At 67.9% G+C, this 227377-nt stretch carries 201 protein-coding genes and 1 pseudogene (2 of these 202 running past the window's edge); 129 read left to right on the forward strand and 73 right to left on the reverse strand.

The annotated features are described in order from the left end of the window. The 4 genes in view from FBZ89_RS08155 to FBZ89_RS08170 are tightly spaced (each overlapping or abutting the next) and all read right to left on the reverse strand, a layout consistent with a single transcriptional unit that may run on beyond the window. Positions 1–91, reverse strand: partial view of a carbohydrate ABC transporter permease gene (locus FBZ89_RS08155; protein ID WP_186457253.1) — the beginning only. 797 nt of this gene lie to the left of the window's left edge; 91 of the gene's 888 nt are visible here — the first part of the coding sequence; the start codon lies at positions 89–91; its stop codon lies beyond the left edge, outside the window. Next, entirely contained in the window at positions 88–1365 is a 1278-nt protein-coding gene (locus FBZ89_RS08160; RefSeq protein ID WP_145749520.1) for an ABC transporter substrate-binding protein, read from the reverse strand. The genes FBZ89_RS08155 and FBZ89_RS08160 overlap by 4 nt, the downstream gene beginning before the upstream one ends. Next, on the reverse strand, positions 1365–2540 hold the full coding sequence (locus FBZ89_RS08165) for a PLP-dependent transferase (RefSeq protein WP_145749522.1): 1176 nt from the start codon (positions 2538–2540) through the stop codon (positions 1365–1367). Before FBZ89_RS08165 ends, FBZ89_RS08160 begins: the two co-directional genes overlap by 1 nt. After that, complete coding sequence (locus FBZ89_RS08170; RefSeq protein WP_211115150.1) at positions 2537–3289, reverse strand: FadR/GntR family transcriptional regulator; 753 nt, start codon at positions 3287–3289, stop codon at positions 2537–2539. The genes FBZ89_RS08165 and FBZ89_RS08170 overlap by 4 nt, the downstream gene beginning before the upstream one ends. Positions 3290–3464: 175 nt before the next feature. Here FBZ89_RS08170 and FBZ89_RS08175 point away from each other — a divergent pair, with 175 nt between their 5' ends. Continuing rightward, positions 3465–3842 (forward strand): DUF427 domain-containing protein, encoded by a 378-nt coding sequence (locus tag FBZ89_RS08175; RefSeq protein WP_145749526.1) that lies wholly within the window; start codon positions 3465–3467, stop codon positions 3840–3842. Positions 3843–3859: 17 nt separating this feature from the next. On the opposite strand, the gene FBZ89_RS08180 is transcribed toward FBZ89_RS08175, so the two are convergent. Continuing rightward, entirely contained in the window at positions 3860–4807 is a 948-nt protein-coding gene (locus FBZ89_RS08180; protein WP_145749528.1) for a LysR family transcriptional regulator, read from the reverse strand. A 247-nt stretch (positions 4808–5054) separates the two neighbouring features. On the opposite strand from FBZ89_RS08180, the gene FBZ89_RS08185 reads away from it, so the two are divergent. The 9 genes from FBZ89_RS08185 (at position 5055) to FBZ89_RS08225 (ending at position 17639) form a co-directional block, all read left to right on the forward strand. After that, the gene (locus tag FBZ89_RS08185) at positions 5055–8000 is read left to right on the forward strand and encodes a TonB-dependent receptor domain-containing protein (RefSeq protein ID WP_145749530.1); all 2946 of its coding nucleotides are present in this window, start codon (positions 5055–5057) and stop codon (positions 7998–8000) included. Between the two features lie 17 nt (positions 8001–8017). After that, positions 8018–9124 carry a nucleoside hydrolase gene (locus FBZ89_RS08190; protein WP_246172088.1) on the forward strand — a complete coding sequence of 369 codons (1107 nt, stop codon included), beginning with the start codon at positions 8018–8020 and terminating at the stop codon, positions 9122–9124. 11 nt (positions 9125–9135) lie between these two features. Next, a complete protein-coding gene (locus tag FBZ89_RS08195) occupies positions 9136–10467 on the forward strand; it encodes an NCS2 family permease (protein ID WP_211115151.1) in 1332 nt (443 codons plus the stop codon). Between the two features lie 29 nt (positions 10468–10496). Then, entirely contained in the window at positions 10497–11621 is a 1125-nt protein-coding gene (locus FBZ89_RS08200; RefSeq protein WP_145749536.1) for an adenosine deaminase family protein, read from the forward strand. Beyond that, positions 11618–12940 carry an MmgE/PrpD family protein gene (locus FBZ89_RS08205; RefSeq protein ID WP_145749538.1) on the forward strand — a complete coding sequence of 441 codons (1323 nt, stop codon included), beginning with the start codon at positions 11618–11620 and terminating at the stop codon, positions 12938–12940. Before FBZ89_RS08200 ends, FBZ89_RS08205 begins: the two co-directional genes overlap by 4 nt. Before the next feature lie 204 nt (positions 12941–13144). Beyond that, the gene (locus FBZ89_RS31890; RefSeq protein ID WP_186457254.1) at positions 13145–16300 is read left to right on the forward strand and encodes a VIT domain-containing protein; all 3156 of its coding nucleotides are present in this window, start codon (positions 13145–13147) and stop codon (positions 16298–16300) included. Positions 16301–16460: 160 nt separating this feature from the next. Continuing rightward, the gene (locus FBZ89_RS08215; protein ID WP_145749542.1) at positions 16461–16841 is read left to right on the forward strand and encodes a nuclear transport factor 2 family protein; all 381 of its coding nucleotides are present in this window, start codon (positions 16461–16463) and stop codon (positions 16839–16841) included. 55 nt (positions 16842–16896) lie between these two features. Then, positions 16897–17256, forward strand: a complete 360-nt coding sequence (locus FBZ89_RS08220) for an ArsC family reductase (protein WP_145749544.1) — start codon at positions 16897–16899, stop codon at positions 17254–17256. 188 nt (positions 17257–17444) lie between these two features. Then, positions 17445–17639 carry a hypothetical protein gene (locus FBZ89_RS08225; RefSeq protein WP_145749545.1) on the forward strand — a complete coding sequence of 65 codons (195 nt, stop codon included), beginning with the start codon at positions 17445–17447 and terminating at the stop codon, positions 17637–17639. Between the two features lie 135 nt (positions 17640–17774). Here the strand turns inward: FBZ89_RS08225 and FBZ89_RS30765 are convergent, their stop codons facing one another. After that, positions 17775–18905, reverse strand: coding sequence for a hypothetical protein (locus tag FBZ89_RS30765; RefSeq protein WP_186457255.1), 1131 nt, complete (start codon positions 18903–18905; stop codon positions 17775–17777). Positions 18906–19665: 760 nt separating this feature from the next. On the opposite strand from FBZ89_RS30765, the gene FBZ89_RS08240 reads away from it, so the two are divergent. Next, positions 19666–19857: a hypothetical protein gene (locus tag FBZ89_RS08240; protein ID WP_145749548.1), complete on the forward strand. Its 192-nt coding sequence runs from the start codon at positions 19666–19668 to the stop codon at positions 19855–19857. Positions 19858–19916: 59 nt separating this feature from the next. On the opposite strand, the gene FBZ89_RS08245 is transcribed toward FBZ89_RS08240, so the two are convergent. Next, positions 19917–20864: an ROK family protein gene (locus FBZ89_RS08245; protein WP_145749549.1), complete on the reverse strand. Its 948-nt coding sequence runs from the start codon at positions 20862–20864 to the stop codon at positions 19917–19919. 241 nt (positions 20865–21105) lie between these two features. Between FBZ89_RS08245 and FBZ89_RS08250 the strand changes: the two genes are divergently transcribed. The 3 genes from FBZ89_RS08250 to FBZ89_RS08260 all read left to right on the forward strand — a co-directional run bounded on the left by FBZ89_RS08250 (position 21106) and on the right by FBZ89_RS08260 (position 23761). Then, positions 21106–21816 (forward strand): hypothetical protein, encoded by a 711-nt coding sequence (locus tag FBZ89_RS08250; protein ID WP_145749550.1) that lies wholly within the window; start codon positions 21106–21108, stop codon positions 21814–21816. Between the two features lie 189 nt (positions 21817–22005). Then, the gene (locus FBZ89_RS08255; protein WP_145749551.1) at positions 22006–22350 is read left to right on the forward strand and encodes a hypothetical protein; all 345 of its coding nucleotides are present in this window, start codon (positions 22006–22008) and stop codon (positions 22348–22350) included. 340 nt (positions 22351–22690) lie between these two features. Further along, positions 22691–23761 (forward strand): OmpA family protein, encoded by a 1071-nt coding sequence (locus FBZ89_RS08260; protein ID WP_145749552.1) that lies wholly within the window; start codon positions 22691–22693, stop codon positions 23759–23761. Positions 23762–23991: 230 nt separating this feature from the next. Here FBZ89_RS08260 and FBZ89_RS08265 read toward each other — a convergent pair whose 3' ends face one another. Continuing rightward, positions 23992–24654: a LuxR C-terminal-related transcriptional regulator gene (locus tag FBZ89_RS08265; RefSeq protein ID WP_004272649.1), complete on the reverse strand. Its 663-nt coding sequence runs from the start codon at positions 24652–24654 to the stop codon at positions 23992–23994. A gap of 613 nt (positions 24655–25267) precedes the next feature. On the opposite strand from FBZ89_RS08265, the gene FBZ89_RS08270 reads away from it, so the two are divergent. Then, entirely contained in the window at positions 25268–25990 is a 723-nt protein-coding gene (locus FBZ89_RS08270) for a response regulator transcription factor (RefSeq protein WP_050898197.1), read from the forward strand. Between the two features lie 213 nt (positions 25991–26203). Here the strand turns inward: FBZ89_RS08270 and FBZ89_RS08275 are convergent, their stop codons facing one another. The 3 genes from FBZ89_RS08275 to FBZ89_RS08285 form a co-directional block, all read right to left on the reverse strand. Further along, the gene (locus FBZ89_RS08275) at positions 26204–26956 is read right to left on the reverse strand and encodes a protein phosphatase CheZ (protein WP_246172089.1); all 753 of its coding nucleotides are present in this window, start codon (positions 26954–26956) and stop codon (positions 26204–26206) included. 71 nt (positions 26957–27027) lie between these two features. Continuing rightward, entirely contained in the window at positions 27028–27900 is an 873-nt protein-coding gene (locus tag FBZ89_RS08280) for a 23S rRNA (adenine(2030)-N(6))-methyltransferase RlmJ (protein ID WP_145749553.1), read from the reverse strand. A gap of 135 nt (positions 27901–28035) precedes the next feature. Beyond that, positions 28036–28689 (reverse strand): transglycosylase SLT domain-containing protein, encoded by a 654-nt coding sequence (locus FBZ89_RS08285; protein WP_186457256.1) that lies wholly within the window; start codon positions 28687–28689, stop codon positions 28036–28038. A gap of 519 nt (positions 28690–29208) precedes the next feature. On the opposite strand from FBZ89_RS08285, the gene FBZ89_RS08290 reads away from it, so the two are divergent. Continuing rightward, complete coding sequence (locus tag FBZ89_RS08290; RefSeq protein WP_145749555.1) at positions 29209–30537, forward strand: methyltransferase; 1329 nt, start codon at positions 29209–29211, stop codon at positions 30535–30537. A 3-nt stretch (positions 30538–30540) separates the two neighbouring features. Here FBZ89_RS08290 and FBZ89_RS08295 read toward each other — a convergent pair whose 3' ends face one another. From FBZ89_RS08295 to FBZ89_RS08310, 4 genes are all read right to left on the reverse strand, one after another. Beyond that, positions 30541–31266: an LrgB family protein gene (locus FBZ89_RS08295; protein WP_145749556.1), complete on the reverse strand. Its 726-nt coding sequence runs from the start codon at positions 31264–31266 to the stop codon at positions 30541–30543. Continuing rightward, complete coding sequence (locus tag FBZ89_RS08300) at positions 31263–31703, reverse strand: CidA/LrgA family protein (RefSeq protein WP_211115153.1); 441 nt, start codon at positions 31701–31703, stop codon at positions 31263–31265. Before FBZ89_RS08300 ends, FBZ89_RS08295 begins: the two co-directional genes overlap by 4 nt. A 139-nt stretch (positions 31704–31842) precedes the next feature. Next, positions 31843–32982 carry a hypothetical protein gene (locus tag FBZ89_RS08305; protein ID WP_145749557.1) on the reverse strand — a complete coding sequence of 380 codons (1140 nt, stop codon included), beginning with the start codon at positions 32980–32982 and terminating at the stop codon, positions 31843–31845. A gap of 74 nt (positions 32983–33056) precedes the next feature. Beyond that, positions 33057–33605 (reverse strand): MarR family winged helix-turn-helix transcriptional regulator, encoded by a 549-nt coding sequence (locus tag FBZ89_RS08310; RefSeq protein WP_145749558.1) that lies wholly within the window; start codon positions 33603–33605, stop codon positions 33057–33059. A gap of 88 nt (positions 33606–33693) precedes the next feature. Here FBZ89_RS08310 and FBZ89_RS08315 point away from each other — a divergent pair, with 88 nt between their 5' ends. The 13 genes from FBZ89_RS08315 to FBZ89_RS08375 all read left to right on the forward strand — a co-directional run bounded on the left by FBZ89_RS08315 (position 33694) and on the right by FBZ89_RS08375 (position 50182). After that, on the forward strand, positions 33694–34836 hold the full coding sequence (locus FBZ89_RS08315; RefSeq protein ID WP_145749559.1) for a serine hydrolase domain-containing protein: 1143 nt from the start codon (positions 33694–33696) through the stop codon (positions 34834–34836). Between the two features lie 368 nt (positions 34837–35204). Then, complete coding sequence (locus tag FBZ89_RS08320) at positions 35205–36902, forward strand: DEAD/DEAH box helicase (protein WP_246172090.1); 1698 nt, start codon at positions 35205–35207, stop codon at positions 36900–36902. An 82-nt stretch (positions 36903–36984) separates the two neighbouring features. After that, a complete protein-coding gene (locus FBZ89_RS08325) occupies positions 36985–38598 on the forward strand; it encodes a peptide chain release factor 3 (RefSeq protein WP_145749560.1) in 1614 nt (537 codons plus the stop codon). A 136-nt stretch (positions 38599–38734) separates the two neighbouring features. Further along, positions 38735–40135, forward strand: a complete 1401-nt coding sequence (locus tag FBZ89_RS08330; RefSeq protein ID WP_145749561.1) for a flavin monoamine oxidase family protein — start codon at positions 38735–38737, stop codon at positions 40133–40135. Next, positions 40132–40524: a VOC family protein gene (locus tag FBZ89_RS08335; protein WP_145749562.1), complete on the forward strand. Its 393-nt coding sequence runs from the start codon at positions 40132–40134 to the stop codon at positions 40522–40524. Before FBZ89_RS08330 ends, FBZ89_RS08335 begins: the two co-directional genes overlap by 4 nt. Positions 40525–40680: 156 nt before the next feature. Further along, positions 40681–41217 carry a flagellar basal body-associated FliL family protein gene (locus tag FBZ89_RS08340; RefSeq protein WP_145609623.1) on the forward strand — a complete coding sequence of 179 codons (537 nt, stop codon included), beginning with the start codon at positions 40681–40683 and terminating at the stop codon, positions 41215–41217. A 240-nt stretch (positions 41218–41457) separates the two neighbouring features. Next, positions 41458–42537: a flagellar motor switch protein FliM gene (gene fliM, locus FBZ89_RS08345; protein WP_004271642.1), complete on the forward strand. Its 1080-nt coding sequence runs from the start codon at positions 41458–41460 to the stop codon at positions 42535–42537. After that, a complete protein-coding gene (locus FBZ89_RS08350; RefSeq protein ID WP_145749563.1) occupies positions 42534–43481 on the forward strand; it encodes a DUF6468 domain-containing protein in 948 nt (315 codons plus the stop codon). Before fliM ends, FBZ89_RS08350 begins: the two co-directional genes overlap by 4 nt. Then, entirely contained in the window at positions 43478–44398 is a 921-nt protein-coding gene (locus FBZ89_RS30770) for a MotE family protein (protein ID WP_186457257.1), read from the forward strand. The genes FBZ89_RS08350 and FBZ89_RS30770 overlap by 4 nt, the downstream gene beginning before the upstream one ends. Before the next feature lie 84 nt (positions 44399–44482). Next, complete coding sequence (locus tag FBZ89_RS08360; protein ID WP_145749564.1) at positions 44483–45145, forward strand: protein phosphatase CheZ; 663 nt, start codon at positions 44483–44485, stop codon at positions 45143–45145. A gap of 50 nt (positions 45146–45195) precedes the next feature. Then, complete coding sequence (locus FBZ89_RS08365) at positions 45196–45897, forward strand: flagellar motor protein MotB (RefSeq protein WP_186457258.1); 702 nt, start codon at positions 45196–45198, stop codon at positions 45895–45897. After that, complete coding sequence (locus FBZ89_RS08370) at positions 45894–46652, forward strand: OmpA/MotB family protein (protein WP_145749566.1); 759 nt, start codon at positions 45894–45896, stop codon at positions 46650–46652. Before FBZ89_RS08365 ends, FBZ89_RS08370 begins: the two co-directional genes overlap by 4 nt. After that, positions 46649–50182, forward strand: coding sequence for a tetratricopeptide repeat protein (locus tag FBZ89_RS08375; protein ID WP_145749567.1), 3534 nt, complete (start codon positions 46649–46651; stop codon positions 50180–50182). Before FBZ89_RS08370 ends, FBZ89_RS08375 begins: the two co-directional genes overlap by 4 nt. A gap of 15 nt (positions 50183–50197) precedes the next feature. Here FBZ89_RS08375 and FBZ89_RS08380 read toward each other — a convergent pair whose 3' ends face one another. The 7 genes from FBZ89_RS08380 to FBZ89_RS08410 all read right to left on the reverse strand — a co-directional run bounded on the left by FBZ89_RS08380 (position 50198) and on the right by FBZ89_RS08410 (position 53668). Further along, complete coding sequence (locus tag FBZ89_RS08380; RefSeq protein ID WP_145749568.1) at positions 50198–50629, reverse strand: STY0301 family protein; 432 nt, start codon at positions 50627–50629, stop codon at positions 50198–50200. A gap of 5 nt (positions 50630–50634) precedes the next feature. After that, the gene (locus FBZ89_RS08385; protein ID WP_246172091.1) at positions 50635–51030 is read right to left on the reverse strand and encodes a BPSL0067 family protein; all 396 of its coding nucleotides are present in this window, start codon (positions 51028–51030) and stop codon (positions 50635–50637) included. A 188-nt stretch (positions 51031–51218) separates the two neighbouring features. Further along, entirely contained in the window at positions 51219–51674 is a 456-nt protein-coding gene (locus tag FBZ89_RS08390; protein ID WP_145749569.1) for an STY0301 family protein, read from the reverse strand. A gap of 141 nt (positions 51675–51815) precedes the next feature. Then, positions 51816–52589 (reverse strand): flagellar type III secretion system pore protein FliP, encoded by a 774-nt coding sequence (gene fliP, locus FBZ89_RS08395; protein WP_145749570.1) that lies wholly within the window; start codon positions 52587–52589, stop codon positions 51816–51818. Further along, on the reverse strand, positions 52586–52954 hold the full coding sequence (locus FBZ89_RS08400; RefSeq protein ID WP_246172092.1) for a FliO/MopB family protein: 369 nt from the start codon (positions 52952–52954) through the stop codon (positions 52586–52588). The genes fliP and FBZ89_RS08400 overlap by 4 nt, the downstream gene beginning before the upstream one ends. Beyond that, a complete protein-coding gene (locus FBZ89_RS30775; protein WP_186457259.1) occupies positions 52944–53276 on the reverse strand; it encodes a restriction endonuclease subunit S domain-containing protein in 333 nt (110 codons plus the stop codon). The genes FBZ89_RS08400 and FBZ89_RS30775 overlap by 11 nt, the downstream gene beginning before the upstream one ends. Then, positions 53273–53668: an EscU/YscU/HrcU family type III secretion system export apparatus switch protein gene (locus tag FBZ89_RS08410; RefSeq protein WP_145749572.1), complete on the reverse strand. Its 396-nt coding sequence runs from the start codon at positions 53666–53668 to the stop codon at positions 53273–53275. The genes FBZ89_RS30775 and FBZ89_RS08410 overlap by 4 nt, the downstream gene beginning before the upstream one ends. Before the next feature lie 464 nt (positions 53669–54132). Here FBZ89_RS08410 and flgB point away from each other — a divergent pair, with 464 nt between their 5' ends. The 9 genes from flgB to FBZ89_RS08455 all read left to right on the forward strand — a co-directional run bounded on the left by flgB (position 54133) and on the right by FBZ89_RS08455 (position 62473). Further along, positions 54133–54540, forward strand: a complete 408-nt coding sequence (gene flgB / locus FBZ89_RS08415; protein ID WP_004272112.1) for a flagellar basal body rod protein FlgB — start codon at positions 54133–54135, stop codon at positions 54538–54540. A gap of 70 nt (positions 54541–54610) precedes the next feature. Further along, positions 54611–55021, forward strand: coding sequence for a flagellar basal body rod protein FlgC (gene flgC, locus FBZ89_RS08420; RefSeq protein WP_004272111.1), 411 nt, complete (start codon positions 54611–54613; stop codon positions 55019–55021). 27 nt (positions 55022–55048) lie between these two features. Beyond that, complete coding sequence (gene fliE / locus FBZ89_RS08425) at positions 55049–55354, forward strand: flagellar hook-basal body complex protein FliE (protein ID WP_145749573.1); 306 nt, start codon at positions 55049–55051, stop codon at positions 55352–55354. A 123-nt stretch (positions 55355–55477) separates the two neighbouring features. Then, entirely contained in the window at positions 55478–55756 is a 279-nt protein-coding gene (fliQ, locus tag FBZ89_RS08430) for a flagellar biosynthesis protein FliQ (RefSeq protein WP_145749574.1), read from the forward strand. Then, positions 55756–56517 (forward strand): flagellar biosynthetic protein FliR, encoded by a 762-nt coding sequence (gene fliR / locus FBZ89_RS08435; RefSeq protein WP_145749575.1) that lies wholly within the window; start codon positions 55756–55758, stop codon positions 56515–56517. The genes fliQ and fliR overlap by 1 nt, the downstream gene beginning before the upstream one ends. 13 nt (positions 56518–56530) lie before the next feature. Next, positions 56531–57613 carry a flagellar biosynthesis protein FlhB gene (flhB, locus tag FBZ89_RS08440; protein WP_145749576.1) on the forward strand — a complete coding sequence of 361 codons (1083 nt, stop codon included), beginning with the start codon at positions 56531–56533 and terminating at the stop codon, positions 57611–57613. 116 nt (positions 57614–57729) lie between these two features. After that, complete coding sequence (locus tag FBZ89_RS31175) at positions 57730–60249, forward strand: hybrid sensor histidine kinase/response regulator (RefSeq protein ID WP_145749577.1); 2520 nt, start codon at positions 57730–57732, stop codon at positions 60247–60249. Between the two features lie 393 nt (positions 60250–60642). Next, complete coding sequence (gene recA, locus FBZ89_RS08450; RefSeq protein ID WP_088871290.1) at positions 60643–61719, forward strand: recombinase RecA; 1077 nt, start codon at positions 60643–60645, stop codon at positions 61717–61719. A gap of 232 nt (positions 61720–61951) precedes the next feature. Beyond that, on the forward strand, positions 61952–62473 hold the full coding sequence (locus FBZ89_RS08455) for a DUF2380 domain-containing protein (protein ID WP_145749578.1): 522 nt from the start codon (positions 61952–61954) through the stop codon (positions 62471–62473). 4 nt (positions 62474–62477) lie between these two features. Here FBZ89_RS08455 and FBZ89_RS08460 read toward each other — a convergent pair whose 3' ends face one another. Next, positions 62478–62969: a DUF2867 domain-containing protein gene (locus FBZ89_RS08460; RefSeq protein WP_145749579.1), complete on the reverse strand. Its 492-nt coding sequence runs from the start codon at positions 62967–62969 to the stop codon at positions 62478–62480. 146 nt (positions 62970–63115) lie between these two features. Here FBZ89_RS08460 and FBZ89_RS08465 point away from each other — a divergent pair, with 146 nt between their 5' ends. The 7 genes from FBZ89_RS08465 (at position 63116) to FBZ89_RS08495 (ending at position 73194) form a co-directional block, all read left to right on the forward strand. Continuing rightward, the gene (locus tag FBZ89_RS08465) at positions 63116–64147 is read left to right on the forward strand and encodes a hypothetical protein (protein ID WP_145749580.1); all 1032 of its coding nucleotides are present in this window, start codon (positions 63116–63118) and stop codon (positions 64145–64147) included. Between the two features lie 164 nt (positions 64148–64311). Continuing rightward, a complete protein-coding gene (gene alaS / locus FBZ89_RS08470; RefSeq protein WP_145749581.1) occupies positions 64312–66984 on the forward strand; it encodes an alanine--tRNA ligase in 2673 nt (890 codons plus the stop codon). Positions 66985–67099: 115 nt separating this feature from the next. Next, complete coding sequence (locus FBZ89_RS08475; protein WP_145749582.1) at positions 67100–67945, forward strand: AAA family ATPase; 846 nt, start codon at positions 67100–67102, stop codon at positions 67943–67945. A 38-nt stretch (positions 67946–67983) separates the two neighbouring features. Then, entirely contained in the window at positions 67984–68721 is a 738-nt protein-coding gene (locus FBZ89_RS08480) for a hypothetical protein (RefSeq protein WP_145749583.1), read from the forward strand. Positions 68722–68924: 203 nt separating this feature from the next. Further along, the gene (locus FBZ89_RS08485; protein ID WP_145749584.1) at positions 68925–69512 is read left to right on the forward strand and encodes a hypothetical protein; all 588 of its coding nucleotides are present in this window, start codon (positions 68925–68927) and stop codon (positions 69510–69512) included. 396 nt (positions 69513–69908) lie between these two features. After that, positions 69909–71579 (forward strand): methyl-accepting chemotaxis protein, encoded by a 1671-nt coding sequence (locus FBZ89_RS08490; RefSeq protein WP_246172093.1) that lies wholly within the window; start codon positions 69909–69911, stop codon positions 71577–71579. 136 nt (positions 71580–71715) lie between these two features. Then, positions 71716–73194: a methyl-accepting chemotaxis protein gene (locus tag FBZ89_RS08495; RefSeq protein ID WP_145749586.1), complete on the forward strand. Its 1479-nt coding sequence runs from the start codon at positions 71716–71718 to the stop codon at positions 73192–73194. Positions 73195–73256: 62 nt separating this feature from the next. Here the strand turns inward: FBZ89_RS08495 and FBZ89_RS08500 are convergent, their stop codons facing one another. After that, positions 73257–74564, reverse strand: coding sequence for an ABC transporter substrate-binding protein (locus FBZ89_RS08500; RefSeq protein WP_145749587.1), 1308 nt, complete (start codon positions 74562–74564; stop codon positions 73257–73259). Between the two features lie 261 nt (positions 74565–74825). Here FBZ89_RS08500 and FBZ89_RS08505 point away from each other — a divergent pair, with 261 nt between their 5' ends. From FBZ89_RS08505 to FBZ89_RS08515, 3 genes are all read left to right on the forward strand, one after another. Continuing rightward, the gene (locus FBZ89_RS08505) at positions 74826–76019 is read left to right on the forward strand and encodes a vWA domain-containing protein (RefSeq protein WP_145749588.1); all 1194 of its coding nucleotides are present in this window, start codon (positions 74826–74828) and stop codon (positions 76017–76019) included. A gap of 201 nt (positions 76020–76220) precedes the next feature. Then, the gene (locus FBZ89_RS08510; protein ID WP_145749589.1) at positions 76221–77672 is read left to right on the forward strand and encodes an NADP-dependent isocitrate dehydrogenase; all 1452 of its coding nucleotides are present in this window, start codon (positions 76221–76223) and stop codon (positions 77670–77672) included. A gap of 410 nt (positions 77673–78082) precedes the next feature. After that, entirely contained in the window at positions 78083–78442 is a 360-nt protein-coding gene (locus FBZ89_RS08515; protein ID WP_004272076.1) for a GcrA family cell cycle regulator, read from the forward strand. Between the two features lie 210 nt (positions 78443–78652). Here FBZ89_RS08515 and FBZ89_RS08520 read toward each other — a convergent pair whose 3' ends face one another. Continuing rightward, positions 78653–79876: an NADP-dependent isocitrate dehydrogenase gene (locus FBZ89_RS08520; RefSeq protein ID WP_145749590.1), complete on the reverse strand. Its 1224-nt coding sequence runs from the start codon at positions 79874–79876 to the stop codon at positions 78653–78655. A 242-nt stretch (positions 79877–80118) separates the two neighbouring features. Then, entirely contained in the window at positions 80119–80703 is a 585-nt protein-coding gene (locus FBZ89_RS08525) for an LOG family protein (protein WP_145749591.1), read from the reverse strand. A gap of 260 nt (positions 80704–80963) precedes the next feature. Here FBZ89_RS08525 and FBZ89_RS08530 point away from each other — a divergent pair, with 260 nt between their 5' ends. The 3 genes from FBZ89_RS08530 (at position 80964) to FBZ89_RS08540 (ending at position 83382) form a co-directional block, all read left to right on the forward strand. Beyond that, positions 80964–81467 (forward strand): c-type cytochrome, encoded by a 504-nt coding sequence (locus FBZ89_RS08530; protein ID WP_145749592.1) that lies wholly within the window; start codon positions 80964–80966, stop codon positions 81465–81467. A 7-nt stretch (positions 81468–81474) separates the two neighbouring features. Beyond that, positions 81475–82212 carry a cytochrome b/b6 domain-containing protein gene (locus tag FBZ89_RS08535; protein ID WP_145749593.1) on the forward strand — a complete coding sequence of 246 codons (738 nt, stop codon included), beginning with the start codon at positions 81475–81477 and terminating at the stop codon, positions 82210–82212. A gap of 153 nt (positions 82213–82365) precedes the next feature. After that, positions 82366–83382, forward strand: a complete 1017-nt coding sequence (locus FBZ89_RS08540; RefSeq protein WP_145749594.1) for an Ig-like domain-containing protein — start codon at positions 82366–82368, stop codon at positions 83380–83382. Positions 83383–83464: 82 nt separating this feature from the next. On the opposite strand, the gene FBZ89_RS08545 is transcribed toward FBZ89_RS08540, so the two are convergent. Continuing rightward, entirely contained in the window at positions 83465–83929 is a 465-nt protein-coding gene (locus FBZ89_RS08545) for a hypothetical protein (RefSeq protein WP_145749595.1), read from the reverse strand. A 246-nt stretch (positions 83930–84175) separates the two neighbouring features. Between FBZ89_RS08545 and FBZ89_RS08550 the strand changes: the two genes are divergently transcribed. Next, complete coding sequence (locus FBZ89_RS08550) at positions 84176–85447, forward strand: FAD-dependent monooxygenase (protein WP_145749596.1); 1272 nt, start codon at positions 84176–84178, stop codon at positions 85445–85447. On the opposite strand, the gene FBZ89_RS08555 is transcribed toward FBZ89_RS08550, so the two are convergent. Then, complete coding sequence (locus FBZ89_RS08555; RefSeq protein WP_145749597.1) at positions 85444–86157, reverse strand: helix-turn-helix transcriptional regulator; 714 nt, start codon at positions 86155–86157, stop codon at positions 85444–85446. The two genes, FBZ89_RS08550 and FBZ89_RS08555, sit on opposite strands and share 4 nt — an antisense overlap. A 104-nt stretch (positions 86158–86261) precedes the next feature. Here FBZ89_RS08555 and FBZ89_RS08560 point away from each other — a divergent pair, with 104 nt between their 5' ends. The 3 genes from FBZ89_RS08560 to FBZ89_RS08570 all read left to right on the forward strand — a co-directional run bounded on the left by FBZ89_RS08560 (position 86262) and on the right by FBZ89_RS08570 (position 87948). Continuing rightward, a complete protein-coding gene (locus FBZ89_RS08560) occupies positions 86262–86819 on the forward strand; it encodes a DUF5655 domain-containing protein (RefSeq protein ID WP_145749598.1) in 558 nt (185 codons plus the stop codon). Beyond that, positions 86806–87315, forward strand: coding sequence for a hypothetical protein (locus FBZ89_RS08565; RefSeq protein WP_145749599.1), 510 nt, complete (start codon positions 86806–86808; stop codon positions 87313–87315). The genes FBZ89_RS08560 and FBZ89_RS08565 overlap by 14 nt, the downstream gene beginning before the upstream one ends. Before the next feature lie 129 nt (positions 87316–87444). Beyond that, positions 87445–87948, forward strand: coding sequence for a hypothetical protein (locus FBZ89_RS08570; protein ID WP_040849387.1), 504 nt, complete (start codon positions 87445–87447; stop codon positions 87946–87948). 25 nt (positions 87949–87973) lie between these two features. Here the strand turns inward: FBZ89_RS08570 and FBZ89_RS08575 are convergent, their stop codons facing one another. Further along, on the reverse strand, positions 87974–88795 hold the full coding sequence (locus tag FBZ89_RS08575; RefSeq protein WP_246172094.1) for a DUF2189 domain-containing protein: 822 nt from the start codon (positions 88793–88795) through the stop codon (positions 87974–87976). A 299-nt stretch (positions 88796–89094) separates the two neighbouring features. Here FBZ89_RS08575 and ccoN point away from each other — a divergent pair, with 299 nt between their 5' ends. The 13 genes from ccoN to FBZ89_RS08640 all read left to right on the forward strand — a co-directional run bounded on the left by ccoN (position 89095) and on the right by FBZ89_RS08640 (position 100646). Further along, positions 89095–90576, forward strand: a complete 1482-nt coding sequence (gene ccoN, locus FBZ89_RS08580) for a cytochrome-c oxidase, cbb3-type subunit I (RefSeq protein ID WP_145749600.1) — start codon at positions 89095–89097, stop codon at positions 90574–90576. A 15-nt stretch (positions 90577–90591) separates the two neighbouring features. Further along, entirely contained in the window at positions 90592–91317 is a 726-nt protein-coding gene (gene ccoO / locus FBZ89_RS08585; RefSeq protein WP_145749601.1) for a cytochrome-c oxidase, cbb3-type subunit II, read from the forward strand. A gap of 10 nt (positions 91318–91327) precedes the next feature. Continuing rightward, positions 91328–91522 (forward strand): cbb3-type cytochrome oxidase subunit 3, encoded by a 195-nt coding sequence (locus FBZ89_RS08590; RefSeq protein ID WP_004274101.1) that lies wholly within the window; start codon positions 91328–91330, stop codon positions 91520–91522. 9 nt (positions 91523–91531) lie between these two features. Beyond that, the gene (gene ccoP, locus FBZ89_RS08595) at positions 91532–92425 is read left to right on the forward strand and encodes a cytochrome-c oxidase, cbb3-type subunit III (RefSeq protein ID WP_145749602.1); all 894 of its coding nucleotides are present in this window, start codon (positions 91532–91534) and stop codon (positions 92423–92425) included. Between the two features lie 317 nt (positions 92426–92742). Beyond that, on the forward strand, positions 92743–94329 hold the full coding sequence (gene ccoG / locus FBZ89_RS08600) for a cytochrome c oxidase accessory protein CcoG (protein WP_145749603.1): 1587 nt from the start codon (positions 92743–92745) through the stop codon (positions 94327–94329). Positions 94330–94361: 32 nt separating this feature from the next. Then, positions 94362–94877: a FixH family protein gene (locus FBZ89_RS08605; RefSeq protein WP_246172095.1), complete on the forward strand. Its 516-nt coding sequence runs from the start codon at positions 94362–94364 to the stop codon at positions 94875–94877. Between the two features lie 19 nt (positions 94878–94896). Further along, a complete protein-coding gene (locus FBZ89_RS08610) occupies positions 94897–97302 on the forward strand; it encodes a heavy metal translocating P-type ATPase metal-binding domain-containing protein (RefSeq protein WP_145749604.1) in 2406 nt (801 codons plus the stop codon). Then, complete coding sequence (gene ccoS, locus FBZ89_RS08615) at positions 97302–97466, forward strand: cbb3-type cytochrome oxidase assembly protein CcoS (protein ID WP_004274417.1); 165 nt, start codon at positions 97302–97304, stop codon at positions 97464–97466. The genes FBZ89_RS08610 and ccoS overlap by 1 nt, the downstream gene beginning before the upstream one ends. Positions 97467–97492: 26 nt before the next feature. After that, positions 97493–97708, forward strand: a complete 216-nt coding sequence (locus FBZ89_RS08620; RefSeq protein WP_145749605.1) for a hypothetical protein — start codon at positions 97493–97495, stop codon at positions 97706–97708. A gap of 77 nt (positions 97709–97785) precedes the next feature. Next, positions 97786–98316: a mismatch-specific DNA-glycosylase gene (locus FBZ89_RS08625; protein WP_145749606.1), complete on the forward strand. Its 531-nt coding sequence runs from the start codon at positions 97786–97788 to the stop codon at positions 98314–98316. A gap of 185 nt (positions 98317–98501) precedes the next feature. Beyond that, positions 98502–99725: a GGDEF domain-containing protein gene (locus FBZ89_RS08630; protein WP_186457260.1), complete on the forward strand. Its 1224-nt coding sequence runs from the start codon at positions 98502–98504 to the stop codon at positions 99723–99725. 126 nt (positions 99726–99851) lie between these two features. After that, entirely contained in the window at positions 99852–100154 is a 303-nt protein-coding gene (gene fliN / locus FBZ89_RS08635; RefSeq protein ID WP_145749608.1) for a flagellar motor switch protein FliN, read from the forward strand. Positions 100155–100202: 48 nt separating this feature from the next. Beyond that, positions 100203–100646, forward strand: a complete 444-nt coding sequence (locus FBZ89_RS08640; RefSeq protein ID WP_145749609.1) for a PaaI family thioesterase — start codon at positions 100203–100205, stop codon at positions 100644–100646. A 23-nt stretch (positions 100647–100669) separates the two neighbouring features. Here FBZ89_RS08640 and FBZ89_RS31475 read toward each other — a convergent pair whose 3' ends face one another. From FBZ89_RS31475 to FBZ89_RS08660, 4 genes are all read right to left on the reverse strand, one after another. Beyond that, entirely contained in the window at positions 100670–106783 is a 6114-nt protein-coding gene (locus FBZ89_RS31475; RefSeq protein WP_145749610.1) for a beta strand repeat-containing protein, read from the reverse strand. 526 nt (positions 106784–107309) lie between these two features. Next, positions 107310–108002: a Crp/Fnr family transcriptional regulator gene (locus FBZ89_RS08650; RefSeq protein ID WP_326485930.1), complete on the reverse strand. Its 693-nt coding sequence runs from the start codon at positions 108000–108002 to the stop codon at positions 107310–107312. A 196-nt stretch (positions 108003–108198) separates the two neighbouring features. After that, positions 108199–108723 carry an isoprenylcysteine carboxyl methyltransferase family protein gene (locus FBZ89_RS08655; RefSeq protein WP_145749611.1) on the reverse strand — a complete coding sequence of 175 codons (525 nt, stop codon included), beginning with the start codon at positions 108721–108723 and terminating at the stop codon, positions 108199–108201. Between the two features lie 112 nt (positions 108724–108835). After that, the gene (locus tag FBZ89_RS08660) at positions 108836–109951 is read right to left on the reverse strand and encodes a type III polyketide synthase (RefSeq protein WP_246172096.1); all 1116 of its coding nucleotides are present in this window, start codon (positions 109949–109951) and stop codon (positions 108836–108838) included. A gap of 276 nt (positions 109952–110227) precedes the next feature. On the opposite strand from FBZ89_RS08660, the gene FBZ89_RS08665 reads away from it, so the two are divergent. Further along, a complete protein-coding gene (locus tag FBZ89_RS08665) occupies positions 110228–110629 on the forward strand; it encodes a hypothetical protein (RefSeq protein ID WP_145749612.1) in 402 nt (133 codons plus the stop codon). On the opposite strand, the gene FBZ89_RS08670 is transcribed toward FBZ89_RS08665, so the two are convergent. Then, the gene (locus FBZ89_RS08670; RefSeq protein ID WP_145749613.1) at positions 110589–110924 is read right to left on the reverse strand and encodes a hypothetical protein; all 336 of its coding nucleotides are present in this window, start codon (positions 110922–110924) and stop codon (positions 110589–110591) included. The two genes, FBZ89_RS08665 and FBZ89_RS08670, sit on opposite strands and share 41 nt — an antisense overlap. 94 nt (positions 110925–111018) lie before the next feature. Then, positions 111019–113100 carry an ATP-dependent DNA helicase RecG gene (gene recG / locus FBZ89_RS08675; RefSeq protein ID WP_145749614.1) on the reverse strand — a complete coding sequence of 694 codons (2082 nt, stop codon included), beginning with the start codon at positions 113098–113100 and terminating at the stop codon, positions 111019–111021. 160 nt (positions 113101–113260) lie between these two features. Here recG and FBZ89_RS08680 point away from each other — a divergent pair, with 160 nt between their 5' ends. From FBZ89_RS08680 to mfd, 4 genes are read left to right on the forward strand one after another with little or no spacing between them, the layout of a single operon-like run. Continuing rightward, positions 113261–113530: a CopG family ribbon-helix-helix protein gene (locus FBZ89_RS08680; protein ID WP_145749615.1), complete on the forward strand. Its 270-nt coding sequence runs from the start codon at positions 113261–113263 to the stop codon at positions 113528–113530. A gap of 8 nt (positions 113531–113538) precedes the next feature. Beyond that, positions 113539–113826 carry a type II toxin-antitoxin system RelE/ParE family toxin gene (locus FBZ89_RS32035; RefSeq protein ID WP_145749616.1) on the forward strand — a complete coding sequence of 96 codons (288 nt, stop codon included), beginning with the start codon at positions 113539–113541 and terminating at the stop codon, positions 113824–113826. Positions 113827–113868: 42 nt separating this feature from the next. Further along, entirely contained in the window at positions 113869–114168 is a 300-nt protein-coding gene (locus tag FBZ89_RS08690) for an FAD assembly factor SdhE (protein WP_145749617.1), read from the forward strand. Positions 114169–114205: 37 nt separating this feature from the next. Beyond that, positions 114206–117889, forward strand: a complete 3684-nt coding sequence (mfd, locus tag FBZ89_RS08695; RefSeq protein ID WP_246172097.1) for a transcription-repair coupling factor — start codon at positions 114206–114208, stop codon at positions 117887–117889. Between the two features lie 8 nt (positions 117890–117897). Here the strand turns inward: mfd and FBZ89_RS08700 are convergent, their stop codons facing one another. Together FBZ89_RS08700 and FBZ89_RS08705 are read right to left on the reverse strand one after the other, a co-directional pair. Then, on the reverse strand, positions 117898–118506 hold the full coding sequence (locus FBZ89_RS08700) for a hypothetical protein (protein WP_145749618.1): 609 nt from the start codon (positions 118504–118506) through the stop codon (positions 117898–117900). 459 nt (positions 118507–118965) lie between these two features. Next, positions 118966–119526, reverse strand: a complete 561-nt coding sequence (locus tag FBZ89_RS08705) for a hypothetical protein (protein ID WP_145749619.1) — start codon at positions 119524–119526, stop codon at positions 118966–118968. Between the two features lie 275 nt (positions 119527–119801). Here FBZ89_RS08705 and FBZ89_RS08710 point away from each other — a divergent pair, with 275 nt between their 5' ends. Continuing rightward, positions 119802–121094 (forward strand): O-acetylhomoserine aminocarboxypropyltransferase/cysteine synthase family protein, encoded by a 1293-nt coding sequence (locus FBZ89_RS08710; protein ID WP_145749620.1) that lies wholly within the window; start codon positions 119802–119804, stop codon positions 121092–121094. Between the two features lie 232 nt (positions 121095–121326). Here the strand turns inward: FBZ89_RS08710 and FBZ89_RS08715 are convergent, their stop codons facing one another. Together FBZ89_RS08715 and FBZ89_RS08720 are read right to left on the reverse strand one after the other, a co-directional pair. Further along, on the reverse strand, positions 121327–122196 hold the full coding sequence (locus FBZ89_RS08715; RefSeq protein ID WP_145749621.1) for a DUF2189 domain-containing protein: 870 nt from the start codon (positions 122194–122196) through the stop codon (positions 121327–121329). A 314-nt stretch (positions 122197–122510) separates the two neighbouring features. Further along, positions 122511–123608, reverse strand: a complete 1098-nt coding sequence (locus FBZ89_RS08720; RefSeq protein WP_145749622.1) for a serine hydrolase domain-containing protein — start codon at positions 123606–123608, stop codon at positions 122511–122513. A gap of 212 nt (positions 123609–123820) precedes the next feature. Here FBZ89_RS08720 and FBZ89_RS08725 point away from each other — a divergent pair. Further along, a pseudogene (locus tag FBZ89_RS08725) lies at positions 123821–124765 on the forward strand (3-keto-disaccharide hydrolase). 3 nt (positions 124766–124768) lie between these two features. Here FBZ89_RS08725 and FBZ89_RS08730 read toward each other — a convergent pair. Further along, on the reverse strand, positions 124769–125692 hold the full coding sequence (locus tag FBZ89_RS08730; protein WP_145749623.1) for an alpha/beta fold hydrolase: 924 nt from the start codon (positions 125690–125692) through the stop codon (positions 124769–124771). A 37-nt stretch (positions 125693–125729) separates the two neighbouring features. After that, a complete protein-coding gene (locus FBZ89_RS08735) occupies positions 125730–126392 on the reverse strand; it encodes a DsbA family oxidoreductase (protein ID WP_145749624.1) in 663 nt (220 codons plus the stop codon). Positions 126393–126689: 297 nt separating this feature from the next. Between FBZ89_RS08735 and FBZ89_RS08740 the strand changes: the two genes are divergently transcribed. The 3 genes from FBZ89_RS08740 (at position 126690) to cysS (ending at position 130084) form a co-directional block, all read left to right on the forward strand. Continuing rightward, a complete protein-coding gene (locus tag FBZ89_RS08740; RefSeq protein WP_145749625.1) occupies positions 126690–127121 on the forward strand; it encodes a hypothetical protein in 432 nt (143 codons plus the stop codon). Between the two features lie 170 nt (positions 127122–127291). Next, a complete protein-coding gene (gene gltX, locus FBZ89_RS08745; protein ID WP_145749626.1) occupies positions 127292–128638 on the forward strand; it encodes a glutamate--tRNA ligase in 1347 nt (448 codons plus the stop codon). 72 nt (positions 128639–128710) lie between these two features. After that, a complete protein-coding gene (gene cysS, locus FBZ89_RS08750) occupies positions 128711–130084 on the forward strand; it encodes a cysteine--tRNA ligase (RefSeq protein ID WP_145749627.1) in 1374 nt (457 codons plus the stop codon). Positions 130085–130097: 13 nt separating this feature from the next. On the opposite strand, the gene FBZ89_RS08755 is transcribed toward cysS, so the two are convergent. Next, on the reverse strand, positions 130098–131171 hold the full coding sequence (locus tag FBZ89_RS08755; RefSeq protein WP_145749628.1) for a tetratricopeptide repeat protein: 1074 nt from the start codon (positions 131169–131171) through the stop codon (positions 130098–130100). 809 nt (positions 131172–131980) lie between these two features. Between FBZ89_RS08755 and FBZ89_RS08760 the strand changes: the two genes are divergently transcribed. From FBZ89_RS08760 to FBZ89_RS08770, 3 genes are all read left to right on the forward strand, one after another. Beyond that, complete coding sequence (locus FBZ89_RS08760; protein ID WP_145749629.1) at positions 131981–132370, forward strand: VHL beta domain-containing protein; 390 nt, start codon at positions 131981–131983, stop codon at positions 132368–132370. A gap of 176 nt (positions 132371–132546) precedes the next feature. Next, positions 132547–134169 (forward strand): citramalate synthase, encoded by a 1623-nt coding sequence (cimA, locus tag FBZ89_RS08765; protein ID WP_145749630.1) that lies wholly within the window; start codon positions 132547–132549, stop codon positions 134167–134169. Between the two features lie 31 nt (positions 134170–134200). Further along, positions 134201–135007, forward strand: a complete 807-nt coding sequence (locus FBZ89_RS08770; protein WP_040845937.1) for an RNA methyltransferase — start codon at positions 134201–134203, stop codon at positions 135005–135007. Between the two features lie 15 nt (positions 135008–135022). Here the strand turns inward: FBZ89_RS08770 and FBZ89_RS08775 are convergent, their stop codons facing one another. Continuing rightward, complete coding sequence (locus tag FBZ89_RS08775) at positions 135023–135892, reverse strand: AraC family transcriptional regulator (protein ID WP_145749631.1); 870 nt, start codon at positions 135890–135892, stop codon at positions 135023–135025. A gap of 132 nt (positions 135893–136024) precedes the next feature. Here FBZ89_RS08775 and FBZ89_RS08780 point away from each other — a divergent pair, with 132 nt between their 5' ends. The 9 genes from FBZ89_RS08780 to rpsD all read left to right on the forward strand — a co-directional run bounded on the left by FBZ89_RS08780 (position 136025) and on the right by rpsD (position 144923). Next, the gene (locus FBZ89_RS08780) at positions 136025–136975 is read left to right on the forward strand and encodes an alpha/beta fold hydrolase (RefSeq protein WP_246172098.1); all 951 of its coding nucleotides are present in this window, start codon (positions 136025–136027) and stop codon (positions 136973–136975) included. Positions 136976–137121: 146 nt separating this feature from the next. Further along, positions 137122–138456: a protein kinase domain-containing protein gene (locus tag FBZ89_RS08785; RefSeq protein ID WP_145749633.1), complete on the forward strand. Its 1335-nt coding sequence runs from the start codon at positions 137122–137124 to the stop codon at positions 138454–138456. Next, positions 138453–139163 (forward strand): PP2C family protein-serine/threonine phosphatase, encoded by a 711-nt coding sequence (locus FBZ89_RS08790; protein ID WP_145749634.1) that lies wholly within the window; start codon positions 138453–138455, stop codon positions 139161–139163. Before FBZ89_RS08785 ends, FBZ89_RS08790 begins: the two co-directional genes overlap by 4 nt. A gap of 2 nt (positions 139164–139165) precedes the next feature. Next, entirely contained in the window at positions 139166–139669 is a 504-nt protein-coding gene (locus FBZ89_RS08795) for a hypothetical protein (RefSeq protein WP_145749635.1), read from the forward strand. A 185-nt stretch (positions 139670–139854) separates the two neighbouring features. Beyond that, positions 139855–141519: an amidohydrolase gene (locus tag FBZ89_RS08800; protein ID WP_186457261.1), complete on the forward strand. Its 1665-nt coding sequence runs from the start codon at positions 139855–139857 to the stop codon at positions 141517–141519. Between the two features lie 139 nt (positions 141520–141658). Further along, complete coding sequence (locus FBZ89_RS08805) at positions 141659–142411, forward strand: tetratricopeptide repeat protein (protein ID WP_186457262.1); 753 nt, start codon at positions 141659–141661, stop codon at positions 142409–142411. Between the two features lie 2 nt (positions 142412–142413). Next, positions 142414–143220, forward strand: a complete 807-nt coding sequence (locus tag FBZ89_RS08810) for a tetratricopeptide repeat protein (protein WP_145749638.1) — start codon at positions 142414–142416, stop codon at positions 143218–143220. Positions 143221–143326: 106 nt separating this feature from the next. Further along, entirely contained in the window at positions 143327–144040 is a 714-nt protein-coding gene (locus FBZ89_RS08815) for a peroxiredoxin-like family protein (RefSeq protein WP_145749639.1), read from the forward strand. Between the two features lie 268 nt (positions 144041–144308). Further along, on the forward strand, positions 144309–144923 hold the full coding sequence (rpsD, locus tag FBZ89_RS08820) for a 30S ribosomal protein S4 (protein ID WP_040845943.1): 615 nt from the start codon (positions 144309–144311) through the stop codon (positions 144921–144923). A 79-nt stretch (positions 144924–145002) separates the two neighbouring features. On the opposite strand, the gene FBZ89_RS08825 is transcribed toward rpsD, so the two are convergent. Together FBZ89_RS08825 and FBZ89_RS08830 are read right to left on the reverse strand one after the other, a co-directional pair. Beyond that, the gene (locus FBZ89_RS08825; RefSeq protein WP_145749640.1) at positions 145003–145560 is read right to left on the reverse strand and encodes a cytochrome b; all 558 of its coding nucleotides are present in this window, start codon (positions 145558–145560) and stop codon (positions 145003–145005) included. Between the two features lie 17 nt (positions 145561–145577). Continuing rightward, positions 145578–146096, reverse strand: coding sequence for a cation transporting ATPase C-terminal domain-containing protein (locus FBZ89_RS08830; RefSeq protein WP_186457263.1), 519 nt, complete (start codon positions 146094–146096; stop codon positions 145578–145580). 236 nt (positions 146097–146332) lie between these two features. Here FBZ89_RS08830 and FBZ89_RS08835 point away from each other — a divergent pair, with 236 nt between their 5' ends. Continuing rightward, positions 146333–146722 carry a VOC family protein gene (locus FBZ89_RS08835; RefSeq protein ID WP_145749641.1) on the forward strand — a complete coding sequence of 130 codons (390 nt, stop codon included), beginning with the start codon at positions 146333–146335 and terminating at the stop codon, positions 146720–146722. Positions 146723–147211: 489 nt separating this feature from the next. After that, on the forward strand, positions 147212–148225 hold the full coding sequence (locus FBZ89_RS08840) for a sulfotransferase family protein (protein WP_145749642.1): 1014 nt from the start codon (positions 147212–147214) through the stop codon (positions 148223–148225). A gap of 15 nt (positions 148226–148240) precedes the next feature. Here FBZ89_RS08840 and FBZ89_RS08845 read toward each other — a convergent pair whose 3' ends face one another. The 5 genes from FBZ89_RS08845 to purQ all read right to left on the reverse strand — a co-directional run bounded on the left by FBZ89_RS08845 (position 148241) and on the right by purQ (position 152762). Continuing rightward, positions 148241–148531, reverse strand: a complete 291-nt coding sequence (locus FBZ89_RS08845; RefSeq protein WP_145749643.1) for a hypothetical protein — start codon at positions 148529–148531, stop codon at positions 148241–148243. 390 nt (positions 148532–148921) lie between these two features. Continuing rightward, positions 148922–149260, reverse strand: coding sequence for a Grx4 family monothiol glutaredoxin (gene grxD / locus FBZ89_RS08850; protein ID WP_004272927.1), 339 nt, complete (start codon positions 149258–149260; stop codon positions 148922–148924). A 218-nt stretch (positions 149261–149478) separates the two neighbouring features. Further along, positions 149479–149715, reverse strand: coding sequence for a BolA family protein (locus FBZ89_RS08855; RefSeq protein ID WP_040846404.1), 237 nt, complete (start codon positions 149713–149715; stop codon positions 149479–149481). Between the two features lie 144 nt (positions 149716–149859). Next, a complete protein-coding gene (gene purL / locus FBZ89_RS08860; RefSeq protein WP_145749644.1) occupies positions 149860–152076 on the reverse strand; it encodes a phosphoribosylformylglycinamidine synthase subunit PurL in 2217 nt (738 codons plus the stop codon). Next, complete coding sequence (gene purQ / locus FBZ89_RS08865; protein WP_145749645.1) at positions 152073–152762, reverse strand: phosphoribosylformylglycinamidine synthase subunit PurQ; 690 nt, start codon at positions 152760–152762, stop codon at positions 152073–152075. The genes purL and purQ overlap by 4 nt, the downstream gene beginning before the upstream one ends. Positions 152763–153053: 291 nt before the next feature. On the opposite strand from purQ, the gene FBZ89_RS08870 reads away from it, so the two are divergent. Further along, positions 153054–154445 carry an NAD-dependent succinate-semialdehyde dehydrogenase gene (locus FBZ89_RS08870; protein ID WP_145749646.1) on the forward strand — a complete coding sequence of 464 codons (1392 nt, stop codon included), beginning with the start codon at positions 153054–153056 and terminating at the stop codon, positions 154443–154445. Positions 154446–154500: 55 nt separating this feature from the next. Here the strand turns inward: FBZ89_RS08870 and galA are convergent, their stop codons facing one another. Further along, positions 154501–157047, reverse strand: a complete 2547-nt coding sequence (gene galA / locus FBZ89_RS08875) for a beta-galactosidase GalA (protein WP_145749647.1) — start codon at positions 157045–157047, stop codon at positions 154501–154503. Positions 157048–157345: 298 nt separating this feature from the next. Here galA and FBZ89_RS08885 point away from each other — a divergent pair, with 298 nt between their 5' ends. Together FBZ89_RS08885 and FBZ89_RS08890 are read left to right on the forward strand one after the other, a co-directional pair. Next, positions 157346–157546, forward strand: a complete 201-nt coding sequence (locus tag FBZ89_RS08885) for a DUF5397 family protein (RefSeq protein WP_145749648.1) — start codon at positions 157346–157348, stop codon at positions 157544–157546. A gap of 2 nt (positions 157547–157548) precedes the next feature. Continuing rightward, a complete protein-coding gene (locus FBZ89_RS08890; RefSeq protein ID WP_145749649.1) occupies positions 157549–157836 on the forward strand; it encodes a virulence factor in 288 nt (95 codons plus the stop codon). Here FBZ89_RS08890 and map read toward each other — a convergent pair. Both map and FBZ89_RS08900 read right to left on the reverse strand, forming a co-directional pair. Continuing rightward, positions 157820–158602 carry a type I methionyl aminopeptidase gene (gene map, locus FBZ89_RS08895; protein ID WP_145749650.1) on the reverse strand — a complete coding sequence of 261 codons (783 nt, stop codon included), beginning with the start codon at positions 158600–158602 and terminating at the stop codon, positions 157820–157822. The two genes, FBZ89_RS08890 and map, sit on opposite strands and share 17 nt — an antisense overlap. Next, complete coding sequence (locus FBZ89_RS08900; RefSeq protein ID WP_145749651.1) at positions 158602–158823, reverse strand: ParD-like family protein; 222 nt, start codon at positions 158821–158823, stop codon at positions 158602–158604. Before FBZ89_RS08900 ends, map begins: the two co-directional genes overlap by 1 nt. Positions 158824–159010: 187 nt before the next feature. On the opposite strand from FBZ89_RS08900, the gene FBZ89_RS08905 reads away from it, so the two are divergent. The 5 genes from FBZ89_RS08905 (at position 159011) to FBZ89_RS08925 (ending at position 165753) form a co-directional block, all read left to right on the forward strand. Then, positions 159011–159934 carry an ImuA family protein gene (locus FBZ89_RS08905; RefSeq protein WP_145749652.1) on the forward strand — a complete coding sequence of 308 codons (924 nt, stop codon included), beginning with the start codon at positions 159011–159013 and terminating at the stop codon, positions 159932–159934. Positions 159935–159937: 3 nt separating this feature from the next. Further along, positions 159938–161638: a Y-family DNA polymerase gene (locus tag FBZ89_RS08910; protein ID WP_145749653.1), complete on the forward strand. Its 1701-nt coding sequence runs from the start codon at positions 159938–159940 to the stop codon at positions 161636–161638. 144 nt (positions 161639–161782) lie between these two features. Then, positions 161783–165058 (forward strand): error-prone DNA polymerase, encoded by a 3276-nt coding sequence (locus tag FBZ89_RS08915; protein WP_145749654.1) that lies wholly within the window; start codon positions 161783–161785, stop codon positions 165056–165058. A gap of 66 nt (positions 165059–165124) precedes the next feature. Further along, the gene (locus tag FBZ89_RS08920) at positions 165125–165370 is read left to right on the forward strand and encodes a type II toxin-antitoxin system Phd/YefM family antitoxin (protein WP_145749655.1); all 246 of its coding nucleotides are present in this window, start codon (positions 165125–165127) and stop codon (positions 165368–165370) included. Then, positions 165367–165753, forward strand: coding sequence for a type II toxin-antitoxin system VapC family toxin (locus FBZ89_RS08925; RefSeq protein ID WP_211115157.1), 387 nt, complete (start codon positions 165367–165369; stop codon positions 165751–165753). The genes FBZ89_RS08920 and FBZ89_RS08925 overlap by 4 nt, the downstream gene beginning before the upstream one ends. Positions 165754–165772: 19 nt before the next feature. Here FBZ89_RS08925 and FBZ89_RS08930 read toward each other — a convergent pair whose 3' ends face one another. Further along, positions 165773–166318, reverse strand: a complete 546-nt coding sequence (locus FBZ89_RS08930; RefSeq protein WP_211115158.1) for a MarR family winged helix-turn-helix transcriptional regulator — start codon at positions 166316–166318, stop codon at positions 165773–165775. Between the two features lie 284 nt (positions 166319–166602). Here FBZ89_RS08930 and FBZ89_RS08935 point away from each other — a divergent pair, with 284 nt between their 5' ends. Beyond that, positions 166603–167400, forward strand: coding sequence for an SDR family NAD(P)-dependent oxidoreductase (locus FBZ89_RS08935; RefSeq protein ID WP_145749657.1), 798 nt, complete (start codon positions 166603–166605; stop codon positions 167398–167400). A gap of 94 nt (positions 167401–167494) precedes the next feature. Here FBZ89_RS08935 and FBZ89_RS08940 read toward each other — a convergent pair whose 3' ends face one another. The 4 genes from FBZ89_RS08940 to FBZ89_RS08955 form a co-directional block, all read right to left on the reverse strand. Then, the gene (locus tag FBZ89_RS08940) at positions 167495–168955 is read right to left on the reverse strand and encodes an esterase/lipase family protein (protein WP_145749658.1); all 1461 of its coding nucleotides are present in this window, start codon (positions 168953–168955) and stop codon (positions 167495–167497) included. A gap of 39 nt (positions 168956–168994) precedes the next feature. Beyond that, a complete protein-coding gene (locus FBZ89_RS08945) occupies positions 168995–171298 on the reverse strand; it encodes a TonB-dependent receptor (protein WP_246172099.1) in 2304 nt (767 codons plus the stop codon). 302 nt (positions 171299–171600) lie between these two features. Beyond that, entirely contained in the window at positions 171601–173913 is a 2313-nt protein-coding gene (locus tag FBZ89_RS08950) for a TonB-dependent receptor (protein WP_145749659.1), read from the reverse strand. Between the two features lie 285 nt (positions 173914–174198). Then, positions 174199–175416: a hypothetical protein gene (locus tag FBZ89_RS08955; RefSeq protein ID WP_211115159.1), complete on the reverse strand. Its 1218-nt coding sequence runs from the start codon at positions 175414–175416 to the stop codon at positions 174199–174201. A gap of 515 nt (positions 175417–175931) precedes the next feature. Between FBZ89_RS08955 and FBZ89_RS08960 the strand changes: the two genes are divergently transcribed. Both FBZ89_RS08960 and FBZ89_RS08965 read left to right on the forward strand, forming a co-directional pair. Beyond that, positions 175932–176576 (forward strand): hypothetical protein, encoded by a 645-nt coding sequence (locus FBZ89_RS08960; RefSeq protein ID WP_145749660.1) that lies wholly within the window; start codon positions 175932–175934, stop codon positions 176574–176576. After that, complete coding sequence (locus tag FBZ89_RS08965; RefSeq protein ID WP_145749661.1) at positions 176573–176854, forward strand: hypothetical protein; 282 nt, start codon at positions 176573–176575, stop codon at positions 176852–176854. The genes FBZ89_RS08960 and FBZ89_RS08965 overlap by 4 nt, the downstream gene beginning before the upstream one ends. Before the next feature lie 9 nt (positions 176855–176863). Here the strand turns inward: FBZ89_RS08965 and FBZ89_RS08970 are convergent, their stop codons facing one another. Then, positions 176864–177766 carry a LysR family transcriptional regulator gene (locus tag FBZ89_RS08970; protein ID WP_145749662.1) on the reverse strand — a complete coding sequence of 301 codons (903 nt, stop codon included), beginning with the start codon at positions 177764–177766 and terminating at the stop codon, positions 176864–176866. 233 nt (positions 177767–177999) lie between these two features. Between FBZ89_RS08970 and FBZ89_RS08975 the strand changes: the two genes are divergently transcribed. Beyond that, on the forward strand, positions 178000–179127 hold the full coding sequence (locus tag FBZ89_RS08975) for an FAD-dependent oxidoreductase (protein ID WP_145749663.1): 1128 nt from the start codon (positions 178000–178002) through the stop codon (positions 179125–179127). A gap of 21 nt (positions 179128–179148) precedes the next feature. Here FBZ89_RS08975 and FBZ89_RS08980 read toward each other — a convergent pair whose 3' ends face one another. From FBZ89_RS08980 to FBZ89_RS08995, 4 genes are all read right to left on the reverse strand, one after another. Further along, positions 179149–180813, reverse strand: coding sequence for a S53 family peptidase (locus tag FBZ89_RS08980; RefSeq protein WP_145749664.1), 1665 nt, complete (start codon positions 180811–180813; stop codon positions 179149–179151). Between the two features lie 108 nt (positions 180814–180921). Then, entirely contained in the window at positions 180922–181305 is a 384-nt protein-coding gene (locus FBZ89_RS08985) for a type II toxin-antitoxin system VapC family toxin (protein WP_145749665.1), read from the reverse strand. Beyond that, positions 181302–181535, reverse strand: a complete 234-nt coding sequence (locus tag FBZ89_RS08990) for a type II toxin-antitoxin system Phd/YefM family antitoxin (protein ID WP_145749666.1) — start codon at positions 181533–181535, stop codon at positions 181302–181304. The genes FBZ89_RS08985 and FBZ89_RS08990 overlap by 4 nt, the downstream gene beginning before the upstream one ends. A gap of 42 nt (positions 181536–181577) precedes the next feature. Beyond that, positions 181578–182774, reverse strand: a complete 1197-nt coding sequence (locus FBZ89_RS08995) for a citrate synthase family protein (protein WP_145749667.1) — start codon at positions 182772–182774, stop codon at positions 181578–181580. A gap of 112 nt (positions 182775–182886) precedes the next feature. Here FBZ89_RS08995 and FBZ89_RS09000 point away from each other — a divergent pair, with 112 nt between their 5' ends. From FBZ89_RS09000 to FBZ89_RS09010, 3 genes are all read left to right on the forward strand, one after another. Next, complete coding sequence (locus FBZ89_RS09000) at positions 182887–184269, forward strand: CoA transferase (protein ID WP_145749668.1); 1383 nt, start codon at positions 182887–182889, stop codon at positions 184267–184269. 127 nt (positions 184270–184396) lie between these two features. After that, positions 184397–184969 (forward strand): hypothetical protein, encoded by a 573-nt coding sequence (locus FBZ89_RS09005; protein ID WP_145749669.1) that lies wholly within the window; start codon positions 184397–184399, stop codon positions 184967–184969. Positions 184970–184982: 13 nt separating this feature from the next. Then, positions 184983–186587 carry a PepSY-associated TM helix domain-containing protein gene (locus FBZ89_RS09010; RefSeq protein WP_145749670.1) on the forward strand — a complete coding sequence of 535 codons (1605 nt, stop codon included), beginning with the start codon at positions 184983–184985 and terminating at the stop codon, positions 186585–186587. Here the strand turns inward: FBZ89_RS09010 and FBZ89_RS09015 are convergent. Both FBZ89_RS09015 and FBZ89_RS09020 read right to left on the reverse strand, forming a co-directional pair. Continuing rightward, positions 186584–187060 carry an acyl-CoA thioesterase gene (locus FBZ89_RS09015; protein ID WP_145749671.1) on the reverse strand — a complete coding sequence of 159 codons (477 nt, stop codon included), beginning with the start codon at positions 187058–187060 and terminating at the stop codon, positions 186584–186586. The two genes, FBZ89_RS09010 and FBZ89_RS09015, sit on opposite strands and share 4 nt — an antisense overlap. Positions 187061–187172: 112 nt before the next feature. After that, positions 187173–188831, reverse strand: coding sequence for an AMP-binding protein (locus FBZ89_RS09020; RefSeq protein WP_145749672.1), 1659 nt, complete (start codon positions 188829–188831; stop codon positions 187173–187175). A 311-nt stretch (positions 188832–189142) separates the two neighbouring features. Here FBZ89_RS09020 and FBZ89_RS09025 point away from each other — a divergent pair, with 311 nt between their 5' ends. Both FBZ89_RS09025 and FBZ89_RS09030 read left to right on the forward strand, forming a co-directional pair. Next, positions 189143–190453 carry an outer membrane beta-barrel protein gene (locus FBZ89_RS09025; RefSeq protein WP_145749673.1) on the forward strand — a complete coding sequence of 437 codons (1311 nt, stop codon included), beginning with the start codon at positions 189143–189145 and terminating at the stop codon, positions 190451–190453. Positions 190454–190489: 36 nt separating this feature from the next. Then, the gene (locus tag FBZ89_RS09030) at positions 190490–190945 is read left to right on the forward strand and encodes a septal ring lytic transglycosylase RlpA family protein (protein WP_145749674.1); all 456 of its coding nucleotides are present in this window, start codon (positions 190490–190492) and stop codon (positions 190943–190945) included. Positions 190946–191019: 74 nt separating this feature from the next. Here the strand turns inward: FBZ89_RS09030 and FBZ89_RS09035 are convergent, their stop codons facing one another. Beyond that, on the reverse strand, positions 191020–192669 hold the full coding sequence (locus FBZ89_RS09035; protein WP_145749675.1) for an ankyrin repeat domain-containing protein: 1650 nt from the start codon (positions 192667–192669) through the stop codon (positions 191020–191022). A gap of 217 nt (positions 192670–192886) precedes the next feature. Beyond that, positions 192887–193510, reverse strand: coding sequence for a hypothetical protein (locus FBZ89_RS09040; protein ID WP_145749676.1), 624 nt, complete (start codon positions 193508–193510; stop codon positions 192887–192889). A gap of 444 nt (positions 193511–193954) precedes the next feature. Here FBZ89_RS09040 and kdpF point away from each other — a divergent pair, with 444 nt between their 5' ends. From kdpF to FBZ89_RS09100, 13 genes are all read left to right on the forward strand, one after another. Beyond that, positions 193955–194041 carry a K(+)-transporting ATPase subunit F gene (kdpF, locus tag FBZ89_RS09045; RefSeq protein ID WP_145749801.1) on the forward strand — a complete coding sequence of 29 codons (87 nt, stop codon included), beginning with the start codon at positions 193955–193957 and terminating at the stop codon, positions 194039–194041. Positions 194042–194072: 31 nt separating this feature from the next. Next, a complete protein-coding gene (gene kdpA, locus FBZ89_RS09050; RefSeq protein WP_145749677.1) occupies positions 194073–195800 on the forward strand; it encodes a potassium-transporting ATPase subunit KdpA in 1728 nt (575 codons plus the stop codon). A 52-nt stretch (positions 195801–195852) separates the two neighbouring features. Then, on the forward strand, positions 195853–197994 hold the full coding sequence (gene kdpB / locus FBZ89_RS09055; protein WP_246172100.1) for a potassium-transporting ATPase subunit KdpB: 2142 nt from the start codon (positions 195853–195855) through the stop codon (positions 197992–197994). Between the two features lie 16 nt (positions 197995–198010). Then, complete coding sequence (gene kdpC, locus FBZ89_RS09060) at positions 198011–198613, forward strand: potassium-transporting ATPase subunit KdpC (protein ID WP_145749678.1); 603 nt, start codon at positions 198011–198013, stop codon at positions 198611–198613. A gap of 115 nt (positions 198614–198728) precedes the next feature. Then, a complete protein-coding gene (locus FBZ89_RS09065) occupies positions 198729–201443 on the forward strand; it encodes a sensor histidine kinase (RefSeq protein ID WP_145749679.1) in 2715 nt (904 codons plus the stop codon). Between the two features lie 10 nt (positions 201444–201453). Continuing rightward, a complete protein-coding gene (locus FBZ89_RS09070) occupies positions 201454–202155 on the forward strand; it encodes a response regulator (RefSeq protein WP_145615619.1) in 702 nt (233 codons plus the stop codon). Between the two features lie 143 nt (positions 202156–202298). Beyond that, a complete protein-coding gene (locus FBZ89_RS09075) occupies positions 202299–202862 on the forward strand; it encodes a PTS sugar transporter subunit IIA (protein WP_211115161.1) in 564 nt (187 codons plus the stop codon). 107 nt (positions 202863–202969) lie between these two features. Beyond that, positions 202970–203758, forward strand: a complete 789-nt coding sequence (locus FBZ89_RS09080) for a CBS domain-containing protein (protein ID WP_186457264.1) — start codon at positions 202970–202972, stop codon at positions 203756–203758. A 160-nt stretch (positions 203759–203918) separates the two neighbouring features. Next, complete coding sequence (locus FBZ89_RS09085; protein ID WP_145749681.1) at positions 203919–204476, forward strand: hypothetical protein; 558 nt, start codon at positions 203919–203921, stop codon at positions 204474–204476. A 186-nt stretch (positions 204477–204662) separates the two neighbouring features. Continuing rightward, on the forward strand, positions 204663–207092 hold the full coding sequence (locus FBZ89_RS09090; RefSeq protein ID WP_145749682.1) for a glycoside hydrolase family 2 TIM barrel-domain containing protein: 2430 nt from the start codon (positions 204663–204665) through the stop codon (positions 207090–207092). Between the two features lie 22 nt (positions 207093–207114). Then, on the forward strand, positions 207115–208545 hold the full coding sequence (locus tag FBZ89_RS09095) for an alpha-L-fucosidase (RefSeq protein ID WP_145749683.1): 1431 nt from the start codon (positions 207115–207117) through the stop codon (positions 208543–208545). An 85-nt stretch (positions 208546–208630) separates the two neighbouring features. Next, positions 208631–208831 (forward strand): hypothetical protein, encoded by a 201-nt coding sequence (locus FBZ89_RS31480; protein WP_246172101.1) that lies wholly within the window; start codon positions 208631–208633, stop codon positions 208829–208831. 13 nt (positions 208832–208844) lie between these two features. After that, the gene (locus FBZ89_RS09100; protein ID WP_246172102.1) at positions 208845–210881 is read left to right on the forward strand and encodes a glycoside hydrolase family 31 protein; all 2037 of its coding nucleotides are present in this window, start codon (positions 208845–208847) and stop codon (positions 210879–210881) included. 28 nt (positions 210882–210909) lie between these two features. Here the strand turns inward: FBZ89_RS09100 and gstA are convergent, their stop codons facing one another. Both gstA and FBZ89_RS09110 read right to left on the reverse strand, forming a co-directional pair. Further along, positions 210910–211524, reverse strand: a complete 615-nt coding sequence (gene gstA, locus FBZ89_RS09105) for a glutathione transferase GstA (protein ID WP_145749684.1) — start codon at positions 211522–211524, stop codon at positions 210910–210912. A 126-nt stretch (positions 211525–211650) separates the two neighbouring features. Further along, the gene (locus FBZ89_RS09110; protein ID WP_145749685.1) at positions 211651–212523 is read right to left on the reverse strand and encodes an NAD(P)H-binding protein; all 873 of its coding nucleotides are present in this window, start codon (positions 212521–212523) and stop codon (positions 211651–211653) included. A gap of 142 nt (positions 212524–212665) precedes the next feature. Between FBZ89_RS09110 and FBZ89_RS09115 the strand changes: the two genes are divergently transcribed. Beyond that, complete coding sequence (locus tag FBZ89_RS09115; protein ID WP_145749686.1) at positions 212666–213568, forward strand: LysR family transcriptional regulator; 903 nt, start codon at positions 212666–212668, stop codon at positions 213566–213568. A gap of 21 nt (positions 213569–213589) precedes the next feature. Here FBZ89_RS09115 and FBZ89_RS09120 read toward each other — a convergent pair whose 3' ends face one another. After that, complete coding sequence (locus tag FBZ89_RS09120; protein ID WP_145749687.1) at positions 213590–213982, reverse strand: COG4315 family predicted lipoprotein; 393 nt, start codon at positions 213980–213982, stop codon at positions 213590–213592. A 253-nt stretch (positions 213983–214235) separates the two neighbouring features. On the opposite strand from FBZ89_RS09120, the gene FBZ89_RS09125 reads away from it, so the two are divergent. Next, positions 214236–215651, forward strand: coding sequence for a DHA2 family efflux MFS transporter permease subunit (locus FBZ89_RS09125; RefSeq protein WP_145749804.1), 1416 nt, complete (start codon positions 214236–214238; stop codon positions 215649–215651). Positions 215652–215684: 33 nt separating this feature from the next. Here the strand turns inward: FBZ89_RS09125 and FBZ89_RS09130 are convergent, their stop codons facing one another. Next, positions 215685–216575 (reverse strand): SMP-30/gluconolactonase/LRE family protein, encoded by an 891-nt coding sequence (locus FBZ89_RS09130; RefSeq protein ID WP_145749688.1) that lies wholly within the window; start codon positions 216573–216575, stop codon positions 215685–215687. A gap of 257 nt (positions 216576–216832) precedes the next feature. Between FBZ89_RS09130 and FBZ89_RS09135 the strand changes: the two genes are divergently transcribed. Then, the gene (locus FBZ89_RS09135) at positions 216833–218059 is read left to right on the forward strand and encodes a TCR/Tet family MFS transporter (RefSeq protein WP_186457265.1); all 1227 of its coding nucleotides are present in this window, start codon (positions 216833–216835) and stop codon (positions 218057–218059) included. A 72-nt stretch (positions 218060–218131) separates the two neighbouring features. On the opposite strand, the gene FBZ89_RS09140 is transcribed toward FBZ89_RS09135, so the two are convergent. Continuing rightward, complete coding sequence (locus FBZ89_RS09140; protein WP_246172103.1) at positions 218132–219370, reverse strand: thioredoxin family protein; 1239 nt, start codon at positions 219368–219370, stop codon at positions 218132–218134. A gap of 532 nt (positions 219371–219902) precedes the next feature. On the opposite strand from FBZ89_RS09140, the gene FBZ89_RS09145 reads away from it, so the two are divergent. From FBZ89_RS09145 to FBZ89_RS09155, 3 genes are read left to right on the forward strand one after another with little or no spacing between them, the layout of a single operon-like run. Further along, a complete protein-coding gene (locus FBZ89_RS09145) occupies positions 219903–221084 on the forward strand; it encodes an efflux RND transporter periplasmic adaptor subunit (protein ID WP_145749690.1) in 1182 nt (393 codons plus the stop codon). Positions 221085–221093: 9 nt separating this feature from the next. Continuing rightward, the gene (locus FBZ89_RS09150) at positions 221094–223037 is read left to right on the forward strand and encodes a MacB family efflux pump subunit (protein WP_145749691.1); all 1944 of its coding nucleotides are present in this window, start codon (positions 221094–221096) and stop codon (positions 223035–223037) included. After that, on the forward strand, positions 223037–224491 hold the full coding sequence (locus tag FBZ89_RS09155) for an efflux transporter outer membrane subunit (RefSeq protein WP_145749692.1): 1455 nt from the start codon (positions 223037–223039) through the stop codon (positions 224489–224491). The genes FBZ89_RS09150 and FBZ89_RS09155 overlap by 1 nt, the downstream gene beginning before the upstream one ends. A gap of 28 nt (positions 224492–224519) precedes the next feature. Here the strand turns inward: FBZ89_RS09155 and FBZ89_RS09160 are convergent, their stop codons facing one another. Then, the gene (locus FBZ89_RS09160; protein ID WP_246172104.1) at positions 224520–226115 is read right to left on the reverse strand and encodes a S10 family peptidase; all 1596 of its coding nucleotides are present in this window, start codon (positions 226113–226115) and stop codon (positions 224520–224522) included. 299 nt (positions 226116–226414) lie between these two features. Between FBZ89_RS09160 and FBZ89_RS09165 the strand changes: the two genes are divergently transcribed. Then, positions 226415–227377: the 5' portion of a Tim44 domain-containing protein gene (locus tag FBZ89_RS09165; RefSeq protein ID WP_145749693.1), read on the forward strand. The gene runs 51 nt beyond the window's last position; the window shows 963 of its 1014 coding nt (coding positions 1–963); it begins with the start codon at positions 226415–226417; its stop codon lies off the right edge, out of view.

A 227377-nucleotide genomic window follows, 5' to 3' on the forward strand; every position in this document is an offset into this window, starting at 1 on the left:
CCAGCGGCACCAGCATGATGGCGGCGATCAGCAGCAGCGACGGGGCGGTGTAGAAATAGGGTTCCAGCCTCAGGGCCAGGGCGCGGCTCATGGCTTCACGCTCCCAGATGGGCTTAAAGACATTTGTTTACGCCGGGCCTTGGTCAGGTAGGCGGCCCATTGCTTGTTCATGGTGGCGGGGCTGATCTGGCCCAGCAGGGCCTGCTGGCTGCTGCGCACCACCAGGCTGTCGGCGAAATAGGCGAAGCCCGGCAGGTAGGTGGGCATCAGGGTGGGCACCACGTCCGGGTCCGCCAGCTCCGCGAACCAGCCCTGGTAGATGGCGCCGGCGTACAGCGGGTCATGCGCGGCGGTGGTGTAGACGGGCAGGGCGCCCGTCTGCTGGTTCCAGGCCAGGTTGCCGACCGGGTCGTTCAGGGCCACCACCAGATCCCAGGCCAGATCCTTGTGCGCCGCCCGCTTGAAGATGGACCAGCCGGCGAAGCCCAGGGTGGGATAAGCCTTGCCGTTGGGTCCCTTGGGCCAGGGCGCCACGCCGAAATCGTCCGGCTTCATGCGCGCCTTCAGGGCGATCAGGGCGTCCGGGTCCTGGTCCACCATGGCGCAGGTGCCGGTGTAGAAGCCGGCCACCACCTCGTTGAAGCCCCAGTTGACGCTGTCCTTGGGCGCCAGGCCCTGTTGGTACAGGTCGATCAGCCAGCCGGTGCCGGCCACCCAGCCGGGATCGTTCAGGGCGCTGGTGCCGTCGTCGTGGAAGAAGGCGTTGCCACCGGCGATGCTGGCCCCGAACATGACCCAGCCGTTCAGGCCGCCCGGTCCACCCCGCAGGCAATAGCCGGACTTGCCCGGCAACTGGCTGATGCGGGTGGCGTCGGCGCGCAACTCCTCCAGGGTCTTGGGCGGCTCGGCGATGCCGGCCTGCCGGAACACCGCCTTGTTGTAGTAGAGCGCCCGCAAGTAAAAGCCATAGGGCAGCATATAGGCGGTGTCCGCCACCGACCGCGCCACGGTCAGGGCCCGGTCGTTCAGGCCCTTGGTCTCCGGCCAGCGTGCCAGATAGGGCTCCAGGCTTTCCAACTGGCCGTTGCCGGCATAGAGGGACAGCCAGCGGTCGGGCATCTCCACCACGTCGGGGATGTCGCCCGCCGCGACCATGGTGGCCAGCTTTTCGAACGCCGATCCCCAGGCCAGGGACGTGATTTCCACATGCGTGCCGGGGTGCTTCGCCTCGAACCCCGCCACCAGATGCTTCAGCGTCTCCGTCCGTTCCGGGCTGCTCAAGACCTCCACCAGCCGCAACTCATCGGCGCGGGCGGGAAGCGCGGACAGCGCGAGCGCCAGGGTGAGGAGCAGCCGTTTCAGCATCAGTGTTTCGCCGCCTTCAGCGCCTGGTCCAGGTCGGCCCACAGCGCCTCTGTCCCCTCCAGCCCGACATGTAGGCGCACCATGGTGGCCGGCACGCCGAAATCGAGGGCGGAGTTGGGGCCGGCGGCCTGGACATGGGTGACCAGGGCCGGCACCACCAGGCTTTCATGCCCGCCCCAGCTGACGCCCAGGTGGAAGAATTCCAACGCGTCGCACAGGGTGGGGATGTCGATGGTGTCCCTGACGGTGAAGGAGAACAGGCCCGACGTGCCAGTCAGGCCCGGCGGCAGGGCCCCCATCAGCGCCGGGTGGTGCACCGCCGTGACGTCCGCATGCTCCGCCAGCCGCCGCGCCAGGGTCAGGGCCGACGCCTCATGCGCCTTCATGCGGATGGGCAGGGTGCGCAGGCCGCGCAGCAGCAGCCAGGCCTCGAACGGTCCCAGCTTGGCGCCGATATAAGGGCAGATGGTGCGGCGGATGAGGCCGGTCAGCTCCAGCCGCCCGGCCACGACGCCCGCCACCGTATCGCTGTGCCCGCCGATGTATTTGGAGGCGGAGTGCAGCACCAGATCCACGCCCAGCGTGGCCGGCCGCTGGAAGACCGGGGTGGCCCAGGAATTGTCGATCAGGCTGACGGCGCCGTGCTTCTTGGCCAGGGCCGCCAGGGCGGCGACATCGTGCGCCTCCATCATCCAGCTGTTGGGGCTTTCCAGGTACAGCAGACGGGCGCCGGGCAGGGCGGCATCGACGGCGGCCAGGTCGGCGCCGTCGACATAGGTGGTGGCGACCCCCCACTTCTTCAGCAGCGTTTCGAACAGGCGGTAGGCGTCGGGATAGACATGGCGGACGCAGACGATGCGGTCGCCCGGCTGCACCAGCGCCAGCACGGCGCCGGAGATGGCGGCCATGCCGCTGGGGAAGCCGATGGCGTCCTCCGCCCCCTCCAGCGCCGCCATCTTGCGCTCGAACTCCGTCACCGTGGGGTTGGTGGTGCGGGAATAGACGTTGCGCGCGCGTTTGCCGGCGTAGGTGTCCGCCATCTCCTGGAAAGTGGGGAAGGTGAACAGCGAGGTCTGGATGATGCCGGGCACCACCGCCTCATAGGCGTGGGTCATCTCGTCATGCGCCACCAGGCGCTGGGCGAGGGCCACGGGGTCTTCGGTAAGGTCAGTCATAGCGGGGAGCCGGTTGTGGGGGACATGGCCTGGATGTCTTCTTCGACGATGGCGAGGATGCCGAGGGTCTTCATCCGCGCCGCCTCGGTATCGCCGGCGCGGATGGCGTCGAACAATTCCCGGTGCAGGGCGAAGGATCGGCGGGCGAAGTCCGGGCGGTCGAAGGGCTTTTCGAAGAAATGCTCGAACGTCTCGCGGAACTGCTCCAGCAACTGGCGGAACAGCGGGTTGTGGGTGGCGTCGTAGATCGCCAGGTGGAACTGTAAATCCTCCGGCCCGGCGGTGCCCTGGTCCAGGTGCACGCGCTCCATGGCCACCAGCTTTTCCTCCAGGACGGCCAGATCGGCCGGCGTGGCGCGGCGGGCGGCGGCCTCGCTGGCCGCGACCTCCAAGCCCCGGCGGATCTCCAGCGTCTGCAACAGACGGTCGCGCAGCAGCCCGGCGTCGATGGTCAGCGAGACATGGACGGCGCCGGGCGTGATGGCCCGCAGCAGGTAGGTGCCGCTGCCCTTGCGCGTCTCCACCAGGCCCCGCGCCTGGAACTGGCGGATGACCTCCCGCACCGTGGACCGGCCCACGGCCAGGCGGGCCATCAGCTCCCGCTCCGTCGGCAGGCGGTCGCCCGGCTGCAAGGCCCCCTCGGCGATGAAGGCCGCCAGGGCGGCGCTGACCGCCGCGATGCGGTCGGCGCTGGGCAGCGGCTGCAAGGCAGCACTGGCGGGAAGGGGGGATGCGGGCGGCGGTACCACGGCACCTCGAATGTCCCTGGGGGGGTATGATGGCAGGGCTTCAGCGCTGTCCCGGCGCCACCCCAAATTGGTCTGACATCTGATGATTGGTCGCGCGGTGTCGGCTGTCAAGCGGCTCTCGACGCCTGGGCCCCTCAACCCCATATCCTGACAAGCGATCGCAGGAGGCAGCGCCATGACCGAGAAGACGATCAAGATTCCGGGGCCCGATCATCCCATCACCATCGAGCGCAATCCCAGGCGGGTGGTCGTGACGCTGGGCGGCAAGGCCATCGCCGATACGCGTGAGGCGCTCAGCCTGCGGGAGGCGCGCTATCCCGCCGTCCAGTACATCCCGCGCAAGGACGTGGACATGGGGGCGCTGGAGCGTACCGACCATGCCACCCACTGCCCCTACAAGGGCGACGCTTCCTACTTCAGCATCCCCGCCGGCGGCGCGCGGGCGGTGAACGCGGTCTGGACCTATGAGGCGCCCCACGCCGCCGTCGGGGCGATCAAGGACCATTTGGCCTTCTATCCCGACCGGGTGGACTCCATCGCCGAGAGCGACTGAGGCAAAGGTGGCCCCGCTCAGGGCAGGCGGTTGGCGGACAGCTTGTCGCGCAGCTTGGCGGTCAGCCGTTGCGCGAATTCCACGCCGCGCGGATGCTCCTCCCGCAATTGCGGGCGGTGCAGCAGGCGTAGCTGGCGGCGCACGGTGGGACCGTCCAGGCGGATGCGGCGCAGGCGGTCCTCGGGGAAGCCTAGCGTGTACAGCCAGGGCATCACACCGATTGCCAGGCCGCTCAGCACTAGGCCGTAGAGCGAATTGACCTGGTCCACGCGGTAGCGGGTGGACGGCGCCAGATCGTTCTGTTGCAGGGCGGCTGATGTCAGCTCGCCAATGCTGCCGCCCGCGAAATGCACGATCTCCTGGCCGGCCAGGGCGCGCCACGGCAGGCGGTCGCAGGCGGCCAGGGGATGGTCGGCGCGCGCCACCAGCAGCATTTCATCCTCGAACAGGGGCACGCCTTCCAGGTCGTCATCGGGCAGGGCCTGCACCGTCACCACCAGGTCATAGGTGCCGCCGCGCAGGCCCCGGATCAGCTGGTCGGCGCGCCCGTCATGCAGGTGCGGGACGACCCCCGGCATGTCGCCCGCCAACTCGGCCAGCGAGGCAGCCACCGCCTCCATCGCCGTGGGGATGGCGCCGATGCGCACCGTGGCGATCTCGCGCCCCGCGACCTCATGCATGTCGCTGAAGGCGTTGGCCGCCGTGGTCAGCAGGCGCTGGGCGTGCGGCAGCAGCGAGACGCCGGCGTCGGTCAGCGTCACCTTGTGCGTCGTCCGGTCGAACAGGCGCACGCCCAGATGCGCCTCGATCTGGCGGATGCCGGCGCTGATCGCCGGCTGGGACACCGACATTTCCTCCGCCGCGCGGCAGAAGTTTCCCGTGCGCGCCAGTTCTACGAAGAAGCGGAGCTGGCGCAGCGAGACGGGATTCTTCCAGGCGGGGGGCGCGTCGATGGTCCGGGACATGGCCCTTTTGTAATAAGACAAACTTATAAAAACATAAATGTAAAAACTTTCCCCTCTGAACCGGGCCGCGTCATACTACAGTCATAGTCCAAACGGGGCGGGCCCAAGCAGGGCAAGTAGGGTGGCGGGCAGCCACCGGCCGCCGGGCCGGATTGGACGGGCGACGGGCGGCAAGCCGCGCGCCACCTCGGGGGAGGAGCCGCCGACCGGGCAAGTGTCGGGCGCGAAAAAATCAGACGGGGGCTCCATGTCAATCAGCAGGAAGGCGCGTGCGCGCGCCGGGCGTTTCACCGCGACCATCGTCGCCATCACCGCCGGGCCGCTGGCCGTCGGCCAGGCCGCGGCGCAGACCGCGTCCAGCGACACGGCGCTGACCGAGATCATCGTCACCGGCTCGCGCATCCGCAGCCCCGACGCCACCAGCGTCAGCCCCATCAGCACGGTCAGCGGCGAGGAATTGCAGCAGCGCGGCGTGACGCGGGTCGAGGACCTGATCAACACCTTGCCGCAGGCCTACGCCGACCAGGGCGCCGGCAACCGCGGCGGCACGGTGGGCGCCAGCGGCACCGCCACCATCAACCTGCGCAACCTGGGCAACCAGCGCACCCTGGTGCTGATCGACGGCCGCCGCCTGATGCAGGGCGACCCGGACCGCACCTCCGCACAGGCGCCGGACATCAACAACGTGCCGGCGGCACTGATCGAGCGCATCGACGTGGTCACGGGCGGCGCCTCCGCCGTCTACGGCTCGGACGCCCTGGCCGGTGTCGTCAACTTCGTCCTCAAGAAGGACTTCGACGGCGTCCAGGTCGACACCACCAACGGCTTCTACAGCCACACCAACAACAATCCCATCCGCGCCGTCTCGGCGGCGGCCAAGCAGGCCTATCCCGGCGGCGCCACCTTCGACGGCCCGCAGAACGACGTCTCAATCACCGCCGGCAAGAACTTCGCCGGCGGGCGCGGCAACATCACGGGCTTCTTCAGCTATCGCCACGCCGAAGGGGTGGGCACCTCGGACCGCGATTTCTCCATCTGCGGCCTGTCGGCCGGCGCCGGCGGCTATTCCTGCTCGCTGTCCAGCGCGACCTATCCGGCCCAGTTCCAGCCGCTGAACCTCAAGACGGGCGCCGCGCGCGGCACCTACACGCTGGACGGCGCCACCGGCAACACCCTGCGCACCTACAAGACGTCGGACGGCTTCAACAACGGCCCGACCTACGACCTGCAGTCGCCGGACCAGCGCTATAACCTGGACCTGTTCGGCCACTATGAATACGCGCCGGGCCACCAGGTCTATGGCGAGTTCATGTTCATGCGGGACGAGGCCGACATCCGCCTGTCACCCACCGCCGTGTTCAGCGTGGCGGAGAAGGTCAACTGCGACAATCCCTACCTGTCGGCGCAGGAGGTCAGCGTCTTCTGCACCACGGCGGGGCTGACCCCCGCCCAGACCGCCAACGTGGTGGTGTCGGAACGCGATGTGCAGGCGGGTTCGCGCCACGACTACACCACCCACACCGCCTATCGCGGCGTGCTGGGGGCGAAGGGGGACATCAGCGACGACTGGCAGTACGACGTCTACGCCCAGTACGGCCGGACCAACTATGACTCGCGGCTGACCGGCGACATCTCGCTGTCCAACTTCGCCAACGCGCTGCAGGCCGTGACCAATTCCAGCGGCCAGATCGTGTGCAAGACCGGGGCGGCCGGCTGCGTGCCCATCAACATCTTCGCCATCGGCGGCATCACGCCGGGGGCGCTGGGCTATGTGCAGCAGGACTTCTACCGCACCGGCTTCACCGAGGAAGTGGTGGCCAGCGGCGCCGTCACCGGCCAGCTGTCGGCCCTCACCAGCCCCCTGGCCCATAGCCCCCTGGGCGTGGCCTTCGGCACCGAATACCGCCGGGAGTCGATCGGCCTGACGCCGGACAGCCACTATTCCTCCAAGGACGTGGCGGGCAATTCGGGCGGTGAGTTCCCCATCTCCGGCGCCTTCGACGTGAAGGAGCTGTTCGCCGAGCTGACTGCCCCGCTGGTCCAGGACCGGCCCTTCTTCCACAGCCTGTCGCTGAACGCCGGCGCCCGCTATTCCGACTACAGCACCGCCGGCGACACCACCGCCTATAAGGCCGGTGGCGAGTGGGCGCCAGACACCAATATCCGTTTCCGCGGCAGCTTCCAGCGCGCGGTGCGCGCGCCCAACCTGGTGGAACTGTACGGGCCGCAGCAGATCACCACCGCCAACCTGACCGATCCCTGCGAAGGCGCCCACCCCACCGCCAGCCTGGCGGCCTGCCAGGCCTCCGGCGTGACGGCCGCTCAGTACGGCAACATCGCCCCGGCGGCGGGGCAGAAGTCCGGCGCCATGATCGGCGGCAACCCGGGCCTGCGGCCGGAAGAGTCCAACACGGTGTCGTTCGGGACCCAGATTACCCCCTCCTTCCTGCCGGGCGTGACGCTTACCGCCGATTATTTCGATATCGATGTGAAAAAGCTGATCTCGACCGTGCCGGCCACGATCGAACTCAGCCAGTGCATCGCCACCGGCACCTTCTGCAACCTAGTGGTCCGCAACCCCACCACCGGCTCGCTGGTCACCAGCGGCTATGTGGTCACCACCTACATCAACGCCGGCTATCTCGACACGTCGGGCGTCGATTTCTCGCTGTCCGCCAAATATGACGTGGCCGACCTGATCGGCGTGAACGGCCTGGGCCGGGTGGGGCTGAACTTCTCCGGCACCTTCACCGACAAGTATGAGATCCAGGTGCTGCCCAACACGCCCTCCTACCGGTGCGAGGGCTACTTCGGTGTCACCTGCGGCATGCCCATCCCCAAATGGCGCCACCGCATGGTGGTCGACTGGACCCTGCCGGATGGCGTGGACCTGATGGCGACCTGGCGCTACATCGGCGGCACCCGCAACGACAAGTCCAGCAGCGCTGTCTACCTGGCGGGCGCCTACCAGCCCTACGACGCCACGTTGCCCAGCGTCAGCTACCTGGACCTGGGCGTGTCTTTGGCCCTGACCGACGACATCAGCCTGCGGGTGGGCGTCAACAACGTGTTCGACAAGGACCCGCCCCTGACCGCCAGCACCGGCGGCCAGGTTTCCAATGGCGCTTTCTACAGCGGCATCTACGATGCCCTGGGGCGCTATGTCTTCACGAACGTCAGCGCGCGGTTCTGATGGGCCAAGGGGGAACGATGATGAAGCTCGTTCATGCCGCGCGCGCCGCGGCGCTGGTCCTCTCCCTGGGCGCGGCCTCTGGGGGCGCGGCCTCTGGCGGCGCGGCGGTTCCCGCCGCCGCGTCCGACAAGACCCTGGTCTATTTCGACAATGATTTTCTGGGCCCGGGGCAGAGCAACATCCAGGCCATGATCCCGCTGCTGCGCGACCCCAAGGTCGAACTGCTGGGGGTGGGCGTCGTCACCGGCGATGCCTGGCTGCAGGAGGAAACGCGGCACCTGCTGCGTTTCCTGGAGGTCGCCGGCCAGCCGGACGTTCCGGTGGCAAAGGGGGCGGAGATGCCCCTGCTGCGCACCCAGGGCGAGATGCGGGCCTGGGAACAGCGCTACGGCGCCATTCCCTGGAAGGGGGCCTGGAACGCGCCGCGCCCCGGCCGGGCCTATCACCCTGACGACCCGGCGCTGGTGCCGCCCCTGCCGGAAGGCGAGCCGCGGATCGCGGCGGTGCCGGAGGATGCGGCGCACCTGCTGATCAGCCTCGTGCGGGCCCACCCGGGCGAGGTCACCGTCATCACCGCCGGACCGCTGACCAACATCGCCCTGGCGCTGCGCCTGGCGCCCGACCTGCCGTCCCTGGCCAAGGAGATCGTGGTCGAGGGCGGGGGGCTGGACCTGGCCGTGGCCCGGGTCACCGGCAACACCGACTACGCCACCGACTTCAACTTCCTGTTCGATCCCGAGGCGGCGCACATCGTGCTGACCGCGCCGTGGAGGAAGATCACCGTCATGGGCAACGTCACCGGCAGCGTCAAGGTGACGCCGGAGCTGGTCGGCCAGGTGGCGTCGGCCGGCACGCCGCTGGCCCGCTATTTCCATGACTACGCCAAGGTCGGCCAGCCGCTGTGGGATGAGCTGACCACGGCCGTCGCCATCGACCGCTCCCTGGTCACGGAGGAGCTGGTGGCCCGCATGGATATCGACTTGCTGCCGGGGCCGGCCTATGGCACGGCGCAGATCTGGAAGGATGAGTTCGCCCCGCACCAGGGGGAGCAGACGGTGCACATCGTGCAGAAGGTGGACACCGCCCGCTTCCTGTCCGTGTTCACGGCCCAGGCGCGGAAATGAGGGGCGCGGAAATGAGGGGCCCGGCGATAAAGGCGCTGCTCGACCGCCGCTTCCACCTGGGCCAGCGCGGCACCAGCGTGGGGCGGGAAGGCGTCGCCGGGCTTACCGCCTTCATGGCGGCGGCCTACCTGATCGTGGTGATTCCGTCGCTGCTGGCCAGCGGCGGCATGGATCGCGGGGCGGCCACCACCGCCGCCATCGTCGTCATGGCCGCGGGCAGCCTGTTCATGGGGCTGTACGGCAACCTGCCCTTCATCGTGGGGCCGGGCCTGGGCGGCTCGGCCATCCTGGGCATCACCCTGGCCCAGACCGAGCACATTCCCTGGCCGGCGGGCCTGGGCATCGCCCTGCTGTCGGGTGTCCTGTTCCTGGTGATGACCCTGACCGGGGCGCGCACCCTGGTGATGCGCCTGGTGCCCGCCCCCATCAAGCTGGGCCTGGGGGCGTCGCTGGGCCTGTTCATCGCGCTGCTGGGCTGCCGCGACGCCGGCATGGTGGCGCTGAACACCAAGAGCGTGGCGCTGTCGCTGGGGGATTTCAGCCAGCCCGGACCCATCGTCGCCCTGATCGGCCTGGGTGTCGCCGTGGCCCTGCAGGCGCGCCGGCTGCCCGGCGCCATGCTGGCGGGCATCGTGGCGGCCACGCTGGCGGGCATCCCGCTGGGGCTGACGGTGCTGCCGTCCTCCCTCGTGGCCTTGCCCCGGTCCTTCCAGCCCATCTCGTTCCAGGTGGATATCGGCAGCGCCTTTTCGCTGACGGCCTTGCCCTATCTGTTCGCCTTCTTCGCGGGGGAGTTCTTTTCCACCCTGGGCACCACGCTGGCCGTGGGCGCCAAGGCGTCGCTGACCGATGAGCACGGCAACCTGCCGGGCATCGAGCGGCCCTTCCTGGTGGATTCCGTGATGGCGACGCTGGGCCCGCTGATCGGCATCCCGTCGGGCACGGCCCTGGTGGAATCCGCGGCCGGGGTGGAGGCGGGGGGTCGGACCGGCCTGACCTCGACCTCCGCGGCGCTGTGCTTCCTCGCCACCCTGTTGATCACGCCGCTGGTGATGGCGGTGCCCCGGCAGGCGACGGCGCCGGCGCTGATCCTGACCGGCCTGTCCATGTTCGGCACCATCCGCCACCTGGTGGCCGATGAGATCGGCGACCTGCTGCCGGCCCTGGTCATGGTGCTGGTGACCCTGGTGGCCAACAATTTCGGCACCGGCATCGCCGCCGGCATCCTGGCCTACGTCCTGGTGCAGATCCTTGCCGGGCGGGTGGCCCGCGTGCCGGTCGGGCTGCTGATCCTGTCCGTTCCGCTCGGCTATTACTTCTATGTCGCCGCGACCCGGCATTGAGCCGCCGCAGCGCTTATCATGGGCCTTTCATGACCATTCCCATCGCAGACACGCTTGCCACCGTGCCGCCGGCGCGGACCGGCCGCACGGTCACCGAGGCGCAGCGTGCCTTCTTCCGCGCGATGCCCAAGGTGGAGCTGCATTGCCACCTGCTGGGGGCGGTGCGGCCGCAAACCTTCGCCGACTTGGCGGCCAAGCACGGCGCGCCCGTAACCGGGGTGGAGATCGAGGCGTTCTACCGGCGCGGGGCCAAGCCCGTGGGCGTCCTGCACGTGCTGCGCGCCCTGGAACGCCACCTGCTGCTGGAACCGGACGACTTCCGCCGCATCGCCTACGAATACCTGGCGGATGCGGCGGCGGAGAACGTGCGCCATGCCGAGTTCTTCTGGAACCCCACCGCCACCCTGCGCGACACCGGCCTGGCCTATCGCGAGGTGCAGGCGGCCCTGGTCGCCGGCATCGCCGAGGCGACGGCCGACCATGGCATCAGCGGCCTGCTGATCCCGTCCATCGACCGCGAGGCCGATCCGGCCGCGGCGCTGGAGATGGTGGAACTGATGGCCGCCGTTCGCCATCCGCTGGTGCCCGGCATCGGCATCGATTATCGCGAGACGGATCGGCCGCCTGAGCTGTTCGCCGAGGCCTATGCCTTGGCCCGTCGCCAGGGCCTGCGCCTCACCGCCCACGCGGGGGAGTTCGGCACGCCCTGGCATAATGTGGAAACCGTGGTCGATCGCCTGGGCGTGGACCGGGTCGACCACGGCTACAGCATCGTCGACAACCCCGACCTGATGCGCCATTGCGCCGAGCGCCGCATGGTCTTCACGGTGGTGCCGACCAACTCCTACTACCTGCGCACCCTGGCGCCGGAGCGGTGGGCGGCCGAGCATCCCATCCGCCGCATGGCCGCCGCCGGCCTGGCCATCCACCCCAACACCGACGACCCGACCCTGCACCGGGTGAGCCCGGCAGGGGCGTGGGAGCTGATGTACAGCCACCTGGGCTTCGGCATTCCCGACCTGCGCGGCATGATGGCCGCCGGAATCGCCGGCAGCTGGGCCGATGCCGGGCAGCGGTCCGCCTGGCATGCCCAGTGGCCGTCGCTGTTCGACACCCTGGCGGCGGGGCTGGATTGGGAACCTTCTGCCCTATGACCGGCGCGACCCTGCAGGTCATCCGACTCAGCCGGGACGCCGCCGCGTCGGTGCCGCCCGCCACGGCGGCGATGGTCCGCCGCTGCATCCTGGATTGGTTCGGCTTAGCGATCGCGGGGGCGGACGAACCTGTCTCCCGCGCCTTGCGGACCTTGGCCCTGGCCGAAGGCGGGCGGTCGGCGGCTACCGTCATGGGTGGCCAAGGCGGCCAGGGCGTGACCGTGCGCCAGGCGGCCTTCCTCAACGCCGTGGCGGGCCACGCGCTGGATTATGACGACGTCTCGCTGGCCATGCATGTCCACCCCACCACCGTCATCCTGCCGCCGCTGCTGGCGCTGGCGGAGGAACGGGCGCTGGGGGGCGGGGCGGTGATGGCGGCCTTCGTCGCCGGGTATGAGGCGGCGGGCATGATCGGGCGCTGGCTGGGGGCGGGGCCCTACGACCGCGGCTTCCACATGACCGGCACCCTGGGCGCCCTGGGGGCTGCCGCCGCCTGCGCCCACCTGCTGGGCCTGGATGAGGAGGCGACCGCCCGGGCCTATGGGCTGGCGGCGTCACAGGCGGCGGGGCTGAAGGCGCAATTCGGCACCATGGCCAAGCCCATCCACGCCGGCCGGGCGGCCGAGGCCGGGCTGTGCGCCGCCCTATGGGCCGAGGCGGGAATTTCCAGCCGCGCCGACATCCTGGAGGCGCCCCAGGGCTACGCCGCCACGCAATTCGCCATTCCCGCCGGCCCCATCACCTGGGACGGCCATGAGTTGGACCGTAATTCCTTCAAATACCACGCCTCTTGCTTCGGTACCCATGGCGCCATCGAGGCGATCGCGGCGCTGCGCGCGCAGGGCCTGGAACCCAGGGACGTGCGGCAGGTGCGCCTGACCGTCGACGCCGGTGCCGACCGCATGTGCAACATCGCCACCCCCCGCACCGGCACGGAGGCGAAGTTCAGCCTGCGCTTCGTCGCCGCCTTGGCTCTGTCGGGCGCGGACACCGGCAGGTCCGGGCTGTTCACCGATGCCGTGACGGCCCGGCCGGACCTGGTCGCCCTGCGGGACCGGGTGACGGTGGCGTTCGGCCCCCGGGATTGGCCGCCCGACCTGGCGGCGGTTGAGGTCACCCTGGCCGACGGATCGCGCCGCGAGGCGCGTTGCGACACCAGTTTGATCGGCGCCGATGACGACCGCCTGCGCGCCAAGTTCCTGCATCTGGCGGGCACGCTGCCGGATGGGCACGCGCACCTTCTGGCCGGCCAGGTGGCCGGCATCGAGGCCGTGACGGATCTGCGGGCGCTGTGCCGCCTGGGACTGAGGACGGGGTAGGGTGGAGGCCTGACCCTTTTTCAACGAAGGGGCGAAAGGGGCCTTATGCCCGCCACATTCCGGCGCGCATGATCCTGGCAATCCTGTTCCACGCTTCCGGGTGCAAGCCCCGGGGTGGCGGTCTTGCGCGGTGGGGCGCGGGACCGTTACAGTATTGCATAAATGGGGGATGGAATGCGCGACAGGCTCATCAGGCGCTGGGAAATGGGGCGTGCGGTCTGGGTGCTGCTGACGCTGGCGGTCTTCCTGGGCCTGTTGCTCTGGGCGCGCACCGGCGGGGCCGCACCGGCGCCGGCCCGGACCTACAGCCCCGAATTGGTGGCGCGCAATTACATGGCGCCCGGGGGTGCCCAGCCGACCCATGCGCTGACCATCGGCAGCCTGGACATCACGGTGAAGATCATCGGCGGGGTGGCGCGCACCACGCTGTCGGCCACCTTCGCCAACCCCACCATGGCGGCGGTGGAGGGCGATTTCACCCTGGACCTGCCGGCGGGTTCCGTCGTCACCGGCTATGCGCTGGACGTGAACGGCCAGATGGCCGACAGCGTGCTGGTGGCTAAGCGCGCCGCCACGCTGGCCTATCAAAAGCAGGTGCGGCGCGGCGTTGATCCCGGCCTGGCGGAGGTGACGCGCGACAACGCCTTCCGCACCCATGTCTTTCCCATCTTCCCCAACCGGGGCCGCACCGTGCGGGTCGAGTTCGCCACCCCCATCGGCACGGACCAGCCCTATATCCTGCCGCTGGCGACCTTGGACCCGGTGGCCAAGGTCAACCTGCTGGTCATCGATGTCGATGCCGCCGCCGCGCCGGCCCTGGCGGGGCCGGACGGGCTGGACCTACACTGGGCCCCCGGCACGGGTGGGTTGGAGGCGCGGGCGAACGCCAGCGGTGTCACCCTGGGCGGCGCCCTCACCATCGGCGGCATGCCGCCGGTGGCCCCGGTGGTGCTGACCCGGCATCACAGTGGCGATACCTTTTTCGAGGTCTATGCCGCCGTGCCCGCCGGCGGTAATGGCGGCGCCAAGCCCACCGGCCGCGTGCGCGTCTATTGGGACCGGTCGCTATCGCGGCAGGAGACGGCGCCGGCGGAGCTGGAGCTGTTGCAGCGCTATCTGGCGGCGGTGGGCCCGAAAGTGGTGGATGTGGTGCTGTTCGCCGACGACACGCCGCGCGTGCTGTCCTTCAGCAGCGCCACGGCGGCGGACGAGGCGGTGGGCGCCCTGCGGGCCGTGAGCTACGGCGGCGCCACCTCCCTGCAAGGGGTGCTAAAGGCGGCGCCGGCGCCGGCCGACGCCTGCCTGTTCTTCTCCGACGGGCGGGTGACCGTGGACGCCTACCAGGCGGAACGGGTGAACTGCCCGCTGTTCACCCTGTCCAGCGGCGCCGACGCCGACCACGGCTTCCTGGCGGCGCTGGCCCGCAAGTCGGGCGGGGAGCATCTGGACCTGCGGGCGCGCGGTGTGGACGCGGCGCTGGCGCGCCTGACCAGCCCGGCCAGCCGCGCCATCGACGTGAAGGCGGCGGACGGCACGGCGCTGGACTTCACGGTGCTGCCGGCGGCACCCGATTGGGTGCGCGTCGTCGGTCGCGCCCCGCCGTCGCTGGGCGCCGTCAAGGTGACGCTGGCTGACGGGTACGCCCTATCCTTCGACCTGGACGATTTGCCAACGGTGGCGGACGACGCCCTGGGCGCGTTGTGGGCCGCCGACCGCGTGGCGGAGATGACGGCGTCCGACCGGCCGGATCAGAAGGCGGCCGTGGGCTTCGCCCGGCGCTACAGCGTCGCCGGCGGCGGCGCCGTCTTCCTGGTGCTGGAGCGGCTGCAGGACTATGTCGATGCCGACATCGCCCCGCCCGACAGCCTGGGCAAGGACCTGCAGAACCAGTTCGCCGCTGCGCGGGCCCGCGCCCAGCAGATCAAGGACATCGCCGCCGCCAACCGTCTGGGCCAGGTGGTTTCCGCCTGGCAGGAGCAGAAGGACTGGTGGGCCGGCCGCCGGCCCCCGCCGCCGCCGGCCCTTCCACCCCCACCGACGCAAGTCGTCACGAACAGCGCCACGGTTCGGCCAGTGCCGCCGCCCATGCCCATGCCGGCGCCCGCGCCGCCGCCGGTGGTCATGACGGCCAAGCCGCCGGTGGTGGCGCCGCCGCCGGCGCCCATCGTGGCGCCACCACCGCCGCCGCCGCAGGCGGTGCGCCCACCCGCCTTCGCGCCGCCGGTGGAGGTCAATATCGAGACCCCGCCGCCACCAGCCATGGCGGCGCCGGCGCCCAGGGCACCCATCGCCGGCCGCGCGGTGGACCAGGTGGTCGTCACCGCCAGCCGCGCGAACGGCCAGTCTGGTGGCGACAGTGCCGGCGCCATCGAGGTGGCGCCGTGGGATCCCAACCGCCCCTATATCCGTGAACTCAAGGAGCATCTGGCGGACGCCGAGGAGTTCCGGGCGGCGGTCACCACCCAGGCCGCCCGGTACGGCAGCCTGCCGGCCTTTTACCTGGACGTGGCGGAGTTGTTGTTCCGCAGCGGCAAGGCGGCCGAGGCCGCGTCCATGGCGCTGAGCGCCCTGGAACTGCCCAGCGCCGACACCGGCACGCTGATCATCGTGGCCGACGACCTGATGCGCTTTGGGCAGGAGGCCCGCGCCATTTGGCTGTATGAGAAGGTGCTGTACCTGGATGGCGACCGGCCCCAGCCCCGGCGCAGCCTGGCCCTCGCCTTGATTGACCGGGCGGAGCGGGCGGCCAGGCGCGGCGCCCCGGCGGCGTCGGTGCGGGCGGATTACGAACGGGCCATGCGCCTGCTGAACGAGGTCATCACCCGCACTTGGGATCCCGCCTACACCGGCATCGAGATGGTGGCCCTGATGGAGGCCAACCGCATCCTGCCGCGCCTGGAAAAGCTGGGCGTGCGCGACATCCCGCTGGATGCCCGCCTGCGGGACAAGCTGGACGTGGATCTGCGTGTGGTCCTGGAATGGAACGTGGATGCCACGGACATGGATTTGTGGGTGGATGAACCCTTGGGTGAGCGCGCCATCTACAGCCATCCCCGCACCGCCATCGGCGGCCGGCTGTCGCACGACATGACCCAGGGCTATGGGCCGGAGGAATATCTGCTGCGCCGGGCGCCCGGCGGTGAATACACCATCAGCGCCAACATCTACCGCACCGACCGCCTGAACCCGAACGGGCCCATCACCGTGCGCGCCCACCTCTACCGCAACTACCAGCGGCCGACGGAGGAGGCGCAGGTGATGCAGATCGAGCTGAAGCCGGGTGAGGACGGCACGCGCGTGGTGGGCCGGGTGACCGTGGGCGGCGGAACCGCGGCGGCGGGCGGGTCGCAGGGGCCTTGAGCCCTGGGTCCGCTTTTCCGGGGCTTGCCAGGCTGGTGGCGCCAAGGGGGGGGTGTCGCCGCTTTCGGGGCGGGGAATAGGGGGCATGCCGAATACGGGCGACGGACGGATGGCGTCTTGCCGGATAAGGATGATCCCATCCTTCTTGAGGAATGTCGCCATGATCCCGACCGCGCCGCTTCCGACCCTGACGCCCGAGCAGGTGGTGGACGGCCAGTTGCGCGCTTACAACGCCAAGGATATCGACAGCTTCATGGACTACTGGGCGTTGGATGCCCGCATCTACCAGCATCCCGACACGCTGCTGGCCAGCGGGGCGGATGAGATCCGGGCGCGCCACGTCGTCCGCTTCCGGGAGCCCAACGTGCACGGCCGCCTGTTGCATCGCGTGGCGGTGGGCGCGACCGTCGTGGACCATGAGGTGGTGACCCGCACCTTCGCCGACGGGCCAGGCACGGTGGAGGTCATCGGCATCTATGAGGTGCTGGCCGGCCGTATCAGCCGCGCCTGGTTCGCATCTGGGGCGCCGGTGCTGGCATGAGGCGCGTCGGCCTCGAAGAACGTTCCATTCCGCATTGAACGAAGGATCAGCCGCCGTGGCCATCACCCTCTATGGCATCAAGAACTGCAACACCATGAAGAAGGCCCGCGACTGGCTGGCCCGGCGCGGCATCGACTACGCCTTCCATGACTATAAGGCGGTGGGCATAGACGCGGCGCGGCTGCAGGAATGGTGCGCCGCGCTGGGTTGGGAAACGGTGTTGAACCGGGCCGGCACCACCTTCCGCGCGCTGCCCGACGCCGACCGCCAGGACCTCGACGCCGCCAAGGCGGTGGCCCTGATGGCGGCCCAGCCCTCCATGATCAAGCGCCCGATTCTGGACCTGGACGGCACGCTCATGGCCGGCTTCAAGCCCGAACGGTATGAAGAGGCGTTCGCCCGCGTCGGGCGCTGAACCCATTCCTGGGGGCTTGGTCATGATCCAGCCCCCAGGGATTGAATGTTCTCACGGCGAGTCCAAAAAAGGAACATGATGAGAACATTTCCGCTTGTGGTTCTCGGAACGTTCTGGCAACACTAAGCCCATGAACGGCTGGGCGTGAGAGTACGCCGGCTCCGGATAGACAAACGGTGGAGGGGTGAATGGCGTACATTGCGGTCCACGACACGATGCACGGTGTCGGCTTTGCCCCGAAATCCACGCTGCTGAGCCGCCGCGCCCTTGGCCGCGCAGGCGCGAACGGTGGGCGTCTGGTGCGGGACTTCTTGGCGCTGGCCAGCCTGTTCGCCACCCTCTACGGCGCCGTGCTGATCCTGGGCGCCGCCATGGGCGGCTGAGTCGCCACTTCTTTCGAGCTGCCGTCTCTTAGGCGGCGATCCAAATGAAAACGCCCCGCCCGAGGAAACCCGGGCGGGGCGTTTTCGCATTCAGCGCAAGCGAGTGCTGAAAGCCGGGGCATAAGCCCACCGGGCTCAGCGGCGCTGAGCCCGGTGGTAGGGGATGGGGATGGGCCGGGCCGCATGCTCTTCCTTGCGGCTGGCCGACATCTCGATCTCCATGCGGGCGATCACCTTGCGCAGCTCATGCAGCGCGTCGGTCAGGCCCTGCATGCCGCCTTCGGGATTGGCCTTCCAGGCGGTATAGGCCTCAGCGCTGCGCTGCGCGGCTGCGATCATGCGCTGGTCGGCCGGTTCCGTCGGCGTCTCGGCCGCTTCCAGGCGGGCGGCGTTGCGCTGCTGCTGGCGGTAGGGATATTCCGAACCCACCGGACGATCGCTGTTGTAAGGACGGTCCAGCAACTGGTCCATGCTGTCGGTGTCGACCGGGGCGCGGTTGCCCTGGCGGTCGCCATAGGGGCGCTGGCCCTGGCTGACGGCCGGCGGCTGGCTGCGTTCCTGGGCGGCATTGGCCACGGCGGCGCCGGTCAGGGTGCGGCGCTCGCCCCGCTGCGGACGATCACCGAAGCGGTCGCCCCGGGGCTGTTCCCCCTCGGGGCGCTCGGCCCGCGGTTCACGCTCCGGACGGCCTTCGCGACCCTCATAGGAACGAGTCTCCTGGGAGCGGCCCTCGTGCGAACGGCCCTCGTGCGAACGAATGGGGCGTTCGCCACGGGGGCCGCGCTCACCGGCGGCGCGCGGGGGGCGCGGCGGCTGTTCGGCGACGGGAGCGGCTTCCACGGGGGTGGGGGCCACGGGGGGGGCTTCCACGGCGGCGGCGGGCGCTTGTGGCGCCGCCGGCGCTTCCATTACCACCGGCTGCTCCAGGGGCAGGGCCGGGGCGGGGGCGGCGGGCGCCACCGCCTTGGGGGCGCGTGCCGGCTTGGGCGCGGGGGCCGCTTCCACGGCTGGCGCGGGGGCGGTGTCGCCCTCACCGGGCTGCGCCGTTTCGGCCTTGCGCACGATATACGAAATGGCGCTGGGCGTGCAGTCGAACTCACGGGCGATGGCCGACAGCGTGGCGCCGGCGCGATACCGTTCCAGAATGGACGGCCAAGCCGACTGCGGGATGCGACCGCGCCGCTTGGGGGCGTCGCCATCGGCTTCTTTCTCCACGCCTTCTTGGTTCTGGATATCGCTAGGCTGCCACAGGGGCTCTTGGGTCATGTCTGTCACACATCATTCAAAAGGCCGGCAGCCGAACGATGGGGGGCTGACCCGGCGGTCACGGACGGGTGTGTGCAAGGCGCGCCGTCGACACGGGCCAAAGCCCGCCGTGGCGGCGCCCCTGATGTCGTCGCCGTTTTACAACGACGGACCACACCTTTTAAAAGCGATATTCAAAACCCCTAAGTATTCCGGTGTCTTTTTAAGCAAAGACCAGGATACCGACGCGGCGCCACACGGGTATGCGCCCGACGGGCGACGACGCAAGGTTTATGAAAATCCAGTTGAACTGAAGTGCCGGGTCGCCGTTGCGAATGTCCGTCAGGGCTGGCCGGTGACACCCAAGTCCTGACCTTTATTTAAAAGAAAATCCTTGGACTGCAAGCGCTGATTCCATCGTCATCGCTCTTTTTTAAAAACCTCATTCGCCGACTCGCCCGCAGCCCCCCGGATGGCCGTACCGACGGCCGTGTCGGCAGGCCGTCGGCCTAGGCGGAATGGAGGGCGCCTCACCCGGAAGGCCAGAGTCCCCGGGCGTTTCGGTGCCGGGGGCCTGTACACCGTTGCCACCGTCTTCCTTGAAGCCCATCCTCCCGCGACTCAGGATCCCTATCCCGGCCCACCTTGCCGTCCGGGGGTGGCGCTGCTATGCCCATGGGCCATGGCCAAGCGATCCGCACCCTCCCGTTCCGCCGCATCCGCCCGTCAAAGCGGCAGCCGCCCGAAGAGCGCCCGCCGCACGGCAGGCTCTGCGCGCAAGGTGCCGGCCGCGCCCCCGCCGGTATCCGCCCGCATCACGCCCCGGGCCCGGTGGCATATGGCGGCGGCGGCCCAGGTGATCGTCGGCGCGGTGCTCATCTTGGCTTCACCCGCGCTGTGGGCGGCCATCGTCGCCCTGCTGCTGTTCGCGGCGGCGGCCGGCACCCTGATCCGGGCCCGTCGCCAGGCCTGACCGCCCTTTCCAAGACGGCCCCCCAATGATGCCCCCGGACGGGCCATCCGCCGATAAGGTTAGCGCTGGATAGGCCAAAGCCAGGCGGCGCCGCGCACGCCGCTGGAGTCACCATGCCGCGCCGGGCGGATGGGCGTGCTGACATCGGGGGAGAAACACCAGGCCGCCAGCCGCCGCGGCAGGCGCTCATAAAGATGGGCCATGTTGGACAGGCCGCCGCCCAGGATGATGACATCCGGATCCAACAGATTGACCACGCCGGCCAGCCCGCGCGCCAGCCGGTCGACATGGCGGTCCAGGGCCGCCTGCGCCGGGCCGTCGCCGCCCGCGGCCAGGGCGGCCACCTCCAACGCCGTCAGGGCGCGGCCGGTGGCGCGGGTGTGGTCGTCGGCCAGCCCGGGCCCGGAGACCCAGGTTTCCAGGCAGCCCCGACGGCCGCAGTAGCAGGCGGGGCCAGGCCGTTCGTCCTCTTTCATCCCAGGCTCCTCGCCAGGCGCGTCCGGTGGCCGCGGCCAGGGCAGGGGACTGTGGCCCCATTCGCCCGCGGCGGCGTGCCGGCCGGTGATGATGCGTCCGTCCACCACCACGCCCCCGCCACAGCCGGTGCCCAGGATGGCGGCGAAGACGGTGCGACAGCCGGCGCCGGCCCCATCGGCGGCTTCTGACAGGGCCAGGCAGTTGGCGTCATTTTGCAGCCGGACAGGCCGGCCGATGGCTGCCGTCAGGTCACGGTCCAGCGCATGGCCGTTCAGCCAGGTGGAATTGGCGTTCTTCACCAGGCCGGTGAGGGGGGACAGGACGCCGGGTATGCCGACGCCCACGCTGGCCGGGGCCGGCGCCCCGACCTCGGCATCCAGCCAGGCGATAAGCCCGGCCACCGCGGCCAGGGTGGCGCCGTAATCGTCGCGGGGCGCCGGAATGCGGCGGCGGGCCAACTCCTCCCCCTGGTCGCCCAGGGCCAGCCCTTCGATCTTCGTCCCGCCCAGGTCGATGCCAATCCGGGCCATGGCGCTTCCTCATTTTTTATGGAACGGTCATGCCCAGGACCCCGCCCTTATGGGCTAGGTCGCGCCCGACTCTTGCTCATGGTGGGCATGCGGGGCTAAAAGTACAAGATGTGGTGGATGCGGGGGCCTGATCGCGGGCGTTCCCCCTGGCCTTGACCGGCGTGGGGGATGTCTTCATGGGGATGTGCCGCGCCGCCGCCACGATGCCGATCGTTCCGATACTGATATGGATACCCGCGCCATGACGCGTGCCCGTTTGCTCGCCGCCCCCCTCCTGTCCCTTGCGCTGGCCGCCGCCGTAAGCGCGCCGGCCTTCGCCGCCGACAAGACGACCCCGGCCAAGAAGGCCGCGGCATCCAAGAAGGCCGCACCGGAAAAGGCCGCCAAGACACCCCCCAAGGCGGCCAAGGTGTCCGGGCCCTGCTATTCCCCGACGGAGTTTGATGCCGAACAGGCCATCCGCTACCACACCCGCCTGATGGTGATCGGCCTGACCTGCCAGCAGCTGGGCGGGAACTACGAAGGCCTTTATGTGCGCTACAAGAAGTTCACGCTGGCGCATAGGACGCAGATCATCGCTTGGGAAGACTCGCTGATCGCCCACTACCGCAAGACGACCAAGGGCAACCCCAACCGCGCGCTGGACACCCTGCGCACCCACTTGGCCAATGAGATGTCGCAGCACATCGCTGCTGTCTCTACGGACATCTACTGCGCCCAGCATGCCGATATGCTGGCCCAGGCTGAGCTGATGAGCGACGCCGACGTGGTGAAGACCGTCACCAACGACGCCGTCGTCCGCGTGTCGGAGCTGCCGCGCTGCGACCTGCCGCCACCGGTCATGACTGCCGCCACGGCCAGCGACCGCATCACCGGTCCCACCCCCGCGGTCGCGATTCCCACCGCCGCCGCGAAGGACGCCGGCGGTGCGGCCAGTGGCGCGTCCCACTAACGTCAGCGCCACAGGTCATAAGGCCCATGCCCGAATTTCCGGGTGTGGGCCTAAGAGCCAGCCCGGGTGGGGGATAACAAAGGGCTGGTGACAAAGTAACGCTATGCCCATAAGCGTGGTGGAAATCGTAATGCCGGGGATTGTTTAATCCTCTCCGCAAGTCGGCGCCCTCCCCGTGAGGCGCGCCTGATGAAAGGAGAATGGGTTATGCCCAATAGAATAGCTCTCCGCGAGGCTCTGGATATTACGCCCGCTGGTGATGAGCCTATTGAATTTTCGCCCATCCATGACCCCACCTCTGACCATGGAACGAAAGTCGCGCCCCCGGCCCACCCGATAAGTTCGGCGCTGCCCGATCCGATGGCATATGTCATTGAAATCGACGAGGAAGCGATGGGACTGGTGACGGTGCATCCCGACGGCATGGCCTTCCACGCGGTTCACGTGCGCGCCCAGGCCCTCGATGGGCAAGTCTTCGCCGACGCGGCGGCGGCCCGTGCTGCGGCAGAATCGGCATTTTACGGTCGTGAATAACATTGGGGCTAACTAAAGCCCTAAGACCGTGCAATATGCGAATGGCGGATGGCGCCTCCGCTACTTATGCAAACCGCGGCCCTTGAAAATCCCTGCCTCAGTTTAACCTCATTTCCATCCGATCAACGGCGTGTCCTGACGGGCCGAACGGCGTAGCTCACAAGGCTGGGTTGCTCCCCGTTCGGTGTTGAAGGATTGAATTAACTCAGGACGTTGTCTAACCCTGCCGTTCGGCGGGACAATCAAAGGCGCCATGTCCTGGCGCGAAGGGTAGTCTTAATTCAACCGAGGGTTCCTTTGGGGAGACGTACCCCTCGGTCAGAAGGAGGAGAAACGACGAATGAAACTCCGTCACTCATTACTGTGCGCGGTGTTCGCGCTCGGTCTGCCGGCCACCGCGCTGGCCCAGACCAACGAGGGCTACTACCTCGGTGCCCAGGCCGGTGTGAACTGGGCTGACAAGACCGACCTGAAGGGCCCGGCCTACACCGACAAGGCCGACTTCACGACCTCGCCCACGGGCCTGGTCGAGGGTGGCTACAAGTTCGGCAACGGCGTCCGCGTCGGTGCGGAAATCGGTTACGGTGGCAGCACCGTCGGTGACATCACCGGTGGCGGCCCGGGCCGTGCCGGCGGCGCCGGCGACCTGACCGCCCTGACCTTCATGGCCGTCACCTACTACGAGTTCAACGTCGACAGCCCGCTGCGTCCCTATGTCGGCGCCGGTATCGGTTTCGGCCGTTACAAGTTCGACGGCGTGGGCGACCTGTACACGCCGGGCCTGTCGGTGGAGACCTCCACCACTGCCTTCACCTACCAGCTGGCCGCCGGCGTCGCCTACGCGCTGAGCGACAACCTGGACTTCACCGTCGGCTACCGCTTCATGGGCACGCCGGACACCACTTACGAGCCGTCGAACGCTCCGAAGTTCAAGGCCGGCTACCAGAACCACTCGGTCCTGGTTGGCCTGCGCTACACCTTCGGTGCCCCGCCGGCTCCGGCGCCCAAGCCGACCCCGACCGTGGCTCCGCCGGCTCCCCCGCCGCCCCCGCCGCCCCCGCCCCCGCCGCCGGCTCCGTCCATCTCGCGGAACTTCACGGTGTTCTTCGACTGGGACAAGACGGACCTGTCGGCTGACGCCAAGACCGTGCTGGACAACGCCGCCAAGGACGCTGCCACCGGCCATATCACGAAGATCAACGTGACGGGCTACACCGACCGCTCCGGTTCGGACGCCTACAACCTGAAGCTCTCGATGCGCCGTGCCGAGGCTGTGAAGGCTTACCTGACGTCCAAGGGCGTCGGCGCCTCCATCGCCACCGACGGCAAGGGCGAGTCCGATCCGCTGGTCCCGACTGCGGACGGCGTGCGTGAGCCGTCCAACCGTCGCGCCGTCATCATTTTCCCCTGATCCAGTCAGGGGACCGGTGAGCGGGCCTGGGCAAACCCCAGGCCCGGCTTTCCGGCCGGATGAGAGACGACGCCTTTCGGATCTCCGGCCCCAGGCTCCCGCCATGGGGCCGGAACCGGACGGTGGAAATAAGAAAGGGGCGCCACCCGGCTGGGCGGCGCCCCTTTTCTTTTTGCGCTTGAGGCCGCGTCGGCTGCGATGGTCGCCGACGCCATGCGGGGATGGTTCGGTCAGCTCAACGGACCAATGCCGCGCTGGATGGCCCAGACGGCGGCCTGGGTGCGATTCTGCGCGCCGATTTTGCGCATCACGTTTTTGAAATGCATCTTCACCGTGGACTCGGTGATTTCCAGCCGGCGGGCGATGGATTTGTTGGATTGGCCCGCTAGCAGGCAGCCCAGGATTTGAATCTCGCGTCGCGACAGGTCGGCGGTGGCCGCCACCAGATCGGCCGGCGTGGGCCCCTGGGGCTGCTGCGCCTGGGCCACCAGGGCGGCGGCGCGCGGCGGAAACACGGCATCGCCGGCCAGGATCAGTTCCAGCGCGTCGCGCAGGGTGGCGACGCCGGATGATTTGGACAGGTGGCCGTCCATGCCGGCGAACAGGCTGGCCTTCAGCACCGAATCACTGGTGTCGGAGGTCAGCACCGCGATGCGGGTCTGGGGCGCGGACGCGCGCAGGCGCCGCAGCTCGCTGGCCACGCGCGGCGGGTCTATGCCCCAAGGATCGACCATGATCAAATCGGGCGCCGCGATGTCCCGCAGCACCTTCATTGCTTCCTCAACCGAAGGGACGGGCGGTAACAGCTGAAAGCTATCTTCCCCCAGCAATGTACCCAGTGCCGCCCCGAACAACTGATCCTGGTCGATCAGAAGAACGCTGCGGCCTGTCATTGCCTATTCCCCCATTGTGATTGCGGTCTCCCCCACCGGAGACTGTTTATTAAAAATTTTACTAACATTGTCATGGATGCTCGTGAAATGTCGACGCTAACCTGTTAACGGCCCATTTGCCCCACGGCCAGGTAATAGATCGCCAGTTCTATTGCGACAATCCTATGGGAAAGTGACCCCGAACGCCATGTTTCTGTTGCGGCATGTCTGAAAACGGGTCACAGTCTGTCACATCGTGAGGTGGATCGTTTGGCCACCCGGGAAATCGGAAGCCGCCTAGGGGGTACCACGGCGGAAATGGGGTTCTCGGGAAAAAGGTTAGGCTGCCCCATTTTGGCCGTGATCGAATGGTCATAATGGTGAAGATGTCGCTAGCCAGTCAGGGTCACGCATTCATCGAAAGTGTCGGTTCGGGGCCAAAGGTGCCGGAACCGACGGGCGATCATCAGGGACCTGCCACGCGGGGCCCGATGTCGGATGAAGCGTTTTGGATGGCCTGGGCCGGAAGTGGCCGGACTCGAACGTGGGGTTTCAGATGATGAGCATGACCGCGCGTTTTCCCGGGACTGTCAGCAGTCTAGCCGAGGATGGTTTGGAAAACGGAATTGCCGGCGTGGGCGCTTCGCCCCGCCACCGCACTTTTCTCGTCGTGGATGGCCAGGCCCTGGTGCGCCGCGGCGCCGCCCTGATGCTGACCACCCAGTTCCCGGGTGCGTCGGCGCTTGAGGCCGGCACCGTGGAGGAAGCGCTGACGCAGGCCATGTCCGCGCCGGGGATCGATCTCGTCCTGCTTGACCTGGACAGCTTGTCCGGCAGCCGGGTCGAGGCCATCGCGCAGCTGACTTCCGCCCTGGGCTCCGTGCCGGTGGTGGCGGTGTCCGCCGTGCAGGAAGGGGATGAGGTCATCGCCTCCATCCGCGCCGGCGCCCGCGCCTATGTGTTGAAGACGGGGCCGACCGAGGTGCTGGAGCGTACGCTGACCCTGATCCTGTCGGGTGAGAATTATGTGGCCATGCCGCGCCAGGCGCTCACCGCCGCCTTGGCGGGTGTGCGCGGTGCTTCGGGCCCGGCCATGGGCCAGGCCCCGGCCAACCGCGAGGCCGCCTTGGCGGACCGCCTGACGGAACGCCAGCAGGACATTTTCCGCCTGATCCTGGCCGGCTGCTCCAACAAGGAAATTGCCCGCGAACTGGGCGTGCTGGAAGGCACGGTCAAGGTTCACGTGCGCGCGGTGATGCAGAAGCTGGGTGCCAAGAATCGCACGCAGGTGGCCGTTGCCGCCGCGCGCAGTGGCTTCGGCAGCATGGCCTTCATGGCCGGCACGCTGACCAACTAAATCGACGGCATGTTCCGGCCCTCCGGGGACCGGCGCACGGTGCAGGGGCCCTCGGGCCCCTGTTGCCGTTTCTGGGGCCGCCGCCCCGCCGTTTGCCTATGCCGTGAATGCGGGAAAAGGGCACCGACCGGCATGAGCGTCGGCTCAAGCCGGTACCGGTATCCAGCATCTCCGGTATTCAGGGTCCCCGGTATTCAGGGTCCAAGGGACGGCTCAATCAAACAGCGCGTCGATGTCCGCCTGCGAGATGGTATGGCCGCCGTCCTTGACGGGCCCGTGCAGTTCCAGGCCCTCGTCATGCTTGTGGATGGAGGGGGGCAGGGGCATGGTCTCGAACTCCTTGGTGTTCCAGACCGACATCATGGCCTCGATCCGCTCTTCAATGAAGCTCAGGGCCTGGACGACCTTGGTGATTCGCTGGCCCGTCAGGTCTTGGAAGTTGCAGGCCTCGAAAATGCGCAGCGTGACCTCGTTCAGGTCCTTGAGGCGGGAGTTCTGGTAGCCTTCCGGCAACTGCGAACGGACCTCATTGGCGATGTCATCGATCTCTTCGGCCGCCTGGATGATGCTGTTGGTGGCGGCTTCGGTGGAGGCGACGACGGCGGTCAGCTGTTGGCTGGCCTCCATGAACGTGTCGTCCTTGGCCAGCGGATGGCGCAGGGCCGCCATTTCCAACTTCGTCGCCTTGATGCGGCCGGCGATGTCGGCGATCTCGACATGGATCGCCTCGATCTGGGTATGGTCGGTGTTGAGGAAACGGTCCAGCTTCTGGCCCAGGTGCTGGATGGCCTCCATCACCTCCGTCGTGTCCAGGCGAATTTCCTGCGCCGGAGTCAGCGGGGCCAGGGCGGCCGGGTTCAGCGTGGTGGCCGGCAGCGATAGGGCGTCAACGGTGCCGGGTTGGTCCTGCGCCCGCCGCTGCCGTTGAATTTCCGCCATGAAAGGCCGCTGACCGTTCTGCGCCATCCGCTGGATCCTCTTTCCCCGTCGCATCCACTGATGTCGCGCAAGGCGAACCTAACCGAAAGGCTATGTCCTTAGGCAATATGTTCGCCGGCGACCCATTCAACATGGGCGATACCTTGGGTGAAGCCAAGGGCCTCGTGCAGGGCCGGCAGCATTTGCCGCAAAGTTTCATCCAATTGCCAAGGCGGATTAACCAAAATCATGCCGGAGCCGTTCAGGCGGTCCATACGGGCGTCGTCGTTCCAGGTCAATTCGGCGGCCAGGATTTTCGGAATGCCGTTGTCCTCCAACCGCTGATGCAGGCGCCAGCTTACGGCGCGGTCCTTGATGGGATACCACAGGGCGTAGATGCCGGTGGGCCAGCGGCTGTGCGCCAGGGCCAGGCCGGCCACCAGGCGGTCAAAGTCGTCCGTGGCTTCGAAGGGCGGGTCGATCAGCACCAGGCCGCGTTTTTCCTTGGGCGGCAGGTGGGCTTTCAACGCCGTCCAGCCGTCCATGTGGTGCACCGCCACTTGGCGGTCGCCCCGGAACACGCCCTTCAAGGTCTGCGCGTCTTCCGGATGCAGTTCAGCCAGAATCAGGCGGTCGTTCTCCCGCAGGAAGGTGCGCGCCAGGCAGGGGGAGCCGGGATAGCTGCTGACGGGCCCGGCGGGCTGGCCGGCGGCGGCGCGCACGGCATCCAGATAGGGGGCCAGCGCTTCGGCCGCGGCGGCACCCAAGGTTCCCGCCTCGGCGGCCTGTAGCAGGCGCTGGATGCCCAGAGCGGCCTCACCGGTGCGCGTGGCCTCCTCCCCCGTCAGGTCATAGCGTCCGATACCGGCATGGGTGTCCAGGACGGCGAAGGGGGCGGGCTTGGCGGTCAGGCGGGTCATCAGCAGCGCCAGGATGGCGTGCTTCATGACGTCGGCCGGGTTGCCGGCGTGGAAAGCATGGCGGTAGTTCATGGGGCTGGAGCATGCCAGCAAGGGCCGGCACCGGCAATCGCCGTGGCCGCGACCCAGGAAAGCGAAAGGCCGCCCGATCGGGGGCGGCCTGTTCAGCGGCGGGTCAAATGGGGGTGGATCAAACGGGAAGGGAGATCAGCCCACCGGCTCGGTCGTGGCGCTCTGATAAACGCGGCGGGTACGCGGGGTCACGGCCGTGCTTTCCTCATCGCTGCAGCCGTTGCCATCAATCAGCGAGGCGTTGACGGAGTTCAGGCTGACCAGGTTGCTGCGAACCTTGCACGCGTAGGCGTGGGCGGTCTTGCCGCTGCTGCCGTTGTAGCGGGCGACCGCAGCGGCCCAGCTGCCGGCGGTGGCGCGCAGACGGGCCAGCATACGGGCCGCGTACTGCACGTTCTCCTTGGGGTCGACGATCTTTTCCACCGGGTGGAAGGCCGCCTTGTGGTCGGACAGCGACAACTGCATGCAGCCGGCGGTCACGTCCTGGCGCAGGTTACCCTTGGGATCGCGCAGATATTTGGCGGCGGCGGTCGGCGTCGACACGAAATGGGCGGTGCCCTTCACGTTGACGGCGTAGGCCTCCGAGGAAATGGACTGGCCGCTTTCCACCAGGGCCACGGCCAGGAGCAGGCCGGACGGCACCCCAGCTTCCTTTTCAGCCTGCAGGATGTGATCCAGGCAAGCGGCGTGAGCGGCGGGCGCGGCGGCAAGCAAACCCAAGCCGACGAACAGCCCGGCGATGGCGGTCTTGAAGAGGCGGGTGGTGGAGCGAGGGGCGCCTGCGGACACGGATTCGGACTCCCGGCCTAGAAGGGCGTCGCTCCGGCGGCGCGCGATCTGCATGAGAGTCCTCCATCTATCGTCACTGGCGTCGACGACCTCGTGTCGCGACATCCATCTGGCGTCTGTGCCGGTTCCCCAAAGCACATCCCCGCTCGCGGGCGGGGTATTCCATCAGATCACCGATACTCAGTGCGGTGACCGCTCCCTAACCGAATGGGTCGAACTACCGTTGCCGTCTGTCCGTAAGGCCTATATCCATGCAACGGCCGCATAGCAATTGCAGACAAAACGCAGCAGGTCAATAAAAAATATGACCGGAGTGTGGCAGCCGCGCCACGCTGCGCCCCTGTCAGCGGCGGCACCATGCCCCATGCGGCTCAGGATTCCAAGCCCTTAGCATGCGTCATGTTGCCCCCGTGTGAACTGCGGGACCCTCTACAAATAGCGCGACGGCGCAGGTTGCCCCCCAGGAATGGAGGGGCCATAAGGGGCTCTCGGTCCACGCCCTGAACCTCGAGTCCGACTATGACCTTCGACAGCTTTCCCGATTATGAACAGCGGATGGCGCAGGCCTATGACGCCTTGGATGCCGGGGACGAGGCTGCGGCGGAGGCGGCGCTGACGGCGGCCGTGACCCTGGCGCCGGAGGCCGCCGAGGCCCGGGGAGCCTTGGGGGCCGTGCTGCGCCGCCAGGGCCGCTTCCTGGAGGCTGCCGCCCAGTTCGCCGCCGCCACCACCGCGGAACCTGGGCGCGCGTCCTGGGCGCTGGAGCAGGCGGCGTGCCTGGCCGACGCCGGCCATACGGAGGACGCCTGGGCCCTGGCATGGGCCGCGCTGGCCCGCCGGGCGGATGACGCGGCCGGCCACCGCCTGGCCGCGCGGCTGCAACTGGCGCGCGGCGAGACGGCGGCCGCCTTGGCCCATGCGCGCGAGGCCCGCTTCCTGGCGCCCCACGACTTGGACGGGGCCGCCGAGGTGGGGCAGGTGCTGGTGGATGCCGGCGACCCGCTGGCGGCGGCGGAAATGCTGGAGCCGCTGCTGGCCCACGCCCATCCGGCCGATCCCGCCCGCGCCGGCGCTCTGGTGCTGCAAGGCCGGGCGTGGGCCGCCCTGGCGGAGGGGGAGAAGGCGGCGCGCTGCTGGCGCCAGGCGCTGGAAGCCGATCCCGAGGATGCCGGTGGCGCCGGCCGTCTGCTGGCGGCGCTGGAGGCCGCCACGGCCGCCGGTGGCGCCGATCTGACGCCCACCTATGTGAAGGCACTGTTTGATCGCTACGCCGACCGTTTCGACACCGACCTGACGCAGAAGCTGCGCTATCAGGCACCGCAGTTGCTGCGCCAGGCGCTGGACACGGTGGGGGTTGGGGCGGGGCTGGACGTCCTGGACATCGGGTGCGGCACGGGCCTGGGGGGTGTGGAGGTCAAGCCGCTGGCCCGGTTCCTGGCTGGCGTCGATCTGTCGCCGCGCATGGTGGAGCACGCCCGCGCCCGCGGCCTGTACGACCGGCTGTGGGACGCCGACCTGATGGGCGCCCTGGCGGAGGCGCCGGGCGCCTGGGACCTGGTGCTGGCGGCCGACGTGCTGGTCTACCTGGGCGACCTGGCGCCGGTGTTCCAGGCGGCGGCCGGGGCGCTCAAGCCCGGCGGCCGTTTCGCCGCCACGGTGGAACGCTGGTCGGGTGAGGGGCCCTACGCCCTGCGGGAAAGCCGCCGCTACGCCCATGCGCGGGAACATCTGCTGGCGGCGGCCGGGGAAGTGGGCCTGGATATGGAACATTTGGCGCCGGTGGCGCCGCGCTGGGAGAAGGGGCGGCCGGTGGATGGCCTGCTGTTCATCCTGCGCAAGGGAACGTGAGGGTCAGAGCAGCAAGGCCAGCAGCAGCGGTACCGCGAGGGCGGTGATCAGGCCGTTCAGGGCCATGGCGATGCCGGCGAAACTGCCGGCCAGCGGGCTCATGGTGTAGGAGATGGCGGTGCCCACGCCGTGGGCCGCCATGCCCATGGACAGGCCCTTGGCCCTGTCGTCGCGTATCTTCAGCCAGCGCAGCAGCAGGGGGCCGAACACCGCGCCAATGATGCCGGTCACCATGACCATGGCGGCCGTCAGCGAGGGGATGCCGCCGATGCTCTCAGAAATGCCCATGGCGATGGGCGTGGTGACCGACTTGGGCGCCAGCGACAGCACCGTTTCCCTGTCCGCCCCCAGCACGTGGGCGACAAAGACGGCCGAGGCGGCGGCGGTTATGGAGCCGGCCACCATGGCGATGGTCAGGGGTAGGGCACCCCGGCGCACGTCGGCGCGGTGGCGCCACAGCGGTACGGCCAGGGCCACCGTCGCGGGGCCCAGCAGGAAATGGATGAACTGCGCGCCATTGAAATAGGTGGTGTAGGGCGTGTCCGTGACCACCAGCAGGATGACCAGGAACAGGGCCGCCAGCGCCACCGGGTTGGCGAAGGGGCTGCGGTTGGTGCGGGTGTAGATCCGCACGCCGATCAGATACGCCACCAGCGTCGCCGCCAGCCACAGCAGCGGGCTGGCCGACAGGTAGACCCAGATGTCGCCCAGGCCCCTCTTGCTCATCATGGGGCACCCCCGGTGCCGCTATTCGTGTCGGTGTCGAAAGGGTCATGGCGGGCGGCGGGTTCCGCCGGCGCCGCCCCCGTGCCGCCAAAGCGCCTGTCCGCCCACAGGAAGGCGTAGGCCGTGACGGCGATGGTCAGGATGGAACTGGCGAACAGGGCGATCACGATGGCCGGCCCCTGGGTCAGGAAGCGCTGGCCATGCTGCACGATGCCCACGGCCGCCGGCACGAACAGCAGCGACAGGTTGCTGAGGATGACATCGGCGGTGGTGCCCATGGTCTGGGTCGGGCCGCCGCGCCAGGCGAACCAGGCGACCAGCAGCAGCAGGCCAAGCACGGGTCCCGGGACGGGCAGGTGCAGGCCATGCACCACGATTTCCCCGATGAGCTGGCAGACCACCAGCGTGGCAAGGGCGCCGACCATGGCGAACTCCGTCATGTAAGGCGGTCCCCGGCGGCGGAAAGCCATGGGACACCTGACGCGGTGGGGTTGGTGGATGTGGATTATCGTGGCGTCAAGCTGGACCCTGCGCGCCACCGGGGTCAACCGGCATGGGCGCAGGCGTGGTCCGCGATTTCTACCGGCCGCCGCCGGTATTGGAGCCGTTATCCGGAAGGCCTGTCGGCAGGACGGCCGGCCGCGCCTCTTGCGCCGTCAGTTCCAGGCCCCGGGCGCCCAGCCGCGCCTCCAGCCAGCGGGCGTCCGTAGCCAGGGTGGGCAGCAGGCGGCAGGATTCCCCCGCCGTTGGCGGCGCGCCGGGACGCAGATGCACGATGTCCATGGCGGCGGCATCGCGGAAGTGGTCCAGCGCTGATCCCAGGCTGTCGCCGCCGCCGGGACGCAAGCGGGCCAGGTGTGCGCGCCAGCCGGTGATGGGCGCGCGGGGGCCGCGAGTCAGCACCAAGGCCGCGCGACAGCCGCGCAACCGGTCCAGCCGCTCCGCCAGCATGTCCGGGGCGGCGGCGGCATCCAGCGCCAGCACGCCCAGGCGGTTCAGCGTCAGGCCCTGCACCAGATCGTTCGCGCCGGCCCAGGCGTTCTCCGCCTTGTCCTCCACCCCCAGCCCTTGGGCCAGCAGGCGGTGCAGGGCGCGGGGCCCGGCCGCCTTGCCATGGTGTGTTCCCGGGCCGGTCCAGGCCGCCAGGTGGGGGACGCTGGCCATCAGGGCGCGGCGTTCCGCCTGGGCGGGGCCGGCCAGCGTGCCGTCCGGGGCCAGGCCGCGCGGCACCAGGCCACTGAGCACCAACAGGTGGAAGGGCTGTATGCGATGGCGGGACAGCAGGGCCGACCAGGCGGAAGGGCCAGAGGCCGAAGCGCCAGGGGATGAACCAGGGGATGAAGAGGCAAGCAGGGCGTCGCCGCCAACATCGGCCAGCGCCACGCGCGGCGGCACCGCCATACCGGGCACGGCGAACGACCAGGGCGTGCCGAGGTCCAGGAAGCCATAGTCGGCCCGCCCGTCCTGCGCGCCCCGGGGTACGGCGAAGTCGTAACGCCAGGCGACGCCCTTGCCCTCGGGCAGTTTGCCCAGCCAGCGGGGCGGCACGGGCAGGCCCACGCCCCCGACCGCCAGGTCCGGCGGCTCATCCTCGCCGTCCGTGACGATCACGGCGCTGACGCGCCAGCGGTCGCCCTGGCCGCCCCGGGCCAGCAGCAAGGGCCCCAGCAGCAACGCGGGCTGTACGGGCCGTCGGGGGAGGGAGGGGCGGCGTTTCATGGCGGCGGACCATGGACGACGGGGGCCGGCCGGCGCAAGGGCGAAGGGGCCCGTCTATGCCTTATGCCATTCCGTCACCCGGGGCCCATCACCCAGCCAGGCCCGTCACCCGGGTGATCATCCCCCAGGTGGTCCAAGACCCTTTGGTAGAGACTGCGGCGGGCCAGCGCGTCCTCCAGCCGGTCTAGGGCCGCGGTCACGGCCTGCGCCTCGGCATCCAGTTCCAGCGCGGCCGCCTCCAGCGCCCGCCACAGGGGGCGCAGCGTGTCCACCAGCGCCACCCCCGCCGGGGTCAGGGCCAGGCGCCGGCGGCGCGCGTCGTCCGGATCGGCGGTGGTCTGGGCCAGGCCGGCCTTCTCCAGCGAGGCGCGCGTCTGGCTGACGGAGACGTGGGTGATGCGCAGGCGGCTGGCCAACTCCCCCACCGTCAGCGGGCCGTTCAGCACCAGCTGGTTCAGCACGCCGAACCAGCGCTGCTCGAACGTGACGCCCAGGGTGTCGTAGGTGCGGGTGGCGTCGCCGTCTATCGTTTCCGACAGGCGCCGCAGGCGCGCACCCAGCGCCGCCCCCCCCAGGCGGCGGGAATAATCCTCCGGCGGTGTGATCTCATTGGATGGGGGCATGGCGACAGGTCCCTTGACAGATATGTAGGCACCTACTGATTATAGAGGGGCCGGACCGGAATGTCCAGGATCAGGGGTAGGAGACGATATGGAACTGACGCGCCGTCATGTGATCGCCGCTGGGGCGGGGGCCCTGCTGGCCCGCCCGGCATGGGCCCAAGTCCCCGCCCACCTGGACCACGACATCCGCACCACCTTGGCCCAGGCCGGCATTCCGGGGGCGGCGGTGGGCTATGCCCGCGACGGGCGGGTTCGGTTCGTGCGCGGCTATGGCTACGCCGACCTGGCCATCCGGCGGACGGTCACGCCGGACACGGTGTTCGCCATCGCCTCCATCACCAAGACCATCACGGCGGCGGCCATCCTGCGCCTGGCGGGGCAGGGGCGCCTGACCCTCGATGACTCGGTGGCCACCCATCTCGACTTTCCCGTCGTGAACCCGCACCACCCGGACGCGGCCATCACACTGCGCCACCTGTTGACCCATACCTCCGGCATTTCGGATGAGAAGTACTACGCGGTGGATTTCCGGCACCGGGGCGGCGACACGCCGCTGGCGCTGCGCGACATGCTGGTGGGCTATCTGGTGCCGGGCGGCACTTATTATGATGCGAACGGCTGCTACGCCGCGGCGGCACCGGGGGAGGCCTGGGACTATTCCAATGTCGGCTTCGCCCTGCTGGGTTATGTCGCCGGCCGCGTCGGCGGTTTCGATGCCCGCATGGCCATACGCCAGTTTCTGATGGCACCCTTGGGCCTGCGCCACAGCTATTGGACCTTGGGCGAGGTGCCGCCCGCCCTGGCCGCCACGCCGTATGAGGACGGTAAGCCCGTTGCCACCATGGGCTTCCCCGACTGGTCGGCCGGCATGCTGCAATCCTCCGTCGCCGACTTCACCCGCTACATCGCCGCCTGCGCTGACGATGGCGCGGCGGAGGGCGTGCGCGTCCTGCCCGCCGGTATGATGGGCCAGATGCTGACGCGCCAACCGGCGCCCAACCTGCCCACCTGGCTGAGCGGCCAGGGCCTGGGCTGGATGGTGGGTCCGCTGGATGGCGTGGACCGGTGGGAGCATTGGGGCGGGGCGGAGGGCATCTTCACCGTGGCCTACCTCGACCCCGAGCGGCGACAGGGCGTGACCATCCTGACCAACGCCACCGCCACGGACGCCGCCAAGGCGGCGGTAAAGCAGGTCGCGGCTCGGCTGCTGCGGGATGGTCCCGATTTGTAAGGGGGCGACCCTGTGCGTCTGGCGCCACGCTGCGTTGCGTTGCGGCATGTCACGGAATCCTTGGCTTTTGCCAGCCGCCCCCGTATGGTCCGCCTCGCCTGAGTGGCCGAGGGGCCCCCTGGCGCATGGTTATGGTCGTCCCCGCTTTCCAGGGGGCGACGCCAGCGCTGCTTCCATAGCCCCGCTTCTTTCGGGGTTGTGTCTGCCGGAATGGTCCGGCTTTCCACACGTTCCGACGTTGCGCCGCTCTTTCGTTGGCTGGTGCCGCCCGCCGTTTGTTCGGCTGGCGCGGCGCCGGCTTGTTTGTTCGCGTGCCTTTCCCGGGCGGGAGGGGCGCGGCGCCGTTTTATACCGTGAAGGAAAGTCCCTTGGATTTGCCCGCTTCCGTCGAGAACGAAATCATCGAAACCGAAATTCTGGATATCGCCGACGACGCCCAGGGCGTTGACGACGGCCGCACCACCTTTGCCGACCTTGGTCTGGCCTCCGCCCTGACCAAGGCGCTGGAAGAGGTCGGCTACAAGTTCCCCACCCCCATCCAGGAGCGGGCCATCCCCGTCGCCCTGGAAGGTCGCGACCTGATCGCCTCCGCCAACACCGGTACCGGCAAGACCGCGGCCTTCGTGCTGCCGGCGCTGCACCGCATGGCGACCACCCCGCGCCCGCTGAGCGCCGAGGGCCTGCAGACCTTCGGGCCCCGCCTGCTGGTGCTGACCCCCACGCGTGAACTGGCGACCCAGGTGATGGACGCCGTTCGTGGCTATTCCAAGTACAGCCGCATCCACACCCTGGCCATCCTGGGCGGCATGCCCTACCGCCAGCAGCTGGAGATGCTGCGCCGCCGGGTCGACCTGGTGGTCGCCACCCCCGGCCGCCTGATCGACCATCTGGAGCGCGGCCGCCTGGACCTCTCCACCGTCGAGATGCTGGTGCTGGACGAGGCCGACCGCATGCTGGACATGGGCTTCCTGGAGCCCGTGGAGATGATCGCCAACGCCTGCCCGGCGAACCGCCAGACCCTGCTGTTCACCGCCACGGTGGACAAGGCCATGGTGCGCCTGGCCGGCAACCTGCTGAAGAACCCGGAGCGTGTTGACGTCGCCGGCGGCAGCGTCAACGTCAGCGCCATCGAGCAGCGCTTCCTGCGGGCCGATGGCCTGGAGCACAAGGAAAAGCTGCTGGCCCACCTGGTGGCCGACCCGTCCATGAACAAGGGCATCGTCTTCGCCGCCACCAAGCGCGACGCCGACCGCCTGGCCGACAGCCTGTCGGAGATGGGTTACGCCGCCGCGCCGCTGCATGGCGACATGCGCCAGCAGGAGCGTAACCGCACCGTCCAGGCCCTGCGCAACGGCCGCGTCCGCCTGCTGGTGGCCACCGATGTGGCCGCCCGTGGCATCGACGTGCCGGACGTGACCCACGTCATCAACTTCGACCTGCCGCGTCAGGCCGAGGATTACGTGCACCGCATCGGCCGCACCGGCCGCGCCGGCAACACCGGCAATGCCTTCAGCCTGTACACCCGTCATGAGTGGGGCCTGGTGCGCGGCATCGAGGGCTACACCCAGACCCGCGCCGTGGAACATGTCATCCCGGGCCTGGAGCCGCGTGAGATGCCCAAGCGTCCGGCCGGCGGTCCCGGTGGCGCCCCCGGCGGCCGTCCGCGCAAGTCGTTCGGCGGTCCCGGCGGCGGCTTCAAGCAGGGTGGCTTCAAGCAGGGCAACGGCTTCGGTGGTGCCAAGCCGGAAGGTGGCTTCCGTGCCGACGGTCCGCGCGGCGAAGGCCCGCGCGGTGAGCGCGGCGATCGCCCGGAAGGCGGCTTCAAGAAGTTCGGCGGCCCCCGTGACGGTCATCCCCGTCCCGATGGCCAGCACCGCCAGGATCGTCCGGCCCGCGCCCATGGCGCCGGTCACGGTGGCGGCAATGGCGGCGGCTTCCACCCGCTGGACGGTGCCAAGCCGGCCCGCGACGGGGCCCGCAAGCACGGCAACGGCCCGCGCCCGGCCCGGGTGCAGAGTGACGGCGGGACGGGGGGCTTGCGCCGCCCGCGTTCTTCCGCCAATTAAGTCCCGCGTTTGATGACGGGGCCGTCCAGCACCGGACGGCCCCGTTTTCGCCTTTTAAGACTTCAGCCTTACGTTTGGTCCCATGAGCGCGCTCCCCCAGGAAGTCCATAACCGTCGGACGTTCGCCATCATCGCGCACCCCGACGCCGGCAAGACCACGCTGACGGAAAAGCTGCTGCTGTTCGGCGGCGCCATCCAGATGGCGGGTGCGGTGAAGGCGCGTGGCGAGCAGCGGCGCGCCCGGTCGGATTGGATGAAGGTGGAGCGGGAGCGCGGCATCTCCGTCACCGCGTCGGTGATGAACTTCGACTATGCCGACCGCACCTTCAACCTGGTGGACACGCCGGGCCACGAAGACTTCTCCGAAGACACCTACCGCACGCTGACGGCTGTCGACAGCGCGGTCATGGTCATCGACGCCGCCAAGGGCATCGAGGCCCAGACCCGCAAGCTGTTCGAAGTCTGCCGCCTGCGCAACGTGCCCATCATCACCTTCGTCAACAAGATGGACCGCGAGGCCCGCGACCCCTTCGACCTGATGGACGAGGTGGAACGCGACCTGCAGCTGGAGGTGACGCCCGGTTCCTGGCCCATCGGCTCAGGCCCGGACTTCCGGGGCTGCTATGACCTGATCCGCGACCGGCTGGTCCTGCTGGACCGCCGCCAGGGCGACATCGCCAGCGAGGGCATCCAGTGCGACGGCCTGGACGATCCCAAGCTGGATGAATTGCTGCCGGCCGACCAGGTGGCCAAGCTGCGCGAGGACGTGGCCATGGTGCGGGAGCTGTGCCCGCCCTTCGACCTGGAAACCTATCGCGAAGGCCACCAGACCCCGGTGTTCTTCGGCAGCGCCATCAATAACTTCGGCGTGCGCGAACTGCTGCTGGGCCTGGCGGCCTATGCGCCGTCGCCCCGGCCGCAGCAGGCCGACAGCCGCACGGTGCAGCCGGAGGAGCCCAAGGTCACCGGCTTCGTGTTCAAGGTCCAGGCCAACATGGACCCCAACCACCGCGACCGCATCGCCTTCTTCCGTCTGTGCTCCGGCCATTTCCGCCGGGGCGTGAAGCTGAAGCACATGCGCTCGGGCAAGCTGCTGGCGGTGAACAACGCCGTGCTGTTCCTGGCGCGGGACCGGGAACTGGCCGAGGACGCCTACCCCGGCGACATCATCGGCATTCCCAACCACGGCACCCTGCGCATCGGCGACACGCTGACCGAGGGGGAGGATCTGCGCTACACCGGTGTGCCCAGCTTCGCGCCCGAACTGCTGCAGCGCGTGAAGCTGGACGACCCCATGAAGATGAAGCACCTGCGCAAGGCGCTGGAGCACTTCGCGGAGGAGGGCGCCAGCCAGGTGTTCAAGCCGCTGATCGGCGCCGACTGGGTGGTGGGCGTGGTCGGCCCGCTGCAGTTCGAGGTGCTGGCCGCCCGCATCGATGCCGAATACGACATCAAGGCCAAGTTCGAATCGTGCGGCTATGATTCGGCCCGCTGGATCGAGTGCGATGACCCGGTGGTGCTGAAGTCCTTCCTGGACAGCAACCGCTCCGCCCTGGCGGAGGATCACGACGGGGCCCTGGTCTTCCTGGCGCGTAACGGCTGGCAGTTGAACCGCGCCCAGGAGGATTATCCCAAGATCCGCTTCCAGAAGACGCGTGAGCAGAGCCGCGCCGTCACCACCTCCGCCCTGGGCTAATGGCGGCGCCCTGCGCTTGAGGACGAAGCCCTTATCCTGAAAGGACGAAATGGCGCATCCGCCGGATGGCGCGGTGACAGGGTCGCGTCCCGGGCGGTATCATACCTGCCGAAGATGGTAAGTCGGAAGGCGTGACATGTCGGGTTCTTCCCGATCACCGGGTTTCTTGGCGGGTGCTGGGCTGTCGCGGCGCGGCCTGGTTGGCGGCTTGGCGCTGGCGCCCTTGCTGACGGGGGGCTTGCCCGGCTTGGCGGGGGCGGTGGCCAGCCGTCCCGCACCCATCCGTCCCGGCCGCACGGTCGTGGTGATCGGGGCGGGGCTGGCCGGGCTGGCCGCCGCCGGCGTCCTGCGCCAGGCCGGGGCTGAGGTCACCGTGCTGGAGGCCCGCGCCCGCGCGGGCGGCAGGGCCTGGACGGAGTCCAAGCCCTTTGGCTTCCCCTACGATATCGGCTGCGGCTCGCTGGAGGCCACGGCCGACAACCCCCTGCGTCGCCTGCTGGATGAGCGCGGCATGGAAACCGTGCCGGACGACGGCGCCGACGACCTGCTGTTCTTCGACACCAAGGAGGCCGACGCCGACACCGATGCGGCGGCCGCCGACGCCATCGACCGGCTGGAGCGGGCGGTGAAGGACGCAGGCCGCGCCCAGATGGATCGCTCGGCCGCCGACCTGGTGCCCGACCTGGGGAACCTGGGCCAGCTGGCGACCGCCCTGGTGGGGCCGCTGGACTTCGGTGTCGAGCTGAAGGACCTGTCCAGCCTGGACGCCGCGCGCCGCCCGGACGCGGAGGCGGCGCTGTGGTTCCCGCGCGGCATCGGCACCGCCGTCGCCAGCCTGGCCAAGGACATGGCGCGTGACGTCAAGATCATCCTGTCCAGCCCCGTCAGCCGCATCGACTGGTCGGGCAGCGGCGTGCGGGTCACCACGCCCAAAGGCGTGGTCAGCGCCGATGCCGCCATCATCACCGTGCCCATATCGGTGCTGGCCTCGGGCGGCGTCACCTTCGACCCGCCCTTGCCGGAGGGGGTGCGCACCGCCTTCGACGGCCTGACCACCGGCTTCGTCAACCGCATCGCCCTGGGCTACAAGCCCGACAGCCTGGATTGCGACCCCTTCACCGCCCTGGACCAGGTGCGCGGCGACGGCCGTGTGCTGGATCTGTGCCTGCGGCCCTTCGGCCGGGAATTGGCCATCGCCACGGTGGGCGGCGACCTGGCCCGCCAGCTGGAAGCGGCCAAGGACCAGGAGGCGGTGGACCTGGTGCGCGACGCCGTGGCCGACGTCTTCGGATCGCTCACCCGCCGGCAGGCCACCGCCTGGCACGTCAGCCGCTGGGGCGCCGACCCCTATTCCCTGGGCGCCATGACCGCGGCCAAGCCGGGCCATGCCGAGGCGCGCCGCATCCTGTCGGAACCCGTGGGCGACCGGCTGTGCTTCGCCGGTGAGGCCTGTTCTCTCACCTGGCCCGGCTGGTTGCCGGGCGCCTATGAGACGGGGGTGGCCGCCGCCCAGCGCGTGCTGGCCCTGCCGTCATGACCGGGCGGGCCGTCCTGAACGGGCTGGCGCCGTTCTTCATCGTGCGCGACGTGGAGGTGTCGGCCGCCTTCTACCGCGATGCGCTGGGCTTCACCGTCACGCATCTCGCGCCGGAGGAGGCGCCCTTCTTCGCCATCGTCGCGCGCGACGGCGCGATGCTGTTCCTGAAGTCGGTGGGGGTGGCGCCGCTGCCCAATCCCGCCCGCGCCGCGGACGCGCGATGGGACTCGTACGTCAACACCGACGAACCGGATGCCCTGGCCGTTGAATTCCAGGCGCGCGGCGTCGTCTTTTCCGTGCCTTTGCAAGACACGGGCGATGGCCTGCGTGGCTTTGAACTCAGGGATCCCGACGGCTACACCCTGTTTTTCGGCCGTCCCCGCGGCTGACGGGTGGGCGGGACGGGGACCCTTCCCCCGATTTTGTTGAAAGGAAGGGTTAACGCCTTCATGATTATATGAACCTGCCCCGGACCGGGGCGGGACGGTGGGCCCTACCCGGACGGTGTTCGAACGGGGCCCGGTGCACGAGCGTTGCGGGGTAGCATGACGGCCATCGAAACGGATGGTGGGGGCGAACAGGAACTGCCGCGAAAGAAGTTCAGCGGCAAGAAGATCGTCATGTTCGTGGTGGTGCCGCTGCTGCTCATAGCACTCATCGCCGGCGGCTTGATCTTCAGCGGCCTGCTGGACGGACTGCTGGGCAAGAAGAAGGCGGAGGAGGTGGAGGAAAAGCCCGCCGCCGCGGAGGAGGCGTTCGATCCCAAGGCGCCTCCGGTGTTCTTCCCGCTGGGCGAATTGCTGATCAACCTGCAGACCAATGAGCGCCGCCCGGCCTTCCTGAAGCTGAAGATCCAGCTGGAGATCTATAAGGAAGAGGACAGGCCCAAGCTGACCCTGGCCACGCCGCGCATCGTCGATACCTTCCAGACCTATTTGCGCGAGCTGCGGCTGGACGATCTGAAGGGATCGGCCGGCATTTACCGCCTGCGCGAGGAGTTGCTGCAGCGGGTGAACGCGGCCGCCGCCCCGGTGCGGGTGAGGGACGTGCTGTTTGAGGAAATTCTGGTACAATCACAGTGAGATGAGGCGGGGCCTTAAACGGCCCTGTCATCGTTTGGGTGGTTGGGGTTGGGGTTTGGATGGTTGGGGCGCCTGCTTGTTGGCATGGATATTGCCGCCCCGCTGAACGTAGAATGGCCTGGTACGTGCATGTTTCTGAACATTTGGCGCCCCGCCCGGTTTCCTGATGGGTGGTTCCTCTGGGGCCGTTATGGGGGCCGGGGCCCCGCATGCGCGTTTTGGACGCTGGAGCGCTGACCGATGCCGGATCCGCAGGAGCTGAGTGAAGAGGAACGCATGGCCGCCGAATGGGCGGCCTTGGCGGACGAGGGCGCCGGCGACAGTGGCTTCGGCGACATGGGCGGCGGGGCGACGCGCGTCCTGAACCAGGACGAAATCGACAGCCTGCTGGGCTTCGACAAGGATGGCGCCGGCGACGGCGACAATTCCGGCATCATGGCGCTGGTCAACTCGGCGCTGGTCAACTACGAACGCCTGCCCATGCTGGAGGTGGTCTTCGACCGCCTGGTCCGCATGATGTCGACCTCGCTCCGCAACTTCACCTCCGACAACGTGGAAGTCAGCCTGGACCAGATCTCCTCGGTCCGTTTCGGCGATTATCTCAATTCCATTCCGCTGCCCGCCATGCTGGCCGTCTGCAAGGCGGAGGAGTGGGACAACTACGGCCTGATGGTCATCGATTCGGCGCTGATCTACTCCATCGTCGATGTGCTGCTGGGCGGCCGGCGCGGCACGGCGGCCATGCGCATCGAGGGGCGGCCCTACACCACCATCGAGCGCAACCTGGTGGAGCGCATGGTGCATGTGGTGCTGTCCGACCTGTCGGCGGCCTTCGACCCCCTGTCGCCCGTCACCTTCCGCTTCGACCGGCTGGAAACCAACCCGCGCTTCGCCACCATCGCCCGCCAGGCCAACGCCGCCGTGCTGGTAAAGCTGCGTATCGACATGGAGGATCGCGGCGGCCGTCTGGAACTGCTGATCCCCTATGCCACCCTGGAACCCGTGCGCGAACTGCTGCTGCAGATGTTCATGGGTGAAAAGTTCGGCCGCGACAGTATCTGGGAAACCCACTTGGCCAGCGAGCTGTGGATGACCGACGTGCACCTGTCGGCGGTGCTGGATGAAATCACGCTGTCGCTCTACGACGTGCTGAACTGGAAGGTGGGGTCGCGTGTGCTGCTGAACGTTGCGCCGGACGACACCATCGAGCTGCGGTGCGGCGACGTGCCCATGTTCCTGGGCCGCATGGGGCGCAAGGGCGGCAACATCGCGGTCCGCATCGACCGCGAGGCGCCCAAGCCGGAGACCGCGCCGACATGAGCCTGACCATCCTGCTTTCCCTGGCCTTGGATGTGGTGGTCGGCGGCCTGTTGGTCGCCACCATCGTTTACGCCTTGCGCCTGAACCGCCAGATCGCCCAGCTGCGCGACAGCCGGGGCGAGATGGAGGCCCTGGTGCGGGAATTCAGCGAGGCCACCGCCCAGGCCGACGCCGGCGTGAAGGGCATGCGCAAGGCCGCCGCCGAGTCCGGCGAGGCGCTGCAATACCTGATCGGCCGCGCCGACAAGATGCGCGAAGAGCTGGAACAGATGACCCAGGCGGCCGACGCCCTGGCCGCGCGCCTTGAGGGCGCCGCCGGACGCGCCCGCGCCAACGCCGCGCCACCGGAGCCGGCGCGCGACAGCCGGCCCGAGCCCCGCGACCTCCCTCGGGCGGAAGCCTTGCGCGGCAGTGTCGCCAGCGGCGGCATGGCCGGCCTGGCAGGTGGTGGCGTCAATGGCCACCGGTCCGAGGCGCCGCGTGGTGGCGCCGGCATTCGTCCCGACCCACGCTCCCTGCCGGCCCGGCTGGAGGGGGAGCGCGGCGGGAGCGCGGCGGGTGGCGGCCAGGAACGCTCCGCCGCCGAACGGCAGTTGGCGGAGCGCATGGCGGCGGAACGCTTGATCGCCGAACGCCAGATGGCGGAGCGGCTGGCGGGCGAGCGCCCGGCGACCGACCCTTTGAATGGGGCGCGGACGCCAGAACGCGCGCCCCGACCTGAGCGGTCCGGGGATCGATATGGCAACGATGCCAGCCTGGACGAAGGCCGGCCCACGCCCCGCGCCGCGCCCGCGCGCCTGCCGGCGCCCGGTGCCGCCGTCTCCGGTGGTGATGTCGGTGCCGGTGGTCCGGGTGGTGGCTCCCAGAGTGGCGCCGGCCAGCCCGAGGCCCGCTCACGGGCGGAGCGTGAATTGCTCCAGGCCTTGGAGAACATGCGTCAATGACGGCTGAACCTTCGGCTCCCCGGCAAGGCCGACTCACGGCAGCCCCTGGGGCCGCCCCCACCGGGGCCGTCCCCAAGGCCGTTGCCCCCCAGGCGCCCCGGACCCAGCGCCCGGCTCCTGCGGGCACGCGCGCAGCGGCCGGCAAGGGCCGCGCGACCAAAAAGAACGAGACACCCAAGGTTCCGCTGCGCCGCCGCCTGCGTGTGCGCCTGCTGCCGGCTACCATCTTCGCCGCCGTGCTGCTGCTGGGCGCGCGGGCGGGGGATATGTGGTGGACGCTGACCGTGGGCGCCGCCCCGCCCGACGTGCCGGCCGCCAAGGCGCAGAGCCCAGCCCCGGAGAAGCCCGCCAGCCAAGCGCCCTCAGGCCAGACTACCCCCGCCCCGGCGAAGCCGGCGGAGGCCCCGGCCGCTAAGCCTGCCGAGGGCGCCGCCAAAGGGGATGCCAAGGCGGAGGGTGGCAAGCCCGAGCCGTCGGGCAGCCCCACCGACGGCCAGACCTTCACGCCCAAGGACGTGGAGCTGCTGCAGCGCCTGGCGGAACGGCGCGAGGCCCTGGACAGCCGCGAGCGCGACCTGGACCAGCGTGAGGCCATGCTGCAGGTGGCGACCCAGCGGCTGGACCAGAAGCTGGCGGAGATGCAGGCGCTGAAGAAACAGCTGGACGGCCTGGTCAATCAGGTCAACGCCGACCAGGCGCAGCAGCTGGACAGCCTGGTGAAGATTTACGAGACAATGAAGCCGGCTGAGGCCGCCCGCATCTTCGAGGCCATGGACGACAAGGTGCTGCTGAACGTGATCAGCCGCATGAAGGAGGCCAAGGCGGCCCCGGTGCTGGCCGCCATGACACCCAAGCGGGCGGAGCAGGTGACCACCATGCTGGCCGACCGCAAGCGACTGCCCAGCGTGCCGCAATGAGCGCGTGCCCGAAACCGCACCAAACCCCAACCCAGCCGCCACCAGGCCCGATAACCGGCGCCATTTGACGAGACGAGAGCCGCCATGATCCGCCCCGCCGCCGACCCGATCCTTCAGGACCGGCTGGATGCCGCCCGCTCCCAGGCCCGCCAGCCGCTGTCGCGGGAAGAGGTTGCCCAGATCGTCTCCACCGTCGTCGCCTCCATGGGCGGCGACGTGACCCAGCACGACATCAAGCTTTATGGCGAGCTGGAGGGCCTGGCCCGTTTCATCCACAACGCCAAGAAGGAAATCGCGGCGCTGCAGCCCAGCGACATCCACGCGGAGCACATTCCCCGCGCCACGGATGAGCTGGACGCCGTGGTGGGCGCCACGGAGGATGCCACCAACCGCATCATGGACGCCTGCGACCAGCTGATGGGCATGGCCGGCGATGTGACGCCGGAGGTGTCGTCCAAGATGATGGACATCACCACCGGCATCTATGAGGCCTGCAACTTCCAGGACATCACCGGCCAGCGCATCACCAAGGTGGTGAAGGCGCTGAAGCATATCGAGGCCAAGGTGGAGGCCATGCTGGTCGCCTTCGGCGAGGACGTGCAGCGCCGCCACCCCGACGGCCCGCCCGCCGCCGACACGCCGGCCGGCGGCACGTCCGATGACGACTTCCTGCTGCATGGGCCCCAGCTGCCCGGCCGGGCCATCGACCAGGATGAGATCGACCGCCTGCTGGCGAGTTTCGACTGATATCCCCAAGGACGACGGGCATGACGGTTGGGGCGTCCAGGAACCGGCCCATGGCGGGGCTGGTGTCGGGGGGGCGGAAGATCGCCCAGGAAGAGGGCGGGGTCTTCGTCCTCTACCTGTCGGTATTTTTCCTGCTGCTGGCGTTCTTCATCCTGCTGACCTCGCTGTCCACCTTCGAGAACCGCAAGTTCGACGCCGTCGTGCAGGCCGTGCAGGACGCGTTCGGCGTCACCCTGACCCAGGGGCCGGCGGCGCAGGCCGCCCTGGCCCGCGCGGATGAGCGTCTGGGCGCCGTGGGCCGCCGCCTGGTGGCCGTGATGCCCGACGCTGTCATCGACCAGGGCGGCAAGGGCGGCACCCTGGCCGCGACCATGCCCACATCCAGCCTGTTCGCCACGTCGGCGGCGGAGGGGGGCGGCACCATCGTCACCGTCCTGCCCGGCCGCGAGGGCGTCTGGCACCAGATGGCGGAGGCCGTGCGCCCGGACGAGGAGACCGGGCTGGAGATCGATCTGGAGTTCCTGGTGGGCGACGGCGGCAACCCCGGCGCCAGCCTGCCCGTGTTCCAGGCCGGCGCCATGGCCCGCACCCTGGCCGCCGCCGGCGTGGCCCCGCGCGCCATGACCGTGGGGGTGGAGAAGGGCAGGGCGGACACGGTGCGCTTCCTGTTCCGCGCCCGGCTGCCGCATGCCGGCCTGCCGGCGGTTCCGGTGACGCCTGCGGCGCCCCCCGGGGCGGAGGTGCGGCCGTGAGCGAACCCGACGCCCTGCCGCCGCCCATCCCGGGCTTCCTGCCGTCGCTGGCGCCCAAGGTCCAGGCGCCCAAACGCATCTGGCTGATCTCCTTCACCGATTTCGTCTGCCTGATGCTGTCCTTCTTCGTCATGCTATACGGCATGACGGCCCCCGACGCGCGGCGGGACCAGGTGTTGCAGGCCATCTTCGGTGGTTCCCCCACCGAGCAGCACGGCAACGGCAACCTGGACCGGGGCAAGGCCACCGACCTGGGCTATCTGGGCCGGGTGATGGAACGCCAGCTCTCCAGCGACCCGGCCTTGGCGGCCGTCCGCGTCATCCACCAGGGCGACCGCCTGGTGGCCGCCCTGCCGGAGGAGGTGCTGTTCGCCCCCGGGGCCACCACCCTGTCCTCCGCCGGGTCCGCCATCCTGTTCGCGCTGGGCGGGGTGGTCAGCAACGTCGCCAACGCGGTGGAGGTGGTGGGCCATACCGATCCTGGCCCCATCGCCTCCGGCGCCGTCGCCCCCAGCGCCGTCGCCAACGCCGCCTATCCCTCCATGTGGGAACTGTCGCTGGCGCGCGGCCGCACCATCGCCCTGGCTTTGGCGCGCGCGGGCTATGCCGAGCCCATCACCGTGCGCGGCCAGGCCGACGGCGCCGGTCCGGCCGCCCCGGGCGCCGCGACCGACGCCGACCGGGCCACGGCCGACCGCCGCATCGACATCGTCATCCGTGAATACGCCGCCCGGGACGGCAAGCCCCCGTCATGACTGCTTACGCCCCGCTTTTCCGCTCACTGCTGATGAGCGCTGCCCTGGCGCTGGCGGCGACGCCCGCCCTGGCCGCCCGCCAGGAGACGAAGGAGACGCCGCCCGCCGCCAGCGCATCACAGGCGCCCCCCCAACCCGCGACTGCACAGCCGGCGGAGGTGCCCGCCGCCCTGCCCACCGTGGCGGTGCGCGCCGGTGAGCATCCCGGCCGCAGCCGCCTGGTGTTCGACTGGGCGGGACCGGTCAAGTCGACGCTGGAGCGCGACGGCGCCAAGCTGCTGATCCATTTCGACAAGCTGGCCAAGGCCGACCTTGGCGCCGCCCGCAAGGCCCGCTCCCCCCGCATTTCGGGGGTGGAGGCGGTGGCGGGTGGCCCCGGCCTGACCATTGCCCTGACCATTCCCGCCAACGCGACGGTGGAACAGTCCCGTTCCGGCGACAAGGTCGTCATCGACGTGGGCGACGGTAAGCCCGGCGCGCCGCCGGCCCCGGCCAGCACCACCACCTTGACGCCGGCGGGGGCGCCCCCGGCGTCCGCATCCGAGAAGACAACGCCGGCACCTGCCGCCAAGGCGCCTCCGCCGGCGTCCGCTGCCGCGCCCACCCAGGCCAACGCCCAGCCATCCGCGGCCCCCCCGGCGGCCCCTGCGACCGCCTCCGCGGCTAATGGCGCCCCGCCCTCGGTGACGGCGCCGCCGGCCGACCCGCGCGCGGTCAAGGAAGGCCAGCCGCTGTACCTGATCCAGCAACAGCAGCAGGCCACCAAGGACGCCGCCGCGAAAGAATCCGCCACCAAGGCGGCGGCGCAGGCGGGGGCCCCCGCCAAAGCTTCCGAGGCGAAGCCGCCTGAAACAAAGGCTGTCGAGGCCAAGGCGCCTGAAGCCAAGCCCGTTCCGGCCAATGGGCATGCCGCGCCCGCGCCGACGGCCCATCCGCCTGGATCGCCGGCGACCGAGGTGGCACCGGCGACTCCCGAGGCGGCGGCCCAGCCCGGGGCGGACGCCCCGCCGGCGCCACCGCCCACCCTGGTGTTCGATCCCGGCCAGCCCTCGGCGGTGGCGGTGTTCGCGCGGGCCGGCTGGCTGTACGTGCTGTTCGACCGCGCGGTGCCGCCCACCACCGCGCCCACGCAACCGGCCAACCAGCCCGCCGTGCTGGGGCAGGTGGAGCCGGTGGCCTTCACCGGCGGCACCGGCTTCCGCCTGCCGGCGCCCGCCGTGTTGGAGCCCAAGGTGACGAGCGAGGGCGCCACCGGCTATCGCATCACCTTCGACCACGCCCCAGCCACCCCGGCGGAGGGCGCGCCGGCGGGCGTGCCGGTGGCGACCGACCCCGATTTCGCCCTGGGCCCACGCCTGGTGGTGAAGACGCCCAAGCCGGTGAAGGTTTTCACCTTTTCCGACCCGGTGGTGGGCGACACGCTGAAGGTCGTTCCCATGAGCCCGGCACCGCAGCTGATGCCGGCGCCGCTGCGCTATGCCGAGGCGCAGTTCCTGCCCACGGCCCAGGGCGTGGTCATCCGCCCCATCGATGAGCGCTTGCTGGTGCAGCCGGCCAAGGAGGGCGTTGAGCTGACCGTGCCGGGCGGCCTGCGCCTCTCCCCCTCCACCGATGTCGCCACCGCCGCCCCGCCGCCGCCGGTGGTGGAGCCGGACCGCTTCTTCGACTTCCAGCGCTGGGCCAAGGTGGACCCCAACGGCTTCGTGGCCGGCCGCGAGCACGTGATGAATGAGATCGTCAAGGCCCCGCCGGACGATAGGCCCAAGCTGCGCCTGGATCTGGCTCGCTTCTACGCCGGCAACGGCTTCGGTCAGGAAGCGCTGGGCCTGCTGGAGATGGCGCGCAAGGACCAGCCGGATTTGGAGAAGCGGGCGGAGTTCGCCGCCGTGCGTGGCACCGCCCGCATCCTGACGGGCGATGCCAAGGGCGGCCTGGATGACCTGACGGCCCCGGCCCTGCAGAATGAGCCTGACGTGGCCCTGTGGCGCGCCTACGCCGCCCATACCACCGGTGATGACGACACCGCCTATCGCCTGTTCCAGAGCCGCCGGGAACTGCTGCGGACATATCCTGAGCCGTTCAACACGCGCTTCAGCCTGGCCGCCACGGAGGCGGCGCTGGCCAAGGGCGACGTGGATACGGCCAACACCCTGCTGGACCGGCTGGTGAAGCGCGGCGCCAACAAGGGCCCCGCCGAGACCGCCATCAACTATCTGCGCGGCGAGGCGGCACGCCTGGCGGGCGACCATGAGAAGGCCATCGACTCCTACCGCGCCGCGACGGAGGGGACGGACCGCCTGTACCGCACCAAGGCCCGCATGGCCCTGGTGGACGAGGAACTGGCCGCCGGCAAGCTGACCCCCGCCAAGGCGGCGGAGCAGATGGAGAAGATGCGCTTCGCCTGGACGGGCGACGACCTGGAACTGCACATCCTGCGCCGCCTGGCCGACCTGCACATCAAGGCCGGCAACTTCCCCCAGGCCTTCGACACCATGAAGCGCGCCATCACCCTGTTCCCCAACAGCCCCGAGGCGCCGCTGATCACCAAGCAGATGACGGACACCTTCACCGGCCTGTTCGTGCGCAACGGCGCCGACAAGATGCCGCCGCTAGAGGCCCTGTCGCTGTATGAGCAGTACAAGGAACTGACGCCCCCGGGCCCGGACGGGGACACGGTCATCCGCGTGCTGGCGGAACGGCTGGTCGACGTGGACCTGCTGGACCGCGCGGCGGAGCTGCTGGACCGCCAGGTGCAGTATCGCCTGCAAGGGGAGCAGAAGGCCCAGGTCGGCACGCGCGAGGCCGCCATCCGCCTGCTGAACAACCAGCCGGACAAGGCCCTGGCCGCGCTGGATCAGTCGGAGGTGGCGGGCATTCCCGATACCATGGCGGCGGAGCGCCGGCTGCTGCGCGCCCGCGCCCTGTCACGCACCGACAAGGGGCCGGAGGCGGTGGCCCTGTTGAAGCAGGACAACTCCCGCCCCGCCAACCTGATGCGCATCGACATCGCCTGGCATGCCAAGCAGTGGCCGCTGGCGGCCCAGGCCCTGGCCGATGTCATCGGCCCGCCGCCAGCCGCAGGCCAGCCGATCGACCCCACTATTTCGCGCCTGGTGGTGAACCGGGCCGTGGCCCTGTCGCTGGCCCAGGATCTGCCAGGCCTGCAAAAGCTGCGCACCGACTTCGGCCCGTCCATGGACAAGGGGCCTGACGCCAACATGTTCCAGGTGATGACCCGCCCGACCGAGGCCAACGGCCTGCTGGACGCCGCCACCATCCAGAACCAGGTCAAGGAAATCGACCTGTTCAAGAGCTTCCTGGACAGCTACCGCACCCGCCAGACCCAGGGGGCCGTCGTGCCGGGCGAAACACCGGCCGCCGCCGCGCCCGCCGGCGAAGGCGCGCCCAGCGCCGCAACACCGCCGGCCACCCCATCCGCGCCGCCGGCTGGAGCCGTGCCGCCGACGGCATCGACCGCGCCCTCCACCCCCGCCGCGGCCCCGCCCGCACCGACTAGCCAGCGGCGCTGAGCGGACGCCTTCGGATTACCTGCAACTGACGCTTTCCACCAGATTGCCACCCTTATCCAAGGTAACGCGGCAGCTTTTAATGGCAGCTGGCAATTTGGTTACGACGATGACGTCGGTGGCGAGGTAGGCGCACGACATCCAAATGTTCTTGTCTGGCGTTGTTTCGAATTTCCAGCTGGCGCTTGTTTTGGTTGTGGCATCGGGGGCAAGAGTCGCTTGCTCGGTTGGTGGTCCTTCGGAGAACCGTACGGCGGCTAAAGGGCGTGCCAGAGGCTGGGTGCTTAAGGCCACCGGCGGGTTGCCATCCGCATAGGCGGCGAAGCCTGCCGGTACAGACGCTGGCGTCTCCGTCACCGCGAATGTCTTAGGACATTGAGGCGCGACTTCGGCTGCCGATGCGATTCCGACCGGAAGCATAAGGGGCCCGAGAATAATGAGGGTTTTCATTTTTCTCATTCGATCACCGAAAAGGCGTCGCCATTGTTGCTCGGGTTCTTATAGGTGCCGTCTTCATTCTTTCCTTTGAAGGAAAGGTGGCGTTTGAAGATGCCGTGACTGGTGGAGTATTGGTCCACGACCCAGATGCCTGTGGAATCCTGACTGATGTAAAAGGCGGCATGGTTGCCGTGGCTGTGGCTGGGGTATTTCCCATTCACGAATGTGGCGATGGCAGTTCCCATTTTCAGGGACGTATTTCCCCGCACAGCCGATCCTTCCTTCCAAAAGACGGACGCTGGCTTTGGTACCGACGTGTAGGCCTCAATCAAAGCCACACACTGCCCCGTCCCGACGTTTGGCTTCGGTGGCTGCGTCAAGAGTGACAGCACGTCATCGTAAACGTATGGCATGAAACATGTTCCTAAACCAGAGCATGCAATCTCGCCTTGAATTAGCACTGTCTTCGACCAGGGCCATTTCACTTAAGTACGGTTTCGGGCGCCTGGGCTTAAACCTTTGGCGTGGTCTGGTAAGGGAACGAGGCGGGCATCCGGCATGGAATATTTCCGATGCCGAACGCCTTGGCTCGTGCCGTCTCTTACTGGCAGTTCAGGCCGGCGGCCATGTTGCCGTCGGGCGATAGGGTCACGGTGCAGGTCTTGACCGTGGCGGGCATCTTGCTGGCGATCATGATGGCGGTGGCGTCATAGGCGCAGGCCATCCACAGGTTTTGCGCCTGGGCCGGCGTGAACTGCCAGGTCAGCGCCGTGCGCGACTGGGCGGCCGGGGGCAGGGGCGGCTGGCCGCCGGGTTCGCCGTTCCAGAACAGGATGGCGGCCAGCGGCAGGGGCAGGGCGCTGCCATCCGGCGCCTTGGGCGGGTTGCCGTCCTGATACGCCTTGAAGCCGGCCGGCACGTCCTTGACCGTCTCGGTGACCGGCAGGGTCTTGGGGCATTGCGGGCCGGCCTGGGCGGCGGCCTGGCCGGCCCCCAACCCGGCGGTGGCGGTGACGGCGAACAGGGACAGCAGACCGCGGGTCAGAACCTTCTTCATTTTCCTCACTCAGGTCGTGTGAACTTGGGGTCGTGTGGCAAGGCGTTGGTGCCCGTGCCTTATACGGATCTAGGCGGGATCAGCCTGCCGAACAGCGGTGGCCCGCCTGCGACTTTGTTGCGTCGGCATCAAGGAAAGGCGCTACCCGAAGCTTTTGACCAGGCTGCCGACGATCAGGTACCAGCCGTCCACCAGCACGAAGAAGATGATCTTGAATGGCAGGGAGATCATGGCCGGGGGCAGCATCATCATGCCCATGGATTGCAGCACCGACGACACCACCATGTCGATCACCAGGAAGGGCACGAACACCAGGAAGCCGATCTCGAACGAGCGCTTCAGCTCCGACAGCATGAAGGCCGGGATGACCACCTGGATGGGCAGGTCCTTGGCGGTCGTCACCTTGTCGATCTTGGCGATGTCGGTGAACAGCTGCAGGTCGCGTTCCCGCGTGTGTTTCAGCATGAAGTCCTGGAAGGGCACGATGGCGTTTTTCAGGCCCGTCAGCTCATCCACCTGTTCATCGATCATGGGCTTGATGCCCGCGTCGTAGGCCGCCTGGAAGGTGGGCGCCATGATGAAGAAGGTGAGGAACAGGGCCAGGCTCAGCATCACCTGGTTGGGCGGTACCTGCTGCGTGCCCAGGGCGGAGCGCAGGAAGCCCAGCACGATGATGATGCGCACGAAGCTGGTCATCATCACCAGGATGCTGGGCGCCACCGACAACACGCTGATCAGCACCACCAGCTGGATGATGCGGCTGGTGGAACTGCCCCCTTGCGAGCCCAGGTCCAGGTTCAGGCTTTGCGCATAGGCGGTGCCGGCCAGCAGCGAGGCCGCCACGGTCAGCAGAATGGCCAGGACGGGCACGCCCCAGCGGAACAGGCGGGCGGGGCGGCTGGAGGTCGTGCTCATGATAGGGGCCCCGGGGCGGGCGCCGTCGGCGCGGCGGCCTCGTTCAGAACGGTCTGGAAGGTGGGGGCGGTCGTCGCTGGCGGCGGGATGGGCCCCTCCAGGTGCAGATCCTGGGTGCCGCCCAGCAGCAGCAGATGTTCCACCCCATCGCGCCGGATCAGCACCAGGCGGCGGCGCGGGTCCAGGGCCACGGCCTCCACCACGCCCAGGCGGCGCTGGGTCCGGCCGGGCAGGCGCGAGAGGGCGCCGCCGCCGAAGCGGCGCACCAGCCAGCCCGCGACCAGGATGAAGCCCAGCACCAGGCCCAGCATCAGGGCGGCGTAGACGTAATAGGCGGCGGAGGTGACCATGGGGTCAGCCGACATCCGGATCTTCGGCCCGGCGGTAGGCCGCCGCCGCCCGGCCCACCGTGGCCTTGCCCTGCGTCAACTCGTTGGCTTTCCTCACCACCGCCTCCAGCCGTTCCAGGGCGGCCAGCACGGCCTCCAGCCGGGACAGGAAGGATCGTGCTTCCTGCGGCGGTAGCTGGACAACTGCATTGCATAATGCAGTGGCTTCATCCTCCAGGCCGGCAAATTCCACCGCGTCGCCCGCCGCGACAAGGTCGGCGGTACGGTTCAGGATGGCCAGCAGGTCGTCCATGGCCATGGCCAAGGCATGCGCTTGGGGGGAAGGGGGTGTGGTCATCTCAGCGGCGGTGTTCCGGACGTGGTGCCGGGCCCCGGCGACGTGGGGGGCCGGTCATGGGGATTGGAGCCATATGGGCTGGGGCCGTGTGGACTAGCGGCGGCATCCAGCGGGACGCCGCTGCTGAGGCGCCCGTTGGCACGGTAGACGTGGGCCAGGATTTCCGCCACCGCCGCCAGCGCCTCGATGGGAATTTCGCTATCGATGTCGATGACCGACAGGATTTCCGCCAGGTCCGCGTCCTGCCGCACCTTGACGCCGTTGGCGAAGGCCAGTTCCAGGATCTGCTCGGCCACGGCGCCCTGGCCGGTGGCGACGATGCGGGGCAGGCCCTCGGCCATGTGCTGCAAGGCCACGGCCACTTGGCGGCGGGGCTTGTCGCTGTCGCCCATGGGATCTTGGGGCGTCGGGCCAGGGGGCGTCGGGCCGGAGGTCGGGGGGGCCAAAGGCGGATGAGTCCTTCGTTGAATTGAAAACCGGCGCCGGCCGGCCATATGGGGGCTCTGGGCGGCGCATGCAGGGACGGGGCCAGGGTATAACTCCCGGCCCTTCAACGCAAATGGCCCGGCAAATGGCCCGGACGCAAGCAAATGGCCCGGTTGCCGCCGCCGTTGGAAAATGCAGGGATGGCGGACCGGCGTCCGGGGGCGATGCAGGGGGGCGATGTAGGGGGGCGATGTAGGGGGCCGGCAAAAAATGCTGGAATCCCATTTGGTTTAGAGCGATTCTCCAGGCAATGGCTTGCAGATTGCATATGACCCATCTATGGCGGTAGAGGTGCCTGGGCCTGGCGGTTTGACGCATTGGGGGACGGTGCCCCCCTGATTGACCCTTATGGGGTAGGTGAGTACGGATCATGGACCTGAACAGGCTGGGTATCTTCAAGCTGATGTCGGACAAGATGGCCTGGGACAACCAGCGCCAGGAGGTCCTGGCGCAGAACGTCTCCAACTCCGACACGCCGAACTACCAGGCGCAGGACCTGGTGCCTTTCGATTTCAAGCATCAGCTGCGCGAAGCCGGGCACCTGGACCTGGTATCGACCGACCCGGCCCACCTGTCGGCCAGCAGCACGGGGGCGGGCGGCTTCCGCTCCGCCAAGGAACGCACGGCCTATGAGACCTCGCCCACCGGCAACGCCGTGGTGCTGGAGGACCAGATGACCAAGATCGGCCAGAACGCCATCGACTTCCAGGCGCTGACCAACCTTTACCGCAAGCAGATCGGCATGCTGAAGATGGCCCTGGGCAAGGGCTCCGGCTGAGCGGTTCTGGTTAACGTCTTCTTGATGGTTGGGTTTGTATCTTCTTAAAGGGTTGCGGACGAGGGTTTCGATGGATTTGATGAACGCGCTGAACTTGTCCACCGCCGGCATGAAGGCGCAGGGCACCCGCCTGCGCGTCATCGCGGAGAACCTGGCCAACACCGACAGCACGGCCGCCAGCCCGGGCGATCTGCCCTATCGCCGCAAGGTGGTGCTGTTCGCCAACAGCCTGGACAAGGCGCTGGGCATCAACACCGTCAACGTGAAGAAGGTCGACGTCGACCGCAGCGACTTCCAGCGCAAGTTCGACCCCGGCCATCCCAGCGCCGACAGTGAGGGCTATGTGCTGATGCCCAACGTCAACGGCCTGGTGGAATCGATGGACATGCGCGAGGCCCAGCGGTCGTATGAGGCCAACCTGGGCGTCATCGACGCCACGCGGACCATGCTGACCAAGACCATAGACCTGCTGCGCAACTGATCCGCGAACCGGAGCTGAGTTACCAAGATGGCCATTCCCATTCCGAACGCGATCGCGGCGTACGCCAACACCGCCCGCCAGGGCTCCGGTCCCGGCATGGCGGCCCCCGTCAGCGGCCCCAGCTTTGGCGAGTTGATGAAGCAGGCGGCGGTGGACGCCATCGACACCATGCACCAGGGCGAGCGCATGACCGCCGCCGGCGTGGTGGGCAAGGCCGACCTGACCGACGTGGTGAACGCCGTCAGCAACGCCGAGGTGACGCTGCAGGCCGTGACCGCCGTGCGCGACAAGGTCATCTCCGCCTACCAGGAAATCATGCGCATGCCGATGTGATGCCGGTACCGGAGGGGCATCCTCCGGGCTGGCCCTGTTTCACATTTGTGGGGCGGATGGTTCTGGGGCAAGCTGCCCCCCGACGGGGCCTCCGCCGCCCCTTTCGCGTCTGTGGACTCGCGCATGAACGAACAGGAAATCATCGAGATCGTGCGCCAGTCGCTGCTGACGGTCATCATCGTCAGCGGGCCCATCATGGCCGTGTCCATGGTGGTGGGCTTGGCCGTCTCGCTGTTCCAGGCGCTGACCCAGATCCAGGAACAGACGCTGACCTTCGTGCCCAAGATCATCGCCATGTTCGTGGCCCTGGTGTTCCTGGCGCCCTTCATGATGCACCACATGGTGACCTTCACCGAAAGCATCATGGATAAGATCGTCGGGGTCGGAACGGGCAACGAGTGATGTTGCAGACCTTCCTCGTCAGCCAGTTCTACACCTACCTCATGGTGTTCGTGCGGCTGGGCGCGGCCTTCCTGATCATGCCCACCGTGGGCGAAACCTTCGTCTCCACCCGCATCCGCCTCTTGTTCGGCGTCATGGTCGCGCTGGCGGTGACGCCGGCTGTGGGCGCCACCCTGCCGCCGGAGCCGGCGCAGCCCGCCGACATGGCTGTGCTGATCATCGGCGAGGCGCTGATCGGCATCTTCATCGGCACCATCGCCCGCACCATGATGGGCGCCCTGGAAACGGCGGGCAGCCTGATCGCCAACCATGTGGGCCTCAGCTCCGCCCAGGCCTTCAACCCCGCCATGTCGCAGCAGACGACGGTGGTGAACTCCATTCTGGGCATCCTGGGCATCCTGCTGCTGTTCGCCACCGACATGCACCACATGCTGATCCTGGCGGCGGTGCGCAGCTATGGCCTGTTCCCGCCCGGCGGGGCCATGCCGCTGGGCGACTTCACCGAGCATCTGACGCGCATCTTCTCGGAAAGCTTCATGATCGGCCTGCAGATGTCGGCGCCCTTCGTCGTCATCGGCCTGCTGTTCTTCCTGGGCATGGGCCTGGTGGCGCGGCTGGTGCCGTCCATCCAGGTGTTCTTCGTGACCCAGCCGCTGCAGATCGCCCTGGGCCTGGTGCTACTGGGAGGCAGCCTGTCGGGGCTGATGGTCTATTGGCTGCGCGCCTTCCAGGGGCAGATGATGCCCTTCCTGTCGTCGTAAGGGGAAGGGAGCCATGTCGGAAGACCAGGATCCAGATTCCAAAACGGAAGATCCCACGGGCAAACGGTTGTCCGAGGCCCGGGACAAGGGCAACATCCCCAAGTCGCAGGAGGTGCCACACCTCTTCATGCTGGGCGCCATCCTGGTGATGGTGGTGGCCGTGCTGCCCTGGACGTTCGGGCGCATCCACACCGTGCTGGTCCCCTTCATAGAACGGCCGGAGACCATGCCGGTGGACAGGGGGGGCCTGGGCCACCTGCTGACCGAGTTGCTGGGCCAGGTGGCCGTCGCCATGTCGGTGCCCTTCGCCCTGCTGGTGGTCGCGGCCTTCCTCGGCTCCGTCCTGCAGGTGGGTTTCGTCTTCAGCGCCGAACGGGTGTTGAGCTTCGACCTCAACCGTTTCAACCCCGTCACCAACCTGCTGAACAAGTTCAAGGTCAGCAACCTGCTCGAATTCGCCAAGTCCGTCATCAAGCTGACGGTGGTGTCGGTCATCGTGCTGCCGGGCCTCATCCCCCTGGGCCATGCGGTGGACCATTTCATCGGCCTGCCGCTGATGGGCCTGGTGGCGGAGACCAAGAGCCAGGCGGTGGGCCTGATCTTCCGTGTGCTGATCGCCCTGGGCCTGCTGGCCGGCGCCGACTGGTGGTATCAGCGCTGGAAGTTCATGCGCGACATGCGCATGACCAAGCAGGAAGTGAAGGACGAGCATAAGCAGACGGAAGGCGACCCGCTGATCAAGGGCAAGATCCGCGCCCTGCGCATCCAACGCGCCCGCAGCCGCATGATGGAAAACGTGCCCAAGGCCGACGTGGTGGTGACCAACCCCACCCACTACGCCATCGCGCTGAAGTACGACCCGCTGACCATGACCGCGCCCATGGTGGTGGCCAAGGGCGTGGACTTCATCGCCGCCCGCATCCGTGAGATGGCGGAGGAGCACGGCATCCCCCTGGTGCCCAACCCGCCGCTGGCCCGCGCCCTGTACGCCACCGCCGAGGTGGACGACGAAATCCCGGCGGAGCATTACAAGGCCGTGGCCCAGGTCATTTCCTATGTCTTCAAGTTGAAGAAGAAGACATTTCCCAAGCGCTGACCTAAAGCGCTCTGTCGGAAGGGTCCCGGCGCCCCCGTTTTATTTCGTTCTTGGCATCTCGTCCCGCGCGGCCGGTGCTGGTAGGATCGGGGCCCCCGATCCCGAGGTGCCTGCCGGTGGCCGCTTCCCCCTCCCGCCCGTCCTCCGCCCCGTCCGCGACGCCGCCGGAAAGCCTGGCCGGCGGGGCGGGCGTGGCGCTGGTGGTTGGAGCACCGTTGGCAGTGGCCGCATTATTCCTGGCCGCAGCCGTGTCGTGGGGCGTAATGGACCATCCGCTCTCTTCAGTGGTCGCACTGGCCGCCGCGGCGGTCTTCGTGCCAATGGCGCTGATGGGCGGGCGTTGGTATCGCCAGCTGGCCGTGCTGCGCGCGGTGGTGGAGGCGGTGCCCGACGCCCTGGCCGTGGCGGGGGCGGATGGGCGCCTGCTGGCGGCCAACGGCGCGTTCACGGCCCTGGCCAATGCCGCCGACGCGACGCGGGTGGTCGATATCCTGGCCCACCACTGCCGGGAGGGGGCCGACACCCAGCGCCTGCGCGACCTGGAGGAGGCCGTGCGCCGGGGCGAGGGGGGCGAGGCCTTCGTCGTGGTCGTCGATGACGCGTCCGGCCAAGCGGGCGGCGTGGCACGGCCGGCGCCGCGCCTGGTGGTGGCGCGGCCCCTGGCCGCCGCGGGCCAGGCCGGCTTGTCGGAGTGGCGGGTGCGCAGCGGCGGCGCCATCCCGGTGGCGGGCAGCCATCCCTGGCGCGAGCTGTGGGACCTGGCGCCCCTGGGCGTCATGCTGGTCGATGGCGCCGGCACCCTGTTGCGTGTGAACCTGACGCTGGCCGACTGGCTGGGCCATACCCGCGACCTGCTGGAGGATGGCAGCCGCCACCTGCGCGACCTGCTGGCCACGCCGCCATTGGGGGAGCTGTTTCCCGGGCGCCTGGCCGGCATGGCGGAGGTGGAACTGGCGGCAGCCCGCGCGGCCCCCTTGCGCGCCAGCGTGCTGCACGTGGCGTCGTCGTCCGGCGGCAGCCTGATCTTCCTGGGCGACCTCACCCGCGAGACGGCGCGGGAGGAGGAGCTGCGCCGGGCGGAGCAGCGCTTCCAGCGCTTCTTCCAGTTCGCGCCCACCGGCTTCGCCTTCGTGGACGGGGAATTCCGCCTGGCGGAGTGCAACCCCACCTTCCTCACCATGGCCGACCTGCGGCTGGGCGATGTGCAGGGCGAGCCCATCGCCAGCCTGTTCCAGCCGGAACACCGCGCCAACCTGCTGGCCCGCCTGGGTGAGGTGCTGGAGGGCCGGCCGCCGACGGGCGCCGGCGGGGGCATGGGCACGCCGGTGGAGGCGCGGCTGCGCGGGGCCTCCGGTGCCGTGGTGCACGTCTATTCCCGGCGTTTCGACGGCGAGGGTGACGGCGATCGTGGCCTGATCCTGCACCTGGTGGACATGACCGCCCAGAAGAACCTGGAGGCGCAGTTCGTCCAGTCGCAGAAGATGCAGGCCATCGGACAGCTTGCCGGCGGCGTGGCGCACGACTTCAACAACCTGCTGACGGCCATGATCGGCTTCTGCGACCTGCTGCTGCTGCGGCACAAGCCGGGCGACCAGTCGTTCAGCGACATCATGCAGATCAAGCAGAACGCCAACCGCGCCGCCAACCTGGTGCGCCAGTTGCTGGCCTTCTCCCGCCAGCAGACGCTGCAGCCCCGGGTGCTGAGCATCACCGACGTGCTGGCCGAACTGTCCAACCTGCTGCGGCGCCTGATCGGCGAGAACATCGAGCTGCGCATGCTGCACGGCCGCGACACCGGCCTGGTGCGGGTGGACCAGGGGCAGCTGGAACAGGTCATCATCAACCTGGTGGTGAACGCCCGCGACGCCATGCCCAAGGGCGGGCGGCTGACCATCGTCACCGGCAACCTGCACACCACCGAGCCCATCCGCCATGAGACGGAGGAGATGCCGCCCGGCGACTGGGTGGTGGTGGAGGTGATCGACACCGGCATCGGCATCCCGCCGGAAAACCTGCAGCGCATCTTCGAGCCCTTCTTCTCCACCAAGGAGGTGGGGTCGGGCACGGGGCTGGGCCTGTCCACCGTCTATGGCATCGTGCGCCAGACCGGCGGCTTCGTGTTCGTGGAGAGCAAGCCGGGGGAGGGGGCCAAATTCTCCATCCACCTGCCGCGCCTGGACGAGAAGGCGCTGGCCCAGGCGGCCCCGGCGGAGGAGTCCAAGGACAAGGCCGCCGCCGACCTTACCGGCATGGGCACCGTGCTGCTGGTGGAGGATGAGGACGCCGTGCGCGTCTTCGGCGCCCGCGCCCTGCGCAACAAGGGCTACACCGTGCTGGAGGCCCGCAGCGGCGAGGAGGCGCTGGACCTGCTGCAGGGGGAACGGGGCGGCGACGTGGACCTCATCGTCACCGATGTGGTCATGCCCCAGATGGACGGCCCCACCATGATCGAGCAGGTGCGCCGATTCCGCCCCGACGTGAAGGTCATCTTCATCTCCGGCTATGCCGAGGATCGTTTCCGGCATTCGCTGAAGGACGGCGCCGTGGTCGACTTCCTGCCCAAGCCCTTCAGCCTGAAGCAGTTGGCGGCCAAGGTGAAGGAAGTGATGGAAGGCGCCCCGCGCCCGGGCGGCTGAAGGCCTTGGCTGGCCGCGCGCGAATCCGGAGCGCGCCACTAGGCCCCGACCGGGGCCGCCGCAGCGAGCACCGAAGGGCGGAGCGAGGAAGCCAAGCGGCCGGATGGCCGCGCCCGGCGCTTGAGGGCATTCAAAGACAAACCGAATCCGGAACGCGGTGATTAGGCCCCGACCGGGGCCGCCGCAGCTTTCCGGGGAACGAAGTGGACTGGAAACCGAGGAAGCCATGCCGGCGGACGCCGGTGCCCGGCGTCTGAGGGCATCATAACAAGAACAAAAAAGAACAAAAGATCAACAAACCCTCTTTCCAGACCAGAACAGACCATGTACGTTCTCCCTCACCACAGCCGTTGAACGCCCGTTGGCCGTATGCGACAAGAGGGGGACAGCAAGATGTCGGCACCACTTCGTCTGGTAGAAACACCCATGGATAAGCAAAAGGCCCTCGACGCCGCTCTCGGCCAGATCGAACGCGCGTTCGGCAAGGGCTCCATCATGAAGCTCGGCGCCAAGGAGGCGTCGATGGAGGTGGATGCCATCTCCACCGGCTCCCTGGGCCTGGATATCGCGCTGGGCATCGGCGGCCTGCCGCGCGGCCGCATCATCGAGATCTACGGGCCGGAAAGCTCGGGCAAGACCACGCTGGCGCTGCATGCCATCGCGGAGGCGCAGAAGAGCGGCGGCACCTGCGCCTTCGTCGACGCGGAGCATGCCCTGGACCCGTCTTATGCCCGTAAGCTGGGCGTGAACGTGGACGACCTGCTGGTCTCCCAGCCCGACGCCGGTGAACAGGCGCTGGAGATCACGGACACGCTGGTGCGCTCCGGCGCCATCGACGTGCTGGTGGTGGACTCGGTGGCGGCCCTGGTGCCGCGGGCCGAACTGGAAGGCGAGATGGGCGACAGCCACGTCGGCCTGCAAGCCCGCCTGATGAGCCAGGCGCTGCGCAAGCTGACCTCGTCCATCTCCAAGTCCAACTGCCTGGTCATCTTCATCAACCAGATCCGCCTGAAGATCGGCGTGATGTTCGGCAATCCGGAGACGACGACCGGCGGTAACGCGCTGAAGTTCTACGCCTCCGTGCGCCTGGACATCCGCCGCATCGGCGCCATCAAGGACCGCGACAACGTCGTCGGCAACCAGACCCGTGTAAAGGTGGTGAAGAACAAGCTGGCCCCGCCGTTCCGCGTGGTCGAGTTCGACATCATGTACGGCGAGGGCGTGTCCAAGGTGGGTGAGCTGATCGACCTGGGCATCCAGGCCGGTGTGGTCGAGAAGTCGGGCGCCTGGTTTTCCTACGACGGGCAGCGCGTCGGCCAGGGCCGCGAGAACGCCAAGCAGTTCCTGCGCACCAACCCGGCCATCGCCAAGGCCATCGAGGAAAAGGTCCGCGCCAACGCCGGCTTGGTGGCCGGCGCCATGATGGTGGGTTCCCCCGAGGCCGACGGCGACGCCGACAGCCCCGAGTGATGCCTTCGTCGTGGCCAAACAAAGGGCGAATGCCCTGACCGCGCCTGAGGAATGTGAATGAAAAAGGCGGGCCGGTGACGGTCCGCCTTTTTCACGCCTGTTCTCATTCTTTAGGTCTGGGTGAGGTAGGGGCCGTCGATTTGCCGGGATCGCGGCCTTATCCTGACCCCACCCAGAGGACGGGGCCAGAGGACGGGGCCAGAGGGCGGGCCGGAGGAAAGGGAGGGCGGCGATGGCGGGGCGTCTCGGAAGCGTCGGACTCATTGTTCTGCTGGCCACATTGGCGTTGGTCCCCATCGGCCGGGCGGCGGCGCCCACGGCTATCGCCATCCCCGACTTCGGCTTTGTCGACACCTCGGGTGAGGCGGGGGATCAGCAGGCGGCGCACACGGCCCGGCTGGCGGAACTGACCCAGGGCCTGAAGGCCGAGCTGGGGAGCGGCGGCCGCTATCGGGTGCTGTCCCTGGCCTGCGGCGGGGCGGGCGGCGGGATGGATTGCCGTGCCGCCGATCCCGCCGCCTTGGCGGAGGCCGCCCGCCGGGCCGGCGCCCGGGTGCTGGTGCTGGGGGATGTGCACAAGACCAGCACCCTGCTGCTCAGCACCAAGGTCCAGGTTCTGGACGTCCAGACCAACAGGCTGCTGCTGGACCGCTTCCTGTCCTTTCGTGGTGACAATGACGAGGCCTGGCGGCGCATGACGCACTTCATCGCCCGCGAACTGGACGGCTTGGCGCTGGACGGCACCGCCCCCTGACCTCTTACGGGGATACCACCTGACTCAGCATGGTGCGCACCACCTGGCGGTGAAAGGGCATGATCAGGGTGAGGTAGGCTCGGCCCAGCCAGTTGTGGGTGCGCACCACCGTGGTGGCGGTGACCTGGCAGTTGCCCGTTTCCTGGCGCACGTCGATCACGGCGCGGAAATCCAGGTGCTTGTCCGCCATGCCCAGCACCACCCGGTCCGGCCCGCTGCTGAGGATGGGGAAGATGCCGATGTGGCCGGCGCGCGGGGACTCAGAGCCTGCCGGCGGCCGGGGCGCCTTCAGGCCGAGGGGCGCCACGATGGCGTTGCGCAGGGCCATCAGCCGGCGCACCCAGGCGGGGGAGGTGCCCATCATGCGCTGGGCCGCGGCCGGGGCATCGACGACGGTCCCGTCAGGCGCCAGCATCAGGCGAAAGGCGTCGGCGAACTGGGCGCCGGGCAGCAGGGCCCAGGTGTCGGCCGCAGGGGTGATTTCCTGGACGGTCATGGCGGTGCCTCCTCACGGTCCGCCCCCATCCTACCCCCGCCACCCCCAAAGGCGTAATGCCGCTTAATTGCAGAACTGAGATCAAAAGCGTATCATCCGCACCGATCGCATGAATGCGAAGACCACGGACCCAAAATGGGGGGCGGATGATGGTTTCGACCACAGGCGCGTACGGCTATTCCCAGGCGCAAAGCCTGGCTTCCTCGGTGACGCAGCAGACGTCGCTGTTCGGTGGCGCGTCCACCGCCAACGCTCCCAAAACCACCGCCGAAAAAGTCGCCGCCGCCTTGCAGAAGGGCGATACGGCCGGGGCCATCGGCGCCTTCGTCGATGAAAAGACCCTGAAAAAACTGACCAAGCTGCAGGCCGACGCCACCCAGCTGGACAAGCAGATCAAGCAGAAATCCGCCGACAACGACAAGAAGGCGGCCCAGGACAAGGTCGACAACGCCAAGCGCCAACTGAAGGCCCTGCGCATGCGCGCCCAGCTGGCCGCCGCCATGGGCGACAAGCAGGCCGCCGCCCGCATCGCGCGCGAGGCGGCGGACGTGGCCAAGTCCCTGGGCTCCGCCGCGCAAGAGTATGCCGGCGCCGTGAAGAACGGCGCCACGGTCGGCGGCACCGGCGGCGACTCCTCCGGCGCCTCGGGCGCCAGCGGGACGGCCACCGGTGGCGCCACCACCGACATCGCCGGCGCCGGCAGCGACGCCGCCCAGATCCAGGCCACCGCCGCCGGTACCCAGAACCCGTCCAACCCACAGGCGGGCGGCCAGGCCGCCACGGCTCAAGCCGTCAAGGGGGCCGGCGCCGACGCCACCCTGCAGACGGGCGACGCCCAGGCCGCGGCCAACGACGGCAAGACCGACAAGCCTGGCATCATCCAGGTCCCCAGCACGGAGGAGGAGACGGCGGCGCGGAAAGAGCGCATGGAGTTCATGGGCAACGTCCGCACCCTGATGGACCAGGCGCGCAGCGTCTATGCCCAGGCCAAGAACATCCTGGAGCGCAAGCGCAAGCCCGGCGATCCCCAGGACGCCGACCACAGCGCCCGGGACATCGCCGACGCCGCCAAGCAGGTGGATGCCGCCGACCAGGACCTGGCGGCCGGCACCACCCCCGCCGTGCCCACGGCACCCACGGTCATCGCCACGCCCAACAACACCCTGCTGCTGGTCTGACGGGGCCGTCGCGCTCCATCTGGAATGGAAAGCGGTGAAAAGCCGCGCGCCCGGGGCTTCATCGCCCCCATCCCATGGACAGCCCCCGTATCCGCACGCTACAAACCCTGTCCCGGTGTTTCGCGCCCGGGGATGTTCCTTCGCATGCTTAAGGCTGTTGCCCGATGAAGACCGCCAACGAGATCCGCTCCGCTTTCCTGGACTACTTCGTGAAGAACGGCCACACGGAGGTCGAGTCCAGCCCGCTGGTGCCGCGCAACGACCCGACGTTGATGTTCACCAACGCCGGCATGGTGCAGTTCAAGAACGTCTTCACCGGCAACGAGGTCCGGCCCTACACCCGCGCCACCACCTCGCAGAAGTGCGTGCGCGCCGGCGGCAAGCACAACGACCTGGAGAATGTGGGCTACACCGCCCGGCACCACACCTTCTTCGAGATGCTGGGCAACTTTTCCTTCGGCGATTACTTCAAGGCCGACGCTATCGAGCTGGCCTGGAACCTGATCACCAAGACCTTCGCCCTGCCCAAGGACAAGCTGCTGGTCACGGTCTACCACACCGATGACGAGGCCCACGGTCTGTGGAAGAAGGTGGCCGGCCTGTCGGACGACCGCATCATCCGCATTCCCACGGCCGACAATTTCTGGGCCATGGGCGACACCGGCCCCTGCGGCCCGTGCTCCGAGATTTTTTACGACCATGGCGAGGGTATCCCCGGCGGTCCCCCCGGCAGCCCGGAGCAGGACGGCGACCGCTTCATCGAAATCTGGAACCTGGTGTTCATGCAGTATGAGCAGGTGACGAAGGAGGAGCGGGTGTCCTTGCCCCGGCCTTCCATCGACACCGGCATGGGGCTGGAGCGTCTGGCGGCCGTGCTGCAGGGCGTGCACGACAACTACGACACCGACCTGATGCGCGCCCTGATCGTCGCGTCGGCCGATGCCACCAATTCCGACCCCAACGGCGCGCACGCCGTGTCGCACCGCGTGATCGCCGACCATTTGCGCGCCTCCTCCTTCCTGATCGCCGACGGCGTGCTGCCGGCGAACGAGGGGCGCGGCTATGTCCTGCGCCGCATCATGCGCCGCGCCATGCGCCACGCCCATATGATCGGCGCCCGCGATCCGGTGATGCACACCCTGGTGCCGGCGCTGGTGCGCGAGATGGGCGGCCACTACACCGAGCTGCAGCGCGCCCAGGCCCTGATCACCGAGACCCTGCGGCTGGAGGAAACCCGGTTCAAGCAGACGCTGGACCGCGGCCTGAAGCTGCTGGACGAGGAAGAGGACAAGCTGGGCGCCGGCCAGCCCCTGCCGGGCGAGGTGGCGTTCAAGCTGTATGACACCTACGGCTTCCCCCTGGACCTGACGCAGGACGTGCTGCGCGGCCGCAACCGCACCGTCGAGGTCGATGGATTCACCACCGCCATGGAGCGCCAGCGGGCCGAGGCGCGCAAGGCCTGGGCCGGGAGCGGCGAGGCCGCGACCGAGCGCGTGTGGTTCGAGCTGAAGGATGAGCTGGGCGCCACCGAATTCCTGGGCTACGACACCGAGAACGCCGAGGGCAAGGTCACGGCCGTGCTGGACCGTCAGGGCAACAAGTTGGACCAGGCGACCGCCGGCCAGGATGTCATCGTCCTGGTCAACCAGACGCCGTTCTATGGCGAGTCCGGCGGCCAGGTGGGCGACAGCGGCGTGATTTTTGCCCCTGGAACCGGAAATGGCGGTGGCGTCGAGGTGGCTGTCAGCGACACGCAGAAGAAGCTGGGCGCCGTCTTCGCCCACATCGGCACCGTCACCCACGGCGCCTTGGCGCCCGGCCGGTTGGTGGAACTGCGCGTCAACGGCCGCCGTCGCGGCGACATCCGCGCCAACCACTCCGCCACCCACCTGCTGCACGAGGCCCTGCGCCAGCGCCTGGGCGAGCATGTCACGCAGAAGGGCTCACTGGTGTCGGCGGAGCGCCTGCGCTTCGACATCAGCCAGCCGACGCCGCTGTCCGACGACGACGTGCGCGTGGTCGAGGCGGCGGTGAACGCCCGTATCCTGGGCAACAGCGAGGTCGTCACCCGCCTGATGACGCCGGCCGAGGCCATTGAGCAGGGTGCCATGGCCCTGTTCGGCGAGAAGTACGGCGATGAGGTCCGCGTCGTCAGCATGGGCGGCCAGGACGAAGGCCTGAACCGTCAGTACTCCGTGGAGCTGTGCGGCGGTACCCATGTGCGCCGCACCGGTGACATCGGCCTGTTCAAGATCGTGTCGGAGGGCGCGGTCTCCGCCGGCGTGCGCCGTATCGAGGCGCTGACCGGCCGGGGCGCGTTCGAGTACCTGGAAGGGCAGGAGGGCCGCCTGCTGGCCGCCGCCGGCGCGCTGAAGGTTTCCGCCGCCGAGGTGCCGGCCCGCGTCGCCACCCTGGTGGAGGAGCGCCGCCGCCTGGAAAAGGAAGTGGCCGACCTGAAGCGCCAACTGGCCCTGGGCGGGGGCGGCGGTGCCACCGCCACGCCGGAGAAGGTGATCAACGGCGTGAAGCTGTCGGCCCGCGTGCTGGACGGCATCGAGGCCAAGGACCTGAAGCCCCTGGCCGATGAGATCAAGGGCCAGATCGGCAGCGGCGTCGTCCTGCTGGTGGCCAAGGGTGAGGGCAAGGTCACCCTGGTGGCCGGCGTGACCGCCGACCTGACCGGCCGCTTCAACGCCGTGGACCTGGTGAAGGTCGCGGCGGCGGCCGTGGGCGGCAAGGGCGGCGGCGGCCGCCCCGACATGGCCCAGGCCGGCGGCAGCGAGCCCGACAAGGCCGACGCCGCCGTGGCGGCGGTCGAAGCGGCCATCGCCGGCTAAAATGCGAAACAACACATCGGCGTGGGGGCGACTTCATGCCGATGTTGTTCCTGGCTCTATCCTCTCGCGCCCTTTACCTTAGGACGCGACCGCCTGGCGCTTGAGGGACACGCACATGAAATTCCAAGGGACGGACACGTACGTTGCGACTGATGACCTGCGGGTCGCCGTCAACGCCGCCGTCACCTTGCAGCGTCCCTTGCTGGTGAAGGGGGAACCGGGGACGGGCAAGACCGTGCTGGCGCAGGAGGTGGCGAACGCCCTGGGGCGGCCGCTGCTGCAATGGCATGTGAAGTCCACCACCAAGGCGCAGCAGGGCCTGTACGAGTACGACGCCGTCAGCCGCCTGCGCGACGGCCAGCTGGGCGACTCCCGCGTCAACGACATCGCCAACTACATCCGCAAGGGCAAGCTGTGGGAGGCGTTCGAGGCCGACGTGGCCCCGGTGCTGCTGATCGATGAGATCGACAAGGCGGACATCGAGTTCCCCAACGACCTGTTGCAGGAACTCGACCGCATGGAATTCTTCGTCTACGAGACGGGGCAGACCATCAAGGCGCGGCAGCGGCCGGTGGTCATCATTACCTCCAACAACGAGAAGGAGTTGCCGGACGCCTTCCTGCGCCGCTGCTTCTTCCATTACATCCGCTTCCCCGATGCGGAGACCATGGCCCGCATCGTCGATGTGCACTTCCCCAATCTGAAGCAGGACCTGCTGCGCGACGCCCTGACCCTGTTCTATGAGGTGCGCGAGGTGCCGGGCCTGAAGAAGAAGCCCTCCACCTCCGAACTGCTGGACTGGATCAAGCTGCTGATGATCGAGGATATCGATCCGGCGGTGCTGCGCCAGCGCGACCCGAAGAAATCCATCCCGCCGCTGCACGGCGCCCTGCTGAAGAACGAGCAGGACGTGCATCTGTTCGAGCGCCTGGCCTTCCTGGCGCGGCGGGAGCGGGACTAAGCTGCCCAGGGTAATGATGTTCTAAATTGGGAGAGCGCATGAGCACAGAGAATGGTGGAGTTCACGCGGATATAAAGGAAATGATTGGCTTGACGGCCAGTTATGATCCATTCCGTGAGATTTGTTTTATGGAGCGTCTTTCCGGCAAGGTGCTTCTTCAGGTTGGAATATTTCTTTTGTGTTCTGTCGTCGCGGTTTGTGCGATTTTTCCTAAATATGTATTTGAAATCATGATCAATTTAATTGGAAATGGCGCGAGTTCGCCAAGTATTATTTTGACGGATATTGCGCCGGCCATCATACTCATATCTGCATTTACCTGTCTTGTTGTTTTATGTGGCCGGCTAATTCCCTATTTTGTTGCCGGTGGGTTAATCATTTGGCTGGGGGAGCACGAAAACGCATTGTCTGTGTTTATTAAGAAAGGCCCTATTGCGGATACTTATATAGACATTAAAATTATTCTCGAAGATCTTTCATTTGATGGAAATTTCTTGAACTTGTGTGAAATTGGGAAATTGGAGTTCGCTTACTATTCTTCTTCTAAGAAAATTCCAATCATGCGAGTTTCTCTAGGGGAGAAATTAAAGAGTCACAATTTTGATGAAGGTCGTTTGCTCAGAATTACCTTGCTGCATGTCCATGAAATGACGGGCGTGAGAAAGGCGCAAGTTCTTTATCTGGATAAGGAGCTGCTTGCCAAAGCGGCGGAGCGGAAAGTTAAGAAGGCGGCGGCAGCGTCCATGTCGCCGCAGTTGGCATCTGAACCTTCCTAAACGCGACGCTTGCATTTAAACCAAACCTCCCCAGCGTCGGTCTCAGGTTGAAGGGGTGAGGTCAAGGAAATCAAGCATCTCCGTCCGAAGTCCCGGACCCATCGCGTCATCGCTTGTGTGCACTGCAACATTCATCACAGCACATCCGACGGCGTTTGCGCTAACACTGTTGACATCTCAACAGTGTGCGAAGGGTTGCGGTCATGGGTGCCGGTATCATGCGGCGGTGGATGGTGGCGGTGGTGGTGGGCGGGCTGGCGGCGGTGCCGCAGGTGGCCCACGCCGGAGCCGGCCTGGGGCTGGAGATGGTGTGCGCCGACGCGGTGAACGCCGCCCCGATGGTGGGCCGGCTTCCCCCCTTCGCCCGCATGCTGGGCCTGATGCCGGCGCACCCCACGCCGGTGCCCACGGCCGCCTGCGCGGCGGGATACCAGGCGCTGTGGACGCGCAAGTCGGCGCCTGCCCCTGAAATGCCCGTCGCGGCCGGGCCCGTGCGCGACACCGCCTGGGGGCCGCTGGCCTTCGATGGCTTGGCCGAGGCGCGCGATCTGGGGCTTTATACCCACTATGCCGGTGCCTTGCTGGCGGGCCTGCCCGCTGACTTGGCGGTGCGGGGGGATCGGATGCGGACCGCCGCCGTAGCCCGGCTGATCGTCATTGGCCAGAGCTTGGCCGCAAGCGCTTACCGCCCGGTCGCGGCCCTGCACCGCGCCTATCGCGACCCCACGGAACCGTCACCCGCGCGCATGGCCCGTCTGCTGCGTCCCGGGGCGGACACGCAGAGCCCCTGAAAGCTAGGGCTGTGCGCCGGGTGACGATGCTGTCCCCAGCGCGGTGCGGAAGCTTGAGCGCGCCGTGCCCCGCTTCGATGCGGTGAGACTTTCAGGCGGCCAATTTATCCAATATGCAATTTTTTATTATGCGCATCTGCGCCCGTTTACTCACGATATGCAATCGGTTGCATAATTTACTATTGTATGTTGCGAAGTATAAGATGGTAATATTGTGTTCGTCATTTCAGATATCTTCTCAATTTGCTGGCGCGGATTCCTCATGCTATGCTTTGGGATATGTTTGATGTACTTTGCCTGATGTGGGCTGTTAGCACTTTGTTAATGCCGCTTAGGTGATCATCCGGCCTAAGATATTAACTCCTCAGGCTCGAAATGATGAACTTCCTATCCAGCATGAAAGTCGGGCGGAAGCTGGCGGCCGCTTTCACGATCATAGTCGCCATCACCTTGATCGCTTCGGGTATCAATTACCGGGCGCTGTCCACCATTCGCGACACGACGCAATGGTCCGACCATACCTACAAGGTGCTGGAACGGCTTGGCCATACCATGGCGGCCATGGTCGATCGGGAATCGGGCCTGCGCGGCTATCTGATCGGCGCCGACGCCAAGTTCCTGGAGCCGTACCAGAAAGGCCAGGCGGCGTTCGAGGCAGCCTTTGCGGAGGTCAAGTCCCTGACCGCGGACAACCCCGCGCAGCAGGCGCGCCTGGATGAGCTGCGCCGGTTGGAGCAGTCCTGGCTACAGGAGGTGGCCAACCAGGAAATCGGGCTGATGGCGAAGCCGGAAACCATCGAGCAGGCGCGCAAGCTGGCGGCCAGCGGCATCGGCAAGGTGCACATGGACCCCATTCGCGCCAAGGTGGCGGAGATCGACAAGGTGGAGCGCGACCTGCTGGCGCAGCGGGCGACGATCCAGGCCGACGCGCTCACGACGGCCACGACGGTGGCGCTGGGCAGCAGTGGCCTGTCCATTCTGCTGGCGGTCATCCTGGCTTGGGGCCTGACCCGGTTGGTGGCCTCGCCCATCGTAACCATGACCGGCGTGATGAAGCGCCTGGCGGACGGCGACACCCGGGTCGAGATTCCGGCCCGCGAGCGCCAGGATGAGATTGGCGGCATGGCCCAGGCCGTGGGCGTGTTCAAAGACAACATGATCGAGGCGGACCGGCTGCGGTCGGAGCAGGAGGCGCTGAAACAGCGTGCGGAGAAGGAGCGCCGGCAGGCGATGCTGGACCTGGCTGGCGCCTTCGAAAGCCGGGTGGGTGGCATCGTCAACGGCGTGACGGCCCAGGCCACGGAATTGCTGGCCACGGCGCAGACCTTGAATTCCTCATCCGGCCATGTGGCGCGTGAGGCGGGCACCGTTGCCGCCGCCTCCCTGCAGGCGACGCAGAATGTGCAGACGGTGGCGGCGGCGACGGAGGAACTGTCCGCCTCCATCCAGGAAATCACCCTGCAGGTCACGCGGTCCAGCCAGATGATCTCCAGCGCCGTCGGCCAGGCGGGGCGGACCAACGAGGAGGTGCAGGGCCTGATGCAGTCGGCCCAGCGCATCGGCGAGGTGGTGACCCTGATCAACGACATCGCCAGCCGCACCAATCTCTTGGCCCTGAACGCCACCATCGAGGCGGCCCGCGCCGGCGACGCCGGCAAGGGCTTCGCCATCGTCGCGTCCGAGGTCAAGTCCCTGGCCACCCAGACGGCCCAGGCCACGGAGGAAATCCGGGCGCAGATCGCCGGCATGCAGGCGGCGACCGAAACCTCGGCCAAATCCATCCAGGGCATCGTGGAGATCATCAGCCAGGTGGACCAGGCCGCCACCACCATCGCCTCGGCGGTGGAGGAGCAGGCCGCCACCACCAACGAGATCACGCGCAACGTCCAGCAGGCGGCCCAGGGGACCAGCGACGTCAGCCAGACCATCTCGCGCGTCAGCGACGCGGCGCAGGAGACCGGGGGGGCCGCCGGGGAGGTGCACACGGCGGCCAACGATCTCAGCAAGAACGGCGAACTGCTGAAGCAGCAGGTCGATACCTTCCTGCGGGAGATCCGCGCCGCGTGAGGCGGGGAATGACTTGGACCAGGGCCAGGGTGGGAGGCGTTCTTGAATGAACGCGGCCCGCCCGGGCGCATGAACTATCACGATGCCGGACTTCTCGAGCGGGAACACGACGGCATAGCAGGAAAGCAGAGAAAAAATGTTCGGATTTTCTAAAAACAATGATGCCATCAACCGTCAGATTTCGGCGCTCGGCGCGCTGCGCGCCAAGGTGATGGTGGCGGACGAGGATCTCAATATCGTCTACGTGAATCCTTCCGTGGTCGCCCTGCTGCGCGACGTAGAGCACGATCTGCGCAAGGAATTGCCGCGTCTGAACGTGGACCGCCTGGTCGGCAGCAACATCGACATCTTCCATAAGAACCCGGCGCACCAGCGGGGCATGCTGGCCAAGCTGGCCAAGCCCCACGCCGCCACCATCAAGGTGGCCAGCCATCAGTTCGACCTGCTGGTCACGCCCCTGAGCGAGGGCGGCCGCCGCATCGGCTTCGTGGTCGAATGGGCCGACGCCAAGGAGCGGCTGGAGAACCTGGATTACGCCGGGCAGATCGCCGCCATCCGGCGGTCGCAGGCCGTCATCGAATTCACCACCGACGGCATCATCACCAAGGCCAACGACAATTTCCTGACCGTCATGGGCTATCGCCTGGAGGAGGTGGTGGGCAAGCACCACCAGATGTTCGTCGACCGCGACTACGGCGCCACGGCGGAATACCGCCAGTTCTGGGAATCGCTGAAACGTGGCGAGTTCAAGGCCGCGCAGTTCAAGCGCGTCTCCAAGTCCGGCAAGACCGTTTGGATCGAGGGCGCCTACAACCCGATCTTCGATGAAAAGGGCCAGGTGACGAAGGTTGTGAAATTCGCCGTGGACGTGACGGCCCAGGTCAACCTCCTGGACAACCTGAAGGTCCTGATCGACCAGAACTTCGGTGAGATTGAAAGCGCGATCGGCCAGTCGACGCGCGAGGCCTCGTCGGCCGGCGCGGCGGCGGGGAGCACCGCCAACAGCGTGCAGATGGTGGCGGCCAGCGCCGAGGAGCTCGCGGCCTCCATCGCCGAGATCTCGCAGAGCATGTCGCGTGCCCGGACCGCGACCGACAGCGCGTTCGACCGCACCGTGCAGGTGGGTGAAAGCACCGACCGGCTGGCGACGGCGGCCCAGGCCATGAACGGCATCGTCGGGCTGATTAACAACATCGCCGGCCAGATCAACCTGCTGGCCCTGAACGCCACCATTGAGGCGGCCCGTGCCGGCGAGGCGGGCAAGGGCTTTGCCGTCGTGGCCAGCGAGGTCAAGAACCTGGCTAACCAGTCGGCCAAGGCCACCGAGCAGATTTCGGGTGAAATCGAAGGGATACAGTCCACGTCCGCCGAGGTCGCCAGCGCCCTGAACGCCATCCGCGACGCCGTTTCCACCGTGCGCGAGCATGTGTCCGGAACGGCCGCCGCCGTGGAGGAGCAGAGCGCCGTCACGCGCAGCATGTCCACCAACATGCACAGCGCCTCCAGCGCCGTCTCCACGGTGACGACCAACGTCACGGCCATCTCCGCCGCCATCGGTCAGGTCGCCGCCGCCGTGGACAAAACCAAGGAGGCGGCCCAGGTGCTTGTGCGCTGAGGACAGGCTCGGAGTCTGGATGCCGGCGGCGCGGCCTTGAGGTGGCCGCGTCCTTGGCGACCTCAGTGCCCGCCCGGCTGCACCACTCCCGTCGCCGCCGTTCTCGCGCGTTCCAGCTCCGCCAGGGCCGCGTCGATATCGTGTGGCGGGGCCATGAAGCGGCGGAAGACGCCGCCAGCGGCCGCGGTTAGCGGCGTGGTGGCGTCGCGGTCGAAGTAGGCGGCGAATCCGGCCGCATCCTCCAGCACCTGCCGCCCGGCATCCTCGAAGAAGGTGCCGGCGCCCGCCGGCGCGGGCGCCGTGTCCCCCTGCCTGTCGCGCAGCGGCGACACCATGGCGAGATCGCTGTTGAAACGGTCCAGTTCCACCGTCTCCGCCAGGAAATGCACGAAGCGCTGAACCTCCGGCCGCGCGGCCGCCCGGGGTGCCACCACCAGCACATCCTGCGGCGCGTCCTCATAGCGGGGCATGCCGGGGGTCAGCGTGGGGAAGGGGATGAAGCCCACATCATCGCGCACCAGGGGGGAGAAGTGCATGGCGGCGAACCCGCCCAGCAACAGCATGCCCACCTGCTGGCGATAGAAGTAGGGCAGGGTATCGCGCCAGCTGTCCGCCGGCTGGGGCGCGTGGAAGTAACCCCGGTCCAGCAGCAGCTTCCACCGCGCCATCACCGCGCGCGCGGCCGGGTCGGTGAAGGGGATGTGTCCCGCCAGCAGGCGGCGATGGAAGTCCAACCCGTTCAGGCGCAGGTCCAGGTAGTCGAACCAGGCGAACAGCGGCCAGTTTTCCTGCGCGCCATAGGCGAAGGGCGTGACCCCCGCGGCCTTCAGGCGCGCCGCCACGGCCAGCAGATCCTCCCAGGTCCGGGGCGGCGTCAGGCTCAGGCGCCGGAACAGGGATTTGCGGTAAAAGAAGCCCCAGGGGTAGGTCGACAGGGGCACGGCCACGACCTTCGCGCCCACGGTGACGGCGTCGACGGCCGGCGGGCTGAACCGGTCGCGCACCAGCCGGGTCAGATCCGGGGGCAGGGGCGCCACCACCCGCTGGGCACAGCCGTCACGCAGCGCCTTGCCCGAATCCCAGAACGCGACATCCGGGGCGTCGGGCCCGCCGGCCTTGGCGCCGACCCGCTGCCAGTAGAGGTCCATGGGCACTTCGCGGTGGGTGATCTGGATGTCCGGGTTGGCGGCGGCGAAGTGGTCCAGCAGGGCGGCCCAGGCGGTGTGCTTGTCCCGGCTGCCAACCATCATGTCGATGGTCAGGTGGCCGGCCTGTGCCGGGCATGCCAGGCAAAGGACCAGGACCAGACAGAGAAGAAGGCCCGCGGCGCCATCCGGCCCCCGGCCTTGCCGGCGCGTGACCGCTACCATCCAACGGCCCCCGCCCCGCCTGTCCTATGCCATGTCGATATCATGCTGGATAACCTTGGGCAGGCCTTTGGGCGGGGAACTTTTAGACGGCGATCTGGTAGACGGCGACCTGGGGCCGGAGCGCGAGGCCGGGGAAGGGATGCTACCTATACGGTACGGGCGCCGCCAATCCTACATGGAAATCCAGGTGGAATTAGGCCGCCCGGCGCCCCAGGCCCGGCGCCCCTGGCCCTCAAGCCCGGCGTCGCGTAGACTGCACCCATGTTCAGCACCTTCTTCTTCCAACTGCGCCAGGCCCGCATTCCCGTGACCCTGCGGGAGTATCTGGCCCTGATGGAGGCCATGTCGGCGCATGTCGCCGGCTACAGCGTGGAGGACTTCTACCACCTGTCCCGCACCATCCTGGTGAAGGATGAGCGCAACCTGGACCGTTTCGACGTCGTCTTCGGCCAGGTCTTCAAGGGGCTGGAGGCGGCCGCGGGCGGTGACGGTGGCGATGTCGCCGCGCGCGCGCTGCCCGAGGAATGGCTGCGCAAGCTGGCCGAGCGGCACCTGACGGAGGAGGAGAAGGCGCAAATCCAGGCCCTGGGCGGCTGGGAAAAGCTGATGGAGACATTGGCCCAGCGCCTGAAGGAGCAGCACAGCCGCCACCAGGGCGGGTCCAAGTGGATCGGCACGGCCGGCACCTCGCCCTTCGGCGCCCATGGCTACAATCCCGAGGGCGTGCGCATCGGGCAGGAGGGCAGCCGCCACCGCCGCGCCGTGAAGGTCTGGGACCGGCGCGAGTTCCGCAACCTGGATGACACGGTGGAGCTGGGCACCCGCAACATCAAGGTGGCGCTGCGCCGCCTGCGCAAGTTCGCCCGAACCGGCGCCGCCGAGGTGTTGGACCTGCCCGACACCATCCGCGCCACGGCGGCCAACGCCGGCCACCTGGACCTGAAGCTGCGCCCCGAACGGCACAACGCGGTCAAGGTGCTGCTGTTCCTGGACGTGGGCGGTTCCATGGACGACCACATCCGCCTGTGCGAGGAGCTGTTCTCCGCCGCCAAGGGGGAGTTCAAGCACCTGGAGTATTTCTACTTCCACAACTGTGTCTATGAGGGCGTGTGGAAAGACAACCGCCGCCGGCGGACGGAACAGATGTCGACCTTCGACGTGCTGCACACCTATCCGGCGGACTACAAGCTGATCTTCGTGGGCGACGCCAGCATGAGCCCCTATGAGATCACCCACGCCGGCGGGGCGGTGGAGCACTGGAACCAGGAGGCGGGGCAGGTGTGGCTGCGGCGTCTGCTGGACGTCTACCGCCGCGCCATCTGGCTGAACCCGGTCAGCGAAGGCTATTGGCCCTACACCGCCAGCGTCGGCCTGATTAAAAATTTGATGGAGGGCCGCATGTATCCCCTGACCCTGCAGGGGCTGGAGGCGGGCATGCGGGAACTTAGCCATTGATTTATTAACGTTTCTTGGCGCCCGCCCCCGCAAGTGCAGGGGGGCAGGGGCGCCCAAAGCACAGTTGCCGCGCGGTGCATCCCGGCATAGTGTCCGCGCGGGCTCAAAACTTTTGAACCCAGGACGCGGGAGCTCCTCCCGAACCGCGCCATGTCCCCCGATGGTTGGGGAAAGGCGCCAGTGCCAAGGATGAAAGAGAAGATGAATTCTCCGACCAAGATCACCATCGCGCGCGGCGACGGTATCGGCCCCGAGATCATGGACGCTACCCTCGAGGTGTTGGCCGCCAGCGGCGCCAACCTCGAGTATGAGGAAATCCAGATCGGCGAGAGCGTCTATCGCCGCGGCATCATGAACGGCATGGAGCCCAGCGCCTGGGAAAGCCTGCGCCGCACCAAGGTGTTCCTGAAGGCCCCCATCACCACCCCGCAGGGCGGCGGCTACAAGTCGCTGAACGTGACCATCCGCGGCGCCTTGGGCCTGTACGCCAACATCCGCCCCTGCGTCTCCTACTCCCCCTTCGTCGCCACCAAGCACCCGTCCATGGACGTGGTCATCGTGCGTGAGAATGAGGAAGACCTGTACGCCGGCATCGAATACCGCCAGACGCAGGACGTGACCCAGGCGGTGAAGCTGATCTCCCGCCCCGGGTCGGAAAAGATCATCCGCTACGCCTTCGAATACGCGCGGGCCAACCATCGCCGCAAGGTGACGGCCTTCGTGAAGGACAACATCATGAAGATCTCCGATGGCCTGTTCCATCGGGTCTTCGATGAGATCGCCGCCGAGTACCCGGACATCGAGGCGGAGAGCATGATCGTCGACATCGGCGCCGCCCGTCTGGCAGACACGCCGGAGCACTTCGACGTCATCGTCACCCTGAACCTGTACGGCGACATCATTTCCGATATCGCCGCCCAGATCACCGGCTCGGTCGGCCTGGCCGGCTCCTCCAACATCGGTGACCAGTGCGCCATGTTCGAGGCCATCCACGGTTCCGCCCCCACCATCGCCGGCAAGGGCATCGCCAACCCGTCGGGCTTGCTGCTGGCCTCGGTCATGATGCTGGTCCACATCGGCCAGTCGGAAGCGGCCGAGCGCATCCATAACGCCTGGCTGAAGATGATCGAGGACGGCATCCACACCGTCGATATCTTCAAGCGCGGCGTCAGCAAGGCCCGCATCGGCACCCGCGATTTCGCCGCCAATCTGGTCGATCGCCTGGGCGACCGCCCGGCCACCCTGGTGCCCGCCAGCTACCCGGCCGGCGTCGCCAGCAGCTTCAGCGGCATCGCCCTGAAGGGCGCCCCGGCCCAGGCCAAGAAGCTGGTGGGCGTGGACGTGTTCCTGGAGCGCAAGGGCGGCAACGGCGACGACATGGCCGCGCTGTTCCAGCCGCTGCTCCCCGCCGGCCTGAAGCTGGTGATGGTGTCCAACCGTGGCCAGAAGGTGTGGCCGGACGGCGCGCCGGAAACCTTCTGCACCGACCACTGGCGCTGCCGCGTCATGGCCGATGGCGCCGATGAGCTGAAGCACGGCCAGGTGGCCGAACTGCTGGCCCGTGTCGCCAAGGAAGGGCTGGATTTCGTCCAGAGTTCCAACCTCTACACCTTCGACGGCGCCAACGGCTTCTCGGCCGCCGCCGGTCAGTAAGTGCGTTAGGTGGCGGGCATGGGAGCGTTCCCATGCCCGTCGCCATTTTGGGGCGCCCGTTCCCTCTTAACTCCCCTTTAATAGGGGATGAACGAGAGTGGGCCCGCTAGGAATAGTGGCCATGCCTGGGATATACCCACAAAGGAGAGGGGTGGCGGCTTTCCCTAGGCTGCCTGCGGATCTTCGGCGTGGATTCTGTATCCGCGGTCAAAAAACGAGTCGGAATCACCTGTTCAGGCTTTGGCAAGTTTGGTAGTGTCACAGGCATCTCGATACCAAATCTTGTTGGTGGGAATTTCCCGGTATCGACTGCTGGAGCGGGACGCTCGGCGGTGACGGCATGTTTTTGCGCGCCCGCCGATCTCGGGGGCTAAGGAGCGAGGGCTTCGATGGAAGAAGAAAAAGCGTCGATGAGTTGGACTGACGAGCGTATCGAGCGCCTGCGCCAGCTGTGGGGCCAGGGCATGAGCGCCAGCGAGATCGCCGATCTGTTGGGCAACGTGACCCGGAACGCGGTGATCGGCAAGGCGCACCGGCTGGGCCTGTCGGGCCGGCCGTCGCCCATCAAGAAGAAGCCCACGCGGGGTGCCACCATCCTGTCGCTGAACGAGCGCATGTGCAAATGGCCGGTGGGCGACCCCAAGCACGCCGATTTCCATTTCTGCGGCTGCCCCTCGCTGCCCGGCATGCCCTACTGCCGTGAGCACGCGCAGATGGCCTACCAGCCCGCCAAGAAGCGGGATGACGAGCGCAAGCTGGTCATGGCCTGAGGCTGTTTCGCATACGGAATTAAGCGACCCCCGCCGGCGACGGCGGGGGTTTCGTATTTGGGGCTAAGGTTCGGGAAATTCGCCGCGACGATAGACCGGCACCACCACGGCCGTCGATGACAACAGCCTTCCGGACAAACAAAACGCCGGGCGGTGGTGCCGCCCGGCGTCTCTGTCACATTGGAACCGTCAGGGGAACCGTCAGGTGCCTCAGGCGGCGAAGCCCATGGCCTTGCGCAGGTTCTCGTCCAGCTTGGCCAGGAAGTCCTGGGTGGTCAGCCAGGGCTGGTCCGGGCCGATCAGGATGGCCAGGTCCTTGGTCATGAAGCCGGACTCGACCGTCTCCACGCACACCTTCTCCAGCGTCTTGGCGAAGTTGGTGACCTCCGGCGTGCCGTCGAACTGGCCGCGGTAGGACAGGCCCTGCGTCCAGGCGAAGATGGAGGCGATGGGGTTGGTGGAGGTGGGGCGGCCCTTCTGGTGCTCACGATAGTGGCGGGTCACCGTGCCGTGGGCGGCCTCGGCCTCCACGGTCTTGCCGTCGGGGGTCAGCAGCACCGAGGTCATCAGGCCCAGCGAGCCGAAGCCCTGGGCCACGGTGTCGGACTGCACGTCACCATCGTAGTTCTTGCAGGCCCAGACGAAGGCGCCGTCCCACTTCAGGGCGGAGGCGACCATGTCGTCGATCAGGCGGTGCTCGTAGACGATGCCCTTGGCCTTGAAGCGCTCGGCGAACTCGGCGTCGAAGATTTCCTGGAAGATGTCCTTGAAGCGGCCGTCATAGGCCTTGAGGATCGTGTTCTTCGTGGACAGGTACACCGGGTAGCCGCGCTGCAGGCCGTAGTTGAAGCACGCGCGGGCGAAGCCGGCGATCGATTCGTCCAGGTTGTACATGCCCATGGCCACGCCGGCCTCGGGGAACTTGAACACGTCGTAGGTGATGGCCTCGCCACCGTCGTCGGGCGTGAAGGTCATGGTCAGCTTGCCGGCGCCGGGCACCTTGAAATCGGTGGCGCGGTACTGGTCGCCGAAGGCGTGGCGGCCGATGACGATGGGCTTGGTCCAGCCCGGCACCAGGCGCGGCACGTTCTTGCAGATGATGGGCTCACGGAAGACGGTGCCGCCCAGGATGTTGCGGATGGTGCCGTTGGGCGACTTCCACATCTTCTTCAGGCTGAACTCGGCCACGCGGGCCTCGTCCGGGGTGATGGTCGCGCACTTCACGCCCACGCCGTACTTCTTGATGGCCTCGGCCGCGTCCACGGTCACCTGGTCGTTGGTGGCGTCGCGATGCTCGATGCCCAGGTCGAAGTACTTCAGGTCGATGTCGAGGTAGGGCAGGATCAGCTTGTCTTTGATGAACTGCCAAATGATGCGGGTCATCTCATCGCCATCAAGCTCGACGACGGGATTGGCAACCTTGATCTTCTGCATTCTCAATGCCTTCTGCGTATAGGTAATTTTATGACAGCCGGCGCCGCGTTTGAGCGCGCCTCGATATGCCAGAACCGTTTCCCGGGTAAGAAACGGCCGCGATTGGGCGACCAGTATATCGGACGGCCGGTATAAGAGCCCATTCGGGCCCCGCGATCAAGCAAGCGGGGCGGGGAACCGGCGTGCGGTCCCCGCAACGGTGTCCCCCCGCATGAACCAGGCCCGGCCGCCCTTGAAACCGGCTACAGCCGTTCCACCGCGATCTTCTGCAGGGCGTCCGGGGCCCGGCGCAGCGCCGGCAGGATGGCGTGGACGCTGTCAACGAAGGTGAAATAACTCTCGATTTCGCCACGACCGAAACCGGTGGCGCGGATGTGGGTCAGCAGGTCGCGCAGCGGATCCCAGTAGCCGCCGATATTGGCGATGACCACCGGCTTGTCGTGCAGGCCCAACTGGCGCCAGGTGATGATCTCGAACGCCTCGTCCAGGGTGCCCAGGCCGCCCGGCATGACGACGAAGGCGTCGGACTTCTCCACCATCATGCGCTTGCGCGTGTGCATGCTGTCCACGACGTGCAACTCGGTCAGGCCGCCGTGGTCCACCTCGCGCACCTGGATATGGTCGGGGATGATGCCCACCACCTCGCTGCCCGCCGCCAGGGCGGCATCGGCGGTGATGCCCATCAGGCCCACGCGGCCGCCGCCATAGACCAGCCGCAGGCCGGCGTTGCCGATCAGGGTGCCCAGGTCGTGGGCGGCCTTCTTGTATTCCTCCGACACCTGGCCCGAGGACCCGCAATAGACACAGACGCTACGCACCTTGGACATTCCTCTCATCCTTATGGAACGGACGGGCTTATGGAACGGGCGGGATGGGCTTCAGCCACCTCATCCCCGCCCCGGATGCCGCCGTCCGATGACCGCCAGCGGGGCTTGCCGGACGGGTGACGGCCCGTTACACCATCCTTGCGAGCCGACTGCAAGCCATCCGGCAGGCCGTGCAAGGCAGCGGATGGCATTAGGCGACCCGGACGGGTGGCGGGCAAGGCCATAGAGATAAGTGGTTACAATCAGGGCAGGAGAGAAGAATGCCGCGTGCTTTTCGTGATGTCCCGCAAGCCTTTCGCGCCGGTTCCGCCGTGCGTGTCGCCGCCGGCCTGGCCCTGGCCGCCGCCCTTCTGGGGGGCAGCGTCGCCCACGCCGCGCTGGACCCGGCGGAAATCGTCAAGGCCCGCCAGCAGGACATGAAAAAGCTGGGCGGCGGCATGAAGGTGTTCATGGGCTATCTGAAGGATGACAAGGGCACCGCCCAGGACGTGGCCGCCGCCGCCGCCGCCATGGAGGCCGTGACCAAGGGCCTGCCCGACCAGTTCACCGAGGGCACGGCCGTGGGGGTGGGCGAAAGCGAGGCCCTGCCCGCGATCTGGCAGGAGAACGCCAAGTTCCGCCAGGGCTTCACCGACCTGGCCCAGGCGCTGGACAAGATCCTGGCCCTGCCGGCCACCGCCGACAAGGCCGCCATCGGCCCGGCGGTGCAGGCCGTGGGTGGCACCTGCAAGCAGTGCCACGAGACCTACCGGCAGAAGAAGTAAGCCGGGCATGATGCCCGCGGATCAGGGCGGGCTCCCGGGGGCGCGCATCCCCATCTGGGACCTGCCCATCCGGCTGTTCCACTGGCTGCTGGTCGCCGACCTGGCCGGGCTGTGGTGGACGGCCACCCATGACGATCTGGCCCTGCATTTCAAGCTGGGCTATGGCGCCCTGGCCCTGCTGCTGTTCCGCCTGTTCTGGGGTGTGGTGGGCAGCGACCAGGCGCGCTTCGCCCGCTTCCTGAAGGGGCCGGCGGCGGTCCTGCGCCATGTGCGCCACATGGCGGCGCCCGGTCCCCTGCCGGTGGAGCGGGGGCACAACGCCCTGGGCGGCTGGGCCGTGGTCGTCCTGCTGCTGGTGCTGCTGGCCCAGGTGGGGACCGGCCTGTTCGCCGTGGACGACGACGGGATGGAGGAGGGACCGCTGGCCCACCGTGTCAGCGGATCGGTCGCCAAGCTGGCGCGCCGCCTGCACCATATGAACTTCAGCCTGATCCAGGGGGTGGTGGCCATCCACGTGGTGGCGGTGCTGTTCTATCTGGTGGTCAAGCGCGAGAACCTGGTGCTCCCCATGGTCACGGGGTGGAAACGCCTTACCTTGCTGCCCGATGGCGAACAGGGCCCCAAAGACGCCCGGGGGGAGACGCCCGGGGGACGGGAGGGCCATGGCTGGGTCCCGCTATGGCGGGCCGGTCTGTTGGCCGCCATCGCCGCCGGATTGGTGGCGGGTCTGGTCGTTTTCGCCTGACGCGGCGATCTTCCAGGCTTGATCGCGTGGGCGCCGCCGGGCTATTCCGGGGTGCACCCGGCATCGTATCCAAGATCGTTGGCAAGATCGTTGGGGGGCTCATGAACCGGCGGCCGGGGGTCAGCCGCCGGGTGAATGACAAAGGAACCGACTGTGACGCAGAACAAGGTCATTGCCGCCGTTGTCGGCGTGGGCGCGCTGGCGCTGCTGGTCTGGGGCTTGTCCCACATGCAGGCCGACCGCACCGCCGGCACGACGCAAACCCCCGCCCCGGCCGTGGCCGAGGCCCCGTCCGGCCCCAGCGCGGTTCCCACCTTCGATGTGGTGCGGGTCAGCCCGGACGGTACGGCGGTCATCGCCGGCCGCGCCATGCCGGGCGCCGCCGTCACCATCTCCGACGGTGACAAGGAACTGGGCACCGTCACCGCCGACAAGCGCGGCGAGTGGGTGCTGACCCCCACCCAGGCGCTGACCCCCGGCTCCCGCACCCTGTCCTTGAAGATGAAGACGGCGGAAGGCGCCGAGGTCGCGGCCGATGAGACGGTGACCCTGGTGGTGCCGGACGCCAAGCGCGACATCGCCGGCCGCAAGCAGAACGAGACCGGCGGGGCGCTGGCCGTCGTCACCCCGCGCCAGGGCGGCAGCCGCGTGCTGCAGAGCCCGGTCAAGACCGACAAGTCGCTGGCCGTCGCCATCGACACCATCGACTACAACCGCGCCGGCGCCGTCACCGTGGGCGGCGACGCCCCGCCCAAGGCGGAGGTGCAGCTGTACCTGGACAACACTCTGGTGGGCCACGCCACGGCGGACCTGCAGGGCCGCTGGTCCATCACCCCGGAGCGCCTGGTCGATCCCGGCCGCTACACCCTGCGCGCGGACCAGGTGGGGGCCGACGGCAAGGTGGCCGCCCGCGCCGAGGTGACGTTCGAGCGCCAGCCCATCGCCGACAGCGACAGCCGCGCCGTGGTGGTGGTGGCCGGCAACAACCTGTGGACCCTGGCCCGCCACCTCTATGGCGAGGGCATCCAGTACACCACCATCTTCGACGCCAACCAGGACCAGATCCGCGATCCCAACCTGATCTACCCCGGCCAGATCTTCATCCTGCCCACCACCAACGGGCAGGCGAACGGCGCGCAGGGTGCCGGCGGCGCCGGCGGGCATCACTGAGCGTGCTCGCAAAGAAAACGCCCCGGGGAGCGATCTCCGGGGCGTTTTAACTTTGGGGGGCCTTTGGGGGGCACGGCTGGCCTTACAAATAGCTGCCGAAAATCCGCAGGTACGGCCGCGCCTCCTGGATGAACTGCACCGTCTCGTACATCAGGTTGGTCAGGCTGACATGGCCCGGCACGTCCTGCTGGCTCAGCACCAGCACCTTCTGCTGTTCGTCGACGATGAAGCGGGCGGTGCGCAGGCTGGCCGTGGCGCGCAGGATGGACTGAAGCTTGGCGCGCTTCTCCGGCGCCTCGATGGTATAGGGCAGGAAGCCGACCTCGGCCCAGATCTGGAACAGGGTGCTCTCGTCCTGCGGCGTGATCGAGACGTGGAACAGCAGGCCGTCCAGATAGAAATGGTGGCGGGAGGGGGAGCGGTGGCGGTTCAGCTGGACCGTACCGTCCTCGCCGAACAGCAGGGCGTCCTTGCCCAGGGGCAGGCCCGCCTGGGCGCTCTGCGCCAAGCCGGCTAGGTTTTGGACGGTGACGATCGCCTGTTCCATTGACTGAACGCCCTCTCAATGCTTTTAGCGCCGGTTCGGCAGCAGAACAAACCGGCGTCATGCTTACCCTCAGGCGCCGTTGGCCGTCCACCTTAATCCCGGGGGCCGGCTTGTCGTGAAGGCGCCCTATTGCCAAGGTGCGCATTGCGGCGCGCGTGAAGCGGGAGCATATCGGCAGAGAACTAACAAGAAGTAAGCGGCCAGTTCCTGGAACGTGGTGGGGAAACGGGGTGGGAGGACGCGGACTTGAGCAGCGATATGGATGTGGCGGTCCTGGTGGTGGGGGCCGGCCCCACGGGCCTCGCGCTGGCGGCCATGCTGGGCCGCACCGGCGTGCCCGTGCGGGTGATCGACAAGGCGGTGGGGCGCTCACAGCAATCAAAGGCGCTGGGCGTGCACGCCGGCACGCTGGAGGCGTTGTCGGACGTGTTCGGCGTGGGGCTGCCGGCCCGCATGGTGGCCACGGGCCAGCCGGTGCGCGCGGTGCATTTCCATTTGGGCGACCGCCAGCCCATCGCGGTGGACCTGGGCGGCCTGCCCAGCCCCTACAACTTCGTCCTGGTGCTGCCGCAGGGGGAGACGGAACGCCTGCTGGCGGAGCAGGCGGCGGCCTTCAACGTGGCCGTCGACTGGAACCATGAGCTGGCCGCCCTGCGGCAGGACGGGGACGGCGTGCAGTGCGAGGTGCGCCGCCCCGACGGCGGCATCGAGCTGGTGCGCGCCGCCTATGTCGTCGGCTGCGACGGCGCCCACAGCGAGGTGCGCCACCAGGTGGGTGCCGGTTTCGCCGGCGGATCCTATCCCGGCACCTTCCTGCTGGCCGACGTGAGCCTGGACTGGGGCCCGGGGTATGGGGATTTGGGCCACGACTCCGTGCGCTTCTTCAGCACGGAGGCGGGTGCCATGGCCTTCTTCCCGCTGAAGGATCCGGATCAGGCCACCCTCGGGCCCACGCTGTGCCGCCTGGTGCTTATCCCCAAGGGCGATGCGCCGGCGGCGGAGGCGGAGGTCGACCTGGCCGTCTTCACCACCCTGGCCCGCGCCGTGTCCGGCCTGCCCCTGGTGCTGGAGGAGGCGGCGTGGCTGACCCGCTTCACCATCCACCACCGCATGGTGAAGCGGCTGCGCCACGGCCGGGTGTTCCTGGCCGGCGACGCCGCCCATATCCACAGCGCCGCCGGCGGCCAGGGCATGAACACCGGCATCCAGGACGCGCTGAACCTGGGCGCCCGCCTGACGGAAGCGCTGCGCCGGGGCCCGCGGGGCAGGAAGGACGAGGGCGTGCTGGACCGCTACGCCCAGGACCGTCTGCCCGTGGCGCGCGGCGTGCTGCGGGGCACAGACCTGATTTCCCGCGTGGGCCTGCTGGCCGACGGCTGGTGGGGCCGGCTGCTGCGCCGCCACATCCTGCCCCTGGTCATCGGCACCCCGTTCCTGCGGCGGCGCATCGCGCTGACCCTGTCGCAACTGCCGGTGTCGCGCCAGGAACGGCCGGTGCGGCTGGCGGCGCTGGACTAAACCCCGCTGCCGGCCATTTCCCGCGCCACCGCCTCGCCCTTGGCGCGGCGGAAGTCGACCAGGCGCTTGCCCGGCTCATCCCGGAAGGTCTGGTCCAGCACCTCCGAAGCCCGCAGGCGGTCCAAGCGGAAGCAGCGGAAGTCCGCCTTCAATTCGCACCAGGCAATCAGCAGCCACACAGGCCCGAAGAAGCTGAGCGACAGGGGACGCACCGATCGCTCGCTCAGGGTGCCATTCAGGGTTTCGTAGGTGATGCGCAGGTACTGCCGCCGCTGGGCAGCGCGCTTCAACTGCAGCAGGTCCACCGCAGGCGGGTGGCGGCTCACCCAAGGGGGTGCCCACAGGATCTCCCGCGCCGCGCTGTCGCGGGCAGCCTTGGGCAGCACGGCCCGGATCTTGGTCAGCGCCATCTCCGCCTGCGCCGCCAGGGCGCCGTCGCTCCAGATGCTCAGCACCCGGGCGCCGAAGGCCAGGATCTCCGCCTCGTCCTCCGTCAGGGTCAGGGGTGGCAGGAAATAGCCCTGGCCAAGGCTGAAGCCCACGCCGGCCTCGCCCCGGATGGGGACACCGGCGGCCAGCAGCGCCTCGATGTCGCGATAAACCGTGCGGGCCGAAACCTCCAAAACCTCCGCCAGGGTGGCCGCCGTTACCACCGGGCGGCCTCGCAGCAGGTCCAGCAGGATCAACAACCTTTCCGCGCGACGCGCCATCTTGCCACCATGCTGTCAACAGGCTGACCATAGAATGCATGACGGCGCCGCCCCCGGGGAAGATGGGGCGGATGCTGGAACCAGGGACAAAGGGAGGGGCGGCCATGGCGTCGGTGGAAGACGCGATCGCGACAATGGAACGGAACATCGAGGCGGCGTCGGGGCAGCCGGTGGCCGTGTGGGTGGGACGCATTCGGGCGCAGGGCCTGACCAAGCACGGGGACATGGTGACTTGGCTGAAAGCGGAACATGGCTTCGGCCACGGCTATGCCAACCATGTCGCCAAGCGCGCCTTGGCTGACGCCGCACCGCGCTCGACCGACGATCCTGTGGCGCACTTGTTTGAGGTCAAGGCGGGGCTGCGCCCCCTCTACGACGCGCTGGTCGCGGCGGTGATGGCGTTCGGCCCCGATGTCGAGGTGGCGCCCAAGAAGGCCAATGTCAGCATCCGCCGGCGCAAGCAGTTCGCCTTGATCCAGCCGTCGACACGCAACCGCCTGGACCTGGGGCTGGTGTTGAAGGCCCGTCCGCCGGAAGGCCGGCTGGAGGCGTCGGGCAGCTTCAACGCCATGTTCACTCATCGGGTGAAGTTGGAGGCCGTGGCTGACCTGGATGCCGAAGTGCTGGGGTGGCTGAAGGAGGCTTACGATGAGGCGGTTTGAGCGGGGATTGGCCGCGGCCGCGCTGGCGGCGATGACATTGATGCCCCAGGCGAAAGCGGCGGAGTCGCTGGCGGCCCTCTCCTTCCTGGTGGGCGAGCGCGTTGCCGACTCCGTTCCTGGTGGGCGGCCCAACCAAGGGGGCACGTCTGAGATCAGGCCCGACCTGAACGGCAGCCTGCTGGTGCGTCGTGACCGCACCCACATGGCTGAGGGCGGCGACCTGGACATGCTCATGACCATGTATGCGGAGGGCGGACGCTTGCGCGCCGATTTCTTCGACACGGCTGGGCACGTCATCCACTATCACGTGACGGAACTGGCGCCGGGCCGGCGCGTCCAGTTCACCAGCGATCCGGCGCCAACGGCCCCCACCTTCCGCCTGACATATGAGGGGCTGGCGGGCGGCCGCCTGGCCGTCCGGTTCGAGATCGCGCCGCCGGGGCCGCAACCGTCCTTCACGCTGTTCACCGAGGGGACCTTGTCGCCGGCGCCGTGATAAGCGCTGTCGAGGCGGTTCCATCCCCCTTCCGCGCATGCCCGCCCGCCCGTCGGCGGCGCTTTGATCCGGCGGGGGGCCTGAGTATACAGGAAGGGTGCGGTGCCCTAGCGACAGGATGGCATACCGGTGGTCAGACGTGTCTATTCCCGCAAGGAAGTGGTGGGCCTGCTGGACGCGTTGGAGCGCCAGGCGCGCGAATCCACCCAGCTGGCCAAGCAGGCTGAAGCCGCCGCCGCCCGCGACAGCTTCGAGGCCTACAACGCCTTCCGCAACAAGGTGGGGGAGTTCCGCGCCCTGTGCATCCTGGTGGAAGGCCGCCTGCGCAGCATGGACGGTCCGGTGGATGACGTGCGCGAGCGCTACGCCCAGCTGGACACCCTGATGCTGAGCCTGCTGGTGCGGGCCAGCATGCGCTTTTTCTTCGTGCTGTCGGCCAAGACCGTGCTGCCCCTGGGCGCCCGCGAAATCTTCGTGACGGAGTTGCGCAGCCTCTATGAGGCCAGCGAGAAGCTGCGTAAGCCCGAATATGCCAGCCGCCTGAACGAATCGATCCGCAGCGAGCTTGAGACGGCCGAGATGATCCTGGAAGAGATCATCGACAAGGCCCCGTCCATGCTGCAGTTCAGCTGAGTTTTTTGACCTTCCAAGCCTCGCTTCATGCCTTCGGCGTGACCGGGGTGATCGCGGCGGGCAGCCGCACCACGTCGCGGTAGGCGTGCCAGCTGGCGTGGCCGATGAGGGGAAGCAGCGGCACCAGGCCGATGAACAGCGTGACCATGCCCAGCGCGACGGCCCCCGCGATCAGGGCGGCCCACAGCAGCATGGCGCGGGGGCTGGCGCGCACCGCCGTGATGCTGGTGGCGACGGCGGTGAGGACGCCGACGTCGCGGTCCAGCAGCAGGGGCAGGGTCACCACGCTGATGGTGAAGGTGGCCAGCGCCAGGGCGGCGCCCAGCAGGGTGCCGACGATCAGGAAGGGCAGGGCCGCCGGGGTCAGCAGCACGGCGGCCAAGCCGTCCGGCGGCACATGCACATCGCCCAGCATCAGGGCGTAGAGCAGGGTGGCCAGGCGCACCCAGAACAGGTGCATCAGCAGCAGCACCACGCCGAAGGCGCCGATGGCGGACAGATTGCCGCGCCAGGCGTTCAGGCAGGCGGCGGCGTCGGGCGGCAGCCCCCGTTCCCGCCGGCGCGACGCCTCGTAGAAGGTGACCGACAGCAGGGGCGCCAGCAGCATGAAGCCGCCGGTGAGCGGCAACAGCAGGGCCAGCCAGCCGTCCAGGATGGCCACGGCCGTGGCGAAGAAGCCCACCGCCGCCAGTATCAGGCCGTAGCCCAGGCTGATGGGGGGCGTCGCGGCCATGTCGTCCCACCCCAGCCGCAGCCAGTGCCAGGGCCGGTCCATCGGCACCCGCCGCACCGCGGGCGAGGGGTGGGTGAAAACCGGAATCAGGGTTCCGTCCGTCATCGCCGTCATGGCCTTGTGCCGCTCCGCCCAGGGGTTGCAACGCCAACCGCGTTCCGGAGGCCTTCTTGCCGGGCCTTCCGTCACTCACCCAACCATACGCCAAGTTGATGGATGGCGGCTTGACGCAGGTCAATGCGGCAGGGTGTGCCCACCATCACAGTGCCGACGCTGAGGAGCATCGGCCCCGTCGCCCGACGGACACCGCCTGGGAAACCAGGCCCGCCGATGCCCGCAATCGTTGTCTTAAGAGACGAGGTCCGGGGTTCAACCCGGGCCCCTGCCGCTTGAGCCCATATTCGGGGGGTGTCATGAGTGTAGCGGTTTCCGGGGGGGTGCCCATCACGGCGGCCCGTCCCGCCAGCCGGGAAGCCTATGTGGAGGATGTGGTCCGCGCGTTCACCATCGCGACCATGTTCTGGGGCATCGCCGCCTTCACGGTCGGCGTCCTCATTGCCTTTCAGTTGGCGTTTCCCGCGCTGAATTTCGGTTTGGAATGGACCAGCTTCGGCCGCGTGCGGCCGCTGCACACGTCCGCGGCCATCTTCGCCTTCGGCGGCAACGCGCTGCTGGGCACCTCCTTCTTCGTGGTCCAGCGCACGTGCCGCGCCCCCCTGTTCGGCGGCGCGCTGCCGGCCTGGTTCATCTTCTGGGGCTACCAGCTGTTCATCGTGCTGGCCGGCACGGGCTATCTGATGGGTATCACCCAGGGCAAGGAATATGCTGAGCCCGAGTGGTACACCGACCTGTGGCTGACCATCGTCTGGGTCGCGTACCTGATCGTGTTCGCCGGCACGCTGATCAAGCGGCGTGAGCCGCACATCTACGTGGCCAACTGGTTCTACCTGGCGTTCATCATCACCATCGCCATGCTGCACATCGTCAACAACCTGGCGGTGCCCGTCAGCTTCACCGGCACGAAGAGCTACGGCGCCTTCGCCGGCGTGCAGGACGCGATGATCCAGTGGTGGTACGGCCACAACGCGGTGGGCTTCTTCCTGACCGCCGGTTTCCTGGGCATGATGTACTACTTCATCCCCAAGGCGGCGGAGCGGCCGGTTTACTCCTACCGCCTGTCCATCATCCACTTCTGGGCCCTGATCTTCCTCTACATCTGGGCCGGTCCGCACCACCTGCACTACACGGCCCTGCCGGACTGGACGCAGACCCTGGGCATGGTGTTCTCCATCATGCTGTGGATGCCCAGTTGGGGCGGCATGATCAACGGCATCATGACCCTGTCGGGCGCCTGGGACAAACTGCGCACCAACCCGTCCCTGCGCTTCACGGTCACCGCCGTCGCCTTCTACGGCATGAGCACCTTCGAAGGCCCGGTCATGTCGATCAAGCCGGTGAACGCGCTCAGCCACTACACCGACTGGACCATCGGCCACGTGCACTCCGGCGCCCTGGGCTGGGTCGCCTTCGTCACCTTCGGCGCCCTGTACTACCTGGTGCCGGTGCTGTGGCGGCGTAAGGGGCTGTGGAGCCAGACGCTGGTGGAATGGCACTTCTGGACCGCCACCCTGGGCATCGTGCTCTACATTACCTCCATGTGGGTGTCGGGCATCATGCAGGGCCTGATGTGGCGCGCCTACGACGACATGGGCTTCCTGCAGTACTCGTTCGTCGAGACGGTGGCCGCCATGCACCCCTACTACATCATCCGCGGCATGGGCGGCGTCCTGTTCCTGACCGGCGCCATCATCATGGCCTTCAACATGTTCCGCACCATCAAGCATGGCCAGCCGCTGGCGGAAGACCGGCCCGCGGGCCTGGTCGCGGCCGAGTGAGCGGAGGGACCGAAAATGAAATTCTCTCACGCCATCGTCGAAAAGAACGTCGTCATCCTGGCGCTGCTGACCCTGATCACCGTGTCCATCGGTGGCCTGGTGCAGATCGTGCCCCTGTTCTCCATCGAAACCACGATCGAGCGGGTGGGCGGGGTGCGCCCCTACACCCCGCTGGAGCAGATGGGCCGCAACATCTACATCCGCGAGGGCTGCTACGTCTGCCACAGCCAGCAGATCCGCACCTTCCGTGATGAGGTGGAGCGCTATGGCCCCTACAGCCTGGCGGCGGAAAGCATGTACGACCATCCCTTCCAGTGGGGGTCCAAGCGTATCGGTCCGGATCTAGCCCGCGTCGGCGGCAAGTATTCCAACGACTGGCACGTCGCCCACCTGAAGGACCCGCGCGCCGTGGTGCCGGAATCGATCATGCCGACCTACGCCTTCCTGGCCAGCCGTCCGCTGTCGGTGCCCAACATCCAGGATCACCTGAAGACCCTGCGCACCGTGGGCGTTCCCTACACGGACGACATGATCGCCAATGCCGCCGCCGACCTGAAGGCCCAGGCCGATCCGGACGCCGACGCCAGCGGCTTGCTGAAGCGGTACCCGAAGGCGGTAGTGGGCAAGTTCAACACCGAAAGCCCCGAGCTGACGGAGATGGACGCCCTGGTCGCCTACCTGCAGATGCTGGGCACGCTGGTCGAGTTCAGCAAGCTGCAGCCCGAAGACCTGCACCAGTGAGGGGGATGCCATGGAAGAGTTCCACGCCCTGATCTCGCAGGTTTGGCTGCTGTGGTTCGTGGCCTTGTTCAGCGGCATCGGCATCTGGGCCTACTGGCCCTCGCGCCGCCGCCGCCTGGACGAGTGCGCCCGTATCCCGCTGCTGGATGACGCCGACCACCCCCTGCCTGCACGGCGGCGGTCGGTGCCGACTATGAAAGGCTGAGGTCCCCCCATGTCGACCAACACTGACAACCATGCCCATGCGGGCAGGGAAAAAGACGCCCATACGGGCCGGGAGACCACCGGCCATGAATGGGACGGCATCAAGGAGCTGAACACGCCGCTGCCCAAATGGTGGCTGTACACCTTCTACGCCTGTATCGCCTTCGCCCTGGTCTACACCGTGCTGTATCCCGCCTGGCCGTCCTTGCACTCCCACACCAAGGGCGTGCTGGGCTGGACCCGGCGTGACACGGTGAAGTCCGAGCTGGACACCCGCCAGCAGGCGCTGGCGCCCTTGAAGGCCAAGCTGCTGGCCACGCCCATCGGCGAGGTGGAGAAGGATCCGGAACTGCGCGGCTACGTGCAGGCCGCCGGCCACATCGCCTTCGCCGAGAACTGCGCCGCCTGCCACGGCGCCGGCGGCGCCGGGGGCAAGGGCTTCCCCAACCTGGCCGACGATGATTGGCTGTGGGGTGGCACGCCGGAGCAGATCCTGCAGACCGTCACCTACGGCGTGCGCAATTCCAACCCGGACTCCCGGGTGTCGGACATGCCGCGCTTCGGCGCCGATGGCCTGCTGACCAAAGAGCAGATCAACGACGTGGCGGAATATGTGCTGAGCCTGTCGAACACCGGTACGGACAAGGCGGCCGCCGGCCGTGGCGCCCAGGTGTTCGCGGACAACTGCGCCGCCTGCCACGGTGAAAAGGGCGACGGCAACCCCGACGTGGGCGCCCCCCGCCTGAACGACGCCATCTGGCTCTATGGCGGGGACAAGGCCACGGTCGTCCAGACCATCACCTACGCCCGGCGTGGCAGCATGCCGGCATGGAGCGAGCGCCTGGATCCCGCCACTGTCAAGCTGTTGGCCGCTTACGTGCACACCCTGGGCGGTGGGAAGTAAGGCCGACGGGGGCGGGACCATCCTTCCCCCCGCCCCCTGACGCCCCTTCCAAGGGACCCCGCCCAGGGTCCGCACGAGAGAACCCCCGCCGCACCCCATCCGGCGGGGGTTTTTCTTTGCCCGGATCACAGTTGCGGCGCTTTGCAAGCGGTTGTTTTTACGGCTGTGACCTGCCGTCGCGGCGCGGCAATGGCCGGCGGGCGGTTGATCTATCGCAAGGCGAGGGAAGCGGTGCGGGCATAGGGTCCGTCCATATCCGCGTTGGTGGCCCAACAATTGGGGCTCCGCCACGCGGTCGACACGGAATGGACCGACCCATGGACACGACCCCCACGGATGGCCGCCCCGCCAAAGAGGGACAGGACGGCGAGGTGCTGGACCGCCCCGCCGCGAAGGCACCCCGGGCCTCCGCGGCCCGCGATGGCCGCCCGCGTTCCGTCAAGGTGGATCTGGAGAACGGCGACACCAGCAGCCTGTATGCCGAGCGCATCAAGATTTATCCCAAGGCCGTGTCCGGCCGCTATCGCACCATCAAATGGGCCGTGCTGGCGCTCTGCCTGGCCGTCTACTACACCGTGCCCTGGTTGCGCTGGGACCGGGGGCCGGGGGCGCCCGGCCAGGCCGTGCTGATCGACCTGTCGGCCCCGCGCGCCTATTTCTTCGGCATCGAGATCTGGCCGCAGGAGGTCTACTACATCACCGGCCTGCTGGTGCTGGCCGCCGTGGGCCTGTTCCTGGTGACGGCGCTGGCGGGGCGCGTGTGGTGCGGCTACGCCTGTCCGCAGACGGTGTGGACCGACCTGTTCATGGCGGTGGAGCGGTGGACCGAGGGCGATCGCGGTGCGCGAATCCGCCTGGACGGCCAGCCCTGGACCCGTGAGAAGCTGCTGCGCAAGACGGCCAAGCACGCCGCCTGGCTGGCCATCTCGCTGGCCACCGGTGGCGCCTGGATCCTGTATTTCGACGACGCGCCCACGGCGCTGAAGGGCCTGTTCACCGGGCATGCCACGGTCAGCGAGTATTTCTTCGTCGGCCTGTTCACGGCGACCACCTACATCCTGGCCGGCTGGGCCCGCGAGCAGGTCTGCACCTATATGTGCCCGTGGCCGCGCATCCAGGGCTCCATGCTGGACGTGCATTCCCTGGTGGTGACCTATGAGGCCTGGCGCGGTGAGCGGCGCGGGCCGCACAAGGCCGGCACCAGCTGGGAAGGCCGGGGCGACTGCATCGACTGCGGCCAGTGCATCGCCGTCTGCCCCACCGGTATCGACATCCGCGATGGCCAGCAGCTGGAATGCATCGGCTGCGGCCTGTGCATCGACAGCTGCAACGACATTATGGCCAAGGTCGGCCGCCCGCCCGACCTGATCCGCTTCGACACCCTGGCCAACCAGGAAGCCAAGGCCCAGGGCCAGTCGAACCGCTATCGCCTGATGCGGCCGCGCGTTGTGATCTACGCCCTGGTGCTGGCGGTGGTGGGGGGCGTGATGCTGACGGCCCTGGAGACGCGCACCACCATGGGCATCAGCGTGCTGCGCGACCGGGCGCCGCTGTATGTCACCCTGTCCAACGGGGCCTTGCGCAACGGCTACACCATCAAGGTCATCAACAAGCGGCGGGGCGAGAGCGAGTTCCGGCTGGGCGTGGTCGGCCAGCCGGGCGCCACCGTGGCGGTGCAGGACGTGGGCGAGGCCCACGGCACGGAGGGCGTGGCCTTGACCGTGCCGGGCGACGCCGTCGCCACCTTCCGCGTCTTCGTCAGCCTGCCGCGCCAGTCGATGACGCGTGACGGTGGCGCCCAGGGCTCCATCCCCCTGGTGTTCAGCCTGACGGAGCAGGGGCCCGCCCCCGCCCGCCCCACCTTCTACGAGGGCGTCTTCATGGGCCCCGGCGCCAAGCCCTGATCCCGAGGCCCTGATCCCGAGGAGTGATCGTCATGACCGTCATCGACATGCCCCGCCGCCAGCCGCTCAAGCCCAAGCGCTCCCTCATCCCCTGGATCTTCGTGGGCGGCATGGGCGTGGTGATCGTGGTGAACAGCATCCTGATCTACTACGCCATGCACAGCTGGACCGGCATCGTTACCGCCAAGCCCTATGAGCGGGGCATCGAATACAACAAGGTGCTGGAGGCGCAGGCCCAGCAGGACGCCCTGGGCTGGGTGTTCGACGCGGATATCGAGCCGGCCGCCGACAGCGCGAAGGGGACGGGTGTGCTGACGGTGCGCATCACCGACCGCGACGGCGCCGTCCTGGACGGCATGACCCTGACCGGCCGCCTGGTGCGGCCCATCGACATCATGCCCGACATGCCGCTGACCTTCACCGCCAGCGGCAACGGCCGCTACACGGCCATCGTCACCCTGCCTAAGCATGGGCAGTGGGACCTGAAGCTGAAGGCGGAGAAGGGCCCCCACTGGTACCACCTGACCCGCCGGCTGTTCGTGAAGTAAGGCGGAGAGGACGCAACCCATGCCCTTGGACAGCCTGACGACGCACTGCCGGCATTGCGGCCAGCCCCTGCTGGGGGCGGCGACGGAGCGGGGCGCCTTCTGCTGCCAGGGCTGCGCCGGCGCCTACACCCTGATCCATGACCTGGGGCTGGATGCCTATTACGACCGCCGGCCGGCGGAGGCCGCCGCCCCCGCCGTGGCGGATGACGGGGATGGCGCCGATCCCCTGCTGGGCCTGCCCGATGCGGTGGCGGTGGCGCCGGACGGCAGCTGCCTGCTGCGCCTCAGCGTCGACGGCTTGCACTGCGGCGCCTGCCTGTGGCTGATCGAGGCGGCGGTGACCAAGCACCATCCCGAGGTGCGCTCCGCCCGGGCCAACCTGACCACGCGCTGCCTGACCTTGCGGTGGACGGGCACGCCCACCCAGGCCGTGGAGTACGCCCGGCTGGTGACGGGCCTGGGTTATCGCGTGGCGCCCTTCGGCGGTGCCGGCGCGGGGGCCGACCCGGCGGCGGCGCAGGAACGGGCGCTGCTGCGCCGCCTGGCGCTGGCGGGTTTCGCCGCCGCCAACGTCATGCTGCTGTCCGTGTCGGTCTGGTCCGGCGCCGATGCCATGGGCGACGCCACCCGCACGCTGTTGCACTGGGTGTCGGCCCTGATCGCCCTGCCCACGGTGGCCATCGCCGGCCAGCCCTTCTTTCAGTCGGCCCTGGCGGCGTTGCGCGCCGGCCGCACCAACATGGACGTGCCCATTTCCGTGGGCGTGCTGCTGACCACGGGCATGAGCGTGGTGATGACGGTCCAGCATGGGGAGCACGCCTATTTCGATGGCGCCGTCATGCTGCTGTTCTTCCTGCTGGTGGGGCGCTACCTGGACAGCCGGGCGCGCGGCCGGGCCCGGTCCGCCGCCGCCCACCTGCTGGCGCTGAACCAGGCGCCCGTGACGGTGCTGGGCGCCGATGGCCTGCCGCAGGTGCTGCCGCCCGCCCGCGTGCCCCTGGGCGCCACCGTGCTGGTGGCGGCGGGGGAGCGCATCGGCGTGGACGGCACGGTGGCCGAGGGCGTTTCCGATCTGGACGCCAGCCTGGTGACGGGCGAGACGCTGCCCTTGGCGGTGACGCCGGGCGCCCAGGTCTTCGCCGGCATGATCAACCGCACCGCCCCCTTGCGCCTGACCGCCACGGCCAGTGGCGAGGGCACGCTGCTGGCGGAGATGGTGCGCCTGCTGGAGGCGGCGGAGCAGGGGCGGGCGCGCCATGTCCTGCTGGCCGACCGCATCGCCCGGGCCTACACGCCCGTGGTGCACCTGACGGCGCTGGCTACCTTCCTGGCCTGGGTGTTCTTGGGATCCGCCGCCTGGTACCAGGCGCTGCTGATCGCCGTGTCCGTCCTGATCATCACCTGCCCTTGCGCCCTGGCGCTGGCCGTGCCGGCGGTGCAGGTGGCGGCCAGCGGCCGGCTGATGCGCCAGGGCATCCTGCTGAAGTCCGCCACCGCCCTGGAGCGCCTGGCCCCCATCGACACCGTGGTGTTCGACAAGACCGGCACCCTGACCCTGGGCCGGCCCGACCTGGTGGCCGATCCCACCCTGGCGGCGGAGGAATTGGAACCGGCGGCCCGCCTGGCCCGCGCGTCGCGCCACCCCCTGTCGCGGGCACTGGCCCGCGCCGCCGGGCCCGGCCCGGTGGCCGATGGCGTGGTGGAGGTGCCGGGCGGCGGCTTGCGCTGGATGGGGCCGCAGGGCTTCGTCCGCCTGGGGTCGCGCGCCTTCTGCGGCGTGGCGGACTCTGCCAACGGCGGCGTGGACGAGGGGCGGGCGGGGCCGGAGCTGTGGTTCACCCGCTGCGGTCAGGCGCCCCGGCGCTTCCTGTTCGCCGACCGGCCCCGCCGCGACGCCGCCGCCGTGGTGGCGGAACTGAAGGCCGCCGGCTACCGGGTGGAGCTGCTGTCCGGCGACCGCGCCGTCACCGCCCAGGCCCTGGCGGCGGAGGTCGGCATCGATATCGTGCGCGCCGACGCCCGGCCGGCCGACAAGTGCGCGCACCTGGCGGCGCTGCGGGCGGAAGGGCGGAACGTCCTGATGGTGGGCGACGGGCTGAACGACGCCGCGGCGCTGGCCGCCGCCGACGTCTCGCTGAGCCCCGCCAGCGCCGTGGACGTGACCCAGACCGCGGCTGACGTGGTGTTCCAGGGCGATGGCCTGGCGGCGGTGGCGGAGACGCTGGCCGTGGCCCGGCGGGCGCGCGCCCTGGTGCGCCAGAACCTGGCCTTCACCCTGCTGTACAACCTGTGCGCCGTGCCGGTGGCCATCGCCGGCTTCGCCACGCCGTTCGTGGCCGCCGCCGCCATGTCGGGATCATCCCTGGCGGTGATGGCCAATGCCCTGCGCCTGGGAAGCAAAAAGCCCCGCGATGGAGGTTACTGATGAACAGCCTGCTTTTCCTCATCCCCGCCGCCCTGCTGCTGGGCGGGCTGGGGCTCTGCGCCTTCCTCTGGGCGGTGCGCGACGGCCAGTTCGAGGACCTCGACGGCTCCGCCACCCGCATCCTGTACGAGGATGAAACGCCGCTGCCCAAGCGGCACACCTGATCCCGTTTAGTCTGATGGAGTGAGTCATGAAAGCGTCCAACACCCTGCCGGCCGTCATCGTTCATGGCATGGGCATCATCGTGGCCGTGCTGGGCCTGTTCTTCGCCGCCGGATCCACCGACCTGGCGGGCTACATCGACGGCCTGCTGTTCGTCGCCTTCGGCGTGCTGGTCAATTTCTTCACCATCGCCCGCACCATCGGCGGGCATGCGGACGAGCTGGCGCAGCAGCCGGCGGAGTGACGCCGGCGCCTGGCGTCTGAGGGTTGCATGAGGGGTAGGCACTGGCGCGGGGTGGGGGCCATCCCTATCTTTGCGCCATGCTGATCCCCGATGTCCTTGTTCCCGGCCTTCACCTGGTGTTCTGCGGCACGGCGCCCAGCCGCGCCTCCATGGCGGCCAAGGCCTATTACGCCAAGCCCGGCAACGCCTTCTGGCCCAGCCTGCATGCCGCCGGTTTCACGCCCACGCGCCTGACGCCCCAGGAATACCCCACCCTGCCGGGCCTGGGGTTGGGCCTGACTGACCTGAACAAGACCCAGTTCGGCAACGATGTGGACCTGGATCCTGCCGCCTATAACGTGGCGGCCTTCGTGGAGAAGATGCGGCGCCATCGCCCCGGCGCCGTGGCCTTCACCAGCAAGACGGCGGCGTCCGTCTTCCTGGCCGGGCACTTCGGCCTGGTCGGCAGCCCGGTGTATGGCCGCCAGGCCCAGGATTTGGAGGGCACCGCCCTGTTCGTTCTGCCGTCCCCCTCCGGCCAGGCGCGGCGTTTCTTCACGCTGGAGCCGTGGCGGGAGGCGGCCGCCTTCGTGGCCGCGCGCCGGGCCGCCTCCGTCCCGCTCCCCTGATTTTGCAGATCTGCATTTCCAGGTGGTGCGCCGGCACTGTCCACTCCGGTAACGGTTGTGTGTTATTACCATCGCCAGGCCTGATGGTTATTTGATAGGCGCGCGATGTCCCGTCGCCGATGTCCCCGATTAATGGAACGGGCGGTATCCATCGATTTTCAGTGTCGCGGGACGGCGGACGCGAGATGCAAATCCTGACACTTCTCATCGTCAATATTCTGCTTCATGTCGTCGCCGCCTTCTGTTTGTTTCCGGTGGGGCGCACTCTGAAGGCGGGCAGGGCGGTTTGGTTCTGGGTCCTGTCAAATCTATTGCATGCCGCCGGCCTGTTGATGGTGCTGGCGCCCTATCCGACCCGGCCGACGCCGCTTTTCAGCCTGATCGGCAACCTGCAGATCGACTGGGGAACCATGCTGGCGTTCGTCGGCATCCAGTCATTCCTGAGCCGTTCGCGGCGGACCTTGTGGCTGCTGGTGCCCGCGGCGGCCCTGTCGTGCGCCAAGATCGGCGTCTTTCTCACGTTCGGTCTGCACATGCCCATCAACGTCATCCTGGGATGCGGTTGCCGCTTCCTGTTGGCCGCCGGCAGCGCCTGGCTGTTGCTGCGCCATGCAGAACGGGACTTGCGGATCGCCGCCTGGACGATGGCCGGCTTCAATTTGGCATGGGCGTTGGTGCTGCTGACCAGGATGGCTTGGGAAGCGCTGCAGGTGCTGCCGCATGACGCCGTCGTGATCGGTGACTTGAGGGAGCCTACGTCGACGATGGCCTTGCTGCTGCGGGTCGGCGTCACGTTCACGCTGACCCTGGGTTACCTGTGGATGGTGGGCCGGCGGCTGCAGACGCGCCTGACCCATCTGGCGGAACAGGACCCCCTGACCGGCATCGCCAACCGCCGCGTCCTCTGGGAAAAGGGGGAGCGCATGGTGGCACGGGCGCGGCAGCGGGACGGCATGCTGGCGGTGCTAATGGTCGATATCGACCATTTCAAGGCCATCAACGACCGGTGGGGCCATGGCGTGGGTGACACGGTGATCACCCGTGTCGCGCAAACCATTGCCGGCGTCATCCGCGCCACGGACATCCTGGGCCGCGTCGGTGGCGAGGAATTCGCGGTGGCCCTGCCTGACGCCGATGCGGCCACGGTGGCCGCCGTGGCGGAGCGGATCCGCAAGGCGGTGGCCGACCTGGTCGTGGACCCGCGAACGCCGCTGCGCTGCACGGTCAGCGTCGGCCGCGCCACTCTGGCGCCCGGCATGGATTGGGCCGCGCTGGTGCATGCCGCCGACCAGGCGCTTTATCGCGCCAAGACCGGCGGCCGCAACCGGGTGGAGGCGCATCTGTGGGACGAGGCGGTGCCGGATGCCGGCGTGGAAGCCCCCGGACTGGCCGCAGCCTGCTGGATATAGACATACATCATCCCGCGCGGCTCTCGCCGGGGCATCCATCCAAATCGCTGCTCCCTTGGCTATCGGGTCATGGTAATGTCATCCGGTATCCCACGGGCGGGACTTGCGAATACGGGATCCGGCGACATGAGCAACCAGGACGATATCGACGCCATGTTCGGCGGTGGCGGCGCTACCATGTCGTCGCCCCCCGAACTGTCGGCCATCTATGACACGGTGGTCGAGGTGTCGGTGGTGCTGGGCACCTCCACCATCCGCGTGCGCGACCTGCTGAAGCTGGGCCGCGGCGCCATCGTGGAGCTGGACCGCAAGATCGACGACCTGTCCGACATTATCGTTTCCGGCCGCACCGTCGGCCGGGGCGAGGTCACCATCGTCGAGGACAAGATCGCCGTGACCTTCCGCGAGTTCACGCGGGTGAACGGCTGATGTCGTTCACCTGAGAACCAGCACCTGAGAACCAGGGGGGCGGGGCACATGATGGCGGACGGCGGCGCGGTGGAGACGAGTGCGGAGGGCTGGGCCCTGTGCCCCGTGACGCCCGGCTTCATCGCCCATATCGGCCCCTTCTGGGAGGGGCGGCCCGCCCGTGGCGGCGGGGATGGCGGCTGGGTCCGCGCCTTCGTGGCGGATGAACGCCACCTGGCCGGCACGGGCCAGATCCACACCTCCGTCCTCTCATCCTTTGCCGAGTTGGTCTGCCTGCGCGCCATCAGCGACGAAGGCGTGCCGGAGGGGGAGGCGGTGCTGCTGAACCTGACGCTGAACCACCTGGGCAGCGGTCCGCGCGGCACCCTGGTGCAGGGGGAGGCGCGGCTGATCCGCCGCAACTGGTCACAGCTGGTGACCGAGGTCCGCATCCACGATGGCGACCGTCCCCTGGTGGCCGGCACCGCCCTGTGGAGCCTGGCCGGCGCCTGAGAACCGCCTTTCGGTCCTCAGGCTCAGGACGTGCGGGCCGTCTGCCACGCGTTGGTCTGGTCCGAGGTGAACACGCCCAGCTGGTCGCCGCTGAAGGCGTTGGCCTGGTCCGAAGACATCGCCAGGATTTGGTCGGTGCTGAGGCCCGGGATTTGGTCGGTGGTGAACATCGGCACCTGGCTGACCGTGAACTCGCGGATGTCGTCCGTGGTCAGGGCGCTGATCTGCGCCGTGGTCAGGGCGTCGATCTGGGTGCTGTTCAGCAGGGCGACCTGGGTGCCGCTCAGCGCCGACAGGTTGGTGGTGCTGAGGGCCGCCAACTGCGCCGTGGTCAAGGCCGTTACCTGCGCCGGCGTCAGGGTCACGATGCGGTCGGTGGCCAGGGCGTCCAGCTGCGCCGTGCCCAGCGCCTTCACCTGGGCCAGCGACAGGCCGGAGACCTGGGTGGCGGTCAGCGCCGCAGCCTGTGTGGTGGTCAAAGCCCCGATCTGCGCCGTGCCCAAGGCGGCCACCTGCGCCGCCGTCAGGGTCGACACGTCGTCTGTGGTCAGGCCGGATATTTGGCTGGTGGTCAACGCGCCCAGCTGGGTGGCTGACAGTTCGCGGATGTCGGCGGTGGACAGCGCGGTCAGCTGGCTGGTGGTCAGCGCCTGGATCTGCGCCGTGGTCAACACGGTGGCCTGCGGGCCGCTCAATGCCGAGAGATTGTCGGTATCCAACCCCGATATCTGCGCCGTGGTCAGCGCGGCGATGAGGGTGGGCGACAGGCCCCTGATCTGCGACGTGCTCAACGCGTTCAACTGGTTGGTGCTGAGCGTCTGGAACTGGGCGGCCGACAGGCTGCTCAGCTGGGTGTTGCTCAGCGCCGTCAGCACCGTGGTGCTGAGGCCGGAGAGCTGTGCTGTGGTCAGGGCGGCCAGCTGCGTGGCGGACAGTGCGCGGGCGTCGCCGGTCGACAGGGCGTTCAACTGGTCGGTGCTGAGCGTCTTGACCTGGGTGGCCGACAGGCCGGCCACCTGGGCCGTCGTCAGGCCACCGACCTGGGCGGTGGTCAGGGCGCCGACCTGCGCCGTGGTCAGCGCCGCGGTCTGGGTGGTGGTCAGGGCCGCGACGTGGGCGGTATCCAGGGCGGACAGCTGGCTGGTGGTCAACAGGGCGACCTGGGCCGCCGTGAACTCGGTGATGTCCGATGTGGTCAGGGCGTTCAGCTGACCGGTGCCCAGCGACTGCAGCTGGGCGCTGGTCAGGCTGTTGACCTGCGTGGCGCTCAAGGCCGACAGATTGTCGGTGCTGAAGCCGGCGATCTGGTCGGTGGACAGGGCGGCCAGCTGGGTGGCGGTCAGGGCGCGGGCGTCGGCGGTGGACAGCGCGTCCAGCTGGTCGGTGGACAGCACCTTGACCTGGGCGGCGGTCAGGCTGGACACCTGGGTGCTGCTCAAGGCCTGTAGGAAGTCGGTGCCCAGGCCGCTCACCTGATCGGTGCCCAGGCTGCCCAGCTGCGTCGCCGTCAGGGCCCGTATGTCCGCCGTGGGCAGGGCGTTCAGCTGGTCGGTGCCCAGCGCGTGCAGCTGCAGCGTGGTCAGGCTGGCCACCTGGCTGGTGGTCAGGGTGGACAGGAAGGAGATGCCGAGGCCGCTGATCTGGTCCGTGGTCAGGGCGGCGACCTGGGTGCCCGTCAGCGTCCGCACCGTGTCGGTGCTGAGCGCGTTGATCTGGTCAGTGGACAGCACCTTGACCTGGGCGGCCGACAGGCTGGTGACCTGCGCCGTCGTCAACACGCTCACTTGGCCGGTGGTCAGGGCGCCGACCTGGGCCGTGGTCAGGCTGGGCACCTGGCTGGTGGACAGGGCGGTCAACTGGTCGGTGCCCAGGACGGACAGCTGCGCCGTGGTCAGCTGGCCCACCTGGGCCGCCGTGAACTCACGCACGTCGGCGGTGGTCAGGCTGTTCAGCTGGCCGGTGGTCAGGGCCTGCACCTGGGCGCTGTTCAGGGTGCCAACCTGTGTGGCGCTCAGCGCCGACAGGGCGTCGCTGCCCAGACTGGCGACCTGGGCCGTGGTCAGGGCCTGGACCTGGGTGGCGGTCAGGGCGCGGGCGTCGGCGGTGGACAGGGTGTTCAGCTGGTCGGACGTCAGCACCTTGATCTGCGCGGCCGACAGGTTGCTGATCTGCGTGGTGCTGAGTGTCGCCAGGAAGTTGGTGCTGAGCTGGGACACCTGGGTGGTGGTCAGGGCCTGGATCTGCGTGGCGGTCAGGGCACGGGCGTCGGCCGAGGAGAGGGTGTTCAACTGGTCCGTGGTCAGCGAGGCCACCTGCGTCGCCGTCAGGCTGCTCACCTGGGCGGTGGTCAGGGCCGACAGGTTGGTGGTGCTGAGGCCCGCCAGCTGGGCCGTGGACAGGGCGGCCACCTGCGTGCCCGTCAGCGTCCGCACCGTGTCGGTGCTGAGCGCGTCCAGCTGGTCGGTGGTCAGGGCCTTGACCTGGGCGGCGGTCAGGCTGGAGACCTGGGCGGTCGTCAGGGTGGCCACCTGGTCGGTGGTCAGGGTATTCAGCTGGGCGGTGGTCAGGCCGCCGATCTGGGTGGCGGACAGGGCGGTCAGCTGGGCCGTGCCCAGGGCCGACAGCTGGGCCGTGGTCAGCTGCCCCACCTGGGTGGCACTGAACTCGCCAATGTCGGCGGTACCCAGGCTGTTCAGCTGGGTGCTCGTCAAGGCCTGGATCTGGGCGCTGCCCAGGCTGGGCACCTGGGCGCTGCTGAGGGCCGCCAGATTGACGGTGCCCAGGGCGGCGATCTGCGCCGTTGACAGGAAGCCAACCTGGGCCCCTGACAGCTCGCGGATATCCGCCGTGGACAGGCTGTTCAGCTGGTCGGTGGTCAGCGACCGGATCTGGGCGGAGGTCAGGCCGGCCACCTGGGTGGCATTCAGCGCCGACAGGGCGTCGCTGCCCAGCGCCGCCACCTGGTTGGTGGTCAGGGCCGTGACCTGGGTGGCGGTCAGGGCGCGGGCGTCGGACGTGGGCAGGGTGCCCAGCTGATCGGTGGTCAGGGCCTTGATCTGCGGGACCGACAGGCTGGCCACCTGGGTGCTGCTCAGGGCCGTCAGGAAGCCGGTGCCCAGCGCCGCCACCTGGGCGGTGCTGAGGCTGGTCAGTTGCAGGGATGTCAGGGCCCGCGCTTCCGCCGTTGACAGGCTGTTGAGCTGGTCGGTGGTCAGGGCGCCCACCTGGGCCGCCGTCAGGCTGACCACCTGGGCCGTGGTCAGGGCCGTCAGCGTGCCGGTGGCCAGGCCCGCCACCTGCGTGGTGGTCAGGGCCGCGATCTGGGGGCCCGTCAGTTTCTGCAGGTTGGCGGTGGGCAGGGCCGACAGCTGGTCGGTCGTCAGCGCCTTGACCTGGTTGGCCGACAGGGTCACCAGCTGCGCCGTGGTCAGGGCCGTCACCTGGTCGGTGGTCAAGGCCCCCACCTGGGCCGTGGTGAGGCCGGCCAGCTGCAGGGAGGTCAGCGCCGTCAGCTGGTTGGTCCCCAGCGCGGACAGCTGCGCGGTGGTGAGCGCCCCCACCTGGGTCGCGCTGAACTCCCGCACATCGGCGGTGGTCAGCGCGTTCAGCTGGGTGGTGGTCAGCGCCTGGACCTGAGCGCTGGTCAGGCTGGGCACCTGGGTGCTGCTGAGCGCCGACAGGTTGGCGGTGCCCAGGCCGGACACCTGGTCCGTCGTCAGGCTCGCCACCTGGGCGGCTGAGAATTCACGGATATCGGCGGAGGTCAGGCTGTTGAGCTGGTCGGAGGTCAGGGCCTTGACCTGGGCGCTGGTCAGACCCGTCACCTGGGTGGCGCTGAGCGCTGACAGGGCGTCGCTGCCCAGGGCGGACACTTGCGCGGTGGACACGGCCGCCAGCTGGGTGGCGGTCAGGGCACGGGCGTCGGCGGTGGACAGCGTGCCCAGCTGGTCGGTGGTCAGCGCCCGTACCTGGGCGGTGGTGAGGGCGGCGACCTGGGCGGTGGTCAGGGCCGCCAGGGTGCCGGTCCGCAGGCCGGCGACCTGGGCGGTGGTCAAGGCCGCGATCTGGCCCGGCGCGAATTCCCTGAGGTCGGCGGCCCCCAGCGCGTTCAGCTGGTCGGTTGTCAGCGCCTGGACCTGCGCGTTGGTCAGCTTCTGCACCTGCGCGCTGTTGAGCGCGGACAGGGCGTCGGTGCCCAGCGTGGCGATCTGTGCCGTGGTCAGGCCCGGAATCTGGAGAGAGGTGAGGGCGCGCAAGTCCGCCGTGGACAGGGCGGAAAGCTGGTCCGACGTGAGGGCGCGCAGCTGGGCCGTGGTCAGGTTGGCGACTTGGGCGGTGCTGAGCGCCGCCAGCGCGTCGCTGCCCAGGCCCGCCACCTGGTCGGTGGTCAGCTGGCCCACCTGGGTGGCGGTGAATTCGCGGATGTCCGCGGAATTCAACGCGTTCAGCTGATCGGTGGTCAGGGCGCGGATTTGCAGGCTGCCCAGGACGGCCACCTGCGCGCTGTTCAGCGCCGACAGGTTGTCGGTGGACAAACCGGCGATCTGCGCCGTGGTCAGCGCCGCCACCTGCGCCGGCGTCAGCTTCTGCACCGACGCCGTGCCCAGGGCGCTGAACTGGTCGGAACCCAGGCCCTTCAGCTGCACGGCCGTCAGGCTGGCCAGCTGGGCGGTGTTCAGGGCGGCGACCTGGCCGGTGGTCAGCGCCGACACCTGGGTCGAGGTCAGGCCCGTCAGCTGCGCCGTGGTCAGCGCCGCCACATTATCGGTGTCCAGCGTGGCGATCTGCGCCGTGCTGAGCGCCGTCACCTGGGTGGCGGCGAATTCCCGCACGTCGGCGGTGGTCAGGCCGTTCAGCTGGTCCGTGGTCAGGGCGCGGACCTGGGCGGTTGACAGCTTCTGCACCTGGGCGCTGGTCAGGGCCGACAGGTTGTCGGTGCTGATGCCGGCGATCTGCGCCGTGGTCAGGGCGGCCAGCTGGATGCTGGTCAGTGTCCGCACCGCGGCCGTGCCCAGCGCGTCCAGCTGGTCGGTGGACAGGGCCTTGATCTGGTTGGCCGACAGGTTCGCCACCTGCGCCGTCGTCAGCCCCGCGACCTGGTCGGTGCCCAGGGCCGCCACCTGGGCGGTGCTCAACGCCGCCGTCTGGATGGTGGTCAGGGCGGCCAGGTTGCCGGTGCTCAGGGCCGAGATCTGCGCGGTGGTGAGGGCCGCCACCTGCAGGCTGGTGAATTCGCGGATATCGGCCGTGGTCAGGCTGTTCAGCTGATCGGTGGTCAGCGCCCGCACCTGGGCGGTGGAGAAGGCCGCCACCTGGATGGAACTGAGCGTCGACAGCACGTTGCTGGTCAGGAAGGGGACCTGGCCGGTGCCCAGCGCCGACAGCTGCGTCACCGACAGAGCCTTGGCATCGGCCGTGGACAGGGCCGACAGCTGGTCCGAGGTCAGCGAGCGGATCTGCGCCGTGGTCAGGCCGGCCACCTGCGCGGTGGTGAGGGCGGCAACGGCGTCGCTCGTCAGGCCGGAGGTCTGGCCGGTGGTCAGGGACGCGATCTGGGTGGCGGTGAATTCCCGGATGTCGGCGGTGGTCAGCGACGCCAGCTGGTCGGTTGTCAGGGCCTTGACCTGGGCGGCGGTCAAGCTGGCCGTCTGCGTGCTGTTCAGGGCCGACAGGTTGTCAGAGCCCAGGCCCGCCAGCTGGGCCGTTGTCAGGCCGCTCAGCTGCGTGACGCTCAGGGCGCGGATGTCGGCGGTGGACAGGGCCGCCAACTGGTCGGTGGTCAGGGCGCCGATCTGCGCCTTGCTGAATTCCTGGATGTCGGCGGTGGTCAGGGCGGCCAGCTGGTCGGTGCTCAGCGCCTGTATCTGGTTGGATGTCAGGCCGGCGACCTGGGTGGATTTCAGGGCCTTGAAATCGTCCGTGCCCAACGCCGTGATGTCGGCTTCGCTGAACGCCTGCAGCTGAGTCGCGCTGAACACCATTTGGCTGACCTGGAAGGCCGCCGCCTGCTGCGTCGTCATCGCCTTGATTTGGGCGGTCGTCAGCGCCTGGACGTCCTGCGTCGTCAGCCGCTGGATATTCGTGGTCGTGATGGCGGCGAACTGCGCCGGCGTCAGAAGACCGATCTGCGAAACCATACCCACCTCCGACCGCATCTCTTTGAGACGCTTCGTATTCGGCGAAACCCACACCCCTTCTGGGTGTCGCCACGGACCGGTGGCGATGACGTCCGCCTTTTCCCCCGCCCCCTACTGGATGCGTGGGAAAAGGTACTGAGACACGATCACCCCGGCGCCCCTTTGGGGTCGCCATGACCGGGCGACGCGATGCCAATCACAGGATTGCATTCAAGGGATCAATGTATCCGTTTTTGTAGTGCTTCGCATCCACGAATGCACGGGGCGGCTTAGTGCCGCGCGAAAGGTGCAAAGGGACGGATGGGTGACGGCCGGCGGCCTGCGCGGACCAAAAAAACGCCGGCTGTCTCAGGACAGCCGGCGAAGATGAAGGGAGCCTCATAAGGAGGTTGAAGGCTTGAGAGTGTCAAATCCGTCACGGTCAAGCCCCTCTTATATAACTCCGACGCCGATTGATGAAAAGTTAAAAAACCGTGGCAAGCGTGTCACACTTCAAAAAACTGACCTCATGGTTAACCCCAAAGGCTCAGTCGCCGCGCACTTCCTCCACCATCTCCTCCAATCGGGCGAAATCGCGGACCAAAAGGGAGTTGTCCTGGCGGATGACCAGCTTGTCGCGCGACAGGTCGCCCAGCACGCGGGCGACCGTTTCGCGGGTGGTGCTGACCCGGGCGGCGATGTCGCTGTGAATCGGGATGGGGGAGATGGCGGCGGTGTTGTCGTCCTTCAGGGTGGGCTTGGCCAGGCGCAGCAGCTCCGCATGCACCCGGTTGTTGGCGCCCAGGGTCGACAAATCCATGATCCGTCCGGTGGCGGAACGAACGATGCTGGCCAGGCGGGTCATGACGCCCCAGGCGATGGTGGGGTTCTGGGTCACCACCTGCTGGAACAGGCGCGGCGACATGAAGGCGACCATGACCTCGCTCAGCGCCACGATGCTGGCCGACCGCGCCTCGCCGTCGATGGCTGACAGTTCGCCCAGATAGCCGCCGGCCTCGACATCGTCGAAGGTGACTTCGCGGCCGGAGAGGGAATAGTTCACCACCCGCACCCGGCCCTCGACGATGAAGCAGACGTCGCGGCTGTCCGACGCGCGGTCGATCACCTGTTCCTGCGGGTGGAAATGGCGCCAGCTGCATTGCTTGGCCAGGCTGGCGCGCTGGTCCGCCGTCAGGGGGGCCAGCAGTTCGATGCTGTCGAGGGACGCGGCTTCGATCACGGGGTGGGCTCCGGATAGGGCGTTTGCGGCGTGGCTGCCGGTCCGGCATCCGCGCCCGGCCCCCGCACAGATCCGGGGGCCTTACACAAGGGCTGGCCGGACAATAACGATCCGCGCGCCCGCCGTAAACGGCCCCACGCCCTTTGGTGGTGACTGTTAACCAAAGAGGGGGAGGGGTCCGAGGCCGGGCCGGCGCTCAGGGTTGCGCCATCGCGCCGCGGCGGGGGGCCAGCGCCGCCTCCTCCACCCGGATGCGGTGGGCCAGCAGCAGGGCATTGGCAACGGAGAAGATCAGGGCCAGGTGCCAGGCGCCGAACGCCAGCGGCACGGTCGCGATCTCCGCCACCACCACGCAGTAATTGGGATGCCGCACCCAGCGGAAGGGGCCGCCCTGGATCAGTGGGGCTTGGGGCAGGGTGATGATGCGGGTCGTCCAATAAGGGCCCAGGGTGCGGATGACCCAATAGCGCGCCAGTTGCAGCGGGATCAGCAGGGCCACCAGGGGCCAGACGATGGGCGCGTCGGCCGGGACGAACAGGAACAGTGCGGCCAGCCAGGCGCTGTGCAGCACGATGAACAGCGGGTAGTGCGCGCCCCCCACCTCCCGGCCGCCCTGGGCCAGCAGGCGGCGGGTGTTGCGGTTGGCCACCCGCAGTTCCGCCAGGCGCTGCACGGCCAGCAGCAGGACCACGATTTGCGGGGGGCCGAAAGGGATGGTCATTTTCGTGTTCCCTCAATCGCCGGGCGCCGCCATCCGGCGGCTGGGCTATCCTCGCTGCGCCCTGCGGTGCTCGCTTGCGGGGCCGGCGGTCGCCGGCCTTGGTTTTGCATTTTTAGAGTCGCATCAGGCCCAGGGCGGCGACGAAGCCGGGCCCCAGGGCGGACAGCAGGTGCAGGCCCCGCGCGCCTTGGCGCACACGGCGTTCCAGCACGAACAACACGGTCGCGGCCGACATGTTGCCATGCTGGCGCAGCACGTCGCGGGCGTACGCCAGCCCGTCGGTGGCCGGGGCCAGGACCTCCTCCAGCGCGTCCAGCACCTTGGTGCCGCCGGGATGGCAGATGGTTCCGGCCAGGTCGGACAGGGTCATGCGCTGGCGATCCAGGAAGCCGGCCACCACCTCGGGCAGTTTCTCCCGCACCAGGGTGGGGATGCTCTGGGCGAAGATGACGCCCATGCCGTCGTCCTCCACCTGCCAGCCCATGATGCCCAGGCTGTCGGGCCAGCGATGCTCGGCCGACGCCAGGAAGGCGGGGCGCCCTTCATGGTCCGCATCGCGGCCTGCCGGGTCCGCGCGCAGGATGGCCGCCGCACCGCCGTCGCCGAACAGGGCGGTCGCGATGACGTTGGCCTTGGACAGGTCGCCCCGGCGGAAGCTGAGGGCGCACAGCTCCACCACCAGCAGCAGGACATTGGCGCCGGGCCGGGCGGTGGCCCAGGTGGCGGCCCGCGCCAGGCCCAGCACGCCGCCGGCGCAACCCAGGCCGAACAGGGGCATGCGCTCCACATCCGGCCGCATGCCCAGGCGCTGCATGATCAGCGCGTCCAGGCTGGGCGTGGCGATGCCGGTGGAGGAGACGGCGACGATGGCGTCCACGTCGGTGGGCTTGAGGCCCGCCTGCTCCAGCGCCTGGGTGGCGGCGCGGGCCAGCACATCGACCGCATGCTCCAGGTACAGGGCGTTGCGCTCCGCCCAGCCGTGCGGCTCCAGATACCAGTCCAGCGGCACGCAGGAGGCGCGGCCCTCGATGCCGGCATGGGTGAAGACGGGGGCCAGCCGGTCGAAATCGCGCAGGCGGTGGGCGAAGACCTGGCGGGCGCCGGCCAGCGCCTGTTCCTGCGTCAGGCGATAGGGGGGCAGGGCCGTGGCGATGGACACCAGCCGGGCGGGGGCCGGTGGGGTGGCCGCGGGGGTGTTGGGTCCGGATGTGCCGCTGGCCATGGTCATGTTCGTCCTTCCCCTTGTGTCAGCCTGTAATACGGCCACCGACCGGCGATGGTTCATGTGGCGTTGCCGGGGCGTGGCGTGGCCCGGGCATCATCATGCTAAGGGGAAGGGGTGTCCCCAACATCCGCCACTTTGGCGGGGTGGGCCGTCCGGCAACGGTTGGAATAAACCCGGGTGCCGCTTCGTCAAGACGTGCCGGAAGGGCCGTCCCCGCCTGTCAGGATGGCGGCCCGTTCCTATGTCATTGCGGATCCACCATGAGAAAGAGGTCGCCCCGTGAACGTGGAAGCCTCACACCATGTCGACTGTTCCGACATCGGGCCGGACGGCTATTACGATTATTATTACGCCTACACGATCTGGCGTTTTTCCGACGGGGGGACCCGTGTCCTGATCGCCCGGGGCTATGATGATGAAACGGACGCGACGTTAAACGCCTGGGAAAATCCGGACGGCACCCGCGCCCCTGTGAGGGCGGTCGACCTGTTCCATCCCCTGGTCCGCCAGGCCATGGCCCACCTGCGGGGCGAAGGGCGTTCGGTCCAACGGCTCAGCCTTTACGGCATCGTGCCGGCCACCCCCATCTGGGGGTGGGCCAAGGCGTTCACCCTCGGGCTGGGCTATTGGCTGGCGATGATCATTTCATCACCATCAGGACCACCAAGCCGACAAAGATGAGGGCCAGCGGCGCCAGGCCCAGGGTCAGGCGTAGCCGGCCGATGCGGCTGGGCTGGTCGGGCGGAATGGAGCGAGCGCGATACACGCCGAGCAAGATCATGATCGCCATGCCGCCCAACGCCCCGCCAATGATGGAGCCGACCAGGGCACCGCGGCTGGTTGGCAGCTCATGTCTCAGGATGGGAATTATCATCGGTATCAAGCCGAGCCCAAGACCCAACAGGGCGTGCCTGATGACCGTCAGCGTCCGCAGGCTGACCTTGTCGGACGGCGCGGTGGTTGAAATGTCGGACATGGGGGCGACCTTTCACGGGAAAGTGACGGGACGCGAGATATGTTGCTCCCTTCTTCCCGCAACTGGCCGAAGGATGTAGCCCGGCGGACGGGTCTCACCCCGAGCGCAGCGTGCGCACCGCCTCGTCCCGCTGGAACAGGTAGAGCAGCACGCGCAGGGCCTGGCCGCGTGGGGTTTCCAGGTCGGGGTCGCGGGCCACCATCAGGCTGGCGTCGTCGCGGGCGGTGGCCAGCAGGTCGGCGTGCACGGTGATGTCGGCCATGCGGAACTCCGGCAATCCCGACTGGCGGGTGCCCAGCACCTCGCCGGCGCCGCGCAGCTCCAGATCCTTCTCGGCGATGACGAAGCCATCCTCGGTGGAGGTCATGACGTCCAGGCGGGCGCGGGCGGTCTCGCCCAGGGGGGCGGTGTACAGCAGCAGGCAGGCGGACGCGCGCTCGCCGCGTCCCACCCGGCCGCGCAGCTGGTGCAGTTGGGCCAGGCCGAAGCGCTCGGCATGCTCCACCACCATGATGGTGGCCTCCGGCACGTTCACCCCCACCTCGATGACGGTGGTGGCCACCAGTACCGACAGCTCGCCGGCGGCGAAGCGGGCCATGACGGCATCCTTCTCCGTGCCCTTCATCTTGCCGTGCACCAGGCCGACACAGTCACCCAGCCGTTCCATCAGGGTGGCATGCCGCAGGGTGGCGTTGGCCAGGTCCACCGTTTCCGACTCGTCCACCAGGGGGCAGACCCAATAGACCCGCTGGCCTGTCTTTATGGCGGCGGCCACGCGCTCTACCACCTCCTCAAGGCGGTCGGCGGCGGCGGCGCGGGTTACCACCGGCTTGCGCCCCGGCGGCTTCTCCATCAGGCGGCTGACGTCCATGTCGCCATAGGCGGTCAGGGTCAGGGTGCGGGGGATGGGGGTGGCGGTCATGACCAGAGTATCGACGCCGCGCCCCTTGGCCGCCAAGGCCAGGCGCTGGTGCACGCCGAACTTGTGCTGTTCATCGATGATGGCCAGCGCCAGGTCCTTGAAGGCGACATCCTCCTGGAACAGGGCGTGGGTGCCGATCAGGATGTCGATCTCCCCCGACGCCAGGCGGTCCAGCACCTGCTGGCGCGCCTTGCCCTTGTCGCGGCCGGTCAGCAGGGCCAGGCGGATGCCGGCGGCGTCGGCCAGGTCGGCCAGGCTTTCGGCGTGCTGGCGCGCCAGGATTTCCGTGGGCGCCATCAGGGCCGCCTGGGCGCCGGCCTCCACCGCCGTCGCCATGGCCATCAGCGCCACGATGGTCTTGCCGCTGCCCACGTCACCCTGCAGCAGGCGCAGCATGCGCTCCGGTTGCGCCATATCGGCGTCGATCTCCACCAGGGCCTGGGTTTGCGCGCCCGTCAACTGATAGGGCAAGGCGGCCTGGATGCGGGCCCGTAGGCGCCCGTCGCCCACCGTGGCGCGGCCGGCCAGCCGACGCTGGTGCCAGCGCACCAGGGCCAGGGCCAACTGGTTGGCCAACAGCTCGTCATAGGCCAGGCGCTGGCGCAGGGGGCTCAGCGGGTTGACGTCCTTCTCGCCCTTGGGGTCGTGCGCCGCCGTCAGCGCCGCCTTCCACGCGGGCCAGCCCTGGCGCTCCAGCCATGCCGGGTCCTGCCATTCCTCCAGCTCCGGCGTGCGGGCCAGGGCCGCCTGGATGGCGGTGCGCAGCGGCTTGGGGTTAAGGCCGCCGGTCAGGGGATAGACCGCCTCCACCTCCTGCGGCGGGGCGCCTTCCTCCACGGGGGCGAAATGGTCGGGGTGGGGCATTTGCAGCAGGCCGTTGAACCGCTCCACCTTGCCGCTGACCACCACCATGGTCCCCTGGGGCAGCTTCTTCTCCAGCCAGTCGCCCTTCACATGGAAGAACACCAGCTCCATCTCCCCGGTATGGTCGGTGCAGCGCACGCGATAGGGGCGGTGGCGTTGCACCGGCGGCATGTGGCCATCCACCCGCACCGTCAGGGTGACGATGCGGCCCTCCGGCGCCTCGGCTATGCTGGGGGCGTTGGCGCGGTCAAGGACGCCGGTGGGCAGGTGCCACAGGATGTCCGCCACATGCGGGCCGGTCAGCCGCTCCGCCAGCTTGCCCAGGCGGGGGCCCAGGCCCGGCAGGCTGGTGATGGGCGCGAACAGGGGATAGAGGACGGGCGGACGCAACGGGGCAGGCTCCAGGACGCAAAACCGTGGGCATATGCCTATATGTTAGCGGGCCCGCTTGTCGACCGGCTACCCTCGTGGTTTCTCTGGGGCGGCGAGTCATGTTTACGATGTGTTCTTGTTGGGGTATGGTGGGACCATTCCAAGCGGCGGAGCCGACATGACCAAGATGATGTCTGACAGCATAAGGCTGGAGCCTGGGCTCAACGACCAAGTGACCGCGCTGGCGGAAGCTTTGGACCGGTCTCCGTCCTGGGTGGTTGAGCAAGCGGTTCGGGATTATCTCGCGGTCCAGGAAGGGCACTTGGCGGCTATTGACCAGGGTCTGCGGGAGGCTGACGCGGGCTTGCTGATTCCGCATGAAGAGGTTGCCGCGTGGATTGAATCGCTCGGCACCCCCGGCGAATTACCCATGCCCAAGCCGAAATAAGGTCTGGCATGCGCCTCCGTTGGTCCCCGTCGTCCTTGAGGGACGTGGTGTCCTTGCAAGCCCATATCGCTCGGCATGATCCGCAGGCTGCGGAAAGTCAGCTTCGGCAAGTTGTTATGGCGGCCAAGGGGTTGCTCCGGTTTCCGGAGATGGGGAGGCCGGGGCGGCACGCCGGCACGCGTGAGCTTGTCGTTACCTGCACTCCTTATCTGATCGCCTACAGGATACGGGGTGACAGGATCGACATTCTGCGCGTACTTCATGGCCGGCAGCTTTGGCCGGATGCCTTGAAATAAGTTCGGCCGCTCGCGCGTTCCCATCATCAAGGCTTTCCAGTCATGTCCACCGACCCCCTGTCCGATGCCCAAGAAAACGCCCCTGGGGACGCCCTCGCCGTGCGGCGCAAGCGCCTGATCTTCCGCAGCTGGCATCGCGGGATGAAGGAGATGGACCTGCTGATGGGCACCTTCGCCGAAAAGCATGTGCCGGCCTTCACGGTGGAACAGCTGGACCGGTATGAGCATTTGCTGGATCTGAACGACCCGGATGTCTTCGACTGGCTGCTGGGCCGCGCCCCCTTCCCGGATGACCTGGATGCGGACCTGATGGCCCTGCTGCAGGCCCACCGCGTCGCCTGATTTTTTTCGTCACCGCCTAACGCCTGGCTGTTGCCCCATGCCCGACACTGTCCTGCCGTCCGCCCTGCTTTCCAGCCTGAACCCCGACACGCCACGCCGCCTGCTGGTCGCCGGCGCGCCGGAGGGGCATGACGCGCGCGTGCTGGCCGACCTGGCGCGGCGGGCCGGGGCCTCCGGCCTGCTGCACGTCGCGCTGGACGACACGCGCATGGCCCGCGTGCAGGAGGCCCTGGCCTTCTTCGCGCCCGATGTGGCGGTGCTGCCCTTCCCGGCGTGGGACTGCCTGCCTTATGACCGCGTTTCGCCCAACGGCGACATCGTGGCCCGGCGCATCGAGACGCTGACCACCCTGCTGGGCGCCCGTCCGAAAGGACCCTTCGTCGTCCTGACCACCCTGAACGCCGCCCTGCAGAGGGTGCCGCCGCGCCTGGCCTTCCGCAACGCCACCTTCAGCGCCAAGGTGGGCGGGCGCCTCAATGTGGATGAGCTGCAGCGCTTCCTGGCCAACAACGGCTACACCCGCGCCCAGACGGTGCGGGAGCCGGGTGAGTACGCCGTGCGCGGCGGCATCATCGACCTGTTCCCCCCGGCGACGCCGGAGCCCTTGCGCCTGGACCTGTTCGGGGATGAGTTGGAAGGCGTGCGCGCCTTCGACCCCATGACCCAGATGACCACGGAAAAGCGGTCGGGCGTGGACCTGAAGCCGATGTCGGAGGTGTTCCTGGACGACCCCTCCGTCCAGCGTTTCCGCACCGGCTATCGTGAGCTGTTCGGCGCCGTCACCGACAGCGACCCGCTGTACGAGGGCATCAGCGCCGGCCGCAAGATGCCGGGCATGGAACACTGGCTGCCCCTGTTCCACGCCGGCCTGGACACGCTGTTCGACTACGTCCCCGCCGCCATGGTCAGCCTGGACGCCCAGGCGGAGGAGGCGCGCGACGCCCGCCTGTCCCAGGTGGCGGACTTCTACGAGGCCCGCCGCACCTTCCAGGAGGTGGAGAAGAAGTCCGGCACGCCGGTGTACAAGCCGGTGCCGGCCTCGGCCATGTTCCTGGACGGCGACGCCTGGGACCGGCACCTGGCCCTGCGCTGTGTCGCCCAGCTATCGACCTTCGCGGCGGTGGCCCGTGAGGACGAGAAGGGCGGCAGGAACCCCAACCTGGCCGACGCCGGCGGCCGCCGGGGGCGCGACTTCGCCGACGCCCGCGCCAACCCGGACGTGAACGTCTTCCGCGCGTTGGGCCAGCACATCGACCAGATGCACGCCGACGGCCGCCGCGTGGTGGTGGCGGGCTACAGCCAGGGCGCCCGCGACCGCCTGGCCAAGATGCTGAAGGAACACGGCATCGATCCGGCGCTGACCGCCGACACCTGGGCAGAGGTGGGGGCGCAGGAGACGCGGGCCACCGCCGTCATCGTGCTGGGCATCGACAGCGGCTTCACCACCGGCGACCTGGCGGTCATCACCGAGCAGGACATCCTGGGCGACCGCCTGGCCCGCCCCTCGCAGAAGAAGCGCCGCGCCGCCAACTTCATCGCCGAGGCCGCCAGCCTGTCGCCCGGCGACCTGGTGGTGCACGTCGACCATGGCATCGGCCGCTATGACGGGCTGGAGACGCTGACCGTCACCGGCGCCCCGCATGACTGCCTGCGCATCCTCTACGACGGTGGCGACAAGCTGTACGTGCCGGTCGAGAACATCGAGGTGCTGTCCCGTTTCGGGTCGGAGGAATCGGGCGCGCAACTGGACAAGCTGGGCGGCGTGGGCTGGCAATCGCGCAAGGCCCGGGTCAAGAAGCGGCTGAAGGACATGGCCGACGCGCTGCTGCGCATCGCCGCCGAACGCGCCCTGCGCAAGGCCCCGCCCATCGAGGTGCCGGACGGCGTCTATGACGAGTTCGCCGCCCGTTTCCCCTATGCCGAGACGGATGACCAGCTGAAGGCCATCGAGGATGTGCTGGAGGATTTGAACTCCGGCCAACCCATGGACCGCCTGGTGTGCGGCGACGTCGGGTTTGGGAAGACCGAGGTGGCCTTGCGCGCCGCCTTCGTCGCGGCCATGAGCGGCCTGCAGGTGGCGGTGGTGGTACCCACCACCCTGCTGGCGCGTCAGCACACGCGCACCTTTGAGAAGCGCTTCGCCGGGTTGCCCGTGCGCCTGGGGCACCTTTCGCGCCTGGTGACGGCCAAGGAATCCGCCCAGACCAAGGCAGGCCTGGCCGACGGCACCGTCGACATCGTCGTCGGCACCCACGCCCTGCTGGCCAAGAGCATCCAGTTCAAGCGCCTGGGCCTGGTCATCGTGGACGAGGAACAGCATTTCGGCGTGAAGCAGAAGGAACGGCTGAAGGAACTGCGCACCGATGTGCACGTCCTGACCCTGACCGCCACCCCCATCCCCCGCACCCTGCAACTGGCCTTGAGCGGCGTGCGCGAGCTGTCGCTGATCGCCACGCCGCCGGTGGACCGCCTGGCGGTGCGCACCTTCGTGCTGCCTTATGATCCGGTGGTGATCCGCGAGGCCATCCTGCGTGAGCATTACCGGGGCGGGCAGAGCTTCTATGTCTGCCCGCGCATCGAGGATCTGCCCAAGTTGCAGGAACGGCTGGCCGAGCTGGTGCCGGAGGTGAAGATGATCACCGCCCACGGCCAGATGCCGGCTGCGCAGTTGGAGGAGGTGATGACCGCCTTCGACGAGGGCAAGTACGACCTGCTGCTGGCCACCAACATCATCGAGAGCGGCCTGGACATTCCCAGCGCCAACACCCTGATCGTCCACCGCGCCGACATGTTCGGCCTGGCGCAGCTGTACCAGGTGCGCGGCCGCGTTGGCCGGTCCAAGGTGCGCGGCTACGCCTACCTGACCTACCAGCCCAAGACGGTGCTGTCGCAGACGGCGCAGCAGCGCCTGCACGTCATCGAGACGCTGGACAGCCTGGGGGCGGGCTTCCAACTCGCCAGCCACGACATGGACATCCGTGGTGCCGGCAACCTGCTGGGTGAGGAGCAGTCCGGCCAGATCCGCGAGGTGGGCGTGGAACTCTACCAGCAGATGCTGGAGGAGGCGGTGGCGGCCGCGCGTGGCGGCCTGACAGAGGCGCAGGCGGCGGAGGAGCAGTGGACGCCGCAGATCCAGCTGGGCATGCCCGTGCTGATCCCCGAGGATTACGTCGCCGATCTGGGCATCCGCCTGTCGCTCTACCGACGCGTGGCCGACCTGGTGGACCGGGCGGAGATCGACGCCTTCGCCGCCGAGATGGTGGACCGCTTCGGCACCCTGCCGGGGGAGGTGGAGAACCTGCTGCGCCTGGTGGAGATCAAGCGCCTGTGCCGCGACGCCGGGGTGCAGTCCCTGGACGCGGGGCCCAAGGGTGCCGTCATCGGCTTCCGCAACAATGAGTTCAAGAACCCCGCCGCCCTGGTGGGATTCATCCAGCAACAGGCGGGCACGGCCAAAATCCGGCCGGACCACAAGCTGGTGCTGCTGCGCCCCTGGGACAGCGCCGAGACCCGCATGGACGGTGTGCGCAAGCTGATGAGCGACCTGGCGAAGATGGCGGCCGGCGAAACGGTGAAGACCGATCCGCCCCCGCCACCGCCGCCACCCCCGCCGCCCAAGCCCCAGGGCAAGCCCGTCTCCGCCTGGGGCCACAAGCCGCCCCTGCCTGCCAGCAAGCTGAACCGCCCGGGCTTCTCCGCCCCGCCGCGCAGCCGGCGGTAGCGCGCGCTTTATTTGGCGAGGGCGCGGCGCAGCTCTTCAGCATTGCTGAGATCGATGTGTTGCGCCTTCAGCGCGGTTTCTAAGGCGGAAGCGCCGCCAAAGGCTGTGCGATAACGTTGCACGACGTCATCAATCAGGCGAGGCGCCAAATTGGCCGGAAGGTCAATGGGCACGTCCAGTTCTTCGCGCGCGGGGCCGACCAGCGTGCACTTTTCAGGTGTCAGGGCGACGATCGAACCAACCGGATTGGGTTCGGATCGGCCGGTTGCCCGTTCCACCAGCAGCCCCCCCACGAGCAGATATTGCGTACCCTCATTATCTTGTTTGCCATAGATCCAGAGACGGCTGTCCCACATCTGGCTGGTCAGTGCAGGGCAGCGCGTCGTTAACGATGGAGGGGCTTCCTCGAACTTGATGCGGGTTGCGTCGTATTTCAATCCGAAGACGGGGTCGATGAGTTTGATGCCAGCTTTGGCGAGCGCGGCCGCTGGTGTCAGAAGCAGGAGTAAACTAATAATTCCAGCGATAAATTGTGTAACTGGGCTTCTCCACTCTGTACGATGGTCCTGGCCAGAAATCCTGTTGGATAAAGTCGGAGATCCAATATTTTCCATCATAGCCCTCGATGTGTCCCGCGCTGCTCTTTGATGTCGCTTGGATGACCACGATATCGCCTAGGGTCGGAATATAATTGTCTTGGGAGACCACGGAAAACCCAAGACGCAATAAGGTCGGTCCCCAATCTTTCGCCTGACCAGGGTGCCCTGCCGTATTCAGCCCTGCCGCCTCTATCGCCTCACGAACAAATGTGGCGCATGCGTGCTTGCCGAAGCCACCGACTTGATGAGTGTTCAAATAGTTCGCAAATTTTTGTTTATCAAATTGAGGCAATCGTTCCCTCCGTTAATGAATTAACGTGAGTACGGTGATGTTATGCGAAATTGAAGTGAAGAAGGCGGTGTGCTTTTCAATGAGCACGGAAGGAATATGCCGCCGTGACAGACGGTGGAAGCCGTTCTGGTGACCGCGCCGGCCCGCCTGTCGCGCAGCCGGCGGTAGACTTCCAGCAGATAGGCTTACAGGGCCCCATGCCGCTCCAGCGCCGCACGCAGCAAGCCCTTCATGGGCGCCTGCGGCACGGCGCCTTGCGCCTTCAGCACGGCGGTGAAAGCCGGCGCGCCGCCATAGGCGGACTGGTAGCGTTCAACCACCTCATCCGCCAGGCGGGAAACGGCGTCGGCCGGGATGCCGTTGGGAAACTGGAAGAAGACGCGGATGGGCCCCAGCAGGGTGCAGCCGTCGGCCGTCAGCGCCACGACGGCGCCCTTGGGCACCACGATGGGCTGGTCCTTGCGCCGCACCACCACTTCGCCGCCCAGCGCCCAGTACTGGGTGCCATCCACCTCGGTGCGGCCGAAGACGCGGATGCGATCCCCCAGGTCGGCCTGGGCCAGGCCGGGGCAGCGGCCGGGTAGGGTGTCCGGCGCCTGCTCGAACACCACGGTCTGCGGGTCGTAGATCAGGCCGAACACCGGCTCGATCATCTCCTCGGCGTGGGCGCCGCCCGCCAGGACCAGCAGCGTCGCGAACAGGCCGATCTTAGCCAGGGGATTCTTGAGCAGGGAAACCTTGGGCATTTTCACGCTCCGGCAGCTGAACTGTCTTACGGCTGCAAGGAAGGGTAGGGACTGTGTGTGGCCGGAAAAGGGCGAGACCGATATCGCGAAACGGCTAGATCGCGGCGCGGGCGGGCGACCGGATCAGCCTAAGGAAAGCGGCTGCACGGTGCGGCCGGCCCCCCGTTTTCCGCCATAAATGAAATAATTTAATAAGCGCGGATCGGTGGATGCAATTTCCGAACGGCTGAGGCAACAATCGCCGCAACGTCGAATAATGAGCGGAGGATGTCACCATGGCCGTAGACAGCAAGCACCCCGAGACCCTGGCCCTGCACGCCGGGTACCGCGCCGACCCCGCCACGGGCGCCGTGGCCGTGCCCCTCTACCAGACGACATCCTACCAGTTCCAAAGCACGGAGCACGCCGCCAACCTGTTCGCGCTCAAGGAACTGGGCAACATCTACACCCGCATCATGAACCCCACCACCGACGTGCTGGAACAGCGGCTGGCGGCGCTGGAGGGCGGGGTGGCGGCCCTGGCGGTGGCGTCGGGCCAGGCGGCCAGCACCTTCGCCATCCTGAACGTGGCCAGCGCCGGCGACAACTTCGTCACCTCCACCGACCTGTATGGCGGCACCTGGAACCTGTTCGCCAACACCTGCAAGCAGTTGGGCATCGAGGCGCGCTTCGTCGATCCGTCGGATCCGGAGAACTTCCGCCGCGCCACCGACGACCGTACCCGCGCCTATTACGCCGAGACGCTACCCAACCCCAAGCTGCGCGTCTTCCCCATCGCCGAGGTGGCCGCCATTGGGCGGGAGCTGGGCGTGCCGCTGATCATGGACAACACGGCGACGCCCATCATCGCCCGCCCGCTGGACCATGGGGCGGCCGTCGTCGTCTATTCCACCACCAAGTATATCGGCGGCCATGGCACCAGCATCGGCGGCGCCCTGATCGACGGCGGCAATTTCGACTGGGAGGCGCATGCCGACCGCTTCCCCCTGCTGAACCAGCCGGACCCCAGCTATCACGGCGCGGTGTGGACGCAGGCGGTGAAGCCGCTGGGCCCTATCGCCTACATCCTGCGCGCCCGCGTCACCCTGCTGCGCGACATCGGCGCGGCGCTTAGCCCCTTCAACGCCTTCCAGGCCATCCAGGGGCTGGAAACCCTGCCGCTGCGCATGCGGGAGCATAACCGCAACGCCAGCGCCGTCGCCGCCTTCCTGGCGGAGCACCCCAAGGTGTCCGGCGTCATCCACCCCAGCCGGCAGACGGGAGAGCTGCGCCGCCGGGCGGACGCGGTGCTGAGGGGCGGCCATGGCGCCCTGGTGGGCTTCGAGCTTAAGGATGGCGCCGACGCTGGCCGCCGCTTCATCGACGCGCTGAAGCTGTTCTACCACGTCGCCAACATCGGCGACGCCCGCAGCCTGGCCATCCACCCGGCCAGCACTACCCATTCCCAGCTGTCGGCGGAGGACCAGGCGGCCACCGGCGTCACCCCCGGCTATGTCCGCCTGTCCATCGGTATCGAGCACATCGACGACATCCTGGCCGATCTCAGCCAGGCCCTGGCGCAGGCGTAGTAAGCCCAGGGGGCGGGGCGCCGGTTGGGGCGGCGTGCCGTCTGCAAGGGAAGGTCGGGACGGCCGAGCCCGAGGGTATAGCGGCACGAGATTTTGACTCGTGCCGCTATAGGACGCGACCGCGTCCGCCGGAGCGAGCACCGCAGGGCGCAGCGAGGAAGCCAAGCCAGCGGATGTTGGCGCCCGGCGACTGAGGGGGCATTTGAGCGGTCACGATCAAATGCCACGCGTATTACGCCACCAGCCGGCGGTAGAGGTGCCAGGTGCTGTGGCCCAGCACCGGCATCACCACGATCAGGCCGACGAAGGCGGGCAGGGTGCCCGCCAGCAGGCTTCCCGCCACGATCAGGCCCCACAGGGCCATGACCCCCGGGTTACGTGCCACCGCCCGCATGGAGGTGCCGACGGCGGTGTGCAGCGGCACGTCGCGGTCCAGCAGCAGGGGGAAGCTGATGGCGGCGATGGCCAGCACCAATGCCGCGAAGCCGGCGCCCACGGCGCAGCCCACCGCGATCATGGTCCAGCCGGCGCCGCTGCCCGCCACGTCGGCCGCGAACTGCGCCACCGAGGCCGGAGGCTGCGGGCCCAGGGTGGCGTCATAGATGCCCTGGGCGGCGTACAGCCAGGCGAAGTAAATAACCGTCAGCAGGAAGCCCAGGGCCGCGATGGCGGCGATGGCCGGCGACCGCAGGGGCCCGAACGCCTCGCGCCAGCTGGGCTGGGCGCCGCGTTCCCGCTGCCGGCTCATCTCCAAGAGGCCAATGGCCGCCACCGGCCCCACCAGCACGAAGCCGGACGCCAGCGGGAACAGCATCGGCAGCATGTTCAGGTTCACCGCCGCCCGGGCCAGCACGCAGCCCAGGATGGGATAGATGATGCACAGCGCGAAGACGTCGGTACGGAAGGCGCCGAAGTCGCGGAAGCCGGCGGCGATGGCCTCGCCCAGGTCGGCCACGCCGATGCGCCGCACCGTGGGCGCCTCCCGCGCCCGCATGTCCTCCATATGCCCGATGGCCCTGCCAACGGACGCCACGCCCGCCGCCGCCTCACCCAGCCGTTCCCATGTCCATTCCACGGGATTGCGTATGGTTTCTTGTGTCATGCCCTGATCCTCCTGAACGCGTTGCGGTATCAGGCAGGGGCCCAGAGATCGCTGGGGCCCAAGGCGGAGGGTGTCATGGCGGCGGAGGCGCGATGGTCGGCGACCCAGCCGCGCAGGGCGGTTAAGCGCCGCTCCCGGTTTTGGGCCAGTGTACGCCGCTTGGTGGGCGTTGTTAATGGGGCCGGGAAATGGGCGACGGGGACCGGATGCGCAACGCGGTCGCCCTGGTCCGAACCCGGCCGGTTCGGCGCTCTCATCCCGCGGCGAACACCGGTGGCATATTGGGCGGCCGCTGTTCGTCAGGCCCCGGGGCGTCAGGACAGGGCCGCCAGAATACCCAGCAGGATATCCTGCGATCGCCGCTGGCCATAGCCCTTGCCGTAGGCGCTGGAGGTGATGGCCACCACCAGGTCCAGCGACGGGACCACGTAGATCTTGTTACCGCCGTTGCCCGAGGCGAAGTGGACGGGCACGGTGCGGCCGTCGCCCGCCTGCTTATCCCCGACGGGCTCATCCTTGGCGTACCACATGTAGCCATAGAAGTCGGCGTAGGGGTCGCTGGCAGCGATGGGATGGATGCGGGCCAGACTGTCGCTCAGCCACCGCTGGCTGACGACGCGCCGGCCCTGGTGGAGCCCGTCGTCCAGGATCAACTGGCCGATGGTGGCGGCGTCGCGGGCGGTGATCGACAGGTTGCCCTGGCCGGTGCCGTGGCCGCCGGGAAGCTGGCGCCAGCTGTGGACCGCGATGCCCAGCGGGGCGAACAGCGCCTCTTGCGCGAACGCGTCCAGGCCCTGGCCCGTGGCGCGCTCCACGATCAGGCCGGTCAGGAAGGCGTTGAGGGAGCAGTACTGGTAGGTGCGGCCCGGCGGCTCGCGCACCGGCACGGCCAGGGCGGCGGTGGCCCAGTCGCCGGTCTTCTCCCCGGCCTCGTCCAGCGTGTCCTCATTGCCGGGGGAGGCGGGGTTGGTGTCGTCGGCCGCCAGGCCGGAGCGCATGGTCAGCAGGTCGCGGATGGTGATGGACTCCCATCCCGCCGGCCATCCCCCTGGCAGGGGGCCGGGCAGGTAGCGGGTGATGGGGGCGTCCACGCCCGCCACCCGGCCGTGATCGATGGCGATGCCCATTAGCAGGCTGGTCAGGCTTTTGGTGGCGGAGCGGATGTCGTGCAGTGTGGTGGCGTCATCGCCGTTGTAATAGGCCTCGGCGATGCGCTGACCGTGCCGCAGCACCACCACGCCCTTGAGGTCGGGATGGGGATCATCGCGCCAGCGCTCCAGCAACGCGGCCAGCCTGGCTGGGGCGGACGCGGCCGATTCCGTGGCCCGCGCCATCGCCGGCACCGTGCCGGTGAGCGCCAGGCCGGCCAGGCCCCCCAGCACCCTGCGCCGGTCGCACCGCCATCCGTTCATGCCGCTGTTCCCTTCTCGTTGAGGGCCACAGCCTCGTCAGGTCTCGACGCCGGGGCAACGGCCATCTCGGTGGGCGGTCATGGGGCCACTTCGCGACGGTCCGCAGCGAGGAATGACGCGTGCGCCTACAAACCCCTGCCGTTTTGCCGCTTTCGCTGCTATGAAATCGATAACATCGAGATAATCAGGAAAGTTGGGGAGGCGGTATGGCGATGAGGGTGGCATGGGCACTGGTTTTGGCGGTGGGGCTGGGCGGCACGGCTTCGGCCCAGGCGGAAAAGGTTTCGGCCAACCCGGCGCTGGAGGCGGTGCTGGCGGGTGACCCGCCGTTCCAGGCGCAGCATCTGCGCCTGGTGGACGTGCCGGCGCCGGCCGGGCCGGCGGTCAGCCTGTTCAACGGCCGCGACCTGGACGGCTGGGACGCCTGGCTGGGCTATCCCGATCCGGCGCGCACCTACCTGGCCCAGCCCGGGCAGACGCCCATCGGCGCCGACAAGGCCACCGTCGCCAAGATTTTCCACGTGGTGACGGAGGAGGGGGAGCCGGCGATCTTCATCACCGGGCAGACCTGGGGCGGCATCGTCAATCGGGGCGACCACGCCAACTATCACCTGCGCCTGGAATACAAGTGGGGCAGGACCCGTTATGCCCCGCGCCGGGATCTGCCGTGGAACAATGGCCTGCTGTACCACAGCCATGGCGCGCCGGGCGCCGTCTACGGCACCTGGATGGCGGCGGCGGAGTTCGAGATCATGCTGGGCTCCGTCGGCATGGTGGTGCCCGTGGGCCCCAACGTGACGGCGGTGACCGAGGTGGGGCGCGACCGCGCCCGGATCGATCCCCAGCGCCGCTACATGATGGGCGGCCGCGCGGTCACCGTGGGGCCGCCGGCCTGGAATGTGGAGGCGGGCAGCGACGCTGAAAAGCCGGTGGGGGAATGGAACGTGCTGGACCTCTATGTCCTGGGCGACTAGGCGGTGCACGTGGTGAACGGCGTGCCGGTGATGGTGGTGCGCGACCTGCGGATGCGGGAGGGCGAGGGCTGGGCGCCCCTGACCCACGGCCATATCCAATTGCAGTCCGAAGGGGCGGAAACCTATTTCCGCCGCATCACGCTGGAGCCGATCACCAGCCTGCCCAGGGTGATCAAGAACTGAACGTCAGGCCTCCGCCGTTCCCGTCGCCAGGAAGTCCAGCAACAGGCGGCTAACCGCCTCCGGCGCCTCGCGCGTGGGAAAGTGGCCCACGCCAGGCAGCACCGCGCGGCGGTAGGGGCCGGTGAAATGGCCCTCGTTGACCGCCGTCGTGGCAGGCAGGGTGCAGCGATCGTCGCCGCCCTGGATCATCAGGGTGGGCACGGCCAGGGTGCGGGCGGCGCGCTGGCGCTTTTCCATCTCGGTATAGCGCGGGTCGGGTTTCGCCTCATCCCAGCGCACGCGGTAGGAATGCAGGGTGATGGCGGCCCAGTCGGGGTTCTCGAAGGCGGCCGCCGTCCGTTCGAACGCCGCCTCCTCATACCACCCGGCGGGGCTCCAACTGTCCCATTGATAGCGGGCGAACGCCTTGCCGTCGTGGCAGATGGTTTCCGCCCCGCGCTCCGTCGTCAGGAACCACTGGTACCAATAGCGCTGGGCCTGGGGCAGAGAGGGCGTGGGCAGGCTGCCCGGCCCCCAGCCCACCGACAGGGCGGCGATGCGGTGCAGGCGGTCCGGCGCCACCGCGGCCAGGAAATAGGCGATGCGGGCGCCCCAGTCGTGGCCGATGACGCTGAAGCGTTGCCAGTCCAGGGCGTTGGCGAGGTCCAGCGCGTCTTGCGCCAGGGCGGCGATCTGGCCGGAGCGGGTGGTCTGGCTGGACAGGAAGCGCGTGGGGCCGAAACCGCGCAGCCAAGGCGCCACCGTCTTGTAGCCCGCTTCCCACAGGGCCGGCGCCACCCGATCCCAGGTGTGGGCGTCGTCCGGCCAGCCGTGCAGCAGCATCACCGGCGGCCCGTCGGCCGGCCCGCCGGTGATGTAGGCCACGTCCAGCAGCGGCGTGGCGATATGGGCGATCTCGGGCGCGGTGTCGGGTTCGGTTGGAGGCATGCCGTTTCAACCTCGTTGAGGTGCCGACGGTTCCGGTTCAGCCCGCCGCGCTGGCCACCACGCCCTCCGACCCCGCCAGGTCCAGCAGGGGCAGGAAGGCGCCCGGTTCCTGGGCGCCGGACAGGGAATAGAGGCGGTTGAAGATGAAGCAGGGCACCGCCTGGATGCCCAGCTGGCGCACGGTGGCCAGCGCCTGGCGCAGGGCGTCGCGGTCGGCGTCGCTGTGCAGGAAGGCCGCGGCGGCATCGGCGTCCAGTCCCGCTTCCCCGGCGATGGCGGCCAGCACCGCGCGGTCGCCGATGTCGCGGCCGTCGCGGAAGAAGGCGGCCTGCAGGGCGGCGGCCAGCTCCTGGGTGTGGGCGCCGCCCTGGCCGTTGGCGTCGGCATGGCGCAGCAGGCGATGGGCGTCCAGCGTGTTGGGCGTACGGCGGATCCGGTCCAGGTTCAGGGTCAGGCCCTCGGCCGCCGCCGTCTGTTCCAGCAGGGTGTTGACCTGGCGGATGCGCTCGACGCTGCCGAACTTGGCCAGTTGGTCGATGGTGCGGTCGATGCCGCTGGGCGGCGTGTCGGGGTCCAGCTGGAAGGGCAGCCAGCGCACCTCCGGCTGTTGCGTCGGGCGCTGGGCCAGCGCGCGCTCCAGCCGGCGCTTGCCGATGTAGCACCACGGACAGACGAAGTCGGCGACGATCTCGATCAGCATGGGGGTGTCGTGGTGGGGGCCAGGTCGCGAGCGTGGAGGGACTATACGGCGGTGGTGCCGGCCTGCCGAGCCTCATCCGATGGTTTATACACCAAGGATGGTTACAAGGCAGGGTCGGCCGGCGAATGCGGTCGGTGTCTTTTCCGTTCCGGTTCGGGGGCTCCTGCGCTAAACTTTTCTTATCTCTGCCTTATATGGGCATGCCGCCGGCCGTGGTCGATGGCGCCAGGCGGTGAGTGCGCGGCGATTTAGAATGGCTGGTCCGGCGTGGACCGCCGCCCGGTGGGGGCCCGTTCCATGAGCGAAACCTACGTCACCATGAAAATCCGCGAGGCGATGGCCCAGGCGCAGGGCAGCCGCGCCCAGGCGCAGCGCATCCTGATGGCCTGGGCCCTGGCGGACGAGCAACTGATGCGCGGCTTGTGCAAGCCCTTCCTGAAGGGCATCACCGGCGCCGCCATCGAGCGGGCGTACCGGGGCGGCCCCGCCGTGCCCGCCATGGCCCCCGCCGCCGCGGCCCCCGGCGGCGCCACCAGCCGCCGGGCCCCGGCGCCGCAACGCCTGACCCAGGCCCAGCTGGACGCCATCGTCGCCCGCATGGGCGGCACCCGCCTGGCCAACCAGCCGCCCATCCTGAATGGTGCCCCGCCGCCCAAGAGCGAGGGCACGGTGAAGCAGGCGGCCTCCGTCAAGGCGCTGGCCGCCGCCTTCCACCGCAAAAAATTCTGAACGGTTCCTTGCATAGACCCAGCGGGCGTCGAAGATGGCGGCGCCCGGCGTTTGAGGGGCTGGCAGAAGACAGGGCGGGGCCGGTGGCTCCGCCTTTTGCTTTTCGGCCGCTTCATGGTATCGCTGCGACCCTTGGTTTTCGTCCGGTTTTCTGAAGGCTTTTTCGTCCCATGAGCCCTGTCGCCGTCCGTTTCGCTCCCAGCCCCACCGGCCGCCTGCACATCGGCAACGCCCGCGCGGCGGTGATGAACTGGCTGTTCGCCCGCCGCCAAGGCGGCAGCTTCATGCTGCGTATGGACGACACGGACCGGGAGCGATCGACGGCCGAGTACGCCGCCGGCATCGAGGAAGACCTGCGCTGGCTGGGCCTGACGTGGGACCGCTACGCCCGCCAGTCCGACCGGCTGGACCGCTATACCGCCGCCGCCGAGCGACTGAAGGCCGCCGGCCGCCTCTACCCCTGCTATGAGACGCCGGACGAGTTGGGCCTGAAGCGCAAGGCCCAGCTGGCCCAGCACCGCCCGCCGCTGTACGACCGCGCCGCCCTGCGCCTGACCGACGCCGACCGCGCGCGGCTGGAGGCGGAGGGGCGCCGCCCGCATTGGCGCCTGAAACTGGAGCACATCCCCGTCGTCTGGGACGATCTGGTGCGTGGACCTCAGCGATTCCAGGGCCAGGACCTCAGCGACCCGGTGCTGATCCGCGAGGATGGCCAGCCGCTGTACACCTTCGCCTCGGTGGTGGACGACATCGAGCTGGGCATCACCCATGTTATCCGGGGTGAAGACCACGTCGCGAACACCGCCGTGCAGATTCAGCTCTGTGAAGCGCTGGGGGGCCCCGTCCCCGCCTTCGGCCATTTCCCCCTGATCACCGACGCCAGCGGGGCCGGCCTGTCCAAGCGCCTGGGCAGCCTGAGCCTGAAAAGCCTGCGCGAGGAATCGGGGCTGGAGCCCCTGTCCATCCTGTCGCTGCTGGCCAAGATCGGCACGTCGGACGCGGTGGAGGCCAAGGGAACGCTGGATGAACTGGTGGCCGATTTCGACCTGGCCAAGGTCGGCCGGGGCACGCCCAAGTTCGATGCGGAGGACCTGCACCGCCTGAACGCCCAGATCCTGCACCACCTGCCCTACGCGGCGGTGGCGGACCGCCTGCCGGCCCTGGGCATGCCGGGCGCGGATGAGGCCTTCTGGCTGGCCGTGCGCCCCAACATCACCCACGTGGCGGAGGCCAAGGGATGGTGGGACATCACCCACGCGCCGCTGGCGCCGGTGGTGACCGATGCCGTCTTCCTGACCGCCGCAGCCCAGGTGCTGCCCCCGGCACCCTGGGGCGCCGACACCTGGGGCCAGTGGGTGGACGCGGTGAAGGCCGCCACCGGCGCCAAGGGCAAGGCCCTGTTCATGCCCCTGCGCCTGGCGCTGACGGGCCTGGAGCATGGGCCGGAACTGAAGACCCTGCTGCCGCTCATCGGGCGGGAACGGGCGCTGGCCCGGCTGTCCGGCCAGATGGCTTAAGTCATCACCGCTTAAATCGTTCGTGTTATCAAACCAGTATCGTCGTTATCTTCCAACCCAGGTTAACCCCACATGGCGCTCCAGCTCTACAATACGCTCACCCGCGCGAAAGAAGTCTTCGTGCCCGTCGACGCCAGCCATGTGCGGATCTATTGCTGCGGTCCCACCGTCTACAGCTACGCCCATATCGGCAACGGCCGCACCTTTACCGCCCTCGACCTGCTGGCGCGGGTGATGAAGCACCTGTACCCGGTCGTGACCTACGCCCGGAACATCACCGACGTTGACGACAAGATCATGGACCGGGCCAAGGCCCTGGGGCAGTCCATCGAGACGGTGACGGAGACGACGACGGCGCAGTTCCATGCCGACATGGACGCCCTGAACCTGCTGCGCCCGGACGTGGAGCCGCGCGCCACCGGGCACATTGACGCCATGATCGGCATGATCGGGCGGCTGATCGCGGGCGGCCACGCCTATGCCGCCGAGGGCCACGTGCTGTTCAACGTGCCGTCCATGCCCGATTACGGCCGCCTGTCGCGCCGCAGCCAGGATGAGATGATCGCCGGCGCGCGGGTGGAGGTGGCGCCCTACAAGAAAAGCCCGGCCGACTTCATCCTGTGGAAGCCGTCGGCGGCGGACCAGCCGGGCTGGGACAGCCCCTGGGGCCGCGGCCGCCCCGGCTGGCATATCGAGTGCAGCGCCATGACCGCCGCCCACCTGGGCCCGGTGTTCGACGTGCACGGCGGCGGGCTGGACCTGATCTTCCCCCACCATGAGAACGAGATCGCGCAGAGCCGCTGCGCCCACGGCACCCCGGTCATGGCCAACTACTGGGTCCACGCCGGCTTCCTCACCATGTCCGGCGACAAGATGTCGAAGTCGCTGGGCAACATCTTCACGGTGGCGGAACTGCTGGACGAGGTGCCGGGCGAGGCCCTGCGCCTGGCGCTGCTGCAGGCCCACTACCGCCAGCCGCTGGACTTCTCCAAGGAAGGCCTGCGTCAGGCCAAGGCCACGCTGGACCGCTGGTACGGCGTGCTGCGCGCCGCCGGTACTGTGCCGGCAGGTGAGGTCCCGGCCGACGTGCTGGCGGCGCTGGAGGATGACCTGAACACGCCGCTGGCCTTCAGTCTGCTGCACGAGCTGGCCAACCGCTTCCATAAGGAGGCGGACGGCGCCGCCCGCCAGGCCGTGGCCGCCAGCTTCAAGGCCGCCGCCAATCTGATGGGTCTGCTGTCCCAGGACCCCGAGGCCTGGTTCCGTTGGACGCCGAAGGGCGCGGAAGGCCTGGACGAGGCCGCCATCCAGGCCGCCATCCAGGCGCGCAAGGACGCCCGCGCCGCCAAGAACTTCGCCGAGGCCGACCGCATCCGCAAGGCGCTGCTGGACCAAGGCGTGGTGCTGGAGGACGGGCCGCAAGGCACGACGTGGAAGCGGGCGTAGGGCTGGTTTTGAATTAGCCCACCGGCGCCCTGGCCCTCAGCTCCCAGGCGCCGGCTTCCTCCGTCCGGCCCAGCTTGCGCAGGCAGGCGGCGCCGGCGGTGAGGGTGGCGGCCAGGCCGGCGGGGTCGCCGTGTTCGGCGGTCTCGGCGGCGTGGCGGTACCAGTCCATGGCCTCGTCGAAGCGGCCCATGCTAGCCAGCGTGTCGCCCACCGCCTGCAAGGCGTGGCACAGGCCTTCCAGGTTCACGCGGCCGGCGGCGTCGCCGTCCTCCACCGCCGTGACGGCGGCCAATGCCCAGGGCAGGGCGTCGGCAGGGCGTTTCAGGTCCGTCAGGCAGTGGCTGACGCGCAGGCGGGCGCGGCCGACATCGTCGTGGTTGATGGGGGTATCGGGCGCGCCCCGCTCCAGTGCCTGGACGCTGCGTTGGAACCAGACCAGCGCATCCTCGACCAAGCCCAGGGCGTAGAGGCAGTCCGCCATCAGGTGCAGGCTGGCGCCCAGGCTGGCGTGGTCCACGCGCGCGGTGCCGTCGCCTTGCTCCTTGGCGGCCACGGCCTGCTGCAGCCAGGGCAGGGCCTGGTCGGGCTGACCCTGGCGCGCCAGGCAGGCGGCGGCCTGGTGCAGGCTGTGGCCCACGGCCTCGCGGTCCACCCGGCCCTGGGCATCGCCCCGGCCGGCGGCCTCCGCCGCCTGCTGGAACCAGGCCAGCGCCTCCGTATCCCGGCCCAGACGGGCCAGGCAGGTACCCACCAGGTGCAGGCAGGCGGCCAGGTTGTCGCCGTGCACCAGCCCATGGGCGTCGCCCTGTTCCGCCGCCGCCACGGCGTCCTGGAACTCCGCCAGCGCCTCGTCGATGCGGCCCAGATCGTAGAGGCAATAGCCCACGTCATAGAGGATGCGGCCCAGGCGGTCCGCGTCCACGACCCCTTGGCCGCCGCCTTGCCGGGCCAACAGGGCCGCATGCTGGAAGACGGGCAGCGCGTCCTCGGGACGGCCCTGGTCGATCAGGCCGCGCCCCTGCCGATGGAACCCGTCGGGATTCATGAAGGCGGGATCGGCGAAGGGAATTGCGGTGTGCGCCGGCATGCGAGGGGTGGCTTCCTGCGAAGGGGGCCGGCCAAAGGTGGGGACTGCCTGCAGGGCTGTCAACGCGCGGCCGGGGCGGGGGGCCTTCTGGGCAGGGGCGCCGGATCGAGGCTATGGAGGAAGGAATATGGCGCGCGTCATACCCCACCCCACCAAAGACCAAGAGGCCCCTACAGCCCCTGCGCAGTCCTTTCCCTTTCGATCAGGCTCGGGCGCTACCCGGGCCTGCTTTCTCTTCCGGCTGACACCGGCGCGGGCGGGGGCGCCACTCCATCCCGTTACGACAAGCAGCCATCCAGCATAGGACATGGGCCGGCATCAGCCGTCGCCAGTCGTGCCGACATTCGGCCAGGAGAAGTGTCCAGGTGAAAGTCGATTGTCCGGCCCAACGGAGCCGTTGGCGCGCCGTTTATTCTGAATGAAAGGAGTCGTTATCAAAAATGGTGGATTCGACGCTGTTGTTCCCTGTGAATTGAAGGAACGTGAATCGGAAATTAGAATTATAAAGCATATTCCTGGAAGGAAAATTTCCTATAGCTGGATCGGTGTGGCTGAATCCTACATTTCATCTGGCCATCGGGGGCGTTTCGCGCTCTGATTTTGCGTAGTTGCCCGAACTGATGTACAAATCAGCAAAATATGAGCAGCTCCCCGTTATATGCGCCGTATGATGCTTGGCTCGACTTGGCGTTGGGACCTAATGCTTCAGTGTATTGAATAATTAAAAAATTAAAGCTTGGCAGGAAAGGTTTCTGTGGCCGCTATATGCTGAAACCTAATGAACATGTCAAGTATTTAGGAGATCGATCATGCGTAAATTCTCTTTCTTCTGCGCCCTCGCTTTCCCCCTGCTGTCCGCCTCGTATGCCAGTGCGCAGCAATGCGACAATCAACAGGAGGCGTCGCCGCAGTCGCGCGTGAAGTCCGGCCTGAGCTTGCAGAACACCACCAACAGCCAGATCAATGTGCTGTGGGCGGGATTTGACGGGGTCCTGACGCACTACACGACGCTACAGCCGAAGCAGTCGGTGGATTTCATCTCGTATGTCGGCCACATCTGGTATCTGGAGGCGTTCACGCCCAATGGCGCCGTTTGCCTGGGCCCTATCCGCCCGGTGCAGGCCTCGGCCTGCAAAATGAAGATCTCTCTGCAGAGCGGCGATTTCGCTTACGAGCAGCAGGGCTGCCAAGTCGAATAAGCGCCGGCGGGCGGCATCGGGCCTGCGGGGCCATGCCGCCCCTCCCCGGAACGGGCAAATAAAGGCGCGCGCCGCGTCCGGCAGGGCCGCCATGTCCGCCCTTGAGGGCTTCCAAGGTTGCTTCGTTGCGTGCGATGGGCCATTGTCGCAACTCCATTACGTTATCTGGCCTGGTTATGACCGATCGCCCCCGCATCTACCTATACGACACCACGCTGCGCGACGGCGCGCAGACCCAGGGCGTGGACTTCACCGCGGCTGACAAGGCGGCCATCGCGCGGGAACTGGATGCGCTGGGCATCGACTATATCGAGGGCGGCTGGCCGGGCGCCAACCCCACGGACGACGCCTTTTTCGCCGAGCCGCCCCGCTTCAAGCGGGCGCGGCTGACGGCCTTCGGCATGACCCGCCGCCCAGGGCGCAGCGCCGGCAACGACCCGGGGCTGAACGCCCTGTTCAACGCCACGGACGGGGTGCCGGGCGCCGGCGTCTGCCTGGTGGGCAAAACCTGGGATTTCCATGTCGACGTGGCCCTGAACATCCCGCGCGGGGAAAACCTGGACCTCATTCGCGACAGCGTGGCGGAGACGGCCGCCCGGGGGCGCGAGCCGCTGTTCGACGCGGAGCATTTCTTCGACGGCTATAAAGCCAATCCGGACTATGCCCTGGCCTGCGTGCGCGCGGCCTATGAGGGCGGGGCCCGCTGGGTGGTGCTGTGCGACACCAACGGCGGCAGTCTGCCGCACGAGGTGGAGGCCATCGTGGCGGCCGTGGCGCGGGAGATTCCGGGCGATCGGCTGGGCATCCATTGCCATAACGACACCGAGAACGCCGTGGCCAACAGTCTGGCGGCGGTGCGCGCCGGCGCCCGTATGATCCAGGGCACCCTGAACGGCCTGGGGGAGCGCTGCGGCAACGCCAACCTCATCTCCCTCATCCCCACGCTGTCCCTGAAGATGGGGTATGAGACCGGCGTGGACGGGGAGGGGATGCGCCGCCTGGTCCATGTCAGCCGCCTGCTGGACGACCGGCTGAACCGCGCCCCCAACCGCCACGCCGCCTATGTCGGGGAGAGCGCCTTCGCCCATAAGGGCGGCCTGCACGTCTCGGCGGTGGAAAAGGACCCCACCAGCTATGAGCATGTGCCGCCAGAGGCGGTGGGCAACCGGCGCCATGTCGTGGTGTCGGACCAGGCCGGCCGCTCCAACGTCCTGGCCCGCCTGCGTGAGGTGGGCATCAGCATCGAACCCGGCGACCCGCGCGTGGGTGCCTTGGTGGAGGCGGTGAAGCGGCGGGAGTTCGAGGGCTATGCCTACGATGGCGCCGAGGCCAGTTTCGAACTGCTGGCCCGGCGCACGCTGGGCACCCTGCCGGACTATTTCCGCCTCATCTCTTTCCGCGTGCTGGATGAGCGGCGGTGGAACGCCCAGGGGCAGCTGGTAACCCTGTCGGAGGCGACCGCCAAGCTGGAGGTGCCGGGCGTGGCCGACGCCCTGATGATGGTGGCGGAGGGCAACGGCCCGGTGAACGCGCTGGATACGGCGCTGCGCAAGGCCCTGATCCCCGCCTACCCGCATCTGGACGGGATGCGGCTGGTCGACTACAAGGTCCGCATCCTGACCCCCCAGGACGGCACCAAGGCGGTGACCCGCGTCATGATTGAAACGCGGATGCCGGACGGCGCCCCTTGGGTTACCGTCGGGGTATCGGCCAACGTCATCGACGCCTCGTTCAACGCGCTGTTCGACAGCATCACCTATTGTCTCTACCGCGCGGGGGCCACCGTCCCCACCGCGTGAGGGACGAAAGCCAGTTCAGGACCCCCTTGCCATGAGTGGAACCGACCGCCGTATGCTCGCCAAATCCCAGGCTGAAGGGACGGAGGAGGGCGCGGGCCCGGCCGTCATCCTGGTGGAGCCCCAGTTGGGGGAGAACATCGGCACCGTGGCGCGGGCCATGCTGAACCACGGCCTGACCGACCTGCGCCTGGTGAACCCGCGCGACGGCTGGCCCAACGAGAAGGCGGTGTCGGCGTCGGCCGGCGCCACCCTGGTGCTGGACCAGGCCCGCGTGTACGAGAGCACCAAGGACGCCATCGCCGACCTGCAGAAGGTCTACGCCACCACGGCGCGCCCCCGTTACATGGTCAAGACCGTGCTGACGGCGCGCGAGGCGGCGACGGAGATGCGGGCGCATGCCCAGGTGGGCCGCGGCGTCGGCATCCTATTCGGGCCGGAGCGCACGGGCCTGGTCAATGACGACATCGCGCTGGCCGACACCATCATCACCATCCCGCTGAACCCAGGCTTTTCCTCCCTGAACCTGGCGCAGTGCGTGCTGTTGGTGGCGCACGAATGGTTCCAGGCGGGCTATGAAGGGCCGGAGCGCCAGCTCTACACCGGCAACTCCCGCCCCGCGACCAAGGAGGAACTGGTCAACCTGTTCGAGCACCTGGAGCTGGAGCTGGACGCCACCGGCTTCTACACCAGCGAGGAGAAGCGCCCCAGCATGGTGCGCAACATCCGCAACATGCTGCAGCGGGCGCACATGACGGAGCAGGAGGTGCGCACCCTGCACGGCGTCATCGCCGCCCTGACCGGCCGGCGCAAGGACGGCGGCCCGGTGAAGGGGCACTGATCGCCAAAGGCCGCCTCACGTCACCACCGGCACGTGGAAGTCGATGATGGCGCCGGGGCGGGTGGGCGCGAATTCGCTGTCGTAAAGCTCGAAGTCCGGGCTGTCCGCCACCTTGAGGCCTGACGCCGGGATCAACTCGCCCCAGATGCGGGCCATGGCCGTCTTGACCTGGGGGTGCAGGGGGCCGCCGTTCAGCGTGATGCGGAACACAGCGTAGGTCGCGGCCGGGATGCGCAGGGTGGTGAACCCCGTCGGCGGCGTGGCGTCGGGGGCGACGCGGACGCCGGCCATGTAATCGAAGCTACCTTCCGCCCGGTCCGCCGCCCACACCACGCCGTAGGTGGCCCAGCTGGGTTCCTGTCCCGCGAAGGGCAGGGCGCCGATCAGCGCCGGCCACAGTTGCGGAATGGTGGCCTTGGTGGCGCCGTCGAAGCGTCGTGACGGGCCGGCGACGGTGAAGGCGTCCAGGGGGACCAAGTCAGGCAGATGGATGACATCGACGTCGATGCTGTCGGGCAGGCTCATGGGATATTGTCCTTCAAAGGGGGTGGCGGCGTAGCCCTTCCGGAACCGGCCGGGGGCCACTCCGAAAAGACGCCCGAAGGCGCGGGTGAACGCTTCCTGGGAATCGAAACCGCAATCGAACGCCAAGTCGATCAGGCGCACTGCGGGATCGCTGGCTAGGCGCTGCGCCGCCTTGACCAGCCGCCGCCCCCGGACATGGGCCATGACGCCACGGCCCATGCGGGCGGTGAACAGGCGGGAGAAATGATAGGGCGACAGCGCCATGCGTGCGGCGATGTCGTCCAGTGTCAGCGGCTGGTCCAAATTGTCCTCGATCCAGGACAAGAGGTCGGCGAGGCGGTCGGGGCGTGGCTGGTTCATGCCGCCACTATGACCAATGCCGACATCCCCGTCCTGACCGCTCTTGCTGTTTTAGGGGAGAGGGAGGCACCCTGTTGCCCTGCCGGCCCCAGCGGGTCGGCCAACGATGCGGGGAACCCAATGCGGTCAGGGATGATGATACGGGCGGCGCTGCTGGCGGCCGCCTTGGCGGTGACGCCCATTATGGCGCTGCGGAATGGGCATGCGGCTGAAGGCATGACGCCCGCCGCCGCCGGACGGGCGGCGAAGACCGAGGCCCAGACCATCCAGCTGTTCGGCGCCTCGATCAAATATTACGAGGTGGGGCGGGGCCCCACCCTGGTGCTGGTCCACGGCCTGGGCAGCAGCGCGCAGGGCGACTGGGGCAAGGTCATGGCCGATCTCGCCAAGACCCACCACGTGCTGGCGCTGGATCAGCTGGGCTTCGGCGCCTCGGACAAGCCCATGATCGACTACGCCATCCAGACCTGGGTGGATTTCCTGGGGGAATTCCTACGCCAGAAGAAGGTGACGGACTTCACCCTGATGGGCGAATCCCTGGGCGGCTGGATTTCGGCGCAGTACACCATCCAGGCCCTGGACGGCGTCGCCGCCGATCCCGCCTTCGCCCTGCCCAAGCCGTCGCGGCTGGTGCTGTGCGACGCCGCCGGCCGGCATGACACCATGGCCAAGACCTTTGGCCCCAAACCTACTGGTACCGACGCCCCGCCGCCCGCCGCCTCGCTGGCCGGGCAGAAGGCGCTGCTGGGCGCCATCTTCCATGATCCGCGCTGGTCCAACGGGCCGGCCGCCCTGAAGCGCGGCTTCGCCTGGAGCCTGTCCAAGGGCGACGCCTGGACCATCCATTCCGTCTACAGCAACCCGGCGCTGCTCAACGAGGCGGTGGACGGCAAGCTGAAGGACATCACCATCCCCACCCTGGTGGTCTGGGGGGCGGAGGACAAGCTGCTGCCCCCGGCGGATGGCCAGTTCTACGCCGACGGCATCCCTGGTGCTAAGCTGGTGACCATCCCCGACAGCGGCCACGCCCCCATGATCGAGACGCCCAAGGCCTTCCTGGCGGCGATCGCGCTGTTCCTGTAAGGGAATTTATAAGGAGCTTATCTGATTACATTTGTGTTTGCGCGTATGTTTTTTCATGTTGAGATTACGCATGACTTTTTCCATTTTTAATGGTAATAAGTCCGGAAAATTGAAAATTTCATACTGCCTTAATATAGGGTGCTTAAATGAGCCTACGTTCAGTTCGGCCTCTAGGATATGGAGGATTTGGCAACGTTGATCTTGTTGTGGATAAATTCGGTATGTATTTCGCTCGAAAAACATTTAATGTCAATCAGCCGCTAGATGTCGGGCTAGCTGATAATGTGCGTCAAAGATTTAAAAGAGAAGTTAAGATACAAAAGCAGTTTAATCATAGAAATATTGTACCAATTCTCGGTGATGGGTTGGATGTAGATCCTCCATATTATTTAATGCCAGTTGCTGAAAGCAAATTATCAAATGATTTAGAATTTGATAGAAAGCTTGGTGGGAATTTTATAGTGGCCGTAATGGAAATTATTGCTGGCCTGGAAGAAATGCATCGGCTTAGTATTTATCACAGAGACCTAAAGCCTGACAATGTATTGAGGTTTTTAAATCAGAATGGGGTTGATGGTTGGGAAAGCTATTACGCCATTAGTGATTTTGGATTGATATCGGTGAAAGATTCGACTGTTTCTCGTCTGTCGACCACTGGCATGGCGCGAGGTTCCGATTTTTATACGGCGCCGGAGGTGTGTGTTGATTTGAGAAATTCCACAGCTCAATCTGACATCTTCTCTCTGGGGTGTATACTGCATGATATGGTGGGCCTCAGAGACCGTCGGCCGCTTTTTCCGATTGATGAGCATGGTCATTTTGGCGGTCTGTTGCTTGGGTGTACTCGGGAGGAGCCTGAACGGCGCTTTAAGACGGTAGCTGCGGTTAGAGAAGCCTTATTGGCGCTAGATCTTTCTTCTGCTCAGCTAACAGATCCGGTTGCGGAAACAATTGCAGGATATCTCGAATGTGCAGGCGGAATGCGAGATGAGCAGGTGCGCGCACTAATTGATATTCTTGATAGGAAGAAGGGGAGTTCTGATGCTGAAGCAATAATGATGAGAATGAAGCAAGATAATATAGTAGAGATATGCTCAAATTTCCCTGAAAGGGGACGTCGACTTGGTTTGCTTTATGCTGAGTGGGTCAAGAGTACTTCATTTGGCTTCGAGAGATGTGACGAGATTGCGGTTCGTTTGCAAACTTTTATGGAGTGCTGCCCGTTAGATGTACAGGCAGACTGTTTATTGGCGATGCTGGAATTAGGAACGAGTCATAATCGTTGGTATGTTGAGCGAAAATTTATGTCTCTATGTGGCCCCTCCATGAAGGGAGAGCTTGCTGGACGTTTAGCTATGGAGTTTCGTATTTTAGGTGCAGAAATATGTGGAGCTATCAGGCACATTGAATGGTCCATTAATGCAAATAGAGCGGTGCTGCATCCATTATTGGTTGCAGCTTTAAAGGACGTGTGCTCATGAAGTACATTTTTGCAAAGTACACAGATAAGGGGCCGAGAGATCGCAATGAAGATTATTTGGATGTTGGGTTTCTAAAAGATAGTAGTTTGGTTGTTGCTATTGCTGATGGATTGGGGGGGCATTTTGGTGGCGAGATTGCGTCTTCTTTGGCGGTTAAAGTTTTCTTCGATAAAGTTGCGGAAAACTCGGAAGAAAATTTTTCTAAGATTGGGGAAGAAATTCATGAATGCATAATATCTTCTCAGAATGATGAGAAAAGAAGAGGGATGGCGACTACCCTTATTGCATCAGTATTTTGTGAGAGAAAATTGCGAGGGATCCATTGCGGAGATTCTCGATTGGTCGTTGTCCGCGAAAATGGGATTAAGCGCCTGACGGAAGATCATACAGAAGCGCAGAGATTGTTTAAATATAAAGTAATTACAAAGCATGAATACAATAATTACCGCAGAAAAAATATATTAGAGAGTGCGCTTGGTATGCGTGGTAATCCAAGAATAGATGAAATTAATTTTACAGTAAATCCGGATGATGTTTTTATATATACCACAGATGGTGTTCATGAGAAGATTTTCCTTAAAGAAATGTTTCATATGGTCCGGTCTTGTGTAAATCCACGTCAATTTGTTGATATGATTGTTCGTGAAATAAAATTAAGAGGAGCGTCTGATAATTTTAGCATAATTTGCATATTTGCAAAGGAGTGATTATGGAGGCGCAGAAGTTCCTTTCTGGAAACGACGGGCGGAAAGCTGAGTCAGAGTTCCGCTCTTGGCTTGATCGCAATAGTTTTCCATGGATATTTTTAGATCAAGAGCCTGGAAATGGATATTCTAATTATTTAAGAATGGATGGGGTTGGGCGACCCGATTATATCGTCATAGTTCCATTTGTTGGTTCTATTGCGGTGGATGTAAAAGAAAGATCGTTCTTGAGGCCATATAATTTTTACATTAGTCAGGCGGAATTGAATAAGCTCTGTGGATTTAGTTCATTATCGAGAATGTCAATATGGGTGGTGTTTTATGCGTCGGGAGACTATGCTCACTTTTATATAGCAAATTTGGAGAGGGTCAGGTCGATGGGGCTGAAACGTTATGCGATGCGTGATGGAAACGTTTGTTTTGATATTCCGGTATCATGGTGTGAACGTATATCGAGTTCTGAAAGTAGGGGATTTTCTATTATATTAAATGGGATTAATAATATTTAAACAACCGCTGCCAATTTAATTAATTTATTATCGATTTAAAGTGAGCGCCTTGCTGACTGTGCTGCTCGATTCATCTTCCTTGCAGCTATTATCCCTTTTGCGAAAATGCTTCCCGGAATGTGCCGGATTGAAATTGGGACTTGAGAATAATGGTGGGCAGGCGGTGGGCGTTGGCAATAAGTCTGATGTCCGCGCTGGCGCTGCTGGCGGGGCAAATAGTCGGCCAAGCCTGGGCCGCGCCCACGCTGCTGGTCAACGCCCTGATCCACACCGAGGATACGGCCCACCCGACCGCCAGCGCCCTGGCCTGGGATGAGAACGGCATCCTGCTGGCGGTGGGGGAAACGGCGGACCTGACGCAGCGCTATCCCGGCGCCGCCATGGTGGATGCCGGCGGCGCGCCCGTGGTGCCCGGCCTGATCGACGCCCACGGCCATGTGCAGGAGGAGGGGGCGGCGCTGCTGACCGCCGACCTGTCGGGCAGCGCCAGCAAGGCCGAGATCCTCACCCGCCTGAAGGCGCAGGCGGCCAAGCTGCCGCCCGGCGACTGGCTGCAGGGCTGGGGCTGGGACCAGAACCGCTGGGCGGATAAGGCCTTTCCCGCCGCCGCCGACCTGGACGCCGCCTTCCCCGACCGGCCGGTGCGGCTGGAGCGTATCGACGGCCACGCCGTCTGGGTCAACAGCGCCGCCCTGCGTGTCATGGCGGCCCAGCCCAAGGCCAAGAGCCTGGACGGCACCTGGCAGCCGCAAGGCGGCCGCATCGTGCGCAAGGGCAAGAAGGCCACCGGCGTGCTGATCGACAACGCCATGGACCTAGTGGCCGGGGCCTTGCCGCCGCGCACCGATGACCAGATACGCCAGAACTATAAGCTGGCCTTTGCCGAGATGGTGTCGCTGGGCCTGACCGGCGCGCATGAGCCCGGCATCGACCTGCAATCCTTCCGCGTGCTGCAGGACATGGCCGCCAAGGGGGAGGTGCCGGTGCGCCTCTACACCATGGCCGACGGCGACCATGAGGCGCTGGCGTGGCTGTGCACCCAGAACGGCGGCTACACCGACCCCACGGGCCGCGTGCGCATGCGGGCGGTGAAGCTGTACATCGACGGCGCGCTGGGCAGCCGGGGGGCCAAGCTGCTGCGTCCCTACAGCGACGATCCCGGCAACAGCGGCATCTACGTCACCAACCCCGCCGACTATCCCCGCATCGTGGCCAAGGCCAAGGGCTGCCACCTACAGGTGGCGACCCATGCCATCGGCGACGGCGGCAACCGCCTGGTGCTGGACACCTACGCCAAGGTGCTGGGCGCCGACGCCAAAAGCGACCATCGCTGGCGGGTGGAGCATGCGCAGATCCTGACCCTGGACGACATTCCGCGCTTCGCCCAGCTGGGCGTCATCGCCTCCATGCAGCCCACCCACGCCACCTCCGACATGCCCTGGGCGGAAAAGCGCCTGGGCCATGACCGCCTGGCTGGCGCCTATGCCTGGCAGAGCCTGCGCCACGCCGGCGCGCGGCTGGCCCTGGGTTCAGACTTCCCGGTGGAGAAGGTGAACCCCATGCTGGGCCTCTATGCCGCCGTCACCCGCCAGGACCTGGCCGGCCAGCCCCCGGGCGGCTGGCTGCCCGACCAGAAGCTGACGCGGGAGGAGGCGCTGGCCGGCTTCACCCGCGACGCCGCCTATGCCGGGTTCATGGAGGGGGAGGTGGGCAGCCTGAAACCGGGCCTGCGCGCCGACTTCGTCATCCTCAGCGCCGACCCCCTGACCGTGCCCCCGCGCCAGATCGCCGACATCAAGCCGCTGTCCACCTGGGTGGACGGCAAGAGGGTGTATGGGGCGGGAAAGTAAGGTTCGGGGCCTTCCCCGCAGGTTGCGCCTCTGGCGCGCCACAATCGCCCTGATAGTATGATTGCCAGGCCGCGATGATCGTGGTGATGGGAATGCTTTGGGGGGAAACATGCGCGCTGGGGTGTTGGCGGTTCTGTTGATGCCTGGTCTGATCTTTTCGGCCGGTTCCGCGTGGGCTCAGAGCCAAGGGGACGCTCAGTCCCAGGCCCAAGGCCAGGCGGCCCCGGCGCCCGCCGATCCCAAGAAGGCGGCGGAAGACGCTGAGGATCAGACCATGGTGCGGCTGCTGAGGGAGGGGGTGCAGGCGATGCGCTCAGGCCAGCCCCGCCAAGCCATCGCATCCTACGATCAGGTTATCGCGACCTACGAGGCACGATACAAGGAACGCAAGGAAAGGGTTTATTGCGCCAGTACGACCGCGGAGACGCTGGCCTACATGGTGTTGGCGGCCAGTCAGAAGCAGTCGGCCATCGCCGTGACGCCCAACTGGGCCATCGCCTATTTCCTGAAAGGATATGCGCAGGTGGAATTGCAGGATCTGCCGGGGGCGAAGGCCAGCCTGGAGCACGCCCGCGACCTCTCACCTTATAATCCCCAGTTCCTGATCGAACTGGCGAACCTGTACAAATCCGAGAAGAACTGGCCCCTGGCGTTGGAGACTTATCAAGCGGCCAAGGAGCATTCCGCCGCTTTCTCCCTTCCGCAGGCCAAGGACACGGACGAAATGAAGGCCCTGCACGGCATCGCCTTCGTCTATTCCGAGACTGGCAAGCTGGATGAGGCCGAGGCCATTTATAAGCAGTGCCTGGCCAAGAACCCACAGGACGCCTACGCCCAGCACGAGTTGGATTATGTGGTGAAGGAGAAGGCCAAGCAGGCGCAGATTCACTGAAAATGAGGAGCGGCCGCAGCCATCCCCTGGCGGTGCTGGCGCTGCTGACCTGTGCCGCCTGCGCCAGTTCGCCGGGGAGCGACGCGCGGCGGACGGGCACGTCCACCGCGCAGCCGGCCAATGCCCCATCTGCGGCCCCATCTGCCGCCCCATCTGCCAACGCCTCCTTGCCGACCGCCGACCTGACCCCTGATCCGGTGTTGGGCAAGGCCTTGGTGGAGGGGCTGCTGGCGGTGCGGGCGGGGAATCCCCGGCGGGCGGTCGACGGCTCTTTCAATCCGGTCGTCAATGCCTATGAAATGCGATACAGGGCCACACCGGGCCGGATCTACTGCGCGCGCACCATGGCGGAGGCGACCCGCTACATGCAGGATGCCGTGCGCAACCATCAGCCGGCGCGGGTGGTCGAGGCGGGGCTGGTCCTGGCCTATGTCTACCGGGGCCGCGAACTGATGACCCTGGACGACCTGGCGGGGGCGCAGGCCGGGCTGGAGCGGGCGCGGGCCCTGTCGCCCGCCAATGCCGCCGTCCTGCTGCAGTTGGGGGCCGCGTACAAGGCCCAGCGCAAGCTGCCTCAGGCGCAGGAGGCCTTCCAGGCGGCGGTGGATGCGGCCGACCTGTCGCCGCCGGAAACCAAACCGCAGGAAACGGCCGACGCCTTTTATGGCCTGGGCAGCACCTACGTCGCCATGGGCCGGCTGGATGAGGCCGAGGCGACCTATCGGCGCTGCCTCAAGGTATTGCCGGGCAACGCGTTGGCGCAGATGGAACTGAGCGAGATCCAGCGCCAGCGGGCCCAAAGCCGCTGACCGGGCCACTTCATCCCGGCCAATAAGACGCTCAAGGATTCCTCGGGTTTTTCAAAGGGCCGCCGCTGGCACAGTGGCGGCAACCTTCAAACCTGGGAGCCCATCCATGACCCAATCCGCCGAACCCACCTTGAGCCAGCTGTTCGCCGACCTGCACGCCCACCGGGTGGCGACCATGGATCCGGCCCAGCTGCGGATCAACATCGACCAGCGGCGGGAACTGGTGGAGACGGCGGACCGCGCCGCCTTTGTCCGGCCGGGCGACCGGCTGGTGGGCGAGGTGCTGCAGGATGTGGAGGGCGGCACGCTGCACCTGGGCGCGCTGCTGGCCCGGGGGCCGGTGGTGCTGGTCTTCTTCCGCTTCGCCACCTGTCCCGCCTGCAACATCGCGCTGCCCTATTACCAGCGCCATCTGGAGCCGGGCTTGCGGGCGCTGGGCGCGCAGCTGGTGGCGGTCAGCCCACAGGTGCCGGAACGCCTGGTGGAGATCAGGCGCCGCCATGGCCTGACCTTCACCGTGGCCAGCGACCGCGACAACGCCTTGGGGCGCCGTCTGGGCATCGTCTTCACCGCCAACGCCGCCTCCCAGGCCAGCCAGCAGGCCAAGGGCACCTCGCTGGGCGAGGTCACGGGCACCGGCACTTGGGACCTGCCCATGCCGGCGGTGGTGGTGCTGGGGCGCGACGGCGTGGTGCGCTATGCCGATGTCAGCCCCGACTGGCTGGCGCGGACCGAGCCGGGCCCTGTGCTGGACGCCGTGCGCGCCCTCATTGTCGAAGATGGGGTGGCGAAGGACAGGGCCAGTCGCGCGGCGGAATGAGGCCGGAAGCCTTGCGGCTCGGGGCCGGGCAGGCTAAACCCGTCCCCGCATGGCCCGCCTGCGGCGCGCGCGTCTCGAAGGCTGCGGTTTCCGTTGACTTCGGTTCCGCGCTGCTTATAGTGCCGGCCTTCCCTTCCCGGGAAGGTGGGTCCGGGGGATCTCTCCCCTTGTCCCCGTCCATGGTTTCCAATCCGGATTTACGCCGGAAAGGGGCGCCCTGGAACTACCGGGACAACAAGCCGCGACAGCGGCACTCTGGAGCTTAGAGATGAGCAAGCGTTTAGAGTCCAAGTACAAGATTGACCGCCGCCTTGGCGTCAACCTGTGGGGCCGTGCCAAGAGCCCGGTCAACCGCCGCGAATACGGCCCCGGCCAGCACGGCCAGCGCCGCAAGAAGCCGTCCGACTTCGGCCTGCAGCTGATGGCCAAGCAGAAGCTGAAGGGCTACTACGCCAACATCGGCGAGCGCCAGTTCCGCCGCATCTACCAGGAAGCCGTCCGTCGCCGTGGCGACACCGGCGAGAACCTGATCCAGCTGCTGGAGCGTCGTCTGGACGCCGTGGTCTACCGCATGAAGTTCGCGCCGACGCCGTTCGCGTCGCGCCAGATCATCAACCACGGCCACATCCTGGTGAACGGCAAGCGCCTGAACATCGCCTCCTACCGCGTTAAGGACGGCGACGTCATCGAGGTTCGCCAGAAGGCCAAGCAGTTCGCCATCATCCTGGAGGCCGTGGCCTCGGGTGAGCGCGACATCCCCGAGTACGTGCAGGTCGATACCGGCGCGCTGAAGGGCACCTTCGTCCGCGCCCCGAACCTGGCCGACGTCCCGTACCCGGTGACCATGGAACCGAACCTGGTGGTCGAGTACTACTCGCGCTAATCCAGGGTCCTTCGGGAACCGACAAGATCAGGCCGCGCCCCTCGGGACGCGGCCTTTTCTTTTGGTGCGGTCCAGGCCTTCAGCTCCGGTGGCGGAGACGGGGCGTCATGCGATCCATGATCCGGTCGCGCCACAGGAGGACGTGGACGGCCACGGCGGCCAGGTGCGCACCCACCACGATCAGCAGCACGGTCACCAGGGTTTCATGCACTTCGCCCAAGGCCCGGCCGACGGCTGAGCCCATGGCCACCAGCGCCGGCAGGTCCAGCACGCCGAACAGGGTCACGGCCCAGCCGCGCCGGGACGCGTCGGCCCATCCGGTCAGCACCAGGATGAAGACCAGCAGGTACAGCAGGCCGTGAACGGCCGCCGCCGCCTTGTGCTGCCAGCGGGGCAGGCTGGGATCTGCCGGCGGCTGGGTCGTCAGTATCCGCCAGGCCAGGCGCAGGGCCATGAGGGCGCCGATGGCCACGCCGAACGACAGGTGCAGGTTGACCAGGCCCTCCGGCGGCATGCCGCGGCGCAGCTCCGGCATGGTCCAGCCCAAGGCGTATTGCACCACCAGCAGGGCCACCACCAGCCAGTGGAACCCCTTCATGGCGCCGCCGTATTCCGGCTGGGATGCTGTGTGGGTCATGGTTTCCTCCTTCCAGGTCAACGGCGCAGGTGATCAGCCCAAAGGGGCTTCACCATTTCCAGGGCCAGCACCATGACAATGGCGGCGACGAAGGCTACGGCCAGGTCGTCGGCATGCAGGGGCCCGAAAGCGAACAGGTCGGCGGCGGGCGGCCAGGCGAGGGTGGCCGCCATGACCGCAGCCATGACCCCCAGCACCGTCCATAGCGCGGTGTTGGGCCGCAGCAGCGCCGTCAGGGGCGAGGCCGCGAAGGAGCGGTTGACCAGCACCAAGCCGAAATTAATCAGCATGAGGGCGACGAAGGCCAGCGCGCGGGCCTGGTCGGCCGGCATGCCGCCGTTCAACGCCGCCATGAACAGCACCAGCAGGCCGAACATGGGTTCAGCCAGGATACCCAGCAGGATGCGAAGGAAGGGGCGCCTGTCCGGCCGGGGCAGTTCGCTGTAGCCGTCGGCCCCCAGCCGGCGTGCCGCTTCCGTGGCGGACAATCCGGCGGTCGGAACGGGGTCGCGCGGCATCATGGCACCGGGGCTCATGCGGTATTCAGGCAACCGCAGTGTGCGCTGGGACCGGGGTGGCGGCGTTGATTCAGGTCAGATGGCATCTCCGTCCCTCGGGCCCGGCGCCGGCCATCCGCACCCCTTTGCCGCGCCCCTTTGTCGCGCCCCTTTGTCGCGCGGTCATCCGGGGCGTGGTCTTTTCTTTTGGTTGTGGCAATGCGATGCTGCGCCGTCATACCAGCAGAGGCCGGCAGGGCCAGCGGGGAAGCGGCATGGAACGGGTCACGGGCATTGGCGGCGTCTTCATGAAGGCGCGGGATGTGAAGGCGTTGAGCGCTTGGTACCGCGACGCCCTGGGCGTTCCACTCAGCCCGTATTTCGCCGGCGCCAAATTCAGCTGGCCTGAGGGGCAGCGCCCCGACCGGCCGGGCACCACCGCATGGAGCCTGTTCCCCGAGGACAGCACTTACTTCGCCCCGTCCACGGCGCCCTTCATGATCAATTTCCGGGTGGACAACCTGGATGCCATGCTGGCGCAGCTGCGGGCCTTCGGCGCCGCCGTGGATGAGCGGGTGGAGCAGAGTGACTTCGGCCGCTTCGGCTGGGTCATGGATCCGGAAGGCAACCGGGTCGAGCTGTGGGAACCGCCTCCCGGCAAGTAATCCCGCGTTCCGTTAACCTCGCGCCCCGCCTGCCTGCTGGCGGGCCTCGTGCGTCTGTCGGCAGGCCGGCCTGCGCCTGCGGAATGCCTCGGCGAAGGCTGCGGCGAAGGCTGCGCGCCTCCACCATCCTGTCTGAAAAATGAAACTTTCTGGCCTGGCGCCGGGGATGTGTGCACGCCCGGGTGGATGGATGTGGCGGAGTTCAGGCCAGGGCCTACGCCGAAGTAAATAATATTTGCAAATATGAATTGCTTTATTGGGTGCGGCCTATAACGATGGTCGTGCCTCATGTATATCCAATGGATATTCCGATTACGGGAATCCTAGACGGAAGAATCCGTTTCTTGAGCATAAATGAAAGCAGGATTCTTAATCTTCTTACGTAACAGGAAAGTCACATAGAGAACCTGTGACTTGTGGACGCATCCCAGCCTGGATTGATCCGGAGAAGGTTGCCGTTCGCCCAATCACTGTAACGGGGATTTGGTCTTGTCGAACGCCTATGCCAAGAATTGGGACAGTCAAAGTCGCGCCGGTACCCCGGTGTCCCCCCGCGCGCGGCCCGTTCGTAGCCAGGGCGGCACGATAGAACGGCTGCGGCGGCGCTTCGCCGATTTGCCGGCACCGGTGATCGTCTATAACAAGTCGCATTCCGGCAGCCGGTTGTTGGCCCAGATGCTGGACGACCAGGGTGTGTTCATCGGCGGAAAGCTGAACGAGTCCAACGACGCCATGGCCATCCTGCCCCTGGTCGAGCGGCTGGTGGAGGACTATTACCCCGATTACCACGCGCTTTGGAACCAGGAGTGGCCCACCGACCTGGAGGCCCTGTTCGTCACCGCGATGATGGAGCATCTGACGGGCTATGACGGGCATTCGCCCTGGGGCTGGAAGCTATGCGAGACCACCTACATCGTCCCCATCATCGCCGCCGTTTTCCCCAAGGCGCGCTTCATCCACCTGCTGCGCGACGGGCTGGACGTGGCCTTCAGCGACCATGTGCCGCCCCAGGCCCGCTTCTGGCGCAAGGTCTATTTCAATAATGGCGATATCCTGGGCTGGCGTGGCCTGTCCATGACCAACCGCGCCTACGTCCGCCGGCCGCACGTCTACAATGCCCTGCACTGGATGAATTCGGTGGAGGTGGGGCGGACCTACGGCGCCATGCTGCAGGAACGCTACCTGGAGGTCCGGTACGAGGATTTGTGCCAGGACTTCATCCCCACCTCCCGCCGCATCCTGGCCTTCCTGGGGCAGGGGCCGGACGAGGCCGCGCTGATGAGGCGGTCCGCCTCCGTGCGCAAGGGCGCCATCGGCAAGCACCATCGCCACCGCCGGCAACGGCGCCAGGTGGTGCGCCTGATCGAGCCCACGCTGTTGTCCCTGGGATATCTGGAGGCGCCCAGCCAGCCCACGCTGTTGTGGCGCCTGCGGGAGCGCTGGTACAGCGTGCTGCGCGAGGCCGGCAAGGGCTGGGGGCGGCTGCGGGGGCGCCGCCCATAGGTCAGCCGGCGTGGGTCAGCCGGCGGCCTTGCTCAGGCGCCGGCGGTTGGCGCGCACCTTGCGGCGGTAATGGGCCAGCACCTTGGCGGCGGCGCCGTCGGCGGTGGTGCCCAGGTCGCCGGCCAGCGCCCGCATCTGCAGGTCCAGGCCGGCGGCGATCTTCTCGCTCACCATGCGCTGCGCCTCCGTCTGCGCGGCGGCCCCACCGGCCGCCAGCTTCATGGTGCGCAGGGTGATGACCTGCAGGGCCTCCACGCCCAGCAGCCAACTGTCGAAGCCATTGCGCATCCAGGCGTTCTTCGCCATCGGTGTCTCCGCGATCCGGGTGGGCAAGCCCGACTTAAACGGGGCGCCGCGCCTCTTTGTTCCGGCACACCCGACGTCGTCGCCTGGAACAAAATCCGTCTCCGCGGCGTTTCTGTCGGCGTTGGCCCAGTCTCGTGGGGCCGCTCTCAAGAACAGAGAGATCGAGAACCGAGAAACAAGGAGATCGCGGCGATGCGATATGGGCTGTTATGGCTGCTGGGGGTGCCGTTACCCGTCCTGATCATCATCTATTTGATGTTTCATTAAGGCAGGGTACGCCGCAACCGCGTCAGGCGGCATTCCAGCGTGCTGAAAGCGAAAGGGCCGCGCCCGGAATTCCCGGGGCGGCCCTTCGTCCATGGGGTGCCTTAAGCCTTAGACCGCGGCCTCTTAAGCGGCGGCTTGGGCGGCGACGCCCTTCTCGGCCAGCAGCTGCACCAGCTCACCCGACTCATACATGTCGCGGATGATGTCGCAGCCGCCTACGAACTCACCCTTCACATACAGCTGCGGGATGGTGGGCCAGTTGGTGAATTCCTTGATGCCTTGGCGCAGGGCCGGATCGACCAGGATGTCGATGCCCTTGAACTTCACGCCCAGGTGGCTCAGCACCTGCACGACGGCGGCGGAGAAGCCGCACTGCGGGAAAACGGGGGTGCCCTTCATGTAGAGCACGACGTCGTTTTCGGTGATGTCGCGGCGGATGCGCTCTTCGACGGTCTTGTCCATGTACGATCGATCCTCTGGTGCCGGGGCCGCCTTCCTCACGCGGGGAAGACGGTCGGCGGTCTAACCAAGCCGGCCAAACGGGGCCGGTGTCGCTGGCGCCCATGATACCGCTGGCGGCGGCCTGGTTCACCCAACAACGTGTACCCGTCATAAATGAGCGCGCGCCGGTCGTCTGTCCAGAGGGAATAGCCGGCACATCGCCCCGCGATGGTCGCGGATCAGTCTTGCGTGGCCGCCGTGGTCAGGGCCAGGGCGTGCAGTTCATTGCCCATGCGGCCGCCCAGGGCCGCGTAGACCATCTGGTGTTGCGCCACCCGGCTCTTGCCCTTGAAGGCAGCCGCGGTGACGTAGGCGGCATAATGGTCGCCGTCGCCCCGCAGATCCTCGATACGCACCTCGGCGCCCGGAATGCCTTCCCGGATCAGCCGCTCGATTTCAGAGGCGTCCATGGCCATGTGGTTTGTCCTTTTTCTCAATCGCCGGCGGGGCATCCGCCCCTTGGCTATCCTCGTTCCGCTCCTGGCGGTGCTCACTCCGGCGCCCGCAGTCGCGGGCTACGGCCGGCATGGGCAAGCCCACGCCGGCAGCTCATGCCTTGATCAGGCGGCGTCGCCGGCCATGTAGCCGGGCAGCCAGCCTTCGTGCACCTGGCGCAGGTCGGCCAGCGCCAGGGCGCCGCCGCCCAGGCCGGTGATGGCGGTGCCGCCCACCGTGCCCAGGGTGGTGACCGGTACACCGGCGGCCTTGGCGGCGTCGGTGACGGCGGCCACGTCGCCGGCGGCGGCGGTGACCAGGTAGCGGCCCTGGTCCTCACCGAACAGCAGGCCGGCGTCGGCGTTCGCCAGGCCGGTCAGGGTGATACCCTTCTTGCCGCGTAGCGCCATCTCCGCCAGGCCCACGGCCAGGCCACCATCGGCCAGGTCGTGGCAGGCGGTGAGATTGCGGGCCTCGATCAGGCCGCGCACCAGATCGCCGGCGCGGCGCTCGGCCGCCAGGTCGACCGACGGCGGGGCGCCTTCCTCACGGCCGTGGACCTCGCGCAGGTACAGCGACTGGCCGACATGGCCTTCCGTCTTGCCCAGCAGCAGGACCACGTCCCCCTCGGCCTTGAAGCCGCTGCCGATGGCGAGCGTGCTGTCCTTCAGCAGGCCCACGCCGCCGATGGCGGGGGTGGGCAGGATACCTTCGCCATTGGTCTCGTTGTACAGGCTGACGTTGCCCGACACGACGGGGAAGTCCAGGACGCGGCAGGCCTCCGCCATGCCCTCGATGCAGCCGGCGAACTGCCCCATGATGCGGGGCTTCTCCGGGTTGCCGAAGTTCATGTTGTCGGTGATGGCCAGCGGCAGGGCGCCCACGGTGATGATGTTGCGGTAGGCCTCGGCCACCGCCTGGGCGCCGCCGCGCACCGGGTCGGCGTAGCAGTAGCGCGGGGTGCAGTCGGTGGTCATGGCCAGCGCCTTGGGCGTGCCGTGCACCCGCACCAGGGCGGCGTCGCCGCCCGGGCCGATCATGGTGTCGGCGCCCACCTGGCTGTCGTACTGCTCCCAGATCCAGCGGCGGGAGGCCAGGTCCGGCGTGCCCATCAGGGCCAGCAGGGTGTCGCGGGCCGACGCCTTCAGCGGGGCGTCCGCCGCGGCGATCTCGGGCTGCGGCGGGGTGGGCTCGGTCGGGCGGTTGTACAGCGGCGCCTTGTCGAACAGGGGCGCCAGCTCCACGTCGCACCAGGTCGCCCCGTGCATGCGGATGACCATGCGGCCATTGTCCGTTAGCTTGCCGATGACGGCGAAGTCCAGTTCCCACTTGTCGAAGATGCGCTTGGCCTCTTCCTCGCGGCCGGGCTCCAGGATCATGAGCATGCGCTCCTGGCTTTCCGACAGCATGATCTCATAGGGGGTCATGCCGGCTTCGCGCTGGGGAACGGCGTCGAGGTCCAGGTCGATGCCCAGGCCGCCCTTGCCCGCCATCTCGACGGAGGAGGAGGTGAGGCCGGCTGCGCCCATGTCCTGGATGGCGACGATGGCGTCGGTGGCCATCAGCTCCAGGCAGGCCTCGATCAGCAGCTTCTCGGTGAAGGGGTCGCCCACCTGCACCGTCGGGCGCTTGGCCTCGCTGTCCTCGGTGAACTCGGCGGAGGACATGGTGGCGCCGTGGATGCCGTCGCGGCCGGTCTTCGATCCCACGTACACCACGGGCTTACCCACGCCGGCGGCCTTAGAATAGAAGATCTTGTCCGTCTGGGCCACGCCCACGGTCATGGCGTTGACCAGGCAGTTGCCGTTGTACGCCTTGTGGAAGTTGGTCTCGCCGCCCACGGTGGGCACGCCGACGCAGTTGCCATAGCCGCCGATGCCGGCCACCACGCCCGCCACCAGGTGGCGGGTCTTGGGGTTGGCGGGCTCGCCAAAGCGCAGGGCGTTCAGGTTGGCCACGGGGCGGGCGCCCATGGTGAAGACGTCGCGCAGGATGCCGCCCACGCCCGTCGCGGCACCCTGGTAGGGCTCGATGAAGCTGGGGTGGTTGTGGCTTTCCATCTTGAAGATGGCGGCCTGGCCGTCGCCGATATCGATGACGCCGGCGTTCTCACCGGGGCCGCAGATGACCCAGGGCGCCGTCGTCGGCAGCTTCTTCAGCCACACGCGCGAGGATTTATAGGAGCAATGCTCCGACCACATGACGGAGTAGATGCCCAGTTCCGTCAGGGTGGGCGTGCGGCCCACGCTTTCCAGCATGGAGGCGTATTCGTCGGGCTTCAGGCCGTGCTCGGCGGCCAGTTCGGCGGTGACGACGGGTTCTTTGGCCGGCGTATGGCTCACGACAGGCTCTCCAGCAGGCTGGTAAACAGGGCGCGGCCATCGGTGTTGCCGTGCTGCGGGTCAAAGGCGCGTTCGGGGTGGGGCATCATGCCCAGGACGGTGCGCGTCTCATTGAAGATGCCGGCGATGTTGTTGGTGGCGCCGTTGGGGTTGCCGGCCGCGTTCACCACGCCGTCGGCGTCGGTGTAGCGGAAGGCCACGCGGCCCTCGCCTTCCAGGCGCTTCAGCGTTTCCTCGTCCGCGACGTAGTTGCCTTCGCCATGGCCCACCGGAATGCCGATGTGCTGGCCCGGGGTGTAGTGGCGGGTGAAGGCGCTGTCGGTGTTCTCCACCTTCAGGTCCACCGTCTTGCAGATGTACTTCAGCGACTGGTTGCGGATCAGCGCGCCGGGCAGCAGCCCCGCCTCCGTCAGGATCTGGAATCCGTTGCAGACGCCGATGACCTTCACGCCCTTGGCGGCCCGTTCCTTCACCACCCGCATGACGGGGGAGTTGGCGGCCATGGCGCCGCAGCGCAGGTAGTCGCCGTAGGAGAAGCCGCCGGGAACGGCGATGACGTCGACCTCGGGCAGGTCGGTGTCGCGGTGCCAGGCGTGGAAGGTCTTATGGCCGGAAACCTGTTCCAGGGCCACGGCGATGTCCCGTTCACAGTTGGAACCGGGAAAGACGATGACGGCGGACTTCATGGGGGCCGCATATCCAATCGTTGGAGGCCGGGGAAGGCGGGATTCCCGCCGATCTTAAGCCGGCGCTGCACCCGTCGTCTTGTGGGGCGGAAGCTAGCCGCGCCGCCCAGTGAATGCAAGGTGCCGGGGTGGGGGGCTACCCCGCGCGGATGTGGGGCGTGGTGGTCGCTAGGGATGGGTCGGTCCGCACCCCCGTGGAGGCCTTTGATGCACCTCATGGCCCCCGGCGGGCGCGGGTGGTCGGATGGCGCAGGCCGGCCCCGGGGCCGGCCCCCAACGGAGGACGACGCCATGCCGTACGCGACCACCAATCCCTATACCGGCGAATTGCTGAAGACCTTTCCCGACGCCACCGACGCGGAAGTGGACCGCGCCCTGACGGACGCCCATGCCGCCTTTCTGGCCTGGCGGGAAACACCCTTCGCCCACCGCGCCGGCATCATGCGGAAGACGGCCGACATCCTGCGGGCCGAGGCCGACGCCTATGCCCGGCTGCTGACGCTGGAGATGGGCAAGCTGTTCACCGAGGCGAAGGCGGAGGTGGAGCTGTCCGCCCGCATCTTCGAATATTATGCCGAGAAGGCGGAGACGCTGCTGGCGCCGGAGAAGCTGCCGGTGGCCGACCCGGCGGAGGGCGAGGCCGTGCTGGTGTGCGAGCCGTTGGGCGTGCTGCTGGCCATCGAGCCGTGGAACTTCCCCTATTACCAGATCGCCCGCATCATCGCCCCGCAGCTGTCCGCCGGCAACACGATGCTGCTGAAGCACGCCTCCAACGTACCGCAGTGCGCCGCCGCGTTCGAGGTGCTGATGCGTCAGGCGGGCTTGCCCGACGGCGCTTTCCAGAACCTGTACGCCACCCGCCACCAGATCGAGCGCATCCTGAACGACCCGCGCGTCCACGGCGTGGCCCTGACGGGGTCGGAGGCGGCGGGTGCGGTGATCGCGGCCCAGGCGGGCAAGGCGCTGAAGAAATCCACCATGGAACTGGGTGGGGCCGACGCCTTCGTCGTGCTGGCGGACGCGGAGCTGGACAAGACCGTCAACTGGGCGGTGTTCGGCCGGCATTGGAACGGCGGCCAGGTCTGCGTCTCCTCCAAGCGCATGATCATCGTGGATGAGGTCTATGACCAGTTCCTGGACCGTTACATCAACGGCGTCGCCGGCCTGAAGGCGGGCGATCCCTTCGACGCCACCACCACCCTGGCGCCGCTGTCGTCGCAAGGGGCCGCCGACGAGGTGAAGCAGAAAATCCGCGAGGCGGTGGCCCATGGGGCCAAGGCGACGGAAGTGGGCCCCAGGGTTCCCAACCAGGGCGCTTTCGTCCAGCCCACCATCCTGACGGATGTGGGGGAGGACAACCCCGCCCGCTATTGGGAATTCTTCGGTCCCGTCTCCATGCTGTTCCGCGCCAAGGACGAGGACGACGCGGTGCGCATCGCCAACGACTCCCCCTTCGGCCTGGGCGGCTCCGTCTTCACCCGCGACACCCGGCGCGGGGCGGCGGTGGCGGCCCGCATCTCCACCGGCATGGTCTTCGTCAACCACCCGACCATGGTGAAGGCCGACCTGCCCTTCGGCGGCATCCGCCGTTCCGGCTATGGCCGCGAATTGCTGGGCCTGGGCATCAAGGAGTTCGTGAACCACAAGCTGATCGACGTGGTCGACATCGACGCGCCGTTCTGAGCGAAGACGGCCCCCTGGCGCGGACGCCATGCCGCGCCAGGGGGCTTATAGGTCGTCAGGCGAGGCCGACGCTGGCCACCAGCGCCGCCTTTTCCAGCGACAGCTCCACCGTCGCCGCCTTCAGCCCCTCGGCCTTGGCGGTCACGCGCACCGTGCCGGCTTGCTTGCCCGTCTGCACGATGGCGCCGCACAGGCCCTTGAAGGCCTTGCGATAGGGGGCGTGGTCGGGTTCCAGGCTGGTGGGGTCGCCGTTGCCGACGCCCAGCAGGCGGGCGCCGCCTTCGATGGTGAAGGTCACCAAATGGTCGGCGTCGGGCACCAGGCGGCCCTTGGCGTCGACCACGCTGGCCGACAGCACGGCCACGTCGTCGCCATCGGCCCGCAGCGTCACGCGGTCGGCCGTCAGGGTCAGGGCATGGGCCGGGCCGGCGGTTTCCTGCCGCTGGGTCAGCACGCGGCGGCCGTCTTTGTAGCCGTGGGCCTCGATGGCGCCCGGCTGGTAGGGCACGGTCCATTCCAGGTGGCGGTTGCGGGTGACATCCTTGCGACCCAGGCTGCGGCCGTTCACGAACAGCTCCACCGCGTCCAGATTGCTGTGGCACCAGACGGCGATGTCCTGGCCCTCCCGCCCCGGCCAGGTCCAGTGCGGGAACAGGTGCAGGTGCGGCTGGTCCGGCCGCCACCAGGCGCGGTAGTAGTGGTAGTTGTCCTTAGGGAAACCGCACAGGTCCAGGATGCCGAAGTTGGACACGGTGTTGGGCCAGTCGATGAACGGCGTCGGCTCCCCACGATAGTCGAAGCCCGTCCAGGCGAAGCCGCCGGACAGGAAGGGGCGGCTGTCGTAGAAGGTCCACCACTGTTCCGCCGTGCTGGCCCACTTGGGGTATTCGGTGTCATAGGCGGGGACGTAATGGCGGGCGTCGTCGTGGGCATAGACGCCGCGGGTGCAGACGGTGCTGGCCGTTTCCGTGCCGATCATGGGCTGGTTGGGGAAGCGGGCGTGGAAGGCGTCGATCTCATCCAGGTAGTAGTTGAAGCCCATGACGTCCAGCACCGGGCTGGCGCCCTGGCCGAACTTGCCGTTGAACGCCTCCGTGACCGGGCGGGTGCCGTCCAGGCGGTACACCGCGCGCTTCATGCTGGCGGCGATGCGGGCGCCCTGTTCCGTGCCGCGGTGGATTTCCTCGTTGCCGATGCTCCACAGGAAGACGGAGGGGCGGTTGCGGTCGCGCCGCACCATGCGCTCCAGCTGGCTCATGCCCTCCGGGTTGCTGGACATCTGGCGGGTTTCCTCCATCACCAGGATGCCCAGCCGGTCGCAGGCGTCCAGCAAGGCCGGCGCCGGCGGGTGGTGGGTGGTGCGCCAGGCGTTGGCGCCCATCTCCTTCAGCCGTTCCACGCGATAGGCGTGCAGCCGGTCGGGCACGGCGAAGCCCACGCCGGCATGGTCCTGGTGGTTGCAGGTGCCCTTCACCTTCACCGGCCGCCCATTCAGGAAAAAGCCCTCGTTGGCGTCGAAGCGCAGGGTGCGGATGCCGAAGGATGTGTGATAGCGATCGATCACCGCCCCGCCCACGCTGACCTCCGTCACCAGGGTGTAGAGCTTGGGCGCCTCCAGCGACCACAGGGCGGGTGAGGCCAGGGTGGCGGTTTGCACCACGGCACCCGTGTCCCATTCGCCCAGCGCCAGGGGTGTCGCGTCCAGCCGCAGGGCGGCCGTGCCGTCGGGGGCCAGCACCGTGCTGCGCACCTTGATCTCCGCCGCCGGGCCCTCGTTGGCCAGCTCGGTGGTGATGGTGAGGTCGGCACTGCCGGGCGTCACCGTGCTGCGCACGAAGGTGCCCCATTGCGGCACATGGGCGGGCGCGGTCTTCACCAGCCAAACATGGCGATAAAGGCCGGCGCCTTCATAGGACCAGGCCTCGCCCAGGGTGGCGTCCACGCGGATGACCAGGGTGTTGGCGCCGCCCAGGAGGACGAAGTCGGTGATGTCCACGCGGAAGGGGGCGTAGCCGCTTTCGTTGGTGGCGACGATGAAGCCGTTCAGCACCACCAGGCAGTTGCGGGCGACACCGTCGAACTCCAGCGACAGGCGCCGGCCGGCGTCCGTGGCGGGCAGGGTGAAGCTGCGGCGGTACCAACCCACGCTGGTCTCGGGAAACTGTCGCCCCAGGGGCTTGAAGCCCTGGTAGGCCATGGCCTCCGCCGCTTCCTTGCCCGGCAGCCGCGCCTGGGTGAAGGGCAGGTCCACCGCCCAGTCGTGCGGCAGGGTGACGGCGGCCCAGTCCTTGTCGTCGAAATCGGCCTTGGCTACCGGTGCGCTGAGGTCGCCGGATTTGGCGTAGGTGCTGCGGTCGGTGCCGAAGCCGAAATCCTGCAGCGGGTCGGCGGCATGGCCCAGATGGAAGCGCCAGCCCTCGTTCATGCGCAGCCGTTCCCGCGGGGCCAGGTCGGCGGGAACGGGGGCGGGTGTGGCGGCGGCGACCTGGGGGATCGCCGCTGGTGCCGGGGCGGCCCCCGCCGGCGCCACACCCAGTGCCGCCCCGAGGGTGGGCAGCGTGGCGGCGGTGGCGAGCAGGCGGCGGCGGGTCAAGTCGGGCATGGCAAGCGTCCCCAGGAGCGGCGGTTTAGATAATATATAATATCCAATCTGTGTCGCGTAAAAGCCTTAAGACCTTCAAGGTGCTTGATCGGCGGAAGCGGTCGGATACACGCTGGCGATCTATAGCCGGGAGGGGGCCATGCGGGTCGCGAAGTGGGGGAATAGCCTTGCGTCCGGCTGCCCGTGGCGGCGGTCGACGCTCTGGAATTGAAAGAAGGCGATGAGATCGAAATCCGTGAAGCGGGTTTGGAGATGGCAGGACGATGGACTATCATGAGGATCAATGGAGGATAGTGCGATGCAGCTTCAGGGCTTCGTGCCGCAAGGCATTATTGGGACTTGGCGGCGCTTCGGCGTTGTCGGCCCAGTCTATGAAATCGTCAGCAAGGAAAAAGATCTTCCCGACGGTGACACGTTGATGCGTGTCCGTGTTGTTGAGACGGGTGAAGAGGTTGCATACAAGTTGACGGATATCTTGGATGACCCGAAGGAGCGCTAACGTTGTTCGCCATAGCCTTTGATCTGATAGTGGCCGACACGGTTCAGCATCACCCTAGCCATAATGCCTCCCAGGCTTACGCTGATATCCGCGCGACCTTGACTGGTCTTGGCTTCGAGTGGCGACAGGGTAGTCTCTATACGACCGACAACGACAGCATGGCATCGATCTTTGCCGCTATTTCGGCGCTGAAGGCATTGCCCTGGTTTCCGCTGTCTGTTCGCGACATTCGAGCGTTCCGCGTCGAAAACTGGTCCGACTTCACAACCATTGTTAAAGGGGGGGGATAGCCCGCCGCTTGCGTTCCTCCGCGCGCAAGGTCAGGACGCGCACGCCGGTGGCGGTCACGGCCACGGTGTGTTCGAACTGCGCTGACAGCTTGCCGTCCACCGTCACCACCGACCAGCCGTCGTCCTTCGTCTCCACCCGGGCGCCGCCCTGGTTCAGCATGGGCTCGATGGTGAAGACCATGCCCGCCTTCAGGCGCAGGCCCGTGCCTGGCTTGCCGAAGTGCAGGATCTGCGGTTCCTCGTGCATCTCCCGGCCGATGCCGTGGCCGCAATATTCCCGCACCACGGTATAGCCGTTGCGCTTGGCGTGGCGCTCGATGACATGGCCGATGTCGCCCAGGTGGGCGCCGGGGCGTACCTGGCGGATGCCGTGCCACAGCGCCTCGTACGTCGTCTGCACCAGGCGCCGCGCGGCCGGCGCCACCGCGCCGATCAGGTAGGTCTTGCTGGAATCGGCGATGTAGCCGTTCTTTTCCAGCGTGATGTCGAAGTTGACGATGTCGCCGTCCGCCAGGATGTCGGTGGCGGAGGGCACGCCGTGGCAGACGACGTCGTTGCGGGAACAGTTCAGGACGTAGCCATAGCCGTACTGCCCCTTGCTGGCGGGGCGGGCGTTCAACTCGTTGACGATGTAGTCCTCGACCCGGTCGTTGACCGCCAGCGTGCTGAGGCCGGCCAGGGGCATGTCGTCCAGCATGTGGAAGACGCTGGCCAGCAGGCGCCCGGCCTCACCCAGCTTTTCGATCTCGTCGGGGCGCTTGACCATTATGGGGTGGGTTCCAACGGGCGGGGTTCCGGTTCCAGATGGACGGAGGCCATCTTCAGCTGGATGCGCAGGATGTCGTTCAGCGACAGGGTGGGGTTGGCTTCCGCCAGCATGCCGATCTTCATCCAGTATTCGGCCTGGGCATTGATGGACCGGCACAGCACGGTGCTGGCCTTGCGCACCTCCTCATGCAGGTCGTCGTCGATCTTCACGATGCCCATGGGGCTCTCCGATATATGAAACGTATACGTTTCATATAGGGAGTGGTTCGGGGGCGTCAACCGGCGCTGTCGATTCCGGATAGTCCGATTTTAGGGTGTCGACTCATCTTGACCGGGCCGGCGACTCCGGATTAGAACATAACAAGAACATTATCCCGCGCCCCTGAGAGACCAAGGCAGCATCCCCATGCCCGCCATTCCTCCCCCCATTTCCGCAACCAGGCCAACACCTTGCCCTGAAGAAGGACAGTCTGAGGGTGCCCTGGACCGTCAGCGCCTGCTGGCGGTGTTGCGGGAACAGGTGCGCGCGGTGGAGGCGCCGGGGACCGGCCGGGGCGTCGTGCCGCTGGGGGTGCCGGCGGTGGATGCGCATCTGCCGGCGGCGGGGGGCGTCAACGGCCTGCCGCGCGCCGCCTTGCATGAGGTGGCGGCGGCGGGCGATCTCGACGCGGGTGCCGCGACCGCCTTCACCGCCCTGCTGGCCGCCCGGCTGGCGGAACAGGTGCGCGGCCCCATCCTGTGGATGACCCGGGCACCGGACCTCTACGCCCCCGGGCTGGACGCCCAGGGGGTGGGGCCCGGCCGGCTGGTGGTGGTGCACGCCACAAGCGAGGTCGATCTGCTGTGGGCCATGGAGGAGGCGTTGCGCTGCCCGCGCGTGGGCGCCGTGGTGGGGGAGGCCGGCGGGCTGGACCTGACGGCCAGCCGCCGCCTGCACCTGGCGGCGGAAACGGGTGGCGTGCCGGGACTGCTGTTGCGCCTGAATGCGGACAAGGGGGGCGCCATGAAGGGCTTGAAGGGTGCTGGGCGGGGCAGCGGGCGGGGCAGCACCCAGGCCACCGCCGCCGTCACCCGTTGGCAGGTCGGCACGGCGCCCATCCACGATGATGGCAGCGCCGCTTCGGCCTTCACCGGTCCCGCTTGGCGGGTGGAGCTGTTGCGCTGCCGCGGCGGCCGGCCGGGGGCATGGACCCTGTATGAACGCGAGGGTTTGCGGCTGGAGGCGGCGGGCGAGGTGGCCGTGCCGGCGCCGGAGACGCCGCCACCAGCTTCGGCGGTGGTTCCGTTCGCCCCGACCCCGCTTCCCCCGACTTGGCGCGCGGTGGGCTGAGCCATGCGCCGCATCCTTTCCCTCTGGCTGCCCACCTTCGCCACCGACCGCGTGCGCCGGGGGCTGACGCCGCCGTTGGCGACTGACGCCCCCCTGGTGATCCGCCTGTCGGACCGGGGGCGCCTGACCGTGGCGGCGGTGAACGCGGCGGCGCGGGCCAAGCGCCTGGTGCCGGGCATGGGCCTGGCCGACGCCCGCGCGCTGGAGCCCCAGGTGCGGGTGGTGGACGCCGATCCCGAGGGCGATGTCGCGGCGTTGGAGCGGCTGGCCGACTGGGCCCGGCGCTACACGCCCTGGACGGCGGTGGACCCCAGCGATCCGCCCGGCTTCGGCCCAAAGGGTCTTGGTGGGGGCCCCGGTCTTCTCATGGACATCACCGGCTGCGCCCATCTGCTGGGTGGGGAGCATGAGCTGTTGCTGGACCTGGAGCGCCGCCTGGTCAAGGCGGGGTTCGAAGCGCGGGCCGCCATCGCCGACAGCATCGGCGCCGCCTGGGCGCAGGCCCGCTTCGGCGTCCAACTGGTGGTGCCGCCGGGCGGGGCGGCGGAGGCCCTGGCCGACCTGCCGTTGCCGGCTTTGCGCCTGGGCGGCGATCTGGTGGCCAGCCTGCGCCGCGTGGGCCTGCGCCGGGTGGGCGAACTGATGCGCATGGCCCAAGGAACCAGGGGGGGTGAGGGATCCAAGAATCGGGCGGCGCTGGCCGCGCGCTACGGCGCCCAGGTCGCCCTGCGCCTGGACCAGGCCCTGGGTTGGGTGGATGAGCCGCTGTCGCCCCGCCGTGCGCCCACCCGCCACACCGCCCGCCTGACGGTGGTCGATCCCCTCTCCACGCCCGAAGGCCTGGCCCAGGCGGTGCGCCACCTGTTGGGCCGGGTGGCGGCCAGCCTGACGGCGGCGGGGGAGGGCGCGCGGTCGCTGGAGCTGGAGGCCTGGCGCATCGACGCCGGCCATGACGCCCCGCCCCAGGTGCTGAGCGTGGGCGCCAGCCGCCCCAACCGCGACCCCGCCCATCTCTGGCGCCTGCTGGAACCGCGCATGGACCAACTGGAGCCGGGGGCGGGCTTTGAAACCATGGCCATTTCCGTCACCCACGCCGCCCCCTTCGATGGCGGCCAGGCGGTGCTGAGCGGCGACGGGCTGGCCGACCTGGCGGGGCCGCCGGCGGCGCAGGCGGGGGCGGCGGCCGGTGCCGGCAACCCCCTGGTGGCCGACCCGCCCATCGCGGAACTGGTGGACCGGCTGGGCGCCCGCCTGGGTCATGGCCGGGTGCTGCGCCTGCTGCCCCGGCAAAGCTGGATACCGGAACAGGCGGTGCGGGCGGTGCCGGCCGAGGCGCAGGACAACAGCCCGCCAGCGGCCCCGCCGGCGGCCGCACCGCTCGCCTGGCCGGCCGACCGGCCGCGCCCCATCCGCCTGCTGCCCCGGCCGGAGGCGGTGGAGGTGGTGGCCCCCATCCCCGACGACCCGCCCCTGCTGTTCCGCTGGCGCGACCAGACCTATCGCGTGGGCCGGGCCGAGGGGCCGGAGCGCCTGCTGCCGGAATGGTGGGAGGGGGGGGAGCGCCGCCCCAACCCGAACCCCGAGCCCCGCGACTATTACCGGGTGGAGGATGCCGAGGGCCGGCGCTTCTGGCTCTATCGCCTGGGCCTCTACCACGCCGGCGGCCCGCCGCCCCGCTGGTTCCTGCACGGCTTTTTCGGGTGATGCTCACCACCCCCCAAGAATTTATCCCGGAGCACAGCGACTAGGCCGCGACCGCGGCCGCCGGAAGTTTCTGGGGAGCGCAGCGGACCGGAAACTGAGGACAAGCCAAGCCAGCGGATGCTGGCGCCCGGCGTCTGAGGGAACATGCAAAGCTACTCAGAACTTCAAGTCGCCAGCAATTTCAGCTTCCTGCGCGGCGCCTCCAAGGCCGCTGACCTGGTGGAGGCGGCCAAGGTCTTGGGGCATCGCGCCATGGCCTTGACGGATCGCAACAGCCTGGCGGGGGTGGTGCAGGCGCATGCGGCGGCGCGCGACCTGGACTTCCGCCTGGTGGTGGGCGCGCGGCTGGATTTGACGGACGGCCCCTCGCTGCTGTGCTGGCCCATCGACCGCGCGGCCTATGGCCGCCTGTCCACCCTGCTGACGGTGGGCATGCGCCGGGCGCCCAAGGGGCAATGCTTCCTGACCCGCGCGGATGTCGAGGCCCATGCCGCCGGCCAGATGATGGCGGTGGTGCCACCCGACAGTCTCGACGCGGGTTTCATCGAGGATCTGGCCGATTACCGCCGCCGCTTCGGCCGCACCCTCAGCCTGTGCCTGACCCATCGCTACCAGGGCGACGACGCCCGGCGGCTGGACCGGCTGGCGGCTTTGGCCGAGGCGCACGGCCTGTCGCCGCTGGCCACCAACGACGTGCATTACCACCATCCCGACCGGCGGGCGTTGCAGGACGTGATGACCTGCATCCGCGAGCATTGCACCATCCAGACGGCGGGCTGGCGGCTGGCCGCCAATGCCGAGCGCCACCTGAAACCGCCGGAGGAGATGGCGCGCCTGTTCCGCCGCCACCCCCGCGCCCTGGCCCGCATCCGCGACATCGTGGAGGCCTGCACCTTTTCCATCAGCGAATTGCGGGCCGATTACCTGTACCCGGCGGAGGTGGACGCGGGCGACACGCCGCAGGCGCGCCTGGCGCGGTTGACGGCGGAGGGGGCGGACAAGCGCTACCTCAAGGAGCGCTGTCTGGACAGCGTGCCGGAGGATGTCCAGAAGCAGATCGACAAGGAATTGGCCCTGATCGGGGAACTGGGCTACGCCTCCTACTTCCTGACGGTCTTTGAGATCGTGAGGTTCGCCAATGAGCAGGGCATCCTCTGCCAGGGGCGGGGATCGGCCGCCAATTCCGCCGTCTGCTACTGCCTGGGCATCACCTCCATCGATCCGGTGGAAAGCGGTTTGCTGTTCGAGCGCTTCATCTCCAGCGCGCGCAACGAGCCGCCGGACATCGACGTGGATTTCGAGCATGAGCGGCGGGAGGAGGTGATCCAGCACATCTACGGCAAGTACGGCCGCGACCACGCCGCCATCGCCGCCACCGTTATCTGCTACCGCTCGCGCGGCGCGGTGCGCGACGTGGGCAAGGCCATGGGCATGAGCCAGGACACGGTGGGCCAGCTGTCGGCCATGATCTCCGGCTGGGGCACCGGCACGCCGGAGGAGGAGCGGGCACGGGAGGCCGGGCTGGACCCCGACGACCCGCTGCTGCGCCAAGTGCTGGATCTGACGGGGAAGATCTCGAAATTCCCCCGCCATCTGTCGCAGCATGTCGGCGGCTTCGTCATCACGCCCAAGCCGTTGGCCACCTTCTGCCCCATCATGAACGCGGCCATGGAGGACCGGCAGAACATCGAATGGGACAAGGACGATCTGGACGCCGCCGGCCTGATGAAGGTCGATGTCCTGGGCCTCGGCATGCTCAGCTGCCTGCGCCGGGCCTTCACCCTGTTGCGGGATCATTATGGCCGCGACTTGACGCTGGCCACCATCCCGCCAGACGATGTGGCGACCTATGACATGCTGTGCGCCGCCGACACCCTGGGCGTGTTCCAGGTGGAAAGCCGGGCGCAGATGTCCATGCTGCCCCGCCTGCGCCCCCGCGAGTTCTATGATCTGGTGGTGCAGGTGGCCATTGTCCGCCCCGGGCCCATCCAGGGCGGCATGGTCCATCCCTACCTGCGCCGCCGCCAGGGGCTGGAGCCGGTGGACTATCCGTCCGAAGCGTTGAAGAAGGTGCTGAAGAAGACGCTGGGCGTGCCCCTGTTCCAGGAACAGGCCATGCAGATCGCCATCGTCGGCGCCGGCTTCACCGGGGCCGAGGCCGACGCCCTGCGCCGGGCCATGGCCAGCTTCCGCAAGCTGGGCGACATCGACACGTTCGAGGAGAAGTTCCGCGCCGGCATGCTGAAGAACGGCTACACGGCGGACTTCGCCGAGCGCTGCTTCAACCAGATCAAGGGCTTCTCCACCTACGGCTTCCCGGAAAGCCATGCCGCCAGCTTCGCCAAGCTGGTTTACGTCTCCGCCTGGATCAAGTGCCACTACCCCGATGTCTTCGCCTGCGCCCTGCTGAACAGCCTGCCCATGGGCTTCTACGCCCCGGCGCAGATCGTGCGCGACGCCCGGGAGCATGATGTGGTGGTGCTGCCGCCGGACGTGAACCATTCCGATTGGGATAGCCGGCTGGAGCCGCCGGCGCGGGGGCAGCGGTTCCAGACCCTGCGCCTGGGCCTGCGCCTGGCCAAGGGCCTGAGCGAGGCGGCGGTGCAGCCCTTGCTGGAGGCGCGGGGGCATGAGCCCTATGCCAGCCCGCACGACCTGTGGCGCCGCGCCCGCCTGGCGCCGCGCACCCTGGAACTGCTGGCGGAGGCCGACGCCTTCCAGTCCATGGGCCTGGACCGGCGCCAGGCGCTGTGGGCGGTCAGCGCCTTGGGCGAACGGCTGCCGCCCCTGTTGGACCTGGCGCTGAACGCGGAGGAGGAGGGGACTGGCGACCCCTGGGCGGAGGACCCGTCCATCGCCACCCTGCCGGCCATGACCCTGGGCGAGCACCTGGTGGAGGACTACACCCGCCTGTCCCTGTCCTTGAAGCGCCACCCCATGAGCCTGGTGCGCGACGACGTGGTGGCCCGGCTGGAACGGTTCGCGGCCAAGCCGCAGGAGAAGATGGTCCGCCGCTATCCCCTGATGCGCATGGAGACGCTGGAGACCCTGGCCGACGGCAGCCGCGTGGCCCTGGCCGGCCTGGTGCTGGTGCGCCAGCGGCCGGGCAGCAGCAAGGGCGTCATCTTCATCACGCTGGAGGATGAGAGCGGCATCGCCAACCTGGTGCTGATGCCCGAGACCTTCACCGCCTTCCGCCGCCACATCCTGGGCAGCCGCCTGCTGCTGTGCCTGGGGCGGGTGGAAAAGGTCATCGCCCCCACCCAGGACCAGGGCCCCAGCGCCACCCCCGTCACCCATGTGCGCGCCGAACGCCTGATCGATTATTCCGACCTGCTGTCCCGCCTGGACGAACCCACCGGCGCCGCCCCCGCCCGCCGCGCGGACGCGACCTTCCCCGATGGACGGAACTTCCGGTGATGTTGACCAACTCGACCAATTGGCGCCCCTGTGATATATTTGGTCAAGTTGGTCAGGAGAGGTGCCATGGCTGATCCCGTTAATCTTTACGACGCTAAGACGCATCTGTCGCAGTTGGTTGAGCGGGCCGCCGCGGGTGAGGAAATCATCATAGCGAAGGCTGGACGCCCCATGGCCCGTCTCGTGCCGCTGGAGGCGTTGGAGGGGCCACGCGTGCCTGGCTTATGGAAGGGCGAAATTGAAATCGGTCCCGACTTCGACGCGCCATTGCCGGACGAAATCGCCCGCGCTTTCGGAAGTGGCGTGTCGTGAGACTATTGATCGACACGCACATCCTGCTTTGGTGGATGACGAACGATCCGGCGCTACCGGCCATCGCCAAAGCGACTCTCCAAGACCGACGTTCACAAATCTTCGTAAGCGCGGCATCGATTTGGGAAATCTCAATCAAGCAGGCCCTGGGTCGACTGAAGTTTCCATTGGACGGCATTGAAGAACAGCTGGCGAAAGCGGGTTTCACGCCACTCGGTATCAATGTCGCCCACGCGGCGAGGGCAGGCACCCTGCCGCCGCATCACCAGGATCCATTCGACCGCATGCTTGTCGCTCAAGCGCAACTCGAAGGACTGACGCTGGTATCCGTCGATGCAATCATGCGCCGGTATGCCGTTGCCATCCTTGGGCACGACGGTTGAGCATTGGAAAAGGTTTTAGCTACTTCCCCCGCTTGAACGCCTCGGCGAATTCCTCCGACGCCACGATGGCCAGGGCGCGGCGCAGGGCGGCGGACTCCTCCACGCCGAACAGGGCGTCGAAGCGGCTTTGGGCCACGTGCCACAGCGCCTGGCCCTCCGCCTGCTTGGCCTCGCCCTTTTCGGTCAGGCGGGCGCGCTTGACGCGGCGGTCGCGGGCGTCGGGCACCAGCTTGACATAGCCGTCGCGGATCAGCGGCTTCAGGGTGTGGCCCAGGGCCGACAGGTCCATGACCATGGCGGCGGCCAGGTTCTGCAGCGTGCCGGCGGCGGGGTCGGACGCGGCGGCGGCCAGCTTCAGGTGGGTCAGCAGGGTGTGCTGGGTGGGCATCAGGCCGGCCGGCGCCGATATGTCGCCGTAGAGCTGGCCCAGGCGGCGGGCGGCGCGGCGCACGGCGGTGTTGGTGCAATAGTCCCAGCCCCAGCGGTCCGACTGGCCTTCATTCGACGCCGCCGCCGCCGGGGCAGGTGCTGTGGGAGCGGCGGCTGTGGGGGCGGGCTCATCCAATTCCGTGATCCTTTCAAAACCGGCGTTTCCAAGACCAGCGGGCCAGAATAGGCGCCCCCGGCGGCAAGGGCCATTCCCACCGTCACAGGGGGGCACCCATCCCCGTGCGTCGTCATATGGGCCAGCCAGCCCGGCGACGGCGCCCGCCCTGCAATGCCCCCGGCGCGGGGCTTGAGGTTCACAAGCCCGATTGACTTGCATGATAATAGTAGCATATACCAGTTTCGTGATCAACGACGCCGACGGCGCCCTGCTTCCACCGCTTCTTCCAAAAGGAAACTCCCATGAGCACCAAAGGTACCGCCCTCGTCACCGGCGCCTCTTCCGGCATCGGCGCCACCTATGCCGACCGCCTGGCCCGCCGCGGCTATGACCTGATCCTGGTGGCGCGCAACCAGGACCGGCTGGAGGAGGCCGCCGCCCGCCTGCGGGCCGAGACCGGCGTCAAGGTCGATGTCCTGCCGGCCGATCTGTCCGTCCAGGCCGATGTGGAGACGGTGGAACGGCGCCTGCGCGCCGACGCCGCCATCACCCTGCTGGTGAACAACGCGGGCCTGGGCCCCAAGGGGGGCTCGCTGGACAGCGACATCGCCTACCAGGACACCATGATCGCGGTGAACGTCACGGCGGTGAACCGGCTGGCCATCGCCGCCACCGACGCCTTCGCCGCCAAGGGGGCCGGCACGGTGGTCAACGTCGCCTCCGTCGTCGCCCTGATCCCGGAGATGTTCAGCGCCACCTACGTCGGCACCAAGGCCTTCGTCCTGGCGCTGACCCAGTCGCTGCAGGCCGAGACCGCCAAGGCCGGCAAGGCCGTGAAGTTCCAGGCCGTGCTGCCCGGCCTGACGCGGACGGAGATTTTCGAGCGCGTGGGCAGGTCCTTCGACGACATGGACCCGAACATGGTCATGGAGGTGGGCGAGATGGTGGAGGCGGCGCTGGCCGGCCTGGACCAGGGTGAGCTGGTTACCATCCCCTCGCTGCCCAACCCGGCGGAGTTCGACGCGCTGAATCAGGCCCGCTACGCCCTGGGCCCCAACCTGTCGCGCAACCACGCCGCCGACCGCTACAAGGCCGGCTGATCTCATACCAGCGGCATGAGGTTGGCCTCATGCCGCTATAGGCCGCGACTGCGGCCGCCGGACCTTTGGGGGGAGCATCAGCGGACCATGAGTATCAGGGCGTATCGACGTCCGTCCCGCTGGGCTTGCGGTCCTTGAAGTCCAGCGGGGCGGGCGTCACGGCGCCCAGGCGGAAAACCGCCCGGTCGATGTGGCGCCTCAGCACCACGTCGATGTAGGTCGTCTCATTGGGCCGCAGGGCCACGGCCAGGCCGGCACCGTCGGTGCGGAACTCCACCGGGGCATAGCCGACGAAGCCGTCGCCGGCGGCGGGCCGCGCCTGGACGCGCAGGCCGAAATGGGCGCCGGGCAGCCGCGCCATGACGTCGTAATCCAGGTAGTAGACCAGGCAGTTGGGCGAGACGCTGTTGCGTTGCCGGTCGACGAAGAAGCCCTTGGGCAGGTCGTCCGGGGTGTAGTCCGGGCCGCCCAGCAGGTAGAGGTCGAAATCGTTCACTGCGTCGCCCTGGTCGTCGCGAATGCGGAAGACCAGCTGGCTGTGGCGCTGCCCCTCATCCGGCCGGGCCAGGGCCACGGCCTGCTGGGTGGCGTCGGTCAGGGCCGAGAGAGCCGCCACGCGGGCGCCATAGGCCGCCGGGCTGTCGACCTGCAGGCAGCGCAGGATTTCCGCCACCACCGGCTTGGCGGCGGCGTTGCCCGGGGTGACGCTGCCCATGATGCCCAGGCTGTCGCCGGAATGGCTGGCGTCGGGAATGACGCCGAAGGCCAGGGGCGGCTGGGGCGTCCGGGGCCCGCCGTCGGGGCTGAGCGCGGCGGCCGGCTGCGCGTCGAAGTGCGGGTGCGGGTTGACCACCGCCGCCGCCGTCTCATTCAGCCTCAGGAACAGGCAGTTCAGGTTGGCCCCCGCCACGCGCACCACGCCGTCCGACCCTTCCTCCGCCAGGTAGGAATTAAGGAAGTCGTAGAAGTGGGTGTCGATGGTCTGCCCGGTCAGCACGAAGGGGTAGAGGTCCACGGCCATGGGGTCGTAGTCCAGCCAACGGCCGTTCAGGCGCCACTGGTCGGCGCTGCCCAGGGCCAGCCAATCCAGGATGCGCTCCCCCGGTTCCACGCCGTTGAAGAAGGCCTTGATGCGGCCCACCCGCTCCTTGCCCAGGGTGGCGAGGGGGGAGCCGTGATTGGCCGGCGCCAGCATGACCAGGTGGCGCAGCGGCGAGGGGCCCAGTCCGGCGCCGGTATCCAACATGCGCGTCACCCATTCCCGCACCACCGGGCCGCCGGTGGAATGGGCGACGCAGGAGAAGTCGGGCAGGGGCGTCCCCGCCGGGGCGCCCGGCGGCAGCAGCGCGTCGCGCAGCGCCTGGTCGAAGGCCCGCACCACGTCGGCCATGGTAACGGCATCCTGGAAGCTGACGTAGCTGCCCAGGTGGATTTGCACCACCGTCAGGTTCAGGCCGGGCGCCGTCAGCGCCGCCTGCGCCGGCAGGGCGTCAGGCAGGCCGCCGTAGGTCGCGGTGCTGGTGACGCTCCAGCCGTGCACGAAAACCAGGATCATGGGCTTCCCCAGCGTTACCCCGCCGCGCAGCATAACCCCTTAATACGCGACCCGCACCCGCACGCCATACAGGCGGGGAGGGCGGATGCTGGCGGTGTTGTAGCCCGCGCCCAGGCCCTGCGGCGGCTGGAAACCGCTGGTCACCACCGCCTGGTTCTCCACGTTGTTGACGTAGCCGGTCAGGCTCCACCACGCATGGTCCGGGGTGTAGGTCAGGCGCAGGTTGGTCATATGGTACCCGCCCTGCAGTTGCTGCGGCGCGTAATCGTACGCGGTCTGGTAGGAGGAGGAGAGGTGCACATCCGCCGCCGCCGTGACGGTGCCGCCGCCGTCCAGGCGGAAGTCGTGCTGGTAGCCGACAATGGCGGTCCAGCGCGGGGCGTTGATGGCCGGCTTGCCGGCGCAATCCACCGCCCAGATCTTGGCGGCGCCGATGGGCTTGGGCACGGCGGCGGCCGAGGCGTTGGCGTAGGCGCAGCCCACGGCCGGCGGGGCCCCCAGGCCACTGTAGTAGCGGTAGTGGAAGTCGTCGTAGGCGGTGTCCAGATACTGGCCGCTGGCGGTCAGCAGGTCGTCCGCCGTCACCTGCCACTTGCCGTCCACGGCCAGGCCGCGCATGTGCGCCCGCCCGGCGTTCTGCGTCACCAGCAGGGCGGCGTAGGGCGCCAGCGGCACGCCGGTCTGCACCGGGGCGGTGTAGGTGATCTGCTGGTCGCGGTATTCGTAATCGAACGCCTCCAGGTTCACCTGGGCCTTGCCGCCCAGAAGGCTGTTCTTCAGGCCCACGGTGTAGGCCGTGAGATGCTCCGGCCCATAGTAGTCGCGCTGGTTGACGGGGGAGGAGAAGAAGCCGCCCGCCTTGAAGCCGGTGGCGACGCTGGCATACAGCAGGGAACCGGGGGCCACGTCGTAATCCGCCCCCACCTTCCAGTTGGCACTGTTCCAGTCGTGCCTGTCCTGGCGTGGCAGCAGGGTGGGGAAGGCGGCGGTGAAGGTGTTGCTGCCGAACAGGATGGTTTGCGCCTTCTCCTCATGCGACAGGCGGCCGCCGGCCGTCAGGCGCAGATCCGGCGCCACGGCGTAGGTCACCTGGCCGTAGGCGGCCTCGGACTCGGTGTTCAGGTCGCCCTTGCCCACGGCGTGCTGGATATAGTTGTCGTAATATTGGTTGGCGTAGAGCTTCTCGTTGAAATAGCTGACGCCACCCACCCAGCTCAGCGGTCCCTGGCCGTTAGAGGTGAGGCGCGCATCGACGGAGGTGGCGCGGGAGCGGCCCGTGAGGCTGTAGGCGCTGGGCACATAGGCCAGGTAATCCTCATCCATGCCGCGATAGGCCGGGGTGAGGGTCAGGGTGGCGAAGCTGAACTCCTTCACGATGTCGGCCTTCAGGCCCCAGGACTTGTCGTCGATGAAGCCGTCGTTCCGGGCGTTGCGGATCAGCGGGTTCAGGCGGGCCAGCCGCGGCAGGGCGGCGTAATAGGCCTTCACCGCCGCCGGGTCGGACGGGCCGATCCAGGGGTTGTCGCCGTTCACGAAGGGATACTGCACCTGGGCGTCGCCCTTGCCGCCCCGGTGGGCGTAGTCGGCGGCCAGGCGCACATGCAGATCGTCCGCCGGTTCCAGCTGCACCTGCACGCGGCCGGCCTGGCTCTGGTCGTCGTCATAGCCGTCGGAGAGATAGCCCTTGCGGTCCACCACCTGGGCCGCCACGCGCAGCGCCGCCTTGTCGGCCAGCGGCACGTTCAGGGCGCCCTCGCCCTTGCGCAAATTGTAGTTGCCGAACTCCAGCGAGGCGTGGCCCGAGGTCTGGCCCAGCACCGGCACCTCCGGCACGACGTTCAGCACGCCGGCCGAGGCGTTGCGGCCGTACAGCGTGCCCTGCGGCCCGGGCAGCAGCTCCAGCCGCTGCAGGTCATAAAACGCCAGGCTGGCGCCGGCTGGGCGGGGGACGTAGACGCCGTCCAGGTTGAAGGCCACCGACGGCTCGGCATAGCTGCTGATGATGTAGCTGCCGATGCCGCGCACGTAGAGCTGCGGCGTGCCGCCGGCGGCCGGTGCCACCACCAGGGCGGGCAGGGCGCGGGCCAGGTCGGCGGTGTTGGTCAGGCTGCCGGCCGCCAGGCTGTCGCCGGTCACGGCCTGCACGGCCACGGGGGCCGACTGCAGCGTTTCCGCCCGCTGTTCCGCCGTGACCACGATGTCTTTCAGCACGGCGTCGGATGCGGCGTCCGCCGGGTCGGCGCCGCCGGTGGCGCCCGCGGCGGCGGCATAGGGGGCGGCAAAGGGGGAGGCGGCCAGAAAAAGGGTGGCCATGGCCGTCGCCGGCCGGAACAGTCGGTTCATCTGTGTCCCCAACGCATGGCGCCATTGGCCGGACCCGGGCGGGGGCCGGGGCGCCGCTTGGGCGGACGCCATTCGTGCCTATGCAGACGGGGGGCAGGAGACAGAAAAGAAGCGTTCCGCGCAACGAAATAATAATACGACTTTATAAGAATTTGTCACTGGTGCCGCGGGAACACACGGGTTCGCGGCGCCGCCCCGCCCCCTGACCTTGCCTGGTGGGCGGAAACGGCGCCGCTGCTTCAATCAGTATTTGTGAAACACGGTTTTATTAATGCGTTCGGCCCTTCAATACCGCCGGCCGCTCAATACCGAACGGTGGCGCGCACGCCGTAGGTGCGCGGCGGGCGGATGTTGGCGTAGTTCAGGCCGTTACCGAAGGCCTGGTTGGGCTGGAAGCTGGTGCTGACCACCGCCTGGTTTTCCACATTGTTGACATAGCCGGTGACAGACCACAGGTCGTCCGCCGCGTTGTAGGTCAGGCGCAGGTTGGTCATGTGATAGCCGCCCTGCACCTGCTCCGCCAAATAATCATAGGCGGTGTAGTAGGAGGCGGAGAGGTAGACGTCCGCCGCCGCCGTCAGGCCGGACCCATCGGCGAAGCTGAACTCATGCTCATAGCCCAGGTTGGCGGTCCAGCGCGGGGCGTTGGTGCCGGGCTTGCCGCTGCAGTTCACCGCATAGATGGCGGAGGGCGGGACGGGCGCCGGGTTGGCGCCCGCGGCCGGCATGGCCGGACAGCCGACGGAGGGCGGTGCGCCGAAGTTGGAGAAATAGCTGTAGGTGAAGCTGGTGTAGCGGCTGTCGATGTACTGCACCGTGGCGGTCAGCAGATCCTGCGCCGTGGCCTTCCACCGCCCCTCCACCTCGAACCCCCGGATGCGCGACCGGCCCACGTTCTGGGTCACGAACACGGGCGCGTAGGGGAAGCTGGACACCCCGGTCAGCGAGGGCGCCAGGTAGCTGATCTGCTGGTCGCGGTATTCATAGTCGAAGGCCTCGACGTTCAGCTGCACCCGGTTGTCCCAGAAGCGGTTCTTCACACCGACGCTGTAGGCCGTCAGGTGCTCGGGGTTGAAGGTGTCGGGCCCGGCGCTGGCGAAGAAGCCGCCCGCCTTGAAGCCGGTGCCGATGTTGGCGTACAGCAGCGACTGCGGCGCCAGGTCATAGTCGACGCCCACCTTCCAGGTGGCGGCGTTCCAGATGCGGTCGTCGGCGCGGGTGGCCAGCGTGGGCTTGGCCGGGCTGAAGGTGGCGGTGCCGAACTGGCTGTCCTGCGTCTTCTCCTCATGGGTGAAGCGGCCGCCGGCCGTCAGGCGCAGGGTGTCGGTCAGCGCATAGGTCAGCTGGCCGAAGGCGGCCACCGTCTCATCGGTCAGCGCGCTGTCAATCACCGTCTCCTGGACCCAGTGGTCATAGTCCTGGTTGGCCGCCACATCCTCGGTGAAGTAATAGACGCCGGCCAGCCAGGTCAGCGGTCCGCCGTCCCTGGACGCCAGCCGCGCCTCCACCGATTTCTGCTTGGCGTCGCTCTCCACCCGGAAGGCGGAGGGGATGTAGGACAGGTAATCCTCATGCACCTCGCGATAGGCGGGGATGACGGTCAGGGTGGCGAAACTGAAATCATGGCTGATCTCGGCATGCGTGCCCCAGAACTGGTCATCGATGAAGCCGTCGCCCTTGGCGTTGCTGATCAGCGGGTTGTGGGCGGAGGCCGGCGGCAGCCCGGCGTAATAGGCGGCGACCTCGCGCGGGTCGGACGGGCCGATCCAGGGATTGTCGGCGTCGGCGTAGGGGTACTGTACTTGGCCGGAGCCCTTGCCGCCCCGGTGGTAATAGTCGCCGGACAGGCGCACCCGCCAATCCTCCGTCGGCTCCAGCAGCAGTTGCAGGCGCCCGGCCTGGCCCTGGTCGTCGTTGTAGCCGTCGGTCAGGTAGCCCTTGCGGTCGATAACCATGCCGGAGGCGCGCAGTGCCGCTTTGTCGCTCAGTGGCACGTTGACGTAGGCGTCGCCCTTGCGCAGGTCATAATTGCCGATGTCCAGCGTGGCGGCGGCCGACAGCGCGTTCAGCTTCGGCGTCTCCGGCAGCACGTTCAGCGCTCCGCCCGAGGCGTTGCGGCCGTACAGCGTGCCCTGCGGGCCCTTCAGCACCTCCACCCGCTGGATGTCGTAGAAGAAGCCGTTGGCCCCGGCGGGGCGGGAGATGTAGATGCCGTCCAGGTTCACCGCCACCGACTGCTCGGCATATTGGTTGCTGGCGAAGGTGCCGATGCCGCGCACATAGACCTGCGGCACGCCGCCCGCCGCCGGCGCGATCACCACCGAGGGCACGCTGCGCGTCAGGTCCGACACGTCGGCCACGCCCGCGTCCTTCAGCGCCGCCCCGCCCAGGGCCGACACGGCGATGGGCGCGTTCTGCAGGCTCTGCTCCCGCCGCTCGGCGGTGACGACGATGTCCTCAAGCTGCGCCGGCTCGGCCGCCGGTGCGGCGGCGTCTGCCTTCGCCGCTGGCGCGGCACTCTGCGCCAGCGCGGTTGAGGAGAGGAGGGCGGCGCCCAAGGCAGGCGTCAGCAAGAGGGCGACGGCAGCCGTCGTCGGACGCACGATCCGGTGCATATGTGTTCACTCCCTGCGCGGCCTCTGTTGGCCGGCCCCAGCCCCCACGGGGGAAAACCCCGTGCTCTTCCAAGGGACTAAAGGCCGGGGCGCCGGTTCCCGGGCGCCTGTTGTGCCGCTACAGGCAAAGGTAGATCGCAACTATGCATTCATCAAATCGATAGACCGGATAGGGGTGTATCGGGGGAGGTGATGATGCTCATTCATGCGAAGCCTATCTAACTTATTAGATCGCGTGCCAATTCATTCGAATCTTGATATGCCAACCATACAAGAAACGCCCGATCAACGACATTCAGAACGCGATTTGTTTGGGTCGTAATCTAAGATAATAGGTCTAATGTTCTTTGTTACCTGAAGTGATGCGATGCTGGTTAGTGCCTGAGTAATGTTTCCTTCGTTAAGGGTTTCTCCGAGTGGGTGATGTTCTTTTACGATTGTAGATATAGCAGACATTCTAAGTCCTTGATGTAATTCATCTATGTTGCACTTAAGTAGAGCATAAAGAAGCCAACGATACATTTCTAGTTCTGATTTCTGAAATCCTTCAGATACGTTGTTAAGAAAAGCAATATATCTGCCAGCTTGTTCGTCAACGACTGATTTAATAAGGGCGGCAGTATCTACGTTTTTGCCAACTTGAACAGTTTGATCACCTGTTTGATAGACTTTAGCTTTGTGGCAAGCTAATGCGCATCCCTCTTGTACCAGATACACTGCATTATGCGAATTCTCGACAACTCCTTCAACAAACTCATCGTCAAAACGAACGTTTAGTAACGGCTCTCCTGCCCGAACAACCGATTTCAATTCCTCTTTAGTCCAAGCATCGGCATCAATTGCAACAACTCGACTCGTGAGATCTCCATTAAAATAGATTAATCTATTCTTTTCGCGCCAAACGCCTATAACAACAAAAGTGTAATCTGAGTTCTCATGAAACGCCTTCAAGGCGATGCTGAATTGTGACTGTGTATCGAATGGTAAGTAATGAAAATCTTCTAAAACTATATGTTTTGGTGCATTGGCTTCCTTTAGAGACTGGATAATGTCATTAACATCACCCAAATCAAGTTCGATCCGAGTGGTGGTTTGCTGTTCTGTGCCCTTAGTTTGGCGTTCGACGCCGCCACCTCCAGACGCTTCGGTCAGGAGGGGAATTCCTGCTTTTGCCTTTAGCTCCGCAGAAAATTTCCATGATCCATCTGTCGACTTGGATATAGTTTGTTCAAGTCGATACCATGCCGTTTTCAGAATAGCAGCGTTCAGTTGAGAAAGATTCATGGAGCTGAGGCAGCTGACAGTAAGGTGATCTCTGTCTGTTAGCCAAGTTTTGCGCAGGGACGTCTTGCCCTGTTTTGAGGATCCGTAAATTACAATATGCTTTCCCCTGCTTAGGCTTTCAAAAAATGGTTCATCTACGTCTTTCCTTTGAACGTAATTCAGCGGGAGTTCGCGACCGATTCCGAATACTTCTTCAGATTTATGAATAACTTCTGGCATGTTCAGTATCCTTCTAAGTGCATGTAGCATGGCTGTTGCGAAGGCGTTTGCCAAGCCTTTAGCGGACAACAATAATAAAACATTATGAGCAAATATTTTTCAATAAATATTCAGTAAATGTCACGATTATTGTAATAATTTTCCTCGACTTTAAAAATAATAATCTGATTTTCTGTGGGTGGTATGGTGTAATAGGTAATACAAAGTGAAATTCACATGCTCCTCCTTCTGCATCGTGAAACGGCGTCGGAGCGATGCTGCTAAAGGCTTCGTTGCATTCTGCTTGGACACGGGTGACCAAAGCAGACCCTGACGCTTCGGCCTAGCTACCGCTATTTGCTGCGGGGTTCATGGACCATTATCCCAGCCGTTCAATGATACCTGATCATCTATAACATCCGGCTTAGCCCAGGCACCTCTTCCGGACAGCCAGCTTGACGGCCTGTGGCTGAGCCATATTTGACGGGTAGTTCATATTTCCTATCGCATGACGGGCAAACGGAGGGGGATGCAAGATGGCTGACACCGTCACCGTGAACCATCGTTGGCTCAGGGACGACGCCCTGGCGTTGTTGCTGAACGAAGCCAATTGCGACATGGCGCTGTTGAACCAGACCTCCGACCCACAGCGTGCACGCATTCTGGTGGCGGGGCTGTGTCTGATCCGCAGAAGCGATACGTTCCGGCAGGCCTTCGAGAAGGAACTGGATGGTCTTCGCCACAAACCGGGATGGGGGCCGTTCTATTCCTGGATGATCATGACCAAGTTCCAGGTGACCCAGGATCCGGACGAATGGCCCTTCGCCCTGACGGACCGGGAGTTCGATTACTACGCCACTAAGAATTTCGGCGGGAAGATGCCGGACATCCAAGGCATCTACAATCCGCCCAGCTTCTACTCCGCCCTGGCGCAGGATATCTTCGCCGTGGGGGCCGGTGTCGTCGTAGGGGCCGTGGCCACCACCATATTGCCGGAGGTGGCGGGGGCGGCCGCGCTCAGCGGGGCGGCGCTCAGCACCGCGACGGCGAGGGCCACCGTCTCCACGGCCCTGGGCGCGATCACAAGCCACCTCATGCCCGGCGGCGCTTGGGAAGCCGCCCGCCTCGGGCGGCTGTGGCCCCGGTATATGAACGAGTATAATCGGCGGATGATGCGATGACCCTCTTGGACCTTCGTGGTTGGATCGGCCGCTATGGCCAGTGGTTCATGTTGCTGGGTGCCCTGCTGGCGTTCTTCGCCCAGGCGGACAAGCGGTATGAGGTCGCCACCCTGGGCATGGCCGCCGCGACGCTCGGTGCCTGGGGGCTGTTGCTGGCGGCCGATCTGCCCGGCAATCGCTGGAGCCAGCGGCGGCCGTTCCTCAAGGTCATGCTGGTGCTGTGCTTCGGCCTGACTGTATTGGGCGCCGGGCTGATGGTGACCGTGCGCCCGGCGTGACGCAGATCCTCACGCCCCCGCGCATTCCCGCAAATATCCCCGCAGCCAGATCAGGCCGGGGTCGCGGTCGAACTGGTAGTGCCACTGCATCATCTCGGTCAGCACGGGGAACTCGATGGGGGCGGGGAGGACGCGCAGGGGCAGGTGCTGGGCGTAGAGGCGGGCCAGGCGGGTGTGCATGGTGCTGATCATGTCCGTTTCCACCAGGATGGGGGCGACGGAGGAGAAGTCGGGGGCGACGGCGCCGACCTTGCGGGCGTAGCCGTAGCGGTCCAGGAACCATTGCTCAAAGGCCGGGGTGCGCTTGTCGCCGATGATCACCACCACGTGGGCCATGTCCAGGTACTGCTCGAACGACAGGGTCTCGCCCACGGCCGCGTTGCCGCGCCAGACGACGCAGCTGTGCGTCTCCTCGAACAGGACTTCCTTGGGCTGGTCGCTGGTCAGGTAGGCGTCGGGGGAGATCACCAGGTCCACGTCGGCCCGGTTCAGGCGATCATGGATGCCGTCGGCCACGGCGCTGATCTCCAGCCGCAGGCCCGGCGCCTCGCGACGCAGGCGGCGGATGGCGCGGGCCAGCACCACCTCGGTCACATAGTCCGACGCCACCACGCGGAACACGCGTTGGGCCGTGGCGGGGTCGAAGGTGGGGCGCGCCTCGATGGTGGTCTGCACCCGGATCAGGATGTCGCGCACCGGTTCCACCAAGGCCAGCGCCAGGGGCGTGGGCACCATGGTGCGGCCCACCATCACCATGATTTCGTCACCGAAATAATCGCGCAGGCGGGCCAGCGCACCGCTCATGGCCGATTGGCTGAGGTGCAGGCGATGGGCGGCGCGCGAGACGTTGCGCTCCTCCAGCAGCACGTCCAGGGCCACCAGCAGGTTCAGGTCGAAACGGCGAAAGCGCATGGGCGCCCATCCTCCCTATTTTATTGTTTGAGGCGATACCTCGTCGCACTTTGGTACGACCGAACCGATAGATGGGCGAGCCTTTCATTGGGCGCAAGGCCCCGTCGATGGCGCTTGCTGATATCGGCCACGCCGATGGCCGCGCATCGGAAAATACGCCTCAACCGATGCCGCCGCCCGCCGTACCGTTGCCGCCATAACAAACGCTCAACAAGCGAACGGGAGGGAGGACGATGGCGCAACGTGTGAGCCGGGTGCTGATCGTGGGGGGCGGCATCGGCGGCCTGTCCCTGGCGTCGGCCCTGTGCGACCGGGGCCTGGCCGTGGACCTGGTGGAACTGCAGGCGGAATGGACGGTCTACGGCGTCGGCATCATCCAGCAATGCAACGTCGTGCGCGCCATGGCCGACTTGGGCCTGGTGGACCGCTACCTCGACGCCGGGTTCCCGTTCGAGGCGGTGGGCATGTACGCCCCCGACGGCCGGCTGCTGGCCAAGATCCCGGGCCAGCGCCTGGCCGGGCCGCAATATCCCGCCAACCTGGGCATCTCACGCCTGGCCTTGCACACGGTGCTGAGCGGTGCCGCCATCGAGAAGGGCACGGCCGTGCGCCTGGGCACGACGGTGGAGCGGCTGGACCAGGACGAGACGGGCGTGGACGTGACCTTCAGCGACGGCACCGCCGGCCGCTATGACGTGGTGGTGGGGGCGGATGGGCTTTACTCCAAGGTGCGCGGCCTGCTGTTCGGCGATAAAAATCGGCCGCGCTTTACCGGCCAGTCGGTCTGGCGCCACAACTTCCCCCGGCCGGTGGAGATCGACCATCTGGCGGCCTTCACCGGGCCGGACGGCAACGCCGGCCTCTGCCCCCTGTCCCACGAGCTGATGTACCTGTTCGTGACGTCGGAGGAGCCGGGCAACCCCCGCATGCCGGCGGACCAGCTGCACACCCTGATGCGCGACCGGATGAGGGGCTTCGGTGGCCTGATCGGGGCCTTGCGCGACCAGATCACCGACCCCGCCCAGGTGGTGTACAAGCCCATGGAGGTGCTGATGATGCCGGCCCCCTGGTACCGGGGCCGGGTGGTCCTGCTGGGTGACGCCGTGCACGCCACCACGCCGCACCTGGGCCAGGGGGCCGGCATGGCCATCGAGGACGCCGTGGTGCTGGCCGAGCTGCTGCCCCAGGATGCGCCGCTGGGCGACCTGCTGGCCCGCTACATGGAACGGCGGTATGAGCGCTGCCGCTTCATCGTCGACAGCTCCATCATGGTGGGGGAATGGGAGATGGCGCGCCGCCACGACGTGGACCGCATCGGCCTGGTGAAGAGGATGCTGGAGGTGACGGCCCAGCCGGTTTGATCGCCCTCAGGCCTCCCGCCTTCATGCATCGCGGAGCCGGCTGACCAGCTGGGTCACGTTGGGCACGCCCAGGCCCGTCACCAGGTCATAGCCCGGGCCGGCGCTGTAGGCGCCGTTGCCGCCCTGGGTGATGTCGCGGAAGCAGGGCGTGCCCAGCAGGGGATAGAGCAGCGGGTTCAGGAAGGGCAGGGCGCCCTTGCCCGCCTTGGTCCGCGCCTCGTTGATCAGGGCGCAGAATCCGGCCCACAGCGGCGCGCTCCAACTCGTCCCGCCGATCTGTTCCTTCTGGCCGTTCAGGTACAAGAGCGCGCCCTCGTTGGGGTCGGCGGGGCCGGCCACGTCGGGCACCAGGCGCTGCCCGCCCGCCGGCACGCCGTTGCCCACCTGCCAGGCCGGGCGGGGGAAGTCCACGCTCTTGCCCCCGCCGCTGCCCGGCCAGGCCACCTCCGCCGCCACATGGCCGTCGGTGCCCAGGCGCAGGGAGGTGCCGCCCACGCCGATGACGCAGGGGTCGCTGGCCTCGTACTCCACCTGCAGGGGGCCCTTGGAGGAATGGCCGGTGTCGTCGGGGTTGGAGCCGGCGTCGCCGCTGGAGACGAAGACGTTCACGCCCGCCGCCGCCAGCTTCAGGAACTTCTGGTGCTGGGTCGCCATCTCGCCCGAGGGGCCCTGCAGATAGGTCTCGCCGATGCCCAGGCTGATGGACAGCTGGCGCAGGGCGGGCCGCTGGGCGGCGTCGGCGATGATGCGGTCCAGCGCCTGGTCCAGTGCCGTGAAGGAGAGGGAGCCGCAGGCGTAGACGCGGATGCCGGCGCCGGGCGCGATGCCGCTGGTCCATTCCACGTCCAGGCTTTCCTCCCCCTCGGGCGAGGGCAGGGTGCCGCCGGCGACGTTGATCTTGGTGACCCGGCCGAGGTCGGTGCTGACCCCGTTGGCCCGCCAGAACAGGGCGAGGTCGCTGTCCAGCGGCACGGTGTCGATCAGGATGGCGATCTCCTGCCCCGCGCCCGTCAGGCCCAGCCCGTCGGCGCCGTAGGCCTTCAGGATGGCGGGCACGGTGTAGGGCGGCTGGGTGGGATTGGCCGCCGCCGGCTTCTTCTTTTTCTTCTGCTTCTTCGCGGCCGTGCCCAGGTCGCCGGCGATGTCGCTGCCGGGGGCCTCATCCGGCGCCGGCTTGTGATGGCTGATGCGATAGTGCTTGTTGGGCCGCAGGAAGGGTTGCAGGCCGCCGATGTGGAACACCGGGCCGCCCACGTCGTCGGGCAGGCTGGGGGTGTCGCAGGCCGCCGTATAGGCGTGGCCGTCGCGCGTCACCCGCACCATGCGCACGCCCAGGCTGGCCTCGATGGTGCCGGCGGGGGCGGTGGCGTAGACCGTGGTGTGGTCGGGCGTCACCTGGTCGATGGTGTAGCCCTGGGCCGTCAGCCACCGCGCCAGGCGGTCGGCGGCGGCCGGGTCGGCGGCATAGTCCCGCGCCTGTTCCTCGAAGGGGATGAGCTCACCGGCCGCCACCCTGTCCTCCAGCTCCCGCTGCTTGCCCTCGGGCAGGCCCAGGGAGAAGTGCAGGGACATGGCCGCCGCCCGGTGGCGGGGTTCCGCCGGACTGATCAGCAGGCCCTGGGTCGCCAGGCCCTGGCCGGCGGGCAAGGGGATCACGCTGTTGGGGAAAAGCTTTCTGCCGGGCATCGTCGCCGCCTTCTCGCGAATGGTGCCAAGGGCGGCCCCGATGCGGGTCCACCCAGGACGGGAAGCGCGCGGCGGCGCCGCCGGTTCCTGCGACAGGATGTAGCGGGGCTACCAGAGGCGGGTAATGATGCCGTCGAACATGGTATTGGCGGATACCAAGGGCAGGTTGTGATGCAGGGCCGTTGCCGCTAGCAGGCGGTCGAAGGGATCGCGGTGGGACCAGTCCATGGTGCCGGCGGTGATGCTGATCGCAGGCTCAAGGGTTGCGACCAGGCCGCCTTGCTGCTCCAGCAACGCGGGGAGCTGGGTCACGAACGGTTCCATTTCCGGCCATGTCCCAAGCCGGACCTTCTGGGCGATTTCAAAGAAGGTGATGGGGCTGACAAGGACGGCGCCGGCGGTTTGCATGGCCGTCCTGGCAGCCATGGACAGGCGGCTGTCCCCATTCAAGCTCCAGGCCCATGTGTGGGTGTCGAGCAGGACCGCCGTCACCGCCCGCCTTCCCAAAGGTCCAGCTCATCCTCCGCCATGGGCTGGAGGAAGTCGGGGCCGGCGCCCAGCTTGCCTTCCAGGATGCCGATCTTGAAGCCGCCCCGGCTGATGGGGGTGAGGCGAACCACGGGCTTGCTGCCCTTGGCGATGATCACCTCCTCGCCGTTCAAGGCCGCTTCGATCAGCTTGGACAGATGGGTTTTGGCCGCGTGGATGGTGACCTGGCGCATGGCTGCCTCCAATGTTGGACCAACTTAGCTAACCCCGGTCATTTAAGCAAGCCGGCCTGTGGGCCGCGGCCCGGTGTACAGCGCGCGGGGGCGGATCAGCTGGGCGTCGGCGTGCTGTTCCAGGGCGTGGGCGATCCAGCCCAGCGAGCGGCCTAGGGCGAACAGGCCGAAGGCGGCGCCCATGGGCAGGCCCAGATGGCGGCGCAGCGCCACCAGGGCGGTGTCGATCACCGGCGGCTGGCCCACCAGGCGCTGGGTCTGCGCCTGCACCACGGCCCAGGTGGGGTGCAGGGGCAGGATGCGGGCCAGCAGGGCGGCGGCGCGCGGGTCGCCGGCGGGGTACAGCGGGTGGCCGTAGCCGGGGATGTCCTCCCCCCGCGCCAGGCGCTGGCGCAGGCGGGCGGCGGTCTCGCCATCCGCGCCCACCTCGTCCCACAGGGCCTCCACCCGCGCGGTCAGGCCGCCGTGGCGCGGGCCGCCCAGGGCCGCCAGCCCGCCGATGACGGCCGCCCGCAAGCTGGCGCCGGTGGAGGCGACGCAGCGGGCGGTGAAGTTGGAGGCGTTCAGCTCATGGTCGGCGCACAGCACCAGGGCCATGCGCACCAGGTCGGCGCCGTCCTTGTCCAGCTTCCACGCCTTGGCGCACTGCTTGTGGATGGGGGTGGCGGCGGGGGCCGTGCCCAGCAGGCAGGATGTGAGCAGCCGCACCAGCGCCGCCGCCCCTTGGGCCAGCCGGCCGGGCGCCCGCTGCCAGGCGGCGGTGTCGGCGTCCTCGCTGGCCAGGGCCAGCAGGGGCAGCAGCGCCTCCTCCGCCCGGCGGCCGTGGAAGGCGGCCTGGGCCACGGCGAAGGCCGGTGCCGGCGCGGGCGGGGGGCCGCCGAACGCCTCCTCCGGCGCCACCCGCCACAGCAGGCCCGCCACCTCCTCCACGCTGGCGCGGGCGGAGAGGTCCACCGCGTCGCGGCCCCGGTAATAGAGGTGGCCGTCCTGGATCAGGGTGATGGCCGACTCCAGCACGGGCAGGCCCCAGTCCAGCGTGGCCTTGGCGATGTCCTTGGGCCGGCGGCCCCGGATGCGGGTCAGGGCCAGGCGGTCGACCTCCGCCGCCAGGTAGCGGCTCTCGCGCGTGTCCCCCTCCGGCTGGGCGCGCAGCAGCCCCCGGCTGACATAGGCGTACAGCGTCTGGCGGGAGACGCCCAGCCGGGTGGCGGCCTGGGCGGCGGTCAGCAGGTCGGCCATGGGCATCCCCTCGTTGATCGTCTCAATCAATATTGAATTAGTTAATCAACATTGACGATTATTGTCACCGGTTCATCGTCGGGCCGTCCCTGAAGCCAGAGGTGAACCGACCATGACCACCCCCGCCCCCACACCCGCCCCCACACCCGAGCACCGCTTCCTGGCCGGCATCTGGCGGGCCCTGGGCGGCGCGCCCGACGCGCTGGACCGGGTGCGCTTCACCGGCACGGGCAGCCTGCCGTCCGTCTTCGCCGTCAGCGACCTGGCCGTGGCCTCGGTGGCCGCCGCCGGCCTGGCCCTGGCCGAGCTGGCGGGCGCGGACGGGGCGGTGGCCGACCGCCGCCTGTCCTCCGCCTGGTTCGGCTACGCCCTGCGGCCCCAGGGCTGGGACCTGCCGCCCGCCTGGGATGCGGTGGCGGGTGACTATCCCGCCGCCGACGGCTGGATCCGCCTGCACACCAACGCCCCGCATCACCGCTCCGCCGCCTTGTCCGTACTCGGCGTGCCGGTGGAGCGGGCCGCGGTGGCCCGGGCCGTGGCGGGCTGGGCGGCCGGCGACCTTGAGGCGGCGGTGGTGGCGGCCGGCGGCTGCGCCGCGGCGATGCGCAGCGCCGAGGCCTGGGCCGACCATCCCCAGGGCCGGGCCGTGGCGGCCTCCCCCCTGTTGACCCAGGAAACGGCGGGGCAGGGCGCGCGGGACTGGCGCCCCGATCCCACCCGGCCCCTGGCCGGCATCCGCGTGCTGGACCTGACCCGTATCCTGGCCGGGCCCACGGCCACGCGCTTCCTGGCCGGCTGCGGCGCCCAGGTGCTGCGCATCGATCCGCCCGGCTGGGAGGAGCCCAACCTGGAACCGGACATGACCCTGGGCAAGCGCTGCGCCCGCCTGGACCTGCGGCGGGCCGACGACCTGGCCGTCCTTAAGCGCCTGCTGGCCCAGGCCGACGTGCTGGTCCATGGCTATCGCCCGGAAGCCTTGGCCCGCCTGGGCCTGGATGCGGACAGCCGCCGCGCGCTCAACCCCGGCCTGATCGACGTCTGCCTGGACGCCTATGGCTGGGACGGGCCCTGGGCCGGGCGGCGCGGCTTCGACAGCCTGGTGCAGATGAGCGCCGGCGTCGCCGAGGCCGGCATGCGCCTGCTGGGCCGCGACAAGCCCACGCCCCTGCCGGTGCAGGCGCTGGACCACGCCACCGGCTACATCCTGGCGGCCATGGCGCTGCGCGGCCTGGCGCACCGGGCGCGCACCGGCCAGGGCACAGTGGGCCGCACCGCCCTGGCCAGCACCGCCCGCCTGTTGCTGGACGGCGGGGCGGGGGGGGCGGACGCGCCCCCTCTGGCGCCCGAGACCGATGCCGACTTCAATCCTGTCCTCGAACAGACCGCCTGGGGCCCCGCCCGCCGCCTGGCACCGCCGGTGACGGTGGCCGGGGCGCCGCTGGCTTGGAACCGGCCGGCGGGGCCGCTGGGCGGCGCCAGCGCCGTCTGGGAATGATGTTCGAAGTTGCAATTGCGAATTACTCTTATTTATAGTGCCGGACGCTGAGGGGCGCCGGCCAAAGGGACCATTGAATGGGAAATCGGCCGGATGCCCTTGACATCCTTGGGAACTGGGCGACGGCATGACGGCGACGATGGGCTTTTTGGGGGGCTTGGCCCTGACGGTGCTGGGCATCGTTCTGCTGCGGCGGGTATGGGCGTCGGCCACGGCCCCCCGCTGGCATGCCCTGCCGGGCTGGGCATTGATCGCCGCGGGCTTCGCCGGCTGGTTGGCCGTGGCCGACGCCGACAAGGCCGTCGTCATCGGCTTCCTGGCCTTCTCCCTGGTGGGCTACGGCGTGGTGATCCTGGGCCGGGACCGGCGCCGCCGGCCGCACCGCGTGCCCAAGGCCCCCGTGGCCATGCCGGTGGAATCGGGCCGGCGGGCCTGGGTGACCTTCCTGCGCGGGGCGGCCCGCACTCTGCTGGCGGGCCCGCTGGCCGCCGCCATCGGTATGTCGGTGGCCGCCCTGGTGGCGGTGCGCGCCGGCGGGATGGAGGCCGACCGCCTGGTGGCCGCCGGCTTCATCGGCCCCATCGGCTGGGGCATCGTCATGACCTGGGCGCTGGTGGACGCGCGCCTGGCGCGGGTGGGCCTGCTGCTGCCGCTGACGGCCGGCGCCGCCGTGGCGGCCGCCTGGCTGTCCCGCGTCTGAAGGAGGGGAAGACATGCTGAAGCGCATCGCCGCCCGCGCCCTGGCCCGCCGCAAGGCCGACCCCACCGCCGCCACGGCCAAGCCTGGCGCCACTTCCCACGCCCGGGGCCGCGCCCAGGGCGGCATCGTCCAGTCCTCCCTGGCCGGGCATTCTGCTCTGGGGCTGGGGCTGGGCGCGCTGATCTACATCGTTTGCCTCAGCGGGGCCGTCGCCGTCTTCGCCGACGACCTCAGCCGCTGGGAATGGGCCGGCACGCCGGAGACCGCCGCCCTGGCGCCGGAGGTCGTGGACCAGGCCCTGGCCACCGGCCTGGCGCGCGCGGCCGATCAGGCCGGCGGGGTGGAGAAGGTGACCGGCCTGTACGGCCTGCTGCCCCGGCCGGACTGGCCCCACCTGGCGGTGCGCGCCTATACGCTGGCTGGTGCTGTCACCTGGCGGGCCGGCGCCGACGGCGTGCTGGCCGACACGCCATCCGACGCCTGGACCGACTTCATCGGCGAGGTCCACATGGAACTGAGCCTGCCGGGGGTGTGGGCGGGCCTGGCCGTGGGCACCGTCGGCATCGCGCTGCTGTCGCTGCTGTTCTCCGGCATCCTGGCCCATCCGCGCATCTTCCGCGACGCCTTCGCCCTGCGGCTGACCGGCGCGCGGCGCCTGGGCCTGGCCGACCTGCACAACCGGCTCAGCGTCTGGGGGCTGCCCTTCCATATCGCCATCACCGTCACCGGCGCGCTGTTCGCGCTGGCCAGCCTGATGGTCCTGACCGTGGCCCAGGTGGGCTACAAGGGCAACCTGGCCCGCGCCTATGCCCCCTTGAGCGGGGTGCAGGTCGCGGCCGACGCCACCCCGCGGCCCTTGCCGCCCCTCGCGTGGCTGCAGGCCCAGGTGGCCGACCCCACTCCCGGGGCGGCGCGCGTCTCCCGCTTCTATTATGTCGAGCGGCCGGGCACCAAGGGGCAGCGCATCCTGTTGGACATGACCCGCCACGACGGGTTGACCCAGGGCGACCGCAACTATTTCGATGGCGGGGGCAAGCTGCTGGCGCCGCTGGGCTTCCTGGACGGGCCCGTGGGCATGCGCGTGTACGGCGCCTCGCTGGCCCTGCATTGCGCCACCTACGGCGGCCTGGCGGTGCGGCTGGTCTATGGCGTGCTGGGCCTGGCGCTCAGCATTGTCACCGCCACGGGCTTTTCCATTTTCCTGGCCCGGCGGCGCGACCGGGGCCGGCCGTTGCCCCGGCTGGAGCGGGCCTGGGCCGGCGTGACCTGGGGCGTGCCGCTGGCGGCGACCGTCTCCGCCGCCTTCACCCTGGTGCCGGGCCTGGCGCGGGAGGCGGTCTATCTCTGGAGCTTCTGGGGGCTGGTCGCGGCCCTGCCGCTGTTCAGCTTGGCGGCGCCCACGGGTGAGCGGGCGTCGCGGACCTTGCGCCTGCTCCTGGGGGCCGCCCTGGTACTACTGGCCGGTGCCCACGCCGCTGGCCATGGCACGGGCTTGCCGGTGGCGGCCCTGATGATCGACCTGGTGCTGGCCGTGACCGGCCTGGGCTTCGCCCTCAGCACCGGCCTGGCCGGCCGCCGCGCCCGGACACTGGCGGCCCGGGCCAACCCCGCGCCTTAAGCCTTTTCCGCCGGCGCCACCACCATGGTGCGCAGCACGGCGGCCACGTCCTCGGGTATTGGGGTGGGGCGGCGGGTGGTGTTATCGACATAGACATGGACGTAGTGCCCGGCGGCGGCCGGCGCGTCCTCGTCATTGCGGAACAGCGCCAGTTCATAGCGCACGCTGCTGCGCCCCATGTGCGCCACCCGCACCCCCACCGTCACCCGGTCGGGGAAGGTGATGGGCGCGAAATAGCGGCACTGTGTCTCCACCACCAGGGCGATGGCGCTACCCTTGTCCGGCGCCAGCACGCCCTTCTCGATCATGTGCTGGTTCACCGCCGTATCGAAATAGCTGTAGTAGACCACATTGTTGACGTGGCCATAGGCGTCGTTGTCGGCCCAGCGGGTGGTGATGGGCTGGAAGTGGCGATAGTCGGCGCGGCTTTCCAGGGTGTTCGTGGCCGGGGTGTTCGTGGCCGGAGTGCTCATCAAGGTTCCTTGGGAATACGGGGCGGACGCGCTTCAGGAGATACCCGCGAAGACGGCGACGGCGCCACCGGTTTCACCGGGGCGCCGTCGCATCTCAGGTCATTAGGCGGACTCATTCCGCCGCCGGCGCCGTCCTTTCCGTGGCCTGGGCGGCCTTGGCGCGCTCCTCCGCCACCAGGGGCTGCTTCCACAGCTTGCCCACGGCGGTCTTGGGCAGCACATCGCGGAATTCCAGCGCCGCCGGCAGTTCATGCCGGCCCAGCTTGTCCGCCAGGAAGGTGCGCAACTCCTCAAGGCTGAAGGCGGCGGCGCCCGGGCGCAGGGTGACGAAGGCCTTGGCGCTTTCGCCGCGATAGCTGTCGGGGATGCCGATGACGATCACCTCCGCCACGGCGGGGTGCTCGTAGATTGCTTCCTCCACCATGCGGGGATAGACGTTGTAGCCGCCGGACAGGATCATGTCCTTGCGCCGATCGACGATGAACATGAAGCCGTCATCGTCCAGGTAGCCGATGTCGCCGGTGCGGAACAGGCCGTCGATGAAGGCGTCGCGCGTCTCCTCCGGCTGCTTGTAATAGCCCCGGGTGACGTTACGGCCCTTGATGCAGATCTCCCCCTTTTCGTTCGCGCCCAGGGCCTTGTGCGGGTCGGTCAGGTCGCGGATTTCGATGGTGATGCCGGGCATGGGGATGCCTGCGGAGCCCACCTTCCTCATGTGCGGCGGGGTGATGGTGCCGGCGGGGCTGGTCTCGCTCATGCCCCAGCCTTCCAGCACGGGCTTGCCGGTCGCGGCCTCGAACTCATGGGCCAGTTCCACGGGCAGGGGTGCGCCGCCGCTGCCCACGAACTTCAGGCTGCTGAAGTCGATGTCCTTCACCCGGGGGCTGGAAGCGATGGCCCGGTGCATGGTGGGCACGCCGGCGAACAGGGTCGGCCGGTGGTCGCGAATGCTGTCCAGCACGGCGTCGGTGTCCCAGCGGGGGTGCAGGATCATGCAATAACCGTTGCGCATGGCCCGCACCATCAGCGTGTCCAGTGCGTAGATGTGGAACAGGGGCAGCACCACCATCATGCGTTCCTGGCCCGGCGTCAGGCCCATGAAACGGCTGAACACGTCATAGGCCCCGGCCGAGGCGCTGAGGTTCTGGTGGGTCAGCATGGCGGGCTTGGGCAGGCCGGTGGTGCCGCCGGAGAACTGCAGCGAAGCCAGGTCGTCCAGCGCGCGTTTGGGCCAGCCGTCAGCCGGCGGTTCCGTGGGGGCCAGCAGGGCGGTGTAGGGCAAGGCGCCGGCGGGCAGGGCCCCCGCCGGCAGTCCCTGGCCGGCGAAGTCGGTGGGGCCGGCCACCACCAGGCGCACGCCCTCGGCCAGGGGCAGCTTGTCCGCCAGTCCGGCGAAGCTGATGACCAGGCGGATGTCGGCCTTGGCCTGCTTGTGCGTCAGTTCCCGCTCCGCATCCAGGGGGCTCAGCGGCACGACCACCCCGCCGGCCTTCAGCACGGCATAGAAAGCCAGCACGAAATGGGGGGTGTTGGGCAGATGCAGGCCGACATGCACGCCCGGGCCCACGCCCAGCCTGGCCAGGTTGGCCGCCACGCGGGCGCACAGCGCGCCGAAGGTGGCGAAATCCACGGTCTGGCCCATGCAGATCAGGAAGGGGTTGGTGGGCCAGGTGGCGACGGCGTGGTCCAAATCCTCCACCAGGGTGGGCAGGGGCGGTTCGCTGTTCCACTCGATGCCCGGCGGATAGGACTTTTCCCACAGCATGGTCATGCGCTGGTCTCCTCCCATTATGCGCCCGCCTTCATGCCGAGGCGGGGTTAGTCGGCGCTATGCTTTCACAAGCGGTAGGCGTTTGCCAAGGGTGACAGATGACGCGGGTTACATTGTTCAACAATGGGGGTAGGCGTCACTAACCGTTAGCCCGAGGGGACCGTCGCCGGGGCGCGCCCCGGTGACGACTTGAATAAAGGCTTTTTGATTTTCGGCCGCCGGCTTTCGCATCGAACTTTAAGGCGGTGTTGACGTCTCTTGGCGTCCAAGCCGGCACCCCGCCGGCCAAGAAGATCAAGAGATGCCTTCCCATGTCGCATTCCATCCAGTCCACCATTCCCCGCCGCCGCACCACGCTGCGCATCGCCTCGGCCACGGCCGCCTGCGCCCTGATGCTGGGGGCCGGCGCCGCCCGCGCGGATGAGGATGCCGCCGCGCCCCCTGCGGCGCCTGCCGGCATCACCGTCAGCGGTTTGGTGGAGGCCGGCATTACGGCAGCGGACCATGGCCTGGACCGCGGGCCCAACTACGGCCACCTGTTCACCGACCGCACGGACCAGCTGGTGCTGAACCAGGCCGTGGCCACCATCGCCAAGGACGCGGCCCCTCAAAACGCACAGGACGGTGACGATTTCGGCTGGGGCTTCAAGCTGCAGGGCATGTACGGCACCGACGCCCGCTACACCCACTTCCTGGGTGAACTGGACCGCACCATCGGCGAGCGCACGCAGCTGGACATCGTGGAGGCCAACGTGGCCTTTCACGTGCCCGACATCGCCGGCGGCAGCCTGGACCTGAAGGTGGGGCAATACGCCTCGCCCCTGGGCGCCGAGACCATCGTGGCGTCCAGCAACCCGCTGTACAGCCATAGCTACATCTTCAACTTCGGCCTGCCGTTCAAGCACACCGGCGCGCTGGCCACCCTGCACCTGTCCGGCGGCATCGACCTCTATGGCGGCGTCGACAGCGGCGTGAACACCAGCCTGGGGCGCGACGGCGACAACAACGACGCCTGGTCCGGCATCTTCGGCTTCGGCTATGCCAATGCTGACAGCACCGTCACCCTGGTGGCCCTGACCCATGTCGGGCCGGAGAACGCCAGCACCAAAGCCCCGCTGGGTTTGGCCCGTGCCAATGACGAGGCGCGCTGGATCAACGACGCCGTGCTGACGGTGAAGGCCAGCGACGCGCTGACCTTGATCACCGAGCTGAACTACGTCCGCGACGACCTGGTGAAGGCTGAGGCGTTCGGCGCCGCCCAATATGCCACCTGGAAGTACAGCGACGCCGTGTCGCTGACCCTGCGGACCGAGCTGTTCCGCGATGTCCAGGGCTTCTACGTCTCGGCCTATCAGGGCAACCAGGACTATGTCCTGGCGGAGGCGGGGCAGCCCACGCGCGCGCCGGTGCTGTCGGCCGGCCAGGGGGCGACCTATATGGCACTGACCGCGGGCGTGACATGGAAGCCGGCGTCGGCCCTGGGCTGGGATGCGCTGCCGGACGGCTTCGCCCTGCGGCCAGAGGTGCGCTACGACCGGTCGTTGGGCAATGCCCGGCCCTTTGCCGGCGATCAGGGGCAGACCACCTTCGGCCTGGACATGCTGATCCCCTTCGGCGGCTAAGTCCCGACACATTCCAACAACGACGGCGAGGGTCCCATGAGGACGCTGCGATGGGGTTGCCTGGCCTTGGGCGCCGGGCTGGCGCTTGCGCCGGCCCTGGCCCTTGGAAACACCGTGGCGGCGGATGACCATGCCCCGGTCGGCGGCCAGGTTGGCAAGGCCAGCTGGTATGGGCGGGAGCATGCGGGCCACCGCACCGCCAGCGGCGAGGCCTACGACCCCGAGGGCCTGACCGCCGCCCACCGCACCTTGCCCTTGGGCACGGTGATCGAGGTGTCGGCCCATGGCCAGGTGGTGCAGGTGCGGGTGAACGACCGGGGGCCCTTCGTGAAGGGCCGGGTGCTGGACCTGTCGGCCGCGGCCGCCCGGGTGCTGGGCTTGGACCGCACCGGCACGGCCGTGGTCAACATCCGCCCCACCGGCGCCGTCTGCCCCGCCAACCGCGCGTGCGATGCGGCGCCGCAACAGGTGGCGGAGGCGGGATCGCCCTGATGCCTGTTGGGCGTCCGGGCGATCCCCACCTTGACGAGGGCCGGCACGATGCGCGCCGGCCCTTTCTTTCCTTTTCAGGTGATGGCGGCCAGCAGGACTTCCGTCACCTCCTCCGAAAACCACTTCCTGTGGCCGTCGATCACGACGCCGCCCTGGCCGTCCGCCGGGGCCTGGGCCACGGGCATGCCGTGGGCCAGCAGGGCCTGGGCGCAGGCCACCCAATCCCCGCTGTCCTCCGGCTGGTTGAGTGTCGCCCAGGACAGGGTGCCGCTGACGTCGTCGCCGTAGCCGTGCTGCTCCGTCCAGCGGGCGCCGTGGTCCAGCAGGAAGCGGGTGAGGGCGGCGTCGCCCCGGAATACGGCGTGGTTCAGGGCGGTGGCGTTCCAGTCCCCCGCCTGGACGGCCAGGGGCCACCCCAGGCGGACCATGACGGCGATGGCGCCGTCGCAGCCCCCCTGCGCCGCCAGTTCCGGCAGCAGGCGCCGCTGCCGGTCCGACAGGCTGGCGGGCAGGTCGGGCCGCTGGGCCTGGATTGCGCGCGCCGCCGCTTCATCCCCGGCGGCACAGGCGGCGACGAACCGGTCCTCCAGCGACAGCGCAGCACCTCCGCCGGCCTGGCGCAGCACGTCCGCCACCTCCGTGAGGCCGAAGCGCAAGGCGACGGTGTAGGCGCTGGTGCCGTCCGGCAGGCGGGCAGCCGGGTCGGCGCCCGCCGCCAGCAAGGCCGCGATGTGTGCGGCGGAGCGGCGCCGGTAGATGGCCCACAGCAGCGGCGATCCCCAATCAGAGATGGGACGGTTGCGCGCCGGTTCATTGGCGTCGCCGCCATGGGCCAGCAGCAGCCGAAGCACCGCCAGGTTATCCAGGTCCAACGCCCGGTACAGGACGTTGGTGCCCGCGACCACGGCGCCGGCCTTCAGCAGCAATTCGACGCAGGCCGGGCTTTCCAGGGCGTGATAGAGGGACTCCCCGTCATTGGGGTTGGCCCCGGCGTTCAGCAGCAGGGCGGTGAGGATCGGGTCATGATTCTGGCCGGCGGCGCCGTAAAGGGCCGACAGCCGTTCCGTCGCCGACGGCTGGGCCACGCTGGCGGGCGGCCAGCGGTTGCCCACCGCCTGGTTGGGATCGGCGCCCGCCTCCAGCAAGGCCCGGGCGCAGGCGTGGAGGCGCCCGGCGACCTCCGGCACCCGCGCCAGGCTGGAGTGGGTGACCGCCACCAGGGGCGGCAGTTGCAGCGGGCCGTCGGCATGGTTGACCCACGTGGGGTCCTGGACGATGGCTTGGCGCACGCGGCCCACGTCGCCGATGGCGCAGGCCAGGATGGGGGCGCCTGCCGCCAGGTCCGGGTTCTCCGCCAGCAGGCGCAGGGCGGCGGCCGGGCGCGGGCGGCGCATGCTGCCGCTGATGTCGCCGGGATACACCAGGCGCAGCCATTCCAGCCGGGCCTCCGCCCTGTCGGACGAATTGGCTCGCCGGCTGGCGACGAAGGCGTCCAGCTCGGCCCAGGAGGGGAAGCCATATTCGCGCGCCACGCAGGACTGGGCGTCGTGCAGGCGCAGGGCCAGCGCCGCCAGGGCCGCGTCGTCCTTGCCATGGGCCGCCGGCAGGCCGGCCCGGAAGCGGCCGAGGGCGTCGGCGTCGCCGCGCCGGTACGACGCCAGCAGTTCCTTGGCCTGGCGTTTCAGCTGATCGATATGGGGATGGTCGGGAAGCGGTTTTGCCATGAGCGAACCTCCGTGCATGAGGCGCCGACGACCCGCAAATCCGGCTGCACAAAGGTCGGGTGCGACCGCGTGGGATATGGCCAGTGGGCTCAGCCCTTCCCGCGGGTCCGGTGGCGGCTTGGCGACCGCACGCCTGGACGATAGGGCAGGGGCCCCAGCGCGTCAACGGGCCCTTCAGCCGCGTGCCCTTCAGCCGCGCGCCCGCCAGCCGCCGACTTTACCCACCGCCCACCGGCAGCGGATCGCCCAGGCAATGCTCGATGGCGCGCGTGTCGTCGCAGCGGGGGGCGCCGGCGCGCAGGCGCTGGGTCAGGTCGCGCAGGCAGGTGGCGATGCCGCCGGCGCGGATGGCCAGGGGCGAGTCCAGGAAGGCGCGGTCCTTGTCGTGGTCGGCCAGGGCCAGGCCGAAGTCCAACTCCTGCTCCAGGCTTTGCGCCAGGTCGCCGGCCAGGCGGTCGCTGCCCACCGGGTCGCAGCGCTTGCCGCCCTTCTTGCGCGCCGCCGCGTGGGCCTGCACCACGGCGCGCCAATGGGCATCGCTGGCCATGACATAGGCGTAGGCCAAGGGGCTGTTGGGATAGGCGCTGCTGTAGGCGGCGTAGGCTTTGCCATACTCGCCCCGGCGATAGGCCCGGTCGCCCTGCGCCGCCAGGGCCCGCGCCGCCTTCATATCGGCGGGCGTCTGCCGCTGGCGGGCGGCATCGGCCTGGGCCAGGCGGTCGGCCCTGGCCGCGGGGGTGCCGGCGGGTGCGCTGGCGGCGGGCGGGGCATCGGCGGCCTGGGCGCCGCCAGCCATCGTCAAGGCGATCAAAGCGGCCAGCCAGCGAAGGCGTGTCGTCATATGTTCTTTTCCGCAGCGCTGGGGCGTCGCTCCCGTTTCCAGGGAGATCTTATCCGCCGTTTGCCTGAAATTGCCAAAGGGATTGCGGGGCTCCGTTCCCCCGCCCTTTATTCGCCTCCATGCCGGATGTTCCGCATACCCAACCGAAATAGGCGGCCAACCTATTGAAGAAATGGCAGTTTTTTCTATTGGTCCACGCCGCCCGCCCCGCCCGCCGTTAAAATCCTTTTATTTCCAGCCCCCGGCTTTGCCATCGAATTTTGATGGCCATCGGCTGTCTCCTCAGCATCGACCCATCCTGCCCGGAAGCGCCCCGTCGAGGGCCTTCCGGGTTTCGTTCGTGAGGAACATCCGCATGCTCGACGTCATCCTGCTCGCCCTGATGGTGGGGCTTTTCGGCCTGGGCGTGGCCTACGCCTACGCCTGCGAAAGGCTGTGACCACCATGTTCGACCTGATCCTGGGCGCGGCCGTTTCGGTCGGCCTGACCATCTACCTCGTCTACGTCCTGATCCGGCCCGAGCGCTTCTGAGCGCGGCCTCGCGTATGCGGAGACCTTACCCGTGACGTTCAACGGCATTCTACAGATCGCGCTGTTCGCGGCGATCATCCTGGTCCTGACGCGGCCCCTGGGCGGCTTCATGACCCGTGTCTTCAGTGGTGAGAACACCCTGCTCGGCCGCGTCTTCGGCCCCATCGAGCGCGCCATCTACCGCGTCTGCGGTGTCGATGCGACGGCGGAGCAGCACTGGCTGACCTATGCCGTCGCCATGATGCTGTTCAACCTGGTGGGCGCCCTGCTGCTGTACGCGCTGATGCGCTTCCAGGCCCTGCTGCCCTTCAACCCGCAGGGCCAGGCGGCGGTGGCGCCGGACCTGTCCTTCAACACCGCCATCAGCTTCGTCACCAACACCAACTGGCAGTCCTATGGCGGTGAGACCACCATGGGCTACCTGGTGCAGATGGCGGGCCTGACGGTGCAGAACTTCATGTCCGCCGCCACGGGCATCGTGCTGGCGCTGGCGCTGGTGCGCGGCTTCAGCCGGCGCGGCGCCCGCACCATCGGCAACTTCTGGGTAGACCTGACCCGGGCGACCCTCTACGTGCTGCTGCCCGCCTGCGTCGTCCTGACCCTGTTCTACGTCTGGCAGGGCGTGCCCCAGAACCTGGCCGCCTATACCGAGGCGACCACGCTGGAAGGGGCCAAGCAGATCATCGCGCAGGGCCCCGTGGCCTCGCAGCTGGCCGTGAAGATGCTGGGCACTAACGGCGGCGGCTTCTTCAACGCCAACTCCTCCCACCCGTTCGAGAACCCCAACGCGCTGGTCAACCTGGTGCAGATGCTGAGCATCTTCGCCATCGGCGCCGGCCTCACCAACGTCTTCGGCCGCATGGTGGGCAACGAGCGCCAGGGATGGGCCATCCTGGCCGCCATGGGCGCCATGTTCATCGTCGGCGTCGGCGTCTGCTACTGGGCCGAGTCCCAGGCCAACCCGCTGTTCGCCGGCCTGCCGGTGGACCAGACGGTCAGCGCCTTGTCGCCGGGCGGCAACATGGAGGGCAAGGAGGTGCGCTTCGGCATCGCCAACACCGCCCTGTTCGCCACCATCACCACCGACGCCTCCTGCGGCGCCATCAACGGCTGGCACGACAGCTTCATGCCCCTGGGCGGCATGGTGCCCATGGTCAACATGCTGCTGGGCGAGGTCATCGTCGGCGGCGTGGGCGCCGGCCTCTACGGCATCCTGCTGATGGCCATCATCGCCATGTTCGTGGCCGGCCTGATGGTGGGCCGCACGCCCGAGTACATCGGCAAGAAGCTGGAGGCCAAGGAGGTGAAGATGACGGTGCTGGCCATCCTGGCCATGCCGCTGGTCATCCTGGTGTTCAGCGCCATTTCCTCCGCCATTCCGGTGGGTGTCGCCGGTATCGCCAACAACGGCCCGCACGGCTTCTCGGAAATCTTCTACGCCTACTCCTCCGGTGCGGCGAACAACGGCAGCGCCTTCGGCGGCCTGTCGGCCAACACCCTTTGGTACAACGTGACCCTGGGCGTGACCATGTTCGTGGGCCGCTTCTTCATCATCATCCCGGCCCTGGCCATCGCCGGCGCCCTGGCGGCGAAGAAGTCCGTGCCCGCCTCCGCCGGCACCTTCCCCACCACCGGCCCGCTGTTCGTCAGCCTGCTGGTGGGCGTGATCCTGATCGTGGGCGGCCTGACCTACTTCCCCGCCGTGGCGCTGGGGCCGGTGGTCGAGCACCTGCAGATGATGGCCGGCACCACCTACTGACCCCCGGGTAGAAGCCTTGCATTGGCGTCATCCGTTCTTCGGAGATTTCGAGATGTCATCCCCTTCCATGTTCCACCCGGGGCAGCAGCCGGCGGCCCCCCAGCAGCCGGACGCACCGACCCGCCGGGGCACCAAGTCCGCGCTGCTGGATCCGGCTATCCTGGGCCCGGCGGTCACGGCCAGCTTCACCAAGCTGAACCCCGCCACCCTGGTGCGTAATCCCGTCATGTTCCTGGTGGCGGCGGTGGCGCTGCTGACCACCGTGCTGCTGGCGCGCGACCTGGCCACCGGCGCCCAGGGCACCGGCTTCTCCTTCCAGATCGTGCTGTGGCTGTGGTTCACGGTGCTGTTCGCCAACTTCGCCGAGGCGGTGGCCGAGGGCCGGGGCAAGGCCCAGGCCGACAGCCTGCGCAAGACCCGCACCGAGACGGTGGCCAAGCGCCTGACCGGCCCCATGGTCGCCAAGGGGGCGGCCGTCACCAGCTTTCAGACGGTGGGGGCCGCCGACCTGAAGGTGGGCGACCACGTGGTGGTCGATGCCGGCGACATCATCCCCAGCGATGGTGAGATCGTCGACGGCATCGCCACGGTGGACGAGTCCGCCATCACCGGTGAATCCGCGCCCGTCATCCGGGAGAGCGGCGGCGACCGCTCGGCCGTCACCGGCGGCACCCGCGTGCTGTCGGACCGCATCATCGTCCGCATCACGGCGGCGCAAGGCTCCACCTTCCTCGACCGCATGATCGCGCTGGTCGAGGGGGCGGAGCGGCAGAAGACCCCCAACGAGATCGCGCTCAACATCCTGCTGGTGGGCATGAGCCTGATCTTCATCCTGGCGGTCGTCACCATCCCGGGCTTCGCGGCCTATGCCGGCGGCACGGTGTCGGTGGTGGTGCTGGTGGCGCTGTTCGTCACCCTGATCCCCACCACCATCGGCGCGCTGTTGTCCGCCATCGGCATCGCCGGCATGGACCGCCTGGTGCGCTTCAACGTGCTGGCCATGTCCGGCCGCGCGGTGGAGGCGGCGGGCGACGTCGATACCCTGCTGCTGGACAAGACCGGCACCATCACCCTGGGCAACCGCCACGCGGCGGAGTTCATCCTCGTCTCGGGCGTCACCGACAAGGAACTGGCGGAGGCCGCGCAGCTGTCGTCCTTGAGCGACGAGACGCCGGAGGGCCGTTCCATCGTCGTGCTGGCCAAGGAGAAGTACGGCCTGCGCGGCAAGGACATGGGGGCCCTGAACGCCCGCTTCGTCCCCTTCGCCGCCCAGACACGCATGAGCGGCGTGGATCTGGACGGCGGGGTGCAGATCCGCAAGGGTGCCGTGGACGCCGTGCTGCGCCACGTGGCGGCCCTGCGCGGCAGCCAGCCGGTGCGCCATCCGGAGCTGGAGGCCATCACCGAGCGCATCGCCAAGGCCGGCGGCACGCCGCTGGCCGTGGTGCGCAACGACCGGGTGCTGGGCGTCATCTACCTGAAGGACATCGTCAAGGGCGGCATCCGCGACCGCTTCGCCGAGCTGCGCCGCATGGGCATCCGCACGGTGATGATCACGGGCGACAACCCGCTGACCGCCGCCGCCATCGCGGCCGAGGCGGGGGTGGACGACTTCCTGGCCCAGGCCACGCCGGAGGACAAGCTGGCCCTGATCCGCAAGGAACAGGCAGAGGGCCGCCTGGTCGCCATGTGCGGCGACGGCACCAACGACGCCCCGGCCCTGGCCCAGGCGGACGTGGGTGTGGCCATGAACACCGGCACCCAGGCCGCCCGCGAGGCCGGCAACATGGTGGACCTGGACAGCGATCCCACGAAGCTGATCGAGATCGTGGGCATCGGCAAGCAGCTGCTGATGACCCGCGGCGCATTGACGACCTTCTCCATCGCCAACGACGTGGCCAAGTACTTCGCCATCATCCCGGCGATGTTCGCGGGGCTGTACCCGGCGCTGAACGCGCTGAACATCATGCACCTGGCCACACCGCAGTCGGCCATCCTGTCGGCCATCATCTTCAACGCCCTGGTCATCATCGCGCTGATCCCGCTGGCCCTGAAGGGCGTGCGCTACCGCGCCCTGCCGGCCGCCAGCCTGTTGTCGCGCAACATGCTGGTCTACGGCCTGGGCGGCATCATCATCCCCTTCATCGGCATCAAGGCCATCGACATGGTCGTGACCGCCGTCGGCCTGGCCTAAAGGAGGCCCAGCAGCCATGCTCAAGCAAATCCGCCCGGCCCTTTCGCTGGCCGTCTTTTTCACCATCGTCTGCGGCCTGATCTATCCCCTGGGCATGACCGGCATCGCCCGCGTCCTCTTCCCCAGCCAGGCCAACGGCAGCCTGATCACCGCCAAGGACGGCACGGTCGTCGGGTCCACCCTGATCGGCCAGAACTTCACGTCGGAGAAGTATTTCTGGGGCCGCCCGTCGGTGACCACCGACACCGACCCCAACGACAGCACCAAGACGGTGGCCGCCCCCTACAACGCCGCCAACTCCATGGGCTCCAACTTGGGTCCCACCTCCAAGGCCCTGGTGGACCGCATCGCCGGCGACGCGGAGAAGTACGGCGCCACCAAGGATCATCCGGTGCCGGTGGATCTGGTCACGGCCTCGGCCAGCGGCCTGGACCCCGACATCTCGCCCGCCGGCGCCTATTACCAGGTGGCGCGCGTGGCCAAGGCCCGGGGGATGACCGAGGCCGCCGTGCGCGCCTTGGTGGACGCCCACGTCGAAGGCCGCCTGTTGGGCCTGATCGGGGAGCCGCACGTGAACGTCCTGGCGCTGAACCGCGCCCTGGACGCGGCGCATCCGTGAGTAAGTTCTTGTCCTGAAAGGTTAAAGGCTCGCCGTTCCTGGATCGTTGGCGCTATTGTCGCCAGGGATCCCGGGCGGCGGCCTTTGCCGTTTGTACCGCCTCTGAAAGACTGCTGTGAGCCACGACCACACCAACCGCCCATCGCCGGATGCCCTGCTGAGCCAGGCCATGCAGGAGCGCCGGGGCAAGCTGCGCATCTACCTGGGTGCCGCCCCGGGTGTGGGCAAAACCTATCAGATGCTGGAAACGGCACGGCAGCTGAAGGCGGAAGGCGTGGACGTGGTGGTGGGCGTGGTGGAAACCCACGGCCGGCGCGAGACGGAGGCTATGCTGGCCGGGCTGGAGGTCGTGCCCCGCCGGGTGCTGGAATACAAGGGCCGCACCCTGGAGGAGATGGACATCGACGCCCTGCTGCGCCGCCGTCCCCGCCTGGCCCTGGTGGATGAGCTGGCCCACACCAACGCGGCGGGCAGCCGCCACGCCAAGCGCTATTCCGATGTGGAGGAGCTGCTGGCCGCCGGCATCGACGTGCTGACCACGCTGAACATCCAGCACGTGGAAAGCCTGAACGACGTGGTGGCGCAGATCACCCGCATCCGCGTGCGCGAGACGGTGCCGGATAGCGTGCTGGAGATGGCGGACGAGATCGAGGTCATCGACCTGCCGCCGCAGGACCTGATCAAGCGCCTGAACGAGGGCAAGGTCTATATCCGCGAGCAGGCGCAGCGGGCGCTGAAACACTATTTCTCCCCCGGCAACCTGACGGCCCTGCGCGAACTGGCGCTGCGGCGGACGGCTCAGCGGGTGGACGACCAGATGCTGTCCTACATGCAGCGCCACGCCATCCAGGGCCCCTGGGCGGCGGGCGACCGCGTGCTGGTCTGCGTGTCGGAGGACAAGACCGCCGGCGGCCTGGTGCGCTATGCCAAGCGCCTGGCCGACCGGCTGAAGACCCGCTTCACCGCCCTGTATGTGGAAACCGCGCGCACCCAGCGCCTGACGGAGGCGGCGCGCGACCGCATCGCCGACACGCTGCGCCTGGCGGAGCAGCTGGGGGGCGAGGCCATCACCGTGCCCGGCCGCACCATCGCTGCCGACGTGCTGGGCTACGCCCGCGCCAACAACTTCACCCACATCATCATCGGCAAGTCCGAACGGCCGCGCTGGTTCGAGATCGTGCACGGCTCGGTGGTGCACGAGCTGGTGCGCAAGGCCGGCACCATCTCCGTCCACGTCATCGCCGGTGATGCGGTGGAGGCGGATGAGATCCCGCCCAAGATGGTGCGCACCCGCCCGGAATCCAGCGGCCTGGCGTGGCAGCCCTACGGCGTGGCGACGCTGATGGTGGGCCTGGCCACCGTGATGGGTAGCCTGCTGGGCAACACCATGGACGTGCGCAACCTGTCGCTCGTCTACATCGCGGCCGTCCTGGCCAGCGCCATCCTGCACGGCTACGGCCCCTCGCTGTTCGCCTCCTGCCTCAGCGTGCTGGCCTACAACTTCTTCTTCCTGCCCCCGCTGTACACCTTCACCATCCGCGACCCGTCCAACGTGGTGGCGCTGGTGTTCTTCACCATCGTCGCCGTCTTCACCAGCCGCCTGACGGCGCGGGTGAGGGAACAGGCGACCATCGCCGCCAACCGCGCCCGCATCACGGCCCAGATGTTTTCTTTTGCGCGCAAGCTGGCCGGCATCGGCGAGATGGAGGATTTGCTGTGGGCCACCACCCACCAGGTGGCACTGCTGCTGAAGGTGCGCGTCGTGCTGCTGATGCCCGACGACCATGGCGCGCTGGAGGTGCGGGCGGGCTATCCGCCGGAAGACCAGGTGGGCGAGATGGATCTGGCCGCCGCGCGTTGGGCCTATGACAACGCCAAGCCGGCGGGGCGCGGCGCCCCGACGCTGCCGGGCACCCAGCGCCTGTTCCTGCCGGTTCGCACGGAACGCGGCGTGGTGGCGGTGGTGGGCGTGGATACCGACGACCCCGGCCCCATCCTGACACCGGACCAGCGCCGCCTGCTGGACGCCATCATGGACCAGGCGGCCGTGGCCATCGAGCGGGTGAAGCTCGTGCAGGACATCGACAAGGCCCGGCTGGAGGGGGAGACGGAACGCCTGCGCTCCGCCATGCTGACCTCGCTGTCGCACGATTTGCGCACGCCGCTGGCCGCCATCATCGGCACCGCCACCACCCTGAAGGCGGACTCCTTGGCGTCTGGGGGCGAGGGGCTGGAGCCCGCCACCCGCGCCCAGCTGACCGGCGACCTGCTGGTGGAGGCGGAGCGCATGGGCCGCTTCGTGCGCAACCTGCTGGACATGACGCGGCTGGAGGCCGGGCTGGATATCCGCCGCGAGCCGACGGACCTGGTGGACGTGGTGCACACCGCCACCCAGCGGGCCAAGCCCGTCCTGGCCGGCCGTCCGCTGGACCTGGACCTGGCGGCCGACCTGCCGCTGGTGCGTACCGATTACCTGCTGCTGGAACAGGTGCTGTTCAACCTGCTGGACAACGCCGCCAAGTATTCCGGGCCCGAGGCGCGGGTGGCGGTGTCGGCGGCGCGGCGGCACAACCATGTCGTCATCCGCGTGATGGATGAGGGCGTGGGCATTCCGCCCGACAGCCTGGAGCGTATCTTCGACAAGTTCTACCGGGTGGAGGCGCGGGACCACCGCCAGGCCGGCACCGGCCTGGGGCTGGCCATCTGCCGCGGCTTCATGACGGCCCTGGGCGGCACCATCAAGGCCGCCAACCGCACGGACAAGACCGGCGCCGTGTTCGAATTGACGCTGCCCACCGATGACGCGCTTGATGCCTGGATGTTGGAATAGAGTTGAGATCATGAGCAAACCCCATCGCATCCTGGTGATCGAGGACGAGGTGGCCATCCGCCGCCTGCTGCGCGCCGTGCTGGCGCCCCAGGGCTGGACCTTGGTGGAAGCGGCGACGGCGCAGGAGGGGCTGGTGCAGGCCCGCCTGCCGGGCGTGGACCTCATCCTGCTGGATCTCGGATTGCCCGATGGCGACGGCCTGGACCTGGTGGGCAAGCTGAAGGCCGAGCGCCCCACGCCCATCATCATCCTGTCCAGCCGCGACCAGGAGGAGGACAAGGTGGCGGCGCTGGACCTGGGGGCCGATGACTACGTCACCAAGCCCTTCGGCACGGCGGAGCTGATGGCCCGCATCCGGGCGGCCCTGCGCCACGCCGTGCAGCAGCAGGGCGGCCGGTCGGTGGTGAACGCCGGCGGGCTGGCCATCGACCTCATCAACCGGCAGGTCACGCGGGGTGAGGAAAAGCTGCACCTGTCGCCCACGGAGTTCGACCTGCTGCGTTTCCTGGCGGCGCACGCCGGCAAGATTCTGACCCACCGGCAAATCCTCAAGGAAGTCTGGGGCCCCGCCAAGGAAGACGAGGTACAGTACTTGCGGGTCTATATCCGCATGTTGCGCCAGAAGATTGAAAGCGACCCCAACGCACCGGGAATCATTCAGACGGAACCCGGCATCGGCTACCGCCTGGTCATTAGTGACGAATCCCTTTGATTCAATAGGGATCTTAAGGAAACGAATCATGGACGGGCATCCATACCCTGCGGGCAGGCGCGTTATGCTGTCGCAGTTGGGGCTTCCCAAAGGCCCCGAGATCGCTTATTTGACGGCCATCGGTCACCAGTACGGTTGTTTTCATGCTCCGCTCCAGCGTGGCGTCCCGATGGGCCTTCGCCGCTCCCAAGGTCGCTGACGTCATGGCGTCGATCTCATCCGATCCGTCATCCGCCCCCGCCGGCGCCGGTTCCTCCCTGGCGCCGTCCTCCGTCGGGCTGGGCCTCACGGTGGCCTCCAAGGACGCCGTCCTGAAGGAAATCGCCCTGCGCATCGCCGCCGCCGGCGCGCTGGACGTGGGCGCCGTCCTGGACGACCTGCGCGCCCGTGAGGCGCTGGGCTCCACCGGCGTGGGCGCCGGCATCGCCATCCCGCACGCCCGCTTCAGTAGTATCACCCGCCCCATCGGCGCCTTCGTCCGCCTGGCCAAACCGGTGGAGTTCGAGGCCATCGACGGCGCGCCCGTGGACTTGGTCTTCGGCCTGCTGACCCCCGTCCATTGCGGCAACGCCCATCTGCAGGCCCTGGCCCGCATCAGCCGCGCCCTGCGCACCCCCGGCCTGGCCGCCACCCTGCGCGCGGCACCGGACGCCGTTTCCCTGCACGCCCTGGTCGCGCCCATCCTGGATGCCGGCGCCGCCTGCTGAGGTCACCGTTCTTTCCGGGACACATGCGGCCGCCGAATTGACCCGCATCAAGGACGCGCCCCGGTCTTAAGCCCACTATGGCGACATCCCAACCGGAGGATGCCGTCATGGCCGCGCCCGCCCCGACCCTAGAGATTTTCAAGCCCACCGCCGTCCGCCAGATCATGACGCCCGGCGTCCTGACCGTTCGCCCGGACACGCCCCTGGTTGACGCCCTGCGCCTAATGGTGCGCAACCGCATCAGCGGCTTGCCCGTGGTGGAGGACGACGTTGCCGCCGACGGTGGCGGCTGCCGCGTCGTCGGCGTCCTGACCGAGGGCGACCTGATGCGCCGGGCCGAAACGGGGACCGAGGTCCACGACCGCTGGTGGCAGCGCATGTTCACCACCCCGGGCGATCAGGCGGACCAGTACAGCAAGATGCACGGCCGCCGGGTGGAGGAGGTGATGACCCGCGACGTCCTGACCGTGGACGTGGACGACGATATCGCCACCGCCGTCACCCTGATGGATGGCCGCAAGGTGAAGCGCCTGCCGGTGCTGGCCCACGGCCACCTGGCCGGTGTCATCAGCCGCGCCGACGTGGTGCGGGCCCTGCTGCACACCTTCGACCTGGCCACCCCTCAGGGGGAGGAACCGCCGTTGCTGGACGCGGAGATCCGCTACCGCCTGCTGATGGAACTGGCTGACAAGCGCTGGTGGGCCGACAGCCGTGTGGACGTGGCCGTGGAGAATGGCATCGTCACCCTGACCGGCGCCGTCTACGACGCCCGGGTGGCCCAGGCGTTCCGCGTGGTGGCGGAGAACGGCCCCGGCGTGCGGGAGGTGCGTGACCATCTGGTGGTGGCCGAGGGCCTGCCCGGCTGGGCCGGCGTCGACAACGCCTTCGTGGCGTGAGGCAGCTTTCGCCGTCCGACCCGGCAGCTTTTGACCGGCGATACCCGTTCTTCCCGGTGTCGCCGGCTGGGGAGGCCCCGGGAATCGGGGGCTTGGCTTTGGCTTAAAAGCTGCATGTTTGTCGTTCATCACTCGCCGATAGATTTGCGGGAGGGGAACGATGAAAATGATGCCTGTCGTCAATTGTGGGGTCTCGGTCGGTATCAACCATCCGGGGCCGCCCGGCGACGACACCGCCGCCCGGCAATCGGCGCTGAACCAGATTTTCGAGGTCAGCGATACCGACAAGGATGGCGTCCTGAGTGCCGTGGAGGTGGAGGCCGCTGTCGGCAGCGGCCAGGGCGCCAAGGCCGATGCCGATGCGCTGTATGGGAAATTGAGCGCGGATGGCACGCAGGCGGTGGACCGTCAGCGCTTCATGTCCAGCTTTCCCAGCGGCGGCCTGAATGGCCCCACCCTGTACCTCCTGGCCCAGACCAAGGACATGGCCGACCATGGCTATGTCGAAACCCGGCATCTGGTGTCCCTGGTTAATCCGGAGACGGGGGAGGAAGATGGCGGGGAATACCCCTGGATACCGCCGGAGAAGACCGACCCCGGCGGCCCTATCGCCCGCGCCAGCCTGGACATGATGTACGGCACCTTCGGGCAGGTGGTGAACGACGCCGGCAAGGACATGCTGAGGCAGATGCGGGACAACGAGGCCTTCCTGCCGTGACCGGCGCCGGCGGGGCGCCGTGCCGGCTCGCCCCCGTCAAACCGTGCCCTGTTGACATTAAGCTGATTACTCATACAAATGGGCGCGGATGTTAGCGCTATCACCCGCGGCGGCGGCCGCGCGATGGCGCCAGAATAAACAAGGGCCCGTTGTGATACGGGAGGCGGGCCCGGGGAGAACAGCGTGATGCCACGAAGCTGCGGCCGCGTCCTGGCGCTGACGGCGCTTCTCGCCGTCCTGTCCACCGGCGCGGGGGCGGAACAATTGCCCCTGGTATCCGGCTGGCGGGTCCACCGGGGTGAGGCCACCGGGGCCGAGGCCGTGGCCTTCGATGATAAGGACTGGCGGCCGGTCACCGTTCCCCATGACGCTTCCATCGACGACCATGCCGATGGCACGCCGCCCTTCGACGCGCAGGCGGTCGCCGGGCAGGATTCCGGTTACCTGCCGGGGGGGCAGGCCTGGTATCGCCGGCATCTGGTGCTGGACGCGGCGCAGGCGGCCCGTGTCGTCCGCCTGACGTTCGAGGCGGTCTACATGGATGCCGACATCTGGCTGAATGGCCAGCCGGTGGCGCGGCATCGCTATGGCTACACCGCCTTCAGCCTGGACCTGACGGGCAAGGTACGCCCCGGCGACAATGTCATCGCCGTGCGGGTCAACCATCCCGACCCGTCGTCGCGCTGGTACGCCGGCACTGGCCTGATCCGCCCGGTCAGCCTGGACATCCTGGACCCCGTCCACCTCGATCCGGAGGGCACGGCCATCACCACGCCGATGGCGACGGCGGAGCGGGGGGAGGTGGCGGTGCGGTCGGCGGTGGTGAACCGGTCGGCCCGCGCGGCGACGGTCGAGCTGCTGTCCCAGGTGGTGGCGGCCGACGGCACCGTGGTCGCCCAGGCGCGGCGGACGCTGCCGGTGGCGGCCAAGGCCCACGCGGATCTGGACCAGCCGCTGGTGGTGGACCGGCCGGCGCTGTGGTCCCCCGACGCGCCCAATCTCTACACCCTGGTGCTGCAGGTGCGCGTGGGCGGCGCGCTGAAGGATGAGCGGCGTACCCGCTTCGGCATCCGCACCATCACCGTCGACGCGCGCCAGGGCCTGCGCATCAACGGGCGGAAGGTGGTGCTGAAGGGCGGCAACATCCACCACGACAATTACATGATCGGCGCCGCCGGTCTGCCGGACGCGGACGCGCGCAAGGTCGCGCTGATGAAGGCAGCCGGCTACAACGCCATCCGCAGCGCCCACAACCCCGCCAGCCAGGCGACGCTGGACGCCGCCGACGCGTTGGGCATGCTGGTCATCGACGAGGCGTTCGACGCCTGGGACAAGCCCAAGCGCGCCCAGGACTACGCCCGTTTCTTCGCGCAAGACTGGGCGGCCGACCTGGACAGTCTGGTGGTCAGCGGCCGCAACCATCCCAGCGTGCTGTTCTGGAGCATCGGCAACGAGATACCGGAGCAGGGGACCCAGCAGGGGGCGGAAACGGGTCGGCGGCTGGCCGAGCGCGTGCGCCGCCTGGACCCCACCCGCCCCGTGACCCAGGCGGTCAGCATCGACGGGCCGGACAACGCCCGCCAGTTCGCCGTGCTGGACGTGGCGGGCTACAACTACCGCGCCCACCTGTTCGGCCCGGATCATGCGCAGTTCCCCGACCGGGTCATGCTGACCACGGAGTCCACGCCCAAGGACGCCTTCCAGTACTGGCGGCCTGTGGAAACCATGCCCTGGGTCATCGGCGATTTCGTCTGGACGGCGGTCGATTACATCGGTGAGGCCGGCATCGGCTGGATGGGCTACAGCCAGGATTGGCAGCAGCTGGCGCCCTATCCCTGGACCCTGGCCTATTGCGGCGAGATCGACGCCACGGGTCGCAAGCGGCCGGCGGCGTATTACCGCGAGGTGCTGTGGAAGACGGGCATCGACCCCATTTCCGCCTTCGTCCGCCAGCCGCCGGGGACGGAGGATCTGCCCGACCGCCATTACTTCCCCATCCAGCCGCCGCACCTGGACTGGTCGCTGGATGATGTCCATCCCAGCTGGACCTGGCCGGGGCAGGAGGGCAAGCCGCTGGAGGTGGTGGTCTATTCCGAGTTCCCGGAGGTGGAGCTGTTCCTGAACGACCGTAGCCTGGGCCGCCGTCCGGTGGGCGTGGACAGCGAGTACAAGGCGACCTTCCAGGTCCCCTACGCGCCCGGCCGCCTGGTCGCCGTGGGCTATCGCGACGGCCAGCCGGCGGGGCGGTGGGAACTGCGCACCGCCGGCGTGCCCGTCCAGGCGCGGCTGTCGCTGGACCGGTCGATGGTGCGGGCCAATGGCGCGGATTTGGCCTATCTGACGGTGGAACTGGCCGATGCCGATGGGACGCCCGTCTATGCGCGGGATGCCGACCGCCTGGTGACCGTGCGGGTCGCGGGCGCCGGCGCGCTGGCCGGTTTGGGCAATGGCGACCCGCAGGACGCCGGCAGCTTCCAGGCGGACGAGCGGCGCACCTTCCACGGGCGGGTGGTCGCGGCGGTGCGGGCCGGGACCCAGGCCGGCGCCATCACCGTGGATGTCGCCCTTCCCGGCCTGCCGCCGCAGCGCGTCACATTGAACGCCGTCGCCCCTTGAGGCGGCGGGAACAGGGGTGGTCATGCGCGTTCGACGCTTTCTGGCGGTGTCCTTGTTCTGCGGCGGCATCCTGGCCGCTGCTGGGGCCGCTGCCGGTGCCGCTGCCGGCGCTGGGACCGCCGCCGATGTGACCTTGCCGCCGCCGCCCTTCGGCCTGTCCGACGTGCACGTCGGGCCCGTCGCGGACCAGCGCGTGGCATGGTGGCGGCAGGCCCGCCTGGGCCTGTTCATCCACTTCGGCGTCTATTCGGTGCTGGGTCATGGCGAATGGGCCATGTTCAGCGAGCATATTCCCAGGAACGACTACGCGAAGCTGGCGGAGGGCTTTCATCCCGATCCCGGGGCCCCTGCCGAATGGGCGAAGGTCGCGCGGCAGTCGGGCATGAAGTACATGGTTCTGACGGCCCGCCACCACGACGGCTTCTCTATCTTCGCCTCGCGGGCCAATGATTTCAACGTCGCCACCCGCAACAACGGGCAGGACGTCGTCAGAAACTACACGGACGCGGCCCGCCGCGAAGGGCTGCGTGTCGGGCTGTATTATTCACCGTTGGACTGGCGGTTCCCGGGATACTTCATGCCGGACCTGTACCTGGATTCGGCGGAGGCGATGCGCGACCAGTATCACCGCGAGGTTGAGCAGCTGGCGACGGACTACGGCAAGATAGACCTGCTTTGGTACGACGGCGGCGGCGAGCAATGGCTGGGCTTCGGCGGCCTGGAGTTCGACGGCGCCAAATGGGCCTCACGCGACCGGGGCAAGCCCTATGCGGGGCGATTTTCCTGGCGGGACGCGGAGGTCGACCAACGTTTGCACCAGTTGCAGCCGGACATCCTGGTCAATGACCGCACATCGGTTCCCGGCGATTGGCGAACCCGTGAAAACGCGGCCAACCTGGGGGGCTTCGACGATGTCCAACCCTGGGAGTTGTGCATCACCCTGGCCGGTACCTGGGGATACCAGCCGGGGGCGACGCCGCGGTCGCTTGATGACCTGGTTCGCTTGCTGGTCCAGACCGCGACCCGTGACGGCAACCTTCTGGTGAACGTCGGCCCGGCGCCGGATGGGCACATCCCCCCGGACCAGATCGCCCGCCTGGGGGAACTGGGCGGCTGGCTGCGAAAATATGGCCGGGCCATATACGGGACGCGGGGCGGGCCCTTCCTGCCGACGGCGACCCTGGGGTCCACCCGCGTGGCCAGCACCGTGTTCCTGCATCTGCTGGGCGGGGAAGGCGACCGCCTTCCCACGACCATCACGGTCCCGGCGTTCCCCGGCGGGCCGGCGCTGCTGCGGGCGCGGTTGGTCGGGACGGGTGACAGCGTGACGGTGAGCAAGGGGAAGGGCGGCACCGACATCCGCATTCCCCCGGGGGCGTCGCGGAACGGCGTCGCCATTGTCGAGCTGTCCTATGACGGCCCGGTCATGGGGCTGGCCCCACGGCCCCTGTGACCCCGCTTTTCAGGGGACGCGGACGCGACACCTCCATGAACAAACAACGACAGGGATGGCCATGCGCTCACCATTGAAGGATTTCATGTCCAGGCGTTTCCTGCCGGCCATCGGCATGGCGCTGGCGCTCACCTCGGCGGCCCGGGCCGATACCGTGGTGCGGAAGCTGGACGATACCGGCGCGCTGGCCTTGCGCACCGAGCGCGGCGTCCTCACCCTCGAACCCTGGCAGGACGGCATCATCCAATCCGGCTGTCATCGGCCACCCGGGGGCCCACCCCGGTGACGTCGCCTTCCATGTGAATGAGACGCCCGATGCCTATGTGCTGACCACCACGCGGTTGCATGTCCGCGTCGCCAAGCGGACGGCGGCCGTGACCTTCCTGGATGCCAAGGACCATGTGATCCTGGAGGAAGGGGATCGTGACGCCGGGGTGGGGGCCACCCAATGGTTCAAGACCGCGACGCCGGTTTATGGGCTGGGGCAGCACCAGAACGGGCTGCTGGACTACAGCGGCCACACCATCCACCTGCAGCAGGCCAATACCGACGTGGGCATTCCCATGCTGGTGTCGCCCACGGGCTTCGGCCTGCTGTGGAATAACGCCTCCGTCACCGATGTCGATGTCGCCACCGGCAAGGCGCCGCTGGGCATCCGGTCCGAGGCGGGCCCCGGCATCGACTACCACTTCATCCTGGGTCCCAAGCTGGACGACGTGGTCGCGGGCTATCGCGCGCTGACCGGGGACGTGCCCCTGATGGCCCGCTGGACCTGGGGCATGTGGCAATCCAAGGAGCACTACAGCACCCAGGATGAACTGGTCGCCATCCCACGCCGGTACCGGGACATGGGTGTGCCCATCGATGCCGTGGTGCAGGATTGGCAGTATTGGGCGCCCGGCCAGTGGGGCAGCCACCGGTTCGAGGCGTCGCGCTATCCCGACCCCAAGTCCATGGTCGGGGCGATCCATGACCTGCACGTCCACACCATCATCTCGGTGTGGCCGCGCTTCGACCTCGGCACCGCCAACCTCGCGGAACTGGACCAGGCGGGCGCGGCCTTCCCGGACACCTTCAACAACGTCTACCCGGCCGGCGTCGGCCGCTGGTACGACGCCTGGAACCCCAAGGGCCGGGAGATTTACTGGTCGCAGGTCATGCGGAACCTGGGCGTCCTGGGCTTCGACGGCTGGTGGCTTGATGGGGACGAGGCCGAGCTGGGCGGCCAGACCGGCGAGATGCGGGAGCAGCTGACCGCCGCCGGCCCCGGCATCGTCGTCAACAACAGCTTCCCCCTGATGCACACCGGGGGCGTCCATGACGGCATGCGGCGGGATCAGCCGGACAAGCGGGTGTTCATCCTGTCCCGCTCCGCCTATGCCGGCCAGCAGCGCAACGGTGTCATCACCTGGTCGGGGGACACCCACGCCAGTTGGGAGACGCTGGCCAAGCAGATCCCGGCGGCGCTCAATTTCTCGTTGAGCGGTGAGCCCTACTGGTCGGCGGACATCGGCGGGTTCTTCAGCCCGGACCCGGCGAAGGACCAGGCCTATGCCGAGCTGTTCGTGCGCTGGCACCAGTTCGGCGTCTTCAATCCCATGTTCCGCATCCATGGGGCGGGGCAGGGCAAGGAGATCTGGAATTTCGACCCGGCGATCCAGAAGATCCTGATCGACGACGTCAGGCTGCGCTATCGCCTGCTGCCCTATATCTATTCCCTGTCCTGGGACGTGCTGAGCCATCGCGGGACGATGATGCGGGCGTTGGCCTTCGACTTCCCCGACGATGCCGATGCCCTGCGCGTCACCGACCAGTACATGTTCGGCAAGGCGTTCCTGGTGTCGCCCGTGCTGCAGGCGGGGGCCACGACGCGCCGCGTCTACCTGCCGGGCGGCGGCCGGTGGTTCGACTTCTGGACGGGCGCCGCCCAGGCCGGCGGCCGGTGGGTGGACGCGAAGGCGGACCTGGCGACGCTGCCGCTGTTCGTCCGCGCGGGCAGCATCGTGCCGCTGGGCCCCGTCAAGGCCTATGCCGACGCCCCCAGCGACGAACCGCTGGAGCTGCGCGTCTACCCCGGCCGTGACGCCGCGTACGAACTGTATGACGACGAGGGCGACGGCTATGGCTACCAGGCCGGCAAGCGCGCGGTCATTGCCATGGCCTGGTCGGACACGCAGCGCCGCCTGACGATCCAGGCGCGGGACGGCGCCTTCCCGGGCATGGCGCCGTCCATGAGCTTCCGCGTCGTCTGTGGTGCCGCGACGGGGGCGGCGGACGCCAAGACCATCGTCTACACCGGGGCCGCCGTCACCGTTCCGCTGCCGCGCTGCGAGTGATGACGGCCCCTCTTCACGGGCTGGTCGCTCAGGCGGCCATCAACCTCTCGGCCTTCCGCGCCGCCTGCACCTTGGGGCGCTGGCCCACGCGGGTGAAGAAGGCGGCGACCTTGGGATGGGCGGCGAGGTCGATGCCGACCTGGCCCGCCCATCCCAGCACCACATAGGCATAGGCGTCGGCCACGGTGAAGGTCTCGCCCGTCAGGTAGGTGCGGCCATCGGCCAGCGTCCGCTCCAGGTGGGTGAAGCGGCGGTCCAGGTTCTGCTTGGCCACCGCCTTGTAGTCGTCCGGCGTGGCCGGGTTGAACAGCGGGCTGAAGCCCTTGTGCAGTTCCGTGGCGATGAAGTTCAGCCACTCCTGCACCTTGTAGCGTGCCACGCTGCCGGCGGCGGGGATCAGGCCGCTGGCGGGGGCCCGGTCGGCCAGATACTGCACGATCACCGCGCCCTCGGTCAGCAGGCTGCCGTCGTCCAGGATCAGCGCCGGGACGGAGCCCTTGGGATTGATTTCCAGGAAGTTGGCGCCCGTCTCCGTCACCTTGGTCTTCAGGTCCACCGCCTCGATGCCGATGTCGAGGCCGGCCTCCAGGGCCACGATATGCGGGGAGAGCGAGCAGGCGCCGGGCTTGTAGTAGAGCTTCATGGAATTTCCTCTGCCATTTCTGGGCCCTGGGTCCAGGGCCGCCCTTGGGAAGTGTGACGAGGGGTCCATTCCTAAGGGCGGCGCTGCCGGATGCCAAGCGGCGAAATGGCCGCGCTCACCGCCCCCTTACTGCCCGGAATCACCCGCCACCAGCGCGGCGATGACCTGGTCCAGCGAGGTTTCCCCTTTCAGGGCGTGGGCGCCGGCGTCGCGGAACTCGATCCACCCCTCGTTGAAGCCGTCCAGCATGCGCATGCGGGGGCCCGGGTGCCGCATGCCTTGGGCGCGGAACTGCGCCTCCCAGCTCGCCCGCGGCACGACCAGGGCGGTCACCGGACGGCCCAGCGCCTGGGCGAAGGCCTGGGCCAGATCGTTGGGGGAAACCCGGACGGGCCCCTCCAGGTCCACCACGCGCAGGCCGGCCCACGTCTCTTGCAGCAGGCGGGCGGCGGTACGGCCCACGTCCCGGGTGGCGACCAAGGGGAACGGGTGGTCCAGCGGCTGCAGGTGGCTGTGCAGCACGCCCGTCTCGCGCGCGGCGGCCACGTCCCAGGCGGCGTTTTCCATGAACCAGCCGGGGCGCAGGAAGGTGATGGGCAAGCCCAGGGCCGCCAGCCGCCGTTCGCTCAAGGTGTGCTGGCTCAGCAGGTTGTCGTGCGGGGCGTCGGCGCCGATGGTGGACAGGCTGACCACCCGCTGCGGCCGGGCGGCCGCCAGCGCCGTGGCCACCGCCTCGATGATGCTTCGGGTGGCGGGGTAGCCCGGCTCGGGATCGAAGTTGGGCGGCAGCAGGACGAAGACGGCGGTGGCACCCTGGAAGGCCCGGGTCAGGGCGGCAGTGTCCTCCATGGTCGCCTGGACCACCTCGCAGTCCTTGGCCGCCCAGGCGGCACCCTTGGCGGCGTCGCGCACGACGGCGCGGACCGGCAGGCCCGCCGCCAGCAGCGCCTCGGCCACCGCGCCGCCGACCTTACCCGTGATGCCGGTGATGACGTACATGATCCTCTCCTCGATCCGATGCCGGCCGCAGGGGCCGCTGCCCTGTTTTAGGCGCGGGAGGAATTTGAATCAGGCGCATCCTTGTCAGTAGAAAGATGATCTATAATCACTGTGGCTTGAGCCGTGGGAAAGAGGGAAGGCGATGGGCTTCGACGCGCGTCTGTTGACCGGAATCGGCGTGCTGGCCGCCGTGGTGGAGACGGGGAACTTCGTGCGCGCGGGTGAGGTGCTGGGCCTGACGCCCTCGGGCGTCAGCCGCGCCGTCGCCCGGCTGGAGGCGCGCGTGGGGGTGCGCCTGTTCGATCGCAGCCCCCGCGCCGTGACCCTGACGGAGGAGGGGCGGCGCTTCCACGCCCAGGTGACGCCCCTGCTGGCGGGGCTGGAGGAGGCGGCGCTGGACGCGGCCGGGGCGGCGGCCACGGTGGACGGGCGCCTGCGCGTCTCCGTCGATCCCTGGTTCGCCCGCATGGTGCTGGCGCCCCGCCTGCCGGACTTCACGGCGCGCTATCCGGGGCTGGTCCTGGACATGACGGTCAGCAACCACCGGGAGGAGATGATGGCCGGCGTGGACGTGGCGGTGCGCTTCGGCCCGCCGGACGTGGCCTCCCTGATCGCGCGCAAGCTGCTGGAGACGCGGGTGCTGACCTGCGCCGCGCCGGGCTATCTGGCGCGCCGCGGCACGCCGATGGCGCCCCGGGATCTGGAGGGGCATGAGGGCGTGCTGTTCCGCAACCCTCAGACGGGCCTGCCCTTCGGCTGGGAATTCCATCGCGGCGCGGAGCGGGTGACGGTGGCGGTGGCCGGCCGGGTGGTGATGGACGATCCGTCCGTGGCGGTGGCGGCCTGCGTCGCCGGGCAGGGGGTGTTCCAAAGCTTCGAGCTGGGCCTGGGCCCCTGGCTGGCGTCCGGCCAGCTGGTGCAGGTGCTGCCCGACTGGGCGGAGGAGCGCTATCCCCTCTACGCCTATCATCCCAGCCGCCACCTGCCGCCGGCCAAGGTGCGGGCCTTCCTGGATTTTGTGCAGGAGGTGGCGGCGGGGGCCTGACACCCCGCCGCCCCACGCACCTTACGGTGTCGCCACGTGCCAGGCGCCGTTCGCCAGGCCGTCGCCGGTGATGTCGCCCGGCTTTTCGTCCTTCACAAAGGTGTAGAGCGGCCTGCCCTTGTAGGCCCACTGCTTGGATCCGTCGTCGCGGGTGATGATGGTCCAGTCGCCCTTGGATCCGGCATCGGCGGCGGCCGGCAGGGCCGGCCAGTTCTTGGCGCACGCGGCGATGCAGTTGGATTGGCCGCTCATGTCATGGTCGAAGGTGTAGAGGGTCATGCCCTTGGCATCCACCAGGGTCTTGCCCTTGGCGGTTTCCGCTATGGTGGCACCCCCTGGACCTTGCGCGAAGGCTGGCGCCGCAAGGGCGATGCCCGCGGCCAGCAGGGTGGCGGCGATGATCTGTTTCAGCATCCTGGATTCCTCCCATGATCGAGCCATTGGTCCTTATGGGACCGCTCGGTTGACGCGCCCGGCCGGGGCCTTATTCCGTCGGCCGCCGAATTTTTACGCGTGCCGAATAGATGTGCATGCATGACGGTCTGCCATGCCCGGGCGGCGCTTGTCAGGGGCCCGGCTTTGCCCAGATTCTCAAACGGCAGGTAGCGATTCTCTAGCGTCTTCCTCGGCCACCTGCGGCCCCCGGATGAAAGGCACTGTGACGACGATGCTCGTCGCCCTCATCATATCGTGCGCCCTGTTCATGGAGAACCTGGACGCCACTGTTCTCGCCACGGCCCTGCCGGCGATGGGGGAGAGCCTGGGCGTCAGCCCCATCCATCTCAGCCTGGCCATCACCGCCTATATCCTCAGCCTGGCGGTCTTCATCCCCATCAGCGGCTGGGTGGCCGACCGCTTCGGCTCCAGCCGCGTCTTCCGCGCCGCCATCGTGCTGTTCACCCTGGGCTCCATCGCCTGCGGGCTCAGCCAGTCGCTGCCGCAACTGGCCCTGGCCCGCCTGCTGCAAGGCGTGGGCGGCGCCATGATGGTGCCGGTGGGCCGCCTGGTGCTGCTCCGCACGGTGCCCAAGGACCAACTGGTCAGGGCCATGAACTACCTGACCACGCCGGCCATGGTGGGCCCGCTGATCGGCCCGCCCATCGGCGGCCTGCTGACCACCTACCTGTCCTGGCGCTGGATCTTCTTCATCAATATCCCCATTGGCCTGCTGGGGCTCCACCTCTCCTGGCGCTACATCGCCGATCATCGGGAGGAGGCGGTGGCCAAGCTGGACGGCTGGGGCTTCGTGAATTCCGGCGTCGCCCTGGCGGCCCTGATGGCGGGGTTCGAGTCCATCGGCCGCGATGGCGTGGACTGGCGCGTGGCGCCGTCGCTGCTGGCCTTCGGCGTGCTGGTCGGCATCGTCGCTGTGCGCCACTCGCGCCGCCATCCCCACCCGCTGGTGGACCTGGACCTGCTAAAGACCGCCACCTTCCGCATCAGCGTGCTGGGCGGCTCCCTGTTCCGCATCTGCATGGGCGCCATCCCCTTTCTGCTGCCGCTGATGCTGCAGGTGGGTTTCGGCATGACGGCCTTCGTCTCCGGCCTGCTGACCTTCGCCACCGCCGCCGGCGCCCTGGTGATGAAGATGACGGCCGGCCCCATCCTGCGCCGCTACGGCTTCCGCCAGGCGCTGGTGATCAACAGCGTGCTGTCGGCCCTGCTGACCGGTGCCATCGGGCTGTTCCGTCCTGACACGCCGGTACCGCTGATCCTGCTGGTGCTGCTGGTGGGCGGCTTCTTCCGGTCCCTGCAGTTCACCGGCCTGAACACCCTGGCTTTCGCCGACGTGCCGGCGGCCCGCATGAGCGCCGCCACCAGCCTGTCGTCCATGGTGCAGCAGGTGTCGCTGGGCATGGGTGTCGCCACCGGCGCCCTGCTATTGCACACCACCCTGGCCCTGCATGGCGGGACCAAGCTGGAGCCGCACGACTTCATGGTGGCCTTCCTGACCGTGATGGCGATCGGCCTGGCCTCGTTCCTCTTCTTCATCCGCCTTGACCCGGACGCCGGCGCCGAGGTGAGCGGCCACCACAGCCATCCGCTGCGGCCGGCGACGGAGCATGCCGCCGGGGACGATTGAGGCGAGGGGCGGCCTCATGCCCCCCTGTTCCGCTCACCCCCGGTACTTGTGCTCCGGCAGGCCCGGCACGTCGACGCGGAAGCTGAAGATGCCGCCGGACTGCGGGTGGCGGGCCAGTTCGGCCTCATCCAGCTTCTGGCGGGCGGTGGTGACGTAGGCGGTCTTCAGGTCGGGGCCGCCGAAGGCGATCATGGTGCAGAGGCGGGCGGGGATGGCCACCTCCTCCAGAATCTCGCCCTGCGGCGACAGGCGCACCACCCGGCCGCCGTCGTAGAGCGCCGTCCAGTAGCAGCCCTCCGCATCCACCGAGGCGCCGTCGGGTCGGCCCAAGCCGTGCGGGAACTGGTGGAAGACACGCTGGTTGGCGATGCGGCCGGACGCCAGGTCGAAATCGTAGGCGTAGACGACGTGGTTGGGCGTGTCCGACAGATAGAAGGTGCGATCGTCGGGCGAGAAGGCGATGCCGTTGCTGGTGAGGAAGCCGGTGGCGACGTCCGTCACCTGGCCATCCACGTCCAGGCGGTAGAGCGTGCCGTTGCGGTGCTGCTTGGTGCCGTCCAGGGTGCCGGACCAGAACCGGCCCAGCCGGTCGCAGCGGCCGTCGTTGAAGCGGTTGTCGGCGCGCGCCTCCTCCACCTGGGCGCCCAGGGGCACGGGGGCGGCGCTGAAATCCGCCAGCAGGGCGAAACCATCCTTCATGCCAAGGGCGAAGCCCCGGTCGCCGTGACGGGCCAGGCAGGCGGCCGGCTGGGCGAAGCCGCGCCGAACGTCCTGGCCTGTGGCGGGGTCGAAGCGGTGCAGCGTCTTGGCGGGGATGTCCACCCAGTACAGCACGCCCCTCCCAGCGTCCCCCCCGCTGGGATCCCAACGCGGGCATTCGCCCAACTGGGCCTGGGCGTCCAGAACGCAGCTGACTTCACGCATCGTTCGTCCTCGTTGACTTAAGCTCGTGACCGGCGGGCACCATACCGGCAGCGGGCCGGCCAAGGCCAGCGCGCCAACGCCCTCGGACCGGATTGGGCACTTGGACCGGATTAGGCGCGTGGGCGGATTGGACAGAATGACCGGCGGCGTTTTCAGGACTCCCCGCCGCCGGGCAAAAGGATTAAGGGTAGGCCCTGCAAAGAATGACCACCTCATCCCGGCGCCCGCAACGCCGGGTTCCAGTTCCGGGCCTGACCATGACCGCATCCCCCACGCCGCGCCGTGCCGCGCTGGCTTTCGTCTTCGTGACCGCGCTGCTGGACGTTCTGGCCCTGGGCATCGTCATCCCCGTCCTGCCTGATCTGGTGAAGGGCTTCGTCGGGGGCGACAATGCCCGGGCGGCGCATATGGTGGGCCTGTTCGGCACTCTGTTCGCCGCCATGCAGTTCCTGTTCTCCCCCTTCATCGGCGCGCTGTCCGACCGGTTCGGCCGGCGGCCCATCCTGCTGGTCTCCTGCTTCGGCCTGGGGGTGGACTACCTGCTGATGGCCGTGGCGCCCAGCCTGGGCTGGTTGGTCGTGGGCCGCATCGTTTCCGGCATCACCGCCGCCAGCTTCACCACCGCCTCGGCCTATATCGCCGACGTGACCCCGGCGGAAAAGCGCGCCGGCGCCTTCGGCATGCTGGGGGCCGCCTTCGGCCTGGGCTTCATCGTCGGCCCGGCGGCGGGCGGCCTGCTGGGCGGGATCGAGCCGCGCCTGCCGTTCTGGGTGGCGGGGGCCTTGAGCTTGCTGAATGCCTGCTACGGCTTGTTCGTGCTGCCGGAATCGCTGCCGGCCGACCGGCGCGGCGCCTTCTCCTGGCGGCGGGCCAACCCGCTGGGCGCCTTCGCCCTGCTGCGCGGCGCGCCCGGGCTGCTGGGCTTGGGCGGCATCGTCTGGCTCTATTATCTGGCGCATGAGGTGCTGAACAACACCTTTGTCATCTACGTCAATGACCGCTACGGCTGGGGGCCGGAGACCGTGGGCCTGACCCTGGCGGGCGTGGGCGTGTGCAGCACGGTGGTGCAGGGCGGCCTGGTGGGGCGCGTGGTCAAGCGCCTCGGCGCGCGGCGCACCATGATGGTGGGCCTGGTGGCGGGTGTTGCCGGCTTTACCACCTTTGGTGCCTCCCCTGTGGGCGCGGGCCTTCTCTGCGGCATTCCCTTGGTGGCGCTGTGGGGCATGGTCGGCCCCTCGGCCCAGAGCATGATGTCGGCCCAGGTGGCGGCGACGGAACAGGGGCTGCTGCAAGGCACCCTGGTCAGCATCCGCGGCATCACCGGCATGATCGGCCCCATGCTGTTCACCAGCGTGCTGGCCGACAGCGTCGGCCCCTTCGCCATGCTGCCCCAGGGATCACCCTTCCTGCTGGCGGCCGTGCTGCTGGTGGCGGCATTAGGGCTGGCCTTCGTCGTCACCCGGCCCCAGCGGGCGATGGCATAGAGTTTGCCCTAATTTTCGCTGACGCGATCGCACTCCAGAGGCCAGGGTGGCAACCTGATTGACACGTCCCTATCAGGGGGAAACGGTTGCTTCGATGGCGGTGATGAGCATCGGGATCAAATGGCTGGATTCCGCATTCCCATTGGCATGGGAGAATGCCTGCATCGTCTCGATGAGATTTTGCAGATCCCCGTGTTGGCTCTCCCATTTCTGGTGAATTTCCGCGATGACCTCGGGGGTGGGGTCACGCCCATCGGCGACTTTCTCGCAAAACTGATACCGGACATCTTCCAGCGAAAGATGGTAGTGCGAATAACCCGCCTCGAATAGGAGGTGGGTGGATATCGTGTATTTGCCCAGGAGCAACAGGATGCCCGCCCATTCAACGCCGTTATCCGGCTGGGGCGGAGGAGAGAGATCGGCCAGCATCGCGGCGACATGCCTTGGCACCGAGCGGTCCCGCGGCATTTCTTTGCGAAGATTCGCCGCCCGCTGCCGTAGCTCGACCCATAGGGCGGGGGCGACCGTTTCCCCGGCCAAAACCGCCCGCAGATGCCGTGCCCAATCCATGCGGATCGCATCGAGATGGGGTTCGTCGAGGTAGGCGGGGGACAGGGTGGCCGGGTCGCCCAGCCAGGCCAGCATCAGGCGCCGCGCGACGTTGGCCACGTCGGCGCCAAGCGGGATGGCGTCGAACACCCGGCCCACCTGCTCGGCGGTGGTGATGCCGGCGAACTCCATGGCCAAGCCCAACGAAATCGGCAGACCCGTGGCCCGCTCAAAAACGGATGGCTTCGCCTGCCGCATGAAGGCAGAGGAGATCGAGCCCCCCTTGGGCCCCCAATAGGACATGCGGCCGTTGGCGATGTCGCCGGCCTCGGCATGGGCCGAGACCCTGTCGAGGAAAAATCGCTTCAACTCCGCATCGCCGTGGAAGGCGCACCACTCCCCGTCCTTTTGAACAGATTGAGCGTTGCCGTCCGGTGGCGCCACGCCATTGGCGCCCAGCCAGGCGACCAACTTGCCATAAGGGTGGACGCCGGTGATGCGCGCGACTTCACCCCCATCCTTGAACAGCAGCAGGGTGGGAATGCCGCGGACCGCCAGGCGATCCCAGAAGGACTTGTTGGCGTCCATGTCCATTTGCGCGACCGTGAGCGCCGGACCAAAAGCCTTGGCCAAACGCTCGACCGTTGGCATCAGGGCATGGCAGGGCGCACACCAGTCCGCCCATAAGTCGAGCAGTATCGGCCCCTTGGCGGCGAGCACCTTTTCCTCGAACTGCCCGCCATCGATCTGCAAGAGGCTCAAAGTGATCTCCTTCGCCTGGAGTTAATTTTAAAATTCGGGTGGTTTTAAGGTGCGAACACGTCCTGCCGGATCGCTATGGCGACATGAGGCGGATGGATTCCACAGCGCTTGGCCCAGGCTCTGACGGTTTGCGTAAGCCGATCCAATCCGTTCGCCCGGCTGCTCACCGAGACTTGGATGTCCTTCTCTTCGTCGGTCCAGGCGTGAGGTTGGGAATTTTTCATTATTTGGTATGAATAATAGATATCAGTGAAATTTGGATTCCCCATCAACTTAAAAAGCACAAATGGGGCATATAATTTTCTTATGACGTCATAAGGAAGACTTTGTTTGGATAATTAGAATTATTGACTTGAAGAGATCGATGCGTCACATGTTGCGCAAAGCGATAATGTCGAATCTTCGCTGATAAAACGCAGGGGGCGTTTTTCAATGCGGTGGAATCACCTGTCTGGATGCGGTCGAGGGCGAGGCTGGCGGGGCGTCGGCTCGTGCACGCAACGGACCCTGGGCATGATGGGCGTATCTTAACGTGAAAAAACTGACCTATATCGGCATCATCGCGGGCGTGGTGGTGGCCGGCGTCCTGATAAAGTTTGTGGTGTGGCCGTCGCACGCCGCACCGCAATATGTCACGGTGCCGGTCAAGCGCGGCGCCGTCGAGCAGACGGTGCTCGCCAGCGGCGTCCTCTTTCCCAAAAAGCTGGTGAGCGTCGGCGCCCAGGTTTCCGGCCAGGTGAAGCTGCTGAACGTCACGCTTGGCCAGCAGGTGACCCAGGGACAGTTGATCGCCGAAATCGATTCCGCGCCGCAGGTGAACGCCCTGAAGGCCGCCGAAGCGGCGCTGGAAAATGTTCAGGCCGAACTCGGCGGGCGGCAGGCGACCCTGGAACAGGCCAAGCTGAACTTCGAACGTGAGGCCGCCATGGCGGCCAGGAACGCGAATTCAAGGCTGGATTACGAGACGGCGCGGGCGGCGTACGACAATGCGCGCGCCGATGTCGCCGCGCTCAACGCCCAGATCTCCCAAGCCAAAATCGCCGTCGACCTGGCCAACGTCAATCTGCGCTACACTAAGATCTCCGCCCCCATCGACGGCACGGTCGTTTCCGTGGTGACGGAGCAAGGCCAGACCGTGAACGCGAACCAGACCGCGCCGACCATCATCCTGCTGGCCGACCTGAAGACCATGACGGTCAAGGCCAAAATCTCCGAAGCGGATATCGTGAAGGTGAAGCCGGGCCAGGATCTGTATTTCAAAATCCTGGCCTCCAATGAGCACCGCTATTACTCGACCCTGCGCTTCATAGATCCGGCGCCGGAGGATATAGAGTCCTCCATGGACACCAGTTCCAGCAGCCGCGGCAGCGGCGGTACGGCCGCCACGGCCAACCCGGTCTACTACAACGGCCGCTTCGACGTCGAAAATCCGGATGGGCAGTTGCGGCCCAACATGACGGCTGAGGTCTTCATCGTGCTGGCCAAGGCGGAGAACGCCCTGGTCGTCCCATCGGCCGCGCTGGGGCCGGGCACCGCTGGCGGCGACCGAACCGTGCGGGTCCTTGGCGCGGAGGGCGTCTCCACCCGGACGGTGCGCGTCGGCATCGACAATAACGAGCAGGCGGAAATCCTGAGCGGGCTCGAGGCCAGTGAAAAGGTGATCGTCGGGGAGATGACGCCGGGCGACGGGCCCCAGAAGCCCACACGGCGATAGGGGGCGGCGATGAACGACACGCGGCTCGAACTGACGCGCGTGACCAGGGAATACATCTCCGGCCCGAATACCATCGCCGCCTTGCGGGACGTCTCCTTGACCATAGAACCGGGTGAGATGGTCGCCATCGTCGGCGCCTCCGGCTCGGGGAAATCCACGCTGCTCAATATCCTGGGCTGCCTGGATCGCCCCACGTCGGGCAGCTATAGGGTGGCGGGGCAGGAAACGGGCATGCTGTCGTCCGATGATCTGGCGCGGCTGCGCCGGGAGCGGGTCGGCTTCGTGTTCCAGCACTACAACCTGCTGTCCAGCTTGACGGCGGCCGATAACGTTTCCATGCCGGCGATCTATGACGGCCTGCCGCGCCGTGACCGGCTGTGCCGGGCGGAAATGCTGTTGGGACAGTTCGGGCTCAAGGACAGGGCCGACCACAAACCCAACCAACTCTCCGGCGGTCAGCAGCAGCGGGTCAGCATCGCGCGGGCGCTGATGAACGGCGGGCCCGTCATTCTGGCCGACGAACCCACCGGGGCGCTGGACCAGAATACCGGCGAGCAGGTGTTGCTGGCGCTGAAGGAACTGCATGCGAAGGGGCACACGGTCATCATCGTCACGCACGACATGACGGTGGCGCAGCATGCGGAGAGGATCATCGAGATCCGGGATGGCGCCATCATCGCGGATTCCGGCCGGCGGGTGACACAGGGTGAGGGACGGCGAGCCGCGTCCCACGCCCGGTCATCCGGCTGGATGGGCCTGTGGCGCCATCTGGAAGCGGCCCGGATGGCGCTGGCGTCCTTGAACGCCCACCGCCTGCGCACACTGCTGACCATGCTGGGCATCATTATCGGCACCGCGGCCGTGGTGACTGTGGCGGCGCTGGGTGAAGGCGCCCGCCTGCGGGTCATCGCCAACATCAGCACCCTGGGAACGAACACCCTCGATATCTATGCGGGGGTCGGCTGGGGGAGTATGCGCGCCGGCGCCGTCACGACCTTGACGGCGAAGGATGTCGCCGCGCTGGGCCGCCACGATTATATCGACAGCGTCACCCCCATGGTCACGGGCAAGGTCACGCTGCGCTTTGGCAACCTCGCCGCGAACGCCATCATCAGCGGCGTGGGAAGCCAGTATTTCCGGGTCCATGGGGTCCGGCTGTCCTCCGGGGCGGTTTTTGACGATGATGCGGTTTCCCAGCTAGCGCCCGTCGTCATCATCGACTCCAAGGTGCGCGACCAGTTCTTCGGGTCCGGGACGGCCCCCCTCGGCCAGGTCATCCTGGTGGGCACGGTGCCATGCCGGATCATCGGCGTCGCCGATGAGGATAATCTGGGTGCCATCCAGCGGGGCGATCTGAATATCTGGGCGCCCTATACGGCCGTTTCCGGCCGGCTAACGGGCTCGGCCCGGCTGGATGGCATCACGGTTCGGCCCAAGGCCGCCTACTCGACCGAGGTTGTCGAGCAGGCCGTGACCAAGCTCCTGACGTTGCTGCACGGAAGGAAGGATTTCCACACCTACAATGTCGACCTGATCCGCAAGTCGATCGAGGGCGCCAACAACACCATGACCCTGCTGACATCGATGATCGCGGTCATCTCCCTGATCGTCGGTGGCATCGGCGTCATGAACATCACCCTGGTATCGGTGACGGAGCGCACGCAGGAAATCGGGGTGCGCCTGGCCGTCGGCGCCCGGCAAAGCGATATCCTGAGCCAGTTTCTGCTGGAGGCGGTGTTCGTATGCCTGATCGGCGGTGTGCTGGGTGTCCTGAGCGCGGTGGGCATCGGCCAGGTGCTGGCGAAGGCCGCCCCGTCCACGGCCATGGTGATCTCGCCGGTGACGATCCTGATCGCCTTCGCCAGTTCCACAAGCATCGGCCTCATTTTCGGATTTGTCCCGGCGCGCAACGCCGCCCGGCTCAATCCCGTTGACGCCCTGGGGAAAAACTGATGGCCGATGTCCTGAAACCGTTCAGGCTGTTCCCCCTTGCGCTTGCCGCCACTTTGGCGGGGTGTGTCGTGGGGCCTGATTTCGTGAAGCCCCCGTCCGACGGCTATGCGCCAGCGCCGCATCCCGACCGCACTGTCGCCTCCCAGGGACCCGCCGGCGCCGCCCAGGGCTTCGGCGTCAGCGACGATATCCAGGGCGACTGGTGGACGCTGTACCATGACCGGAAGCTGGACGCCCTGATCGCCCACGCCATCGCAGGAAGTCCGACGCTGGAGGCGGCCCAGGCGACGCTGCGCTCGGCCAGTGCCAACCTCGCGGCCGCCCGGGCGGGCCTGCTGCCGATCGCCACGGCCACCGTTTCGGCCAACGAGAGCAGGACGACGGGAAAATATGCGTCGACGGCGTCGCAGTACGGCGCGTCCGTCGGGGCGTCGTATACCGTGGACGTCTTCGGCGGCGTCCGCAGGATGATCGAGATGCAGCAGGCGGCGCTGGATCTGCAGCGCTTCTCCGTCGAAAGCAGCTACCTGGCCCTCACGTCCAACGTCATCACCACGGCGTTGCAGGAGGCGCTGCTCTCGGCCGAACTGTCGGCGGAGGAGGAAATACGGTCGCGCCAGGCCAAGCAGCTGGAGATCATCCGCATACGGGAGCAGAGCGGCGCGGAATCGCCGGCCAACGTGCTGACGCAGGAAAGCGTGCTGTTGGGCACGGAGTCCGCGCTGACGACGCTCCGGACCCAGCGGACGCAGATACGCCACTTGCTGGCGGTCTATCTGGGGGATGACCCCGCCACCTTCGCTGGCGGCGGCCTGACGCTTTCCGGCCTGACGCTGCCGACGGACTTGCCATCCAGCGTCCCGGCCAAGCTCACGGAGCGGAGGCCCGATATCCGCCAAGCGGAGGCGGCGTTGCACCAGGCGTCGGCGGCGATTGGCGTGGCCGTTGCCGCCCGGATTCCGGACGTCGGCCTGACGGCGGCGCTGTCGACGAATTCGGGTGCGCTGCCGACCCTGTTTTCCAGCGGCCTCATCGGCTTGGGGGCCAGCGTCACCCAGACCCTTTTCGATGGCGGCGCCCTGGCGGCGCGCGAGGACGCCAGCAGGGCAGCCTATGACGCGGCGGTGGCAACCTATCGGCAGACCGTTCTCAGCGCCCTGCAAAATGTCTGTGACGTTCTGGCGGCCATCGACGCCGATGCCCAGACCCTGTCGATCACCACCCGCCAGGAGGAGCGGGCGCGCCAGAGCCTGGAAATATCGGAAGTCCAGTACCAGTACGGCAAGATCCGCTACGCGGACCTCCTCAACGCCGAGGAGCAATATCAAAGCGCCACCATCGCCCGCCTGAGCGCGATGGCGTCCCGGTTCTCCGACACGGCGGCTCTCTATGTCGCGTTGGGCGGAGGGTGGTGGCACCGGCGGGAAGCATCCCCCATTCCGACCATGGAATGAAGGAATCGCCACCCGCCGGCTGCTGAACTTACTCGCTTGCTCCCGGCGCCGCCGCCTTGACGAAGTGGCGGACGTCGTCGGTCAGCTTATCGAGGGCGGCGCGGTTCAGATACATCATGTGCCCCGCCTCGTAATAGCTGAAGGTCACCCGGTCGGTGGGCACGCCGTTGGCGTTCATGGCGTTCTCGTTGGAGAAGAAGGGCACGCAGATGTCGTACCAGCCGCCGGCCATGAACACCTTCAGCTTGGGGTTCTGGCGCATGGCGTCGCCGTACCAGGGCGCCACGTTGGCGTAGCCGCCGCCTTCGTCGCCCCAGGTCTTCCAATCCCAGTTCTTGCCCACGTCGCCGCTGGTCCGGTACTCCCGGTCCATCTTGATGTTCAGGTCGCTCAGCAGATAGCTCTGCAGCGTGGTGGCGAAGGCCGCACCCACGCCATAGCCGGAGGGATCGCTTTCCGCCGAATCACCCGCCGAATCATATTCCTGGCCGGTGTAGCGCCCGTCGTAGACGCCGACGACCTTGCCCTGGTCGCGCAACAGCTCCTTGGCGAAGCGCACGTCGCGGACGCGCAGGTTGGTGCGGTCGAGATAGGCGGGCGACAGGCCGGTGTAGCGCGACAGCTTGTCGATCACGCCCTTGCGCTCGGCCGGGGTCATGCGGTTGCCCTTCAGCAGGGCCACCGGATATTCCTCCACCGCGAACTTGCGCACCTGGTTCATGAAGGCGTCGAACCCCATGGAGGTGTCGGCGATCTTCTTGTGGTACCAGGCGACGGCGGCGTAGGTCGGCAGGAAGGCCGGGTAGGGCACGTCGTTGCCGCGGTTGAATTCGAACGCGCCATAGTCGACGGCGCCGGAGACGACGATCAGGCCGTTCAGGCCCACCGGCGCGCCATTCTCCAGCAGTTCGGGCAGCAGGGCGCCGATGCGCATGCCGCCATAGCTCTCACCGCCGATGAAGACGGGGGAGTTCCAGCGCTTGTGGTCGGTCAGCCAGCGGCGCATGAACTGCGCGATGGAGTGGGCGTCCTGCTTCACGCCGTAATAGTCCTTCTCATCCCCCTTGGGCAGCAGGCGGCTGTAGCCGGTGCCCACCGGGTCGATGAAGACCAGGTCGGCCACGTCCAGCAGGCTTTGCGGGTTGTCCTTCAGGGGGTAGGGCGGGCTGCCGGCGCTGGTGGCGTCGCTGGGCACGTCCACGCGCTTCGGGCCCCAGGCGCCCATGTGCAGCCACAGGCTGGCCGAACCGGGGCCGCCGTTGAACAGAAAGATCAGCGGGCGCTGGGTCGCATCTTTCACGCCCTTCTTCACATAGGCGGTGGAAAAGACGGTGGCCGCGTCCTCCTCCTTGTCGTTCACCAGGTGGGTTTCGCCGGCCAGCACCTGATAGTCCACGCGCTTGCCGTTGAAGGTGCCGCTGCGGTCGATGGTGAAGTGCTTAGGCGTCCAATCTTTGTCGCCCCCGGCTTTGTCGCCCCCGGCCTTGTCGTCGCTCTTGGCCTGGTCGGCCGCCGGCTTGTCGCCGGCGTTGGCGGGCGTGCTGGTGATGGCCATGTGCGTGGTCAGCAAGACCATGGCCGTGCCGGCCAGCAGGGCCGCCAGCTTCCACTTCGGTGCGGACATGTGTAGGAACCCCCATAACCCCTGGTTTCGTTGTTGCCCGGCGTCCGCCGCTTCCCCGCAGTGCCGGCCCGGGCTTGGGTGTAGTCTAGACATGGGGAAGGCTCGCGGGCAAAGGTCCCGTCTGTCGCGGGTCGGCAAAAACGGACCGGGAAAAGCGGTATGGCGTGCTCATGCGGCAGTGGACCTCGCAAAATGGCCCTCGCAAAGTGGCCCTCGCAAATTTGCAAAGGGGGCCCACATTAGAGTGGCCATGTTTGGGTGGGACTGAAAAATCGGTCCCTTTTTTAGGGGGAGAGAGAATGTTCGGTCGGTTTGGTTCGCGTGCGGTCGCCGCCGTGCTGGCGGTGTCCCTGGCCTTGGCGCCTTTGGCCGCCGATGCCCGCCCGGGCCGCAGTTCCAGTTCCGGCAGCCGCGGCAGCCGGACCTACACCACGCCCGCCACCCCGTCGGTGACGGGCCAGCCCATCCAGCGCAGCATCACCCCGCCGCCGGCCGCCGCGCCCGCGGCACCCGCCTATCAGCCGCGACCGGCCTTCCAGCAGCCGTTCGCCCAGCCGGGATTCGCCCAACCCAGCTTCACCCAGCGCCATCCCTTCCTGTCCGGCATGATGGGCGGTTTCCTGGGTGCCAGTCTGTACAACTCGCTGTTCGGCCATCATGGATATGGCGTGAGCGGCGATTACGGCAGCGGCTCGGGGGGCGCCTTCGGCGGCTTTCTCCGCCTGCTGATCATGCTGGGCATCGCCTACCTGATCTACCGCCTGGTGCGCATGGCCATCAGCGGTCCGCGCACGGCTCCGGCGTCAGGCATGACGTATGAGATGTACCCGCCCCAGGACGCGCCCTACCAGGCCATGCCCTTCGGCGGGTCGGCGTCGATGCCGCCGCCGGCACCGGTGCCCGCCATCGGCGTGCAGATGCAGGGCCAGGACCTGTCGGCGTTCGAGCAGATCCTGACCGGCATCATGGACAGCTGGAGCAAGGGGGACCTGACGGCCCTGCGCCGCCACCTGACGCCGGAGATGCTGTCCTATTACGGCGAGGAGATGACGGAGAACCAAAGCCGAGGCATCCGCAACCTGGTGGCCGATGTCCAGCTGGTGAAGGGCGACGTGGTGGAAAGCTGGCACGAGGACGGCCGCACCTACTGCACGGCCCTGCTGCGCTGGCGCGCCCGCGACTGGACGGTGGATGAGAACACCGGCCGCGTCGTGTCCGGCGATGACCGTCACGCGGAGGAGGTGCAGGAACTCTGGACCTTT

It is taken from the genome of Nitrospirillum amazonense, assembly GCF_007828045.1.
Lineage (GTDB): Bacteria > Pseudomonadota > Alphaproteobacteria > Azospirillales > Azospirillaceae > Nitrospirillum > Nitrospirillum amazonense_C.

Coding starts and splice junctions, on each gene's coding strand:
- FBZ89_RS08160 (WP_145749520.1), bottom strand. CDS start 1,365: ATGCTGAAACGGCTGCTCCTCACCCTGGCGCTCGCGCTGTCCGCGCTT.
- FBZ89_RS08165 (WP_145749522.1), bottom strand. CDS start 2,540: ATGACTGACCTTACCGAAGACCCCGTGGCCCTCGCCCAGCGCCTGGTG.
- FBZ89_RS08175 (WP_145749526.1), top strand. CDS start 3,465: ATGACCGAGAAGACGATCAAGATTCCGGGGCCCGATCATCCCATCACC.
- FBZ89_RS08180 (WP_145749528.1), bottom strand. CDS start 4,807: ATGTCCCGGACCATCGACGCGCCCCCCGCCTGGAAGAATCCCGTCTCG.
- FBZ89_RS08185 (WP_145749530.1), top strand. CDS start 5,055: ATGTCAATCAGCAGGAAGGCGCGTGCGCGCGCCGGGCGTTTCACCGCG.
- FBZ89_RS08190 (WP_246172088.1), top strand. CDS start 8,018: ATGATGAAGCTCGTTCATGCCGCGCGCGCCGCGGCGCTGGTCCTCTCC.
- FBZ89_RS08195 (WP_211115151.1), top strand. CDS start 9,136: ATGAGGGGCCCGGCGATAAAGGCGCTGCTCGACCGCCGCTTCCACCTG.
- FBZ89_RS08200 (WP_145749536.1), top strand. CDS start 10,497: ATGACCATTCCCATCGCAGACACGCTTGCCACCGTGCCGCCGGCGCGG.
- FBZ89_RS08205 (WP_145749538.1), top strand. CDS start 11,618: ATGACCGGCGCGACCCTGCAGGTCATCCGACTCAGCCGGGACGCCGCC.
- FBZ89_RS31890 (WP_186457254.1), top strand. CDS start 13,145: ATGGGGCGTGCGGTCTGGGTGCTGCTGACGCTGGCGGTCTTCCTGGGC.
- FBZ89_RS08215 (WP_145749542.1), top strand. CDS start 16,461: ATGATCCCGACCGCGCCGCTTCCGACCCTGACGCCCGAGCAGGTGGTG.
- FBZ89_RS08225 (WP_145749545.1), top strand. CDS start 17,445: ATGGCGTACATTGCGGTCCACGACACGATGCACGGTGTCGGCTTTGCC.
- FBZ89_RS30765 (WP_186457255.1), bottom strand. CDS start 18,905: ATGACCCAAGAGCCCCTGTGGCAGCCTAGCGATATCCAGAACCAAGAA.
- FBZ89_RS08245 (WP_145749549.1), bottom strand. CDS start 20,864: ATGGCCCGGATTGGCATCGACCTGGGCGGGACGAAGATCGAAGGGCTG.
- FBZ89_RS08250 (WP_145749550.1), top strand. CDS start 21,106: ATGACGCGTGCCCGTTTGCTCGCCGCCCCCCTCCTGTCCCTTGCGCTG.
- FBZ89_RS08255 (WP_145749551.1), top strand. CDS start 22,006: ATGAAAGGAGAATGGGTTATGCCCAATAGAATAGCTCTCCGCGAGGCT.
- FBZ89_RS08260 (WP_145749552.1), top strand. CDS start 22,691: ATGAAACTCCGTCACTCATTACTGTGCGCGGTGTTCGCGCTCGGTCTG.
- FBZ89_RS08265 (WP_004272649.1), bottom strand. CDS start 24,654: ATGACAGGCCGCAGCGTTCTTCTGATCGACCAGGATCAGTTGTTCGGG.
- FBZ89_RS08275 (WP_246172089.1), bottom strand. CDS start 26,956: ATGGCGCAGAACGGTCAGCGGCCTTTCATGGCGGAAATTCAACGGCAG.
- FBZ89_RS08280 (WP_145749553.1), bottom strand. CDS start 27,900: ATGAACTACCGCCATGCTTTCCACGCCGGCAACCCGGCCGACGTCATG.
- FBZ89_RS08290 (WP_145749555.1), top strand. CDS start 29,209: ATGACCTTCGACAGCTTTCCCGATTATGAACAGCGGATGGCGCAGGCC.
- FBZ89_RS08295 (WP_145749556.1), bottom strand. CDS start 31,266: ATGATGAGCAAGAGGGGCCTGGGCGACATCTGGGTCTACCTGTCGGCC.
- FBZ89_RS08300 (WP_211115153.1), bottom strand. CDS start 31,703: ATGACGGAGTTCGCCATGGTCGGCGCCCTTGCCACGCTGGTGGTCTGC.
- FBZ89_RS08305 (WP_145749557.1), bottom strand. CDS start 32,982: ATGAAACGCCGCCCCTCCCTCCCCCGACGGCCCGTACAGCCCGCGTTG.
- FBZ89_RS08310 (WP_145749558.1), bottom strand. CDS start 33,605: ATGCCCCCATCCAATGAGATCACACCGCCGGAGGATTATTCCCGCCGC.
- FBZ89_RS08315 (WP_145749559.1), top strand. CDS start 33,694: ATGGAACTGACGCGCCGTCATGTGATCGCCGCTGGGGCGGGGGCCCTG.
- FBZ89_RS08325 (WP_145749560.1), top strand. CDS start 36,985: ATGAGCGCGCTCCCCCAGGAAGTCCATAACCGTCGGACGTTCGCCATC.
- FBZ89_RS08330 (WP_145749561.1), top strand. CDS start 38,735: ATGTCGGGTTCTTCCCGATCACCGGGTTTCTTGGCGGGTGCTGGGCTG.
- FBZ89_RS08335 (WP_145749562.1), top strand. CDS start 40,132: ATGACCGGGCGGGCCGTCCTGAACGGGCTGGCGCCGTTCTTCATCGTG.
- FBZ89_RS08340 (WP_145609623.1), top strand. CDS start 40,681: ATGACGGCCATCGAAACGGATGGTGGGGGCGAACAGGAACTGCCGCGA.
- fliM (WP_004271642.1), top strand. CDS start 41,458: ATGCCGGATCCGCAGGAGCTGAGTGAAGAGGAACGCATGGCCGCCGAA.
- FBZ89_RS08350 (WP_145749563.1), top strand. CDS start 42,534: ATGAGCCTGACCATCCTGCTTTCCCTGGCCTTGGATGTGGTGGTCGGC.
- FBZ89_RS30770 (WP_186457257.1), top strand. CDS start 43,478: ATGACGGCTGAACCTTCGGCTCCCCGGCAAGGCCGACTCACGGCAGCC.
- FBZ89_RS08360 (WP_145749564.1), top strand. CDS start 44,483: ATGATCCGCCCCGCCGCCGACCCGATCCTTCAGGACCGGCTGGATGCC.
- FBZ89_RS08365 (WP_186457258.1), top strand. CDS start 45,196: ATGGCGGGGCTGGTGTCGGGGGGGCGGAAGATCGCCCAGGAAGAGGGC.
- FBZ89_RS08375 (WP_145749567.1), top strand. CDS start 46,649: ATGACTGCTTACGCCCCGCTTTTCCGCTCACTGCTGATGAGCGCTGCC.
- FBZ89_RS08380 (WP_145749568.1), bottom strand. CDS start 50,629: ATGAAAACCCTCATTATTCTCGGGCCCCTTATGCTTCCGGTCGGAATC.
- FBZ89_RS08385 (WP_246172091.1), bottom strand. CDS start 51,030: ATGCCATACGTTTACGATGACGTGCTGTCACTCTTGACGCAGCCACCG.
- FBZ89_RS08390 (WP_145749569.1), bottom strand. CDS start 51,674: ATGAAGAAGGTTCTGACCCGCGGTCTGCTGTCCCTGTTCGCCGTCACC.
- fliP (WP_145749570.1), bottom strand. CDS start 52,589: ATGAGCACGACCTCCAGCCGCCCCGCCCGCCTGTTCCGCTGGGGCGTG.
- FBZ89_RS08400 (WP_246172092.1), bottom strand. CDS start 52,954: ATGTCGGCTGACCCCATGGTCACCTCCGCCGCCTATTACGTCTACGCC.
- FBZ89_RS30775 (WP_186457259.1), bottom strand. CDS start 53,276: ATGACCACACCCCCTTCCCCCCAAGCGCATGCCTTGGCCATGGCCATG.
- FBZ89_RS08410 (WP_145749572.1), bottom strand. CDS start 53,668: ATGGGCGACAGCGACAAGCCCCGCCGCCAAGTGGCCGTGGCCTTGCAG.
- flgB (WP_004272112.1), top strand. CDS start 54,133: ATGGACCTGAACAGGCTGGGTATCTTCAAGCTGATGTCGGACAAGATG.
- flgC (WP_004272111.1), top strand. CDS start 54,611: ATGGATTTGATGAACGCGCTGAACTTGTCCACCGCCGGCATGAAGGCG.
- fliE (WP_145749573.1), top strand. CDS start 55,049: ATGGCCATTCCCATTCCGAACGCGATCGCGGCGTACGCCAACACCGCC.
- fliQ (WP_145749574.1), top strand. CDS start 55,478: ATGAACGAACAGGAAATCATCGAGATCGTGCGCCAGTCGCTGCTGACG.
- fliR (WP_145749575.1), top strand. CDS start 55,756: ATGTTGCAGACCTTCCTCGTCAGCCAGTTCTACACCTACCTCATGGTG.
- flhB (WP_145749576.1), top strand. CDS start 56,531: ATGTCGGAAGACCAGGATCCAGATTCCAAAACGGAAGATCCCACGGGC.
- recA (WP_088871290.1), top strand. CDS start 60,643: ATGTCGGCACCACTTCGTCTGGTAGAAACACCCATGGATAAGCAAAAG.
- FBZ89_RS08455 (WP_145749578.1), top strand. CDS start 61,952: ATGGCGGGGCGTCTCGGAAGCGTCGGACTCATTGTTCTGCTGGCCACA.
- FBZ89_RS08460 (WP_145749579.1), bottom strand. CDS start 62,969: ATGACCGTCCAGGAAATCACCCCTGCGGCCGACACCTGGGCCCTGCTG.
- FBZ89_RS08465 (WP_145749580.1), top strand. CDS start 63,116: ATGATGGTTTCGACCACAGGCGCGTACGGCTATTCCCAGGCGCAAAGC.
- alaS (WP_145749581.1), top strand. CDS start 64,312: ATGAAGACCGCCAACGAGATCCGCTCCGCTTTCCTGGACTACTTCGTG.
- FBZ89_RS08475 (WP_145749582.1), top strand. CDS start 67,100: ATGAAATTCCAAGGGACGGACACGTACGTTGCGACTGATGACCTGCGG.
- FBZ89_RS08480 (WP_145749583.1), top strand. CDS start 67,984: ATGAGCACAGAGAATGGTGGAGTTCACGCGGATATAAAGGAAATGATT.
- FBZ89_RS08485 (WP_145749584.1), top strand. CDS start 68,925: ATGGGTGCCGGTATCATGCGGCGGTGGATGGTGGCGGTGGTGGTGGGC.
- FBZ89_RS08490 (WP_246172093.1), top strand. CDS start 69,909: ATGAAAGTCGGGCGGAAGCTGGCGGCCGCTTTCACGATCATAGTCGCC.
- FBZ89_RS08495 (WP_145749586.1), top strand. CDS start 71,716: ATGTTCGGATTTTCTAAAAACAATGATGCCATCAACCGTCAGATTTCG.
- FBZ89_RS08500 (WP_145749587.1), bottom strand. CDS start 74,564: ATGGTAGCGGTCACGCGCCGGCAAGGCCGGGGGCCGGATGGCGCCGCG.
- FBZ89_RS08505 (WP_145749588.1), top strand. CDS start 74,826: ATGTTCAGCACCTTCTTCTTCCAACTGCGCCAGGCCCGCATTCCCGTG.
- FBZ89_RS08510 (WP_145749589.1), top strand. CDS start 76,221: ATGAATTCTCCGACCAAGATCACCATCGCGCGCGGCGACGGTATCGGC.
- FBZ89_RS08515 (WP_004272076.1), top strand. CDS start 78,083: ATGAGTTGGACTGACGAGCGTATCGAGCGCCTGCGCCAGCTGTGGGGC.
- FBZ89_RS08520 (WP_145749590.1), bottom strand. CDS start 79,876: ATGCAGAAGATCAAGGTTGCCAATCCCGTCGTCGAGCTTGATGGCGAT.
- FBZ89_RS08525 (WP_145749591.1), bottom strand. CDS start 80,703: ATGTCCAAGGTGCGTAGCGTCTGTGTCTATTGCGGGTCCTCGGGCCAG.
- FBZ89_RS08530 (WP_145749592.1), top strand. CDS start 80,964: ATGCCGCGTGCTTTTCGTGATGTCCCGCAAGCCTTTCGCGCCGGTTCC.
- FBZ89_RS08535 (WP_145749593.1), top strand. CDS start 81,475: ATGATGCCCGCGGATCAGGGCGGGCTCCCGGGGGCGCGCATCCCCATC.
- FBZ89_RS08545 (WP_145749595.1), bottom strand. CDS start 83,929: ATGGAACAGGCGATCGTCACCGTCCAAAACCTAGCCGGCTTGGCGCAG.
- FBZ89_RS08555 (WP_145749597.1), bottom strand. CDS start 86,157: ATGGCGCGTCGCGCGGAAAGGTTGTTGATCCTGCTGGACCTGCTGCGA.
- FBZ89_RS08560 (WP_145749598.1), top strand. CDS start 86,262: ATGGCGTCGGTGGAAGACGCGATCGCGACAATGGAACGGAACATCGAG.
- FBZ89_RS08565 (WP_145749599.1), top strand. CDS start 86,806: ATGAGGCGGTTTGAGCGGGGATTGGCCGCGGCCGCGCTGGCGGCGATG.
- FBZ89_RS08575 (WP_246172094.1), bottom strand. CDS start 88,795: ATGACGGCGATGACGGACGGAACCCTGATTCCGGTTTTCACCCACCCC.
- ccoN (WP_145749600.1), top strand. CDS start 89,095: ATGAGTGTAGCGGTTTCCGGGGGGGTGCCCATCACGGCGGCCCGTCCC.
- ccoO (WP_145749601.1), top strand. CDS start 90,592: ATGAAATTCTCTCACGCCATCGTCGAAAAGAACGTCGTCATCCTGGCG.
- FBZ89_RS08590 (WP_004274101.1), top strand. CDS start 91,328: ATGGAAGAGTTCCACGCCCTGATCTCGCAGGTTTGGCTGCTGTGGTTC.
- ccoP (WP_145749602.1), top strand. CDS start 91,532: ATGTCGACCAACACTGACAACCATGCCCATGCGGGCAGGGAAAAAGAC.
- ccoG (WP_145749603.1), top strand. CDS start 92,743: ATGGACACGACCCCCACGGATGGCCGCCCCGCCAAAGAGGGACAGGAC.
- FBZ89_RS08605 (WP_246172095.1), top strand. CDS start 94,362: ATGACCGTCATCGACATGCCCCGCCGCCAGCCGCTCAAGCCCAAGCGC.
- FBZ89_RS08610 (WP_145749604.1), top strand. CDS start 94,897: ATGCCCTTGGACAGCCTGACGACGCACTGCCGGCATTGCGGCCAGCCC.
- ccoS (WP_004274417.1), top strand. CDS start 97,302: ATGAACAGCCTGCTTTTCCTCATCCCCGCCGCCCTGCTGCTGGGCGGG.
- FBZ89_RS08620 (WP_145749605.1), top strand. CDS start 97,493: ATGAAAGCGTCCAACACCCTGCCGGCCGTCATCGTTCATGGCATGGGC.
- FBZ89_RS08625 (WP_145749606.1), top strand. CDS start 97,786: ATGCTGATCCCCGATGTCCTTGTTCCCGGCCTTCACCTGGTGTTCTGC.
- FBZ89_RS08630 (WP_186457260.1), top strand. CDS start 98,502: ATGCAAATCCTGACACTTCTCATCGTCAATATTCTGCTTCATGTCGTC.
- fliN (WP_145749608.1), top strand. CDS start 99,852: ATGAGCAACCAGGACGATATCGACGCCATGTTCGGCGGTGGCGGCGCT.
- FBZ89_RS08640 (WP_145749609.1), top strand. CDS start 100,203: ATGATGGCGGACGGCGGCGCGGTGGAGACGAGTGCGGAGGGCTGGGCC.
- FBZ89_RS31475 (WP_145749610.1), bottom strand. CDS start 106,783: ATGGTTTCGCAGATCGGTCTTCTGACGCCGGCGCAGTTCGCCGCCATC.
- FBZ89_RS08655 (WP_145749611.1), bottom strand. CDS start 108,723: ATGACCATCCCTTTCGGCCCCCCGCAAATCGTGGTCCTGCTGCTGGCC.
- FBZ89_RS08660 (WP_246172096.1), bottom strand. CDS start 109,951: ATGACCATGGCCAGCGGCACATCCGGACCCAACACCCCCGCGGCCACC.
- FBZ89_RS08670 (WP_145749613.1), bottom strand. CDS start 110,924: ATGTCCGACATTTCAACCACCGCGCCGTCCGACAAGGTCAGCCTGCGG.
- FBZ89_RS08680 (WP_145749615.1), top strand. CDS start 113,261: ATGACCAAGATGATGTCTGACAGCATAAGGCTGGAGCCTGGGCTCAAC.
- FBZ89_RS32035 (WP_145749616.1), top strand. CDS start 113,539: ATGCGCCTCCGTTGGTCCCCGTCGTCCTTGAGGGACGTGGTGTCCTTG.
- FBZ89_RS08690 (WP_145749617.1), top strand. CDS start 113,869: ATGTCCACCGACCCCCTGTCCGATGCCCAAGAAAACGCCCCTGGGGAC.
- mfd (WP_246172097.1), top strand. CDS start 114,206: ATGCCCGACACTGTCCTGCCGTCCGCCCTGCTTTCCAGCCTGAACCCC.
- FBZ89_RS08700 (WP_145749618.1), bottom strand. CDS start 118,506: ATGATGGAAAATATTGGATCTCCGACTTTATCCAACAGGATTTCTGGC.
- FBZ89_RS08705 (WP_145749619.1), bottom strand. CDS start 119,526: ATGCCCAAGGTTTCCCTGCTCAAGAATCCCCTGGCTAAGATCGGCCTG.
- FBZ89_RS08710 (WP_145749620.1), top strand. CDS start 119,802: ATGGCCGTAGACAGCAAGCACCCCGAGACCCTGGCCCTGCACGCCGGG.
- FBZ89_RS08715 (WP_145749621.1), bottom strand. CDS start 122,196: ATGACACAAGAAACCATACGCAATCCCGTGGAATGGACATGGGAACGG.
- FBZ89_RS08720 (WP_145749622.1), bottom strand. CDS start 123,608: ATGAACGGATGGCGGTGCGACCGGCGCAGGGTGCTGGGGGGCCTGGCC.
- FBZ89_RS08730 (WP_145749623.1), bottom strand. CDS start 125,692: ATGCCTCCAACCGAACCCGACACCGCGCCCGAGATCGCCCATATCGCC.
- FBZ89_RS08735 (WP_145749624.1), bottom strand. CDS start 126,392: ATGCTGATCGAGATCGTCGCCGACTTCGTCTGTCCGTGGTGCTACATC.
- FBZ89_RS08740 (WP_145749625.1), top strand. CDS start 126,690: ATGAGCGAAACCTACGTCACCATGAAAATCCGCGAGGCGATGGCCCAG.
- gltX (WP_145749626.1), top strand. CDS start 127,292: ATGAGCCCTGTCGCCGTCCGTTTCGCTCCCAGCCCCACCGGCCGCCTG.
- cysS (WP_145749627.1), top strand. CDS start 128,711: ATGGCGCTCCAGCTCTACAATACGCTCACCCGCGCGAAAGAAGTCTTC.
- FBZ89_RS08755 (WP_145749628.1), bottom strand. CDS start 131,171: ATGCCGGCGCACACCGCAATTCCCTTCGCCGATCCCGCCTTCATGAAT.
- FBZ89_RS08760 (WP_145749629.1), top strand. CDS start 131,981: ATGCGTAAATTCTCTTTCTTCTGCGCCCTCGCTTTCCCCCTGCTGTCC.
- cimA (WP_145749630.1), top strand. CDS start 132,547: ATGACCGATCGCCCCCGCATCTACCTATACGACACCACGCTGCGCGAC.
- FBZ89_RS08770 (WP_040845937.1), top strand. CDS start 134,201: ATGAGTGGAACCGACCGCCGTATGCTCGCCAAATCCCAGGCTGAAGGG.
- FBZ89_RS08775 (WP_145749631.1), bottom strand. CDS start 135,892: ATGAACCAGCCACGCCCCGACCGCCTCGCCGACCTCTTGTCCTGGATC.
- FBZ89_RS08780 (WP_246172098.1), top strand. CDS start 136,025: ATGATGATACGGGCGGCGCTGCTGGCGGCCGCCTTGGCGGTGACGCCC.
- FBZ89_RS08785 (WP_145749633.1), top strand. CDS start 137,122: ATGAGCCTACGTTCAGTTCGGCCTCTAGGATATGGAGGATTTGGCAAC.
- FBZ89_RS08790 (WP_145749634.1), top strand. CDS start 138,453: ATGAAGTACATTTTTGCAAAGTACACAGATAAGGGGCCGAGAGATCGC.
- FBZ89_RS08795 (WP_145749635.1), top strand. CDS start 139,166: ATGGAGGCGCAGAAGTTCCTTTCTGGAAACGACGGGCGGAAAGCTGAG.
- FBZ89_RS08800 (WP_186457261.1), top strand. CDS start 139,855: ATGTCCGCGCTGGCGCTGCTGGCGGGGCAAATAGTCGGCCAAGCCTGG.
- FBZ89_RS08805 (WP_186457262.1), top strand. CDS start 141,659: ATGCCTGGTCTGATCTTTTCGGCCGGTTCCGCGTGGGCTCAGAGCCAA.
- FBZ89_RS08810 (WP_145749638.1), top strand. CDS start 142,414: ATGAGGAGCGGCCGCAGCCATCCCCTGGCGGTGCTGGCGCTGCTGACC.
- FBZ89_RS08815 (WP_145749639.1), top strand. CDS start 143,327: ATGACCCAATCCGCCGAACCCACCTTGAGCCAGCTGTTCGCCGACCTG.
- rpsD (WP_040845943.1), top strand. CDS start 144,309: ATGAGCAAGCGTTTAGAGTCCAAGTACAAGATTGACCGCCGCCTTGGC.
- FBZ89_RS08825 (WP_145749640.1), bottom strand. CDS start 145,560: ATGACCCACACAGCATCCCAGCCGGAATACGGCGGCGCCATGAAGGGG.
- FBZ89_RS08830 (WP_186457263.1), bottom strand. CDS start 146,096: ATGAGCCCCGGTGCCATGATGCCGCGCGACCCCGTTCCGACCGCCGGA.
- FBZ89_RS08835 (WP_145749641.1), top strand. CDS start 146,333: ATGGAACGGGTCACGGGCATTGGCGGCGTCTTCATGAAGGCGCGGGAT.
- FBZ89_RS08845 (WP_145749643.1), bottom strand. CDS start 148,531: ATGGCGAAGAACGCCTGGATGCGCAATGGCTTCGACAGTTGGCTGCTG.
- grxD (WP_004272927.1), bottom strand. CDS start 149,260: ATGGACAAGACCGTCGAAGAGCGCATCCGCCGCGACATCACCGAAAAC.
- FBZ89_RS08855 (WP_040846404.1), bottom strand. CDS start 149,715: ATGGCCATGGACGCCTCTGAAATCGAGCGGCTGATCCGGGAAGGCATT.
- purQ (WP_145749645.1), bottom strand. CDS start 152,762: ATGAAGTCCGCCGTCATCGTCTTTCCCGGTTCCAACTGTGAACGGGAC.
- FBZ89_RS08870 (WP_145749646.1), top strand. CDS start 153,054: ATGCCGTACGCGACCACCAATCCCTATACCGGCGAATTGCTGAAGACC.
- galA (WP_145749647.1), bottom strand. CDS start 157,047: ATGCCCGACTTGACCCGCCGCCGCCTGCTCGCCACCGCCGCCACGCTG.
- FBZ89_RS08885 (WP_145749648.1), top strand. CDS start 157,346: ATGCAGCTTCAGGGCTTCGTGCCGCAAGGCATTATTGGGACTTGGCGG.
- map (WP_145749650.1), bottom strand. CDS start 158,602: ATGGTCAAGCGCCCCGACGAGATCGAAAAGCTGGGTGAGGCCGGGCGC.
- FBZ89_RS08900 (WP_145749651.1), bottom strand. CDS start 158,823: ATGGGCATCGTGAAGATCGACGACGACCTGCATGAGGAGGTGCGCAAG.
- FBZ89_RS08905 (WP_145749652.1), top strand. CDS start 159,011: ATGCCCGCCATTCCTCCCCCCATTTCCGCAACCAGGCCAACACCTTGC.
- FBZ89_RS08910 (WP_145749653.1), top strand. CDS start 159,938: ATGCGCCGCATCCTTTCCCTCTGGCTGCCCACCTTCGCCACCGACCGC.
- FBZ89_RS08915 (WP_145749654.1), top strand. CDS start 161,783: ATGCAAAGCTACTCAGAACTTCAAGTCGCCAGCAATTTCAGCTTCCTG.
- FBZ89_RS08920 (WP_145749655.1), top strand. CDS start 165,125: ATGGCTGATCCCGTTAATCTTTACGACGCTAAGACGCATCTGTCGCAG.
- FBZ89_RS08935 (WP_145749657.1), top strand. CDS start 166,603: ATGAGCACCAAAGGTACCGCCCTCGTCACCGGCGCCTCTTCCGGCATC.
- FBZ89_RS08940 (WP_145749658.1), bottom strand. CDS start 168,955: ATGATCCTGGTTTTCGTGCACGGCTGGAGCGTCACCAGCACCGCGACC.
- FBZ89_RS08945 (WP_246172099.1), bottom strand. CDS start 171,298: ATGAACCGACTGTTCCGGCCGGCGACGGCCATGGCCACCCTTTTTCTG.
- FBZ89_RS08950 (WP_145749659.1), bottom strand. CDS start 173,913: ATGCACCGGATCGTGCGTCCGACGACGGCTGCCGTCGCCCTCTTGCTG.
- FBZ89_RS08955 (WP_211115159.1), bottom strand. CDS start 175,416: ATGCCAGAAGTTATTCATAAATCTGAAGAAGTATTCGGAATCGGTCGC.
- FBZ89_RS08960 (WP_145749660.1), top strand. CDS start 175,932: ATGGCTGACACCGTCACCGTGAACCATCGTTGGCTCAGGGACGACGCC.
- FBZ89_RS08965 (WP_145749661.1), top strand. CDS start 176,573: ATGACCCTCTTGGACCTTCGTGGTTGGATCGGCCGCTATGGCCAGTGG.
- FBZ89_RS08970 (WP_145749662.1), bottom strand. CDS start 177,766: ATGCGCTTTCGCCGTTTCGACCTGAACCTGCTGGTGGCCCTGGACGTG.
- FBZ89_RS08975 (WP_145749663.1), top strand. CDS start 178,000: ATGGCGCAACGTGTGAGCCGGGTGCTGATCGTGGGGGGCGGCATCGGC.
- FBZ89_RS08980 (WP_145749664.1), bottom strand. CDS start 180,813: ATGCCCGGCAGAAAGCTTTTCCCCAACAGCGTGATCCCCTTGCCCGCC.
- FBZ89_RS08990 (WP_145749666.1), bottom strand. CDS start 181,535: ATGCGCCAGGTCACCATCCACGCGGCCAAAACCCATCTGTCCAAGCTG.
- FBZ89_RS08995 (WP_145749667.1), bottom strand. CDS start 182,774: ATGGCCGACCTGCTGACCGCCGCCCAGGCCGCCACCCGGCTGGGCGTC.
- FBZ89_RS09000 (WP_145749668.1), top strand. CDS start 182,887: ATGACCACCCCCGCCCCCACACCCGCCCCCACACCCGAGCACCGCTTC.
- FBZ89_RS09005 (WP_145749669.1), top strand. CDS start 184,397: ATGACGGCGACGATGGGCTTTTTGGGGGGCTTGGCCCTGACGGTGCTG.
- FBZ89_RS09010 (WP_145749670.1), top strand. CDS start 184,983: ATGCTGAAGCGCATCGCCGCCCGCGCCCTGGCCCGCCGCAAGGCCGAC.
- FBZ89_RS09015 (WP_145749671.1), bottom strand. CDS start 187,060: ATGAGCACTCCGGCCACGAACACCCCGGCCACGAACACCCTGGAAAGC.
- FBZ89_RS09020 (WP_145749672.1), bottom strand. CDS start 188,831: ATGACCATGCTGTGGGAAAAGTCCTATCCGCCGGGCATCGAGTGGAAC.
- FBZ89_RS09025 (WP_145749673.1), top strand. CDS start 189,143: ATGTCGCATTCCATCCAGTCCACCATTCCCCGCCGCCGCACCACGCTG.
- FBZ89_RS09030 (WP_145749674.1), top strand. CDS start 190,490: ATGAGGACGCTGCGATGGGGTTGCCTGGCCTTGGGCGCCGGGCTGGCG.
- FBZ89_RS09035 (WP_145749675.1), bottom strand. CDS start 192,669: ATGGCAAAACCGCTTCCCGACCATCCCCATATCGATCAGCTGAAACGC.
- FBZ89_RS09040 (WP_145749676.1), bottom strand. CDS start 193,510: ATGACGACACGCCTTCGCTGGCTGGCCGCTTTGATCGCCTTGACGATG.
- kdpF (WP_145749801.1), top strand. CDS start 193,955: ATGTTCGACCTGATCCTGGGCGCGGCCGTTTCGGTCGGCCTGACCATC.
- kdpB (WP_246172100.1), top strand. CDS start 195,853: ATGTCATCCCCTTCCATGTTCCACCCGGGGCAGCAGCCGGCGGCCCCC.
- kdpC (WP_145749678.1), top strand. CDS start 198,011: ATGCTCAAGCAAATCCGCCCGGCCCTTTCGCTGGCCGTCTTTTTCACC.
- FBZ89_RS09070 (WP_145615619.1), top strand. CDS start 201,454: ATGAGCAAACCCCATCGCATCCTGGTGATCGAGGACGAGGTGGCCATC.
- FBZ89_RS09075 (WP_211115161.1), top strand. CDS start 202,299: ATGCTCCGCTCCAGCGTGGCGTCCCGATGGGCCTTCGCCGCTCCCAAG.
- FBZ89_RS09080 (WP_186457264.1), top strand. CDS start 202,970: ATGGCCGCGCCCGCCCCGACCCTAGAGATTTTCAAGCCCACCGCCGTC.
- FBZ89_RS09085 (WP_145749681.1), top strand. CDS start 203,919: ATGAAAATGATGCCTGTCGTCAATTGTGGGGTCTCGGTCGGTATCAAC.
- FBZ89_RS09090 (WP_145749682.1), top strand. CDS start 204,663: ATGCCACGAAGCTGCGGCCGCGTCCTGGCGCTGACGGCGCTTCTCGCC.
- FBZ89_RS09095 (WP_145749683.1), top strand. CDS start 207,115: ATGCGCGTTCGACGCTTTCTGGCGGTGTCCTTGTTCTGCGGCGGCATC.
- FBZ89_RS31480 (WP_246172101.1), top strand. CDS start 208,631: ATGTCCAGGCGTTTCCTGCCGGCCATCGGCATGGCGCTGGCGCTCACC.
- gstA (WP_145749684.1), bottom strand. CDS start 211,524: ATGAAGCTCTACTACAAGCCCGGCGCCTGCTCGCTCTCCCCGCATATC.
- FBZ89_RS09110 (WP_145749685.1), bottom strand. CDS start 212,523: ATGTACGTCATCACCGGCATCACGGGTAAGGTCGGCGGCGCGGTGGCC.
- FBZ89_RS09115 (WP_145749686.1), top strand. CDS start 212,666: ATGGGCTTCGACGCGCGTCTGTTGACCGGAATCGGCGTGCTGGCCGCC.
- FBZ89_RS09120 (WP_145749687.1), bottom strand. CDS start 213,982: ATGCTGAAACAGATCATCGCCGCCACCCTGCTGGCCGCGGGCATCGCC.
- FBZ89_RS09125 (WP_145749804.1), top strand. CDS start 214,236: ATGCTCGTCGCCCTCATCATATCGTGCGCCCTGTTCATGGAGAACCTG.
- FBZ89_RS09130 (WP_145749688.1), bottom strand. CDS start 216,575: ATGCGTGAAGTCAGCTGCGTTCTGGACGCCCAGGCCCAGTTGGGCGAA.
- FBZ89_RS09135 (WP_186457265.1), top strand. CDS start 216,833: ATGACCGCATCCCCCACGCCGCGCCGTGCCGCGCTGGCTTTCGTCTTC.
- FBZ89_RS09150 (WP_145749691.1), top strand. CDS start 221,094: ATGAACGACACGCGGCTCGAACTGACGCGCGTGACCAGGGAATACATC.
- FBZ89_RS09155 (WP_145749692.1), top strand. CDS start 223,037: ATGGCCGATGTCCTGAAACCGTTCAGGCTGTTCCCCCTTGCGCTTGCC.
- FBZ89_RS09160 (WP_246172104.1), bottom strand. CDS start 226,115: ATGTCCGCACCGAAGTGGAAGCTGGCGGCCCTGCTGGCCGGCACGGCC.